This window comes from Acanthopleuribacter pedis (genome assembly GCF_017377855.1).
Classification (GTDB): domain Bacteria; phylum Acidobacteriota; class Holophagae; order Acanthopleuribacterales; family Acanthopleuribacteraceae; genus Acanthopleuribacter; species Acanthopleuribacter pedis.
In genome coordinates this window covers 1-230,686 of record NZ_JAFREP010000013.1, presented here as the reverse complement: position 1 = coordinate 230,686, position 230,686 = coordinate 1, and the positions used below count along the sequence as shown (strand labels likewise).

The window sequence follows — 230,686 nt, the reverse complement described above, 5'->3', positions numbered from 1 at the left end:
GCCGAACGCAACCGCGGTTTTGCCTTGTACGTCGATTGGTCTAATGAGCTCTGCGAACCCGAGATGATTTGGTTGAACCGTTTTGTAGAATCGCCCTTGGTTCACCCCAGCGTGATGTTCCGCCGCGACTGCGTGGCGCGTTTTGGCGGCTACCGAGACGGTGCGTTCCCCGAGGATTATGAACTTTGGTTGCGCTGGTTGGACGCCGGCGTGAAGATGTCGAAACTCCCAGAGGTGTTGGTTTCTTGGCGAGAACGGGAGGATCGGTTAACCCGGGTCCACGAACGTTATACCGATCTTGCTTTTTACCGCGCGAAAGCACTGTACCTGCAGCGTTTCTTGAGCCGCCACTTGAAGAATAAGCCGCGCCCGATTTGGGTGTGGGGTGCCGGACGCACCACGCGCAAACGTGCCAAGATGTTGGAAGAAAACGGGCTAACCATCGCATCTTATATCGATATTAACCCCAAGAAAATCGGACAGACCATTGATGAAAAACCCGTGGTCGCTCCTGCTGCGATACCGGAACCCGCTCGTTGTTTTGTGTTGGCCTACGTGGGGAGCCGCGGCGCTCGCGAACAAATCGCCGCGTTTTTAGAGGAAAAGGGGTTTCGAGCGGGTCGTGATTACCTCCTTGCTGCTTAGCGCGTTTTGCGTGGTTGGGATGTTACGGGGCAAAAGTAGCCAGACAACGGACAAAGGCCGCGCGATCACCGCTTAGCGTCAAGACGCCCCGTTCCAAGGCGGTTTCGAGGGGGAGGGTTCCGTCGGCAAAAACCGCTTGGAAGTTGGCCGCCGCGGCGGAAAGGACAAAGGCGGCATCCTCGCGCAAGGTTTCGAGATAGGTCATTTGGCCGTGATGGACGTGAACCGTGTGGTGGTAGTCGCCGATCACGAAGCCGTATTTTTCATCGCGATCCAGGCAGGTTTCAGGGCGAAAACGCGCGCGGAAAGCAAGGGCGTTCCACTGGGGTGACCAGGCCGCGTCGGACTCGCCGGGCGGCAGACGCATGCCCCAATGGGCTAATGCGGCGAGCGCGGGGGCCAAGGCTAGGCCGTCTTCGGTTAATCGGTAGGCTTTGACGGAAAGGGGTGGGGGTAGCAGGGCTTGTTCGACCAAGCCGTGTGCCTCGAGATGTTTGAGGCGGGAAGCCAAGAGGTTGGTGCCCATGGCGGGCAGGTCGGCGGCGAGGTCCTTATAGCGTCGGGGTCCGGCGAGTAGGTTGCGGATCAAGAGCATCGTCCAGCGTTCGCCGATGACGTCGAGTGCTCGGGCGAGGGAGCAACGTTGGTGGTAACCGCGTTTTCGCGACATGAAACACCTCCGGGCCTGATTGTAGATCAATTTAAAAAAAGAGGCCAGAAACTTGACTTTAATATCTTAAGAACTTAAAAAATATATAGCGACTTGGTTATCCGGTCGATTTTTACTCCTCGAGGTGGTCCCCATGAACCTGTCTTTTTCTTCAATGCCAGGCGCGCCGTTCTTTGCGAACGCGCTGTTTTCTCTTTTAACCGGTGCCACGCTGTTGGTGTTGGCACCCCAAGCCGCCGTATGGCTGGGTTTACAACACGCGGCGATTCCGGCCGTGATCGGTGGCTCACTGCTGTTTTTTGCCGGGCACATCCTGATTGCCTTAAAGCGTCGTAAGCCGATTGTGGCCGAGTTGGTTTACTTTACGGTGTTGGATGTGGTGTGGGTGCTTGCCAGTGTCGTCTTGTTGGTTGCCTTCCCGGGGACCCTTAGCCGTGAGGGTCGCTTTGCTGTTTTGGCTGTTGGCGTGGTGGTGGAGGCTTTGGCCACGCTTCAGGCATGGGGTTTGTGGCGCGCATTCCGTCGTCAGACCGCGTGAGCGGTGGGAAAGACGTGGGTTGTTTGATTCTTTGTAAGTTGCTGGTTTAGAGCATGTTGATTTCGATTTAAGCGTTGGGTCGACAGTGGGGTCGTTGAAAGAGATGGGGAGGATCGCTTGTAACCTGCGGGTTTGGTCGGTGAGATTTCCTAGAAATATGACGGTTATCTGATGTGTAATGAGGTGTGAAAAGAGTCAAAAATACTACTTTTACGCTATGTTTACTTCGGAAAAAGACCTTATCGCTTATACTTTGCCCATCAAGAACGACAACTTGTCAGAAGCATTTTTCTCTCCTCTCGGCCCCTTCACAGGGGCCGTTTTTTTTTGGGTTTTGGCTTCTGCTGTTTGGGCGGGGATCTGGTGAAAGGGGGCGTTTCGCTCTGTTTACTGGGTTTGCCACGAGAAATGAGGCGAAAGTACCTGATGAACCAATCGTTCAAACGTACGGTGCCGTGTCTGCAAAACGAAACGGATGCTGGGTGTTATCCGCGTTTTGTTCGGGCATTTTTTGGAGCGGTTTTCCGCTTCGGTGCACGCACACGCCTCGGCGTATGCTGAAGTGGCACGCACACGCCTCGGCGTATGCTGAAGTGGCACGCACACGCCGAGGCGTGTGCTGAAGTGGCACGCCGGATCAAGGTCCGGCCAGAGGGGAGGAGATGGGTGCGAGGAAGGCACCATCAAACCAGGTCATGGACCGGATCAGGGCCAGGCCTGACGGTGGGATGGGCCGGGAGAAGGCCCCGATCAAATCAGGTCGTGGACAGGATGATGGTTCAACCCAATGGTGGGCGTGGGCCCTCGGAGGGCACAGTCAATTCAGCACATGGATCGAATTAAGGCCGGTCAATCGGCCTTAATTGTCAGGGATGAGGCGTGTCTCAATCCGATTCGTCAGGTTCGGCGCGGGTGCTCGCTGGCCTTAATGCCAGGCTTAACCCTCGCCGTCCATGCTGCTTTCTTTGACGCGTTGGCGCGCTTCTGAATCGGAGCGCGACCAAAACACATCCTCGTGATTCACAAACGCCATACGTTGCGCGCGTTCGGGATAGACCTCGCCCAAAAGGCGGTGCATGGTTTGGCAGGCGGCCCGGTAATTGGGGTGGCCCTGGGGGGTCGTGCGCAGTTCCAGCATGTGCATCAAGGCACGATCATTCATTTCCACCGACCAGCGCATTTTGTGGCCTTGCAGGAAGGCGTATTCCCGTTCACGCGGCAGGTGTTGGTCCAAATAAGCGTACAAGGCTTCGCTTGCTTCCAACGCGCGGGCCGCGTGTTCGCCCAGGCCCGCGGCTTCGATTTCCAGCGGCATCTCAAAGCCAAGGTCGGGCACCAACGGCTGAACCTGAATCGTGCCCATGCGATGGCGCATCAGATCCTTGTAAACCGCCCACTCGGTCACGCAATCGAAGAGATGGTTTTGACCGTGCTCGATGCCGCGCTCCGGGCGATCCCGGCGGGTGCCGCGGTTTCCGTAATAGGTGTCCCAGATGCGTTTCAACGGGTCGGGGGTCAAGCCGGCGACACGACGGCGCAGGGTTTCGAAATCGCAGCGCACGTAAGGGAAGAGCATCGCGGTGAGCATGGACAGGTCGGCGGCCTGTCGCCAAGCGCCGCGCAAATCGCCGCCTCCTTGGGTTTGTTCGTGGATCCAGGCGAAATCAACCTCGACCAAACGAATCCCCGAGTCGCTTGGTGTCCTTTGTAAATCGGCAAACAAATCGCCGGCCAGGTCGGCCATGGCGTCGCGATTACGGATCGCGTAATCCGAGGCCTTGGCGCGTTTCACATAATGGGGAATCACCTGGGAGAGTTCGGCAAAAGCGGCCTCGCCCAGTTGTACCGCCTCCGGCAGGTTCGCGGTTAACATTTTGGAAATCAGGTGCTGAAAGAAACGGCCGTTGCCGAACAGGCCCATGTTGGCGCGGGTGGCCAAGGGCAGGAACGGGCGCAGTACGTCGCACACCTTGGTTTTAAGATCGTTGTTGTAGGTGCGTTTGAACGCGCGCCGTGCCTTGTCACTCTGTAATTCGGACCAGCGGGCGCCCATTTCGCCCAAATCGTACTCGGCAGATTCCAGGGGTTTCTTTTCCTGGAGTGCTTCGTAGAGCGGTTGCCACATCGCGGTGTACGCGTCAAAAATAATGTCCATGTGACGGCGGTAAACCGCGTGGTGCGGTGTATTCAGCGTTGCTTCAGGGGTCACATACAGGTAACCCTGTTCGGGATCCTTGTGGTCGTAACGCACGTAGCGGGTCGACTGCTCGATGGGAGAGCCACCGATGCGGCGGTGTTCGATAACCTTGGTGGCCAACATGGAGATGCCTTCGAACGAAAGGTGGGCGCCTTCAAGCTCGCCTACCGAATCGTCGCCGTATGCGATCAACACCCGTTCAATCAGCTTGTCCGCCTTGCGCATTTGCAGTTTGTCCTCTTTGACAAACTCGCGCAGCAAGGTTTCGCGCAAACCGGTTTCGGCCCGGCTATAACGCGCCATCACGGCGCCGACGATGCCGTGTAAGTTTTTAATCGCAAAAACCGGTTTATCGGTGTTGGTGACGTACCGTGCGAGCAATGCTTCTTCTTGCCGCCGGGTTTCGTCGTTGGGATGTTCCATGGTTTCAGATCCTGTCCGCGGAGATGGGGGCCAACGCCGCGAAGCGATGGTGCGGATTGGCCGCCTTAGGCGGTTTCAAAAGCGCGGATAAAAAACAAAAAGCGCTCCCATCGAACATCGAGGCAATGAACGCCGCCAAGCATACCACCCTGGGCTGAGGATGAAAAGAAATCAGGCCGGCCCGCATTTCCGCGTTCTCGCTTTGCGCCGGCCGCCGGCGCTCGGGCCCCGCGTTGAATGCGGGTTAAGCTTCAGGTTCCTCGTCTTCCAGGTCCTGGAGCAATTGCTCCTTGCGCAGCCATTCCGCAAAAACTTGGATGTCGACCAGGTAGACCTTCATGTCGTCGTCTTTCCAAACACCGATGGTGGTTTGGGCCTCGGGCACCGTGCGGGCGCGGTACCGCATTTGGTTCGGCGTCACCGGGATCAGGCGACACACTTCCGTCAGCAGGAACACCCCTTGCGCCTGGAGCAAAGCTTTCATGTCCCAGTCCTTCTGAACCGTGCGCACCCGAGGCCGCAGTTGCTCGTTATAAAAGGAACGGAAGTTTTGCATGCGCACGATCCAGTGGGTCCAAAGCCGGCGCAAACCGAGTTCTTCCCAAATATCGACCCCGCGTTGTTCGAACTCGACGGCCTTTTTCTTGACCGATTCTGCTTTGATTTCCAGCAGATCACATATGTCTTTGAGGTAAAAAATACACTGCTGTTCGAGTAGTTCATCCACCGTCCATTCGGGATTCACCTTCCCGAACTTCATTTCATCATCCTCAAAGATGCGTTTTTTCATCGATATGGTGCCTTCCCGGGGGAACCCCTGTGCTTTCTTAAGAGCCTTGTTTCTTTCGCGGTGTCACCCGACGGATCGGTGCTGCGCGGTTTTCGCTGTAAACAGATTCGGCCCGCTTCATGAGACAGATGGTTGTGGGCCGAACCTTTCCATCCCGGTCGTTCCCAAAAGACTTTTTGGCGGAACGCTCCCTGGGAATGGTGGGTTCGCGGTTCTGGTGGCGACGGCTTCATGATCCCATTGATAACCGCTGTTAACATTGAATAACCGCGGGTTTCGTATTATCTGAAGTTTGTTTATGTGGCGATAAGCGTGAATTATCGCCGCGATCAGGAATTTTAATGCCTGTCGCGACTGTCGTTCAATCAAAAACTGAAGCGATGTTGAATTTTGTTTGTTTCTGTTTAACACGGCAGCAATTGTGCGTTTCTTTATGTTCGTTTTCAAAAAGATGATGGTGGTTGGTTAAGCACCGTGAGTAAAGTGTGAAAAAAATATTTTTCATCAGGAGAATTTTGACGAAAATCGGCGTGAGACTACATCTGTACCCTTTCGATCTTTAAAAAAACATTAGAAAGTCGTGTTCCAGTTGGTTGGCGGTCGTCCCGCGTGTTGCACGCTGTTGTGTCCTTTGGTTGTTTTTAATCGATTGAGTTGTACTTTTTTTGTGAATTTTCTTGGGCTTTGGTGTGCTTTTAGATGGGATTCTTTAGTAAATATTTGAAAATATTGAACTAATGGTTTTACGTGGAGATTTCTTGGAGGCCTCTTTTTTCGGGTAGCGTTCGCAGCACGACGGCGCCTGAATATGCATCGCCAAGGTTCCTTTCAAACAGGCCTTGTGTTCCCCGCGCGGCCTGTTAGAGTGTGAGAGCTTCACTTTTAAAACCTAAGCGGTGTCGGAGCGAGGGGTTTTGGCTAAAGGTCTGGAGAAAAATGGTTTAGGAAAAGAAAGTCGGGTCGCGTCCGACCGCATCCGTTGGTCCTGAGCACTTTTACAGGCCGTTGCAGCCCAGAGGTTTAGCCAAAATCACCGCGAGTAATCGCCCTTCTTAGGTAAAATCCAGGATCGGCAGAAGACGTCGCCCCGGCGTTAAGCGGTAAATCGTCGGGCGGTTTTCCGAAAGGGGCCAATGGGATGCTGTTCCAACCCAATTTTGAATTTTTCTCTAAGCTCACCACCAACCTCATCCAAGGTCCCCTGCGGCGCCGCTGCTTGGCGACCCAAGTAACCGCTTCCAATCAATTTTGGCAAGCCGAGACCTTGGACCGTTTGCCCTTTCTCAGTGTCGCCGCCCTGCCGGAACTCCACCGGGTGTTGACGGATTGGATGGCCGAAGTCGGCGTGCCGCGCCCAGTTCGTACCGTTGGGGCTGAGCATGCGCACCACCTTTTTCATTCAGCCCAACTCTTTGGTTGTTTGGCGTGTGCCGACCCCGTTTGGATGGGTGCCGCCGAGAATTTGCTCAATCATTACGCGGTGGATCCCGTGTTCTTGCCAGAAGACGAGCGACCCGCGCTAATTGGTTTTTTGTGGTGCGATCAAACCCGTTCCACGCCTGGCGACGCCTGGAGCTTGGCGCCCTGGTCCGATTACCATTTACCGGTCACCCAGCTGCTACAGGAGCATGATGTGACCCTTTACACCCCGGAAAAGCGGGCCCTATGGCGGGTGGAAAGCGATGCGCTGCTCGGCGGACTGGTTCCTTGTCTGCCGGGACTTCAAGTGGGGAATCATGTGCATCGCGCGGCCTTTCATCATGGGACGCGGGTGGTTTATGTTGGTGTTTTATTTGGTTTGATCAGTTCTTGGCTGGAACTTTCCCAACTCCATCAAAGCCCGGAGGCCTCGTCCTTGGAAGCGCGTTGGTTTGTCCTGCGCGAACATTTGCGCAATACCCTTTCGGTGCGCGATCATTCGGCCGACCGCGGTTTTTGGTCGATTGCCTGGATGTTGGTCCACGAGTTGGCCCTGGAAGTGTTGCGATTGGCCAATGGTTTCTTGGATCACGCCTCGCAGCAACTGTTGCTTTATTTAAGGCCGATGCTGGCCCATCTCAACCTGCTGTCACCCGCGCTCAAATCCGATGTGATGCCGGTCCACCGGCTCTTGGCCACGGTGGACGAACCCGTCACCCCGCTCGCCCCGGCGCCGGAGCAACCGGTGAAAACCGCGTTGGCCGGTCTCAAAATTCTTGATTTCACCCGGCTTTACCCCGGCCCCACCGCCACCATGATGCTGGCCGAGTTGGGGGCCGACGTTATCCGCGTGGAGGATCCCCGGCGTCCCGACGGCATGCGCCTCTACCCACCTTTTGTGGATGGTGAAGCGGCGGGTTACCTGGCTGTTAACCGCGGCAAGCGCTCACTGGCCCTTGATCTCAGTCGGCCGGAAAGCCGCGCGGTGCTCCAGCGGTTGGTGGCGCAAGTTGATGTCGTGATTGAGGGATTTAAACCGGGAACCATGGCGCGGTTCGGTATGGCGTGGGCGCAGTTGAAAACCCACTTCCCCCGTTTGGTGTACCTTTCTTTGAGTGGTTACGGTCAAGACGGACCGGCGGCCGACAAGGCCGGCCACGACATCAACTATTTGGCCTACAGCGGGTTTCTCGGCTTGAACCGCGACGCCGCCGGTGTGCCGGTGATGCCCGGCGGCCAAATCGCCGATATCGCGGGGGGTGCTTACCTGGCCGCGTTCGGTGTTTTGGCCGGGGTTGCCGCGCGTGACCGCCACGGCCGCGGCCAATGGGTGGATTTGGCCATGCTGGACGGGGTGATGCCTTTGTTGGGTTTGCAACTGGCCCATCATTGGGCAGGTCCAGCCCAAGGTCAGAAAGGCTTTTTGTCCGGTGCCTTGGCGTGTTACCGGGTGTACCGGTGTGCGGATGATCGTTATGCGGCACTCGGCGCCCTTGAACCCAAGTTCTGGCGGGCCTTTTGTCAATGGGCCGAGCAGCCAGGATGGTTGGCCGATCAGTTTGCCGAGGGCGCGGCTCAGGAACAACTTATCGAGGCGGTCACCACCTTCTTCGCCAGACGACCCTTGGCCGATTGGATCGACCGCGCGGCACATGAAAACTTTTGTTTGGCCCCGGTCCGCGATTTAAAGGAACTGGCCGACTGCCCGATGCTTAAGGCGCGCGGCATGATCGCTACCCAAAAAACCGCGGCGGGCACCCCGGTGCTGGGGGTGGCGTCGCCCCTCAAGCTGTCGATGACACCCGCGACCGTTGGTGGCATCGCGCCCGAGGTTGGCCGTGATTCCCATGGGGTCCTTGTGGAGATGGGGTTTAGCAGCACTGAAATCGAGTCCCTCGTCGCGGAAGGTGTTTTATATTGTCCGCCTCCAGATGAGGCATCGGTAGGAACGTCCTTCTAAAATAGGGCCCGCGTCGGAGATCATGAGCCTTCATTGATAAGGACTTTTTTCCGACACGGGCCGTTGTTTTTTGGGATTTAGAGGAAAATTCCTGCCACGGTGGCGGTGGTCCAGGAGGCGAGGGCGCCGCCGAACATGGCGCGAATACCGACCCGCGCCAAATCGGAACGGCGTTCCGGGGCGAGTGCGGCGAGACCGCCGATTTGAATGCCGATAGAGCTGAAGTTGGCGAAACCGCACAGCGCGTAGGTGGCGATGCGCTGAGCGCGCGGGCTGATAACGCCGTCGTTGATGTACTGGCCGAGGCTGCCGAACGCGACGAACTCGTTGAGGCTCATTTTGACGCCGAGCAGGTTGCCGACCGCCTCGGCGTCTTCCCAGGGGACACCCATCAAGAAAGCCAGTGGGGCCAGGAGTTTACCGAACAATGTCTGCAGTGAGCCAGGAAAGATACCCGCGTATTCGCTGACCACCGGCGAGGTGCCCGTGATCGCATAGTCGTATTTTTCGCCGCCGAGCAGTTTGTAGTCGATTACCCAATCGAGGATGTTGAGGATGCTGTCGAGTACCGCGATCAGCGCGATAAAACCAATCAACATGGCGCCGACATTTAAGGCCAGTTTAAAGCCGTCGCTTATGCCGTTGGTGGCGGCCTCAAGCACGTTTTCGCCGACTTCGATTTTAGGGAGTGGGACGTCGCCCGCTGTTTCCGAGTGTTCGGATTCGGGATAAATAATTTTGCCGATGACCAGGGCCGCCGGGGCCGACATCACGCTGGCCGCGATCAAATCGCCCGCGTTGACACCCATGTTGATGTAACCCGCCAAAACGCCGCCGGCGATGGTGGCGAAGCCGCCGACCATGATGGTGAGCAACTCGGAGTTGGTCATTTTGGCCAAAAAGGGTTTGATCAGGAGCGGGGCTTCGGTTTGACCAACAAAGACGTTGGCGCTGCAAGAGAGGGTCTCCGCGCCACTGGTGCCGATCGTCCAGCGCATGAACTTACTCAAGGCTTCAATAACTTTCTGCATGATGCCCAGGTGGTACAACACGCTCATGAAACCGCCGAAGAAAATAATCGTCGGCAGCACCACGAAGCCGAATTGGAAACCGAACCCGGGGAAGGGACCGCCGTCGGAGAAAAAGTACTCGCGTTTGGCGAGGTTGCCGAAAATGAATTGGGCACCGTAATCGGAGAAACTGAGGAACTCGGAAACACCCGCGCTGAAGCGGTCGAAGATGGCTTCACCGGGAATGCGTTCGGCGATGAGGTAGGTAAACAAAAAAGTGACGAAGGCGGCCGCGATGGGGCCACGCAGATGGTCTCGCTTGAGCACATAGGCGTTGAGCACCATCAGACCGACCATCAGGACCGCGAGGATCCAAAGGGGTAAAACCTGGTTCACGAAATAACCCAATAGGCCGAGCGCGGCGGCGCCGGTACTGTTGGCGATGGCGCTCATGAGCAGGTTGTCTTTGACCACCATGTGTTCGCGCATGTTGAAGTTAACCAGTAACAATGCCAAGACGGCCATGCCCAGGAAACTGTAATTGTCTTGGTTCAAGATGATTAAGGCAAACACAAATTGAAGGCCCATGCCCCACAGGATGGGTTTGAAATTGACATTCCAGCGGTCGACGGAAAGGCACCAGGCAAGAAAGAGCAACGAGAACATGCCCACGAGACTCATCAGATCCATTAAATAACTCCAAAATAAAAAAGAATCAGGCCGGCGTCCCTTGGGGCCGTACCGCGGCCGTCCGATGGGCGCTTCGTGCTTCCGCTTGGGTTTCGAGATAGGCCCGCTTCGGGTGATGTGAATAGGTCCTGAGTTTACCCTAGAGAATTCCCCGATGCCAAAGAGAAATACGCCGTTGCCCCACGGGAATCTTGGGGTTTCTCATCGCGAAGGCTTGCCCCAATGGGTGGTTGCTCGGTATATAATGCGGAAACCACACACAGATCCAAACCGCGGGTTTGTGGTGAGATCCAAACCCGCTCGCCCTGATCCGGCCTCGGCATGCGCCGAACCGGTGTGCCGGGGTGACGCATCATCAGGGGGTACCCGTGACGAACCAGAGCAGCGTCTGGGCAAAAGCGCTTGAGACCAAAGCGTTCATTAATGAGCAGTTGCCGGACTTTAAACCGAGCATCGCGATTGTGTTGGGCTCCGGGCTGGGCCGCTTCGCGCGGCGGATTGACGTGGTTAAAACCATCCCTTACAGCGAGATCCCGCATTTCAAGGCCACCAGTGTCGAAGGCCACGCGGGCAATTTGATTTTCGGCAACCTCGCCGGCCGCCAAGTGATTTGCCAACAGGGGCGCTACCACTTTTATGAGGGTCACGCCATTCAAGACACCATTTTCCCAATCCGCGTCATGCGCACCCTTGGCGTTGAGACCTTGGTGGTGACCAACGCCGCCGGCGGGATCCATCTCGATTACCGCAAGGGCGATATCATGTTGATTGAGGATCAAATCAACTTCCAGGGCACCAACCCGTTGATGGGCGCCAACCCACCCGAGTTCGGACCGCGTTTTCCCGACATGACCCACGCCTTTGATCCCGAATACCGAGCGCGCATGCTGACCGTGGCGGACCAGTTGGCCATTGAACTGAAACGGGGCGTCTACATCTCCGTGACCGGTCCTTCCTACGAAACGCCCGCCGAAATTCGTATGTTTCGCGGTTGGGGCGCCGACGCCGTCGGGATGTCCACCGCCAACGAGGTGATTGCCGCCAACCATTGCGGGATTCGCGTGGTCGGCTTGTCGTGTATTAGCAACGAGGCCGCCGGCATCACCGACGAAAAACTTTCTCACGACGACGTCGGCGATGTGGTCGAACAAATGAGTGAGCGTCTGGAGAATTTGGTGGAAGCCTGGGTGAAAGGTCTATGAGAAAACAAGCAAAAGAAGTCAACCTTCGCACATTGATCAAAGCGGCCTGGCTGGCCCGCGACCGCGCCCACGCGCCTTATTCCGGGTTCAAGGTGGGCGCGGTGCTGGAAAACGACAAGGGCCAACTGTTTTCCGGTTGCAATGTGGAAAACGCCAACTACACCACCGGCCTGTGCGCGGAACGCACCGCCATTGTTAAAGCGGTGAGTGAGGGCGCGCTTAAGCCGGGCGGTATTCGGCGCATGGTGATCGCGGCCAAGGCCGACCGGCCGGCGGGTCCCTGCGGGAGTTGCCGCCAGGTGATTGAAGAATTCGCGGGCGAGGATACGCGGGTGGTGTTGACCAATGAGCCGGGTAAGGTTGCTTTGGAGTTCACCCACCGCGAGTTGTTGCCCCATGCCTTTAATGCGCGTGACCTGGATAAGGAATAGCGGATGGTGGTTTTTTGCATGGGTGGTGTTGTAAGGCTTTAATTCTCAGGATGTTGGGATGGAAAGAGGATGCGGATGAAGGTTCGTGCTCTCTTCTGCTGATACCCGACGCGGATGGCGCCGTTGCTTCGAGGTGCGGGACGTTGGACCAAGATGGTTCCGGCTTTTGAATCCGAATTGATCCAGGGCGGGCTGAGGCATCATTTGAGATGTCTTGCCCATCGCCCATCCTGACCTAGGCAAGCCGGAGCGAAAGCCTTCAAAAAGCAGATTTGGCAAAAAAGGGCACGCACGACCGATCCTGAGAAATAAAAACGCGCCAAAACCCCACTTCCTCCCTTCAAAAAAAGGGGAACCCAGGATCCATCCCAAAGGAAAAAAGCCCAGGGTCCCATCCGCTCACCAAAATCGAAACCGTATCCCCTTAATCCTTGATGTATAATTGCCGGTTACGCCCGGATTTTGATTCGGGGCGGTTTCTAAGTTGAGGTAGCGGCATGCAGCAGACGGCGAGACCCTCGTTCGCCTTTCACACGATGGGTTGTAAACTAAATTTCTACGATTCCGAGGTGATGGCCGGCGGTTTTGAAGCGGCCGGCTTCCGGCGTGAGCGCGATATGCTCGCCGCCGACCTCGTCATCATCAACACCTGCACCGTGACCAACAAAAGCGATGTTGAGTCGCGCAACCTGATTCGCAAATTTCGGCGCCGCAATCCCAACGGGTTCCTGGTGGTGACCGGCTGTTACGCCCAGGCCAAAACCGAGGACATACGCGCCATGGAAGAGGTCGACATGGTGACCACCAACGTCGACAAATACAACGTGGCGCCCATTGTCGAAGCCTACCGCGGGGCCGGTCGTTTTGTGGAAGAACCCCACGACATTATGGAGAAACGGCCCGCCGAGTTTCGCATTCTCGAACGGTTTGAGGCCAAGACGCGCGCCTTCATTAAGATTCAAGACGGTTGCAACCTGCGCTGCGCCTACTGCATTATTCCCTATGTGCGCGGCAACAATCGCTCGATTCCCATTGACGACATTTTGGAGCAGTTCCGCGTGTTGCAACGAAACGGCATCCGCGAGGTGGTTTTGACCGGGATCCATATCGGCACCTGGGGCCGTGACTTCCGGCCGCGGCTGCACCTCACCGATTTATTGCGCGCGTTCGAGGAAACCGATATCGATCTGTGGGTGCGCATCTCCAGCCTGGATTCCCCCGAGATTCCCGACGCCATGATTGAGCTGATGGCGAACAGCCGCCGCATCGTGCCGCACCTGCACATTCCCCTTCAGGCCGGCGACGACCGTACCTTGCGCCGCATGCGCCGTATTTACAAAACCGATCAGTACCGCGACCGTGTGCTGCGCTTGCGTGAGGCCATGCCTGATATCTGCATCGGTGCCGATGTGATCGTGGGTTTCCCCGGCGAGACCGACGAAGAATTCGAAAGCACGCTGGCCTTCCTGAATGAAATCCCCATGGATTACCTGCACGTGTTCCCGTATTCCAACCGGACCGGGACCGCCGCTTCTAAGTTTACCGAGCAGGTCAATGGTCGCGTTTCCAAGAACCGCGGTCGGATTTTGCGCGAATTTTCCGCGCGACGCAAGCAGGAACACTACCGCCGCTTTGTCGGCCAAACCCGGCCCGCGATTGTGGTGCCCAAGGCGATTGGCGGTCGTAGCCACACCGCGCTGACCGATAACTACATCGAGGTACCCTACGACGCGCGCCCCGACGAAGTCGGCCAACGCATCGAGGTGGTTGTCAGTGAGGAAGTGAGCCGGCCCGAGGAACAGCCCGCGTCCTTGGTGGTTTAACCCAAGGCACATTCGGCTCGCGAAACCCACGGTTTAACCCTTGTTTGGCGCGCGGCATCCCGCGTGGGCTGCTGCATCGTGGGTATTGATTGTGATCCGCGTGTGTTCAACCGCGACAAGGTCGTATCCATCCCGAGATGACAGCGCCTCGCGACAAAGCCTTGTGAGTACGAAGATGACGACCAAGCCACGGCACAGGGGTCCGACCTATCGGGGGCCGACCTATCGGGGTCCGATAGGTCGGGGTCCGACCTGTCGGGGTCCGATAGGTCGGCGTAGCAGCTGAGGCGTAGCCGGCTCGACCGAGGAATGCGGATGGCCGCCCCGCGGAAGGCCGCCCCGCGGAAGCCCGCCCCACGGAAGCCCGCCTCCTCGTAATCGCATCGCTTTCTACTTCGTAGTAGAATTCCTTGTGAGAAATGTGGGCTAGAGTTGGGGGGAGTGAGGTGTTATGAACCAGCGCTGGCTGAATCTCTTTTTCTTTTTATTGTTGGGCCTGATTGCCGCCTTGTTTTGGCACCTCTTGGTTTATGCCAATACCACCGCCGCGGCGGGACTCATTATCGGTATCCTCAAGCCACTTAACATCCTGCTATTCCTGGCTTTATTTTTTGTGATTGTACGCAATTTGGTGAAGTTGTACACCGGTCGCAAAGCACGACGGACCGGGTTCCGCCTGCGCACCAAGTTGGTTCTCTCGATTCTACCGCTGACGCTCACGCCCGGCTTGATTATCTTCTTTATGGCAACCAGTTTCACCGACGACATGCTGGTTAATCTGGTCATCGATTCAAACGTCGGTCAAATTGTCGAGCAATCCGAGGCGCTGAGCCGCCAGTACTTGGACGAAATCCACGATTTACACACCAGTCACGGCGGCACCGTGTTGCGCCTGAACGCCACCGCATCGGAAGAAAAGCTGCGCGATTACCTACAGCAGCAAAATCTCGAAGGGGTAGAGATTTTGCAAGGCGATGTTTTGCAGGCGCGCATCATGGCCGACGAAAGCAACAGCCTGCTGCGTGGCCGGGCCGAGGAATCCTTTGTGCGCAAAAACCTGTACACCGCCCGCGAGGCCGAGCCCGTCTCCATGCCCGCCGCCTATCGGGACGGCATGTTGCTCCTGCGGTTCCGCTACCGATTGGGCGACCAATACGCCGACTTCTTGTTCGCCAAGGACACCCCTTTTACCCAGCGTTTCCTCTACATTCGCGACAGCTACGCCTACCTGCGTTACACCCAGCAGGAAACCGATGAAATTCGCGGTCTCAACAACAGTATTTTGTTGGTAACCACCATGGTGGTCATCTTTCTCGGGATTTGGATCGGCATGGCCTTTTCCTCTAACTTTTTGAAGGTGATGAACCAGTTGATCACCGCCGCCGAGGACGTCTCGCGTGGCAAACTCGATACCCAGGTAAACCTCAAAAGCGGCGACGAACTGGATCAAGTGGCCGGCGCGTTTAACGCAATGACCCGAACACTCAACAAAAACCGCGCCGAACTCCAGCAAAAAACCCAGGATTTGGAGGCCATCAACGCCGAACTCACCGGCCACATTCAGTACAGCCAGGCCATTTTGGAAAAATCCAGCGCCGGTTTGATTTCGACCGACGACGCCGGCCGAGTGCGTACCTTTAACCCCGCCTCGGGGCGGATTTTAGGCGTCACCGAGTTGGCCGAGGGCGCCTTGCTGAGCGAGGTGCTCGACGGCAAACGCCACCGTTCCCTGCTCAAAGAATGGGACTCCCACCAATCACGCGGCTTCGAAACCGTGAACAGCCAGGTCGAGTTAAGCGACGGCGAGCACCAGACGCGTTATGTTTCTCTGTCAATCGTGGCGCTGAAGAACGAGGAACAGCGTTACGGTGCCTTGGTCGTCTTGGAGGATTTGACCCAACTCCTCAATGCTCAGAAAGTCGCGGCCTGGCGCGAGGTCGCCAAACGCGTGGCCCACGAAATCAAAAACCCGCTGACCCCGATCCAGTTGAGCATCCAACGTATCCGGCGCAAGGCGCAAAACGGCAAACCCGACTTGCACCAGGCGATTGAGTCGGCCCACGAAACCATCATGAGTGAAACCAACCTGCTCAAGAACCTGGTCAATGAATTCTCGACCTTTGCGAAGCTGCCCGCACCTGTCAAAGAGGAATTCCGTCTCGACGACTTGATTCGCGGCGTGGTGGACAGTTACGCGCCGGTGTATCCAGACCAGGTGGTGGGTAGCGATATCGGCGAGGGCGACTGGGAATGGCTGGGCGATCCCGTGCAGTTGCGGCAGGTCTTGACCAATCTGATCCAAAACGCCGCCCAGGCCTCGGCGCCGGGTGGCACCATTACCGTCGTGTTGCGTCGCTTCGCGGGTCGGTTACGCTTAAGCGTGGAGGACGTGGGCGTCGGCGTGCCCAGTGCCGAGAAGGAAAAACTCTTCGTGCCCTATTATTCCAAGTCGCCAAAGGGGACCGGGCTGGGGCTGGCCATCGTCAAACGCATCGTAGAAGATCACGGTGGCTCAATTTGGGTAGAAGATAACGAACCGAAAGGCACGCGTTTGGTCATCGACCTACCGCCGGGATCTTAGCCCGCCTTTCTTATTAGGATTCGTCGAAAGGCTTTTAAAAAGCTGCGAGTGAACAGGTTGCGACCAAGGGGGGGGCGTAGCGGGCCCGACTGATCGGCGTCGTAGCGCTACGTCGTGGCTGTCCCGCCGTTGCTTTGCAACGGTGCAACCAAGGACCTTGAGGAATCGCAGCTATTTCAGCGCCGGAGCAGAACTTCTGGTGAGAAATGCGGGCTAGTGAAGCCGTACGCGAATGGCGACCACCCTGATGTCCCATCTCATCTTCGCCAGAATTAAAAAAACTTCTCCGGTGTCCCAATCGAGGGGGACCACCCATTCAATCGACGTGAAGGAACCATCCGTGTCGGGAAAGGGTCGCCGAGTGCGCCTTGGTGCATCCGTATCCCGTGTTCCCATCCTGAGAAAAAAACTTCGTTGGCGTTCGGTGAGATTTTGTGCTATATTTCGCGGCTGTGCGCTTGAATAAATAAGCGCCGTCCATAAGGAAAAAAGGGAGACCCCACATGGCTAATTTTACCGGGGCCAAAGCGCGCATGATGCGCCGGTTCCAGGAAGTTTACTTCCGTTCACCAAAGTACAACAAAATTCAAGAGCGCCGTCCAAACCCTCCGGGTCAACACGGTCCCAAAACCCGTCGCGGCAAAAAATCCGAGTTTGGTAAGCGTTTGGAGGAGAAACAAAAACTCCGCTTCCGCTACAACATCCTCGAAAAGCAGATGCGTCGCTACGTTAAACGTGCCTTTAACAGCAAAGGCGTTTCCGGTCACACCTTGTACCAACTTTTAGAAAGACGGTTGGACAACGTTGTGTACCGTTTGGGTTTTGCCTCCACGATTTGGGCTGCTCGTCAGCTCGTGAACCACGGACACGTTCTCGTGAATGGCAAAAAAGTGGACATCGCATCTTACGAAGTCCGCATCGGTGAAGTCGTCAGCCTGAAAGAAAAGATGACGCAAAACGCCCAGATTTTGGAGTCGATCAAGAATTGTCCCATGTCTTTGGTGCCTGCTTACTTGGAAACAGATCGCGACAAGTTCTCCGGCAAACTGGTCCAACTTCCCGAACGTGACCAGATTCCTGAGAAGATCGACGAACAGTTGATCGTTGAATACTACTCCAAGTACGTGTAAGGTTTTTTCTTCTTTTTTCCGAATACGCTTTACAAAATTGCGGCTGCTCAAGGGTCCGGTTCATTCCGGGCCCTTTTTTTATGCACGCTGACACACCCGTCACTTGGGTTAAAATAACGGCGAACCCACATTCCTAAAATTGGGAGCCCCCCTTATGTTATGCCTGCTTTTTGGTTTGCTCGCCCTCGGTCCCGTCACCCTCGAACCCGTGCGCACCCTTACCCCGCCGCCCGAGGATCAAGACCTGTTCCTGCAAAACATCCTGCACGTGGAAATTGACGACGACGGCATCTTCTACGCCACCGATTTCCCCTCCGCGCGTATCTACCGTTGGCGGCCTGACGGTGGCTTTGACGGCTTTTTCGGCGGTAAAGGACAAGGCCCCGGTGAGTTTGGTTTTGCCGCGGCACTCGGCCCACCACTCGGGTACATCAACCGCGTGGACGGCAATTTTTACATCTACGACGGCGCAAGCCGCACCCTGTCCATTTTGAACAAGCAACACGAATTTGTTCGTCGCGTTACCTTCGAAAAGTTGGGCGGCAAAATTAACGGCTTCCATGCGCTCAGCAGCAAGCGGTTCCTTTTTTACGACAGTTATTTTTGCGACGAAAAACCCTGTCGCCGCATTCTTGAATACAACGATCAGGGTAAGCTGATTAAGTCATGGCACGATTCACCCGATAAAACCTGGGAACACAATCGCAATACCAACAAGGTGAAGTTGTTTATCTGGGAACCGATCCCGGTGCTTCATTTCTCGCGTCAACGCGGTGAAGTGGTCCTAGCCCACTCCAGCCGGCCGGTGTTGGAAGTCTATGACAGCCAAGGCACCCTGAAACGCACGTTGACGCTGGAGATCCCGCGACCCGAGGTTACCAAAGACGACATCGCCGAATACAATGCCCAACCTTGGCTGAAAGATGCGCCCCAGGTGGTGCCCGTTTTTCCCGATCAGAAAAACTATTTCAACCGCGTGTTGACGGTGAAGGAGGGCTACCTTGTGTACCATCTCTCGCCGTTCCACGGAATCGCGAAAGGTTATTTGGTGGATTTTGACGGCAAACTGAAAGGGCGGTTTACCTGGGAATGCGGCGAAGGCGGTGGCCTGTTTGCCCCCCGTGGTCGCTTGATGAGTGCCCGCATCGACGATGAAGGGGATTTGGCCATTCAGGAGTTGCGTTTGCGGTTGTGACACCGATTTGTCCGTTTCCAAACAAGTTCGGAAACAGGTGTCCGTTTCCAAACAAGTTCGGAAACAGGTGTCCGTTTCCAAACAAGTTCCGAAACGGACGGGGGGGAGGCCTTTCATGAAACCCTTGTGTGTCAAACTGTTTTTGGTGTGTTGGTGTTTTGTCTTGCCGGCGACGGCCCAAACCCTCAACGATGATCTACCGCTGCGGACCAGTGATTTTTTGGGGACTTCGAGCGATGACGCCGTCGTCGCGCTGGCTTACGGGACCAACGGTGACCTTTGGGTCGCCGCCAACTTGGGCGGGACGCTTCCCGGCATGCAAGCCGAGGCCCTATTCGGTGGGGGCGACGGCGACCTGCTGCACCTCGACGGCCGTAATCTTCAAATCAAAGGTTGGTACAGCCTGCCCGGTCACCTGAGTGACGGCGCCGCCCGCAATGACCGCTTGGTCGTGGTCGGTGGCGGCGGCGTGTTCATGCTCGGGATTAGCGGCCAAGGCGCGGCCCCGATCTGGGACGAACAAACCAACGGTTTTCAACGGGCCGACATATCCGGCGATGGCTTGGTTGTCGCCCTGAACGGGACCCGCGTGACCGCTTACGATCTGCAGGGCGCCTCGATATCCTCGCGGGACTTTGCCCAATTTACCCACATCGCCGATGTGGCCGTCGACGCGACCCGCTTATATTTCACCGGGTTCAATCAGGTTTCCGCCAATCTGAAAACCCCCATTCTCACCGCCTACCAACGCGACAGCTTCGGCGCGCTTGAATGGCTTTCCTACAGCTTCTCGGAGCGCCTGTTGACCGAGCACGGGTTGGGCGCCGACACGGAAGGGGAGCGGGTGGTCATTGGGGACGACGGCATGCTTTATTTCGGCGCGGCCACCGACGGCGGCACCACCGCCCTCAAACGGGACCCCAAGCTGATTAGCACCCCGTTGCCCTCCGGCAACGGGCTGAGCAATATTCTGTTGGAAAGTGATCGCTGGAGCCAAACCTTCCAATTGTCGGGTGCCGCCAAGTTCTCCTTTTTTGGCCGCTTCGACCCGGCGAACGGCAACATTCTCAAAGGTGGCTTTATTCTGGCGAGATTGAGCAATGGCAATCACAACACCTTGCGAATAGGCAATTTGGTTGCCGACCGGGAAGGGAACTTGTTGATTTCGGGCCGTTCCTTCGCCGACATTGAAGGGCGCGCCGAGCGCACCGTGGCCGAACAACCCGTGGGTGCTTATGCCGGCGGCGACATGGTCCTGCTCGTGATGGCCGCCAATCTGCGCGACCGTCTCCACTGGACCCCGTTTAACGGTACAAACCCAGTGGGGAGCAGCGGCAGCGCCGTCGCCGTGCGCGGCAGTTTCACCAGCTTGGCGGCGCGGTGGGCGGTGGCGGGCACCTGGAACGATCCCGGCCCCGGCGCGGCCATCATCCACGAGGGCACGCAAGGTGATCCCAACGGCGGCAATGAAATTTACGTGGCCCACAACGGCCGCGATCTCGCCGACCTCCTCGCTTTATGGCCCGAGGTTTCGGTACTGGATCTGACCCCTTACTACGACTAGCCCGCCTTTCTCAGGATGGTTAGCGGATGGGGCTTGGGTTGTGCGGCGGAGGCAGCCTGGCTTTTGGGATCGCCGTCTCCCAAGTAGGGTGGGTAGGATGCGGATAGACTCATCGGCTCTCTTGGGTTGCTACCCGAACCCGGGTGAGGCCGTTGCTTCGAAGAGGAAGCTGAGGGAAAGCGTGCGCCAACCGATAGTTGATGACCCCTAACCTGGGGTTACGTGGGGACAGACTTGTGCAACGCGTGGGGGCAGACTTGTGCAACGGGCTAGATTTGTTGAGGATGGTTTGGTGTTGCCTTGAAAACAGGCCTGTGCAACGCGTTGTTTCATTCCCGCAACGGCAAAAAAAGAGGGCGGATAGGTGCATATCCGCCCTGAATGTTTTGGTTTCCGCCACATATGACGAATACCGAGCTTCTTCATAGTCTAGCTGCCCTTTATAGTGCAAACCCGTTGCCAAGTTTGCGCAAAAGTGAAAGCTCTTCGTTTGGAGGGGTTTAGCTCGGTAGCCTAACTGTTAAAGGTGTCGCTATTTTGACAGTTGACCAAATGTCGACAGGGGGTGTCGGGATTCGGACAGGGGGTGGGTTAATTGTTTTCGAAGTCCCGCCGCTTGCGCAACATTTCGCGGTTTTTGGCCAGCTTGTTGCGGAAATCAAAACCCTCGACTTTGATTTCGATACACATCTCGCGGATGCGCGAGCGCAGCCGGTAGTTCACCCGTTCGTCCAGGCTCTTTTGGGAACGGGCCGATTCCGAGTCGGCGTTGTTGCGTTCGATTTTCTTTTTCATTTCCCATGAGTTGCCGTGGAACAGGTCCTTGTCCGCCGCCGATTGGGAATGTTTGCCGCCACGGGGGCCGTCGTTGATGGAGTTCCAGTGGTTGCTTGTGAACAGGGTCGGCAGGTTGCGCGTATAGCGTTCATTAATAATGTAGCCGATGTTGTCCAGCGCCCAGGTGAGGTCGCCGCCCAGTTCCGTGCCCAGATCGTCGATCACCAGGACTTTGGCCTTAAGGAGCGGGGAGAAGATGCTTTGGTAGCTGATCTCTTTGCTGTTGAAACTGAAGCGGATCATCTTGAACAGTTCGTTGTATTCGATGAAGCGAACCGAATACAGGCCGGAGAAAACCAAATCGACCAGGAGCGAGCTAACCAGGCGCGTTTTGCCGCGACCGGAATGGCCGAACAGCATCAGGCCGTAGACGTCTTGGATCGGCTTGTTTTGTTGGAAAACGGCGAGGTATTGGTCGCGCAATTCGCGGCAGGTCTGCAGTGCCGTGGTTTGGGATTTAATGGCAACCGCGTCGCGCTGGTTCCCGCCCCAGGGGCGGAAGGGTTCGCGGCCGTTGACGTTGGCGTCTTCGAGGGTGGCGTTCCAGAACTTTTCGGGGATACCCGCCTCGCGCAGGGCCTCACGGGCCAAACGCTCCTTTTGGCAGGCGCAGCGCACCACGTGGCGGTAACCCTCGATTTCTTTCCAGGAATAACCTTTTCCGCGGCACAAGGGGCAGACGCGCGGGGCCTGTTCCGGTTGTTTCTCGCGGGCGGCTTGCGCCTGTTGGCGACAGAATTCTTGAAATTTCTCGACCGCTTCGGGTGACCCCAGGGACGCTTTTTTCATGGGCGACTGCTTCTCCTTTGTGCGAACGCGGCTCGGCCGGCCCGGCACGGCTTGCGGGCCGGATGACTTTGCAACCTTATCATGAACCCGCTGATTCGCCCATCTCGGGACAGGGCAAAACAGCGCTTATCCTAACTGACCCATTGGTTGCTGAAACGCGCCGACGCGTAAGGAAAACGTACCGGTGTGTTTTGGCGGGTTCAGCGCGTTCCGAGGGGGAGCGCGGAACGCGACTCGGCCGTTGGCAACCGGGTGGTTTTTGCAGATAGCCAGGCGTGCCAGTCCGTGTCGGGAGCGAGGTGGAGATGGGTGACCAGCCAGTCCGCGAGATAACGGGCGCCGTTTTCACGGGCCGTGAGCGAATGCGTGAGCTGGAAGCGGTCGGCCAGGACCGGCCAGGGGTTGCCGCCCGTGGTGGCGAGCAGACGTTCCACCAATAAGAGTTTTTGGTTGGGTTGCCACAAAACCGCCGGGTCGGTTAACGTCAGAAGCCCGGCAACGCGCTCGGCCCAATCCCCGCGTCCAAGGAGCAGGATGTGGGCCAGTTGGGCCGCCACTGTTTCCTGGTGATGGGAGGGGTCAAGCCCTTCCGTCAGGATGCCTGTCAACAAATCCCAGCGGGGTTCACGCCACAACTGCCGCCAAAAGTGCTGATCGGCCTCGTCCTGGGTTTCCAGCCAGCGCGCCGGCGCCGGCGGCATGGGTTGTTCGACCATGTTCAGCCACACTCGCCGGAGTTCTTCGGCTTGGAACCGTTGCTGCAGGAATAGGGTCCAATTGGGAGATGAGGCGGGACGACCTGGCAGCACGGAACTGAGGAAGGTCAGAAATTGGTCAAGCTGCTCGCCGTGCCCGAAGTGAGCGCGTAATTCGGGGCTGCTTTGGTAAACAGGCAGGCAGTCGTCGGGCAGGAGCGGCGGCACCAAACGCTGAGGTGGGCTGGGTTCGGGCCGGAAATAGGCAAGGTCGGCGAGGCCGCGACACAGGCCGACGTTGGGGAAAAGCCGGGTTGCTTTGAGTAAAACCGCATGGGAAACCACTTGGTCGAGATCGCGCGCCGCGGCAAGGCTTTCGCGCAGGGTGGCGGGTGTGATGCCCGCCTCAAACATTTGCCATACCAGGGGAAGCCGTGCCTCGATGCCTTGTTCACCGCGTTCGGCCGCGTCCGCATGGTGGAAGGCGACGGCCTCTTGACGGGTAAAAGGCACCTTGGCCTGCTCGAATAGATCGTCCGCCGGCATCGGCAGTTCCACTACCGAACTGGTGAAGCCACTCTGGTAAAGCGTGTCCAGTGGTGGAAGCGTGCCTGTTTGCGGCAGTTGAAATGCTTGCCATTGAATCGGGTTGTCCTTCAGTTCGCGGTTCAGGCGGTTAATCATGTTCAGCAGGTCGGTTTGGTAGGCGGTGGTTAAGGTGTTGAGTTCACCGCATAGCAGCCAAAAGCGGCGGAAGCCCCGCTGGGTCCATGCCCGTAGTTCTTGTTCGACGACCGGGACGGCGCGTTGTCGGACGCGGGTGCCGGCGAGTTGCGGTTCGCTACAAAAGCGGCAATGGTGGGGGCAGCCGCGCGCAATTTCGATGGGAATCACCGGCAGCGGGGTGTTGTCGCACAGCAAGTGACGTTGGTGGACGTCGATGCCCAACGCGGTGGGGCGGCCCTGGTTGAGGTAATGGGCGTCGTGTCCGCTTTCCGTGAACAGGCGATGGTAGTGGTCGATGATTTCGTCGATGAGGGGCGCGTCGTATTCCGGTTGGGCAAGGGGCGGCAGGTACACACGCCGGTTGCACTCAATCTCGCGGCCGTTGCGGTAGAGCAAGTTGGGGACTGTTGCCGGATTGCGACGCACCAGGTCGGTTGCCAAGGCGGCCAAAACCGGTTTGCTGTCACCGTTGACCCCGTAATCCACGGCCAGGTAACGCATGAGGGCCGTGGGGTTTTGCTCAAAACCGCGTCCGGCGACCAGGATGCGTGCACGGGACGTTTTGCGCACCAGGTCGACCGCCGCGCGGGTGCGCTGGAGGATGGGATACTCGTGACGCTTTAGCACGTCAGGATCGTCGGGATGAAAAGCGCCGTCAGTTTGGCGTAGGGTGAAACACACATAACGCGGTTTCTGGGCCGCGATTTCCGCGCGTAAACGGCGTTCGCACCGCGCCTCGGGTTCATGGGAGACATCGAGTCGGGCGACGCGTAGGCCGGCGGCCCGGGCCCGGGCGCTTAGTTGCACGAATAAGAAAGGATAAGCATGTTCGCCCACGCCTTGCGCGGTATTAATCAGAAGCAAATCGAGGGGCGTGGCGTTGGAACACGCGTCGGCGTCAAGGTATTCATGGCGCATCGTCAAATAACCTCAAAAACAACGACACCACGGGCGAGAGACCGGGGTCGTGGGTGGCTCACGGTTCATGCACGGTGCCGATCAGGAGAGACGGGTGCATGGTTGCGGAGGAAGGATCGGTGATAGACAGGCAAAGTGGCCGGTGGTACGGGAATAGCAGCATAACGCGCCGAAAACCAGCGTGCGTGGGCGAAAAGCACATCGGAGGTGCCCAATGAGAGAAATGTAAGTCCGAGAATTGTATCTAAAAATGGCGCCACTGTAAAGTTATAAGTTAAGGAAATGTTAAGAAAAGGATGGCGGATCATGAATTTTATGAAGGTTAACCCGAGAAAATAGTTTTCTTAACCCTTGGTACAGCATCCCGTTCGTCATCCGTGCTTGGTGGATTGTTAGAATTTTGTGAGTAAAATGTTGGGGCCTTCTCCTTTCCGTTTCAAAGCTTGGGTTCATTTTCTTTTTGTTTAGGCTGCAATCTTTTTGCGGGGTGCAACGGAATTGCGTTTGGGTGTCGATAATAGGTGTATCTCGAAAATGTTTGAAGTTTGAAAAAAATGACCTGGTTAGGCGGTTTACTTCCTTTTCATTGAAGGAATTCGGTATTCCCAGACCAGAGGATCTCGCGTCGGTGGTTTCCGCGCCCTTTGCGGCAAAGGTGCAGGCCGCGCCGGTGGATTTCCCGTTTTCAGTTCGGTGGTTTCTCTGATAAAACAATGAACAACCAATCACAATTGGCAATTCGGCTACCCGAGGAGCGCCCTTCGCGGGTGTCGCCCCCGGAACCTCCTTTGAAAGAGCCGGTTCGGGTTGGCAAGAAACAACCTCATTCGGCGGAATATACGTGCTTATCGCCCTAGGGATTTATTTAAAGAAGATGCGAATTATCAGAATTCACGTGTTTTGCCGACTTGAGTTGCTTTGCCGGGGGTTTGGTTGCAGAATGGATGCAGTCCGACCTGTCCATCTTTTTTTTGACTCGAGCCGGATCACCGGGGCGTCGCCTTCTTTCACGCCGCCTTCCGGTGCGATCCGTGGTTGTCGGGTTTTTGATGGATGGATTGGCTTGACGACTTTTGTTCCACGGCTGATCCCATCGCCCCGAGGATCGGCCTCTGGCTCGGGATTTCCTAAATGATTCAACTGGCCGGCTACGATTTTGGCAAGCTCCTCTTTGAGGGCAAGCGTTCGCGTGTTTACCGCATGACACGCCTGCGTGACGGTCTGTCGGTCATTATCAAAGTACCGACCCATCGGTTTCCCAGCAGCGGCGACCTAAAACGCTTTCGCCGTGAATATGAAATCGGCCACCAGTTTGATAGCGAATACATTGTTCAATACCATTCCCTGGAGCCCTTCCAACATGGTTTGGCCTTGGTGATGGAGGACTTTGGGGCGGTCGGTCTAAAGGAAGTGATTCCCGACCGCGGCATGAACCTGTTGCCCGCCTTAAAAATCGCGGTGGCCCTGGCCAACGGTCTTTACGAGATCCACCGCCTCAAGGTTATTCACCGCGATATCAAACCCCGCAACGTGGTCATCAACCAACAAACCGGGTTGGTGAAATTCATTGATTTCGGGATTTCCAGCCGCAGCGCTTCTGGAGAGATGCCCAAGGCCGGCCTGACCCGCCACGCGCCCGAGGGAACCTTGGCTTACATGTCCCCGGAACAAACCGGGCGCATGAACCGCGGTACCGATTACCGTACCGATTTTTATTCCTTGGGTTGTCTGCTCTACGAATTATTGTGCGGGGAGCCGCCTTTTTATGCCAACGACCCGCTGGAATATGTTCACGCCCACATCGCCAAAAAACCGATTCCCCTGGTGCGGCGCCGCTACGAAATTTCCGAGGGCATCTCGGCGCTAATCGACAAACTCATGGCCAAAAATCCCGACGACCGTTACCAGTCGTGCGCGGGTTTGGCCTATGACCTCAAACATTGCCTGGCCGAATACGAGGCGCGCGAGCAGGTCGCCACCTTTGATCTGGGAACCAAGGACGTGAGCGACCAGTTCCGCATTCCCGAGCGCTTGTACGGCCGCGAAAAAGAATGCCGCCAACTGGTCGGTATTTTTCAACAGGTTAGCGAGGGCGGTCGTGAGCTGGTGTTGTTGTCCGGTTATTCCGGGGTCGGCAAAACCAGCTTGGTGTACCAGGTGCAGCGGCCCTTGCTGGCCAAAAAAGGCTTTTTCATTAGTGGCAAGTTCGAACCGCTCAAACGGGATATCGCCTACAGTGCCGTCAGCCAAGCGTTTAAAGGCCTGGTGCGCCATTTGTTGGGCGAGGGTGATCAACAAATCGAGGAATGGCGCAACCGCATTCTCAAGGCCATCGGGCCCAACGGCTCGCTGGTGTTGGACGTGATTCCCGAACTGGAACACCTGATCGGTCGCCAAAATGAGGTCCCCATGTTGGGGCCGCGCGAAACGCGCTATCGCTTCAACCAAGTGTTCCGCGAGTTTGTCGGTTTGTTTGCCGGCAAAGATCACCCGCTCATTTTTTTCCTGGACGACTTGCAGTGGGCGGATTCGGCCTCGCTGCGTTTGCTGGAAGAATTGGCCAATGCCGCCAATTTAAGTCACTTCCTGTTTATCGGCGCCTATCGCGATAACGAGGTGCCCGCGCGCCATCCGTTGCGGGTCGGCATTGATCAGTTGCGCCGTGACGGGGTGGAAATCACCAGCATCAGCCTGAAACCACTCGATTTATTCCACACTCAGCGGCTCATCGCCGACACCCTGCACTCGGACCTTGATTCAGTTGCCGAGTTAGCGTCGATTGTTCATTCGAAGACTCATGGTAACCCGTTTTTTACCAATGAATTTCTCAAAATAATGCACCGCGACCGCTTGCTCTATTTCGACGAGGGACAACCCGCCTGGTGTTGGGACTTGGCGCGCATTCGCGCCACCAATATCAGCGAGAACGTGGTCGAATTTTTGGTCAAACGCCTCGCCTTGTTGTCCAGCGATATCCAAGAAGCGCTGAAAACCGCCGCCTGCCTGGGTTCGATCTTTTCACCCCTTGAACTGTCTCTCGTGCTTAACGCCCCGATCAATGTGCTGGAAACGGCGCTTTGGCAGGCCGTGGACGAAGGGATTCTCGAGGCGCAAATTGAGGCAGAGCCGGATCAAAACGAGGAAGAAGACAAGGCGGCTTATGTTCACTACCGTTTCCGCCACGACCGCATCCACCAGGCCGCCTATTCGCTGATTGACGACGCGGATCGCGACGGGTTGCACCTTCACATCGGCCGCACCTTGTTGGACCATCTGGGTGAGGCCGAACGGGAAGAGCGACTGTTCTCCATCGTTCACCAACTCAACCATGGTTTTCGGCTCATTACCGATGCGGCTTTCAAGCAACGTTTGATTGAATTGAACCTGGCCGCGGCCTTGCGCGCCAAACATGCCACCGCCTTCCACGCCGCCATTGAATACCTGGAAACCGCGTTGGCGTTGTTGCCAAAGGATCCCGATTGGCGCGAGCAAGGCGAACTGCGTTACCAACTGGTGCGGGAACTCGCCGAAAACACTTATTCAGCCCGAGAATTCGAGAAAGCGGATCGTTTGTGGGAGGATCTGTGGGGACGCGCTCCCTCGGACATGGCCCGCGCGGAAATTTGCCATTTGCGTTTGACCCAAACCATTGCTGACGGCCGTTTGGACAAAGCGCTGGATTACGGCTACCTCGGCTTGGAAGCCCTGGGTGTGAACCTGCCGCGGCGACCGACAAAACTCTCCTTGGTCAAACAGTTGGCCGTTTCCCAATGGAACTTGCGCGGCGTGCGGCCCGAGGACTTGATGCAGCGCAAACTAATGGTGGATTCGCGCGCCCAACTGGTCACCAATATCCTGATGGAAATCGCCCTGATCGGTTACCTGACCCGCGATCAGAACTTGCTCGTGCTGGCCAACCTGATTCGCCTCAACATGTTCCTCAAATACGGGAACTGCCCCGAGGCCGCCAGTACCTTCACCACCTACGGCTTGATTTTGACCGGCGCCATGGGCAGCTACACGCGAGGGTACCGCTTTGGCAAGTTGGGTTTGGCGCTTAACCGCAAATTCGACGATATCCGCTTCGATTGCAAAATCATGACCGTGTTCGCCCTGACCATCCTGCCTTGGAACGAACATTGGAAGTACCGCCGCAAGTATTTCAAGCGCGCCATCCATGTCGGCCTCCAATCCGGGGATCTCATGTACACCTCCTTTGCCTGTATCTTCTACACCGGTTGGGATCCCGGCATGGATTTGGGTGCTGAAATCGCCGAGGCACAAACCTACATCAACATTATTCGCGAGAACCGTTACCAGGACGCCGACCGCATCGCGCGCTTGTTACAGCAGCGCCGCCTCAACCTAACCGCCACCACCAAGGGACCTTACAGTTTAAGCGACGCCAACTTTGATGAGGACAAACTGCTTGAAGAAATGGAGGCTTCAACCTTCACCACCGGTTTGGCCAATTACTACCTCATCAAAATGGAACTGCACTTTCTCTACGAAGATTACCGCGGCGCCTTGTTTTGGTTGGAAAAGTTGCGGCCCCTCGAACGGGGTTTTTTGGGCCTCATTAGCTCGGTGATGACGTGCCTGTACAGCTTTCTCACGCTGTCGCAACTGATGGCCGTGTTGGAACCCAAGGAGCGCAAATCAGCCTGGAAATCGATGAAGAAGGACCTCAAGCGCATGGGGAGATGGGCCCAGCATTGTCCGCTCAACTTCGAACACCTTCATTATTTGATGCAAGCGGATTGGGCGCGGCTCAAAGGGAACTACGCGGACGCCGCGCTTAACTTCGATCACGCCGTTAAATGCGCCAAAACCAACGAGTACCCTTTTTTCGAGGCGCTGGCCAACGTGCTCGCCGCCAAATTCTTCTTGCAAAGCGATCAGGAAAAAATCGCCGCGCTTTACCTGCGCGAGGGCCACTACTGTTTCCAACGACTCGGTGCCCTCGCCAAACTTCGCTCCATTGAAGAACGTTATCCGCTGTTGCTCAGCGCGGAACGTTCACTCGTTCATACCCGGCACCTCGCCGACACCTTCTCCTCACTGACCACCGAATCGACCTTTAGCACCACCGGCGAGGCCGAAACCGAGCCGGGCGGTTCGGTGACCAGCGCCGATACCTTCGACCTGGTCACCGTCTCCAAATCGGCGTTGGCGATTTCCTCCGAGATCGACTTGGACCTGCTCATCGCCAAAATGATGACCATCATGATGGAAAGCGCCGGGGCCGAACGGGGCATGCTGGTCCTGGAACACCAGGGGCGGTTAATGGTCGAGGCCGCGGCCGTGATCGATATCGAGGTCACCACCAAAAAAACCAGCGAACCCTTGGCCGGCTCGGAGTTGCTGAGTCAAAACATCGTGCGTTATGTGGTGCGCACCGGTGAAACCGTCATCCTGCGCAACGCCACGGAGGAAGGCCTGTTCACCCAGGACGGCTACATTCTCAACCGCCGCCCCAAATCGCTGCTCTGCACCCCGATCCGCCACAAAGACCACATCAGCGGCGTGTTGTACTTGGAAAACAACCTGATCACCAACGCCTTTACCGAAAACCGCATTCGCATGCTGAACCTGCTGCTCAGCCAAGCCGCGGTGAGCTTGGAAAACGCGCGGTTGTACTCGGACACCAACCAACTCAACCAAGCGCTCAAAAACGAGATCCAGGAACGGATCAGCGCCGAAACCGAGGTGCGTGCCCTTAACGAAACCCTGGAACAACGGGTGGCCGAACGCACCGAACAGTTGGAGCAGGCCCAAAAAGAATTGCTGGAAAAGGCGCACAAGGCGGGCATGGCCGACATTGCCACCTCGGTCCTCCACAACGTGGGCAACATCTTGAACAGCGTGACCACTGCCAGCCAGATGATCCGCGACATCGTCAACCGTTCGCGTTTGCAGGGGTTGTTTCGCGCCAACGAACTGCTGCGCCAGAACATGGACGACCTGGAACAATTCATCGGCAAGGACCCCAAGGGCAAGGATTTGATGCGTTTCTACCTGGGTTTTGATCAGATCCTCAAAAAAGAGTCCTCGGAAATCATCGACCACGTACGCCGCCTCAACGAAAAGGTCAACTCGATTCGCGACGTGATCATGGCGCAACAGAGTTACGCCGCCGGTGGTTTCCATGATGAATGGGTTTCCCTGGAAACCGTGCTGGAAAGCGCTCTGGATTTACAGAGTTTGATGCTTACCGCCAACCATGTGCACATCGAAAAAACGATCCAGGCCACCCCGCCGGTGCTGATCCAACGGGTTAAGCTGGTTCACGTCATCGTCAATTTGCTCAAAAACGCCAAGGAAGCGATGGACCACCTGCCGCACGACCAACGCGGCATCCAAATCCACTTGGGCGTAAGCGACAAGGAGGTTTGTTTGTCGGTGAAGGATGTGGGCGTGGGCATTGCACCAGACCATCTTGAACGCATTTTCCACCACGGCTTTACCACCAAAGCCGAGGGGCACGGCTTTGGCTTGCACTCCTGCGCCAATTCGGTCAACGAAATGAACGGCCGTATGTGGGTCGAAAGCGAGGGCGAGGGGCGCGGGGCCACCTTCCTGCTGGCGTTCCCGGTTGCGTCCCAAGAAGTCACCAAACCCGCCACGGCCGACGACGGCGAACCCGCCTGGCCCAATTAGCGAATCCCCGCCGGCCGCCACCGCGTTTCAATAAACGACGCACGATACCAAGACCAAAAGATGGCACCACTTGAATCGATGACGGCCTTTTGCCGCCCGCCTTAGCCCGCAATTCTCACAAGGATTCGTCGCGAGGCTTTGAAATCGCTGTGAGGACACAGGTTACGACCGAGGGCAAACGCAGCGGGGCCGACCATTCGGCGTAGCAGCGCACCGTCGAGGCTGTCCCACCGTTGCTTTGCAACGGTGCAGCCAAGTAACCTAAGTTATCGCAGCTATTTCAATGCCGTAGCAGAATTCCTTGTGAGAATGGCGGGTTAGACTTGGAAACCGGCGACCTGTTCGTCTAATTTTTGGGCCAGTTCCGCCAGTTCCTTGGCGTCCTTACGCACCACGCTGACCTCGCTTGACATCGACTCGACCTGCTTGAGGAGCTTGGCAATGTTGGCCTCGTGACGGGAATCGCGATCAGCTACCTTGCGGAACAATTCGTTGGCCTGTTCCACGCTTTCCGTTACCTCGCTCAGGTAACCCGCGTTGCTCCGCGTTGTTTGCATGACGCGATGGGTGGTTTCCAAATGGCGCCCGACCGATTGTGCGATGGTTTGGTTGTTTTCCGTCAGCGTGCGAATCGTTTGGTTGACGCCGTCCGCCGCCTCGCGCGTTTTCACCGTGGCGTCGACCATCGACTGGATGTGGGCCGCGATAATGCCGACCTCGTCCGAGGTCTGTTTGCTGAGGTTTTTCACCTCGTTGGCGACCACGGTAAATCCTTTACCGACCTCGCCGACGCGGACCGCCTCAATACCCGCGTTTAACGCCAGCATTTTGCAGTTGTCCGCGATTTGCTCAATCGTCGAAACGATGCGTGTGACCTGGGTGGAGGTGTTCTCCAATTGTGCGATTTGTTCGTTGGCTGTCTCGAGCTTACTCATGGCTTCACTGCTGATTTTGGCCGCTTGTTCCGTGATCCGGTTGATCTGGTTCATCGCCTCGGTCATTTTTTCCATGGAAGAGGTCAAGGTCGTGGTGTTTTCGCTCACGTCCTCGGTGCCCAGTTGGGCTTGTTCCATGTGCATGTTCATTTCGGTGACCAAGGAGGAAATGCCGTTGACCTGTTGCGAGGCAATCTGGGTATTGTCGCCCATTTTGTCGGCCGCCAGGGAGAGGTGGCGTGACGATTCCAGCAATACCTGGGAGTTTTCTTTGACGTTGTGAATGATTCCGGCCAATTTATCGATGAACTCATTAAAGTGGCGCGCTAATTCACCGATTTCATCGCCCTGCTCGATGGTGATTTTTTGATTGAGGTTACCCGTTTCCAGGAAATTGGAAAAGGCACGCTGCAATTGTTTGAGCGGCGAGGAAATGGAATGGGCCAGCCACAACATCGCCAAAACGGCGGCAATCGAGATGGCGATCATCGCGCGGAAAACGAAGGTCAGATCGGCGTCGAGCTTTACACGGAATTCGTCTTGAATGGCGTTAATTTTGGCATTTTCCAGCTTGACCGCCAACTGGAGGGTTTCCTCTAACTCGACGCCTAAGTAAGCCATTTGGTTGGTAATCGGGCTAATGTCGGATGCCTCAAAATCGTCCTCATCGGTTTCAAGCAAGGCCGCTTCCAGTGTCTTGAGTTGTTCGGTAAATTCCGTTACCTGGTTTTTTAACCGTTCCACCGTTTCCTTTTCTTTGACGGTTTGTTCTTTGCCGTTGACGGTGTGCACCATGACGAATTCCATCGATTGGTAGTGGTCGTTCCAGCTTTTCCAGGCTCCGTGAATGCCAACCTGGACATCATTGCCCTGGGCGTGATGCAAAATTTCGTTTTTTCCGTCCTCAAACAGGACCGTTTCGGAGGCAAGAGCGATGGCCGAGTCTGTGATTTGGCTGACCGCGTAACGGGTGTCCTTAATTGCGATGGCGGTTGTGAAATTCTGCCAATACAAACGATCTACGGTTTCGCGTGCGTGCTGGAAATCCCGAAATTGGTAGATGTTCAGCGAAATAAACACGGCCACAACGCCCAATCCCAAAATGAGGAGGCGGTCGCGGACACGGATACTGTTGATCCAATGAAGCATAAATGCAACTCCGGCGAGGATGGATTCGGATTCGATGCAGAGGATCGAGAGACCATAAGAACAGGGTTACAAAGCCTTTCGGCAAAAGGACGGTATGACTCAAGTTCACACCGTCCGCTATTTTTTGTAAGCTTATCGGCCTACCGTGTGGAAGATGTAATCCCGATTGCTCAGGTTCTTATGGCAGTTCCCGCACACCGCTGCAACGGCCGCGTCGCGGCTCCCCGCGCCCCGCACAATGAGTTTTCCGTCCTGACTGATTTGGACGTATTCCCAGTCACCCATTTCCTTGTCATAACCCGCTTCCCGTTTAATCATGATCGTTTGGGTGAGGGGTTGTGTCTTCTCCGCCAGGTTCACCAGGAAGTTTTCCTTGAGCAGGATGGTTCCCACCGGATAAGGCGTGTATTCGTATTCTTCGTCCTCGTCGAATTCCTCAAACTCACGCAGGTAGGTCAGGTGGTTGTGTTTGTAGATCTCGGGTTTTTGGTTGATGTACACCAACACACTTTGGCCCCAATGCATGCCGGAAAATTGCAGCCCGGAAACCCGTGTCCATTTGGTCCGATAATCGGCGATCATGGCTTTGAGCTCCTCGTCTTCCGGCGCTTTGAAGGGGCTCACGGGAGAAGTGAGCAGGCCCGTTTTCGGCGGTGGGGTCGGTTCCGGTGTGGCACTGCCTTGCCAGGCCGACCAAATCAGGGGCAAGGGCGGTCCGATACAGAGGCAAAAAATCAGCAGCCTTCCATAATATGTCATTGGCTTCACCTACTTACGAGAAACGGTAAGGGTTCCGTAGACCTTGCCTTTTTTAATCAGATCTACCTTGTGTTCTCCGCCTTTTTCGAGTGTGAATTCCACCGGCTCGTAGTTGGGTAACCACACCCGCACCAATGTGACCGTGTCAGGAACCTCCAGGGCGAAGGTGTGATCTTGTTTGGTACGGTCCAGCTCTAACACCTGGTTGTAGCGACTGTCGACCGTGGCCACGTAAGCGCGCATCTTGGGATGGATTTTACAGCCGACCCGAATCACCGCGTTTTCGGCCCAATTGACCTCTTGGTCAATGGTGCTGCCTGGAGGCGCCAGGCCGATGTCAAAATCGGCACCGGCGTCGGTGTCGGCCGCGTACACGTTGTGGTCGGTGTTGTCCGAATTGATGAAACTGATTTTGCTGCCCTTGGGCGCCACCAGCATCTTTTTGGTGAATTGCTGGTCTTTCTGGTCCAGTTTGCGTTTTTTGCCTTTATCGGCACCTGTGTCGTCGGCCATGTAGACCAGCACCACCGAGGGCGGTTTCTTGACAAAAGAAAGCGTTCCCGAGATTTCGCCGGCGTGGCTGTAAGGGAGGAACGCGGCGGCGAGGGCGACGGCGAGCACGGCCCGTCGCAGGTTCAATGCATCACATACCATGGGTTTTCTCCTTCATAGGGGCAAAAATTACGGGACTTTTGCCGGCGTGACCGGTACCGGATCGGTAAGGGCGCCCATAAAGGCCACCAGGTCTAGAATTTCCAAATCGCTTAACTCGATTTTTTCCATTTGCGGCGAGAGTTTGCCGCCTTTTTTAGGGGCGTCGATGTAGTGTTGAACCACCGCGCCTAACGAACCGATGGAACCATCGTGCATGTAGGGGCCGGTCAGCAACACATTGCGTAGGCCCGGTGTCTTGAAGGCGCCTTGGGTGGTGACGCCTTTCTGCACCGCCGCGCGGCCGACATCGCCGCTCGCCACCCCGATGTTGTGGAAGCCGTTGTCGGTGAAGTTAGGGCCGTTGTGGCAGTTAATGCAGCGTGCCTTGCCTAAAAACAACGCCATGCCGCGACGGGCTTCTTCGGACATCGCCTCGGTTTCACCTTTCATAAATCGATCAAACGGCGCGTTATCGGAAATGAGGGTGCGTTCGAACGAGGCGATGGCGTGGCCGATGGTGGTTTCGCTAATCGCGGGTTTTTGGTCGGGGTAGGCCTCGGCGAAGTGTTTTTGGTAAAAGGGCACCGCCTTCAGGCGTTTGATCAATTCGGGAAGCTGGAGGTTCATCTCCACATCCGACTCGATCGGGCCCAGCGCCTGCTCTTCCAATGAGGCCGCGCGACCGTCCCAAAAGAACAAGGCATTCCAGGCCAAGTTGTACAGGTGTGGGGTGTTGCGGCCCAAGATGGTGCCGTCGCTGCCCACGCCTTTTTCCAGGCCGTCACCGAATCCCAGATCCGGGTTGTGGCAACTGGCACAGGACATATTCTGTTTACCGGAAAGGCGCGTGTCGAAGAACAGCGTTTTGCCGAGCGCCACCTGTTCGGCGCTGGGCTCCTCGTCATCCGGGTACTCAATATCAAATTCATCGGGGGTACCGATGGGTGGTTGTGCCGCGAGTGGTGTGATAAGCAGCAATCCCAAGACCAACCACAGACCCCGAAAGGGGGATCGAACAAAAGCCTTTAGGCACATGGCAATGTCTCCTACATACAGGCGGAGGGTGCTTGTTCCCAGGTTCGGGTTGGACAGGTCGATCTGTCCAAGCGGGGTCCCTAACCCTGTGGGAACAAAAATCAAATCAATGTTTTTGGTGTCGGAAGGACAACTCACTTAACGGCCGGATCGTTTGGTTTCTTAATTTTAGGTGGCGCCAAAACCCACCAACTAACCGCGTCCTCTGTGAAAAAAACGGGTGAACGACTGCGTCTGTTGCTGTTTTGCGACACGGTAAATAGATGAAAAAAATGGAGTTATCTCTTACGTGAGCTGGGTTGTCGGTGTTTTGCGACAAAATTCAGGCGAAAATCCCTGGTTTCGGCGCCTTCGACCCCGTCGATGGGGCGGAGGTTCTGTGATCTTAGAATAAAACATTTAAAATAAGATGTTTATGGTTTTGGCACGGGCTTTGTTATACGAAGGGCGGGAAAAGCGAATCTGAATCCTTCACGCTTTACCGATTGATTTGATGCCGTCATTGAACGGTTGTTTCTCAGGAGGAAACCATGAAAAACTTTTTGAAAACGCTTTCCATCGTTGCTTTGACCACCGCGGCTTTTGTTCAGGCCGGTGAATTGACTTTCGAAACCGTGGACGCCGACAAGGACGGTTTCATTTCCATGACCGAAGCCGAGGGCCATGCCGCGCTTCTGGAGCAATTCAAGGCCCTCGACGCCGACGCCGACGGCCAACTCTCCAAAGAGGAATTCGCCAAATACGGCGAGTAGGCAAAGGCCTAAGCCAACACCAAGCCTGCCCAAGGGGTTAAACCCGCAAACCTTACCTTATTAATTGATCCATTCATGTCGAACGGGTGACGGCCGCGGTAAACGCATGGCCGCGATGGATTCCGTCCTCGTTCGGTTTTGTCCCCACATCTGAGGCACTGTCCGCGGCACCACAGCGGGCGGTGCCTTTTTTGTTGACCGTTCATGACGTGATCCCGAGCGGGATGTTGCCGCCGTCCATTGGGACCTCTCGGATTATGGGGTGTCCTGCTGGAAATGCGTGTGGTCTAAGGCGTGTTTGGCGAGTAATTTGTAAAAGTCGGTGCGGTTCCTTTTGGCTAATTTGGCCGCTTGCGAGACGTTGCCGTTGGTGATTTGCAGCAGTTGCGCCAGGTACTCTTGCTCGAATTGCTGTTTGGCCTCCGCGAAGGTGGGGAGTTGGTTGGTTTTGTCCTGCAACGCCTGTTCCACCAGAACCGGGGCGATCAAGGGTGCCGCGGTGAGGGCCACGGTACGTTCCACCACGTTTTCCAACTGACGGACGTTGCCCGGCCAGGAGGCCGTGGAGAGGGTGGTCAAGGCCTCCGGTGCGAAACCGCTGACGTCTTTGCCGGTGCGCTGCACCGCGTTTTTGAGGAAGTACTTGGCGAGTAACGGGATGTCCTCGCGCCGCTCCTCCAGTGGAGGCAGGCTGAGGCTGACCACGTTCAGGCGGTAAAACAAATCCTCGCGGAAGCGTTCTTCCTGAATGGCTTTTTCCAGGTCGCGGTGGGTCGCGGATATGATCCGCACGTCAATGGCGATGTCGCGGGTGCCGCCCAGCGGGCGAACCTGGCGTTCCTGCAGCACGCGCAGCAGTTTGACCTGGAGTGAAAGCGGCATGTCGCCGATTTCGTCGAGAAACAAGGTACCGCCCTCGGCCGTTTGGAACAGGCCGATTTTTCGATTAACCGCGCCGGTGAAGGCCCCTTTCTCGTGCCCGAACAGTTCCGATTCCAACAGATTTTCGGGTACCGCGCCGCAGTTGATCGCCACGAACGGACCCTCGCGGCGGCTTGCCGCGTGGTGAATCGTGCGCGCCAGCAGTTCCTTGCCGGTGCCGCTTTGACCTTGTACCAAAACATTGACATCGCTTTGCGCGACTTGGCGGGCTTGGGCCAAAAGTTCGTGCATCTTGGCGTTGCGGGTCAGAATGATGTCGGCCTCGTCGCGGTGGGCGCGCCCCGAAAAAGCGAGGGCCTCGGTGATGTCGCGGCGCAATTGGTGTTTGTCGATGGGTTTGGTCAGAAAGCTGTAAACCCCTTGGCGGGTGGCTTTAACCGCGTCGGGGATGGTGCCGTGGGCCGTCAGCATAATCACGGGCACACCGGGTGCGAGGTTCTGCAGCTCCCCCAGCAGGCTCATGCCGTCCATTTCGTCCATGCACAAGTCGGTGACAACCAAATCGTGCGCGTCGCGTTTGAAGGCGGCCAAAGCTTCGCGCCCGCTGCCGACGGCCGACACGCGGTAACCCTCGCCTTGCAAACGCAAACTGAGCAAGTGCAAAAAATCGGGATCATCGTCGACGAGTAGCAGGTGGGCGGGCGTGGGACTCATGGTTGTTGCTCCTGGGTGGTGGTTGTTTCGGGCCGGCCCATCTCGGCCTCGATCTGGGAGAGTGCCTCAATTTTTTGCCGCAAGGATTCTTGGATCTGGCGTAAATCACGAATGTTGCGTTGCAGACGCACGCGCTCGCGATGGTTGCCGCGGTTGAGTTGAAGCCGTGCCGCCAGCACCGACAGCCACGGCGTGAGCGCGGGCGGGAGACAGGGATCCGCCTGAACCTGTTTTAATTGTTGTTCGATAAAGGACCACTGGCGCAGCCGGGTTTGGAACGAGGCCAGCACCAAAAATTGCAATCGGTGCTCCAGGGATTCGTCGATTTTGAGCGCCGCTTGGGCGTCCAGGTAGGCGATTTTGCGTTGTTTCTCGCCCAGTTCTGCGATTTCACCCGCGTAGCGCGACCAACGCTGGTACGTCTGCCATTCCGCCAACTGTTGCAGCTCGTGTTCGGCAAGCGTGGGGGCCGTATTGATGACCGGGCCGGCCAGGACCGTGGTAACCGGAACGGGGGCGGGTTGTTGTTGCACCGTCTTTTGTTTGACCGCACAACCCAGGCTGACACAGGCCGCGAGGGCGAGGAACAGGGTTCTCATGAGGCCGCCTTAGCCATCGGCCATTCAATGCGGAAACAGGCGCCGTCGCAGTTGTCGCCGAGGGTCAGGCGGGCGCCGTGGGCCGCGATACACTCATGGGCGATGGAGAGGCCGATGCCGGACCCTTTTAAATGGCCCTGGCGGGGGGTGCTGCCTTGGAAGAAGGGTTCGAAGATTTGGGTGCGTTCGCCCTCCGGCACGCCGGGACCTTGGTCGCGAATGTCCAACACTTGGTGGTCTGAAGCGACGCGGATTTGGATGCGGATCCAGCCGTTTTGAGGCGAGAAGTTGACCGCGTTGGAAACCAAGTTGTCCAGCGCCGTTCGCACTTTGGCGCGGTCGGCGACCAGGTGCCATTCTTCGTCAGGTAACTGGAAACGAAGGTTCTTTCGGGTTGCACTCAGGCGGTAATGGGCGACCACCTCGGCGACCAATTCGACCATTTCGAAGGGCTCGGGGTTCAGTTCAACCCCGGTTTGGATGTGGTTGTAATCCAGCAGGTTCTCGATTAGTTTTTGTAAATAACGGCTGTTGGTATCGAGTATTTTGACCACGTTGTCCTGTTGCGGGGTGAGTGGGCCGATGATGCGGTCGCCCAGCAATTCGGTTCCCTCGCGCATGCCGGCCAGGGGGGTTTTCAGCTCGTGGGAAATATGGCGTAGAAACTGGGTTTTCTGCTGTTCCAATTGGTTGAGGCGTTCGCGCAACCATTCCAGCCGTTCGCCCAGAAAGGCCAAATCTCGGGGGCCGTCGACCGCGATGGGTTGCTTGAAGCACCCTCCGCCCAGGCCGCGAATCGCCTGGTCAAGCTGACCGATGGGGCGGTTGATCAAGAAAGTGGTGATCACAATGAGCAGGAGGGTGATGGGTCCCATCAGCGAGGCGTGGACGAACAGTTGCTGCTGGGAATGTTCCACCGCTTGCTGCAAGCTGCTGAGCTCGCGGTCGATTTGGTTGGCCGCGGCCATGTTTAGGGCGCGCGCCTGCTGGTGGATGTTGTGGAAACCGGTCACGACCCTCGCGGCTTGTTCGGCACCCGGTTGTTCTTGGAGGAGGGTCCAGTTTGCGTTCAATTGGGACTGGAGTTGTTCTAGGGTGGCGCGGTCCTCGGTGGTTTCCGTCGACTGGTGCAGACGGGTGAGTTTGTGGGACACCCGCTCGTGGTCGCCGCGGTAGAGGGCCAGGATTTGTGGGTTCTCGAGGACCTGGAATTGGCGCGCGCGACGTTCCATGTCGACGAGAATTTCTTTAACGTCTTGGCTGAGACGGGCGGCCTCGATGCCGGCGGTCACCATGTGACGACTTTGACCGACAAGCTGCTGCATGGATTGGTCGGCTTGATATACCGCCGTTAACAACGGTAGGGTAACCAACACAAAGCTGGCGAGCAGCAGATGGACAAGCGAACGCGGTCTAGGCCACATCGCGGCGACTCCTGGATGCAACCACCGTCTTCCAGCCCCCGGGCGGGCATGCGGCGGCCTAAATTGGGTGCCGCATTGTAGCGCGGTTCCCGGGCCTAGCGCGTCGTCCAGACGCGGCGCGGTGATCCACGCCACGAAAGCGAAGTAAAAAGAAAGGTGTTTCTCCTGATGTGGGCGAGGTTTGTGTGGGGCGCATTCCTCTCGGGAGCCGCGAGGAACGCGCCAAGCCAAGACTTGCGCTAAATCGCGCATATTCGCTTTTACGTTTCCAATCTATTCAGCGCTCTGGCGAAAGCCTGACTGACGTGATGAAACGAAACCGAAGAGGCCGACCCATCTCGGCAGGTTCCCTGCTGCCGGTGTTACGGCTTTTCGGGTTAGTGTTCCGGCATGTTTTCGTGCTCGACCACAAAGATATTGGCGTACAGATTGGCGATGATCTGTTTGCCTTCTTGGGTCACCTGGAGGTAACGAATTGCGTCCTGCACATAGGGAAAAACGCTGTTCCAATAAAACGACGGGTAATTTTTGCGCAAATCGCCGGGGTGCTCGTAACCCAGCATATCGGCGACACCGGTTTCCTTGAATTCGAAAAACAGGGCCGGGATTTTTTGCAAGTAGCGCGGATCGCTGAGTTGCCCGATGAGATCCGAGGCTCGGACCAGGGCTGGATAGGTGTCGGTTACCTTGTGGTCTTCTTCGGCGGGTACCGGGAAACGGGTGAGTTCGATGTTGTTTTTAATTACCGCGACATCAATAAACTCGCTGTCGCCAAAGCGTTCCTCCACGAAAAGTTTGCCGCGGTCCACATGGTAGGGTGTCAGCGCCGCGTCGGTGGCGCCTGGTGCGGGGGTGATCATTTCGTCACCTTTTCCGGTGGCGTAGCGACCGTTGCCGTCTTTGCGGCACACGCCGCGGCGGTAACCGATATCGTGGCAGATCAGCGAAATCATGAAATGGAACCAATCTTCCGAGGTGACCCCGCCTTCACTAATATGCTTCCCAATCAGCACTTCCTGGCCGACGAGGGTCACCAAAATGGTGTGTTCCATATCGTGGTAAAGCGCATCGCTGTTGGCCAGGTTTTCCAGAGCCATGCGACCCACCCAGGAGGTAATCGTTTCAAAATGCGGGTTGTGGGAGCCGTAGTTGCGTTTGTAGCCGGCACGGAGCCGTTGCACAAACGCATCGATCATCATTTCACATGTGTTCAACATAAGCGCTTCCTTGGCAAGAGGTTGCCCGTTAGGAAACGGACAAACAAGCGGGCGTCGCGGGGGTACGCCGGGTCGCCCTGGTTCGCAAGCATGAGACCAACTGGAAGGCTCTGCTCTTTCTCGCAAAGATGCAGACGCGCGAAAATCCGGGGGAGGGTTCATGCTCAACATAACGTGATATGGGGAGTGGGTCAAGGATCGCCGGGGCCGCTTCACGTAGGGCGGGCTTTGTTGGGCGTCCTGGTGTGTGGCTGTGGCTTCTTGCGGGTTTGCCGGTTCTTTTTATCGGGATCGCACCCTTCCGGCTCATCGGGATTCCGATGAGGTCCTTGGGTGGCCGGCGGATCATCAGGGGGGACCATGCAAGCATTAATAAAGGGCAATGAGTCGATGAATTAAATAAACTCGGCGCCGTGTTTGCGACGAGTGTGTAGGTAAGAGTGGGTCTTTTGCGTCATTTTGTCGAGCTTTGTGTGGTTTTTTGTGACGGCCATCTTGTATCCCGGATTTCCAACTTGATGGTTGTCAACTTCCACCGCATCGGGCCGGACCCTTTTGCTGGTTTTTCGTTGCCAAAGGGGTGTCGGCACGCGGTGTCCCAGGTTTTCCCGGTTTTTTCTCGGTCCTGGCAAAACCGAATAACCCCAGGGGCTTTTCATCCGCGCGAACCTTGGCGGGGAAAGGTTCTTTTTGATAGGATGTTAAGCGTCTCATCCAGGAAACATGGTGCTGATCCAGGTTGTGTCCCCGTTTGCTCGGGGTGCCTTTGCCATGCGTGATCACGCCTAACGCAAGCGCTACTTGTGGTTCGCTCCGTTCTCGCGGTTTCCGCGAGGAACGCGCCGGCGCGGTGGGGTGAGATGGGGGACATATGGTGCAGGAACGCGTTTTGATCGTGGAACCGAGTCGCACGCTGGCCACGATTTTAGAACGCTCAATTAAAAACAGACTCGAGATGATTACCGAAACAGCCTTCACCTACAAAGAGGCTGAAAACTTGCTCCAGCAAAATCCAGAGCGGTTTTACGTGGCACTGGTGGATGTCGATTTGTCCGACGCCGACCAGGGCGATATTGTGGATTTGGTGACCGGTTTCGGCGTGCCCTGTATGGTTTTAACGCACGAGGAGAACAAAGGCCTGCGTCGCAAACTGTTCTCGCGCAACATCATCGATTATTGGATAAAGGAATACAGCGCCAACTACGATTATGTGGTGCAAGCCATTGAACAGTTGACCCGCAACCGCGAGCACAAAATTCTGATTGTTGATGATTCGCGCGGTTTTCGCCGGCTCGTTAGTTTGTTGCTGACCCGCAAACGTTATGAGGTTTTGGAGGCGGATCACGGCGGCGAGGCTTTAAACTTGCTCGCCAAACATCCCGACATTCGTTTGGTGGTCACCGATTACGAAATGCCCGAGGTCAACGGATTCGAGTTAACCCATCGTATTCGTCGCCTGTACGACAAATCGCGCGTGGGTGTGATTGGCTTGTCTTCCAGTGAAGAGGACGGGATTAGTGCGCGTTTTCTCAAAATCGGCGCCAATGACTTTTTGAAAAAACCCTTCGAGGTAGAAGAGTTTTATTGCCGTATCAACCAGAATTTGGAAATGTTGGATTTGTTTCACCAAATCAAACAGGCTTCCAACACCGACTTTCTGACCAAGCTGTTTAACCGCAAGTACTTCTTTGAGGTTGCGCCGGCGATGCTCAAGCGGGCAATGTTTTCGGGGCAAAAAATGGCCGTGGCCATGATCGACATTGACCATTTCAAAAAGATCAATGATCGTTACGGGCACGACGGTGGCGATGTGGCGCTTGTGCAAACGGCTCAAGTCATTAAAGCCAAATTCCGGCCTCAGGATGTGGTGGCGCGTTTCGGCGGCGAAGAGTTTTGCGTGTTTTTCGGGCCGATTGAATTGGAATCGGCAACCCGCAAGCTTCAATCCTTATGTGATGAGATGCGTGGCTTAGAAATCCCCTTCGGCAACGAAATCATACGGCTCACACTTTCGGTGGGTTTGCGGTTGGCCAAGGGTGAACACCTGGATCTTGAAATCAGTTTGGCGGACAAGCTGTTGTACGAGGCCAAACGCGGTGGTCGCGATCAAGTGATGGTTCAATCAGAATGATTGAGTGGTGTCATCACTTTGATGGCCTTGTTCGATTTGCATGATGGCGGTTATCGCCAATAATATGATGGTTTTTTTGGTAAGGTACCTGCTTTTAGAGGTTTAAGTTGTTCGGCTGAAGCCGGCACCGTTCTCGCTCTAATGTACGGCGTGCAAACATATCTTCCGCGAAGGAGCCACCCATGGGATTGTTAATTGACGGCGTCTGGCACGACAAGTGGTATGACACCAAAAAAAGCAAAGGCAAATTTGTCCGTGAATCCGCGGCCTTCCGCAACTGGATCACCGCCGACGGCGAACCCGGTCCCAGCGGCCGCGGTGGTTTTAAAGCCGAATCGGGTCGGTACCATCTCTACGTTTCCTACGCCTGTCCTTGGGCGCATCGCACCCTAATCTTCCGCGAACTCAAGGGTTTGACCGAGCACATCAGCGTTTCGGTGGTTCACCCCCACATGCTTTCCAACGGTTGGGAATTCCGCACGGACGACGACAGCTACCAGGACCATTTATTCGGGTCCGCGTTCATGCACCAAATTTACACCCGCGCAAAAAGCGATTACAGCGGGCGGGTGACCGTGCCGGTGCTGTGGGACAAACAGACCAACACCCTTGTCAGCAACGAATCCTCTGAAATCATTCGTATGTTGAACAGCGCGTTTGACGGCGTGGTCGCGCCGAGCCACGATTTTTACCCCGAGTCGTTGCGTCCGCAAATCGATGCGATCAACGAAAAAGTCTACGCCAACATCAACAACGGGGTCTACCGCTGCGGGTTTGCCACCCGTCAAGACGCCTATGAGGAAGCCTTTACCGACCTGTTCCGCGCCTTGGACGAGGTTGAGGAAATTTTGGGTAAAAACCGTTACTTAACCGGTTCCGTGCTTACCGAGGCCGACTGGCGCTTGTTCACCACGCTGGTGCGTTTCGATCCGGTGTACGTCGGCCACTTTAAATGCAACCTGCGTCGTATTGCCGATTACCCCAATTTGTCCAACTACTTGCGTGAGTTGTACCAATTCCAAGGTGTCGCGGCCACCGTGTTCATGTGGGACATTAAGGAACATTATTACTACAGCCACGACACCATTAACCCGACCCGCGTTGTGCCCTTGGGGCCCGTGCTCCATTACGACCAACCCCATGACCGCGACCGGTTTAACCTTTAGCCTCAGCGGCGCAGAAGCCAAGGTTTTTGCCTGAAGGCATGGCGTGAAATGGTTTGAAAAAGCGGACGGGGGTCACGTGCGACCTCGTCCGCCGGCCTCGGGCAAGTTTACAGTCCGTTGCAGCCCTGAAATTGACGACTTATCGCGCGTTTCATTCGCGCGAGGATGTGTCGCGGGATGGTGAACGGCTTTTGGGTCAGCGGGCATCGACCCCGCAGGCTTGGAGCGGGGTCGACCCCCGGCGTTGCGCGGCGGCGTGGCCGCCGTGCTCGTCTCGTTGCATGGGCTTTCCCGCGGCGGAACGCCTTGTGAACACCGCGGATTAGCTGACCGGCGCGGGGTCGTCGCGAAACATCACTTTTTCCACTGTTGCTTTGATCGCGGCCGATGCCTTCAAGGGTGAGCCGCTGTCAAAAGGTGGCTGAGGATCGTATTCCAGGCCGAGTTGAATTGCTTGGGCGATGTCTTCGCCACGGAGGCGGGCGGCCAAGGTCAGCGCCATATCGATTCCGGCCGAAACTCCGGCCGCGGTGATGATGTTGCCGCTTTCCACCACGCGCTGATGGGTTGGTTGCGCCCCGAATGTGGCCAGCTTCTTGGTGGCGTACCAGTGGGTTGTTGCCGGCTTGTCTCGCAGCAGGCCCGCCGCGCCAAGCAGCAGGGAACCCGTGCAAACCGAGGTTGTCCATTCGGCTTTGGCGGCAAGGGCTTGGACCCACTCGATTACCTGGGTGTTGACGAGCAGGGGACCGATCCCGCTGCCGCCGGGAATGAGCAACACATCGGCCGTGCTGATTTCCGCAATGCCGTGATCGGCGATCAAACCCATGCCGGAATCGCACCAAATGCGACCGGGCACCACGGCCGCGCGGTGCACGGTCACTCCTGGCAAGCGCGACAAAACTTCGTGGGGACCAACGTAATCAAGCGCGGTCATGCGGGGAAACAAAAGCATTACAATGTCCATGGGGACCTCCTCGGAACGTCAATACTTCGCGTGACCTTCACTTTAGGAGACCAACCTTTTGGCAGCAATGACAGTTTTCGACTGAATCCTGCCATTTATTCTTTAGAAATCATATGGCCTGTGCAACTTGGCACCCACCTTTCCTGGTCGCTTGCGAACCACAATGGGCCGACTCTCGTTGCTTTTCGGTGAGGGCTTCGACAGACAAAAAATAGCCAAGCAGGCGCTTGGTGCAGTGAAAAGAAAGATGATCTTGGTAAAACGCGGGATCCTGATCTAGCCCGCATTTCTCACAAGGAATTCTGCTACGGGGCAAGCCATGCGATTACGAGGGTTTGCGTTCCGCGGGGCGGCCATCCGCGGGCGGCCATCCGCATTACTCGGTCGAGTCACCTTCGCCTCAGCTGCTACGCCGAAAGGTCGGCCCCGCGAAAGGTCGGACCCCGAAAGGTCGGACCCCGAAAGGTCGGACCCCGAAAGGTCGGACCCCGATAGGTCGGGCCCCTGTGCCGTGGCTTGGTCGTCATCTTCGTACTCACAAGGCTTTCAGCTTCTCGCAACGAATCTTTGTGAGAATTGCGGGCTCGGGAGAACCCCACCGCTTCTCGAGTAAATGCTGCACGGAACGCCCGGCGGCAAGTTAACCTCGGTCTCTAGCCGATCTCAATCCCAACAGCATTGCCCCCTCAAAAGCATTTCACAAGAAGAAGGTTTTTGAGGAGAAAAAATGCCCCCACTGAACGCGGTCGTTGCATCGGCCGATAGGCCGGAGTCTGCTCGGACCTAACCAAAACGGTGGAATCTGAGATTGCCCCTTGCAATCAACCCCACACCACACCATCTGGGCTGCAACGGCCTGTAAACATGCACAGGGCCGGCGGGTGCGGTCGTGGGCGACCGCGGTCCGCTTTTCTCAAACCATTTCACTCCAGATTTTTAGGCAAAACCCCTCGCTCCTGTTTTTCTTTGACCCGACCTCGGGTTACCGGCCACTGACGCCCTGGTTTCAGGTCCTTTTCTCATGAGCAGAACATCCCGTTTCAATGGTTCCCCTTAACGCTTGGATCCCCCCGCGGCCCGGTTAGGCTAAGTGATTACAACCTTTTTGGTTAGGCATCGGACCATTGGGTTTATCCCACAATCAGCTTGGGAAAAAGCTTGACGGTGGCGGTTATTTTGTTGACTATGGAAGGCGTTTTGCCGGTTCTTCTTTCTATTGTGTTTCTTTATGCCGGCGTTTTTGATGCTTTGCGTTTTGTCCGCTTCTTTGTTTTTTCCTTATGTCGAAACTCTTTTTCACGTGTACGTCTTGTTCGGCAGCAAACCGCTCGGTTTCGAGGCCAAACGGATTGGCGTCGTGCCAAACGGTTTGCCGTCCTGCCAAACGGTTTGGCGTCGTGCCAAACGGATTGGCGTCGTGCCAAACGGTTTGGCGTCGTGCCAAACGGTTTGGCGTCGTGCCAAACGGTTTGGCGTCGTGCCAAACGGTTTGGCGTCGTGCCAAACGGTTTGGCGTCGTGCCAAACGGTTTGGCGTCGTGCCAAACGGTTTGGCGTCGTGCCAAACGGTTTGGCCCCGTGTCGGCGGTTGATTCGCTGGTTGGTGGCGTGAAAATCGGGTCTTGTGGAGGCTCTTTTGATGGTTCCCGTGTGTTTTTTACTTCTGTCGACTCTGGCGGCTGCACCCGCCAAAGATCCCAACTTTCAGGCGATTAAGCTTTATGCCAAACCCGAGGGCATTCAACCGGGTATGTTCAAAATGGCGCAGGGTTTCCACGTGTTGTACGGCACCCGTGATCTTGCCAACATCGAACCACTCTACGAGGCGACCCGACTCATTCACCGCGGCGCAACCGATATGGAACTGTGGCTCCCACTGCCGAAACTACCCAAAAAATACAAAAAAGATCCGAACCTGATTCGCCAGAGCCCTTTTCTGCGCGGCACGGTCCTCGGCAATCAAGCCCTGGCCGAGGCGCTTCAAATCGGCGATGCGGCCCAGCGTTATGCCAACCTGCGTCGGCTTTATCCCCAACAACCCAACCACTTGCCGACCCTGATCGCCATCGCCGAGGTGCTTTGGGAAATCGGCGAAACCGAGGCGGGCAATGACTTCGCCGCCGCGGTTGCCGCCGTCATCCCGCCCGAGACCTATGTGCCCGCCGCCCTCGTTGTCGCCGAGCTAACCCGCAAAACCGTTTCCTATGAGGAGGGACGCGCCATCCTTGAAGCCGCCGCCCGCCTGCCTTTTCGCGATACGGGACCGGCCAAACAACGCCTGGCCGAATGGGACAAAACCATGGCCACCGCCGCGGGTGATCCCGCCGCGCTTTACGCCGTCCGCGCCGAAAAGGCACTGGTAACCTTGGCCAAAACCAACCCCGAGGCCTTGTTTTACCTGGGCAAGCTCAAAACCGACCAACGCAAACCCCTCGATAGTTACCGCTACTTAACCAAAGCCGTCAAAAAGAAACCCGACAACCACGCGGCCCTGCTGTTCCTTTACGAGAAAAAAGGCAAACTCTTGGACGATCCCGCCGAAACCCGGGCCCTCGCCAAACGCGCGATGAAGAAAACCGGCGAGCATCCTGTGCTGCTGACCCTGATCGCGATTCGCAATCCCACCATGAAAGAAGCCAAACGCAAGGCAATGTTGGCCAAAGCCCTTGACATGGATCCCACTTATTTGCCTGCTTGGCGGGCCTGGTTCGCCGAACACCCAACCGCCGAGCCGGCTTGGCGTCGTGCCGAATTGAAAAAAATGACCGCCGCGAATCCCACCTCGTCCGAGGTACTGGCGATGGTGCTTGCCATGCGCCACGAACACGGGGATTACGAAGGTGGTGACGCCTTGGTGGCGAAAGCGTTGGGCATGGATCCTTTGACACCCGCGCTTTTATCCAAGTGTTTGGATCTCTACCCGCAACTCGCAAGCCAAGACCTCAAGAACCGCTTGATCCTTAGCACCGTGCACCAGGCTTCCCTGTTCGCAGCCCGGTTTGAGTTCTACAAGGCCGGTGATTTTGTCGCGAAGGCTGCCGAAATGGAGCCGGGCATACCGCGCCTGGGGCTTCTCGCTGCTAACTACCTGTACCGAGGCGGCTACCACGCGGACGCCGCCCCGCACTACGAGGCGGCTATGGCGACGGTTGGTAAATCGCCCGCTTTGTACGAACTGATCGGTGACGGATTTTTTGCGCGAGGCAAAATGCATAAGGCCATCCAGTTCTACCGCAAAACCTTGGCTTTGGATGGGACCAGACCCTCTCCACCGGAGAAAATCGAAGATGCCAAAACGTATATGGCCGCCAAGACCTCGAACCCCAACGTACGCATCCCCGCGCCCGGCTCCTTGTTTGGTTTTATCCACCTCGGGCAATACGGCAAAACCTACAAACCGCCCTCGGTCGCCAAAGCCCGTGCGCTCCAGTCTTGGCGACAGGTGAGGGAAGGTTATGGTTTGACCGAAACCGAGCCCATGTTGCTGCCGCTGTACAACCGGCTTCTGGACTGGGAAGAGGACTACGGCTTCGAGCCGATGGAACTGACCCAGTTCTAGCCCGCGGTGCTCACAAGGCGTTCTGCCGCGGGGCAACCCATGCGATTACGAGGGGGGCGGCCTTCCGCTTTACTCAGTCGAGCAATACGCGGCGTAGCGCTGCTACGCCGAAAGGTCGGCCCCGCGAAAGGTCGGCCCCGCTCCGTTTGCGCTTGGTCGTAATCTTCGTACTCACCGGGCTTCCAGCTTCTCGCGACGAATCCTCATGAGAATTGCGGGCTAGCCCGCATGCATCACCAACGGTTTTGTTGCGAAGCTGATTCTTGCGCGAGTACGAAGGTTACAGCTTTCCGCGACGCGACCTTAAATGAAGTTCGGATGCGCGAACGCCAAACGGGTTGCCGGGAGCATCGTGAAGTTTCGGGTTAACCCGCTTAGATCCTGGGCACAAAAGAACGGGTGTTCGCCTTCTGCCAAATGGAGGATCGGGAAAGAACTTGACCTTGGGGGACTTTCTGACGATCATACGCTGTGTTCTTTTGTTGCTTCTTATTGTGTGACATCTTTTTAATGTCTTCCTGTTTTCCGTTTTTGTTGTCGTATTTTGTTGCTTAATTAACTGGTGAAACCTCACGTTCGCTGACCCACTTTGTTTCGAACAGCCGCGAGCATGCTGTTCCTCGTGGTTTTGCAGGCGAATGTCCGGGTTTCGGAGGCTTTTTCATGGTACCTGTTTGGATACTTTTGTTCCCGACCCTTCTGTTTGGTCAGGGAGCCGATCCCAATTTTGAAACGATTTCGAAAACGAAGAAACCGTCCGGCGTGAAGGGCGGTATTTACAACATGGCCAAGGGGCTCCACGTTTTATACGGAACCCACGATCTCGCAAACATTGATCAACTGTACGAGGCTGTGAATCTGGTTCACAAGGGCGCGCGTAAAATGGAAGTCGCGTCGCCTTTTCCCAAGCTACCTTCCAACTATAAGAAGGATCGGGAACGCATCAAAAAGGACCCTTTTCTGCGCGGGGTTATTTTCAGTAACCAAGCGCTGGCGGAAGCCTTAAATACCCAAGATACCGCGCAACAATTGGCCAATTTGCGACGCTTATTCCGTGAACAGCCTGATCATTTACCGACCCTGGTCGCGATTACCGAGGCGCTGTGGGCAACCGGCGAAACTGAGGCGGGCAATGATTTTGCCGCCGCCATCGCCGCGGTCGTTCCGCCCGAAGCATTTGTTCCTTCGGCGTTGGTGACGGCGGAATTAACCCGTAAATCGCGGTCGTTTAAGGAAGGCCGCGAGCTTTTGGAAAAGGCTGCCAAATTACCTTTTGGCCAGGCGAAGCAGGTCCATCAACGCCTGGAACGGTGGGAGCGGGAACGCACGGCCGCGTCCACGGATCTTGCCGCGCTTTATGACATGCACGCGGAAGAAACACTGACGGGGTTGGCCAAAACGGATCCCGAGGCTTTGTTTTATCTGGCCAAGATTAAATCGGATCAGCGGTTGCCACTCGCAAGTTTTAAACTCCTGGATAAAGCAATCAGAAAGAAGCCCGATCTTTATGAGGCTTTGGCATACTATTACTCGGTCAAAGGTGCCGAACTAAGCGATCCTTACCCCACGCGAATTCATGCCAAACGCGGTATGAAAAAAGTTGGCGAGCACCCGGTTTTTTTGACCATGATTGCGCGACGTAATCCCCAACTGTCTGTCGAGAAACAACGTCAGATGCTTGCCCGTGCAATTGAATTGGATGCGACCTATCTACCCGCTTGGCGTGCGTGGTTTTTGGTACATCGCGATGCCGCGCCGGCTTGGCGCCGCGAGCAGGAGCAAAAACTCATGGCCGCCAACGTCGATTCGCCGGAGGCGCTCCAGCTCTTGTTGGAAGTGCGTCTGAAAGTTAAGGACTTTGATCAGGTTGATCAACTGGTTGTCGCCGCCATGGCTTTGGCGCATCAAACACCGAGCTTACTTTCTAAGTGCTTGGACACACTGCCGTTTGTGTCGGACCAGGATCTCAAGAACCGTTTGACCTTGGCTGCCGTTCACCAAGCCGTGACTTTTGCGGGTAAGTTCCAACATTTCAAGGCCGCTGAGTTTGTCGCCAAGGCCGCGCGGCACCAAAAGGAGCGGCCGCGGCTGTCTCTTCTTGCCGCCAATTACTACTACCGCGGCGGATTCCGCGGTGATTCCGTGGCACATTACGAAGCGGCATTGGCTGCCTTGGGTGAGTCCGCGGCCTTGTACGAACTCATTGGTGACGGCTACTTCGATCAGGACAAAATGACCAAAAGCATTAAAGCCTACAACCAAGCGCTCAGTTTGGACGAGACGCGACCACTGCCGCCCATGAAAATCAAGGAAGCCGACAAACGCATTAACCAAAAGGTGAGACAAGGCATTGCCGATGCCTTGACCTTTTTGTCCTTTGCCGGCGGCGCGATGCACGGTCACTTCGCCGTTCCCATGCGCCACAAACGCTACAATTCGCCCGCGGTCGCCAAGGCCGACTCCCTGGATGAATATCGCGAAAGCCGCGGAGCCTATGGGGTTTCCGAGACTGAACCGATGTTAATGCCCCTCTACAACCAAATTCTTGATTGGGAAGCGGCGTACAACGTCGAACCGGTTGAACAGAACCGGTTTTAATCCGAAGGGACCTTCACCGATCCAGAAGGACCGGTGAGGGTCGTCCCGCCGATGCGGTTGCCGGTTGCGTAATCTTTGGCGGAATTCTTGTCTTTAGGTATAATTCTGCCAATGAATACCAAACGTCGCATCCTCTTTGTCATCTACCCCGGCTTCGAAATTCTCGATATGTCCGGGCCGGCTTCCGTTTTTGCCAATACCAATGATCGGATTGAACAATCCGGTTACGAGATTGTGGCGGTGTCCGTCGATGGTGGCTTGGTCACCTCCGGCGCGGGCTTGGGTGTTCAGGCCGTTGCTTTTGCGCAAATCACCCTTCGCGCCGACGACACGCTGCTTGTCGTCGGTGGGGACCGTGAACCCTTGGTCGCGGCGGCACGTGATTGGCGTCTGTTGGCCCGACTGATTGAGTCGGTTCCCGTGGTCGCGCGTTTCGGGTCCATTTGTTCCGGTGCCTTCATCCTGGCCGAGGCGGGGCTGTTGGACGGTCGTCGGGTTACCACCCACTGGCTGGGTTTGGCCGAAATGCTGCGTCGCCATCCGCGCGTTCAAACGGAAACCGAGGCTTTGTATGTGGCTGACGGCAATCTTTGGACCTCGGCCGGCGTTACCACCGGGATCGATATGGCGCTGGCCATGGTTGCCGAGGACCACGGACCCGCGGCGATGGGTCGCGTGGCCCGCGCTTTGGTTGTCTACGCGCATCGACCGGGAAACCAGTCCCAGTTCAGCACCTTACTCGCCGATCAACTCAGCGCGGGTCATCCTTTTGCGGCGCTTCCGCCCTGGCTGGCCGCGAACCTGCACCGCCCGCTGCGGGTGGAGGATATGGCCGTGGAAATGGGCATGTCGGAGCGCAGTTTCTACCGCCGCTTTACCGCCGCCTTTGGGTTAACGCCCTCGAAGTATTTGGAAAAAATCCGTCTGGCGCGCGCCAAAACCCTGCTGGAACAACAGATGGGGATTAAAGCCGTGGCCGAGGCGGTGGGTTTCAAGTCGGAGGCCGCCTTTCGCGGGGCCTTTAGCAAAAGCTTTGGTCTGTCGCCTTCGATGCACCAGCGCTTACATCGGCGTGATGCCGCCCAATCTGTGCCCGCTTCCTAACATTATATATAACCCCAACTTTCGCCAATCGGTTTCCTCCAACGGAAGGAACCCATCATTTGAGGACTTTATGAACCCATTTTGCAAACGATCCGTGTGGCCGCTCGCCCTTGTTTTTATCTTTGGTACACCCCTTTTTGCGGATCGCGTCTTGTACCATCGCGTCGCGATTGATGCCACCGGAGACCAACCCCTGGTCCATGTGGAACGCGCCTTTGAAATTACCAGCCAACCGGGCATGGCCTTGGGACAGATTTTTATTCCTGAAAGCGCTCGGGTCACCATGAACCATTTCGCCGGAACCCTGTTCGAGGGCACGCGCCAAGACCCGGCCGGCAAACCCAACCTGCAGAAGCAGGGAAGCTACAGCCGCGCGGGCATTGAGGCGCACGACACCTGGGCCGTGCTGGTGCCCGGTCTCAAGGTCGGTACCCGTTTTGAATACCGTTACACGCTGGTCGTTTCCGACCTAATGTTCCTGCCGCCGATTACCTTTGACAGCGCTTTTGCCGTTGAAGAAACGCGGCTGACGGTCACAGCCAAGCCGGGGGCTACCTTTGATTTCGCCCTCTTCAACCCGGAAAACCTCCGTTACACCACCGGCCGAGAAAGCCGTGACGGTGCGTCTGTTTGGACGCTCGAATTGGCGGCGCTTCCCGCGCCCGAATCCGGGAACCATGCTTTTCGGGTGCATCCGGTTGTCGGGAACACCGAAACCGGGCCAGGCTGGGGTCGGATCGCCGCGTTAATGGTTGACCTCCACGAAAACCGGGATCTTCAGCTTTTGCAGGACTGGCTCGCTGAAATCAAACAACACGCCGATGAAACCGCCAAGGTTCGCGCGGCCTACGCAATGGTGCGGGATCGCATTCGTTACCAAGCGGTTAACCTCGGCGATCACGATTACCGGGCGGCGCCGCCGCGGGACGTTTTGCGTCAGGGTTACGGCGATTGCAAAGACAAAAGCTACTTGCTCCTCGATTTGCTCGGTGCGCTCGGCATCGAAAGTTACCCGGTTTTGGTGGCGGCCGAACCTTTTCCTTGGCCGCAAAAAACGGCACCGGCCCTGACCCTGTTTAACCACGTGATTGTCGCGGTGCCGCGCGCTGAAGGTTGGTGGTACCTCGACCCCACCGCGGCCGCTTTATCCGCCGATCATTTACCCGCCATGGATCGCGGCGCCCATGCGTTGTTGCTCCAGGGTGAGGGGCGTTTGCTTCAGTTGCCCACCTCGCCGGGTGATCGCGTTGCCGCCGAGGTGACCGGCACCGTTATGGCGGGCACCCCGGCTACGGTGACCTGGGATGTTTCGGTTCGATTTGAAGGAAACCAAACCGCTGTTGCGCGTGCTGCTTGGGCAAGTGGTCGCGATCTGGTTCCCGATCAACCCTTGCGTTATCTCATCGATGAACTGCTCGCGCCACGTTTGGCGAACCAAGTGGCTCCCACCCAAGCCGATTTGGTTCGCGAGGGTGATGCCCTTCGACTCACCTTTTCATTGACCGAATCGCTCGATACCTTGGGTGAGGTGGTGCTTGTCCCGCGATCCCCGCTGCTTTTCTATCAATTTGACCTAAGCAACAAACATCTGCATCTAAGTGATTTACCCCGCTGGAGCCAGGAGGTTCATTTTAAAGCGGGGAAGGGGTTGGCGCCGCGGTTCGGCGAGCCGTACCACGCTGGGATGAAAAGCGAAACGCTTGATTTTGGTACCTCACGCGATCCAGATTGCACCTGTGTGCGGGACCGCCTGCATGTCAAAAAGCGGCGACTGTTGTTGTCGGAGGCCGGCTTGGGTTCGGTACTCGACCAGATCAATCATGTGAATCAAGCCTTTCTGAGCTTTGTCAAAACCGGGGGTGGTGCATGATGGGATGGTCCTTATTCTGGTTACTTTGGGTTGCCGGGCCTCCGGCGACGGTCCAACTTGACGATGTTGTGTTGGAACGGTCCATTGCGTTCACCATGAAGCGTACCTCGGTTTTTGACAGTTCGACCAACGCGGAACGCATCGATGTTTGGCGCATTCGCGTCGGCGATGCGGCTGTCTCGCGTTTCGGCCATGTTCCTTTTGACGAGGGCGGGGAAACCTTGGAAGTGACTGTAACCGATGGTGCCGGCAACAAACGCACCTATCAGCCACCCGCCCAGCCCGCCCGTGATGATCTCGGTGCTGACTGGTATGGCTTCGACAACAGCCAGGTTGCCGTGATTGAAGGTTTGAGCGACGGCTGCCTGCTGGAAATCCGCAAAGTGCGGCGTTGGTCGGCTGAGCGATCCTTTCGTGCCTTGTTCTTGCTCCAAGATGTGGTGCCGATTCAAAAGCTCAGCGTGCAGGTGACCGTTCCCAAAAGCATCGCGCTGCACTTTGACGGTGAACCTTTTGACGAGCGCACCAAGGGAGAGCGGCGTTTGTTTTCCTATGAGCGCGAATCCGTTCCGGCGTTGGCGTGGGAACCTTTTGCCGCGCCCTTACCGCAACGGGTGAAACAAACCCGCATGATCCACATTGGGCGGGCGGATCAGCGGGAAAAACGCGCCGATCTGATGGATCTTCAGGTGCAGTTCCGTTTACACACCGATGTCGTCAACAGTTTCCGACCCACGAACAGCATGGGGCTGTTGCGGCTTTCACGGCGTTTGACCCGGGGGGAAGCCACACCCTTGGCGAAGTTACAAGCGCTGTACCGTTATGTCACCCTGGACATTCAGGACCGCGGTGTGCGCAACCAAATGTTTGAAACCACCGAGCAAGCCATTGCCGGCGGTTATGCCCATCCCCTGCAGAAAACGGCGATTCTTCAGTCTTTGGCGGCGGGCATCGGCCTGGAAGCTGAGGTCATGCTGGTGCGAACCCGGGAACGGGGGACGCATGCACGGCCGGTTTTTGTGATCGATGAGTACATGCCCTGCTTGCGTTTTGAATTGGACGGACAGCTGTACTACGCCGCGCCTTATTGGAAGCAGCCGCGGCTGGAGATGCTTCCCGAGGCTTTGGCCGGGGCGGATACCTTGCACCGGCAAGCGGATGGGCGGGTTGTCGCGGGACGTTTGCCGTTTAACCCAAGCGCCTCGCCGGCGGTTGAGGAGAAGCTGCATATCCGCCAGACCGGCGACGGCCGTGTCGAAGTACTTCACAAACTGGAGCTGGCCGGCGACGAGGCTGCTGATTGGCAGCGCTTGTGGCGCGAAAGCACCCCGGCCGCCTACCGAAGGGAAATCGCCGCCCGTTTCGGTGTCGGCAAACGCGGGTTCCTGCTGGGCGAGGTGAGCGTTGCACAAGAGGGTCGCTCCCTTACGGTTCAGTACCATGCCGCGCCGGCGTCCGTCGTGGGGCAATCCTGGGATGTGTACGCCTTAGAAGATTGGTTTCTGTCGCGGGTCGGACCGCCGGCACCCGTTGCGGCGCGGCAAACCGCGTTTCACGAAAGCGCGCCGATTCGTGTGAAACAGGCGCTGGAAATTCATTTCACGGCAAATACGCGGCTCCTCAGCGCCGCCGGCCGAAAGGCTTTTGACAATGACTTTGCAACCGTAACCGCGGAAATTGTGCCCAAAAAAGACGGTTTGAGCTACCGCCTCGAGAGTTTGGCCAAGCATCCCGCTTTGCCCGCTGATTCGGCCCCGGCCTACCAAGCTTGGGCCGAATTTTTCACCCGCGAAGCACCACGACGCATTGTTTTGGCGCGGGAGGAACAGTAGGTTTCCGGTAGTTGGTGCCTGTTGGGAACTTCCGCTAGGTTTGCCGCGGGCGTATAATAAAGCCTCACCTTTAGATCAAAACAGCCGGCCTTTGGGTCGGCGTTTCCAACGTGGAGGAGGCGACATGCGGTACCTGTGGTTGTGTCTGTTTGTGGTTTCGGGGACCTGCCGGGCCCAGGAACAGAGTGATTTATTGCTGCCCTGGGTTTCGCGCAACAGTCAGTTCGAAAGTTTGGTGTTTGTCAACAATCCCACCGACATCCCCGCGGAAATGACCCTTCGCGCCGTGCGGGCGAACGGCGAGGCGGGAACCTTTTCCACCACCATCAACCCACGGGGTTCGCTCAAGGCGTTTGTGCGCGATTTATTTCCCGACATGGGCGAGGGGAGCGGCATGGCGATTCGCGTGACCTCCTCCACCCGTGACCTGATCGCGGGTTGGGTGACCAACAACCTAGACGCCCCCTCCGGGCGTTCACCCTCCCAGGGGTTGGCCGTACCGGTCAATCTGTCGCCCAGCGACGAAATCGGCCAGGCCTTGATGATCGGGCACTTGCCGACCACCAATGGGTTCACCGCCGCCCCCGTGATTGTGAACATCAGCGAGAACCCTGCCGATGTGACGCTTTACTTCTTTAACAACAACGGCGATTTGTTGTTGGCCGACCGCACCACCTTAACCGGTCTCGAGCCGTTTCGGCCGTTTGCCACCGTGGTGACCCAGTTGCTGCCGGACGTCACCGAGGACGTGGTCCTCATCGCCTACACCGAAACCGGAACCTTGGCGGGTTGTGGTTTTGTGTTTAACAGTGATTTGGAGCCGGCCATCGCCAACGCGCGTTCGGTTGGTTTCAATCCGCCGGACGCGACCCAAAAATAAGGTCCATGTGACCGTTTACGGGCACAACGAGGATCGTTGGGCCAACGTGGTCGGTACCTTGCCCGCTTCCCAAAGTTACCGCGATAATTTGGTGGAACGGTTGCAATTGATCCCATCACACGGCGCTGCTTTGAACTGGCAGAGCGATCATGTGGTGCTGGAAGCCATACTGGACTTTGAGAATCAGGTTGACCAAAGCAACACCAACGACAAAAACATTGTGCGCTATTTGGTTGAGGATTTGGGTTTCAGCGTGGATCCCCACGCCCACACCAGTTATTGTGCCGATGTTGCCGAGATCATGGGCCCTTTGGGGATCACGCCGTCCAATGTGTTGGGCGGTGTGCGCCATGTGGCATGCGGTGGCGACTACCTCGGTTTCCTGTCCTTGTTGGACTGGCATCGTGAGGCCGGCATCAATGGCGCGGGTGATGTGCCGGGTCGTGATTTCCCCTAAGCCCTGAGGCGGCCGGGTGTTTTGTCGGGTCCGGCGATGGGTGGGCATTGGTACGATGATTTCAGCGTCGGTGTGTGGAAACCGGGCGCCGCCGGTGACTTCTTCACGCACGATCCCAACAGCGAGATCGTCTACATCGGCCAGGGTTACCCCCACGACGTGAGCAATTTGGGACCGACCCAGGCGAGTGGGGCGACCGTGTACGCGGAAAACGGCGCCTTCATCCAGGAGTTGGTGGGGAAACGCCAAGACGGTAGCTTGTCCGCCGACGGTTTTTACACCGCCTCGATCCACGTGCGCGACAACCGCATGATGCGCGACGGCGGAACCGAAATCGATGTCAACGCCGGTTTGAATCAGGTGCTTTCCACCTTGGCCCCGGTGGTCGAAGCGGGTTGGATTGAATACCGAACCTACGGCGAAGTGGCCGGGATTTGGCGGGACCAATACGGCGCGTAACCCTACCGCGTCGATTTCGACCCATTCAGTACATACCAACAGGTACGCGACCAAGCCGAGGCCTTCTGCAAGCAGTAGGCACCTCCCGTCCATCCGTGTGGCCCGTGTTCCATCTTGAACCGGTCCGCGCGGGTGATTCCCAGCTGGAAAAAAGACCCAATTCAAGTCCTTCTTGCGCGGGGCCTAGCCCGCATTTCTCACGAGGATTCGTCGCGAGAAGCTGAAAGCCTTGTGAGTACGAAGATTACGACCAAGCGCAAACGGAGTGGGGCCGACCCTTCGGCGTAGCAGCGCTACGTCGCGTATTGCTCGATTGAGTAAAGCGGAGGGCCGCCCCCTCGTAATCGCATGGCTTGCCCCGCGGCAGAATTCCTTGTGAGAAATGCGGGCTAGGTTTTGGAAATGGACCTTGGCGACATGTAATTTTGATGAGTTAAATATTTGGTTTGTTATAAAAATTAACAAAGCGTCTTGTTGTAGCGGTGTGAATTGTGCAAAATGAATGACAGGCAGCGATATTATAAAGTCTGTCGAATTTGTGTTCTTACCTGGTTTTCTGTTTTTTACCTGGCACGTATTTTTTATTTAAAACCATCCCTTTTCTGTTTTGTGGCGCGGTGTAAGCCGCCGCCCGCCGTCATTCAAACGGAACGGAATCCGTCTATGGTGTGAGGAACTTTTTGAACCATTGCCTTTTTCTCTTGTCCCGTGTTCTTTTTTTGCTGTTTGCCGGATCGCCCCTGCCGGCGGCCGACGCACCCGAGAGCCTGCCCGGGGCCGATTGCGGTGCGCCGGCTGTGTTGTGGGATCAGCGCGTAACCCTTGACCCCGCGCTGGGTTTGGCGGCGCAGATGCCGGAAGCCTGGCGTCCCTTCCTGCGCGAGACCCTTGATCCCGATACCGGTGATGTGCGCTGGTTGATGGACCTCGGCCCGCGCAAGTTGATGATGTTTAACCAGGCCGAAATCGCCGTGGTCGGCACCGGACCCTTGCCCCATCTCGAAATTCGCAGCGATTGTGAGATTTACATTCAAGAGGGCAGTGGGATTCGCTTGGAGGGCCGCCGCGGTGGACAGCTTGTATTAATCGCACCCGGCGAAATTCGGGTTGACGGTTACCTGGAAGCCGCCGCCGAAGATGCCGCGAGCCGTATTGCCGTTATCGGCAAGCAAGGTCCGATTTTAACCGGGGCCGCGTCGCGTATCCGAACCCTGGGGCGCACCGCCGTCGCCCAAACCCTTCGCTTGCAAACCTGCATCGGTGCTATCGGCCTGGGTGGGCGGATCGAATTGGCTTACCAAGCGGGCGCCCAAGCCGGCGAGGTCTCGGTGATGACCGGGGCGGGTCGCATTGATATCGACGGCGCGACCATTTACGAACAGGAGGGCCCCGCCGTAACCGCCGCCTCGGGGATCCACATCCGTTCTGGCGATACCGCGATACCGGGTCGTTTGCAGATCAGTGCCGGCGGCGACCTCACCGTTTACGGCCTGGGTTTTCCCTGGAAGGACAACCCACCGAGTTTTGACACCGAACGCAGTCGCGGCACCTTGTCTGTTGAACAAGGCGGCTCGGTTGAACGTGGCGGCGCGCTGAGTTTGGTGAGTCGGGACGGCAGCCTGTACCTGCACGACTTCGCCGTGGATGTGGCCAACCCGCACAACGGAGCAACCACCGTTGCACTTCACGGCGGCCAAGATGTGGTGTTTGCCGATAACGGTGCCGCCAAGGGGCGTACCAGTGTGGATGCGCGCGGCTTGGCCGGCCGTGGCGCCGCGCTTTCCGTCCAGGCCCACCAGGGTAAAGTCGTGTTGCTCGAAGGTGTCGCCCTGGATGCGCGTGGCAGCGCTGAAGCCGAAAACGGTGTGATCCGCTTTCAGTCTTGCGCGGGGGTTTACAGCGCGGGGAATCCGCGGCCCGCCGCCGAACAAACGACCTTGTGTGACACGACGCCACCCCTGGCGGAAGACACGGCACCAACTTTGGCGCCCGCAAGCTTGCCGGTCGGTACGACCGACGCCGCCTATCGCGTTGTTTTGCGCGCGGACCATGCGACCGGCCTGCCCGCTGCTTTTTCTTTGGCTCAAGCACCGGTTGGTTTGGTCTTGGATGCTTGGCGCGGGGCGCTTTTCTGGGAACAACCGGTTGCCGGCATCCATGCCTTGTCGGTTCAGGTTGGTGTGGGTTGTGTGCAGACGCGCGTTGCGTACCGCCTGGAGATCCGTGACCCGGTTCCCAACCGCCCGCCGGCGTTTGTGTCCGAGCCCGTGCTAGATGCCCAGGTCGGCTTCGCTTATGGCTACACCGCGCTTGCCGAGGATCCCGAGGGCGAACCTTTGGTATTTGATTTAATTTCGGGCCCGTCCGGTTTGACCGTCGCTGAATCGGGTCGGGTTGCTTGGATCCCGGGGCCGGGCCAAGCGGGCGTGCACGAGGTTGTGTTGCGTGTCAGCGATCCCGAGGGCGCAAGCGACGCGCAATCTTTTGGGGTCTCCGTTGCCGCCGCGCCCAATCAAAACCCGCGCATCACCTCGGCACCGGTTTTGACCGTTCACGCGGGTGCCGGTTATACCTACGCCGTGACCGCCGAGGATCCCGACAACGATGTCCTTCATTTTGTGCTTGTGGCGGCACCGGCCGGCATGACCCAGGACCCCGACACCGGCGTGATTGCTTGGGTTGCCGGCGGCGACTGTGCAATCGGTCCCGTCAACGTACAAACCCGTGTCGCGGACGGCCGCGGCGGTTTTGACCTGCAAGCCTTTGCCCTGAATGTCGTGCGGGATGCGGATCCTGTTGCCTATACCTTCGTGGTGGATCGCGCCGCCAACGGCGCGCGCCTCGTCAACGAAAGCGATGAATCCAATAACCAGGCCGTGCTGACCGTTCAACCCTGTTCCGGTTGGACGCCGCGGGACCACACCCACGACGGCGACGCCCACGAATTTCCGCCAACCCCCGCCGTGGCCGTGCCTAGCGGCACCAGCGCGGACATCGCCAAGGGCATTCCCGTCGCGGGCGTGGATTTGCGCGTGGCGGGATTTGATCGATCCGGCATGGTGGTTGACAATGCCACCTTGGCCCGTTCCGGTTTTCTGCGCGTTCAGGTAGAAAACAACGGCCTCCAGGCGGTCACCGAGGCTTTTGAGGTGCGCCTCTACGAGGACCACAACGACAATGGATCTTTTGATTCCGGCGATGAACTGCTCGGCACCCAACAAGTGGCGTCCCTTGATGCGGCCGAGGCGGCCTGGCTGACCTTCCCGCTGGAGGGCGAAGCCTTGTTTGACGGCAATATTCTGTATGTCGATCTGGATGTCGCCGGCCAGGTCGCTGAAGCCCGCGAGGACAACAATACCCTGCATTCCGGTGCCTTCTTTGAATACCGCCCGCCCGCCGGGTTGCTCCTACCCGAGCTCGCCTGGAAATGGACCAATAGCGAGGACAACGGCCGTTTCGCCAACGTGGAAATGGCGCCGCTGGTGTTGAACCTGACCGACGACAACGGCGACGGGCGTGTGAACCAAAACGATGTGCCCGATGTGGTTTTTGTCGGCGGCGATTGCGGGCGCCCTTATCAGGCCAAACTTTTTGCCTTGGACGGTCGCGACGGCTCGTTGCTGTGGGCTTCCGATCCGGCCGAGGCCGTGGTACGCGGCTGTTTTAACATTGCCGCCGGTGATTTAGATGGTGACGGCCTGGTTGAAATCGTCGCCTTGGGCGGCGGTGCCGCGTTGCACTATTTTTATATCTTCGAGCATGACGGTCGCTTGAAAACCCGTTCCGACATACTCCCCGAGCGCGCCCCCGACAGCGGTGTGAGTCCCAGCAGTTTTGTGCTCGCCGATTTGGATGGGGACGGCCGCCCCGAAATTCTGTTCGACACCTATATATACGATCACGAGGGCCGTTTTTTGGTGCATGGGCCCGGCGACCCGGAGCGTCAGAACACCTCGATTGCCGTGGATTTGGATTTGGACGGAACCCAGGAAGTGCTTTACGGTCCCTACGCCATGCGTTTGGACGGCTCGCTGGTGTGGGATGTATCCGCGGATTTTGCCGATCCCACTGCCAATTTTAGTCTGTTCCCCGCCGTGGCAAATTTCGACGATGATCCCTACCCGGAAATCATGATCCATGGTCCGACGCGATCTCGCCCCAACGGCAAAGTGGCGATTTTCGAACATGACGGTACGCTAAAAATCAAAGGGACGTACTTCAACAGCTTGCTCCGTGGCGGTGGCCCGCCCACCATTGCCGACTTCGACAATGACGGCGAGCCCGAAATCGGCATTGCCTCGCGCTTCGAATACGCCGTCTTGGAAAGCGACCTCAGCCTCAAATGGTCGTTGCCGATTCGCGATAATTCTTCCGGTTATACCGGTTCGACCGTGTTCGATTTTGAAGGCGACGGTCGTGCCGAGGTCGTCATGCGCGATGAGTTGCACCTTTACGTACTCGACGGCGAGACCGGGTCCGTGCTGTTCCGTGTGCAGAACCCTTCCGGTACCTTGACCGAGTATCCCGTCGTCGCCGACGTCGACGGCGATGGTCGTGCTGAGATCGTGACCACCCAAAACAACTTCAACGGCAACGGCGACGAGCTGGGCATTACCGAGTTCGGTGTTTTTGTGTACGGCGACCTGCTCAACAACTGGGTGAACGCGCGGCCCATGTGGAACCAACATGCCTACGCCGTCGCCAATGTGAACGACGACGGGACCATCCCGGCCCGGCCCGACTTTTTTTGGCAAAACCCCGCCACCAACCTGTATCGCGGCCAGCTTTCACCCAGCCTCAACCCCACTGCCGCGCCCGACCTCACCGTGTCCCGTGTTCGTGAAGAAAGCTGTGCCTGCCCCGAGCAATTGCGCTTTCGCGCGCGCATCGGCAACGGCGGCAGCGCCGCGGCCCCTGCCGGGGTGCCCGTCTCCATTTATGAAGGCACCCCGGGCCGAGGTGGGCGTTTGCTCGGGGTCGTTTACAGCTCGCGTATTTTGGCGCCCGGCCAATTTGAAACCCTTCGGTTTTCCGCCGCGCCTGATACCTGCTTGCCCGCGCCGCCCACCATCCTGTCCACCCCGAGCTTGCGCCACCCCCAGGGCAGCTTGTACCGCTACCCCGTGACCCTTGCCGGTCGCGAGGGCATGACGCCGACCCTTGAATTGCTGAACGGACGCAACCCGCTGCATCCCAACACCCCGTTCCTTCGCGTTGACGCCGCATTGGGCGAGGTCCAAATCTTGCCCACCGCCCTAGTTGGTTCCTATCCCATCGCCTTGCGGGTTCACGACGGTTTTGGCGGTTACGACGTGCAGGTATGGACCGTCGAGATCGTTGACAGTGGCAATGTGGCCCCGGTTTTTACCTCCGAGCCCGTCATCGAGGCGTCCCACAACATCGAATACGGCTATACCCTGACCGCGACCGACGCCAACGGTCACGCGGTCACCTTTTCCCTGATTGAGGGTGACCCTGACATGCACCTTGATCCCGACAGCGGTGTCTTGCGTTGGGTGCCCACCCGGAGCGGGTTTGACCGCGGGGTGGTGGTGGAGGCCCACGACGGTCGCGGCTTCCGGGCCCGGCAGTTCTTCACCATTCGGGTGCGCAACCTGTCGCCCGTGTTTACCTCCGAGGTTCCCGATTTGGTCGAATTGATGGTCGGCGAACGCTGGACCTACCAGCCCCGCGCCGAGGATCCCAACGGCGATCCCATCGTGTTTTCCGTCGGTAACAACGACAACGTTCGTTTCGATGAGGCGACCCAAACCCTGGTGTTCGAGGCTGTTCGCATTTCCAGTGGCGGCGTCACCCTGTTTGCCGACGATGTGGGGCAGTCCGGCCGCACGACCCAAAGCATTCCGTACCGCGTGCTCGCCGACCCCGACAACGTCGCGCCCGTGGTGACCTCGACCCCGATTACCGAGGCCTTTGTCGGCGAACCCTATCGCTACCAAGTGATCGCCGAAGACGCCGACAACGACACCTTGTTCTACACCGCCCTCGCGGCCCGGCCGGGCATGGCGATTTCCAACACGGGTCTCTTCACCTGGCACCCCGAACAGGCCGGCCGTTTTACCGTGACCCTTGAGGTCGACGACCGTCGTGGCGGCGTGGTGCTCCATCAATACCGGCTAGAGGTGTTCGAACGCGTCAATCAGGCGCCCGTGTTTACCGATTTACCCAGCAACACCCTGTTGCCGATCAACCAGCCCTACCAATTCCAACTCGCCGCCGCCGATCCCGACGGCGATCCCGTGTCCTTTAACTTGGCCGACGGCCCGGCTGATGCGCGCATCGATGCCGACGGCCTCCTTACCTGGACGCCAACCGCCGTGGGCGCCTTCGATTTCGTCGTCGCCGTCCGTGATCCCCACGGGGCGGGTGAACAGGCCGGCTTCAGCTTGAGCGTCGTTGCGGACAATGGCGCGCCCACCCTGACCAACCTGCCCGGGGACCTCGCGGTGATTCAGGGCGAAACCCTTGCGTTTCAATTGACCGCCGTCGACCCCGACGGTGATCCATTGGTGTTTTCCTTGGAAAGCGGACCCACCGATTTGACCCTGAGCGAGCTTGGCTGGGTGAACTGGGTCCCAACCAGCTTGGGTTCCTTTACCGTGGTGGTGGTTGTCGCCGACGGTCGCGGCGGTCAAGCGTGGGGTGCTTTCAGCATTGAGGTTCTGCCGCCGCCAAACCGGCCGCCCGTGTTCGCGTCAAGCCCGCCGACCGATCCCGTTTATCTGGGCAACCCGTTTTACTACCAGGCCTTTGCCTATGATCCAGACGACGACCCCGTGTCCTTAACCCTGGAAACCGCCCCTGCCGGCGCCGACTTGTCCGCGCGCGGTTGGGTTACCTGGACACCCGTGGACGTGGGGACCTTCCAGTTCGTGGTGCGGGCCGAGGACAACCGCGCGGGGTTTGCGCGCCAGATTATCACCATGACCGTTGCCCTGCCACCCAATACCGGCCGGCCGCACATCGTTTCCGTGCCGCTGCAGGTGACGCGGGTCGGGGCGCCGTACCACTACCAGGTCGTGGCCGAGGACGCCGACGGCGATCCGCTGACCTATTCGCTCACCGAGGCGCCCGCGGGGATGACCGTCGATGCCGACGGCGGTCGCCTGAGTTGGACACCCGACGCGGACCAAATCGGGGAACACACCATTACCGTTCGGGTCGAGGACGGCCGCGAGGGTTGGGGCGCGCAAACCTTTAGCTTGCGGGTCACCCCGGAGCCCAACAACGCGCCGCGTTTCACCTCCGAACCCACCTCGACCGTGCCGCAAGACCAGCCGTGGGCCTACACCTTGATCGCGACCGATGCCGACGGCGATCCCCTACAGTTCCAATTGCTGGAAGGGCCGGAAGGGATGACCTTGGACGAGGGACGGCTGGAATGGTCGCCCACCGCCATGGGCGTGTTCGCCGTGCTGTTGCAAGTGACAGACGCCTTTGGCGGCGAAGATCTGCAGCGTTTTGACTTGACCGTGACCGATCCCCTGGGGAACCGTGCGCCGGTTTTCATCAGCCGACCCAACCTGGCCATCACGGTGGATCAGGCTTGGTTTTATTCCTTCGAGGTGACCGACCGCGACAACGACGCCGTGACCTTTGCCTTGGTTGCCGCCCCGGACGGGATGGCTTTGTTGGGGCAAACGCTGAATTGGACGCCCGACACCCTGGGTTTTGCCGAGGTGATTTTGGCCGCGACCGACAGCCAGGGCGCGCGTACCGAGCAAGCCTTTACCCTGACCGTGCAAGCGCTGGGGAATCGCCCGCCGCGGTTCACCTCCGAGCCCGTCTTGACCGCCGAGGTGGGACGGCTTTACCGTTACGACGCCGCGGTGGAAGACCCCGATGGGTACCCCATTGAATTCAGTTTGCCGCAAGGCCCCGGCGAAATGGCGCTCGACCGTTGGCGTGGCATTGTGAGCTGGACACCGCAAGCCGGCGATCTTGGCGAACACGAGATCACTTTGATCGTGGCCGACGCCCACGGCGTCGAAGCCCGTCAACCCTACACCCTTCGGGTGGTGGATCCCGGTGATATCACCGCGCCTGTTATCGGGTTGAACTTCAGCCAGGCCGAGCTGACGCTTGGCGAAACCTTCTCCTTCCGCGTGGTGACCCCCGACCGCGACGACATCCACACGCTCGAAGCGCGCTTGGCCGACCGGATCGTGCCGCTCGACGACCTGGCCGGTGTTTGGGTGGCCGATGTGGCCGGCCGCGTGGCCCTGTCCGTGGTTGCCCGCGATGCCGTCGGCAACGAGCGCCGGGCCGAGGCCGAGATTTTTGTGCGCGACCCCGCCGATACCACCGCGCCCCTGGTGGCGATCCATGCGCCGGATCGCGACGGCACCGTCACCGCGTCGACCGACGTCGTCGCCACCGTCTTGGATGCGCGCCTGAGTCATTGGACCCTGGAAATCACCCGCGTGGGTGAGGCCTGTTGGCGCACCATCGCGGAGGGCCGCGAGGAACTCGACCGCGGCGTCGCCGGTGTGTTTGATACCAGCCTGTTGGCCAACGGCATGTACCATCTCCGCTTGAGTGCCGTTGACGCCGGCGACAACATCGTCGGCGACCAGGTTACCCTGGTGGTGGCGGGCAACCTCAAGGCCGGCCGGTTCGAGATGGGCATGCAGGACATCGCCGTGCCCTTGCAGGGGATTCCCGTTTCGCTGAACCGGCTTTACGATTCCAGTGACAAGTGCCCCGGCGATTTCGGGTACGGCTGGCGTTTGGCCGAACCCGATGTACAGGTCAACATCACCATGGGCCTGTTTTGGGAGCTGGACAAACAGTATTTCTGTGTGTTGTCGGGAGGGGCCGTTCAATATCCGCCCTATCCCTATTGCCTTGGCTTGGAGCTGCCCTATTACTGCGTGGCCGATTCTTTCGCGCACTACGTGTCCGTGACCATGCCGGACGGAAGCACCGAAACCTGGGATGTGAGCCTTGATCCCATCGGGAGTGCCGAGCGGGTGTGTGTCGAGGTCACGCCGCCGCGCGCCATGCAACTGGTGTTCACGCCGCGGCCGGGGACGACCTCGCGACTGGAAGTGCTCGACCAGAATACCTGGTACTGGGCGCCGTTTGAAGGGGAGGACGGCACCGTCGACTACCAACTGGTCAACGACGCATTCCAGGTAATGGATCCCAAGCACTTCCGCCTGACCACCGCCGACAACATCGAATTCCTGATCCACAAGGACGAGGGCCTGCGCGCCATTCGCGATTTGGAAGGGAACCGCGTGGACTACAGTTATTGGGGCGTGATGCACAGCAGCGGTGTGGGTATTCGCTACGAGCGCGACGCCGAGCGGCGCATCATCCGCGCAACCGATCCCGAGGGCCACAGCGTGCGCTACGACTACGACGCGCGCGGTGACTTGGTCGCCGTGACGAACCGCGAGGGCCACACCACGCGTTACCGTTACGACGACAACCACAACCTGATCGAGGTCGTGGACGCCCATGGCGATGTCCCCGCCAAGTTGATCTACGACGGGGACGACCGGTTAATCGCGATGGAAGACGCCTACGGCCGTCAAATTCGCTATGACCACGACATCGAGGGACGCCAGGAGCGGGTTACGGATCGCAACGGCGTTCAACAGGTTTATAGCTACAATGATCGCGGCAACGTGGTACAGCATACCAACGGGCTGGGGATCACCACCCTTTACGACTATGACGCCAATGACAACGAAACCCTGTTCGACGAGGCCGTCGGTACCGAGTTGGCCCGTCGCACCGAGCGGACCTTTGACGAGGCCGGCCGGGTCCTGACCGAAACCGATCCAGCCGGGCGCGTGACCACCTACGAATACGACGAAAACGGCGATGTGACCTATTACGAGGCGCCGGGTGGGTTCGTCTACGATTTTGATTACGATGAACGCGGGCGCTTGGCTTACCTGGTGGATCCCTTGGGGCAGGAGACCCACATCCGCTGGGAAGGCTGGGAAAAACAAATCACGGGGCCGGGTGGTGCCGTGCGTTTTGAGCGCCATAGCCGCCTGGGCCGCTTGCGTGAAAGCGTGGATGCCGCGGGCAATGTGACCGAGTATTTGACCGACCATCGCGGTCACCAACTGAGCGAGACCCGCTACCGAACCTTGCCCAACGGTGAACGCGAGGCCGTGCATACCGAAACCCGCTATGACCGCGAGGGGCGTTGGCTGAGCCGGGTCGATGCCTTGGGGCACGCGTCGCGCCGTGAATACGATGCCAACGGGCGAATGGTGTTGGCGCGGGACGCCGCCGGACGGGAAACCCAGGTTCGTTATTCACCCTTGGGTCAGGAGGTTGCGCGCCTTTTTCCCGACGGGACCCGCATCCTGTACACCTACGATGGGGAAGGGCACCGCATCAGTGAAACCAATTCCTTTGGTGCGGTGCAGCGGTTCGAACGGGATGCCGCCGGACGGATGGTAAGCGCTCGAGACGCTGTTGGCGGGGTGACCGCCTACGAATACGATGCCTTGAACCGGCAGACCGCGGTGGTGGATGCGATGGGACGCCGTCGGGAAACCCGCTACGACGTTTTGGATCGCGAGGTTGCCGTGATTGACGGGGTCGGTGGTACAACCGTCACCCAATACGATCCCGCCGGTAACCCGACGCGGCGGATCCTGCCCAGCGGGCGCGAGATCGGTTTCAGGCACGACGCCAAGGGTCGCAAAACCCACGTGTTCCACGCCGACGGAACCGAGGCGCAATGGATTTACGACGCGCGCGATTTGCTCGTGCGCACCATTGACCAGGCGGGCCAGGTTACCCGTTACGGTTACGATGTGCTGGAACGACTGACCAGCGTCACCGACCCATTGGGCGGCGTGACCTCCTACCGTTACAACGAAATCGGCCAAAAAGTGGCGCAAACCGATGCCGAGGGGCGCACCACCGAATGGCGTTACGATGCCTTGGGTCGGGTGCTCGCGCGGATCTTGCCCAACGGCGCCGCCGAGGCCTTCACCTACGACGCCGTGGGTAACCGCCTGAGCCACCGCGATTTCAACGGCCGGACCTTTCACGAGACCTACGACCTGAGCGACCGCCTCGTGGCGCGCCGTTTCGACGACGGTACAGCCTTCCGGTTCCACTACAATGCCGTCGGTTTGCTCACCGGCAGCGAGGGCCCGAGCGGTTCGAGAAGTTACCGCTACGACCCAAGCGGACGGCTCCAGCGGGTCGACGCGTCACGCGGCACCTGGCTGACCTACAGCTATAACGCGGCCGGCGAACGCACCGGGGTGACCACCCCGTTCGGCACCACGGGTTACGCCTTTGACGCGGCGGGCCGGCTGTCCCGGGTCACCGCGGCGACCGGCGAGGTGTTCACCATCGGTTATACCCCCGACGGCCTGCGCGAGCGGGTCGAATACCCCAACGGCAACGTCCAGAGCTATGGGTACGACCGCATGAACCGCATCGAAGCCATGGACTTGGTGTCCTCGGACGGTACCATGCTTGCCGGCTATACGGCCGGTTTCGACCCGCGTGGTAACCGAACGCGCTTGACCGATCACACCGGCGCCGTCCACGGTTACGGCTACGACGCCCTCTCCCGTTTGGTAGAGGAAACCGTCTCGGCCCCGGTCGAGGGGCTCGACCTGGTGCTGGGTTACCGTTACGACGCCGTCGGGAACCGCACCCGTGTCGAGAAAAACGGCGTGGTTTACCTGTCCGAGTACGATGTCAACGACCGGCTCGAACAAAGCGAAGACGAAACCGGCACCACGCGCTACAGCTACGATGCCGCCGGCAACCTAACCCGCGAGGACCGCCCGGACGGCAGCGTGGTATACGAATACGACCGAGCGGGCCGATTGGCGCGGGCGCTGACCGCGCAAGGCAGCGCGGACTACCACCACGACGTTTCCGGCAACCGCATCGCGATCACGCGGGCTGGTGTCCGCACCGACTACCTGGTCGACACCAATAGAAGCTACGCGGCGGTTTTGGCAGAGATCCAAGCAGATCGCGGCCCACCCATCGCCACCTACACCTTCGGCTCAGGCATCCTGGCCCAGCACCGCGAGGGCGTCGCCGCCTTCCACCACCACGACCCGCACCACAACGTCACGGCGCTAAGTGACGCGACGGGGGCGATCACGGACCGCATCCGCTACGAGGCCTGGGGCACCGAACTCAGCAGCCCGGGCGACACGCCCAACCCGTACCGCTACAGCGGCGAGCGTTTCGACGCGCACACCGGCTGGTACAACCTGCGCGCACGCCAAATGGCGCCACGCCGGGGCCGCTTCACGACCATGGATCTGTGGCCGGGCCGCGACGGCCGGCCCCTAACGCTCAACAAATACCTCTACGCCGAAGCCAACCCGGTCATGAACATCGACCCCACGGGTTACTTCAGCCTCGCCGACATCAGCGCCGCCAACTCAATCCGTGATGCTTTGCAAGACATCCAAATCAATACGGGAACACAAATTCTTGATGCTGGACTGGGGAAAAACGAAGATGAGATGTCCCGAGAGTTTTTAATTTCTACAGCATCGTTGCCTGCACTTTCTGCGATGAGTTTTCTTTTTCGAATGGGGCCGAAGATAGAGAAGGTTAAAGGGTTTAGAGGTAGTTTTAGTAACTCAATTGGGGGTCAAGTAACAGGTGCAAGCTGTGTAGAGTGTGCGCAGAAAGCGGCCAAAAAGTTTGGTTTATCGACAAGCCCTTCCTCAGATGGAAAGGTTGGAGTTGTTAATGCGCTTCCTGGTCAACCAGGTGGAAACCATTGGGTCTTTATAAAGCCCGATGGGGATGTAGTTGATGGTGCTTATATAGGGAATGTCCTATTGCACAATGATTGGGAGGTTCCCAAAGGTCTAGAATTCATTGTTGAAGAAGGGTATGATACGTTTCCAAGAGAAGCTTATGATTTGCTACTCGAAATTTTGAGCGATCTGGCCAGTAAGAGGAAGGGGAATTGATGAGGGTGAGGTTTTTTGGATTTAAGTTTGGTGATCCGAGAGAATTTGTAGAAAGACCTGCGCTTTGGTGGGGAAGTCCAAAAGAGGAAGTCTTCTTAAATGAAAGTGATAGTTATATATCAACGGTTATAAAAAAGGATGGGCAAAGATTGACTTTGGAGGCTGTAGTTCAGAGAGTCTTCTTTTTGGAAGAGTTCTATGAGAAATTTTCATCTTTTGAAGGGATAGCAGTTTATGTTTTTCCTGATGCAAAGGATCTTATAGATCAGAGTCTTGAAGACTATAGGGTATTCCAAGCTTGCTTGGAAAATAAAGAGGGTGTGCAAGGCGTAATTCATTTATACAATAGCTGGCATAACCCTAAAGATGGCTTTGTATTGGGTAAAAGTGCCGTTGAGAAGAAAGTTGGTGTAAAACCTTTGATTGAAACTTGTCTAGGCCAAAGAGACGACGTGGATCAAAAGGGAAGTTTCTTAAAACTGATTGAATATATTAAAAATGAATATAAAGGCCGAGTGTAGTAGGTCTCTCTTTTTTGTGCGGGCGAAATGGCGAAAGGCTATGATTGAAGTAAAGATACTCGTTTTGATTTTGTTCTAGTGCGGTACGTTATTGAATAATATAGGAACTGTTGGTGAGGTACTTGTGTTAGGTGAGATATAGTGTTTCCTGTGAGGGTGTTTTTCAATGGTGGGATGGTGGTTTTTACCAACCGCGCGGTGGGTAGCGGCCTGACCTAGCCGGCTTTCAACGGCCGGACCTTTCACGAGACCTACGACCTGAGGGACCGCCTCGTGGTGCGCCGTTTCGACGACGGTACAGCCTTCCGGTTCCACTACAATGCCGTCGGTTTGCTCACCGGCAGCGAGGGCCCGAGCGGTTCGAGAAGCTACCGCGACGACCCAAGCGGACGGCTCCAGTGGGTCGACGCGTCACGCGGTTCCTGGCTGACCTACAGCTATAACGCGGCCGGCGACCGCACCGGGGTGACCACCCCGTTCGGCACCACGGGTTACGCCTTTGACGCGGCGGGCCGGCTGTCCCGGGTCACCGCGGCGACCGGCGAGGTGTTCACCATCGGTTATACCCCCGACGGCCTGCGCGAGCAGGTCGAATACCCCAACGGCAACGTCCAGAGCTATGGGTACGACCGCATGAACCGCATCGAAGCCATGGACTTGGTGTCCTCGGACGGTACCTTGCTTGCCGGCTACACGGCCGGCTTCGACCCGCGTGGTAACCGAACGCGCTTGACCGATCACACCGGCGCCGTCCACGGTTACGGCTACGACGCGCTCTCCCGTTTGGTAGAGGAAATCGTCTCGGCCCCGGCCGAGGGGCTCGATCTGGTGCTGGGTTACCGTTACGACGCCGTCGGGAACCGCACCCGTGTCGAGAAAAACGGCGTGGTTTACCTGTCCGAGTACGATGTCAACGACCGCCTCGAACAAAGCGAAGACGAAACCGGCACCACGCGCTACAGCTACGATGCCGCCGGCAACCTAACCCGCGAGGCTCGCTCGGACGGCAGCGTGGTTTACGAATACGACCGAGCGGGCCGATTGGCGCGGGCGCTGACCGCGCAAGGCAGCGCGGACTACCACCACGACGTGGCCGGCAACCGCATCGCGATCACGCGGGATGGTGTCCGCACCGACTACCTGGTCGACACCAATCGAAGTTACGCGGCGGTTTTGGCCGAGATCCAAGCAGATCGCGGCCCACCCATCGCCACCTACACCTTCGGCTCAGGCATCCTGGCCCAGCACCGCGAGGGCGTCGTCTTGGTTTGACGGCCCGTACTCGGAAAAAGTCGGCCCTTTAAACAAATTCGGGACACCTTTTTCGCTTCTTTTCTTGCTTATGGTAGTAGGCGCAACGCGTGTTGGTGAAAAAAGCGCCGGCTTGTCATCGTTTTTCGCGCTTGGATGCGCGTTTCTGTTTAGGAGGTCGCCGCGCATGCTTATCGCGGTTCCACCGGCAGGCTGAACGGGGTCTTTTGGTGCGCGCGGCGCCTCGCCTGTTTTGACGGAGTTACCATGATTTCTTTGCTTCTTTTTTGTGGCATGCTGCAGTGGGTTGGCGCCGATGTCAGCCTGTCCCGGCACATCGAATACAAGGTCCAAACCGAGGGGCCCGAGGGGCCCCGTGTTTCGGCCGAGGTCACCCTCAAGAAAACCTTGCACCGGGAACCGACGCTGGAAGACGCCCGCATTTTTGTACCGGCATCCACCTTTTCCGATGTTCGCGAGCTACGCTGTCGCGTTGGTCAAAAGATCCTGCCTAAAGGCGCTTACCGCACCCATCGGCCCGAGATGGAAGACGTGTTTCTGGGTGGCCCCACCATCCATGAAATCAATACCGGTCGCTACCTTAAAAAAGGTGCAACGGTGGTGACCACGTATCGCCAAAAGTTTCCTGAAATCACCATGCTGCCGTGGGTAACGATTCCCAATGAAGACGGTGTCGCCGAGGTGATTTTGACCTTCCACCACCCCGCCGACGTCCAGGTCGCGTTCGAGGTTTATGCACCCGGGGAGGTGCCCGAATTTACGGTGAAACGACCCAGGGCGACACAAACCACTTGGATCTGTCGCTTTCCGTCGCGCAGGGTAACGCGGCCCTACTTCTCCTTTAACGATACGCTTGCCATGGTCCTACCCAAAATGAGTCGGGACGGTCGGCCTTTGAATGGGTTCACCGCCGATTCTTTTGGGCGTTGGTATGGGGCGCAAGTTGCGGCCTTGCCCGGTCTGGATGCGGCGGGTAAGGCGAAGGCCGTCGCTTTGACGGCCGCGGCCGAGACACCGCGCGCCAAGTTAACCGCCTTACACGATTACGTGCGCGGCAACATTCGTTATGTCGCCGACGAACTGGGTCGCGGCGCGATCATTCCGCGACCTTCCGCGCAAGTGTTGGCTCAAGGTTACGGTGATTGTAAAGATCGTGCGTTGCTGGTTCGCGATATGGCGGCTGAATTGGGTTTGGATGTTCGGCTTGCGCTCCTCTCTACCGAGGTCCAACCCGAAACCAAGGCGGTCCATGCGCGCCTGTTCAACCATGTGATTTGTGCGTGGCGCGAGGGCGAGGATTGGTGGTTTTTCGATCCCACCAATGAATTTGCGCCCTTTGGTTTGCTCGATGAAAAGACGGTGGGACGGCGCACCTTGATCATCGGGCCGGACGGCGTAGAGATGGTCCGTTCGGTGAGCCGTGCCGGTATGCCGCGTTTGGCGGTGACGATCCAGGCGGATCGCGAGACGGCTCGGGGTACGGCACAAGTCACCTTCAGCGGGGGGCTGCTGGCCCAAGCCCACCACGCGCTTTCGCTCACGGGTTTGCAACGCGAGAACGTCCTCAGTGCCTTGGTTGGTGTTCACTTCGTTTACCTTTCCTTTGAGCATTTTGACACGGTGACAGTCAGCGACGACAGCGTGACCTTTTCCAGCCAGGTTGAATTGTCGCGTTTCCTGGTGAACTCGCGCACCCGGCTGTATGTGCCGACGGCACCGATGGCGAGCGTGACCCGCGACGTCTTTCCCCGTGAGGCCGACCCCCTGCCGCTGGAACTGGGCGGCCGTGTCGAGGTCACCCTGGATGTGAACATCGAGGCGGCGGGTTTTGAGTTGGCGCCAAGAGAACCGACCTCCCTAGGGGTGGCCGATGGCGCCTTCTTCAAGGCCGAGGCACGCAATGTAGACGGGGTTAAGAAGCAATTTCATTACCACTACCGCATGCCTTTTGCCGCGGTCCATGACGGCCAAAAACAGGACTTTTTTGCTTTTGCCAAAACCTATCTGCAGTCCCGCAATCAAATGTTCCACTTAAAACCTGCGGATGCACCCTAACCCGCATTTCTCACGAGGAGTTCCCTTTGAATCTGTACCGTACAGCGACCCTGCTTCTGTTGGGTTTGATGTTTCTCCAATGTAGCCAATCCAAACGCGTGACCTACCTGCCCGGCGAAACTGGGTCCGGCGCGACGGCGCAGTCTCCAACCGCCGCCGAACTCACGCAACAATACGGCGAGGTGCCGGGCGTGATGCTCAATTACGAGCGCACGCTGGAACATGTGATTACCTCGGGATTTTTGCCCCACGCCGCCAAATGGCGTTACTTCGAGTTGCATCGCCGCAATTACCTGGTCCTCGATCCCAAGGACGCAACGCTGGGAACCTTCTCGTTTAATTTGGAACGCGGCGATACCTTTAAGGTCGCCAATCTCTTTGTGCGACAGCCCGACGGTCAAACCAAAACCTTTACGGCGGATGACTTTCAGGCCAAGGTTCACGCCGACGGTTCAACCACCTACAAGTTCGCTTACCCCGGTCTGATTCAAGGGACGGTGATTGACGAGCAGATTGAGGTGTTCCGCGCCAATCCTTTCAAAAATCCGCCGCTCTACCACGATGTGCCCCTGCAATTTGCGATCCCCTGTAAACGGGTGATCTTTTCTTACGCCTATCCTGATTGGTGGAAAATCAAAGTGAAAGAGGTCGCCGAAAATCAGCGGTTAGACTTTAAGGTGCAACACAATTCGGCAGGTAACAAACGTATCCTGCGTTACGAGCAAACCGATGTGCCGGCGGTGATTGAAGAGCCGATGAGCCCCTGGTTCAAAGAAAAAGCCTTGTATGCTGAGCTGATGGTCACCGAATTAAAGGTAGGCGATACCTTTTACAAGGCGCCGCGTCATTGGGAAGCCATGGGCAATGATTTGCGCGCCGGGGTGCACCGCAACCGCGCCACGTTTTCAAGTCGCGTTGCGCGTGTTGCCCTCAAGGTAACCAAGGGTTTGGACGATCCCGCGGCCAAGTTGGACGCGATTGTGACTTATGTTCAAGAGCAGGTGGATCCCACCGGCGGCGATGTCGGCAATTTTGCCAAGATATTGGCTGAAAAACGCGGCAACCCCTTCATGAACACGGCGCTCACAATGGAAATGTTGCGGCATGTCGGCATCAACAGCGAGTTCCTCATGATCCACTCGGCCGCGGACGGGCATTTCGACACAAACTTCATTTCCTCCGGTCAGTTCACCTTTCCAGCCCTCCGCGTCAAGCTGGAGCGGAAGCTGTATTTTGTGTTGCCCTACATTCAGGGCATGCCGATTGATCACTTACCGCAACCGCTGCAAGGCCAACACGCGCTGATTGCCGATCAGTCCGGGCGTGCGCGGATCGTCAAAATCCCCGAGGGGAATTTGGCTGAAAACGGTGAGCAGGAAAGCTTGGATTTGGTCCTGCGAGAAGACGGTGTGGTTGAGGTCGCGGAACGCAAGGTACTGAGGGGTTCGCGGGCGGTTTCGGCACGGGCCGAGTTGGGTGACTTGAGCGAGGAGGAACGGGAGACAAGGTTGCGGGACTGGATCACCTTCAATGACGGTGCGCCGACCCAGGTCGAAGTGAAGGTGGTGGATTTAGCGGATCACAAAAAACCGCTGCAGATCAAACTGACCTACCAAATCGACAACGCCTTGGTGGTTACCCCGGAAGAAGTGCTGTTCCGGCCCAGCGGGTTGTTCCGTGCGTTGCGTGAGTTGTCGGTGAAAACGGACGTGGCGGAACGGCGTTCCGACGTGGTGGTGCCTTATGACCTGATGATGGAAAAAACGGTGTCCTTAACCTATCCCGAACACTGGCGTTTGGTGGAACCACCCCAAGCGGTGTCTCTGTCGAACCAGTTCGGGGAAGTAAAAGCGGCGGTTGATGCGGCACCGGGTTCGTTTTCGATGGCGCGCCGCATCTCGCTGAACAAAACCCGTCAGGACAAACGTTCGTTTGGCGCTTTGCTGGAACTGGCCGGCGCGGGTCGTGCCGATTTGGCGACCTTGGTTTTTGAAAAAGGAACGGCGCCCTAGCCCGTACTTCTCTCGAGGAATTCTGCCGCGGAGCCTCGTGGGAAATGTGTGGGCGTTGGCGGAAGCGCGGCCGGCGTAAGACCTAAGAACCCACGCCGGCCGCTGCCGTTTAATCCAAATCTTCGCGGTAGACTTTGCCGTCTTTCATGACGAAAGCGACGTTTTGCAAAATGGCGATGTCGGCAATGGGATCGCCTTTCACGGCCACGATGTCGGCGATTTTACCCTCGGTTAAGGCGCCTAAATCGTCTTGGCGCAAAACCTCGGCGGCAACCGAGGTGGCCGCTTTGATGGCCGCCATGGGTTTCATGCCGTTTTGAACCATGAGCACGAACTCGCGCGCGTTACGGCCGTGGGGACTGACACCGCAGTCCGTGCCGAAGGCAATGGGCACGCCCGCTTTGACGGCGCGACTGAAGTTGTCGAGCATGTATTGACCGACGATCACCGCTTTTTGGGCGACAACCGGCGGCAAGGCGCCTTCTTCTTTACCCATCTCCAGGACCGTTTCACCCGCCATCAAGGTGGGCACCAGCCAGGCCTCTTTTTCCTTGAGGAGTTTGATGCCTTCCTCGTTGAGGTAGGTACCGTGTTCAATGGTGCGCACACCGGCGCGCAGCGCGCGGTTAATGCCCTCGGCGCCGTGGGCGTGGGCGGCGACGTGGAAGCCGTAATCATTCGCGGTGGAAATAATCGCTTCCAGTTCTTCCATGGTGAATTGCGGGTTTTGGCCGCTTTTGGCGAGGCTTAAGACGCCGCCGGTCGCGGTGATTTTAATGAGGTCGGCACCGTCTTTGTAACGTTGGCGCACGGCTTTACGGGCGTCCTCCGGGCCGTTGATCACGCCTTCCTTGGGACCGGGATCGCCTTGCAGTTCGGCGCTCACGCCGTTGCTGGGGTCGGCGTGGCCGCCGGTGGTTGCCAGTGATTTGGCGGCGGTAAAAATGCGCGGGCCTTCAATCCAACCCTTGGCAATCGCCTCGCGCAGGGAAATGGTGACATTGTAGGCGTCGCCCAAATCGCGAACGGTGGTGAACCCGGCCTGGAGCGTGGCTTTGGTGTAAACGGTGGCGCGCAGGGCGACATCGGCGGGGTTCATGGAAAAACGTTCCTGATAGGCCTTCTCGTGGAGTTCGCCGTCGAGGTGGGTGTGGAGGTCGATGAAACCGGGCAACAGGGTGTAATCGCGTAAATTGATGACGCGGTCGGCTTTCTTGAGGGAGATATAACCCTTTTCGACCCGAACGATCTTGCCGTCCTGGATGACGAGCGTGACTTCTTCGCGAACCTTATCGCTGACGCCGTCAATCAGTTTACCGGCGTAGATCACGGTTTGCGCGTGTAGGGTGGCGAAGCCCGACAGCAACAACGTTAGGGCGAGGAAACGACGAAAATATAAAACCAACAGGGGACCTCCTGGGCGAATTAAACGGCATGGGGGACGCATGTCCCGGGATACGCGCCATAAGAAAGGGGTGTCGTTACGCAAGCGGGTGGCGCCACCGGGGGAACACGAATGCGCTGAGCATATCGCAAAGGGTCAGGCGAGGCAAATACCTGAAGATCGGGGGATTGGGCGCACGTGGGCAGGGTTATTCTGTTTGCCCGGTTGGGACGTAAGCCAGGGAGACGACTTCGATGTGCCAATCCGCGATGGGTTCCTCGTGATGAAGGACCGCGTGTAACAGCCGGTGATCGCCGGCCAGGACACTGGGCAGGTTGGCGGTGGTCAGGGTTAGGGTTTTTTGCGCGCGGGTCCGTCCTTGCCGGCCGAGGCCGGAGAGGGTCAGGCTTGCGGCCTGAACGGCCTTGTCCGCGTGGTTGGTCACCGCGAGCGACACCAGGGTTCGTGGCGGGCCCTCGGTCAAGGGTGTCGCCGCGCGCAAATCAAAGGCGAGGTGTTGTTTGACGGCTAGCCGGCGGGTTTGATGTTCGGTTTTGGGCGGTATTGGTTCGGTGAGCAGGTCGGTTAATTGGAGGCGTCCATAGGTCACAAAGGGATCGAGCCGGCGTTGTAGGTGAAAGGTTGCGGGATCGCCCGGCTGCATGGCCGCGGCGGGTACGTCCCAAAAGGGAAGGGTTCGCTGTATCACGGCTTGGTCAAAGCGATCGTAAAACTGGATGGTGAAGATCAAGGTGCGTGCGGCTTTTTTGCTTTGGTTGCGCACCAAACCGGTGAGTTCTAAGGTGCGGTGTTGCCCGTGACCTGTGACGATGCCGGTTACCTGCTCGAGCCGAAAACCGGCCGCTTCCGCCGCGGGATCGAGGAACAGTAAAAAGGACGTCACCGTGGGTTCAGAACCAGGTGCGGTGTCGGTATTCGCCCGTTTACCGGTTTCATTGGACAACCACAAACCCCACACGCTCAGAAAAAGAAGAAAGACGAGGATCTGGCCGAGGGGACGCCGTCGTTTGGGTGTCGGGTTGGGTTGAGCGATGTTGTTCATAGATGGGTTGGTGTGCACACTTCGCGAGCTAGGTTAGCAGGAAGTGTTTACTTTAGACCGGGACCTTCTCACGAGAAAGGAAAAAGACGAACGGAGGATCATTTCCGTGACGATTGGTATTCGCAAGCTTGGCGTTTGTTAGGAGGAGGGAAGGCGATTGCCGCCGAGGCCCGGATAAAAAAGAGGCCCTGCTCGGCGACACCCCATAAAAAAGGGGCCGCTCCAACGCGTCCAACGAGTGTGGCGCGTGCGGGAGCGACCCCTAGACCCGCGTTAGCGGGATGAGCTTGGTTTCGGGTGCGTCAGCTTAGAAGCTGAAACGCAGACCGAATTGACCCTGCCAGCGCGAACGGAGGGGGTCGGTCTCGAAGCGGTTGTCCAGTTCGGTGGCATTCAGTTGGTAGATTGGCTTACCTTCGCTGTTGGTGCCGCGGTAGCGGATCAACTGGAAGGTGCTGAAGCTAACGTACTCAACCAAGCCGTCTTCGTCGTCCAAGAGATTGGCGATGTTGAACAGGTTCACGTAAGCCTGAACACTGTAGCGGTTGAACTTGGCTTTCAAAGAAGCGCTCAAGTCCAACTGGTGGCGCCAAGGTGCGCGGCTGTTGTTGCGGGAAGCGATTTCACCGAAGTTCAAGCCGTCGTCGGCGTTTACGAACTCTGAGAAGGTGTCCCAGATCTCTTGGGTGCTCATCTCACGGGGTCCTCGCCACTCAACTTCGTCCATGGTGGCGGGCACGTACAACAGGTCGTTGCTGCGTTGGCCGTCGCCGTTGACGTCGCCGTTGAAGATATAGGAGAAGGGACGACCGGATTGGGCATTGTAGAAACCAGACACGGTCAAGGTGTAGTTGTCGGCGAATTTGAAGTCGTAAGCAACAGAAGCGCTGAAACGATCTTCGATGCCGAAACGAGAGGCGGCGGTTTCGGGGTTGTTGGGATCGCCCGAGTTGGGTACGAAGCGCCAGTTGGAGAAGGCTTGGCTGCTGGTGCCGTCGTTGACGGAATCGGAAGAGTTGTGCAGGTAGCTGACGAACCATTGGAACCCGTCGCGCCAAGGACGCTCCAACTTGACGTTGAAGGAAACGGAATCACCTTCGCTGGTGTTGGTCAGGTAGATCACGTCGCTCAGGTCGTTGTCCTGGCTTTCCCAGAGGGGGCGCCCGTCGAATGCGGTTGCGATGCTGCCGTCGGCGTTGCGCTGAGGAATGATGTTCAAGTTCTGGTACAGAATTTCGTTCATATTCTGAGAGAAGATGACTTCCGCGCTGGCTACAATACCCCAGAAACCGAGGTCGTGATCGTAAGCCAAGTTACCGCGGAACACCTGGGGCAACTTGAAGTCGGGATCGATGACGTCGATTTCGTTGGTGTCGATATCTACGTCTGGAATGAATTCGGGTTGGTTGTTGGGGTCGGGATTAAAGGGAATGTGGTTGTCCCTGGAAGCATCGCCGTCAATCGTTGCGCGAATCCGAGTGAACTCGATGCCGGTGTTGGCGTACTGGTTGGACAACCAAACGTAAGGGGTACGACCGGAGAATACGCCGGCGCCGCCGCGCAACTGCTGGGTGCCGTCGCCGGTGATGTCCCAGTTGAAACCCACACGGGGTGACCACAGCATGTTGCCGTCAGGCGTGTTGGTGGTGCTCAGGCCGCCGGTTTCCAGCTGCGCGTTGGGGTTTTCGATGGGGTTGTCGCGGTACCAAGAGAAGGTATCGAGGACGGGGTTGCGGGTGGGTTCATCCGGGAACAAGGGAATGTCGACACGCAGGCCCATGGTGACGGTCAACGTGGGGTTGACGGTCCACTGGTCGCCCACGTAGAAACCCAATTGTTGGGCGTCAAACTTGGCGGACTGTTTGGGATCGTCGGTGGCTGAGAAGCTGTAGTCGTACTGACGCGCCCAACCGTTGCGGAAATCTTCGAGGGTGTCGAATTGGTAGGCGCCGAAGTTCTCGCGGATGAAGAGGTTGTCGAAATCGAACAGCTCGTTGTGCGTCCCGATGGTGATCGTGTGCGCGCCACGGAAGAAGGTCAAATCGTTGGTGATCTCGATGATGGATTGGTCCAAAGAGTTGGCGGTCGAGAAACGCTCAGTGCCCGCTTCGAACTCGTCGCCGATCCGGCCCCTGAACTCATCGTTGGGGAAGACATTGTTGGGATCGATGTTCTCGATCTCAACCCAAGGGAAAGGTTGGCCTTGACCGGTACGACGGTCTTTGATGGTTTGGTAGCTAACGCGGAATTCGTTGTAGAACTCACCCAAGGAACTGTTCAACTGCAACACGGTTGAGTTGGTTTCGTTGGGGAAGAGCTGGGCGTTGCCGGGGAAGTTGTAGGCGAAGGCATCGGGGTTCAGGATCAGGTTTTCGGCGTCGACGTAGTTGTGGCGCAGGGTCAACTGGTGGGCGTCACCGATGTTGAAGTCGAAACGAACAAAGATGGTGTCGTTGTCGGTGTTGCGGGTGACTTCATTCAAGCCGCCTGGGTCGTAGCCGTAGCCGTTCAAGATTTCGATGAATTCTTGGGCTTCAGCGAAGAAACCGAAGTTCTGACCGCTGCCGGACGCGTTGTCGGCGCGAATTTCAAAACCGGTGGGTACATCACGACGGCGTGATTCGGCTGATGCAAAGAAAAAGATTTTGTCTTTAACGATGGGGCCGCCGATGCTGAAACCGGTTTGGGTTTCTTCAAAGTCGCCCAGTTCAACAGGGTCGCCGTCGTCGCCGATGAATTCACCGAATTGGCTGTCGGTTTTGGAGTAGTGGAACACACTACCGGAAAAATCGTTGGTGCCGGACTTGGTGATGGCGTTCACGCCGCCGCCGGAGAAACCACCCTGACGGACGTCATAGGGAGAAACCAGCAGTTGGATCTCTTGGATTGCTTCCAAGGAAACGGGGGGTGCTTCAGCCTGGCCGCCGGGGGTGCCGGATGCGGTCAAACCAAACAAGTCGTTGTTAACGGCGCCGTCGATCAGGATGCTGTTGTAACGGTTGTTGCGGCCGGCTACCGAGAAGGTGCTGGCGCCGCCGTCACTGTCGAAGTCCTGGAAGTAAGGGTTGGTGCGGGTGTAATCCGTGATGGTGCGGTTTACGGTGGGTAATTTTTCGATGGATTCCTGAGAAACGCTACTCTCGGAACCTTGGCGACCGGCGTTGATCAAGGCATTGGTTTCAGCCACAACAACCAAGGTTTCCTCGATTGCGTCAACCGTCATTTTGAAGTTCAAACTTTGGGTGTCGCCCAACTTAAGGTAGAGGTTGTTCTGCTGCTGGGTTTTGAAACCCGGCATGCTCGCGGTAATCGTGTAGGGGCCGCCGACGCGTACGTTACGAAGGTCAAAACGACCATCCGCGCGACTTACCGCGCTGTAACGCGTGCCCGTGGGTTCGTGAACACCGTTGATAACGGCGCCAGGCAGAGGTTGATCGCTGGGGTCGACGACGACACCCGTCAAGTTTGCGGTCGTTACACCTTGTGCCATGGCCAAGGACGCCCACGTGATGCACAGCATGCACATCATAGATTTGAAATACTTCATTGCTTCCCCTCCAAGCTTGAGCTTAGGTTGGTCAGATTTTAGGGACAAACTCGTTCTCCATCGTTTGGCAGAGAGAATGATCCTGCTGGACGCTCTCTCCGTCCTTTTGTCCGGGTTGGTTCCTGGCAAGTGAACCACTCCCCGATATCCGAGGGCCGCGGCAATGCTGCCTGTTCGGCACATGGATCCCTAGTTGTTCGGAATAAGTCGAAATGCTTGCTCTTTGGATAACAGCCTCGCATTTGTGGGTTTGCCTGTTCTCAGGCAGTTGTCGTCGAATCTGTATGACGGTTTCCGATACGATGAGATGTATGTTCAGGATCCATCAGCCCTCATCAAAGCCCGCAAAGGTTGCCATTGCTTTGTTAGAGGCTTTTGAGAGTTTTGTTAAAAAAATGTTAAAGAATGTGAGCGTCCTCCCACCGCACCGGCCATACTTTTACAAAACTTGACCTCGGTTACCGCGGCTTGCGGTGGTAAATTAATCCTATGGGAACGCGGTGGTTAGCCGTTTTTTTTGCCGCTTTTGTTTTCCCTTTTTGGGCCCTTTCACCCGATTTGTCGGGGCTCACTTTTTTAGATTTTTGTTAAGGAGATGTGGCTTGGCTTCGCATCAGATTCGAAATTTAATTTTTGGCTTGACCGGTCTTTGGATTGTGCTTGGTGTCCTTTTGGCGGTTGCTACCTTCATGCAGTGGGTCGACAAGACCCTCTTCTCAAACCTCTTCATTGGCGGCTTTATCGTTTATTGCGTGATCATTGCGATTTTGAGTCAGTTGCTGAGCGGTACCCTTCAAGACGAGCAAGATCAGGATCGCGACGATTCTTAAGCCGAGGCACCCTGCTGGAAAAATAGGGTCCGCTTTGCCGCATCGCGGAAGAAGGTTTGAGAATTGTGTTGCTTTTCAGGCCGCCGCGCCGCCCCGTTCCATCTCGCATATTCCGAGTAATTTTGAAGGCGGTGTGAGATTTTTTGAAACGGTTTCCGACGCATTTCGAACGGGCCAATTTGACGCCTTGTGGCGTAGCTTATCTGTTTTTTTACAATGGGTGCCCCGGTATGACCGTCGGCTCTGTCACTGAACACGTCGTGATGGTTTTTGCCGCTCCTGGGTTTTACGCCTCGCCGCCGTGCGCCCTTTGGCCTCTTGGCCCGATTGCCTCACACACTTCACACACAAGCAACACCGAGTTGCCATCAATTCCAGACTGCCGCGCGGCGATTCGCGGCGGCTTCTCAGCCACACTAAGTGTGCTTCGGCCGGTGCCCTTATTTTGTGGGGGCCGGCCGGGGTTACTTTTTTCATTGGAGAGGATGGCGCATGCGTTTGGTTTGTGGGATTTTTTGGAGCCTGGTTCTGTCGTGGACATCGGTATTGGCGAACGAGCCGGTGCTCTTTAATAATGTAGCCGTTTTGGATGTGGCCGGGTCGGGTCTGCTGCCCGGCCGGGATGTGGTCGTGGTGGGGAACCGAATTACCGAGGTGGGTGCGCACCAACCCGACCGCGATCATCGCGGGTTGCGGGTGATTGACGGGCGCGACAAGGTGCTGTTGCCGGGTCTCATTGACATGCATGTTCACCTGCCCGAGCCGGGGGATGAAGCGCGGTTGCGCAAGGCTTTTGCCCGTTATTTGCGCGCGGGGGTGACCACCCTCCGTTCCATGCGCGGCGCCCCGGAGCACCTGTCCTGGCGGGCACGTGCCTTGGCCGGGGAATGGCCCGCGCCGCGCCTTGTTTTGGCCTCACCCGCGATTGGCCGCCGTTTGGCCGCGACCCATGCACCCGAGCTGTTGGCCGATCAGTTTGCCGCCGCTGGTTACGACTTCATCAAAATTCTCGGTGGTTTTGACGATGCGACCTATCGGCGCTTAACCGCGCGGGCCGCCGAGCACGGCTTGCCTGTCGCGGGCCATTTGGTCGGCGGTGTTGCCCACGCATCCGTGCTTCAAGCCCGGCAGCGGTCAATTGAACATCCCGAGGGTCTGGTTCGGCTGCTAGAAGAAGAGGGCGAAGCGGGCCTGCGTCGTTTTGCCCGGGAGATGCGGGCGCGGAACATGTTTTTTTGCCCCACCGTGCAGTGGTACCAGATTCGCATCGACTTGTTGGAAGGTCGCGTGCCGCGGGCGACGGCGGGGTTGCCGTTGGCGGCGGCCGAGAAGGAAGCCTGGCTGAACTTTAGCGAGCGCGTCGACGCCCTCCGCCGCGACCCCGAAAAAGGGCCTGAGGCCCTGGCGAAACGGCAGGCCCTGGCGCGTCGGTTTGCGCGGATTTGTCGCATTTTGGAAGGGGAAGGCGTGCGTTTTCTGGTGAGCCCCGGCGCGGGACCTTATATTTTTGAAGGGCGAGACATGCTCATTGAAATGAAGCGTTTGCATGAAATGGGTTTGCGTCGGGAAACGATTCTGGCGGCGGCAACCCGCGACGCGGCGGCCGCCCTGGATTTGGCCGACGAGCTTGGAACGGTTGCGCCGGGAAAACGCGCCGATCTGCTGCTGGTCGCGGGCAATCCGCTCGAGGATTTCGAGGCGTTGCAGCGGGTCGCGGGTGTGATGGCCGAGGGGGTCCTTTTGCGTACGGATCTGGGGTTGCCGGCGGATTAAACCGAAGGTGTTTTTTCGGGGGTCGGCTATTCGCGGGTCGTGTGTTGGCGGCGCGGGAAACGCAGCACCATTTCACAGGACTCGCCCTCCACCGTTTTCACCTCAAATTGGCCGTGGTGTTCCAGCACCACGATGTCGTAGGCAATCGACAAACCCAGGCCGATGTTTTTGCCGCCCGGTTTGGTGGTGAAAAACGGGGTGAAGATGCGGTTGCGGTGATCGTGGGGGATGCCAAGCCCGTTGTCCCATACGGAAAGGGTGATGTACTCGCCCAAACTTCGGGTTTGTACCTTGACCCGGGCTTGGTAGTCGGGGCCTTGGTTCTGGCACTTTTGCATCAGTGATTCGAGGCTGTTGGTGATTAAGTTCAGCACGGTGCGGCTGATACTTTGCGGGGCGACGTCGATTTGATCGACGTTGCTGTCCAGCTCGTGTTCGATGGTGATGGGATGGTTCTCGGGATCGATGCCGCTGATGCCGTGGTACGCCATGTGGGTGTACTTTTCCACCAGCGCGTTGAAATCGACCTTGCGGAAGCTTTTGCTGGAGGTTTGGGCCAAATCCATCATGCTGGTGACGATGCGGTCGGCTTTGCGGCCTTGCTCGCGCGTGACCCCGGCGTTGAGCTCGAGGTCGTGGATCAGGTCGGTCATGATTTCAAAAGTCTCGGGGTCGAGTTTGTCCTGCTGTTGTTGGACCTTTTCGGTGAGGTCGCGCAGCAATTCGTCGGCGACCTCGGACAAGTTGTTGACGAAATTGAGCGGGTTCTTGATTTCGTGGGCGATGCCGGCCGCCAAGGTCCCAATCGAGGCCATCTTCTCTTTCATGATCAACTGGCTCTGCTTGCGCAAGATTTCGGCGTTTTTGTCGTGGAGTTCTTGTACGCCGCGTGCTTTGGCCAGTGCCGAAATCGCGTGTTCGCGGTAGCGTTCCAGCTTATTGGCGTCGGCTTCGCCGAAGGCGTCGGTGCTGGAGAAACAGTCGAGGATTAGGCAGCCGAGCAGTTCATTGTGGTGGTTGATGGTCATGGTGAGGGTGGAGCCGGGATCGGGTGAGACGGTTTCTTCCGGGCTCTGGCGGTGGAGGTAGATACCTCGGTGGACCTCGCAACGGGGATGGAGGTAATCGCTTTCGAGTTGCTCGCGGGTGAGGCTGAGGTCGTCAAGGGCGTCGGTTTCGTAACCGGTGGTCGCCGCATAAACAAATTCCTGACGGCGCTCCTGCCATTGGAGAAAAGCGCCGCGTTCCGTTTGCGGGAAGAGGATCATGCCTTGTTCAAGGATGGTTTGCACGACGCGGTTGGGGGCGAATTCGCGGTTGGTCATGCGCACAACGCGGTCGAGGCCGGCCAATTCTTCATTACGCGCTTGCAGTTCGCGGGTGCGTTCCTGGACCTTGCGTTCCAGCGTGCGGTTGAGTTGGCGCAGCTGTTCCGCCGATTTTTCCACCAGCATCATGTTGCGCAGGTGTAGGGCGGCGATGGCCGAGAGGGAAACCAGCAGGGCCATGTCGTCCTCGGAGAACTGGCGCACGAACACGCGGGAAACCAGCACAATCATGCCGAGAGAACCTTCCGTGTCCAGCAGGGGGGCGGCCAGGAGGGAGCGAACGCCCGTGCCGACCAGGCTGTGGGAATGGGAAAAACGTTCGTCCGTTTCGGCGTCGGCAACCAGTGCCGCCACGCGTTTTTCGGTGACCTCGCGGATCAGGCTGCGTGAGAAGGTAAAGGTGCGGTTAACGCCTTCGATAATACGGGTCGCCGCCGGGTAAAATTCGTCATCGTCGCCTTTGAGGTAGACCGCGCCTTCTTCCGGGTTGAGCAAACCGAAGATGCGTTCGAGGACCAGGTCGAGCAGTTCCTCGCGGGTAATGGGTTTCGACAACGCGGAGTGGATTTCGTTGAGCAGCTTGAGGCGGTCCGCCGCTTTGCGCAGATCTTTTTCACCTTCGACGGTGAGAATGTTGCCGCCGGGGGCGCTGTCGAGCATTTCCGAGGCCGATTTGAACAGACGGTGTGAGGCGAGATGGGTATCGTCGTCGTCGTCATCAATGCTGGGAATGGTTTCTTCTTCTTGGCTTTCGGCCACGGTAATTTTGGTGGTTGAAAGGCGGATCACCGCGCCGGGTTCAAGTGCGTAGGGTTGGCGAACGAGGTAATCGTCGACGACGGTTCCGTTGTGGCTGCCGAGATCTTCAATGAACCACTTTTGGTTGCGCAGGAAAAGGCGCGCGTGGCGGCGGGAAATGCTTTGTTCGGAGATGACCAAGTCAGCAGCGGGCGAACGGCCGATAATTAAGTTCGTGCCGCGAATTGTATGAAAAAAAGGTTCGCTTTCACTGGGAATCACGTGGAGCTTCAACACAAACGGTCCTTGAACGTGGGACTGAATCAAAATCGGTTTTTTCGCGCGTCGACCGCGTCCCGGTGGTGACAGGGCCGGACGCGGATTGTGGCCAAAACGCGGGCGGTGGAGACTAAATGCACTATTTTTAGTGGTTTGCCGAGGAGGTACCGCAATCCTCATGGACCGGAGGGCCTAGATAAAGCTGCTTCGGTTCCTTAGCTGAGTGCTTGGTGAGCAATGCGGGTTCGTGCAAAGAGTCCGGCTTTGCCGAGACACACGGTTAAATTCTACCTGAGCCGGGCGCGAACGGCGAGGGATTTTCCCGGTTGAGGGCTTTGACGAGAGGTGGTTACCGGTTGAGGCCCGACCGGCCCACCGATGCGAGGACGGGGGGGATGCCGCCCGACGGTGGGTGTTCCTGTTGGTTGATGCGGGACGGCCTTGGTTGCGCCAAGTGCAAGTAAAGGTGGCGTTCCGCTCATTCCTCGTTGATTTACGCCAAATGGGTGCACCTTTTGGTTCCCCGGGCTCTTTTACATAAAGGTCTATGGATTAAATCTCAATTAAGGGAAAGGCAATGCGGATTGTGAAAACTTGCCGCGTTGTTTTGTTAGGTAAGTGTGTTCTTGAAAGAAAAGGTGTTGCTCGTCAATGAAAACAAAAGAAAGGCTGAATTTTTGAGCGTAATTGACTTAGAATGGGGCAAGGGTTCGTTTGATTTATCGTGGTTGCTCCTTTTTTCGCGAGTAACGAGGCCCGAGATAGAGAGTTATGGTTTTGAGACGGGTGTTTCTGTGAAAGGGTAGGAGAGCGCGCGATGGTACGGACGACGCTGTTACTAGGGTTGCTCATGGTTGGTGCGACGGCACCTGCCGCGGACGGAACGGTTGCCGAGGGTTTTGCTTGGTTGGAGAACCAGTGCTTCGACGGCCGTGGGAACTTGTTTTTTTCCGACAGCACGCACGGTGAAGTGTGGCGCCTGTTTGAAGGTGGTGAGAATCGCTATCACATGGAACTGGTTCAAAGTGATTTTCAGGCGGTGATGGGTTTGGCCGTCGACGAGGCGCGCGACGAGGTGTTGGCGGTGGTGGTGCGACGGGAAGGTCGTTGGCTCGCACGCAACTATCTGGTGGCGTTTCGTGCCGAATTGCCTTCGATCTACCGAATTATCGCGAGCTTGCCGTCGAGCGGAAACGGGCTGGTTGTCCACGACCGTTTTGCCTACATATCCAGTGCACGCAGCTTTTTGCCGGAAGACGGCGTTGTTTATCGCGTCGATATTGAACGAGGTTCGGTAGATGTTTTCGCTGAAAAGCTAACTTACGCCAATGGGCTTGCGTTGGATGTGGCGAAGCAACACCTCTACGTGGGCGAGTGGGCGACCGGTGCCATTCAGGTTTTCGACCTGGCCACGGCGCGGCGTGTGCGGACGCATCACTTATTAAAGCCGCGCGATGCCGAATGGCTCGATGACATGGTGGTCGACAGCGAGCGTGGCTGGTTGTACGGGACCGATTTCGCCAAAGGCCGGGTGGTGGCTGTTCCCCTGACGGGAGAGGCGGCGGGGCCGGTTGAGGTGGCCGCCGGTTTGAAGAATCCGACCTCGGTGGCTTTTGGGCGTGGGACGGGGTTCCGCGGGTGTTCGCTGTACGTGACGGAGGGCGGTGGGTTAACCGTGCATGATGCGGATCGCCGTCTGGTGGAGGTACCCCATGTTCGTTGCGGTGATCGCGGTGGGGCCTGTGCGGCGCGTTAGCGCAACGGTTTAGACATCGGTTTTGTTGCGCCGCCCGAAGGTTGCGTTAAGCACCTTGAGGTAGGGGTTTTGATTGAGGGCTTGGTCGATCATGTACGCGGAGCCGGTGAGCACCAGGCGGCGGCCTTCCGGTAGGTTTTCTCGTTCGTGGGCGAGGGCCTGGGCGGGTTCCTCAATAACGGTTACGTTGGTTGTTTCCCGGCTGAGTTGCTTGGCGATCTCGTGGGGGGATTGGCCCGCGTAAGATGCGTTGGTGACCACGAGGCGTTCGGCAAGCGGCAGGATCGGGGCGAAAACCGCGCGCGGATCGCGGCAGCGGGTAAGCCCGACGAGAAAGTGGAATGTTTCGCCGGGGTAACGCACGCGGAGTTGCTCGGCGAGTTTGGCGATCTTATCGGCGTTGTGGGCGACGTCGGCGATGATGTTGGGGGCGACTTCCTCGAAGCGGGCGGTGAGGTGCTGGGTCATGTTGCCGGTGAGGGTGGCCAAATCGAGGCCGGGAAAAAAGTGTTGAATGGTGCGGCAAGCGAGCGCGAGGTTGCGCAGTTTGAAATCGGGTTCGCGGCGGGTGAGGACCTGCTGCACGGCGGCGGTATCTTCTTCGTTGACGACAAAAACGTCGGCGCCTTCGCTCCGGGCGGTTTTGACCACATAAGATAGGTTGGGTTCAACGGCGGTGGTGAAAAACGGCTTGTTTTTGCGGGCCACGCCCGCTTTTTCGAGCGCGCGTTGCCAGGCGTGGGCGCCGAGGGTTTTGGCGTGGTCCTCGGCGATGTTGGTGAGGAGCGAGGCGGTGACGTCGAGTGCCATTTGCGGCGTATAGCGGCCGCCGTTGCCGACCTCGATGACGGCCCAACCGACGGTGCGGCGGGCGAACAGGTGGAGCGCAAGCAAGATACCTTGTTCGGCGAAGGTGAGGGCGTCCTCGGGGCGGTGGCGGATGCGTTCCCGTTGGTAGGGCTCGAGAATGCCGTGGTAGATATCGGCAATATCCGCGTGCGCGGCGGGTTCGCCGTTCATGTGAAGCCGTTCGGCGTAGTCGAACACATGGGGGCTGGTCCAGGTGCCGGTGTGACCGGTGAAGCGCAGACCGGCGGCGATGTAACGGGCGACGGAACCTTTGCCGTTGGTGCCGGTGATGTGGATGAGGCGGGTGGGGTGACCGCTGGGCCAAAAGTGGCGGATTGCGTCCTGTACAAGAAGGATACGGCGTTTTTTGCGGGCGGCCCAGCCGGCGTGATAGAGCTCGTCGAGTGCCACGAGGTATTGGGGTTCGAAGGCCGAGGCCTCGGGGTTCGGGGAAAACCGGTCGGCGGAGACGACCATAAAAACACCTCCATGTTCAAAGCCGGCGCGATGGGCGCCTGGCCATTTTAGCGCATGGCGGTGTGGAACGGTGGTGTTTGGTGCGGTGATTCGGGATGATGGCGGCGTTGGTCCGGCGCCCGCCTAAAAAAGGGTTGATTCGGGGCAAGGTGTCGGGAAAATTCGGAAAGAATCCTCGGAGAAAAACGCGGTGCCGGCCACAACGCATACTTTTTTTGCATGTTTTTCTTTCGAATTTTTTTAAAATATTCATTTCACGGGGATCGACGTCGCGTGATGTCGTGTGGCCAAGTTGTTTATCGGCAACTTTATCGGCTGGTTTCCGTGACTCATGGTTATTTTTCGTAGGACGAGGGGGGTGTCCCCGACGTGGCTCGTTTTTAATCGGTGACGCGGCGCTTAACAACCGAGCGGTGCCGATGTGTACGTTGACAACAACTTTTTTACAACCTAATATGGTTGTGAAAAGGGCGTTGTTAATCGTTGCTGCGTGTTAACGAAACCACGAAGCTTTGCAAACTGGTGGTGAAACCGCAAGAGATTCAGTCTGAAGATTGTGAGGAGAACCTTTGCGATTAAGTGAACGGCAGAAAACGATTTATGAAGCGCTGAAGCAGATCTTGGAAAAAGGAGAACCGGTACCAACGGTCCAGGAGTTGGGCAAGATGTTCGGCATGTCGCAGCAAGCGATGTCGAAAAACCTGAAGGTGCTGGAGCGGGCGGACCTGATCGTGCGCGATCCCGGCAAACGACGGAGCATCGAATTGGTGGAGCCGCCGCCGCAAGCGGTACGGGTTCCGCTGTTTGGGCGCATTGCCGCCGGCCAACCGCTGGAAGCGATTGAAACCGAACAGTACATTGAGGTGCCTGCCGGACAGGTGCCGGCTGAGCGCGCCTACGCGCTTGAGGTGCAGGGCGACTCAATGATTGAAGACGGGATTCTTGACAACGACATTGTCATCATCCGTCGCGACACGACCGCCTACAACGGGCAAACCGTGGTGGCGGTCATTAACGGCGAGGCAACGCTGAAGCGGTATTACCACGAGGGTGACCGCATTCGCTTACAGCCCGCCAATGCAACCTTGCAACCGCTGTACGCCAACCCCGGCGACAGTTTCGAAATCCGCGGGGTGGTCCACTCCCTGTACCGCCGTTATGAAGAAGGCAACACGGCGGGCCCGGGTGTAAAGGACTAAAACCCGGCGGTTCTCGACAAACAGATAACGCCTCTTTCGGTTTCACGAAACGCGGCTTTTAGGGTCCTTCGCGGCGGCGTAGGATCCTCTGCCGCCGCGACCCTCTATCGGTTTCGCGAATAGCGAACCGTCATCTCCATCAACCACGTGGCAACGGCGTTTGCTGTGCGGTTTGGTGCAACGTGCCAAATCGAACACCAAATTCCGACATCATCATGAGTGGGTGCGTTCGGTCGCGCCATGGGCCGTGCTCTACCCACATGACGACGCCACGCCTCTGCCCCCTCCCACGCCGACCGTCTCGTGCGGTAACGGCCGTGCTCTATCCCCGTGTGCCCTGAAATAAGGCAACCCATCTCGTGAGGCTGTGATGACTGTTTTTCATGTCGACATTGAGTCGTTTCTTACCCAAATCGAACGCTTGCGCGATCCCGCGCTATGGGCGCGCCCGCTGGTGATTGCACCAGAACATGGTCGCGCGACCGTGACCGCCGCCTCGCCGGACGCCAAGCAACTCGGCATCAGCAAAGGCATGAGTTTGAGTTACGTGCAGCGCACCTTTCCCGGCGTCGCCGTGCGGGTTCCAGACGAGCCGGTGTACCGTCGCGCGCATCAGCAGGTATCGCGGCTGGTACAGCATTTTAGCCCGGTGGTCGAGCCCTTGGGTTACGGGCATTTCGCCCTGGATATGAGTGGGATGCGCGCCATGTATGGGAATTGGGACAACGCGGCCTTGAAATTGAACCGCCGGCTGAAAGAGGCGTTGCGTCTGCCCGCCACGGTCGGCATCGCCCACAATAAGTTGGTGAGCACCATCGCGGCCAAAGAGGTGCAAAAAGCAAAAGAACCCCTATGCGCCGTCGCGCTCGGCGAAGAGCCTGGCTTTTTAGCGCCGTTGTCGAGTCGTGCGCTGCCGGAGTGGGAGGATAAGGGGGTGCGTAAGTTGCTGTTTGAGTTGAACCTACAGAACATTGAGCGCATCCAGCGTTTGCCGCGTCACCTCATGGGTTTTGCCGCGGGCGAGCTGGGACTGCGTTTGCACCGCCACGCTTTTGGTGTGGACCCGCGGCCGGTTACCCCGCCCCATGATCGCAATGCATTGTGTGAAGAGTATTGTTTTCAACCGGATACCAACGATGATTCGGTTATTAAGGCGACCTTGCTGCAAATGGTGACACGCTTGTGCGCGCGCCTGCGGGCGGCCTCGGCGGCGACGAGCGAGGCCCGTCTCGCTTTGCGTTTTACCGATGATGTTTGGCGCCGTCGCCACATCCGCTTCCATCCCACGCGACAGGAGCAGGGTTTGCAAAAGGCTTTGTTGCGCCATTACGCGCGCTGGTGTGATCGGCGTCTGCGGGTGCGTTACCTCAGTTTGAGCTGTCCGGCGATCCGTGAAAATCATGCCCAGTTGCCGCTGTTCCCCGAGGCGGGGGCGGAACAGGTGTCGCCCCATTTGGATCAAATCCGCAAACGGTTTGGGCGTCATGCGATTCAGCGTGGCGGTGAACTGTTTGGTCAGGTGGGTTAGATGGCGACGGGCGCGGCGGCCGGAACGCGTTTTCAGCACATCCACATCCATAGCCAGTACTCGTTGATGTGGGGGACGGCGCCGATTGAAGGCTTGGCCAAGGTCTTGCGGGCGCGCGGGCAGAAGGTGTTTCCCCTGAGTGACCGCAACGGGTTGTACGGTTTGGTAGAGCATCTGCAGGTATGCCGCGACTACGACTTGCGGCCGGTGGTTGGTTGCGAGTTGGTTGCCAACGGTGAGTGGGCACACTGCCTGGTGAAGACGCGGGAGGGTTACCACAACCTCTGTACCATGTTGACCCAGGCCTACCGCGACCCGCGTTGGTCGCCCGCGCGTGCCCTGCGCGACTTGCACGAGGGTTTAATCGTCATCACCAACTGCGACGCCGTTCTCGAAGAAACACATGCAACAGCAGAGGTTTACGCCGACTTGTGGCCAGGAGATTTGAAGGGCGCACGTCGGTGTCGGGAACGGTGGGGGGTGCCCTTGGTGGCGAATGCACATGCATATACCGTGACCCCCGAGGCCCACCATTTGCACCGTGTCTTGCGCGCGATTGATACCAACAGCAAGCTGTCACGGCTCGACCCGGACGCGGTGATGCCGGCGGCGAGTTATTTGGCGAGCGCGGACGAGATGATCGCCCGTTTCGAAACCGAACCAAAAGCGCTGCGGGCGACGCACGAGATTCTCGAGGCCTGTACCTATGTGCCGACCATCGGCGCGTTGATTTTTCCGCCGTCTCGTTTTGATGATCATCAAAAAGTCCTGCGCGACAAGACCTACGCCGGCTTGATGCGGCGTTACGGGCAACTGACGCCGCAAATCTGTGAACGGGCGGACCGCGAGTTGGACATGATCCGGCGCAAGGGGTTCTCCAACTGTTTTTTGGTCATTGAAGACGTGGTCGGCCGTTTCTCGTTGACCTGTGGTCGGGGCAGCGCGGCGGCGAGTATTGTTTCTTACGCGTTGGGTATTACCCACGTTGATCCGATCAAGCACAACCTCTTTTTCGAGCGCTTCCTCAACCCCGGCCGCGTTGATCCGCCGGATATCGACATTGACTTCGCGTGGGACGAGCGGGACCGGGTACGCGATTACTTGTGGCAGCGCTACGGCGGTGAGCATATCGCGATGGTGTGTAACCACAACCGCCTGCAGCCCCGTTCGGCGATGCGCGAGCTGGCCAAGGTTTATGGTTTGGATGCGCGTGAGATTGAAAAAGTGAGTCATGACCTGGTCAAACACAAGCGCGCGCGCGACAAAAAAAGGGCGTTGGATTTGGCCGATCCTTGGCCGGAAATCGTGCAGTTGGCGCGGCGTTTAGAGGGCGTCCCGCGCCACATTAGCGTGCATTGCGGTGGGGTGGTGATTACGCCCGACCCGATTACCCATCACTGCCCCTTGCGGCCGATGCCGATTGGCTACGACGTGGTTCCTTGGGACAAAGACGGCGTGGAGGACTACGGTTTTGTGAAGCTCGACTTTTTGGGGAACCGCTCGCTGGCCGTGATTCGCGATTGTTTGGCGTCCGTCCGTGAGAACTATCGCGTGGACATGGACTATGCCTCGCTGAATCCCGTTGACGATCCGCGAACCAGTGAACTGATCCGGTCCGGCAACACCATGGGTTGTTTCTACGTCGAGTCCCCGGCGACCCGGCAACTGTTACAAAAAGTGCGCATGGGCGATTTTGAGACCTTGGTGGCCGTTTCCTCTATTATCCGACCCGCCGCCAACAAGGTGACCGGCGAATGGATCAAGCGGCACCGCTGGATGTGCGATGAGCAGGGCCGGCGACGGCCCGACCGCAAGCCCAACTGGCGGCCGATCCATCCCGATTTTGAGGCGACGCTTGATGAGAGCCACGGTTTGATGATCTACCAGGAGGATGTGACGCGGACCGCGATGGCCGTGGCCGGTTTTAGCGCCGCGGAAGGCGACGTATTGCGCAAGATCATCAGCAAAAAACACAAGCAGAAGGTGTTGGCCGATTACCGTGAGAAGTTTGTCGCCGGTTGTATCAAGCACGGTTTGGATCAGGCGCGGGCCGATACGATTTGGCAGATGATGATGTCGTTTGCCGGTTACTCCTTTTGCAAACCGCACTCGGCGTCGTACGCGATGGTGAGTTTCAAGTCCGCATTTCTGAAGTTCCATTATCCGGCCGAATTCATGGCGGCCGTGATTTCCAATCAGGGCGGGTTCTACTCCGCGTACGCGTATCTGTCCCACGCGCGTCGTTTAGGGCTGACCGTGGTGCCGCCGGAAATCAACGGCAGTCGGGTGGCGTACCACGGATACCGCGGTACGATTCGCATCGGGTTCATGCAAATCAAAGGTATCCCGCAAGCCTTGCGCGAACGGATTGTCGCCGTCCGTCAGGACGGTCCTTATGTGGACTTGAACGACTTTTTACAGCGGGTACGTCCGCCGTTGGAGGCGTGCAAACGTCTGATCCTGGCCGGTTGCTTTGATGTCTTGGAGCCGGAACGCAACCGACCGACGCTGATCTGGCGCGCCTTGCACTGGTTTGCCTGCCATCAGCGTCAGCACGAGGACTTGTGGGATGCGCCGGTGCGCGCCGAGGAGTTGCCGGAAATGGAAGATTATCCGGCGGCCACCAAGCTGGCGTTGGAGCGTCGGTTACTTGGGTTTTTGGTGTCGCTCCATCCGCTCCATCTATATAAAGAAGTGCTTGCCAAGGTGGCGCGTATCCGCGCGGCCGATATCGCGGGATACGTGGGGCGCAAGGTGTGTTTGGCCGGTTGGTTGATTACGGGCAAAACGGTAACAACCAAAGAGGACGAGGCCATGAGTTTTCTAACCTTTGAGGATGAGAGCGACGTATTTGAAACCGTGTTGTTTCCGCGTGCTTACGCCCAATACGCGCCCTTGCTGGACCGCGCCCATGCTTACCTCGTACAGGGTACCGTTTGTGATGAGATGGGTGCGGTATCCGTGACGATTGAGGCGTTGGTCCGCCTGTAAGAGACCTTGCGGCCTCAGGCAATGAAGGCTGGGTGGCGAATTTATGCGTGGTGGGGCGGGGGCGCTTGCCGGCGCATTTGGCGGGATTTGCCACGGGTTTTACACGGGTTAGCCGGCGTGTATGGCGCATGGCGGCTTTCCGTTGAAAGCGTAATTAAAGTAAATCCCGCACTTGACCGAATTATCAGTGTTTGATGGGCGTAGTTTGCGGGTTCCGGTGGACCGGCCCTGATCGGGATGCGGTGTCGGGTTCTGGTGTCGACCGGGGATCGACGTCGGTGGACTGAGACACAAACGTAAAGTGACGGTTCCAAAATGACGATAAGCTTAGCGGTTAAAACGATTGATGCCGTCAGGCCCGTTAATCGTGAATGCAACGCGCCGGGTGTGCCCGGGCGGCGTGGGGAACGGCACTGTTTTCTTTGGAAAACATGCAAGAATACGGAAGTGGTCTCCCTTATGCTTGGGAAACACACTTAAAGGTGAACCAATCCAGATGCTTACCTGGAAAAAAACGTCGACCTCGGGTTCGGCGGAGATGACCGCGCCGGCCGCGGGATTGGTGCAAGTTCGCCCTTGGTTTGGATCAAGTTCGGGTATAATATCGGGTGCATGTCTCTTTATGGCTGTTGATCGATTGAAACACGAACAAGAACCCGGCTGGGCAGGGTGCACTGCTTTTGGCGGCGGTGGCAACGCGGCGTCGTTCCGTTGATTTGAGGTGGTGGTTGTGGCGATTTGTGAACGCGGTAACACCAAGGCGGAACAGGTCCCGTGGGATGCGGAACCAACGCGTTGCATGGTTGGGAACATGTTCCCGGCGGAGCGCATCGTGAGAGAGGTAGGTTGATTTGGATTTGGAAAGGAAGGGGACTCTGATGCAAAACACCAAGGTTGCTGAAGAGCAACAACAGAACGCCGAAGAGGAAAGCAATCGTCGCATTTTGATCGTTGACGATAATGCCGCCATTCACGAGGATTTCACCAAAATTCTTCCCAGTCAGCCGGAAGAGTTGGATTCCTTTGACGACCTTGAGAAAGGGTTGTTCGGTGATTTGGCCGGCCAGGATCTTTCCACCAGTTCTCCCGACCCCGCTTATTACGAACTGACCCATGCCTATCAAGGTGAAGAAGCGTTTCGGTTGGTCGAGAAGGCGGAGGCGGACGACAAGCCGTTTGCCTTGGTGTTTATGGATGTGCGCATGCCGCCCGGTTGGGACGGGATTGAAACGATTAAGCGCATTTGGGAGCGTTGGCCCCACCTCGAGATGGTCATTTGTACCGCTTACTCCGATTACTCTTGGGAAAAGATCCTCGCCAAGGTGGGGACCACCGATCAGTTGATGTTTTTGCGCAAGCCCTTCGATGTGATTTCCGTGAAGCAGATGGCTTTAGCGCTTACCAAAAAGTGGAACCTGGGCCTGCGGGCGCGTCGGTACGTGGAAGATTTGGAACGCGCGGTTGAAGAGCGTACCAAGGAACTGAACCGCAAGGTGGTCGAACTGCAAAAGGCCATGGACGAGATCCAGGTGTTGCAGGGTATTTTGCCGATGTGCATGTACTGCCATAAAATTCGCGACGACGACAACTACTGGCAGCGTGTTGACGAATACCTGCAAGGCCACACGGTGGCCAACGTCAGCCACAGTGTTTGCCCTCAGTGTTACGAATCGGCGATGAGTTCCATGCTCAAAGAGATTCAAGAGGAAGAAGAAGACTAAAACCTCGGTTTCACCAAAACAAGCAGCAAAAACCCCGTTCCATGCGAGCGGGGTTTTTGTGTTTTATGGTTCGATATGATCAACTATGTCGCATTAAATTGATGTTTTCTCGATTTGTTGGTGAGAGGTTGGTCGCGGTTGAGCTAATGCCTTGGGGCTTATGACGCGGGTTCGGTTCGTGAAGTTGACGCCGGTGTCTATATAAAGCTTGTATATTAATGATTTCAGCGGGTGGGTCGTTGCGTGTGTCTGGTTAGACCACTTGGCACTGACTTTGTGTTAACCAAGAAGTTGAGTTTTAACTTTTTGTATTTGAACAAAACTCGTTTTTTTGCGTGGCTTTTCTCTACCCACGGTGCACCGGCTCGGTTTGTCTGTGACGTGGGTCCCTGATATGGTTGATTTTAGCCTCGTGCTTTCGCTTTCGGCATTATTCCCGCACTAAGCCGCCCCGTGGAAATGTCGGTTACCGCATTTCTTTTCCGCGACGCTGCGCCACCTTCGTATTCGTTTGATGCGCTTGAAACATCTGGTTTCCGTACGATCTGGTGGCGGCTTCCCCTATAGCGGGTCGCGGATTTTCTATTCACTTCAACCCTATCTCATCCATACCCCCTCCGCGGTATCCCGTCACTTGAGCTTGGATCGGATTGCTTCCGGCGGCAAAGGGATCGGTGTGTTCCGACCCGTGCGACGGGGGTTGAGATGAGATTTGCCCACCGTGTCTGGTGCATGACGACCGGGAACCGTTTTGACGATCCCGGTCGGCGGTGGGCGTCCTATGTCACTCAGAAGGGATGATCATTGATGAAATTCACGTTGCAATTATTGTTGATAGCCACCCTGTCGGTCTCTACCATCGCGGGCGATTGGCAAACCATGATGTCTGACGCCGATGTGCGTTACGAAGAAATTAAAGCGGCCTTTGACGGCTACTGGTCAAAACGACCCACGGAAGGGCGTCGTCCCGGCCACAAACAATTCGAGCGTTGGCGGTATTTCGCCGAGCAGCGTTTGTCCGAGGACGGTCGTTTCAACCACACGGCCGAATTATGGCAGGCCTGGCTGAATTCCGAGGCCCGTCGCAAGCACATGAAACGCGCCGACTTTGAGGGTAACTGGGTTTCCCTCGGCCCTGTCGGCGGTCCAAACGGCAAAGATATCGGTCGGGTGAACGGTGTGTTCGCCGACCCTGTCGATCCTCAAACGCTGTACCTCTGCACCCCCGCCGCAGGCATTTGGAAAACCACCGACGGCGGCCAAGTTTGGTTACCGATGACCGCCGGGATGCCCACCTTCGGCAGCAATGGTTTGGTCATTGATCCTCGCGATACCCGCGTGGTTCACGCGATTACCGGTGATCCCAACAGTTCCAACACCCAAAGTGTCGGTATGCTCAAGTCCGAGGACGGTGGTTTGACTTGGAACCGCACCGTCCTCGACGGCGTGACCATGATGTACGACATCGAAATGCATCGCGACAACCACGACATTATCTGGGTTGCCACCAACCGCGGCCTTTACAAAACGCTGGACGCGGGTGCTTCTTGGCAAGCCGCATTTCCCGCCGACCGCGGCAATCCTTATTTCCGCGATATCGCGGTTAAGCCCAATGACCCCAACGTTATGTACGGCATTACCATGTCTGCCGCCCTGTGGCGTTCCACCGACGGCGGCTTGAACTGGTCCGAGCAAGTCGCCCTTTCCGGCGGTCGTTCCTCCATCGCCGTCAGCCCCGCCGATCCCGAGCGCGTTTATGCCTTGGTGAGTAACGGCAACAGCCTCAAGGGTTTTTACCGCTCTGACGACGCCGGTTCAACCTACCAACTCATGGCCGACAAACCGAATCTGTTCGCCCGCTTCAACGGCGGCAATGACGGGCAAGCCTGGTACGATCAGGCGATTACCGTCGATCCGCAAGATGCCGATGTGATTTACGTCGGCGGCATCAAAATTTGGAAATCGGTGAACGGTGGTTCCGACTGGCTTTATCTCGGAACTTCCGAATCCAACCCGCGTTATGTTCACGACGACATTCATTACATGGGTATCCACCACGGCGTTTTGTACGTGGGTTGTGACGGTGGTGTCTATCGCAGCGACGATGCCGGCGAGACCTTCAACCACCTCAACGATAGCCTGAACATCATGCAGTTTTACCGTTTGGGTACCAGTCAAAAAGACGTATCTCACTTCCTGGGTGGTTCTCAAGATAACGGGACCAGCTTGCACGACAGCGCCGGCTGGAAGAAAATTAACGGCGCCGACGGTATGGAATGCGCCGTCGATCCCTTCGTGGATTCGATTGTCTATTTCAGTACCCAAAACGGCCCACTTTACCGTCGTGATCTGGCGACCGGCAGCGGTCGTTCGATCACACCCCGTGAAGACAGCGGTGCCTCCCTGCGCGGTCCTTGGGTTACCCCGTACGTTTTGGATCCCAGCCAGGAAGGCGTGATGTACGCCGGTTATTCCGACGTTTACAAGTCTACCGACCGTGGCGATACCTGGACCAAAATCAGCGATCTCCGCGCCGGTTACCTGGAATATGTGGTGGTTTCGTCCGCCGATAACCAGGTTCTTTACGCGGGTAGCAGTGGTTCCGACCAATTCTTCCGCAGCGCGGACGGCGGTGCGACCTGGTCCACCATTCGTTTTGCGCCGGCCGGTGATACCCGTTATGCGATCCACAACCTGTTGGCCGACCACGCCGATCCACGCAAACTCTGGATTGTGGTGCGCCCCAGCCCGGCAACCGTTGACGGCCGCGTCTTCCGCTCCGACGACGCCGGCGCCACTTGGACCAACATCACCGGCACCTTGCCGCAAGTGAAGGCCAACTGCTTGGTGCAAGATGTGGGTGGCGACGAACGGATCTATGTCGGTACCGACTTGGGTGTTTACTACCGTGAGCCCGGTTTCGATGATTGGATCGCCTTTAACCAGGGCATGCCGCCCGTCATCATAAACGAAATGGAAATCCAATACGCGGCCAAACGTTTGCGTGTTGCCACCTTCTCACGCGGTATGTGGGACAGCGAACTTTTCTCCGCGAGCAAAGAAGCCCCCTTGGCTGAATTCGTAACCCGCCAAGAACCCAACTGCGACGGGATGGTTGTGCGTTACCGCGACCTTTCAACCGGTTTGCCCACCAACCGTACGTGGCTGTTCCCCGGCGGTTCTCCGGCTTCCTCTACCGATGCAGAGCCTGTTGTAACCTACAGCGAGCCTGGCGTTTACGATGTGACGCTGCGCGTGAGCAATGCTTTTGGTAGTGCTGAAAAAATCGCCGAAGACTATGTGGGTGTGCCAGGTCTTCCTGTTAGCGGTGCCTTTGCCGATGACTTCAATGGTTTGACCGAAAGTGATGCCGGCATTCAGTTGGGTCAGTGGATTAACCAGCGCGATGACAAAGCCGACTGGTTGCCCGCTACTCAGGTTATCAGCGATGGTTCCGGTACTTGGACCGGTCCCGAGAGCGACGCCGGCGGTGACGGCACCTTCCTGTACCTGCCCGATGTCACCCGTGCCGGCGGAATGGACGCGGCCTTGATGTCGCCTTGTATCGATTTGAGCGGCATGGCCAACCCACGTTTGACCTTCATGCATTACCTGCGTGGCGCGGTCACGACCGAAATCAGCGTGGATGTGTTTGCCGACGGGATCTGGCACCGCGGTGTCGGCGCCAAGGCGCAAGCGCGCTGGGCTGCCAATAGCTGGAAAAAACACATCATCGAACTCTCCGAATTTCGCGGCAAACAAGTGCGCTTGATGCTGCGTGGTTCCGTGAGCCAAATGAACAACAACCGCTGTGCGATTGACGATGTGCAGGTGATTGACGACAATTCTCCGATTGCTCCCGTCATTGAGCGCATCGAGATGCCTGCCGAGGTTCAGGTTGATTCACAATTTGAAGCACGGGTTATTGCTAACGATCCCAATGGTTTGGAACTTACCTACCGCTGGACCGTCGGCGACGATTTGCAGTTCGTCGGTGAATCGCTTTTCCATACCTTTGAGCGTGCCGGCACCTACAACGTGCGGGTGATCGCAACCAATACCTTGGGTGCTTCCTCCGAGTTGACCACAACCGTGACCGCCTCGGGTGAACCCAACCAAACCCCGCAAATCACTTCCGTCAGCGTGGATCCCCAAAGACCTTTGATTGGCCAACAGGTGACCCTGTCGGCGACGGCCGTTGATCCCGACGGTGACACCCTTGAGTACACCTGGCGTTCGGGTTTTGGACCGGGCCGCGGTGTCGTGGGGCAAACCGTTCAATTCACCTTTAATCAGTCAGGCCGCCAACGGGTCTGGTTGAACGTGAACGACGGCCGGAATCGCGGCTGGGCTTCTCAAGAAGTGCTGGTCGATGTTCTGGATAACGACGGCTCAGAACGTTTGTGGCACAACGAAACCCGTGAGGCGATCGCTTTGGACGCCGGTGAAACCCGTCTGTACAAAGTAGAGCCGGTTGATAACTGGACCAGTTTGCAATTTGCAGCTGTAAACGACGCCGCCAATGTGAGCCTGTACCTCAAGGCGGGTGCGATTCCCACCACCGGCGATTACGACATGGCCGGTGTTCTAAACCGTGACGAAAAAACCATTGATGTCGGTGTTCCCGGTCAACAAAACTACTACGTGTTGTTGGTCGCGGACCGTGCCGTGACCGGCCTCGACTTCACCGTGAAAACGGAAATGGCGGAGTACATCTTCCCCGGCCAGACGCGGGATCGTCTTGACGTGGAACGCGGTAGCTACCGCTACTTCTTCGTGGACGCCCAAGATTACGGCGATTTGGTGTTTGAAACCAACCGCGGCGAAGGTGATCTCGACTTGTACGTTGCCGAGGGTTACCTGCCGACCACGGATCGCAACGACGCCAAGTCGGAAGGTTCAACCGGTGAAGAGCGGATCAGCTTGAGCAACACCGCCGGCAAGAAGTACCTGATTGGTCTCTACGGCTATGAGGATGTGCGCGGCACCAGCTTGCAGGTGAGCGGGACCCGTTTGGACAACCAAGCGCCGGTCATCGAAGACTGGTCGGTTCCGACGACTGGTAAAGTTGGTGAAACATTAACGTTCACCGCCAATGTCACGGATGCCGACGGGGACGCCCTGCAAATCCTGTGGACCAGCGGTGACGGACGCCAAGCTGAAGGCCCCTCCGTTTCCTTTAGTTATGAGCGCGTGGGTCAGTTTATCGTCAACCTTGAAGTACGTGATACCAAGGGCGGCCGTGACTACCGCACCGCGACCCTGAACATCACTGAGTCTGAAAACCGCGTACCCGTCATCAGCAGCTTGGTGCTGCCGCGTTTTGGTACCGTTGGCGAAGCGGCGACGCTGAACGTCAATGCGACGGATGCGGACGGCGACACCTTGACCTACACCTGGGACTTGGGTGACGGCAACAGCGCGACCGGTAACCCCGTGAACCACACCTACGCAAGCGACGGCTCCTTCTTTGTGACCGTTACCGTGGAAGACGGTCGTGGTGGTCGTGCCGAGGAACGCGGGACCATTCTGATCCAACCCGCGGTGAACCGCGTGCCTGTCATTACCGCGCTGACCGTTCCCGAGCAGGGTTTTGTCGGTGAGGTGACCGAGTTCAGCGTGGCTGCCGAGGATGCCGACGGCGATAGCTTGTCCACCACCTGGACCATGGGTGATGGGACCACGCTTGAAGGAACCGTTGCCGCGCATACGTACGCCGCGCCGGGTTCCTACACCGTGAATGTGGCTGTTAACGATGGAAAAGGCGGCGTTGCAACCCGTGAGGCCGTCATTGAAATCGTTGAAAACCAAGGTGTTCCCAGTGTGGCTGTCGACTCCACCCTGTTCGGTTTGACCGAAAGCACCGGTGGCGAAATGGTGTTACGTGTCGCGGTTCCCGCCGATGTGAACGCCCTTCGTTTGGTGGCCATGGGTGGCAGTGGTGATGCCGACCTCTACGTTAAGCTTGGTGAGGCGCCTTCACGGACCGACTTCCAGTTCCGGTCTTGGGAGTCGGGTAACCGCGAGGTCATCGACCTCAGCGGTGTTGCCGGCCAAACCGTCTACGTGATGCTGCACGCTTACACGGGTTTTGACGGCTTGATGTTCGGGGTGAATTCGTCCCCCACCTATACCGTGCGTCAGGCCGGTACGGTTTCCGGTCTGTGGGGCTCAAACAACGCCGCGCGCTACTTCCGTATTGTGGCACCCGCCAATGCGAACCGTCTGCAGATCAGTGTCAACGGACCCAACGGCGATTGCGATCTGTACCTTGCCGAGGGCCGCGAGCCGACCTTGCAATCCTATGATGCAGTTTCCGCCAACAGCGGCAGTTCCGATGCCTTGAGCGTTGAGAATGCCGCCGGCAAAACCTACATCTTGATGCAATACGGTTACCGTGCCTACACCGATGTAACGCTTTCGATTCAGTTCGACTAAAGCATCAACTGTCCCAAATAAAAAAGGCGCCCGTTCATGGGCGCCTTTTCTTGTTTGGGACGGTCGTTTGAAGCTATGCCGTTACGGGGCGTAACCTTCCTGTTGGTCGGTTTCGTCGATGATCAAGTGGATGTTGCCCAGGTTGGCGTCGTGGGTGCCGGGCACATCATAACCGCCGTTTTCTTCGAATTGGTTGTTGATGAGGGTGATCCAGTGGCTGTAGTTAACACCCGCCCAGCTACGACCGCGCGTGATACCGAAATACTCGTGGTTGTAGAAGCTGTTGGTGTCAAAGGTAACCCGGGATTCGGGGCTCATGGCGGCACCGATGCTGTTGGCGACAAAGGTGCTGTTTTGAATGAGGTAGGGACCGCCGAACAGAATGCTGCTCACACCGTGAACGTTGTTGGTGAAGGTGCAGCCGTCGATAATGACTTGCTGGTTCCAGGGACGCAATTGGATGCCGGCGCCGCCGGAATTCATGATGTGGCAGTTGCGAATCAGGATGTTGTCGTTTTCGTAGCTCGAGCCGAAGCCGAGGCCGATGCCTTGCCAGTAACCCTCGGCATCCACGGTGAACCCGTTGATAACCACGTTGCTGACGTCCTTCAGGGTTAAACCTTGAATGGTGACCGCGCCGCAGGCTTCGAAGATAAGGTCGCTGAAGTGGGCCATGACCGGGACTTCTTCATAAAATCCCGGGCACACAATCACGCGTTGCAGGTCTTCGTAGGAAACGGCCAGCAGGGCTTTTTGGATGGAAGGATAAACATTCCATTCGCCGGAGCGGTTGAGGCCCAGAACGTCGCCGAGATCGCAGGGTTGGCAGGCGGCGTCGTCGTTTTGGGCAAGAATTGGTTGTGTCGCGCATAGCAGTAATGAGAAGCAGATTAACAATTTCCAGTGGTGACTCATCTTAAACCTCTTTTTGGGTGAGAATGGCAGACCCATTCAAAACATTAGGACTCTGTGTTGAGGCAGAATGCGCCTAATCGGCAGGCAGGTCTCGGCAATGGACGCGACGGGTCGCGCCCTGATCGGGACGATTCATAAAAATAGGCCGGTGAAAACAGGCTCACCGATGCGATGAAATGAAAGATGCATGAAATAGAACGGATGTCGGCGAAGGTGGCGACATAAACGTTGTGAATGGAACGAGAGGACGAAGCCGATTTTCATAGTAATAGAAGACTGGCGGAAAATCGGTTGTCCCTTGTATGGATAGCTGGATAACTTCTTGGTTATCTGTGTTTTGTGGCGGATCCAGGCCGCACGATTACCGATTGAGCCGCCGCGGCGAAAATGATTTCGGGAGACGGTTCACGCGGTGCGTGGCGTGGTGTGACGGCGTGGTGTGGCATGTTATTTATGAAGTGGTGGCTCGTGGAACATGGAGCATGTTCCGGGGACGGTACCATAGCAATTAATGTACTTTGGTCGCATGGCATATGAATGATTCATCATGCTTAACTAAGGCGATTCTAGCATCCGCGAGAAAATAACTGTCAAGCGTCCCCTAGGTAAATTTACCAAAATGTGATTTGAGTCGACCGGATTGCGCCGGTGGGGGCGATTATCTAAGGTGTTGAATAGTATAGTTTTATAGGTCTAGATGACGCGCTGTCACGTCAGTCGAAAAAAATGATTGAGAAAAATAAAAACGCGTGCCGTTCCGGGTTGCCTGGGTAAACGACCTGTGTGCATAAAGTGGAGAGTGGCTCGTCTTTTCACGGCTGAATTGTCGTCAAAAGAACAGGCGGCATGATTGGGGCATGGAAACGCGGGCCGGGATGCCCGCCCGGGCCGGGGGATCTCCTTGGGGCAAACCCGCATTGCTTACAAGGATTTGCCGCGAAAAGCAGATAGCCTTGTGCGTACGAAGATGGCGACCAAGCCACGGCACAGGGGTCCGACCCTTCGGGGTCCGACCATTCGGGGTCCGACCATTCGGGGTCCGACCATTCGGGGTCCGACCATTCGGCGTAGCAGCTGAGGCGAAGGCGGCTCGACGGAGTAACGCGGACCGCCGCCCCGCGGAAGGCAAACCCCTAATCGCATGGGTTGTTCCGTCGCAGAATTCCTTGTGAGAAATGCGGGTCAATACCCTTGGGAGCGATCTTCGAAGAAACCGCGCAAGCCCGCTTCGGTGAGCAGGCCGTCCCGGTGCGCCTGGCGCAGCCAAGGGTTGTCGAGGCCGCGCACGAGTTCGTCGAGGCGGGCGCCGCGTTTGACCTCGCGGTAGAGGCGTTTGAGGTGATCAAAAAGCCGACAATCAAAATCACCGACGACGGGAAAGGGGCCTTTTTTGGGGGAGGCTTGGGGCTTCATTCTGGAACTCCTTGAGCGGGCGTGAGACAAGCTTGGCGGCCGGCTTCTTACGTCGGCACATGGCTAAGCTTGTCCCAGGGAGGGGTGGGCCCGCTTCTTTAGAGGGAAATGACCGCGCATTCGCGGTTGGGAAACAGGAGGGGGAGGGCGCGTGCCGCCAGGATATCAACCCCGGAAAAGGGGTGTGCGGGGCGCGCGACAGGAATATTTCAGGACAATTTGGTTGACAAAGACTGCATTGTAGCAGTGCTTGTTATCCTTTCCAGGCGAAAAATAAGAAAAAAAAGATCAATCCGGCCTGGTATTTCTTGGGCTGTCCGTAAAGCCGCCGGGCGTGTCGCAACGCGCGGTGGCGGGAATCTTTGGGGTGACGTGATTGGTTGGTGCTTCTCCACGGCCGCGGATCGTTGGTGCCCGTGGCCGCGTCTTTGGTCGAACTGTTTCTCAAGATAGGGTTCAAATTTGGAGAAAACGTGGAGGTCGCGGGTGATCACCCACGCTTGTGGTCTGAATCACGTTCGGTGATCCCATTTGTTGGTTCGTGGGTTCTGCCAAGCTTAGCGCGCATTTCTCAGAAGGTTTCGTGGCGAGAAGCTGAACGCCTTGTGTGTACGAAGATGGCGACCAAGCCACGGCACAGGGGGCCGACCTTTCGCGGGGCCGACCTTTCGGACCCCGATCGGTCGGCGTAGCAGCTGAGGCGAAGGCGGCTCAACCGAGTAAGTCGGAATGCCGCCCTCTCGTAATTGCACGGGTTGCCCCGCGGCAGAATTCCTCGTGAGAAATGCGGGTTAGGTGGATTCTCCGTATGTTTGGTGCCATTCTTTTTTGAGGGAGACCTCGAAAAGGAATGCGCCGAAGGGAACAATCGATGCAACAAAAGCCAGCAGGGCACGGCCCATCTTCCAGTCGGCCTCGACCCAAACACGCAATAAGGCAATCATAAAAACAATAAATAAGAAGCCGTGTATCCGTCCCACGATGCTCACCGCGCCGGGCATATCCGCCATGTACTTGAGCGGCATGGCGATGAACAGCAGGATTATGTAGGACGTGCCCTCGGCAAGGCTCACGATGCGGAATTGACCCAATGCCGATTTGAGGAGTTCACCCATTTCGTTCCTTCCTTGTATGTAAGCGGCCGAGGCGCGGTCGGAACATTCGCGACGGCAGGTGCGTCTTGGGTGTAAGGTGTTGTTACCTTGTGGTTTGTGTGCTCTACAAACGCGCCCGGACCGGAGTGAAAAACCATGGTGTGGGGGGCCTCTTTTGCGCCTGTGCGTCGTCCTGGTCGCCCCGTTTCCATGCGTCACAAAGCCTAGCAAGAACCACCGCGGCCGAGAAGCGCCTTTTTCGGAAGAGGCCCTAATGGGGCGATCCAGGCGGATCGCTTGGGTGTCGGCGGTTCCGCTCCATGGGTTTTCCACACCTCATTGACAGAATTTTCACACGATTTAGCTGGACATGACACCCGAACTCAGTTTTAATGAGCACGAAAGTTGGCGCGACAACGTCGTTTTTCGCCCACTTTACTTTGGTAGATTTCGCGATACGGTTCTTGTTAGAGCCGCCTTTGTGTTAATTTGGCGGAAGCCCAGGCTTCCTGAACGATTGCAGAAACGCTTCAGCATCGCGTCCATGCCTTCTACCAAAAATTACTGGAAAGGTTTTCAGTAAATGGTTCCCAGTTCCCGTTATCTGCAGTATCTCATTGTCCCTGACAATCAGAAGCATAAGTCCATTTTTCCAAAACTAGGTAAACATGTGGCTCGCAGGATAAGGCGAAACCGGGGTGACCTAACCGTCACTTGTGAATCCGGGAGCATTGTTATCCCCTAAGTCCGTAGCCCCATAATCACCAGGCATTGAGAAGCCGCTGTCCATGCTTCCTGTGTCGCAAGCTTGTTTTGGAGAAGTATTTCATGATGAAGATTTTTATCGGTAACCTTAGCTGGGGAACCAAAGAGGACGCGATCCGCGAACTCTGTGAGCAATACGGTGAAGTTGAGCAGGTTCGCCTGATCACTGACCGTGAAACCGGCCGCTCCCGTGGTTTTGCTTTCGCCAGCTACGCCAACCGTGACGATGCGTTGAACGCCATCGAACAAATGAACGGCATGGAGTTCGACGGTCGTAACTTGAACGTCAACGAAGCTCGCGAACGCCAGCCTCGCCCCGCCAACGTGTGGTAAACAAATGACCGGCATTTAAGCCTGGTCGTCGTTAAAACGCCGTGAGACATCCTTATGCTCACGGCGTTTTGTGTTTTTATCCCTTTGATTCCGCGGTTTCCTCACCAAGTACCGCGATGAGTGTGCGAGGCAAGTGCCTATGGGTTGGGCTTGGAAAGTCTTTGGTGCCGCCGTTGGTACGGCATGGGGTCCGCTAGGGGCCGCTTTGGGAACCTTGGTTGGTCACCGCATTGATTCCTACATGGCAGAGGATGACCGCGAGGAAGGCGCCGTCGAGCTTGAAGGCGTGGCCGCTTATTTGTCTCAGGTCGCCCGATCAGGCGGGCCCATGAGTGAGGCCGAGCAGGCGCTGATCGTGGATATTTGTGCCTCAATGGCGCCGAAAGTACCCCGGCAGGCGGTCGCTACCCTGGTGGGTGGGGTTCAGGGCCATACGCGGGTATCCTCGCGGCTTTTTGAGACAGCGCGCGAGCGGCCCGAGTTGCGTTTGTCCTTGCTCATGATTGCCTGGCGGGTCGCGGCCCGGGAGCATCGACTTACCGAGGCCCGTTTGCAGTGTATTCAGGCCTTTGCCGACCGCATGGGCGCGACGCCGGAAGAATTTCAATTGTGTCGCCAGCCTTACTACCGGCAAATCGGCGAAACACCCTATAAAATTCTCGGGCTTCCCAGCGATGCCGACGCCAAGCAAGTGAAAACCGCTTTCCGCGAGAAAAGTATTGCCTATCACCCGGACCGCAACCAAAATGCCTCGCCCGAGTTACAGGCCCTCGCCGCCGAACGGTTTCATCAAATCAAACAGGCTTACCAAGCCATTCAGAACCAAGGTGCCATGGGCAAGCTCTATGGGAAACAAGGCGAGCCCGCGGGTTTGTTTCATCCTGACGGGGGTGAGGTGGCCTGTTGTTTTGTATGTGGTCAAAAGGCGCGTTTACCGCAAGACCAAAGCAAGCATGCCCGCGCACGATGCCCCAAGTGTCAGGCCTTGTTGTTGTTTGAGCGGACGACCGCGCAACAGTGGTTGGCTTATCCGCGTTCCTAAGTTTTAGGCTACGTCTCTGGTTTTTCGAAAACGGCGCAAAAACGCTTGATTGTGAATTTTGGTTTCGCGATGGTGTTGGCGGTTAATTGGGCTAGTGTAAAAGTTTGTTCGGTTGTATTCTGTTGTGAATTTTGCTTTTTCGAACGTGGGGATTTGTGTGGTTTTGGGGGTGGCTATCGGGGGGCCGTGGAATGGGCTGTATGGGAGCCAATGGTTTTTCCCGTTTCGGTGAATTAGAGGTAACCCCTTGGATGTAGATTGTTTCTACTTTAGTCATTTTGAGAAAAGGCAGGGTTTGGCGTAGGGGTGTTTTTGTCCTTGGTTGCATCGTGATAACTTTTGACCGGCTTTGTCTTGGTGGGCAGAATTTACGTCAAAAATATGTAAAAAATACTACTTATCGAGTTATTTTGGTAAATATGTGAGTGCAAATCTGTAGTGAACAGGCTACACTAACCTCGGTTTTCTTCTCGTGAGAAGACCGAGCCTTGCCTCGGTAAGGTGCTTAAGTCGCCGTCGGTGTTTCTGCCGATGTTCGCTCTGGACGCAACTGTGTCACCCCGCTACGCCATTTGGCACTTCTTTTTACGAACGAGCGGGGTTGCTGGAAGCCGATCTCCCTTCGATGTCTTTGCTTCTCATTCCATCGAAACCTTGTGGTTTCTTGCACCTTTGTCCCTTTTGAATTCCTGAATCGTCTTTACATGGTGATCTCTCCTCATCTCGGCGGCAACGCCGATGATCGGATTGGCGGACCCGGTGGACGATCCCCTCACACCACCCCGTAATTGCACTTCCGGTGAGAAACGCGGGCTGCCCTTCCGAGAACCGACCAGCCAAGCGTCGTGTTTGTCGCGCGCCTAACCCAAGCGGAGCTTGCGACGCGCTCTTTTTTCCCGGAAACCACGAGGAAAGAGCTGAAGGCGCCTGGTAATGAGGCAAGGTTCATCCTTGCAAACGACTCGTCGGCCCGATTGCCCCTGAAGAACCCATCCTTGGAGGATAGACACTATGACGCAAGGCAACGCAGCACCTCAAGAATCGACGGATTGGACGACGGGTATTTGTGCCGACGCCGTGCAAGCCCAAGGTTGCGCGGAAATTGTGCCTTGCCCTAACTTCCTCGGAGACGCCGTTTTGGTGCCGGAACCACCCCTTGCGCCCATTTCCCGTGAGGAAAAAGAAACCTTGTTTGCCCGCCTGGATAAGGCATTGCGGGACCCGGCCACCCTCAATGAAATGCAGGCCAAGCGGTGTGCCATTTGGCAACCCGCCGTGGTTAAGGTGTTGAGTCACTTAATCGCCCGCTTTAACCGTTGTGCCCACGTTCGCTTTGATTTGAACCTTGCCACGGTTTGTATCTCTTTTGACGAATTTAAAATTTTATTAAACGAGCTTCTCGAAAACGCGCTCGCTTATTCCAACCCGAAGTCGGATGTGGTGGTCAAAGGTCGTGTTTCCGGTAGCGCCTACTTGGTGTGCGTCTCTGACGAAGGGGAAGGCATGCATGAGGATGATTTCAGCCATGTGACCCCGTACCACCAAAGCGAACCCCAAGAGGATGACGGTTTGGGTTTGCACCTGTGTAAACGAATTGCAGAAGTACACAGCGGCGCCTTGACGATTCGCAGCACGCCGGGCGAAGGCACGACGGCGACGGTGGTGTTGCCGCTCGGATAACCCGCATTGCTTACAAGGAATTCTGCCACGGGGCAACCCATGCGATGACGCGGGTTTGCCTTCCGCGGGGCGGCCGACCGCGTTACTCGGTCGAGCCACCTTCGCCTCAGCTGCTACGCCGAATGGCCGGCCCCGCGAAAGGTCGGACCCCGAATGGTCGGACCCCGAAAGGTCGGACCCCGAATGGTCGGACCCCGAAAGGTCGGACCCCTGTGCCGTGGCTCGGTCGTTATCTTCGTGCGCACAAGGCTTTCAGCGCTCGCGACGAATCCTTGTAAGCAATGCGGGTTAAGGACCCGGTTGGTTTTGTACCACGTGGCTTTTTCATGGGATAGCGCCCATGACAGGAAGCCTCGCTTGTGCTGCCTCTGGCGCGGGCTGTAACGCCTGTACGCGCGGTTCGTCTTTTTTGCGAGGTGCCGGCGCGTTCTTTTTGTTATGCGGTTTGTTCTGTGTTGATTTTATTGGTTTGGTAAAAGAGTTGGGGAGCTGAACTATTGAGGCGGCGGATGCTTTGGGAAAGGGTTTCGCCTTAATGGCGGCCCGGTTGCGGGCCCGTTGCAGCGAATTTTTTTGGTGGCCGTTGTAGGGGAATTTTCCCCGCTTGAGGTGCTTCCTTTGTGGATGGAAATCTCGGAACGGGTCGCCTGTGAATGTCAAAAAAAAGTAAAAAAAAATCCGATTGGACCTGGGCGGGAACCCTGGGATGGGACTACAATAGGGCAACACTTCTCAGAGATGTCACGCGGCACCATGGCCTATCGTTTTCACCGGACTATGTGCGTTTCTTCGGCCGCGTTTCTGTATATGCCTATTCCATTTCATCGTTTTTGCCAGGGGAGGTCGCTCGGCAATGAAAAAAGCTTCTGTTTCTCTTGTGTTCGTTTTAGCGGGACTAATGTCCTTAACCGGGCTTTGGTATTTGAACCAGAGCCCAGGTACCCCGGAGATGGTTATCCCGGATGAGTTCGCAAACAAAAAGGCCAAACCTTACGACAAGCCGGACGAGGCCGCGGCATTTTTTAAAAGCAAGCGGATCCCTGAAGGCGAGACCCGTTCCTACGGGAATCTCTGGTTTGAGGCGAAAGCGCAAAGCGAAAACCTGCCGCTGTACAGCTCCCGTTTGGGCCGTGAAATGGGCCGTGACGAAGTTGTCCGAAGTGGGGTCGCTTCTTGGGAAAGTTTAGGGCCCGGTAACATCGGCGGTCGTACCCGTGCGATGGTGATTAACCCCGACAACCCCGACCATATGGTTTCCGGCGGTGTTGCCGGCGGCATGTGGGTCACCATGAACGGCGGTGAGTCCTGGACAGCCACGGGCGACAACTTGGCGTCCATTGCCGTTTGCAGCATGGCGATGGATCGCAATGATCCCATGACCATTCTGGCCGGTACCGGTGAAGGTTTCTTCAGCGGTGGTGCCGTGCGTGGTGGTGGGATTTTTAAATCAACCGACGGCGGGATGACTTGGGTGCGTCTCGACGCAACCACCGGCGAAGATTTCTTCTACGTTCAAGACATCGTGGCGTCGGTTGTTCAAGCGGACACCTTCTATGCCGCGACCCGTACCGGTATTTTCCGTTCGGCCGACGGTGGCGACACCTGGACGCTGATGGTTTCCGCGGCGGCGTTTAACGGTGCCATGGACCTCGAGATCCGTACCGATCAGACCACCAACGACGTTTTGTTCGCGACCATTGGGACCCTGACCCAATCGGTATTGGTTCGCAACGACGACGCCGCGGGTGAAGGTGTGTTCAACATTGTTTACACCGAAGCCAACATGGCGCGTTCTTCTGTTTCGGTTGCCCCTTCCAACCAGGACATTGTTTACCTGTTGATGTCGACGTCCACCGGTCAACCGATTAGCTCGGCGTTTACCCACGGCTTGCTGGGCATCATGCGTTCGGAGGACGGCGGCGATACTTGGGCCGATGTCCATCGTACCGAGTTGCCCCTCGAGGGCGCTGATCTGATTCTGACCAACTCACCGTCCTTCGTGTGTTTTGGCGGCACCAGTATTTCCAGCCAAGGTTTTTACGACCAGTTTATTCGCGTCGATCCCATTGATCCCGACATTGTTTGGACGGGTGGTATCGATACCTTCCGTTCGGATGACGGCGGTCGCACCTGGGGCATCGGTTCCCTGTGGTGGTTAAACCCAACCTTCCCTGAATATACCCACGCCGACTTGCACAACGTTTTTTACCATCCCGATTACAACGGCACCACCAACCGCAAAATGTACGTTGTGGGTGACGGTGGTATCTACAGCACCGAGGATGCTCGCGCGCCTGTTGCGCCGGTAACCGCGGCTAACGTTTGTAGCTCGAACAATGAAATCGGTATGGTCTGGAAATCCCTCAACAACAACTACGGTGTAACCCAGTTTTACCACGGCCTTCCTTTCCCCAGTGGTACCGCTTACTTTGGCGGCACCCAGGACAACGGAACCTTGTTGAGTTCAGACCGTGCCGGCGCTGAAGCTTGGATCGAAATCTTTGGTGGTGACGGTGGTTACGTTGCCTACGATCCCACCAACACCTTCACCATGTATGTTGCCACCACCGGCATCTCCATTCGCAAATCCATCGACGGCGGCCTCAACTTCGCGGGCGCGACCAGCGGCATCGCTGATCAGGGTTTGTTTATCAACCCTTATCTGATGGATCCCAACGACCCCAATCGCCTTTGGACGGGCGGGACCTTCCCGTGGCGTACCGATGACGCGGCCGGCAACTGGGTTCAAGCCGGTCCAAGTTTCGGTATTAACCACAGTGCCTGGGCCGTTGCGCCCGGCAATTCCGATCTGGTTCTGGCGGGTACCACGCTGGGTATCATCCGTCGCACCACCGAGGGCACGACCGCAACCGCGGATACCAACTGGGGTGCAAGCTGGCCGGTTCGTGGCAATGTCTCCTCCGTGGCCTTTGATCCTCAGGATACCAACATTGCCTACGCGACCTATTCCACCTTTGGTATCGGCCACGTTTGGCGCAGTACCGACAGCGGCCAATCTTGGACCAACATTGACAACGGTTTACCTGACATTCCCGTTCACAGCGTGGCCGTTCACCCGGCTGACAGCAACCGCATCTACATCGGTACCGATTTGGGTGTGTATGTCAGCACCAACAGCGGTATGAGTTGGAGCGCGGAGAACACCGGTTATGCCAACGTGGTGACCGAATGGCTCCAGTTCATCGAAGACGATTGCCGCGTCATTTTGTACGCCTTTACCCACGGTCGTGGTGCATGGCGTCTGCCGTTGAGCAGCATCACGCTTTCCGCACCCGGCACCACCGTACCGCTCGGCGGCGACACTGGTAGCTTCGATGTGACCGCGTTGGCGAACTGCGAATGGTCGGCTTCCACCGATGACGACTGGATTCGCATCACCGCCGGTGACACCGGCACCAGCAACGGTACCGTTGAGTTCAGTGTTGCACCCAACACCGGTGCTTCGGCTCGGACCGGCATCATTCGCGTTGGGACCCGTTCCTTCACCATTGAGCAGGCGGGTGACGAGACCTGTACCTTTGAATTGAGTGCGGCTTTCGTTTCCTTCCCCGCCGCCGTGTCTCAGAGTACCTTTGACGTTACCGCGACGCCCGGCACCTGTTCTTACGCCGCGGTGAGCAACGACAACTGGCTCTTTGTGATCGAAGGCGCTCTGGGTACCGGTTCCGGCACCGTGGGCGTCGGCGTTCGCGAGAACACCACCTTCTTGGCGCGTACCGGCACCATCACCGTTGAAGATCAAACCTTCACGGTTAACCAGGCGGCCGCCATTCCTTGTACCTTCACCTTGGGTACTTCTTCCGGCTCGTTTGATGCGATGGGCGGCGAAGGGTCCTTCACCGTGGCCACCAGCCCCGATTCCTGTTCCTGGACCGCGACGACGGATGATTCTTGGATCACCATCGGCGTTGGTTCCGGCAGTGGCGCGGGTTCTGTAAGCTTCACCGTTGCCGCCAACATTGAAGCGACCGCGCGTTTCGGCGTCATCCGCGTCGACGACCAAGCTTTTGTTGTGCAACAGGCCGCGGGTGCCGGTTGTACCTACACCTTGAGCGAGGAAAGTGCTTCTTTCACCGCTGATGCGGGTGAGGGAACCTTTACCGTTACCTCAAGCCAAGACGCCTGTACCTGGACGGCGACCACCCAATCCGCTTGGATTACCATCACCTCGGGTGCCACCGGCACCGGCACCGCCGACGTGGCCTTCAGCGTTGCGGCCAACACCGCCACGACCTCACGGGTTGGCACCATCCAGGTCGCCGACCAAGTGTTCACCGTGACCCAAGCAGCCGGCGTGGCTTGTACCTACACGCTTGATCCGGTGACTGAGACCTTCACCTCGACCGGTGGTTCCGGCACCTTCTCCGTGACCACCAATGCGCAAACCTGTGATTGGACGGCAACCACCCAGTTCAACTGGATCAGTCTGCCCGTAAACGCCACGGGTACGGGTGACGGTTCCGTCACCTACACCGTGGCGCCCAACACCACGAGTGCCGCGCGGACCGGTGTGATTCAGGTCGGTGACCAGATTTTCACCGTTGAACAAGATGCCGCTTCCGCTTGTGATCTCACCTTGAGTTCAGACGCCGTCGTGCTCAATGCATCCGGTGGCCAAGCAGGCTTCGACATCACCACTAACTTGACGGATTGTGGTTGGACCGCGACCGCTTCAGATCCTTGGATCCTGATCACCCAAGGTCAGAACGGCGCCGGCAACGGCAGTGTTTCTTTCACCGCTCAGGCCGTGACCGAGGGCTTCCGCCGCGCGACCATTACCGTCTTCAACAGCGATGAAACCTTGACCTTCACCGTTTCGCAGGGTGCCTGTGTACCAAGCGAAACCTTCACGAGCAGCTTGGCCGGCTGGCCCGCGAACAACGTGTTGACCTTGGTTCCACTCGCCGGTTGTACCAATGAAGCGCAACCACCCGCGAATAAGGCGACCTCTCAGCCTTCTCTCGGTGAGACCGCGCCAACGCCTGGTGATCGCTAAACCCAGGTCTAACCGCTAATGTGCCTGCCAAGGGCGTTGCTGCACCGCGCGGCAACGCCCTTTTTCTATTCGGCGCCTGGGTTTAGGGGTGCGTTCCTTTCAGATTTTTTAGTCGGATCACCCGCGGGGCTTAGCCTGTTACGCGTCACCATGTTTTGGCGGGAACCCCACGTGTCCTTTTCGAAATCGTTGAAGATCCTATCGATTCGTGCCGAAAGGGATAAGCATGTCTCCTTGATTGAGTGGGCTAAAGCCTACCTGTTGGGTTTGGTGGTTCCCTGTGCTCGTGTCGGGCTGGATGGTTCGCCCACAAATGTCACCAACCCTTTGGCGCCGGCTTGATGACCGCGTGCTTCCGCTTTCCCCAAGGGGCGGCGTTCTTCGCACGAAAACGGGTTGGTATTCGCCATTGGACCGGTTGGGAGGTCGCTCGCTCATGAAAAAGGTTTTTCTTTACCTCTTGATTCTGATGGGGCTGCTTCCGTTTTTCCTGATCCGGCCGGTCAACCAAGTTACCCAAGCGGCCCCACCCGGCGTTCCTTTAAAGAGCCCGAAAACCCAACCCAAGCCCTTTGATCAACCTGCCGAGGCCGTTGCTTTTTTTTATCAAAAACGCATGCCCGCTAACGGTGGCCCTTCCTATTTTCAGCGTTTCCGTGAGGCGCTTGCCGCGAGCCTCCGCCAACCCACTTTTAGTTCGCGTTTGGATCGCGCCCTTCCCGGCTCGCAAACGAGGGATGAGAACGATCCGTCCTGGCAAAGTTTGGGGCCGGGCAATATCGGGGGGCGAACCCGTGCCCTGGTGATCAATCCCACCAATCCCGATCACATGGTGGCCGGCGGTGTTGCCGGCGGGACCTGGCTTTCGCTCAACGCTGGGGGACGTTGGACGCCGACGGGTGATCAACTCGCCAATCTCGCCGTTTGCAGTTTGGCCATGGATCCCCATAACCCCAATGTCATTTTGGCGGGGACCGGTGAGGGCTTTTTTAATTCGGATAGTGTTCGGGGCGCCGGGATCTTCAAATCGACCGACGGCGGGCTCAATTGGACCCATCTCGGGGCGACAGACAACGCCGATTTTTATTATGTCAACGATTTGGTGTACAGCGCCCGCGAAAACGGTGTTGCCTATGCCGCGACACGCACCGGGGTCTTCCGTACCTTGGACGGTGGTGCGACCTGGGAAGGCATCTTCTCAACCCATACCGACGGGGGCTGCCTCGATTTGGCCATCCGTACCGATTTAGCCGCGGACGTGCTGTTCGTATCCGTGGGGAACAGAACCACCGCCACTGTATACCGCAATCAGGATGCCGGCGGATCCGGGACTTTTCAGGCCGTTTACAGTGAACCCGACATGGGGCGTACCTCGATTGCCGTCGCCCCGTCCAATCAGTCCGTGATTTATTTACTGGCCGCGAACCTAACCGGCGCCGGCGCCGACCGCTTCCAAGATGGTTTACTTGCCGTGTTTCGCTCCACGGACGGCGGGGATTCCTTTACCGCGCGTCATCGCGCCGAGGCGCCGATAGAAGGGGCTGATCTGTTGCTTTCCAATCCTTTGGCTGCTTGCGAAGGTTTGTTTTTGAGTCAAGGCTGGTACGACAATGTGGTCGCCGTCGACCCCGTTGATGAAAACATCTTGTGGGTTGGCGGCATCGATACCTTTCGCTCCGACGACGGCGGCATCACCTGGGGAATGGCTTCCCACTGGGCTTTGTCGCGCGATCAACCCAACTACGTCCATGCCGACCAACACGGTTTCTTTTTTCACCCCGATTACAACGGAAGCGATAACCAAACCCTGTTCATTACCAACGACGGCGGCATCTTTCGCACCGATAACGCGCGTGCCGAGGTGGCCGTTGTGGATGAATCCGCCGCTTGTCAGGCGCTGGGTACGTTCGAAGTCGTGTTTCAGAACCTTAATCATCAATACGGCGTGACCCAGTTTTACCACGGCATGCCTTACCCTGATGGAACCCGTTACCTCGGTGGAACCCAGGATAACGGAACCTTGCGCGGCGATGATGCCGGGGGTGCGAATGCTTGGGCGCAAGTCTTTGGGGGAGACGGCGGTTATGTGGCCATGCACCCCGACGACCCCGATACCCTCTACGTGGAAACAACCGGTATTTCGATTCACAAATCCATCGACGGCGGCATGTCTTTTGTTCGCGCGACTTCCGGGATCGAGGATGTTGGGATGTTTATCAATCCCGTGTTGATGGACCCCAACAACCCCGAACGATTGTGGACCAGCGGCCGTGCCCTTTGGCGAACCGATAACGCCGCCGTTTCGTGGCAACAGGCCTCGACCCAATTAGATGAAAGCCGGGGTCGCGTGAGCGCCTTGGCCGCGGCGGCCGGCAATTCCGACTGGGTCATCGCGGGCACGGAAGACGGTTTCATTCGCCGCACCACCGCGGCGACCATCGCCGACGAAACCACGGTTTGGCAGGAGGGCCAACCCCGCGCCGCCTATGTTTCTTCCGTCGCCTTTGATCCCAGCAATACCCTTTTGGTTTATGCGACTTACGCCACCTTCGGGGGACCCCACGTCTTTATGAGCCGCGATGCCGGGCAAACCTGGACGCCGATTGACAACAATCTGCCTGACATGCCCGTCCATGTGATTGCCGTTCACCCTTCCGACAGCAACCGACTGTACCTGGGCACTGATTTAGGCGTTTTTGTTAGCACCGACCAAGGGGCTTCCTGGTTTCGGGAACACACCGGCTACGCCAATGTGGTGACCGAATGGCTAACCTTCGCGGCAAACGATTGCGGCTTGATGCTGTTTGCGTTTACCCATGGTCGTGGCGTGTGGCGCCTGCTCTTGGAGGGAGTAACCCTGTCGCCCCTGCGCCTGGATCTCTCCGCTAACGGCACGGCGGGTAGCTTTAACCTAACCACTTTCGCCAACTGTACTTGGACCCTGAGTACCGAGGCCGACTGGATAACCTTGAATGCCGACCTTTCGGGAAGAGGGAGCACCCGCGTCGATTTCACCGTGGCGGATTTGGCGGCGGGTGAACCCAGTCGCGTGGGGGTGGTGACCCTTTCAAATGCCATTGAAACCAAGATCTTTACCGTGTCACAACAAGGCTGTTTTCAATCCGATGCCTTTTTCGCGGCGCTTCCCGTCTGGCACACCAACGCGACCGTGCTTGACCTCGTTGCCTTGTCCGGTTGCGCGGTTTTTGCGAAACCACCTGTCGATTAATGATTGTTTTTGCACAGCCAAACGCCGGTAGCATGGCAGTCTTTAGCTCGGCTTTTTGTCTTTCTTTGTGAATGGGTGAGTGTAAAAAAAAGGGTACGGCAAATACTTTGCCTGGCGAAGCCTCGGGCGAACAACTAAAATGAATGCATCATAACCATCACAAACCAACTATCGATATGCGGGCGGCGGCCGTGAACCTTCGCCTTGAATTCGATATGTTTCTTTGCTTGAACCTCATTACCCGCCCGGCTTATCGCGGTTGGTTGCGGAGGTCGAAACCCTGTTGGAAGCCCCTTGTTTTTTGGGGTGGGCCCACGGGAACCGAGACCACATGGAACCGCGCCAATAATTGAGGAGCCGTGCCGGCTGAGGTTAAGTTGCCGTTGGGGGAGGTTGCCCGGCCATGAAAAATGCACGTATTGCCTTAGGTTTGGTTTTCGTCGGACTTATTTCATTCTCCGGTTTTTGGCTGAAACCCCCACCGGCGTCAAGCACGTCCACCGGCGAACCCATGCGCGCCGACGCGTTTTTAAAAGATAAAGGCAAAAACCCCTACGATCAGCCTGCCGAGGCCGCCGCGTTCTTCCAGCGCAAGCGCATGCCCGCCGGCGACAATCAATTGACCTACCACCAGCGTTTGTCGGCGGGGCAAGCGGAAAGTGACGCGCTGCCGCTGTTCAGTTCCCGCTTCGATACCTATCTTGATCCCGAGGAAGCGACCCGGTTCGGTGGGGCCGCGAGTTGGTCGCAATTGGGGCCGGGCAATATTGGGGGTCGGACCCGCGCCATGGTCATCAACCCGACCAATCCCGACCTGATGGTCGCGGGCGGCGTCTCCGGGGGGACCTGGCGAACCACCGACGGCGGCGCCAATTGGACCGCCACCGGTGATATGTTGGCGAACCTGGCCGTCACCAGCATGGCCATGGATCCCAACGATTCCGACACCATTTTGGCCGGTACCGGTGAAGGTTTTTTTAACATCGACGCCGTGCGTGGCGCCGGCATCTTTAAATCAACCGACGGCGGCCTTACCTGGGCCTATCTCGCCAATACCGCCACCTCCGACTTCTACTATGTAAATGACATTGTTTACAGCACGACCGTCGCCAATGTGGCTTACGCCGCGACCCGGACCGGGATTTTTCGCACTACCAACGGCGGCACCAACTGGACCCAAATTTATACCGCCGGTGTGACCGGGGGCTGTTTGGACCTTGCCATTCGCTCCGACCAAGCCACCGATGTGCTGTTTGCTTCCGTGGGCACCTTTACCCAGGCAACCATTTACCGCAACTCAGACGCCGCCAATACCACTACCTTTACGTCCGTTTACACCGAAACCGACATGGGCCGCACCTCGATTGCCATCGCCCCTTCCAACCAGGATGTCGTCTATTTGCTGGCTTCCAACCGCAACGGCGGGGGTATTTCGGGGTTTACCTACGGTTTGTTGGCCGTCATTCGCTCAACCGACGGCGGCACCAGTTGGTCGGATCGACACCGTTCGGTGAGTCCCATCGACGGGGCCGACTTGTTGCTATCGAACCCGCTGAGTTTTCTGTGTTCCGCCTCGATTCTTAGCCAGGGCTGGTACGACAACATCATCGCCGTGGATCCGCTTGACGAGGATATCGTTTGGGCCGGCGGTATCGATACCTTTCGTTCCGACGACGGCGGCGCCAGTTGGGGCATGGCCTCCCACTGGGCCGTAAACGATACCGCTTCAATGTACGTCCATGCCGACCAACACGGCTTCTTTTTCCATCCCGATTACAACGGGACCACCAATCAGACCCTGTACATCACCAATGACGGTGGCGTCTTCCGTACCGACAACGCCCGTGCCGCCGTGGCCACCATTGGCACCAGCGCCGCTTGCTCCGCCTCTGGAACCTTCAGTGTCGTATTCACCAATTTGAACAACAGTTACGGGGTTACTCAGTTCTACCACGGTTTGCCCTATCCTTCCGGCGACACCTACTTCGGCGGCACCCAAGACAATGGGACCCTACGGGGAGACGATACCTCCGGCTTAAATAGCTGGGTAGAGCTGTTTGGCGGTGATGGCGGTTATGTTGCGATTAACCCGAACGACACCAATATTTTGTACGTGGAGACCACCGGCATTTCCATTCGCAAATCGACCAACGGCGGCTCGAGTTTCAGTTCCGCCGTCAGTGGCATTAGCGATTCAGGTCAGTTCATTAACCCCTTCGTCATGGACCCCAATGACCCGGATCGCTTGTGGACCAGCGGCGGAGAATTGTGGCGGACCGATGATGCCGCCGGCAGTTGGACCCAAGCCAGCAACGATACTACCGGCTTGCCGAGTACCGGAAGCGCCATTGCCGTGGCACCGGGTAACTCCGACCTTGTTTTGGCCGGGACCGACAACGGTTATATCCGGCGCACCACCAGCGCCACCACCGCGACCTCTTCCACCACTTGGACCGAGACGCGACCCAATTCCGGTTATGTTTCCTCCGTGGCCTTTGATCCCCAGGATGCCGATATCGCGTACTGCACTTATTCAACCTTCGGTGTGGATCACGTGTACCGCAGCACCGACGGCGGCGCTTCCTGGACCAGTATCGACAACAACTTACCGGATATTCCGGTTCATTCAATTGCCGTCCATCCCACCGACAGTACCCGTTTGTATTTGGGAACCGATTTGGGCGTTTACGTAAGCACCAATACGGGTACGAGTTGGGCTCAGGAAAACACCGGTTACGCCAATGTGGTTACCGAATGGTTGGCCTTCCAGCAGACCGATTGTCAACTCAACTTGTTTGCTTTTACCCATGGCCGGGGCGCTTGGCGTTTACCCATCGACGGTTTGTCGCTCTCGAGTAGCAGCCTTCAGGTTGCCGCCGCCGGAACGTCGAGCAGTGTCAGTGTGACCGCCGACGGTGCCTGTTCCTGGACCGCGGTGGCTTCTGATTCTTGGATTACCGTTACCTCCGGCGCAAGCGGGACCGGTAACGGCACGGTCCAATTCACCGTCGCTGAAAATACCGCCGCTAGCACCCGTTCTGGAACCATCACCATGGGTTCCGAGGTGTTTACCATTTCACAAGACGCAGCCTGTACCTACAGCCTGAGTGCGAGTTCCAATTCCTTCGACAACGCCGGTGGGACCGGCTCGTTTAACGTGACCACCAATGTTCAGACCTGTACTTGGACCGCCGTTGCCTCGGAAAGTTGGGTGACCATTACCGCCGGCTCGAGTGGGACCGGCGACGGCAGCGTGAGTTATTCCGTGGCCGCCAACACCGGCTCCGAGACACGGAACGCCACCATCACCGTCGGTGACCAAACCTACAGCATCAGCCAGACCGGCGTTACCTGTACTTATGCCTTGAGCGCAAGTTCCAACGCATTTGACAGTGCCGGTGGGACCGGCTCGTTTAACCTGACCACCAACGTGCAGACCTGCACCTGGACCGCCGTCTCTTCTGAAAGTTGGGTGACCATCACCGCGGGTTCGAGTGGAACCGGTGACGGCAGCGTGAGTTATTCCGTGGCCGCCAACACCGGTACCGAAACCCGCAACGCCACCATCACCGCCGGTGGCGAAACCTACAGCATTAGCCAAACCGGCGTTGCTTGTACTTACACGCTGAGCGCGGGTTCCAATTCCTTTGACGATACCGGCGGGACCGGCTCGTTTAACGTGACTACCAACGTGCAAACCTGTACCTGGACCGCCGTCGCTTCCGAAAGTTGGGTGACCGTCACCGCGGGTTCGAGCGGAACCGGGGATGGTTCGGTCAGCTATTCCGTGGCCGCCAACACCACGACCTCATCGCGAAGCGCGACCCTAACCGTTGGGGACCAAACCTACAGCATTTCCCAGAGCGGGGTGAACTGTTCGTACAGCTTAAGTGCGTCTTCGAATTCATTCGACGATGCCGGTGGCAACGGATCCTTTAATGTCACCACCAATGTGCAGACCTGTAGTTGGTCCGCGACCACTCAGTTCAAGTGGATCACGCTGACCAGTGCCACGAGTGGGACCGGTGACGGGACCATTAGTTACACCGTGGCCGCCAATACGTCCACGGATAGCCGTACCGGAACCATTCAGGTTCAGGATCAGGTTTACACCATCCAACAATCGGGAGCACCTTGTGCCTTTACCCTCAGCGCGAGTTCGGCTTCGTTTACCACCGACGGTGGAACCGATAGCTTTAACGTTCAGGCCAACGGCGCAAGTTGTTCCTGGACCGCAACCACCCAAGATGATTGGATTACCATCACCGCCGGCTCGAGTGGGACCGGTGACGGGACCGTCAGCTTCAGCGTGGCCGCCAACACCGGTACCTCCGCCAGGAACGGCGTCATCTCCGCAGGCGCGCAAACCTTCACCGTCAATCAGTCCGGCCTGTCTTGTTCCTACAGTTTAAGCAGCGGCTCCGCTGCTTACGACGATACCGGTGGTGGCGGGTCCTTTAACGTAACGACCAATGGTCAAACCTGCACATGGACCGCCACGACTGGTGATCCTTGGATTACCATCACCGCCGGCTCGAGTGGGACCGGTGACGGGACCGTGAGTTACACCGTTGCCGCGAATACCACCACCGCATCGCGGAGCGGGACCATCCAAGTCGGCGACCAAACGTTCAGTGTAAGTCAATCGGGTGTGACCTGTGCCTTTACCCTGAGCGCCTCTTCCGCCGCATACGAGGAAGCGGGTGGTAGCGGCAGCTTCACGATCACGGCCAATGTTCAGACCTGCACCTGGAGCGCGACGACCAAAGACAATTGGATTACCATCACCGCCGGAACCAGTGGGACCGGTGACGGGACCGTGGCCTATACCGTTTCCGCGAATACCACCACCTCGCAACGATCCGGTACCATCATTGCCGGCGGGCAAACCTATTCCATTAGTCAAGCCGCCGGAACCTGCCAATTCAGTTTGAGCAGTAGCTCGGGAAGTTTTGACGGTCAGGGTGGCAGTGGCTCTTTCAACCTGAGTGCCAATATTCAGAGTTGTACTTGGAGTGCGAGTGCCGCGGATAGTTGGGTCACCATTACCTCGGGTGCGAGTGGCACCGGCGACGGTTCTATCGCCTTTACCGTCGCTGCAAATACCACCACCGCGACGCGTTCGACCAGCATCACCGCCGGCGGTCTGATTTTTAGCATCCAACAAAGCGGCCTGGATTGTACCTACAGTTTGAGCAGCAGTTCGCTTTCCCTTGATGATCAGGGTGGCAACGGCTCGGTGAATGTCAGTACCAACGTACAGACCTGTTCTTGGACCGCGAGTACCCAAGATGCTTGGATTACCATTACCTCCGGGTTAAGCGGAACCGGGGACGGAACCGTTGCCTTCACCGTGGCCGTGAATACCGGCGCGACCCGTTCCGGGACCATCCAAATCGCCGATCAAACCTTTACCGTTAACCAAACCGGCGCCGCCTGTAGCTACACCCTAAGCGCGAGCTCCGCCTCTTTTGCCGACACCGGTGGCACCGGCTCCTTTAACATCACCACCAATCTGCAGGATTGTGCCTGGAGCGCGGTGACCCAAGACCCATGGATCAGCATCACCGGTGGGGCCGCCGGCACCGGAAACGGCAGCGTTTCTTTCTCTGTTTCGCCGAATCCCGGTGGCGCGCGTAGCGGTGTAATTGTCGCCGGCGGGCAAACCTTTGCCGTGACGCAAGCAGCGTTTACCTGTAGCTTCGCCCTGAGCACCACCGGTACCTCCATCGGCGCCGGCGGCGGTAGCGGTGGTTTTGATATTACGACCAATGGGGCCGAGTGTTCTTGGACCGCCGTCAGCCAGGATCCATGGATCACCATTACCGCCGGTGCAAGTGGGTCGGGTAACGGGTCCGTTGTTTTCAGCGCGGCTGCCAACCCCGGCACCTCCGCGCGAACCGGTACCATTTTGGCCGGCGGTCAAACCTTCACCCTCCAACAGGGCGGGGCCTCTTGTACCTATTCCTTGCCGATTGGGGCCGCCGGTTTCAGCGATGCCGGCGGAAGCGGCAGTTTCTTCATTTTCCCCAGCGTTGACACCTGTACCTGGACCGCGAGTACCCAATTCGATTGGATCACCATCACCGCGGGTTCCTCTGGGACCGGGAACGGCGAAATCGCCTTCACCGTCGCCGCCAACAACAGCTTAGAGGCGCGGAGCGGTACCATTTTGGCCGCCGACCAAACCTTCTCCATCCAACAAGCCGCGACCACCTGTGCCATTACTTTGGCCACCCGTTCCGCTGATTTCACCGTGGACGGTGGCACCGGTACCATTGAGGTCGGAACCAATCTCGACATTTGTACGTGGCAAACGACGACACAATTCGACTGGATCACCATCACCCAGGGCCAATCCGGTACCGGTGACGGCACCGTCGGATACACCGTGGCGGAAAATACAAGTACCCAAGCCCGGATCGGCAACATTCAAGTCGGCAATCAATTCTTCACCGTGAACCAGGATGGGGTGGTGCCATGTGCTTATACCTTAACGCCTGCTTCGGCCACCGCGCCTGCCGACGGAACCACCGCCGGTTTTGAGGTTCAAACCAACAAGGTGGATTGCGCTTGGACCGCGACAACCCAAGATAGTTGGATCACCATCTCCTCGGGTCAGAGTGGAACCGGAAATGGCGGCGTGACCTATGCTGTTGCCGAAAACACCGATATCGCCTCGCGTACCGGTGCCATTTCCGTGGCCGACCAAACCTTCACCATCGTGCAGGCGGGGCGTACCCCTTGTGATTTGACCCTGAGCGCGACCAGTGCCGGCTTCTTCGAGGACGGTGGTAACGGTGGCTTTGAGATTCAGACCAACCTCACCACTTGCGCTTGGACCGCGACCACCCAAGACGATTGGATTACCATCACCGCCGGGCAGACCGGGGTTGGCGCCGGCTCGGTAACCTTTGCCGTGGCCGTGCTCGATGGAACCACCGCTCGGACCGGCACCATCACCGTGACCAATGCCGACGAAACCCTGACCTTTACCATCAGCCAACAGCGATGCACCCAATCACCCGCCTTCTTCGCGGCCTTGCCCAATTGGAACGCCTCCGTGACCGTCCTGGACCTGGTTCCCCTGGCCGGCTGTACCGAGGCGTCGGCAAAGACCAAATCCCAACCCAAAACATCGCTCCCGCCAACCACGGCGGCGACCGAGCCAAGTGATCGTTAACCCGAATGTTGCACGCGCCTCAAAGCAGAGGTGCGTGCGTTAATAAATGATGAAGCTTGAATTTGGGTAAGCCTTGCCTTCGCGAGGGTATAAGGTGGGGAAATACCAAGGGGACGCCCGCGTGCCCACGCTTTGCCGCGCATGCTCGTCCGTTTTTGTTCCGTGGTAGAACCTCTTGTGTCGGCTGGTCGGTTCGGTTCCTTCAGCTTATTCTGCACGCTTTGCGTTGCGCCGTCTTGTTGCTCGCATCCCATCGATTCATCGTGCCAACTGAAAAGGGAAGGGGATCACGTTTTGGGTTAACGCTGGTGCGTTCTGTCTCTTGTTCCGCTTGTTTGCAAACCAGGGGGCGAGGTGTCCGTGGCGTGTCTAAAACCGGTAGTGTGGTAGGAAATCGCGCCAACGTTTGTCCCGTTCTTCTTTGGCCGGTACCTCAAAGGGTTTGGGTTTCATGGCCAATAAGGCTTCCTCGTCCACGTGGTCGATGAGTTCCTCGGGCAGGAACTTCTCGCCGTAGACGCGGTAGACACCGCTGCGCACGAACAAGTCGAGCAGGTCGGGGTCGAGGTGGTTGTCCTGTTTCATGAAACCCATAATGCGCATGGTTTCCGACAGGGTTTTACCTTTTTTGTAGGGGCGGTCTTGGGCGGTGAGGGCTTCGAAGACATCCGCAATCGCCATAATGCGGGCGGGGGTGGACATGTCGCCCGCGAAGAGGCCCTTGGGGTAACCCGTGCCGTCCATTTTCTCGTGGTGTCCGCCCGCGATTTCGGGGACACGGCTGAGGTTGCGCGGCCAGGGGAGTGCTTCCAGCATTTTGATCGTTTGCACCATGTGACCGTTGATGATGATGCGTTCTTCCGGTGTGAGTGTGCCCTTGGCAATGCTTAGGTTGGCGATTTCTTCCTCGCTTAACAGGAAGCGTTCGGCGCCGTTTTCGTGGTAGCGGCGCATGCCGATTTCGCGGATGCGTTGTTGCACTTCTGGGGCCAGATACTCGCCACCCGTGTTGGCGTTTTTGAGAAATGCGAACTCTTCATCGAGTTGGGCGATTTCAGCTTGGTAACCTTCTTCCAGCTCCGCGCGCCGATCCGGTTCCTGCATCACCGCGCGCAACATCTCAATCTCACGATCGCGTTTGAGGATTTCAAAGCGAGATTGGACCAAGGTGATGCGGTCATAGATGGTTTCAAGTTTGGTTGCTTTATCCATGATGTGGACCGGGGTGGTGACTTTTCCGCAGTCGTGCATCCAGGCCGCGATCCGCAACTCGTACCAATCGGCGTCATCCATGTCAAAGTCGGCGAGGGGTCCCTCGCTGCATTCACAGGCCGCCTTGGCGAGCAATTCCGTGACCACGGGAACCCGCTCACAGTGGCCGCCCGTATAGGGTGACTTGGCGTCGATTGCCGCCGCCAGCAGCTTGATGAAACTTTCCATCAACTGTTTTTGTTCTTGGAGGAGCAGGTTGTTGTCGAGTGCGATGGCCGCCTGGTAGGCAAGGGTTTCCACGAATTCTTGTAGATCGTCGGTAAAAGGGATCACCGCATGGGTTTGGGGATCCATGGCGTTGATCAGTTGTAATACGCCGACCACCCGGCTTTGGTAATTGACCAGGGGGATGCACAGAAACGAGGTAGAACGGTAGCCGTTGCGTAAATCAAATGATTTGGTGCCGGAAAAATCGAAGCCTTGGTGGCTGTAGGCGTTGGGAATGTTTATGGACTTGGTTTCGAGCGCCGAATAGGTGGCGATGTTGTGGTGGTTCGGCTTGCCCGTGGTGACGTCGTAAAGGGGCAGTGGCGGCAGGTTGATGCGTTTCCCCGTGGTTCCACCTAACTCGATTTGAAGACTTTTGGTACGCATGATCGCAAAGCGTAAATGGTCGTCGTCCGTTCGCAGGTAAAGGGTACCCGCGTCGGCGTTACAGAGGTGTTTGGCTTTATCCAGAATGATTTCGACCAAGCGGTCCATGTCTTTTTCAGCAGAAAGTTCGATTGCGACTTTATGGAGAAATTCAAGCCGCTCTATTCGCCGTTTCATCTCAGCATCCATCGGGCCGTTCTCCTTCTGAACAAATGCGTGCTGAATGTTTCGCGCGTCGCCGGAGTTAGGGGTGACCTACCGAGATCAGAACGATTCGGTAGCGTTGCCTTCTCCCATGGATCGAGTGAACAGGAATCTGAGAAGTGGTGTAACCGCATCTTATCGCGATCAAGGCTGTTCGACAAGTGGCCGGTCTCATCTTCGCCTCCAGGAGGCGCACATTTTTAGTTAGCGATCCCGAGGTCCTGATTTTTTGGTTGTGCGGGGGCCCATGGCGGTGCCCTGACCTTGTTTGATTACTTCGTCGCTGCCGGCTTCTGCAGCGTCATGCGAATATCTTGGCCGTCGCTTTCACCGATGGCGACCGTCATGCTTTGGTAGTTGAGTTCGTCTTCTTCGCATCGCCGCGCCAAAGCTTCGGCAAAAACCGCGACCAGGTTTTCACAGCTCACATTGTTGATGGGCAGCAGGAGCGTGTCCTCCAGCGGGAAACTGTAAACCTTTTCCACGCGTGGGGTTTTCAAATGGAGCCCGACTTGGCCTTTTTGGGATTGGTCCACGTCGAGCCAGGGACAGGCCGTTGGTACGATCACCCGTTCGTCCCAAGCGTCGCACAGCGCTTTGATCAGAGCTTTTGCTTGATGAAAGGGGAACATCAGACCCAGCTCACCCAGCGCCGCGGTAAAGGTGACCTTCACACGATAGTTATGTCCGTGAAGGCGCTCAACCGAGCCGTCCTCGAAGATCGTGAAATGGGCGGCGGAGAATTTTTGGCGATCTTTGGCAAATTCTGCTTCAAACACCTGCATGACGGGTCCTTTTCTGGGGCAATGGATCAGGCCTCGGGTTTGCGATACCCCGTGCGGTAACTTTGGCGACCCTCTGCTTGATACTTAATCGCGAAGTTGGTTAAACCGGTTGCGCCATCCGGGTCCTCGGGAAGCCGTTCGGCCGGGTCCAGGTAGGTTTGTGCTTGCAGCACTTCTTGAATGTGTTCCCAGTAACCCAAGTGATCCGTGGCGATTAGCAAATGTCCGCCCGGCTTGAGTACGCGGTGGACTTGCGCCATAAACGCCTCACCGAACAAACGTCGCTTGTGGTGGCGTTTCTTTGGCCACGGGTCTGGATAATAAACGTGAATCACCGAGAGGCTGTTGTCGGGGAGGTATTCTTCGAGAAAACCAAGCGCTTCGCCACAAATCAGGCGAACATTGCCAAGCGGCCGTTTTTCCACGCGCTCTCGTGCCATATTGAGATACTTGCGGCGAATTTCGATGCCGATCCAGTTGGTATCGGGATGGTTAACCCCGGAACGCGTGATGAACAGACCTTTGCCGATCCCAATCTCTAATTCGACCGGGTTCTCGTTGCCGAAGAGATCCTTGAGATTCAGGGGCGCTTGCTGCTGTTCAAGGACCAACTCACGACTGACACGCTGATCCTTGGGAAGAAATACATCTGACACGGTGGGCTCCGAAAACGAACAATAGGTGTTGCGGGTAAGCGAGCTCGCCCGCGGCTCAAGCGCAATAGCATACAAGAGGCCGATTCAAAAGGAAAGTGTTGCTTCGGCGGATTCGAAACAGACGACACCAGGCCGTCCAACCTGTCTGCACCCAAACCCAGTCACATCTTCTCTAACCGAAAGCGCGCGATACGGGTGGATGCAATCGCGAAAGGTTCGGCGCAGGACGCGCCCGGGTCGGGAGCGAAATCTGTTGGGAAAAGCGGACCGGGTTCGCGCACGACGCCTACTTGGAACCGACGGCGTGCATTGTTTCTGCAGGATGCCTGAGCGCGCCGCCAAGAATCGCTCACCTTAGCGCTAACCCCTTTCGAATGAACTTTGTTCTAAAGCGTTGATCTGCCAGGGTTTGCTGGAATGATTTTTTTACATAAAAACTTTTTGACGCCCTAAAAAACCATGGTAGATTGTCGTTACCAAACCACCGAGTTCTCCTCTACCCGAGGAGGACAAATGATCAGTCATGTTGCCAGTGCGGCGCCCCACGGCGTTCAGGCAGTACCTATTTGTGTTGAAGTAGACGTCCGCAAGGGCGCGCTTAAAGTAAGCATCGTCGGTTTGCCCGACGCTGCAACCCGTGAATCGAAAGACCGCCTTATTCCTGCCATCAATAACAGCGGTTTTGCGCTTCACAACAATGAAATTGTCATTAACCTGTCGCCTGCCGATCTTCGCAAAGAAGGTACGGCCTACGACCTGCCGATGGCCGTCGGCATTCTGGTTGCCATGGGTGTCATTCCAAGCGATGCCGTGGCATGCTGCTGGTTTGTCGGCGAGTTGGCGCTTGATGGACGGCTGCGACCCCTACGGTCGGTTCTTTCCGTGGGTGAGTGTGCCCGACAGCGGGGTGGGCGGCGTCTGTTTGTGCCCATCGGTAACGGACCCGAGGCGGCCTTGATCCGTGAACTCGATGTGCTGGAAGTGGAGGATTTACCGAGCTTGGTTCGGTTCCTTCGCGGTCGAGATACCATCAAACCCAGCGTGGCGGCCGCGCCCGCGCCCAACCAACAGTCGGCCTGTCTCGATCTTGCCGATGTCAAAGGCCAAACCCTGGCCAAACGGGCCTTGGAAATCGCCGCGGCCGGTGCCCATAACCTTCTTTTTTATGGGCCGCCGGGTTCCGGGAAGTCCATGCTGAGTAAACGGGTGCCTTCCATTTTACCGCCCATGAGTGAAACCGAAATGCTGGAGGTTACTCGCATTCATGGATCTTCTAAAGAGGAAGGTTTTCAAGGCGCTTTGTTGCGTCGCCCCTTTCGGGCGCCCCACCATACCGCTTCCCCACCGGCCGTCATTGGCGGCGGGCCCAAGGCGAAAGCCGGTGAGGTGACCTTGGCCCATCGCGGTGTGCTGTTTCTGGATGAACTGCCGGAATTTCCGCGTCCCGTTCTGGAAACGCTGCGCCAACCCCTGGAAGACGGGATTGTGACCATCAGTCGGGCCGCCCATCGCATGACCTATCCGGCCGATTTTATGCTGGTGGCCGCGATGAACGCCTGCCCCTGTGGATGGAAAGGAGACCCGCGTCGCCGCTGTGTTTGTACCCCGGACAAGGTGAAAACCTACCGTCACCGCTTGTCCGGTCCACTCATGGATCGCATCGATCTTCAAATCGAGGTTCAATCCCTACCCATTCGAGAGATTCGGCGCCTGCCGCCCTCCGAATCCAGCAAAGTCATCCGAAAACGGGTGGTTGCGGCGCGACGACGGCAAATGAAGCGTTTCGGTTGTGCTACCACCACCAACGGCAACATGAGCCCGGCGGAACTGTGCCGCTTCTGTCGCGTTCCGGTTGCCGTGGCTGAAATGTTGGAACAGCGCTTGGAAGCCTTGGGTTTTACCACCCGGGGTTACGCCAAGGTTCTGCGAGTGGCACGCACCATTGCCGACCTTGGGGGCTTTGACGACATTCAGCATGAACATCTTCTGGAAGCGATTGCCTATCGGCGCTTCGATTGCGAGCAAGATGTCTTCAGTCTACAAGGTTCCTCACCCGCCGTTGGTTAAACCCAAATCGTTCTTCAACCTTGGAGACCGATTTGGTTTCCACGTCCCACTGCATGAGGAGGAATGTCATGCAATGCTTCCAAAGACCCCAGATCCATCTCCCCGTTTCCGTGGACAAAAAACCACGGAAAAAGAAGCGCCTTCGGCCGGTCATGAATTCCGTGCCCGAACACTTCTCATTCCTGGAGCAGGTTGAAATAGACCCACCTTCTTTTATGTGGCCGCTCGAGGATATGGACGAGGGGACCTTGTTCGAACGGTAAGTGGTGGTTTGACGGCTTCGGCTGCATCCTTCACCCATCACCATTGCCAGGCGCACAAGCTGCCGTGTGGACGAAGTTTCCTGTAGGGGGCGACCTTGACCGCGGTTCTCAGAAGGGTTCTGCCGCGAGATTGAAGCCCTTCTGATTACCCCGTTAACTTCGTCGAAGCACGGCTGAGCCTAGCCCGCCGTTCTCGCAAGGATTCGTTGCGAGGCTTTGAAATCCCTGTGAGTACAATGGTTACGACTGAGAAACGGCACAGGGGGCCGACCATTCGCGGGTCCGACCTATCGGCGTAGCAGCTGAGGCGAAGGCGGATGGCCGCCCCGCGGAAGGAAAACCCTCGTAATCGCATGGGTTGCCTCGCGGCAGAATTCCTTGTGAGAAATGTGGGTTAACCCCCGGTCTCAAGTGCGGCTTGGAAGAGCGATCAACTGAAAACGGTGGTCGTGCGCGAGAACCCGGGTCGGCCAAGGCGCTCACGCGTTTTTCGCCACGCCGGCGTCAAGCGTGGCTTGACGCCTGGTATGACACTGCTGTTCGGGATGACTGTTCCGTTCAAGCCGTTGGGGCCGTTTTGTTCTCGCAAGCGTTCAGTTTCGGTCCGGCGCTTGGGGTGAAGGTGGTGATTCGTCACGGGTCAGTACGATTTTGCCGTGATGTTGGTTGTCGCGCATGCACGCATGGGCTGCTTCTGCTTGTGATAAGGGAAAGGTCTGGAAAACGTGAGGGCGGAAGTCGTCATTGTCGATTGCCTCTTGCCAACCGGCACAAAACCGCCCTTTGACCGCGATCTTCTCCGCCAGGGTTCGGGCCCGAAGCACTGAGCCGGTTATGCTGAGGTTTTTGCGTAAAACCAGAGATAGGTCGAGTTCCCCTTTGCGCCCACCCAATAAGCCGACCACGACCAAACGCCCGCCTTGTTTCAGCGATTTGAGGTTATCCGAGAGGTAGGCGGCGCCAACGAAATCAAGGATCACGTCAACACCCCCCGCGGCGCGGACCACCTCCACAAAGGATCGGGTCTTGTAGGGAATCACGGTTTCCGCGCCCAAGGTTCGGCAAAAGGCTTGTTTGGTTTCGGTACTGGTCGTGGTCAGCACCCGGCAATCTCGCAAGGCTGCCATGCGGACGGCCGCCGACCCGACCCCACTTGCGCCGGCATGGATCAGAACCGATTCGCCCGTCTGTAAACGACCGTGGTGGAACAGATTCTCGTTGGCGGTATAACCGATTTCACACAGGGCCGCCGCCCACACGTAGGAGCGATCATCGGGAATTCGGTGGGCCAAACGGTGGTCCAGCAAACATTGCTCGGCGTAACCACCGCCGGCAACCAAACCAAAAACCCGCTCGCCAATTCTGAAATCATGGACTTTTTCGCCGACGGCCAAAACGTCCCCGGCAATTTCCAATCCAAGAATGTCGGATTCGTCCGGGGGTGGGGGATAAAGACCGCGCCTTTGCAAAAGGTCGGCACGATTCACCCCGGCTGCTTTTACATCAACAACGATTTGGGTCGGTCCTGGCCGCGGGTCGGGTTGCTCCGTTAGGGTTAGCGGTTGTTCGGGATGGTCCGGGTTCACAAAAACAACGTTCATGGTTTTGCTCCAGTTTGGATCGTGGTGATGGGAAGCGGAGGTCGGTTCTTTTCGGTTGGAATTCTGAATCGTGCCTGTTCCGTTTCCCTGGGGGTGTTAAGCTTGGCCTCAATCGGAGACGGCCAAACGCAGCCTTTGCTTGCATTTGGCGTTTTGCCCGCGGTGATGGCGAGGAAGGTGCGGAGAGCACGTATCGTTAGCTGCTTTTTCGGTTCGAACCAGGGATATCAGAACATTCATCGGTAAGACGTTCACTCAATTCATAAGCGAGACCTTTATGACAGAAGATCAAAATAATGTCGCCCCAAAAACGCAAACCCTGAGTTTCAAAGAAGCCTATTCGAAAATGTTCGCTTTGGCGCGACCCCACTGGCGCGTCTTGCTCGCGGCAACGGCTTGCCTCGCCGTGGGTAGCAGCCTCGGACTCTACTATCCCAAGGTTATCGCGACCATGGTGGACCGTTCCATGGCGGAAGGGATGGGGGCGGTAAACCAAGCCGTGTTCGTGTTGGCGGGTGTTTTTGCGCTACAGGCCGTGGCGGTTGGGTTTCGTCATTACCTATTTACCATCGTCGGTTACCGAATCGTGACCGAGCTGCAGGAACGCACCTACCAACGTTTGTTGGCCCAAGAAATAGGTTTCTTTGACGAGCGAAAAACCGGTGAACTCATGAGTCGATTGGCGTCGGATACCACCGTGTTACAAAACACGGTGAGTGTTAATGTGTCCATGGGATTGCGTGGTTTGGCCAGTGCGCTGGGCGGCATCGTTTTGTTGGCGATTACCTCCTGGAAATTAACGATTGTTATGTTGTTGGTGGTGCCGCCGGTATCCATCGGCGGCGTGTTCTTCGGCCGGCAGATTCGCAAACTCAGTGTGAAGGTCCAGGATGCCTTGGCCAAGGCGGGCGAAATTGCCGAGGAAACCTTGTCCGGGATTCGCACCGTTCGGGCTTTTGCCCGTGAAAAGGTCGAGGGTGAACGCTACGGGGCCGGCGTTTTTGAGGCGTTTCGTGCCATGCGTACGCGGACACGGACGATGTCGCTCTTTCAAGCCGTGATCTCGTTCGCCGCTTACGGGGTAACGTCCTTGGTACTTTGGTTCGGAGCCATGCTGGTGGATCGCGGTGAAATGACGGTGGGTGATTTGACCTCTTTCCTGTTGTACACCCTGATTGTGGCGGTTTCGTTGGCCTCGCTTGCCGGTCTTTGGGCTGATTTCATGCGTGCTTCGGGCGCCGCGGAACGGATTTTCGAGATTTTGGATCGAAACCCGGCCATGCCCTTGGACCAGGGCGCCGAAATCGCGGACCTAAAAGGCGGGGTGCGCTTTGAGCAGGTTCATTTTTCTTATCCAACCCGACCGGATGTGGCCGCGCTGCGCGATATCAACCTCGAAGTGCGGCCTGGGGAAGTGATCGCGTTGGTAGGGCCCTCGGGGAGCGGCAAATCAACCATTGCTTCTTTGGTTCCGCGTTTTTACGATGTGAGCGCGGGCCGTATTCTACTGGACAACCGTGATTTACGGGAATGTGACCCCAGTTGGTTGCGTTCCCAAATCGGCATTGTTCCTCAGGAACCGGTTCTGTTTTCGCGTTCCGTGGCTGAAAACATCGCTTACGGGGTCGGTCAAAGCGACCAAGCGGCGGTGGAACACGCGGCCCAGATGGCCAATGCCCATGAATTCATTACCAAATTCCCGGAGGGTTACGGTACGGAGGTTGGTGAGCGCGGGGTTCGTTTGAGTGGCGGGCAAAAACAACGGGTTGCCATCGCGCGTGCGCTCCTTAAGAACCCGAAAATGTTGATTTTTGACGAGGCGACCAGTGCCCTTGACGCCGAAAGTGAGTTTTTGGTCAAGCAGGCCTTGGAACGTTTGATGAAGGGCCGAACAACGCTGATTATTGCCCACCGCCTTTCTACCGTTCGCGATGCGGATCGTGTCGTGGTTTTGGAGGATGGGTCTATTCGTGAAACGGGAAGCCACGAGGAACTCATGGAGAAAGAAGCGGGCTTGTACCGCAGGCTGGTTGAGCGTCAATTCCTAAAAGAATAATGTGAATGGTTCTCTGCCGGGAGGCACCTTGGTATTCGGTATTTCTCGGGACATGAGCATGATGTCCTTGCTTCGAACGTGCCCGATTTTAAAAAAGTTTTGGGGCGGGCAATGTTAAATGGCCAGGCCCTTTTTTCTCCGTTTTGCCGCTGAATATCTTGTGAAAAGAGTGGGTTAGACCGAAACGGCGACCTCTTCTTTTTTCTTTTGGTTGTGCTGGTGGTCGATTTGCGTCCAGGTGACAATGCTCAGGTTGCCTTGGTCGTCCTCGACCAGCGCGGAGCAACTTTCGACCCAGTCACCGTCGTTGCAGTAGAGCACGCCGTCGATATCACGGATTTCGGGATGGTGGATGTGGCCGCAAACCACACCGTCGACCCCTTGCTTCTTGGCTTCCGAGGCGACGGCTTCCTCGAATTGCGCGATAAAAGCGACCGCGTTTTTAACGCGATGCTTCAGATAGGCACTGAGGGACCAGTAGGGGAGACCCAACCAGGCCCGAAGCCGGTTGAACACCGTGTTGAGGTCGAGGGCCAAGGTGTAGGCCCAGTCGCCGAGCAGTGCCAGCCATTTGGCGTACTTGACCACACCGTCGAACTCATCACCGTGCAGCACCAGGAAACGGCGGCCGTCGGCCAAGGTGTGGACATACTGGCGCTCGACCGCCACCTCGCCAAATTTGAGGCTGGTGTATTCGCGCGCAAACTCGTCGTGGTTACCGGGAACGTAAATGACTTGGGTACCCTTGCGCGCTTTGCGCAAAATCTTCTGGACCACATCGTTGTGGGTTTGGTGCCAGTACCACGACTTTTTTAGCTTCCAACCGTCGATGATGTCACCGACCAAAAACAGGGTGTCCGATTCATTCCAACGCAGAAAATCGAGTAAATATTCGGCCTTGCAACCGGGTGTGCCAAGGTGGATGTCCGAAATCCAAATGGTGCGATAGCGTTTCTTTTCGTGGGGTTCTTCGCCTTGCTGTGCAACCGGTTCTCGGTCGATGACCCGCGTGGCGGGTGGATGGGTATCCATTGAAAAAGAATCAGACGTTTGGAAGGTGACCAACTTTTGTAGCGCTACCGCAATTGCATTCATGGTTCCATCTCACGGAAGGGATCGAGAACGCAGGTTCTTTTGGGGATAAACCCTTGGGAAACCTGATCTCCCCATTGAGCATAAGCTTGAGCTGTGAAGCGGGGGTGAAGGCCCTGTCAGCGTTTTATGACGCGCTTGTCGATAATATGCGAGAAAGAGATCGTGGCGATTTTATATATTCTGGTGAAATTATGAATAGCTATGTTGTCATTTCTAATCATACTGACATAAGGTGTGTTGGTAACTTTAAATCATAGCGAGGGCATGTGAGAAATGGATGGGACCACCGTGAGGTATTGGTTGTTGAACCCCGGCTTTTCCCCCGACACGGCCGGTCGCACCGATTAAAAAAGGCCCCCGTGGATGCGAGGGCCTTTCGAAAGGATGGTGAATATCAGGGTTAGTAGGTGGTTCGGCCCTCGGCTTCGTCGATGCAACGACGCAGCTTGTTGGCCATAATGCGCACCGCCGGTTCCAGCACCATGCTGTCGTGGTTACCCGGAACCTGGAAGACATCAAGCTGCTTCACGAACGGCGTCCACTGGTTGTCCTCGTAGACATACTCGTATTCGCTACTCACAAATCGCTCGCTACCGACCTTGTAGTGCTTGTCCAACTTGGGCCGGAACAGTTTTACCGTTCCGTCGTAGTTCTTCAGGTCGTAGCGATCCAAGGCGCGGTAGAAGGCTGCTTCGATCTCCTGGCTCTGGAAGGAAACTTCGCTTTGCGGTTCTTCCACAACCGGTTCTTCCGTTTCTTGGTCGGCTTTCTCCCGTTTCTTCACTTCCCACGCGTAACGGGCCTCAGCCCATTCCTTCATATACGAAAAACCCTGCCGTTGGAAGTTGAGCAGGTGGATCTTGCCGCGGTCAATCTTCGAAAGGTGCGGGCGTTGTGGGATTGGGGTATCCAACATCACCAGCAAACTGACGTCCTCGCCCTCGGCCCTAAGCTGCTGCGCCATTTCGTAGGCGGTAATGCCGCCGCCCGAGAAGCCGCCCAACATGTAAGGACCGTGAGGCTGAACCGTTCGGATTTCCTCCAGGTAATCGCGTGCCATCTCTTCGAAGGTCTCGTGGGGCTTGTCGTCACCGTACAGCCCACGTGCCTGGAGCCCGAAGAACTTGCGATCCACGCCGATCAGGTGTGCCAGCTGGCGCAGGTTCAAGACGTTGCCGAACATCCCGGCAACCAAGAAAAATGGGGTGCGCGTGCCGCCGCGACCCTGGTGCATGGCGACCAGGTGCTTGTAGCGGCGTTTCTTGGCGGCGGCTTCGGCTGGTTTCTCCTCGCCTTCCTCGCTCGCGGCATCGGCATCGCCGACCACCTCGCGAATCAAGTCGGCACAGGCCTCAATCGTGGGCGCTTCAAACAGAACCGAGATGGGGTACTCCACCTGGTACGCCTTCTTGATTTTGGCGAACAGGCGAACCGCGATCAGCGAGTGACCACCCAAATCGAAGAAGCTGTCCTTGATGCCGATGTCTTGGACCCCGAGCAATTCGGCCCAAATCCCGGCAAGCGTTTTTTCGATGTCGTCGCGCGGCGCTACAAACTCGCTGTCAAGCTCGGGACGCTCGAACTTGGCGCCTTCGTCTTCTTCTTCCTGCTGCAAGGCCGCCACCGCGGTTTGATCAATGAGCTGGAGCAAGTCCAGCGAACTGAAGATCACCTGCGCGGTGGGTTCCGCCGCCAAAATATGACCCAAGGCGTTGGTGCCTTCCTCGGGGAGAATACCTTGGCTCAAGTTGTGGCGGAACAGCTTCTCGGCGGGTGAAAGCTGGCGTTGGCCTTCGTCGTCGGTTTGCGATTCGAATTCCAATTCGGAGGAAGAGGGCGGCTTGGCAACCGCGAAATCGGGACCACCTTCCAGGCGTTTAATGCTGAAGGCCTCGGCGATAAACAGTACCTTGCCGTCTTCATCGCAGAGCGTGATGTCGAAAGTCGCCGTTTCGTGTTCGGCCTTGTTGATGCCGTGGTTGCGAACCCAACTGTAGATCTTGCGTGGAAGCGGCCCGAAGAACCGCACGCTGCGGTAGTTCACCGGAACCCACAACTGATGGGTGCCCTTATAACCTTCGATCAAGTTCATGGCAAAACCCGTCGCCAAGTCGAGCAGCGCCGGGTGCTGTTGGTAATCGGCCTGTTCTTCGGCGAATGCCTTGGGCAGTTCCAACCGGCCCAAGGCTTCATTTTCGCCGAACCAGGCTTCCTGCAAGACGCGCCAGCGCGGACCGAAGTTCATGAAGCGTTCCTGCCCCGTACGGATTCCGTTTTCGTCTGCCTCGTGATCGAGGTTGCAGCGCTCGCGCAAACCTTTGATGTCAACCGGCTGCTGTTTTTGGGGATTGTGTGGGATCAAACGCGCTTGCATGTGGGTTTCCCAACCCACGCGACCGTCGTCAAACACCCGCTTACTCTGAATGTCCAGCGCGAACTCATCTTCCTCCGGGTTGAGCCGCAGACGCATGTCTTTGTCCTCGTCGTCCGGTACATAAAACGGCCGGAAGAAGTAGAGATCGTTGATTTCGTAACGGCGTGTTTCCCCACGTTCCACCAGGGCCGCGCGCGCCATTTCCAGATAGGCGGTACCGACCAGAATCGCATGCCCGCTAAGCGTACGGTGCTGGTCGAGGACCCACTGTTTCTTGTTGCTGTAGGTTGCTGTAATTGTGGTAAGCCCGCGTTCGTCCGTTGCACGGGTCTCGAACAGGGGGTGCTTACACGGCGCGATATCTTGGTTGCCGTCGTCCTGGCCGGCCATGCGGTTGGCGCTGTCCATCGCCATACCGACCTCGTTCCAGATCCCCCAGTTCACCGAAACCGTGTTGCGCTGCTCCAAATGTTGGCGCGATTGGGCGTAGGTGTTGAGGAAGGCGTTGGCCGCGACGTAGTCGATCTGACCGGCCGGCGCCACCGCGCTTGACGTCGAGGAGAACAAAACCATGAAATCAAGCGGATGATCGGCAAACAGTTGGTCCAGCATCAAGGTACCGTGAATCTTTGGGGTGAACACGTCCTCAATGCTGTATTGATCTTTCATGGGGATCAGGTCGTCTTTTAAGACACCTGCCGTGTGCAAGACGCCGTTAATACGGCCAAAGCGTTTTTCCGCGTTTTGCAGAACCGTTTCCATGGCGTCGATGTCGGTAACATCCGCCACGCCGATTTCAACCTCGGCACCCAATCGCTCCAAGTGCTGTACTTTTAGGATGCGCTGGTGGGTGCGGTGGTAGGCCGGCGTGCGTTCCAGCCATTCGGCCCACGCCTCGCGGGGTGGCAGCGGCGTGCGGCTCATCAGGACCAGCTTGGCCTTGGCGCGGTTGGCCAGATACTCCGCAAAAACCAGGCCCAGGCCGCCAAGACCACCCGTGATCAGGTAAACCCCGTTTTCTTTGATGCGATCTTCAATGCCGCGTAGTTTTTGTGGTTGGTTGGCCTCATAACGCTGCTCCCAGCGCATGCCGCCGCGGTAGGCGCACACGTGGTTGCTCGGCTCGGAGAGCAACTCATCGGTGAGTAACTCGCCCAAGCGGTCGAGGTCGGCCGGCTCAATCGGCCGCTTGCGCCCAAAACTCATCTGCTGGACTTGCGGCAACTCGATATCGACCACCGAGCAGGTCACCTCGGGAAATTCATGGGGGATGACCTTGATGGGACCGAGCAGGGTTGATTTTTCAGGATAGGGTAAGGCTTCACCCTGTACCTGACACATGCCGTTGGTGAACGCGACCAGGTGCATCGGCCCGGTCATGCCTTCGCTGCTCATGGCTTTGGCAAGGAAGAACAAGCTGTAGAAACCGCGTTCCTGGTTGCGGTGGAAGAAACTGGATCCAGGACGGTAGGTCTCCTCACCGGTTAGCAGCCAGCAATGGGCGATCCGCGTGGGACGACGGCCGTGGTTTACCAAATCACGCAGCAGTTCCTCGTATTCGCGTTGGCCGTGTTCCGGCGCCAGCAGGTACTTGTGATCGTCCATTTTGTGGAAGGTATCGCCCTCCATGACCACGATCACCTCGTGCCCGCGTTGGCGCAAGGTTTCACACAAGCGGTCGCCGAAACCCGCATCGTCGCGGAAAACCAGCCAGGTATGGGTTTCTTCTTCCATCGGCGGTACCGGCTGGCGTTTCTTCCAAACCGGTTGGTAGTACCAATCTTCTTGGCGCTTCATCTTAAACAGACGTTTGCTTGCATCGTCCTCGGCCAATTTGATCTTGCCCGGCTCGATAAAGTAACGGGCGTGGCGGAACGCGTAGGTCGGTAACGAGAGGCGGTGGCGGAAACTGTCGCCGTAGCGTTCCTTGAGGTCGATGTCCAAACCGGAGGCCCACAGGCGACCGCGTGCGGCGAGCAGGAAGGCGCGATCGTCGGCTTGATCGCGGGGGTGGCGCAAGGTATGCAACACATTGTGTTGGGGTGAAATCCCGGAATGCTGCTTGACCAGCGAGACCAAGGTACGGCCGGGGCCGACCTCCAGGAAGACGCGTCCTTTTTCTTCCAACAGGGTGGTTACCCCGTCGGCAAAGTGAACGGTGCCGCGCAGGTGGCTGACCCAGTATTCGGGATCTTTTGCTTGTTCGTCGGTGATCCAAGTACCGCTGCGGTTGGAAATAAACGGCAGTTTCGGTGCGTTGAGTTTGATGGAACGCAGGTAATCGCCGAAGGGCTTGAGGATGTTCTCCAGCATGCGCGAGTGGGCCGCGATGTCGATGGGCACGCGACGCGCTTCGATTTCTTTCCCTTCCAGTTCCTTGAGGAAGGCTTCCAACTCGGCGGCGGGACCGCTGACCACGCAGAATTCGGGACTGTTGATGGTCGCCAAGTCGAGGGTATCCGGCATCAGTTCCTTGAGCGGTTCCGGTGCCAAACCGACGCTGATCATGCCGCCGCGTGGCACGGTTTCAAACAACTGACCACGCAGCGTGACCAAACCGAGCGCATCTTTAAAGGAAAAGACACCGGCCACACAAGCGGCGGTGTTTTCGCCGAGGCTGTGACCAATCAGCGCCTTGGGTTCGATGCCCTGGTCCATCCAATATTGTGTGAGCGCGTACTGTACGATGAAAATCAGGGGCAGTTGGACCGCGGGACGTTGGTGTAACGCGTCGATCTCGTCGTCGCGTTCCTGGTCCGCGAAAAAGACATCGTGGGGATCCCAATCAACGCCGTCCAACTTGGCCAGCAGCTTCAGGCCGCGGTCGATGTGTTTTTTGACGACGGGTTCGGCGTCGTACAGGTCGCGCGCCATGCGGGGATATTGACAGCCGCCGCCCGCGTACATGAACACCGGTGACGGCGTGCCGGACTCGGCGGTGTGGGTAAAGATGCGGCGTGTATCGCCCGATTCCAAGACCTGAATCGCGTCTTCAACATCTTTTACCGCCACCACGCGGCGAACATCGAACTTTTTACGGCCCGCGGCGAGTGTGTAACCCACGTCGGCGAGGTCCGTTTCCGGGTTGTCGCGCAGCCAAGCCGCGAGGCGCTTGCCCCAATCGTCGACCGCGCTTTTGTTGCGCGCCGACCAGGGCAACAGGTAAAAGGGCGCTTCGAAATCGTCGGCGGGATCCAGTTCCGGTGCTTCTTCCACGATGGCGAAGGCGTTGGTGCCGCCGACACCCAGGGAATTGATGCCCGCACGGCGTGGTTCGTCACTTTCTTTCCAGTCTTGAAGCTGGTGGTTGACGTAAAACGGGCTGTTGTCAAAATCGATTTCGGGGTTGGGTGCTTCCCAGTTCAGGCTGGGGGGGAGCTGTTTGTTTTGCAGGGCTAGACAGACTTTGTGCAAGCTGGCGACGCCCGCGGCCGTGTCCAGGTGGCCGATGTTGGTTTTAACGGAGCCGATGCCGCAGAAACCCTTCTTTTTGGTGGAGGTGCGAAAGGCTTGCGTCATCGCGGAGACTTCAATCGGATCGCCCATTGGTGTGCCGGTTCCGTGGCATTCGATGTAGGAGACCGCCTCGGCGCCGAGGTTGGAAACCGCGAGGGCCTCGGCAATTGCCGCGGCTTGACCGTCGACGCTGGGGGCAAGGTAACCCACCTTCGAGGATCCATCGTTGTTAATTGCCGAACCTTTGATTACCGCATAAATGTGGTCGCCGTCGTCGAGGGCGTCGTCTAGGCGGCGCAGCACGACCACGCCGGCGCCGCTGCCGAACACGGTCCCTTTGGAACGGTGGTCGAAGGCGCGACAGTGACCGTCGGGCGACAAGATTTCGTTTTCTTTATAGTGGTAACCGCGGCGGTGGGGCATATCGATGGTCACGCCGCCCGCCAGCGCCATGTCACATTCACCGCTGAGCAAGGCCTGGCAAGCGCTGTGCATCGCGACCAGCGAGGTTGAGCAGGCGGTTTGGACGTTAATGCTGGGTCCGGTTAAGTTAAAGCAGTAGGAAACCCGTGTCGCGAGGAAATCCTTGTCGTTGCCCGTGTGACGCAAGAGGAACATGCCGACGTTGTCGACCAAATCGGGGTTGGTCAACAGGTTAAACATGAAATAGCTGCCCATGCCGCAACCGGCGTAGACACCGATTTGCCCGTCAAAATCCTCGGGCATGTGGGTCGCGTCTTCCAGCGCCTCCCAGGCGCATTCGAGGAAATTGCGGTGCTGCGGGTCCATGATGGCCGCTTCTTTCGGGCTGAAACCGAAGAACTCGGCGTCAAAATGTTCAAAGTCCTGGAGGACGGCGCAGGCTTTGACGTAATTCGCCATTTTCAGGGTTTCGGGCGAAACGCCCTCGGCCAGCAATTGCTCGTCGCTCAGAGGCAGAATCGATTCAATGCCGTGACTTAAGTTGTGCCAGTACTCATGGATATTGCGTGCGCCCGGATAGCGGCAGGCCATACCCACAATGGCAATATCATTTTCACCGCCGGCATCCTGATCGTCTCGTTCGTCGTTGTCACGTTCTGTCATGGTTCGGACCTCGTTTCATGTACACATTGGTTTCGGTTGATTTCGCAAAAAAGGGGGCAACCTGAGCGGAGCATGGATCAAAGGGGCCAATCAAGGGTCACCGACCCAAAGGTGCGAAGGGCGCCAAACCCTGTGGGGCGCTGGTAGTGAAAGCTTCGCAACGGGGGGTGAATCACGCGAATTTTAGCTGTTTTGTGTCGGACGCCGCAAGCCGGGTTTTTCCCGATTCACCTTGGGGTTGCCGCAATTTGGGGCCAAGCCGTTGGCGGTAATGATCTTGGCCTGAATGGCGGCAATTTTCTCGGTGCCTTTTTTGGGGGTGACTTCAAAGCGAGCGGCGTGAATTTGCGGATACGCGAAAAAATGCGGCGTCATTTTGTGACACGCCTTGGGCACCCTTGTTCATGAAGCGCCGGTAATGACGCGTGGTGGCAGAAAAAAAAGTCGCAACGAGGCAAGCTTGGTTTTATTAGATTTATCGCCTGTTTTAAGAAAACAGCGCCCCGAAGCACTTGCCGCGTTACGGCAAGGGCATTAAGATACAGTGAAGATCCTTGACTGGGTTCCCTGACGCCGGTGCTGATCCGGTGGCGCGCCTCCCACGAGCACATTGCCGCGCCATCCTCTCACGCCCGCGGCAGCGTCGTGCCGCCTTCGCGACTTACGGCGGTTTGCCGCCACGCGTCTATGCTTTTGTGAATGAACTCGGCCTGGATCCCTGCACGACGTCTCGCGTCGGCATCAAACAAAAGGGGATACTTATGAGGCATTTACAGGGAAAACAGGCGCTTGTTACCGGCGCCGCGCAGGGGATTGGTTTTCAAATCGCCAAACGTTTGGGTCAGGAAGGCGCCCATTTGGTGCTAACCGACGTTAACCGCATGAAGCTGGAAGAAGCCGGCGAAGCATTGCGCTCATTGGGGATTGAGGTCGCAACCTTCGTTTTGGACGTCACCGATCACGACGAAATTTTGGAAGTACGCGATCAAATCGTCAAAGAAGCCGGCCCCGTCCATGTGTTGGTCAACAACGCCGGTGTCGTGTTTGGCGGTCCCTTCCTCGATGTCGACATGAAAAAACACGAGCTCACTTATAAAGTGAACACCATCGGCGTGGCTGCCATGATTCACGCCTTCTTACCGCAAATGCTCAAGCTCGAAGGTGCGCACATCGTGAACCTGGCCAGTGCCTCCGGGTTTGTTGCCCTGCCCTACGGAACCACCTACGCGTCCTCCAAATGGTCCGTCATCGGTCTGTCTGAATCGGTTCGCCTGGAGCTCAAACACATGGGTTACGACCACGTGAAGGTCACCACGGTTTGCCCGAGTTACGTGAAAACCGGTATGTTCGAGGGTGTGAAAGCCCCATTGCTGACGCCGTTCCTGACGCCCGAAACCCTGGCCGATAAAGTGCTGCAAGCCGTCAAAGAAGACAACAGCATGGTCCTCGAACCCTTCCTGGTGAAGTTCGTTCCGTTCCTCAAAGGGGTTCTGCCCGGTTTCATGTCCGATATGCTCGGCGATTTTCTCGGCGCTTCAACCAGCATGACTTCTTGGAAAGGCCACGGCGACAAAGGCGGTGTGATCCGCGAGGTAAAACGCGTCTCTTGATCTCGATTTAATCCAACGCGTTTCATAAACAAAAAAAGCGGCGCGGGTTTCGGCCCGCGCCGCTTTTTAGATTTTGGGTCGGCCGTGTCTTAACGACGGCGGCGGCGACGTTGCTGCATTCGCTCGCGGCGACGGGCGGCGCGGTCGGCCGATTTGGCCACGTTTTCCGAAACGCCGTCGCTGTTGAGGAAGTTGACCAACGCTTTGATCGTTGGGAAGCGGTACAGGTCGGTCAGCGCGATGGTGTGGTCGCTCAAGCGCTCACGCATGGTGCGGTGCATGCGCACCACCAACAGCGAGTGCCCGCCGATGTCGAAGAAGTTGTCTTCAACGCCGACTTGATCGACGTTCAGCGTTTCCTGCCAGATCTCGGCGATTTGGGATTCCAGTTCGCTTTCCGGCGCCACAAATTCGGCCTGGGATTTTTTGACCAGCGCTTCCGGCGCGGGCAGCGCCTTGCGGTCGATCTTTTTGTTGGGTGTATGGGGCAAGGCGTCCATTTCGACGAAGTTCGAAGGGACCATGTAATCCGGCAACTTCGAACGCATCAGGTCGCGCAAGGTTTCCTCGTCCGGTGCGGGTTCGTGACTGGTGTAGTAAGCCACCAGACGTTGGTCGCCCGGATTGTCCTCGCGGGCGATGACCACGCCCTCAACCACGCCGTCGTGGCTGTTGAGCACCGCTTCGATTTCGCCCAATTCAATGCGGTAGCCGCGGATTTTGACCTGGTGGTCGACGCGGCCGATGAACGCCATTACGCCGTCTTCACGCCACTTGGCCAAGTCGCCGGTGCGGTACATGCGCGCATCGGCATCGGCCACGAAGGGGTTTTTGACAAAACGTTCCGCCGTCAGTTCGGGACGGTCCAGGTAACCGCGAACCACGCCTTCGCCGCCGATGAACAGCTCGCCGGGAACCCCGGCCGGAACCGGTTGCCCGTGAATATCGAGCACGTACAACTGGGTATTGGCGAGGGGTTTCCCGATGGGGATGCTGTCCATGTTCGCCGCGACCTGTTGTGTCGAGGACCAAATCGTGGTTTCGGTGGGACCGTACATGTTGGTCACCGAGTTTTGTACCAGGCTGGTCAAATCCTCGGCCAGCGCCGGAGGGAAGGCCTCGCCGCCGACCATCATGTGCTGCAAACCACCGATGGCCTCGCGGGCCTCGTCGTTCATCAACATCATGCGCGCCATGGACGGCGTACACTGCATGTGGGTCACTTTGTGGCGGCTGATCTGCGCCGCCAGCGAGTAGTCCGCGCCGTCGCTGCCGATGGTTTCGTTGCTGCGCTCGCGCACTTCTTTGAGCAAGGGCAAGCTGGCCAGCACGTCCTCGGTGGGAATGCCGAAATCGATCAGCGCCGCAATTTCATCAACGCCGATCTCTTTGAGTTTGTTGACCATATCGATACAGCGATCCACGGTACCGAACAGGCCGCTGGTTTCGAAGTAACGTTCAAAGGCGAACTCAAGCACGCCGTCCATTTCCGCGTCGTCGAGGCCGCCCAGATCGATGTCGTCCAGGCCCTTGTTTTCCTCGCCTTCCGGCCGTTTGAACGCGGGGAACGCCCAGGCGTAGTTTTTCACCAGGCTCACCGAGCTACCCAGGTACTCCTTCATCGGCGCGCGTACTTTCTCAAACACCACGTCGTTGTCGTCGCCGACGAAGGTGTGCAGCATCAGCGTCACCTTGCCGGACTTGGGGTCGCGGCCACAGGCTTTGAGTTCGTCGCGGTAGATTCTGATTTTTTCTGCGACTTCTTCCACGCTTTGGCCCAACAAGTGGGTCAGGATGTTGGCGCCGATCCGCGCCGCGCGCCGGTAGGTGTCGGGGTTGCCGGCGGTCGTGATCCAAATCGGCAATTCCTTCTGAACCGGGCGTGGTTGGGTGACGATTTCCACGTCTTTTCCGAGTACACCGGGAAAGGCCACGGTTTCGCCACGCCACAGTTGTTTCAACGTCTCGATGCTGTCGAACATCTTGGCTTTAAAGTTTTCGTAGTTCTGTGGTTGCAGGATGAAGTCGTCGGGCTGCCAGCCGGAGGCGACGGCCAAGGCGGCGCGCCCCTCGGACAGGTTGTCAATCACCGCCCATTCCTCCGCTACCCGGATTGGGTTGTGCAGTGGCAAAACGCAGCTACCGGAGCGCACGCTGATGCGTTTGGTGACCGCGGCCACCGCGGCGCCCGTCACCGAGGGGTTGGGGTAGGGGCCGCCGAAGGCGTGGAAGTGGCGTTCCGGGGTCCAAACCGATTGGAACCCGTTGGTGTCGGCGAACTTGGCGCCTTCCAACAGGAGGTGGTACTTCTGGCGACCGGGACCGTCGTCGTTGCCCCAGTAGAACAGGCCGAACTCCATCCCTTTGCCCGCGATTTTGGCGGAAACCGGTGCCGCGTTGCGGGTGCGGTCGAGGAAAACCACCAGCTTGAAGCCACGCGCCAAGGTCCAGAAAAGTTCCAGTACCGAGATGTCGAACGACAAACTCGTCACCGCCAGCCAGGTGCCGCCGCCTTCGTGAGGAATGCGGTCGTCCATGCCCTCGAAGAAGTTCACCACGTTGCGGTGTTCGACCATCACGCCTTTGGGTTTACCGGTCGAACCCGAGGTGTAAATCACATAAGACATGTGGGCCGGGGTCACGCCGGAATCGGGGTTTTCCCCTGAACTTTGGCTGATGATCGGCCAATCCGCGTCGATGCGCGTGGTGGGCACGCGGTGTTCGGGCAACACGTCGACCAAATGGTCCTGGGTAATCAACAGTTTGATCTTGGCATCTTCGATCATGTAGGCCAGGCGGTCCGACGGGTAGTCGGGATCCAGCGGCACGTAGGCGCCGCCCGCTTTGAGCGTACCCATGATGGCCACGATCAAATCCACCGAGCGGGACACGCTGATGCCCACCAAGGTGTCGGGGCCGATGCCACGCTCGATCAGGAAATGCGCCAGTTGGTTGGCGCGCTGGTTCAGTTCGGCATAGCTGACTTCTTCCGCTTCAAACACCACCGCGATGTCGTCCGGCGTTTTGGCGACCTGGGCCTCAAACAAGGTGTGGATGCAGGGCGAACGGTCGAAATCGTGACCGGTTTGGTTGAAGGTCTCGAGGATTTGGCGGCGCTCGTCCCCGCTGAGAATGTCCAGTTCGGCCAAGGCGCGATCCGCGTCGGCGGCGGCATTGTCGAGGAAGTGGGCGAATTGGCGTTGCAACATGTCGACCGCGTTGGAGGACAACAGGTTGCGGTCGTAGATGCAGGTACAGGCGTCGCCGTCCGGCGTAATGCTGAAGGTGAGCTGGGTGCCGGGTGCGGGAACCGATTGGCCCGTCGCGCCGATTTCAATGGCAACCGGCAAGAGTTTGCCGCTCACCAAACCGGGTTGCTGATGCACCTCGGGATAACGGCCCATGATGTCGTTCAGCCAGGAGCCGCGCTTGCGCCCGCGCGCCAGTTCTTTTTGGGTCGTTGACAGGGCTTCGGCAAAACCTTGATTGGGTGCGAACTTGAGCAACAACGTGGTGCGTGGTGCGATTACCTTGGGATCCAGCGCATGTTCCGCGGCCAAGCCGGGATCGCTGAACGCCACGTGGAAACGGTCCTTGCCGCCGATGCGCGACAGGTAGGCGGCACAGGCGGCCACCAGGGCGTCACTCAAACCTTCGCTGCCGAAACGGTCGCGGAATGAGGTGGGCACTGCAATCGGTGCTTGGCCGAGGTCGGCCTCTTCGCCGGCTTTTTCCGTGGTGGCGTAAGGGATTTCAATGGGTTCCAAGCGGGAGAGACGGCGAACCTGGGCCGGTTCCGCTTTGGCCAGTTTGGCGGCCAAATCGGTCAGCGCTTGACCTTGATCACCTTCAAAGACGGTCAGTTGATCGCCCTCATCCAGGCCGAGTTCTTCAACCACTTGGCTGACAGGAACTTCCTGGCCGCAATGGCGGGTGAAGCCCATCAAGCTGACGACCACATCCTCGGCGCAAACGTCGATACGGTCGTCGCTGATGGAAGCAATGGTGCCGGGATCCTCGTCGGCGTCCTCCTCGCCGGTGCGAGCGCGGGTCACCATAAAGACCTTGCCGTCCTTGGCGATTTTGGGGCTACCCAGCGGGTTTTCGTAGGGGCCGAAAAACAGGGCGCGCACGAAATTCTCGATGGCTTGGCCTTCTTGGTTCCAATCGATGTAACAGGCCAAAGGCGGCCGGTCGGAGCGTCGAAATTCCTTGCGACCGGTGGGGTCTTGGGGTGTGGCGGTCGTCCGGTCGTCGGTTAATTCGTCGACCAGCTCGCCAAAACTCTCCATGGCCGCTTCGAAACACTTGGTGTTGATCGAAAGCGAGGTTTCGCGGGGGACCACGTCAAAGAGTTGTTGTTTGAGAATGTCGCCGGTATCGACACCGCTCGTGATCAAGTGCCAGGTGATGCCGTAGCGTTCTTCGCCGTTGAGCAGCGCCCAGGCCGGCGTGTTCAAACCCGCGTAGTCGGGCAGGGGGCCGTCGTGGAAGTTAATCGCGGCTTTTTGAGGTGTTTGCAGAATTTCGTCCGGCAACATCGATAAATGGGTAATGCTGAAAAAATAATCGTAAGGGTCTTCGGCCAGCGTTTTGCCGTAGTCGGATTTCGGATCGAGTACGGGGATATCGTGGTGTTGGGCCCAGCCGATAATGGCGTCCGTCGCGGAAATGATGCCGCGAATCTGGTGCCCTTTCTTGATGAGGATCTCTGCGCACTCAGTCAAAAGTCGGTTTTGACCAATAATGTAACAACTGAATCCGTTTCCTTCTGTCATTTGCTTCATCCTTACATATGTCTCGCGCAACGACACGCGTGGGCGGGACAGGGTAGCGTGGTCGCCAATACCCAACAGGCATCAATGCCGAGCAGACCCGAAAAAGGGCATGCCGGGGAATCATTGCGGGGGTCGTAAATGCGTGTGGGTTTGGCGTGGGGTGTTGGGTGGCTCATCACAGCAGATCATAGCGGTTCGGAAATGACTTGGAAACCTCAAAAAGCCCCTGTTTAAGCGGGAAAAGTGATGGGAAAAAGGCGGGCCGGCGGGGCGTGACGCGCCCGTCGCTTTGTGGCGGGAAAGCCCGTCTGCCGCCAAGGGGCGAAGAAGGTGTCTATCCTGTTTTTTTAGAATGGCATAAGCGGCGCAAGCAAACGCGAATGGAAGCCGGGTCGTGCTGTGTGCCGGTTCGCCCCTTGTCTTGGTGCGGCACCATCTCGGTCACGAGAAAGCATGGCGGCAAAAATTCAAGAAGTGTGTATTTACCTGATGATCCTAATTACCCCTTTGGCGAGGCGTGTGTCGCCATCGGTTCGCCGTAAAACCCGTTGATGTTGCTTTGTGATGAACTGAACCATTGTGTGCGCGTTTGGTAAGTCCCTGGGGAAATGGGGTGAACAGCGGGCGAGGCAACGGTGAAGTTGTGGTGAATGTGATGGAATTTACTTTTTTGTTACGTAATGGTGACCGATTCTTGACAGGTTTTTCGGGCTCGTTAAAATGAGCGCCTGTTCATTCGCTTAGCCTATTTTCATGAATAACGTAATTTTCTTCGTTCCTCGAGCAGATCCCATTCATATTCTCTAGGAGAGATCGATGCTTCGCTTATTGCTCGTCCTTTTGTGTTCTGTTTTCATGCTCGTTCCCGCGCTTGCCCAAGCTTCCCACCCGGTTCCCACCCACCACGACCCGACCTTAAGTGTGCACGCTTTTCAGTTACAAGAGCTCGACCGTCACAAACGCGAGTTGGCGTTCCGTGTGGCCAACGCCTTAAAAAATGAAGCTTTTCGCGATTTTGTTCAGAGCCGTATCGAACATGACGGCGACGCCCAGGCTTTGGTGACCCTTGCCCATGATTACGCCCAGGTGTTCCCCGGCAAACGCGCCGCCGAATTGGCGACCTACGTCGACCAACTCGACCTGCAAATCCGCAACGCCAAAGGCACCTCCAGTTACGTCGCCGAGCTGTTGCAAGTGCGTTTGTATTTGCCCGAGGGGTTGTCGCTCAAAAACAACGCGCCCGCGCTGGTCGCCTTTGAACCAAGCGGCGACGATCAAACATGGACCGCGATTGAGGCTTTTGACCAAAACGGCAACGCCCGCCTGTTGGATGCGGCGGTTGCGCCCCAAGAACCCGTTTTGATTGTCGGCCTCGACGCCAAGGCCGATCTGCAAGCCGGACTGGCGCTGCTCAACGACGCCTTCCAAGCCGCGGGGGTACAACAACCGACGGCTCGCCGGGACGCCGCGCGTAAGGCCGACGTCGCCACCCACAAACTCGATAAAATCCGCTTGGAGGACGACCAAGAGCCGTGGATTTCCGGTGATGCCGAGGTTTACGCCATTGTGAACGGTGTGCATCCTTCCGAGATGAAAGCCAACATTACCGCCACCGGAATGCCGTACCTCGACGACGACGAAAAAAACTACTATCCCAACCAAATTCTGATTTTTTGGGACCAGTACCGTTACCAAGCCGCCAACATTGTTTTGATGGAACAAGACGACAACACCAACTACCAGGAATTGGCCGCCTTGTTGGTGAGCGCCGTAGCCCGCGTGATGGCGACCTTCCCGGAGACCGCGCCGTACGCGGGTTTGGTTGATCTCGCCGGTGAGATCATTCGCGCCATGCCCGCGAGTTGGTTCACCAACGACGACGATTACCTCGACGTTTACTACACCATCGAAAAGAACCGCGCTTACACCGATTGGAACGGGGCGAGCGGCAACGCGCGCATCACGCTAAAACCTTACACCCTGCGCCAAAACTAAAACGACCTTGCCCCATAAACACGAAAACCCCGTCGCAAGGCGGGGTTTTTGTTTTGGGTGGGGGTTGGGATTGGGATGGGGGTGCCGGCGCCTTCAGCGCCTGCTTTTCGGGAACCCCCGGGGACCTAGGGTAAAGGGTTGTTCTACAACCCTTTACCCCAGGCTGAAATCTCATTACGTTTTCAACGTAACCAGCGGTTGTTCGCCTCCGGCTCACGGTTTAAATTAGTTATGGTCCCCGCATTGCGGTGTGCGCGCCCCGTTGGGGGGCGCCGGATCGGGGCCCGGCCATGCATGGTGATGATCGGATCGGGGCGCGGCCACGCATGGTGATGATCGGATCGGGGCGCGGCCACGCATGGTGATCACCGAATCGGGGCGCGGCCACGCATGGTGATGATCGGATCGGGGCGCGGCCTGGCATGGTGCTCACCGGATCGGGGCCCGGCCACGCATGGCGATCACCGAAACGGTGCTCGGCCGCGCATTGTGAACCTTTGATCGACCCTAGGTTACTGGGCCTGCATCTCCTGGGCCCATTTCACCGCTTCCATGTAAATCTCGGGGATGTCTTTCTCCGGTAACTTCAGCCGGGCCGCCCAGCGCGGAATGTCTTTAAAAATGCCGCGTTCGTAATTTAGCGTGATTTCCAAGGCCATGCGGAACGGGTTACGCGCGATCCGCATCAACGCGTTTTTAATGTCGCGGGCCAGAGGAATGTCCTTGAGAATTTCCGCCAAGTTGCGGTCCATGATGGCGTCGATGATCGAGAACAAACCCATCAGAAAGTAGTCCGCGCTTTTGTCGCCCTGCCCGATTTTGCGCGCGATCAATTCACACATGCGCGCACGGGTGGCCGCGGTTTTCATCAACTCCAGCGGCTTCTCTTCGCTCATCGTGCTCAGCGCCAACAAGGTAGCCCATTTGCGAATCTCGCGCTCGCCCATCAACACCAAGGCGTGTTTGATCGAACGAATCTCCGTTTGCAAACCGAAGAAGGCCGAGTTGATGTAGTGCATCAACTTATAAGAAAGCGTCAGATCTTTTTTGATGATCTCTTCAATTTCGCGGTAATCCATCCCCGGCTTATTAATCTGTTGGAGGATCTGAAGGTTGGTGATTTTGTTGCCCGCCATGCCGCGTTTGGTGAGGATAACCGGTTTTTCAAAAAAGTAGCCCTGGAAGAAATCAAAGCCCATGTCGAAGGCCTGCTGATGCTCCTCCTGGGTCTCGACCTTCTCAGCCAGCAGCATTTTGTCCTGGGCTTTCAGGCGGGTCACCATCGATTGGCGCTCCGCCACCGTGGTTGCAAGGAAATCGATTTTAATGATGTCGGCCAATTTCACCAGCGGTTCCCAGCGCTCGTTGTAAATGAAATCGTCGAGCGCGATGGTAAAGCCTTGGTTTTTCAGTCTTTTAACCGTGGCAACCACCTCGTCGTCGGGGTCGACCGTTTCCAAGATTTCCAAAACGCTATGGTTTTTGGGGAGGAGCTGCGCGTAATTGATCAAGGTGTCCTTGGTCATGTTGAGGAAGGCGCGTTTGCCGCTGGTCAAGGTATCGAAGCCAAACAGAATCGTGCTGTCGGCGATGACACTGCTGGCGGCCTTGTCCTGATTGCTCCCGTCGAAATAATTGGCAAGCCCGCTGCGGAACAGTAATTCGTATGCATAAACCTTTTGGTGACGGTCGAAAATCGGTTGCCGGGCGATGTAATGTTCCATGAAGCGTCCTGTTGGTGTCGGTGAATCGCACCTGAACGGCGCGCGGAGCGGGTGTGTGGTCGGTGATGTTCCATGTTCGTCTGCTTGCTCGTTCGCTCAATGGCGTGAATGAAATAGAATACGAGCAAGCACGAAACCTTATTGTAATCAAAAACAAAGCGTGACGACATCGGCAAGACCCACTTTTTTGTCGCTGTCGAAGCCCGACTTAAAAGAACCGCGCGGGCAAAGTCCGCAATCAATTGGGCTGCAACGTGCGGTACCAAACATCGCCGGGTGCCTCGCTCGATTGCTTCGTTGGTCCATTCTCCCTAACCAAGCGTTGCTTGGCAAAGATTCCGGTGATCAGGCTGGCAAGGAGGGGGTTCCCCTCGTTATGATGAGTTGCTGCATGTTCGCGGAGGTGAAAGGCCTTGATGATGGGTTTGTTGCTGGTTTTTCTCGGCTCGTTTTTTGAGGGTGAAATCAGCCTGGTTGCCATTGTGTGGTTTCGTGAAACCTTGCAACTCAACTGGGCAAGCATTGCCGGCTTGGCCTGGCTGGGCACCTTTCTCTACGACGCATTCGCTTTTGAATGCGGGCGTCGCCATGGGAAAAGCTTACGGGAACGTTGGCCTGCTCTGGAAAAAAGGGCGGGAAAAATTTTTGGATGGATGGAACGTTATCCAAGCTTCTTTGTGTTCGTGCTGCGGTTCCAGATCGGACTGCGCACCTTGGCCAACGGGATCATCGGCCAAAGTGGCATGTCTCGCGCGCGTTTCCTCGGCATCAATGCGCTGGCCGTGACCCTCTGGGTTCCCTTTGTGCTCCTTTTGGCTGAAATTTTCCGGATCATCGCGGGCGCGATCCTTCAAGCTGCTATGGCGGGTTGATCATTTTTGTGGTACAAAGTTTTTACGTTGCACGCGTTTCTTTTGCTCAATGACTCGTCCGGGGGTGGTGTGACATCCCTTACGGTGTGCCTACGAATTTTCTGGCAGTCTCTATTTGTGGTTAAATTTTCTTCTCCGATTGGTCGCTCCGACCTAGTCCTATTAGGTCGCTTTTCCTTTCCTTGATCGCGGGCCGCCGGGGTTTTATCCCCCAAAATACGGCTGGTTTTTTTTCCGCGCCATTGTTGAACGAAGATCCCTTTCGTTCTGGAAAAGTCGATCCGCGCCTTCGGTGAAGTCCAAGAGAAGATTGCCGGTCTTGTACGACCCACCCACACCGATCTCCCCGCGTTTCGCGAGCTCTTGCCTCGCGGCTGTTCTTTTCAAGGTGATGCTACCGCCTTTTCACGACCTAAACTGATGAGGAGAGTTCCGAAACCTTCGGTCTTTGGGCCGGAGCTAAATGGAGTTGTGTCCATGAATGTATTGATGGTTATTGAACCTCATGAGTCGCCTGCATTTAGTGAGCGCATGAAAGATACCGCGCTTGATTTATTGACCAGTCAGGGCCATGAAGTTCATGTCGTCAGCTTCCACGACGAAGCGATGGTGGGTCCCCCCCGTCGCGGCTTTGTTCCCGGTTTGTTGGAAACCGAACCCTTTAACCAGCAACCCTTGCGTCAGGCATTTCATTCCGAACGCACGTTGCGCCATCCCTTGCAACAAACAGTCAACCAAGTAGATCCGTTCGACTGGGCCGATGTGGTCCTGTTCCAATTCCCACTCTGGTGGTTCCTTTCGCCCCCCACCTTGCGCCAATTCCGCTGCCGCGTTGGTGAATGGTGTCGTCATCGGGGCGAATCACGCCGCATTCGCAAACGTGCGATGTTGGTGTTTACCACCCCTAGCCAAGAGCCGCTTTTCGGCGGTCGTGAACGCGAGGTCTCCTGCATGTTGCGACCCTTGCAGGAAGACGTTTTGTACCGTGCCGGTTTTGACGTGCTGGCGCCTTTCATCGCCTGGGGCGTTGACGAATGTGGTGAATGGGAGCGCGCCGACATGCTGCGCGATTACGTACACCGTGTCGCGCGCTTGACCGAAACCGAACCCGTATTCACCCATCGCCGACCCATTCCGCGACCCAATCCCGGCCGCCCCAATGGTTGGGATACCGAGCCCGCCTTCGCTTAAAACCAAAGCGTGCGATGCGGATGAATGCAATCGCACCCTTTCGGTTCAACCAAATCAACCCTTTTCACCGAGCAAAGCCGATGCCCCGCATCGGCTTTGTTGCGGTTGGGCTAGTCCGCATTTCTTCCGCGGATTCGTTGCGAGAAACTCTAACCTAAGAAGCGCGATAAGAGCGAGGGATTTTGGCTAAAGATCTGGAGCGAAATGGTTTGGGAAATGCGGAAGCGCACCCATTGGGTGCGGTGAGCATTTTCACAGACCGTTGCAGCCCAGAGGTTTAGCTAAAATCACCGCGAGTTATCGCGCTTCTTAGGTCTAAACCTTGTGAGAAATAGGGGCTAGCTTTCCGCCGGGTGGAAACGGCGCGCGGCGAGGGCGAGTGCGACAAACAGCAGACAGCCGATCAGGCCACGCAGGTTTTCGGCAAGCGTCGGTGGGAATACCAGAATAAAACCGCGCCCTTTCACCATGGCCGCGAAACTGGCCACGCAAAACGGGGCCAAGAAAAAACGCAGGCCCATCCAGGGATCGAAGCCTTGCCCGTTTTGCCGACCGCTGAGCGCATTGAGGTTGTTGGCCGTGCCGACAATGGCCGCGATGCCCAGTGCCGTGATCCAGGTTTGGGGACTGGGATCGAAATAGAGGCTGAGCACGTTTAGGTACCAAATGAGGTAACACCATAAGGCGGTTTTGACAGGGGAAAGTCCCGCGAGGTAAGCTAGCATTAACGTGCTCCACACTGTTGCTTTGAATTTTCGCCGAACGTCACGGCGCCGTTTTTCGGTCTGTCGAAACCACCGCGGGTTTGACCGAGTCCTCGCCCGTTTTTCTCGCCGGGGGATCCTTCTCAGGGCCGCCAGGCAAGCAACGCGGGTTTGGTGAACCCATCGCGCCCCGCTTGCGCGAGGTGGGTTTGGTGGTGACGCGGTTGCGGCGATTCGGGAGGATCAAATGAAATCCATCGATCACTGGTTGGAAGAATATGGGGAAAGCCACCAAAATCCAACCAACAAAACCATTCACTGGGTCTGCGTGCCCCTGATTGTGTTTAGCTTGGCCGGCCTGTTGTGGTCCATACCACACGGTTACTTCGCGGGCATTTTACCCGCCGCCCTCGATCCTTTTTTTAACTGGGCTACCCTGTTCCTGCTTTTCGCGCTCGGTTACTACTTCGTTCTGTCGAAAACCATCTTTTTGGGGTTTATCCCCGTGATTGTCGTCGTGCTCGGCGGTAATTTCGCCATTATGCAAGCGGGGTTGCCGTTGTTCTGGGTATCGCTGGCGATTTTCGTCGCTGCCTGGATCGGCCAGTTTATCGGCCACCAAATTGAAGGCAAAAAACCGTCCTTTTTCCAAGATCTGCAATTCCTGCTCATCGGCCCGGCCTGGCTGATGCACTTCGTCTACCGCCGCGTCGGCATCGCTTATTAAACACGCGGCCGGCTTTGCCTTCGGGCTGTCGCGCTTTTGCGGCGGCCTTTTGCAGCCGGGCGATTAAAACAAACCCACCAGCAGCGCGTAGCGGCCGCCCTTGCCGATCAATACCAGCAGGGTGAACAACCAAAACGGGGTACGCAGGAAACCGGCAACCACCGTCAGTGGATCACCGATAATCGGCGCCCAGGCCAACATCAGCGACCACAGGCCATAGCGGTTGTAGTGTCGGGTGGCGCGTTCCAACGCTTGCTGCTTCACCGGGAACCAACGCCGATCTTGGAAATGAAGCAAATAACGGCCGAGTAGCCAGTTGATGCAGGCGCCCAGCACGTTGCCGAAGGTCGCCACCGCTACCAAGAGCGCGGGATGGAACCGGCCGCTTACGTGCAAACCGACCAGCACCATTTCCGACTGGGCCGGCAGCAGCGTCGCCGCCACCAACGAGGCCGTGTACAAACCCAATAGCTCCCAGCCCCAGCTGAGCCAAATGCCCGCCGCGCAAAGGGCCGGAAACAACAAAACCGCCCAGGCAAGGGGCCGGGCGGCTGTTGGTTTGGGATCAGGTGGTCGATGCTTGGCGGCGCTCAAAGGTTAAAACTGTTGTCCTCGGGTTCCTCGACCATCAAGCTGAGGTTTTCCAGCACTTTCTCGATGATGTCTCTGTCGGAGCGAATGAATTCCAAACCAAAACGCACGCGGTTGTTTTCCACCAAACTCCAGCAAATACGGCCCGTAAAGGTGAACGCGCTGTTGTCGATGGTCACGCCGCCGTCGATCACGTCCAACTCCTCCATCAATACCCAGGTATCAAACGGGACCAGCAGGCAGGCGCCGCCTTTGCTGATGTTGCCGACTTCCGTGGCCGGACGTTCATCACCCAAAACGAGGTAGCCGTCACCGTCACAGGGGATCCGGGGTGCATTGCGCTGATTTTGGTACATGGTGCTCTTCCTCTAACCGTTAAGCATTGGGTTCCTTTTTGGTGTCGGCATCCTCGGCCTTCTCCGCTTCGCCCTTATCTCCATCTTCGGCGTCGGCGGATTTTTCTTCAGGCTTTTCCGCGCCGTTCGCCGATTCCGCCTTGTCCGCGTTCGCGTCCCCGTCCGTCTCGGTTTTGGCCTCGGCTTCCCCGTCGGCTGGATCGGTGGAGGCCTCGGGCACCGCTTCTTTTTCTTCTACCGGCTTCTCTTCCGCCTCTTCGCGCATCTGTTGTTCCAGTGCCTCAATGCGCTGCTCACGCTCGACGATTTCCGCTTCAAGCTGACCCAGGTCGTCAAAAAAGTCCTGAAAGGTTGTTTTGTCGATTTCCTCGTCCAGCGCGCCCGATTTGACCGATTCGTAAAAAAAGCGACCCAGTTCTTTGTGTTTGTTGTTGATGCGACGGCGGATGGAGCCGATTTCGGCGCGTAATGTGTTGATTTTAAGAAGTTTCTCAGCCTTGCGCGAGACCTTTTCGGCCTTGCGCGAGACCTTGACTGACAGGTCCTTCGTCATTTCCCATATGCGATCAACGAGCGGGCGTTCTTGTTCCGCCATGTGTGGGTACCTCCGCAATCTTGAACCAATAATCGGACTTCACCAGAAAGCCGGCACGGCCGGATGACGCAAACCCAACGCGACCTTCAAGGGTGAAGGGATCGGTTTGTTAGGCTGACGCTAGCTAAGCTGCATTTCTCACCCGAAGTTCTGCATAAAGCGGTGAAATCGCTGCGATGACTTCGCTTTCTCGGGTTCACCGTTGGGCAGCCTCGACGTGGCGTCGCCACACCGAAGGGCCGGCCCCCCGCGTTTACCCTTGGTCGGAACCTTTGTCCTCGCAACGATTTCACCGCTTCGCGACGCATTCTGGTGAGAAATGCAGCTTGAGCCCGCAATTATAACGTTTTACATCAAGGGGCGAAATGAAAAAGGCGTCGGTTTTGACCCGCCAAGGCGCCGGCCGCGCCTGACGAAATGCGGCATTTGCCCTGTTTTCCGATCACCCGTCCGTTCGGTTTCGCTTTCCCGCTCGGACATTATCCGGCCATGGGCCGCCCCGGCGGGGAGCCAATTTGAGTGACTGTTTTCCCCATCGTCCGTGAAATTCGCGGCGTTGAACCGGGAGGCAAGGCCCCTTCCACCAACTCTTTCGCCAAAAATCATCCACACCCCGCCTCCTTTTTCGGTAGTATGGGGATCATCAATCAAACCGCGCGTGCCGGCCCCGCGTTTCGGCGTCGAGGGCACCTCGCCTTGCCCGGCAAGGTCGTTCTACCTCAATTTGGTTTTTGCCGCGGTTAGACAAAATGGGCGCGTCGATCCACGCGTTTTTCCAGATCCACAGGAGTTTCCCCCATGCCCGAAAATCAAAGCTTTCGTCAGGATTACCCTCAGCTCGATCCACCCGTCCGCACCCTCATGGGTCCCGGCCCCAGCGACATTCATCCGCGTGTCTTGCAAGCCATGGCCGCACCCACCATCGGTCACCTCGACCCCGCCTTTATCCAAATGATGGACCAAATCCAAGGCTTGTTGCAGCAGCTTTTCCAAACCAAAAACGCGCTCACCTTCCCCGTGTCCGGCACCGGTTCCGCCGGCATGGAGTGCTGTATGGTGAATGTGATCGAACCCGGCGACCGCGTGGTCATCGCCCAAAACGGCGTGTTCGGCGGCCGGATGGCCGATATTGCCGACCGACTCGGTGCCGATGTGGTAAAGATCCAAGTTCCTTTCGGTCAAAAGTTCGAGCCCGAGGCGATTCGCGAGGCCGTGGCCGGCAAACCCACCAAACTGGTGGGCGTCGTGCACGCGGAAACCTCCACCGGCGTGTGTCAATCGCTGCCCGAAATTGCTGAAATCGCCCACGAGGTCGACGCGCTTTTACTGGCCGATTGTGTGACCTCGCTCGGCGGGACCCCGGTCAAGCTCGACGAATGGGGCGTGGACCTGGCCTACTCCGGCACCCAAAAATGTTTGAGTTGCCCGCCGGGACTGGCGCCGGTCAGTTTTTCCGAGCGCGCCGTGCAGGCTCTCAAAAATCGCAAGTCCAAGGTGGTTTCCTGGTACCTCGACGTCTCGATGCTGCTCAATTACTGGGGTGGCGAACGCGCCTACCACCACACCGCACCGATTAATATGTTGTACGGCCTGCGCGAGGCGTTGCTGATCGTGTTGGAGGAAGGGCTCGACGCCGTATTCGCCCGCCACCAACACCACGGCGAGATGCTCGTCGCCGGCGTGGAAGCGATGGGCCTGTCGATGTTGGTCCCCGCCGACTACCGCCTGCCCCAACTCAATACCGTGGTTATCCCCGACGGCGTCGACGACGCCGCCGTGCGTCGCGCCTTGTTGAACGACTACAACATCGAAATCGGCGGTGGTTTGGGTGACTTAAAAGGCAAAGTTTGGCGTGTCGGCTTGATGGGCCACGCATCGCGTCGTGAAAATGTGGTCACGTTCTTGGCCGCGTTGGAATCGATTCTGGTGCAACAAGGTGCCGCGATTCAGCCCGGCGCCGGCCTCGCCGCCGCCGCGAAGGTCGGTGCATGAGTCTCGAACCCGCGTTGCGGCGGCAACTGGTCGCCCTCTTGGGGGCGGATTGGGTGCGTGACGATCAGGTCACGCGCTTCAGTTACCGCTGCGACGGCTTAACCCTCCATCCCAGCTTACCGGCCGGGGTGGTTTTTCCCGGCGACCACGATCAGGTTGTCGGTGTGGTTAAGTTGCTGCACGCCGCCGGGGTTTCCTTTCTTCCGCGCGGTGCCGGAACCGGACTTTCCGGCGGCGCCGTGCCCACCACCGGCGCGGTTATTATTGAGTTGGTTCGCCTCAACCGCATCGGGCCGGTTAACGAAATCGACCGCACCATTGAGGTCGGTCCCGGCGTGGTGAATATTCAGGTTTCCCATGCCGCCCGAGCCCACGGCCTCTATTTTGTGCCCGATCCCAGCTCGCAAAAAGCCTGTTCTGTCGGTGGCAATGTCGCCGAAAATTCCGGCGGGCCGCACACCCTCAAATACGGTGTCACCGTAAACCACATTCTCGCCTTGGACGTGGTGTTGCCCGACGGTTCGGCACACCGCGTTGGCGGCGAAAGTTGGGCTTCGCCCGGCGCCGACCTGCTCGCGCTCCTGATCGGTAGCGAGGGCACCCTGTGCATCGTCACCAACATAATCTGTCGCCTGACGCCGCTGCCGCCCGCGGTGCAAACCCTGTTGGCCGTGTTCAACGATGTGCAACAGGCCTGCGAGGCCGTTTCAGCGATCATCCGCGCCGGCATCGTGCCCGCCGCGCTGGAGATGATCGACAACACCGTCATTCGCGCCATCGAACAAACCATCTCGGCCGGTTTCCCTACCGATGCCGAGGCCGTGCTGATTATTGAACTGGAAGATATCGAAGCGGGGATTACCGACGAGCTGGCCGCGGTTCGCCGTATCTTGGGCCAGGTCGGTACCCACGAGATCCGCGTGGCCGAGGACGAGGCGGCGCGCGCCCGTATCTGGCGCGCGCGCAAGGAAGCCTTCGGCGCCATCGGTGCTTTGTCCCCCAGTTTCTACACCCAGGACGGTGTGATCCCCCGTGGTGCTTTGCCGCGCGTGCTGGCGCGCGTCAACCAAATCGGCCGCGACCACGGGTTAACCATTGCCAACGTCTTCCACGCCGGGGACGGCAACCTGCACCCGCTCATCCTTTACGACGCCCACGATCCCGACCAAGTCGCCGCCACCCACGAGGTCGGCCGCCGCATCCTCGAACTCTGTTTGGCCGAGGGCGGTACCTTGTCCGGGGAGCACGGCATCGGCCTGGAGAAAAACAGCCTCATGGATCGTGTTTACTCATCGACCACGCTCGATCATATGGCCGAGGTACGTGCCGTTTTTAACCCGAACGCTCGCCTCAACCCCGGCAAAATGTTGCCGGAACCGGGCAAATGCGGCGATATCAAAAGCGTCGCCGCCTTGCGCGCCAAAAGCGGGATCCAAGTATGAGTGACGCCCGGGTTTTCGCACCCGCCGATACGGGGTCGCTTTTGGCTTGGTTGCGCGCGGGTTACGCGGCCAAACGGCCCTTTTGGATTGCCGGCCAAGGGGATCCCCATCCCGATCCCGCCGCGTTGCAACTCGATTTGTCCGCCTTCAACCAAACCTTGTTTTTTGATCCCGACGACATGGTCGTCGGTGTCGGCGTCGGCAAAAAACACCTTGCCCTTCAGAAAGAACTCGCTGCCGAGGGCATGGGTCTTCCCGTCAATCCCTGGTTCGACGACGACACCGTGGGGTCCCTGGTCGCCAAAAACCGTTTCGGCCCCGAGCGTTTGTATCGCGGCGGGGTGCGCGATTGGGTGATCGGCATGACCTACGCCACGGTCGACGGCCGTTTGATTGAGGTTGGCGGCCGCGTCGTTAAAAATGTGACCGGGTACGATTTAGCCCGCTTTATGGTCGGCAACCGCGGCGAGTTGGCCGTCTTGCTCTCGGTAAATTTCAAACTCATGCCCTTGCCCCACCAGCCGGAAGCCTTACTTTTTCGCGGACCCGCCGAAGCCTGGCCGCGGGCGGTGGCGGCCCTGATCAAGGCGCACATCCCGCTGGATTGGGCGCAAGTTCGCCTCGCCGCCGGTACCGTCCGGCTCGGGGTCGGCATTTCCGGCGGCACAGCCAGACGGCGCAGCCTGAAGGTTTCTTTGGAAGAAACCACCGGCGCGGCTTGGTCAGCCCCGGAACAGTCTCCCGATGAATCCCTGTTTCACCGGCTGGCCGATGGTCCCGCGCTCGCCGGACTCACCGGCGCGGCGCCTGTTCACGCATACGGCCGCCTGGCCACTTCCGTGCTTCTGCAACAGGAAAACTACCGCCAAGATTGCCAGGTGATTCATCCCATCGGTGCCGATATTCACCGCTTTGTCGCCAACCCAAGCGTCCTGTCCGCCAATGAACCCGAGGCCGGGGTGTCTTGGGTTTTGGAGCAAGCGCCCCCCGATTGCGCAATCCGACGGCTGCCGGCGAAGACGCCCGAGGCCGTGCTTCACCAAAAGCTCAAAGCATCTTTTGACCCATGTGGTTGCCTGCCGAGCCACTTTCACGGTGGTTAACCCCGCTTTTTGCAAGCGGCTGGGGATCTCGGTCACATGTGCGGTTTTCGCCGCGCTCTTTCGCGCGGCCCGGCTTTCCTCCGCGCCGTTTAGAAACTAAGATGATAGCGACCGCTTCCCTGGACTTGGTGGTCACAGCGTGGCGGCGCTAGGAGGGCGACATGAAGGTTTTTCGGATCGGGTTTTTGGCGGTGTTCCTGTTGCCGCTTTCCGCTTGGCAGGGCGATGAAACCCAGACGTTGTTCCTCCGCGACGGCAGTCAGATCAAAATCAAAGGCGACTACCAGGTGAGCGAACACGGGGTGAGTTTTACCCGTGACGACGGTCGCGAGATGATGTTGCCGCACAGCGCGGTGGACCTGGAACAATCGCAAAAGGTCAGCATCGACATCGGTAAATTGCAGGCCAAGGCACTCGAACTCACCGATCCGGGCAGCGCCGGCATTCGCGCCCAAGAAAAGTTCAAATCGACCGGTTCGGCCATAAATGATGAAATCAGCGCCCATCGCGAGAAAGGCAACCTCAAAGAATCGATGGAAGAGATCAACCAAATGATTGATCGCACGCCCGGCCGTCACCAAACGGGGCGGCAGAAAATAAAGGGCAAAGAAGGCAACATCATCGACATGCTCGAGGCGCGTGATATGTTCATTTTGCCCTCGGACAGTTGGTACCCCGATTTTGGTCGTGATTTTCAATACCGCCTCGACCGCGCCAAAAACCGGGTCGCTTGGCTGGGATCATTTGTGATCTACGGGTTCGTGGGGATTGGGATTGTGACCCTGTTGCGCAACCTCTGGCTTTTGGTGTTGGCCTACCAATTAACCGACTACCACGTGCTGACGGGGGTTTTTCCAGGCCTTGTGTTGCTGTTGGAATTCATCTCGTTCCGCAATTCGTTGTTGATGGGGTTGGGCCACATGCTGATCGCGGATATGCTTTTTGGCATCGCCGTGTTTCTCAACTGTCTGGGGCAGCGCCGTTACTACTTGCCCGCCATTGCCGCGCCCTACCTGCTGGGTATGGCCTGGGGCGGCACCATCCTGTATTTCGCGTTCGCGGGCTAATGCGGGCTATGGCGGGCTAAACGCAAAAAAGCGGCCCCCGGGGGAGCCGCTTTCCATGTTGGTCACTGAAGCGAATTAAGGTTCGAAAATGTCCAGGGTAACCGTGGCGGTGGAGCCGCCAGGCAGGGTGTAAGTGAATTGGAACTGGCCGGTTACCGGAGCAGAAGCAAAGTAGTGGAAGTTGCCGTCGTGGTAGGTCAGCATTCCGGGGATGGCCGAAGTGTGCTCGGGCGCCGTGTTGCGGTCGTGCTCGAAGTACACGTCGTTGGCGAAGGTGTTCAGGGTGAGGCTGGTGCCGATGGGGAAGCGGTAATAGTCGTCACGGGCGATGTTCTCGGTGGGGCCGTCAACGGTGATGGTCAACACGCCGGGAACCTCAATGGAACCGTCGGTTACCCAGTAGTTAACCGTGTAGGTACCGGGACGGAACACTTGGAAACCAAAGGTTTGGTTGTCGTCGTTGAGCCAGATGTTGAGGTAATCGCTTTGGTCGACGGTAAAGCGAGACACGGTGAGTTCGTCGCCGTCGGGGTCGATGTCGTTGGCCAAAACGTTGTACGGGTTGATGACGCGCTCGAGGGGAACATGGGCGGTTTCGTTTTGAACAACCGGTGCCTCGTTGTCGCCTACGATGTGAAGGGTCACCGTGGTAGTTGACTCAAGCACGCCGTCGCTGATGGTGTAGGAGAACTGGGTGGTGCCGCGCTCTTCGGGGCCGGCGGTGAACAGAGCGTAACCGCGGTGATCCGTTACCAGGGAGCCAATGCTGGGTTGGGTGGCACGGTCGAGGTACAGGGGGTTGTTGTTGGGATCGTAATCGTTTCCAACAACATGCAGCGGGGTCATTTGACCGGCTTGAACCTCGTATTCGTCGGGAACGGCAACCGGGGCCGCCGAGCTGATGGAGGTCAAGCGGATGTAACCCTCGGAGGTAGCGCCGTGTTCGTCGGTGACGCGGTAGCGGATGTTGTAACGACCGGAGTAGTTGGGGTGCGGCGCGTACCAGAAGCTGCCGTCTTCCTGCATGACCATGATGCCGGTGCTGGGGCCGCCGAGCAGTTCGGCGGTGAGTTGGTCGCCTTCCATGTCCAGGTCGTTGGCCAGGACGCCGGGCGCGGGAACTTCCAGGCGACGGGTGTTCAGCGTGCTGTAGTAGTCGTCAATCGCGAGGGGCGCTTTGTTGCCCTCGGTAACCTCAACCGTGACGACCGCGTAACTTTCGTTGCCGTTCACGGCGCGGAGACCGTAAACGAAGGTGATGGGGCCCGCGGCGTCCGGGGCCGGGGTGAAGGTGAAACCACCGTCCGCGTCAACCACGACCGTACCAATCGTGGGTTCAATCGCGAGATGGGCGGTGAAGTTTTGGCTGCTGTCGAACTCATCGTTGACGAGCAAGCCGGGAGCGGGAACGGAGAGGATGTTATCCCAAGAAGTCGTGTATTCGTCGTTGTGTGCGGTGAACGGATTTTCTTGGGCTGAGACCAATTGGCCTGCGGCCAAAAACAACAGCGCGATAAAAAGTGATCGCATTTTCATAACTACTGGTACTCCAGGTGTATAAGATTGAGTCTTTGGGTGAAGCGCGCCTGACTCAGAGGCTCGAATGGTCCCGTGGCTCATTCACTTTTGGCGGGCAACGAACCCGCCGGTGGGACCGAATGCATGGAAAAGACGACGGAAACACTCATTCAATGCCGGATAATTCGGTGTGATGAGGGTCACAATGTCGTCCTTTACACTTCTATACCTTTTCGGTGAAAAAGTCCGCCATTTTTTTTCGAAAAAATTGTGAATTGATGTGTTTTCGCCGTCGAACCTATGTACGTGCAAGGGGTTGCGCGATTGCTTCCAACACGGACCCGTCGATTTACGTTAAGATGCAGGAAAAAGCACTGCAGGTTCCCATGACCGAACCCATCTCCGACTTCTACCGCGACTTTCCCTTTGACGACATTCTCAAGTGCGTGCATTGCGGCTTGTGTTTGGACGCCTGTCCCACCTACCGGGCGCTCGGCGTCGAACAGGATTCGCCGCGTGGACGCTTGTACCTGATGCGCGCCATGTGGGAAGGGGAGCTGGCGCCGGACGCCGCCGTGGCCGAACCGCTTAACCGCTGTCTCGATTGTCGGGCCTGTGAAACCGCCTGTCCCTCGGGGGTGCCTTACGGTTCCTTGCTGGAGAAAACCCGCGCCGCCATGCGGCGTGAGGTGAAACCGAACTTTTGGCAGCGTAGCTTGCGCGATTGGCCGTTGCGTCATTTGGTCGCGGCCGACCGCCGTCTGTTGCTGATGAGCAAAGCCACGCGTTTGGCCGACCGGTTGGGCCTGTTGCGGGCAAAATGGCTGCGTGGGCTGATGCCGGGATTCGTCAGACGCGCCCTGGACGTCATGCCCCAATTCGACGGGGTTTCTTTTAAACACCAAAACGCCGACCGAATTTTTGCGCCGTTGGTTATCCGCAATCCACTGCAACGAGTGGCGTTGTTCACCGGCTGTGTGATGGACACGGCCGAGACCGAGGTTCACAAGGCAACCCTAATGCTGTTGCGCGCCGCCGGTTACGAGGTGGTGGTTCCGCGCGCGCAAACCTGTTGCGGTGCACTGACGGTACACGCCGGCATTCGCGACAAACCGCGGCAATGGGCGCTACGCAATGCCGCCGCTTTCGCCGACAAAGCCCTGCATGCCGTGATTGTGAATTCCGCCGGTTGTGGTGCCCAACTGAAAGAGTACAGCGCTTTGTTTGAGGATCGCGATGCGCCGGGCTGCGATCTGGACTGGCATGCCTTTGAAGACAAAATCCGTGATGTGACCGCGTTTCTGGCCGAATCCGAACTGGTCAATTGCAACGAATGGCGGCGCGAGCCCGTGACCGCGCTGGTAGATCATCCCTGTCATTTGATGCACGCCCAAAGGGACCACCAAGGCGTGGTTTCGCTGCTGAGCAGGCTTCCCGGCGTCACCCTCATCGAACCGTCCCAGGCCGGTTACTGCTGTGGCGCGGCCGGCATTTTCAACCTTCAACAGGGCGAGGTGGCCGACCAAGTCTTGGCCGCAAAACTCGACGATCTGGAACGAAGCCTCAAATCCCAGGGCGGCCGTGCCGTCTTGCTAACCGGAAATCCCGGCTGTTTGTTCCAGCTTCGTCACGGCGCCGCCCAACGCGGGTTGCCGCTTGAGGTACAGCATCCCGCCGTGTTTCTTGCCACGCGATTGTTCGCCCCCTGACCCTTTGTGACGCCCTTCACCGCTCTTTTTCCCGTTCATATTATTGAATGGGAACGCCGGTTATCCTCGATTAAGGGGGGTGGCTGTCCTTTGGAGGAACCATGGATTGTCCAAAATGTGGTTTTACGACCGAAAATGGTGCGCTTGACTGCCCCGCCTGCGGCGTGGTGTTCAGCAAACTCGCGGGCCGCGGCGAACGCCCCAAGGCCGCGCCGGTCACCCGGGAAAATCATGACTGGGATGCTTACGATCCGGCCTTGCATTATGTGGTTGGCCAACACGACCATTTGTTTATCCAACAACACGCCCGCCATTGGTGGGAAATCCTCCTCAATTGGGAGCAGACCAACACCTACCATATTCAAGCCCCCGGGAGCCGCCAAATCGGCTATATCGAGGAACTTAACGTCAGCTTCATGCGCACCTTGTCGCGGCTGTTCCTCGGCTCGCACCGCCCACTGGATGTGGCCGTGGTCACCGGCAACACGCAAGTTCTCGAATTGCGCCGTGCCTTCTTCTTTTTCTTTTCCCATCTCAAGGTCATGACGCCGCGCGGTACGGAGCTGGGCGAAGTCCAGCGTCGGCTCGGTATTCTCAACCGACGCTACGACCTGATCGACGAACACGGTCATGTGTTTGCGATTATTCGCAGCCCTTTGCTGCGCATTTGGACCTTCCACATTTACGACGCCGAGGACCGCAAGGTCGGCATGATCTCGAAAAAATGGGGCGGCCTGCTCAAGGAAGCCTTCACCGACGCCGACAATTTCCTGATCGATTTTGGCGAAACGAACTGGACGCCGGCCCAACGGGCGGTGATTTTCGCAACCGCGATTAGCATCGATTTCGACTTTTTCGAAAACAACCACCAATCTTAGCCGACGGCTACCGGTTTCTAATGCCATGACAAGGGGTTACGGGAACAAGGCCCTTTTTTTTAACCGCCGGCCCAACGCCGCTGCGGGGGCGTGGTGCCGCTGCCTGGGATGAGGATGAACAAGGTGCAGGTTGTTTGAAGGCAGGTATATATAAAATTATGCAGTAACTTGCTTTTGTGTGATCGATATATAGTTTCGAAGATTGTCACGTTTTAGTATGTGTTTCTTTGTTTTCGCGTAGGTGTTACAATTCGTCTTAAAAATTGACCTTCACAAAAATGCTGAACGAGCAAGAGCCGCATCTTCCGGGTGGTTTTCGATGACAAAGAAACCTTCAAATGATTTGAACCCCAAGCTTTATCCTTACCAGCAAACCTACCGTGTGAAGGCCGTCTTATCAGATGAAGCCGCCGTGAATCGCAGCTTCCTGGCCGAGGAACCCTGCATCGGAAAAAAATGTGTGCTCAAGTGGATGGTCGGCGATTTTCCCGAGAACCTTTCTGAAGCTTATCCCGTGCTTGATCTTTTCCACAAATCCTTGCCCGCGATTTTTACGATTTTGCCTCAGGAAGGTGCGCACATTATCGTTCGGGAATATATCCCGGCCGACCGGTTGGATGCCTGTATTGAATCTGAGCCGTTACCCGCGGATCGCGGCATTGAGGTGGCTTATCAAATCGCCGAGAGTTTGGCTTATCTCCACGAAAACGGCATTGCCCACGGTGCCCTTTCTTCACGCAAGGTTTTGCTACCTAAAGATCATCAGGTCAAGCTGCTCGGCTTCGGTAGGGCCGGCTTGGACCAAACCTGCCTGGACGCGGATATCTATGATTTCGGCTTGTTGTTCTGGACGATGTTGGTAGGGAAAAAACGAACCGCTCAAACCGCGCCGGGTTTCCACCATCAGGCCATTTTGAAGGACAGCGACAACCTTCCTCGAGAAGTGCAGCGCCTGCTCAAAAACATCTTCACCACGGACGAGGATAAACGCTTGCGGGCGTTTCCCAAGATCGTTGCCAAGCTAAAAGAACTTTCCTTTTCTCAGTATGTTACTAAGTACGGCATGGCCGGCGGCGGTGTCGCCGGTTCCGCCAAGGTTTTGGAGGAGAACCGCACTTTTTCCGGGCGCCTGACCCGAGACGAAATCAACAACATGCTGCGGTTGGGGCATCAAGAAGTACTGAATGAAGATGACGCCAAAGGCGCGCATGAGCAGCCTACCCAACGAATGGGTTCCGATACACTTTCCATTGACAATGGTTTCCCCAAAGAAATTCGAACCGAGAGACTCAGTCATGGCCAGCTAAGGGACATATTAAACCCCGGCGATGTGGGAACCGAGCGATTATCCGGTGCCCAGGTTCAAGGAATACTAACAGGTGAAGCGCCGGAGGAAGAAATCAAAAAATCAAAGGGGAATACCTGGATTATTCCCAAAAATATCCTGGGAAAGATACTTAAGTGAACGTGGGGGAAGGCTATAAGTGATCCTTGGATCAGATCCAAAATGACAGGGTGTGGTTGAGGAAACTTAGTTAAAGGTAGAGGCCGGCAGCGGTGCGCAATTTTGCCGGCCTTTGTTAATGAGAAGCGTGCACCAATCCTCGGCGGCTAATCGCGCCGCGTCGGCTTTCCCCGTTTTTCCTCATGACCGGGTTTGGCCGACCCCCGCGCCAAACCTGTTCTCAACCACGCGATTCCTGTATGCTAAGCGGCATTGAAAAGAACCACAGGAGCGTGATCGTGTTTGAAAGATGGATCAAAGCGGGTACCGTGTTTCTGCTTGCCTTGGCGTGTTTGGCCTGCGGGAGCAAAATCAATGCTGAGAACTTCGCCAAGGTGAAGAAAGGCATGACGATGGAAGAAACCATCGCCATCCTCGGTGAGCCGACCGACCTCAAACAAGGGGACTTGGGTGTGATTTCCGGGGCCAACGCGGTATGGCGCGACGGCGAACGGTCCGTGGCGATTAATTTTGTGAACGACAAGGTGATGACCAAAAGTTTTGACGAGCAGGGGGGCGGGGAGTAACCACCGTTTTTTGCTTCACCCGCATTTCTCACATGGAATTTTGCTACGAAGCCGAATTCCATGTGAGAAATGCGGGTTAACTGAACGGATCAAACCGTTTTCACCCAAATGAATAAGGAAGGACAATGTCTGCATTGAACTCGATTTTTAGTCCTGCACTCTTTAAAGACAAAAATGTATTGGTGACCGGGGGGGGCTCCGGTCTCGGCCTGCGCGCCGCCCGTGAATTTGCCGCCTTGGGCGCGACCGTATTTATCTGTGGCCGGACCCAGGAGAAGCTGGACCGCGCCGTTAAAGCCATTCATGGCGAAGGGGGCCGCGTCGAAAGTGTCGTTTGTGATATCCGCGACCGCGACGCCGTCGTCGAATTGATGCAAACGGTTTCGGATCAAGCCGGTAAGCTCGACATCCTCATCAACAATGCCGGCGGTCAGTTTCCAGCCCCGGCGGAAACCATCAGCGCCAAGGGCTGGCAGGCGGTCATCGATACCAACCTGACCGGTACCTTTAACGTCATGCAGGCCGCGTTTAACAAACACTTTCGCAAAAAAGGCGGTGCCGTTGTGAACGTGATTGCCGACATGTGGCAGGGTTTCCCGATGATGGCTCATACCGGCGCCGCGCGCGCCGCCGTTGATAACCTCACCAAAACTTTGGCCAATGAATGGGGTCGCCACGGGGTGCGCGTCAATGCCGTTGCACCCGGCATCATTCGCACCTCGGGTTTGGAGACCTACGATCCCGCGGTGCGGCCGATGATTGAGGAAGCGGGTAAACAGAACCAGGCCGCGCGCATGGGGACCGAGGCCGAGGTTGCCGCGGCCCTGGTGTTCTTGGCATCACCGGCGGCGGCCTACATCACCGGTGCCACCCTGCGCATCGATGGGGGCCAGTCGATTTTTCATCCGCTGTATCCGCCCAACGGCGAGCGTGTTTGGCCCGCCTTCGACGACGAAAACGAGAAACCATAAAAAAAGGCCGCGTCCCTTAGGACGCGGCCTTTTGCCTTTTAGGTTGGTCGGGGTTCGCGTGGTTTAGCGGCCGCCGCGACCGCCGCCGCCGGGACCACCATTGCCGCCGCCGCCGGGACGACCACCACCGTCATTGCCGTCGCCGCCGCCGGGACGACCACCGCCGTCATTGCCGTCGCCGCCGTCACCGCCGGCATCGGCCATACGGAAGACATTGCGTTGCAGCTCGGCCGCAACCGTGCTGTTACGGCGGATGATGTCTGACAAGCGGGTGCGTTCCACTTCATCGCGTTCACGATCATTGAGGATGCGGGCGTACCAATAGCGGTCGCCGTCGCGCAGCGCCTCAAACTGATCGCGCAGGATGGTTGCGATCAGTTCGCCCACCATTGCCCCCGGCAGATGGTCCTCGGACAGACCGCCGATCCAGAGGTCGATCTGGTCCACGTTCTCGTAGGCCGTCGCCAAGCGGTTTTGGACCACCGCGTCGCTGGAGATATCGGCAAAGTTCCGCGCCGGCGGCAGACCCATGCCGATACGGGCCGCGTTGTAGGAAGGCAGGCCGTGGTCACGACCCCGTTGCAGGTTCAAGCTGGCGAGGTCGAAACCACCGGAACCGGGGGGGCCGAACAAAAAGTTGCGCACGTCGTCGATGATGAAGGGATCGATGTTTTGGCAGGCCTGGGCGGCCAAACCGCGCATGATGGGTTCAATACCGCCTTCCTCGGTCAAGCGGCTGGGGTTAAAGAAGGCGTTGCGCAGCGGCAAATGGCCCTCGGCGACCGGGGTACCGTCGGCGTTGAGGCGCAGGATGGTCGCGTTTAAAGCACTGTGGCCAAAACGGTAAGCGGCCGTGCTGAAACTGTTGGCAATCGCCGCGTTGACGTTTTCACGGTAACCCTGGTAGCGACGGGGACCGTGTTCGCCCAGCAGGGTCGGCAAAAATTCGCGATAGGTGATGACCTGCATCTGGGCGCCGACGATTTGCCGTGCCTTTTGGTAGATTTGCTCGCCGTCCCATTCGGGATTGCGGGCCGCGAATTGTTCCGCCAAGCGGTTGTGTTCGCGCACAAACAAGGTGTGCATCGCCGCCAAACCCGCTTGTTCGTTGGCGCGCACGTCGCCGGCCAGGAACAGGGCCGGGTTGGCGCCGCCCGCGTTTTCGATGCCGTCCGTGTTAAAGGGTAACAGGTTGCCCGCGCTGGTTTTTAACTTGCCGGTGCCGTCGTTGGTGCGCAACGCGTGGGCCCGTTCCTCATCGGAACCGTACACGTTGGAGGCATCGATCCACGCCGTGATTTCATTGACTTGTTGGCGCGGATTCTCGGCTGTTTCGCCCGTGGTTTTGTCGTAGAGGGAACGGTTAAACGACATTTCGGCCGTACCGCTCGCGGTGGGATCGAAAAACGGATCGCCGCTGGGGATCGCAATCGGTTCGGGTTCGGGTGGGTTGGTGCCGTCCGTCAAATCGATGTCGTGATCCAAAAATTGGCCCCACTGCCACAAAAAGTCGGTGGCGCCGACCCGGTTGGGGATGCCGGCGGTTTGGGAACAAACCGCGTTGCTGACGGCACGAACGTTGGGTCGATTCTCGCCCGCCATTTTGGCGATGCCGTCGCTGTACGCCGCGGGCATCAGCCGGAACAGATGAATCCCGGCCGCGCCCATCAGCGGCATGGTGCGGTTGTTGCCGCTGCCGTCGTAGGCGCGGAAGGATTCGGCGGGGCGCAGGCCGGTGCCCGGTTCGGGACGGGCGCCGCGTTCGATTTGGCGAACGGGGGAGACGCGGTTGCCGTCGCCGCGGCGGTCACCACGGGGACCGTCTTGGGCCAGTACGGGGCTCAACGCGGAGAGGCTGAGGCCGACGCAGGAACAGGCCGTCAGCAGAGAGGTTTTCCAATTCATGACAGACTCCTTTGAGAGAGGGTCTCCTAAAAGGCCCACGTGGGCGGAGGGATATCGCGAGGTCGTCGCGGCAGGGATCCGCGACAACACCGGGGAGGACATCCGTCCACGGGGCGTCATTCAGGAAACAAAAAAATGATTGCAAGCATGGCGCGAACCCGTCGGGGAGAATGAAGACAGCCTCGGCATCGCGGGAGAGAGATGCCGAAGGCGAACGGGTCGCGCGCATTAATGGGTGGCCGGCGGCCACATGAGGTTGGTGGACATGCCCACCTTTCTTCGCGGAAAGGCGGGTTCGCAGCCGTTCGTTTTCGAAAAACCAAGGCGGGTTGCTCGGCATTGAATAACGGCCGAACCATCGCGTCTTAAATGAAAAGCATTAAACTTGAAGCAACAAACGACAAACGATGGACGGCTGACCCAACACGTTCGGTGTGAAAGGTCGCGCGGCTCTTTTACCTAAGAGGCGCTATAAGAGCGAGGGGGTTGGGCTAAAGATCTGGAGCGAAATGGCATGGGAAAAGCGGACCGGGGTCGCGCACGACGCGCACCCGCTGGGTGCGGTGAGCATTTTCACAGGCCGTTGTAGCCCAGAGGTTTAGTCTAAACCACCGCGAGTTATCGCGTTTCTTAGGTTTTATTAAATGAAGGGTTGATCGCCGTGTTGGTTCCTGAAGCCCGCGATCAGACAAGCCAAATGTGACATGACAATGTGTGGGAAATGTGGAGAGTGCGGAGGTCGCCGAGGTGGAAAAAACCAGGCGTGACAAGGGCTACGGAGCGTCAAAATGACTGCTGATTCGCTGTAAGATCCAACCAAAAAGCTGCTCGAAGGCAGTATCCATCGCTTCTTACACGCTGTAACAAAACGTAACAAAAGGCTGAACCCCGCACTTTTTGCCGGTTCGCGCCGGCCGGGAATCCGGCTGGATGGGTTCCCGTTACCACCGATACGTCTCGGCTTGGTTTCGGCTGTCTTAGCCAAATTCAAAGATCGACCCTTGGAAAGGTGGCGAGAATCCCATCCTGTGCCGATAATGAAAGCGGGACTGCCGTTTGGCGGCCTCCCGATCAATGGGCGAAGGTTTGGCGATGGAACCCGATATCGAACGGATGCGTCGGATACACGGCGTTTACAAGGAAGCACTGGCGTTGCCCGCCCATGCCCGTGCACCCTTCCTCGATACCCATCGTGCCAAAGACGCCGAGCTTGCCACCGCTGTTGAGGCGCTGTTGGAAAGCGCCGAGCAGGTCGAAACCAATTCGCGTGAGGTGCTGGGTGCCCCGAAACCCCAAACCCAAATCGGGCCTTACCGGTTGCTTGAGGAAATCGGCCAAGGCGGCGTGGGTATTGTGTATTTGGCCGAGCGTTGTGACGAAACACCCATGAACGTTGCCGTCAAACTGCTGAAGCGCGGCATGGACAGCGATCATGTGCTCAAGCGTTTTTTCAAAGAGCGCCAAATTCTGGCGGCACTGAACCATCCCCACATCGCGCAACTCTTTGACGCGGGCAGCACGGACGACGGCCTGCCTTATTTTGTGATGGAATACGTCGACGGCCAACCCATCGACCAATACTGCGCCAACCACCAACTCTCGTTGGTGGAACGGCTGCGGTGTTTTTTGCAGGTGTGCGAGGCCGTGCGGTTTGCGCACCAGAACCTCGTGATTCACCGCGACCTTAAACCCGCCAACATTTTGGTGACCGCCGAGGGTTTGCCCAAAATGCTCGATTTTGGGATCTCCGGCTTGCTCGATCCCACCACCGGTACCCCGCGCACCGCCACCATCCTCAATGAACGCATGCTGACCGTGGAATACGCGGCCCCGGAACAACTGCGCGGCGAGCCCCTGGGCACCCCCTGTGACATTTACTCCCTCGGTGTGATCCTCTACCAATTAATAACCGGCAGCCGCCCCCACCATTTTCATGGGCGCGATCCTTTTTTTGCGGCGCGCCAGATCAGTGCAAGTCCGCCGGATCGACCCTCGGCCCGTATCCGTTCCCGCGTCATGGACAACACGCTGAACAACGCGGGGCAGCAGGCGCCCGTGACCGAACCGGTCCATCGCGATATCGACAACATTGTCCTTAAAGCCCTGGCTGCCGAACCCAATCAGCGCTACCGTTCGGTCGACCAACTGATGCACGATATCCACCGTTACTTCAAGGGGCTGCCCGTGATCGCGCGTCGCGCCGGGTTTGCCTATGTTTTGGGCAAGTACCTGCGGCGCAACCGCTGGACCATCCTTTTTGCCACCGTCTTTTTTGCCATGATTGGCAGCGCCGCCGTTTATACCGATCACATGCAGCGCGAGGCTCAGCGAGAACGGGATACCGCGGATCAGGCCCTTCGGTTCCTCGCCGATATTTTTGCGGTGAACGATCCCGACCAATCCAAGGGGGAAACCATCACCGCCAAGGATTTGCTGGAACAGAGTACCCGTCAAATTGACGGCGACGACGGAACCAATCCCGCGGTGCGCTCGCGCTTGATGCTGTCGATGGGCCGCGCCTATCACGGGCTCGGCCTCTTTGACGAGGCGATCCCGCATTTCGAAAAAGCGCTGACCGACGCGCGGCTGAGTTACGGCTCCAACAGCCGTCAAGTCGGCGCTATTTTGGTTGAGTTGGCGCGGACCCAACATTGGCGGGCCAACCCGGAAACCGTGAAACCCTTACTCGAGGAAGCCTTGGCTGTTCGGCGCGCCTTTCACGATGAATCCGACCCCGCGGTTCAAGAGGTGGTGTTCCACCTTGGCAAAAACGCAATCGCGGCCGGTGATGTTCAGGCCGCTTCCCACTGGTTCGCCCTGTTGTCTGAAGGCGGCGGTGCCGAAAGACGCGCGGAACAGCAATATGCGGCGGCGGTTCTCAGCGCACTGGGTGGTAATGACGAAGCCGCCGAAACCGGTTGGCTGGCAACCCTCAAAGCCTTGCACGGTCGTTACAACCATCCACTCAACGGCTTGCTCAATCAGGACTTGGCGCGGCTTTACTTGAGCCAGGGCCGTTTGGACAGCGCCCAAATCCATCTGGACCACGCCCTGAATATCAGCCGTCGTTTGTTCAGTCCGCACCATCCCATTCAGGCCGAAAACCTTTGCGGTCACGCCGAATTGGCGTTGGCGCGCGAAGACTATGAAGCCGTTGCGCGCCATCGGGCGCGCATTGTCCAAATTTGGGAGCGCAGTCTCTCCCAAGACCATTACCTGTTTTCACGCGTGTTTCTAATTGAGGCCGTCGCGGCGTTAGCGCAAGGGGAGACCACCCAGGCGGAAAACGCGTACCGACAAGCCGTGAGCGTGCTCATGAAACACTTCGGTTCGCACCATGTCGCCACCGCGCGGGCCCAACTGGGCTTGGCCGAAGTATTTTATGAAACCGACCGGCTCCCGGAGGCGGCGGCCTCGGCGAGCGCCGGGCTAAAAATCTATCGGGAGCATTACGGCGAGCAGCATGGGGCGACGCGGGCGGCAACCCATTTGGCGGCTTGTATCGCATTAAAGATGGGTGAAAACCCGGAGGGGAATCGGCGCGTGATTCAGGAAACCCGTGCCGGCCTTGCCGAGATCTACGCGGGCGAGGCCTGGCAAAAACGTTTGGATCAACGGGAACGTGGGTTGTCGGCAGGAGCGGCCGGGGATCCCTAACCCGCATTTCTCACAAGGATTCGTCGCGAGAAGCTGAAAGCCTTGTGAGTACGAAGATTACGACCGAGAGACGGCACAGGGGTCCGACCATTCGGCGTAGCAGCTGAGGCGAAGACGGCTCGACCGAGTAAGGCGGATGGCCGCCCCGCGATGGCCGCCCCGCGGAAGGCCGCCCCCTTGTAATCACATGGGTTGCCCCGTAGCAGAATTCCTTGTGAGAAATGCGGGCACAATAAAAAAGGAGAGGCGGGCACCTCTCCTTTTTTATTTGAACGGGATTCTGGTTTAACCGTGGTGGTCGTGGTGACCGCCCATTTGTTTGGCCAGGTAGTTCTCGTAGCTCACTTCCTCGATGAGGTTGAGCTGGGTTTCGAGCCAGTCGATATGTTCTTCCTCGTCGCAGAGGATGTGTTCCAGCAACTCACGGGTCACGTGGTCTTCCTCTTTCAGACAAATTTTAATGCCGTTGCGCAGGTTGTTTACCGCGTTGTGCTCGAGTTTCAGGTCGTTGGCCATTTGCTCGCGAACCGTGCCACCGATGCGAATGACATCGTAGGTGCTCATGTCGGGTTTGCCTTCCAAAAACAGAATGCGTTCGATGACCTTGTCCGCGTGTTTCATTTCTTCAATGGACTCATCCCATGCGTGTTTGGCAAGCGCGTGGTAGCCCCAGTCTTTGCACATTTTTGAATGGATGAAGTATTGGTTGATGCCGGTCAATTCTAAACAGAGCGTCTTGTTAAGGACTTCGATAACCTTTGGGCTACCTTTCATGGTGATTCTCCTTGTGGTTTTGCAGCGGCGAGGCCCTGTCGGGTGGGTTCGCCGTTGGGTCGAAAAAAGGATGCGACCCGAGGTCGGAACGACGACGCCGTGGTTCGATGGAGGCCATCGGTTGCGAGGCCGCGGCAATCGTCGGTTAAGCGAGTTCAGGAAACCGGGGTGCTGCATTAATTTGTGTCGCGTTAATCTTTGTGTTGTGCGAAAAACACCCTGGTGAAGACCCTCCCAGTCTAGGCGGAACGACGATTTGGGTCAAGAAGAGTTCGTGCTAATCTCAATAAAACCAGTGCTTTTGAGTTTGAGTCTCAATTAGGTGGATTTATTTGAGACGCGTTGACTCGCGGGCGTGTCGGCTCCCGAAAATGCGCATTTCCAGCGCCACCAAGGCTTTTCGTCGCGTTTTTGAGCCGTGCTTCGTCGGATGGGAGACCGGGTGTTAAAATAGCCGGGTTTTCCATGTTTTACCTTTGGTGTGGTGTGGCCTGACTTTGGCGGCGGCACCGCCGTTTTTTTAATTGTTTTTACGGGATGGGGTTGTCCATGACGGAAGCCATGACCTTTAAGTTTAAATTCCTCGATAGCGATGGCAACGAGGATTCGTTTTTGAGCAAAGCCGGCGCGTTGTCACCCGAGGGGTTGGTACTCGGTGAGGAAAACCTTCCGGTGGAAGCCGTTCAGCGTGCCACCCTTCATAACCGGCGCTTCATCTTGATGGAACTCTACGGGGGCGGCGAAGGACGCACCCACGTTGGTTTGTCGGTTACCAAGGGTGCCGCGGCGGATTTGGTCAAGGCACTCAATGCGCTGGCCTCGGCGCGTCAGGCCAAAAACCACCGCGCCCAACTGGAAGAGGCGGGGAAGGGGGCCTTATTTCGCTTCGCCCGCTGCCCCCACTGTCGCGCGACGGTGAACCTCAGCGAGGTACCGGCCGGCGAACAAACCGCCTGTGGCTATTGTGATCGGCTCTTTAGCCCCGAACATCGTGCGCCCGACGGGGAAGGCGATTTCTGCCTGTGCGATCAATGCGGCTACTATGGGCGTGTTTTTCCGCGAACCGTTTTTTATTTTTATTTTTTGTTCGTTCTTTGGGGTTACCAATCCGAGGAATGGAGCGCCTGTTCGACCTGTATGCGCAAAAAAGCCGGCTGGATGGTGCTTGCTAATTTGTTGTTTTTGATCGGGTTACCCAATGCGCTGTACCAGTATTTTCGCAGCGTGCGCGCCATCGAATTTGATCGTTCCGACTTTATGGGCCTGGAGAAAGCCAACGGCTTGGTGAAATCGGACAAACTCGATGAAGCCGTCGCCTATTACCAGCGTTTGACCCGATCCTTGCCTTTGGCGGCCGGTGTTTACTACAACCAAGGACGCGCCATGATGGAAAAAGGACAGGCCCAGGCCGCGGTTGAACCCTTGGAAACCGCCCTGACGCAATGCGGGAATTTTTACCCCGCTTACCATTTATTGGCCGAGTGTTATGAAACCCTGGGTCAGGATCAAAAACGTGCCGAATTGCATAAACGCTATGGTGTCGAAAGCACGTCCGAGGGCTAACAGCCTCCGTTTTTGCGAGGGGTTCATAAGGGCCGGCGCGACCTTGGCCCGCGCTTCTCATTGGGATTCGCGGCGTAAGCCTTGCGCGTACAAAGATTACGACCAAAACCACGACCAAGCGTCGGCCCGATCAAATGAGGCGGGAGGCCGCCCTCTCGTGATCGCAAGGGGGTCAGTTTTGGTGCAGAATTCCTTGTGAGAAATGTGGACTTGGCGTGCAAATTACCAACTAATTGGTTATATTCATGGTTACAGTAATTTACAAGACCTGAGTTCTTCGACCGCGTGAGCGTGTTCCTTTCCACGCTCCCGAGTGGTCTGACTTGAGAAACCCGCTTCTTGGGTTTTTTCCGTGTCGCGCCCCGGTGACCCGTGGGACTTGAGGAGGTCGCGCGATAATGACCACCCGGCCGTTTTTAGGGGCGATTCCCCGTGTTGTGATTGAGGTGATCGTCGCGTGTTTGGCGCTCCTTGTTTTTCTGACGCCGACTCGGGAAGCGCGGGATTGGGCAGATGTCTTTTCCCTTGCTTTGCAAACCCCGGGGGCGTCGGTGGATTCGGGGTCCCTGCTGCTTTGGGTTTCGGCTTTTTTGTTTTTGCTGAGCCTTGGCTTGGCGGGACTCGCCCTTTGGCTGCTAAAACGTCGCGCCGCCTTGATCACCGGGCCGAACGCCGAGGGCTCGCTTAAAACCGGCACCCGTCATTTCAAAGAGTTACTCGACCAGTCCACCGACGCTTATATGCTCCTTTCCGACAAGGGTGTGGTGGATTGTAACGATGCCACCCTGTCGATGTACGGCGTTCGCGACAAGCGCGAATTGATTGGCAAAATGCCGGCCGAGGTTTCGCCCGAATTGCAACCGGACGGGCGTCCTTCGGATCGCAAGGCCGCGGAAATGGCCGCTCTCGCGCGGGAAAAAGGCTTTCATCGCTTCGAGTGGACCCATCGCAGGTTGGACGGCACGCACTTTCCGGTTGAAGTCAAACTCACCGCGGTGACCACGGCCGACGGGCCCGCCCTTTTTGCGGTGCTGGACGACCTGAGCGACCGCAAAGACGCGGCCGCACGCCTTGCCGCGAGCGAGAAACAGTTCCGCACGCTGGTGGCTTCGATTCCCGGCACCGTCTACCAGTGCCTGATGGATCGCGATTGGACCATGCTGTTTATTAGCGAAGAAATCGAAACCTTGTCCGGTTACCCCATGTCGGATTTCATCCATAGCGAGGTGCGAACCTTTGCCAGTTTGATTCACCCCGAGGATGTGCAGCATGTGGAGGACGTGATTGAGGCGGCGGTGCGCCTGCATCAGAGCTATACCGTCGAATACCGCATCGTTGATCGGGCCGGCACCGTTCACGATGTCTATGAGCGGGGGAAGGCCGTTTACGGCGACGACGGGGCGCCCAGTTCCCTGGTTGGTACCGTGATCGATATCAGTGACCGCAAAGCCGCCGAGAATGAACTGCTGCGGGAAAAGGAACAATTCCAAAGGTTGCTCGACAACAGTCCGGTCGGGGTCGGCATCGCCCAAAACGATGTCATGGTGTTTATGAACGAACGCATGAAGGAACTCAACCCGGATCTGCGCGCGGCGTCGGTTGACGCGGGCACCATGCTCGGCTGCCCGCAACCCCAAATTCTGGCCGGTCTGGCCGAGGCCGGGGTGGTTCGCGACATCGAAATGCCTTTTCCCGACGGCGCCGGTGGGACCCGCGCCGTTTTGGCCACCTACGTCGAAATGGAATACCAGGACGCACCCGCGGTTTTGGGATGGTTTTACGATGTCACCGAATTCAAACGGGCCGAGCAAGCGGTGCGCGAGAGCGCGTTGCTGCGGGAGAAAATGAGCGAAATCGAGCGTTTTAACCGCCTCGCCTTGGCGCGTGAGCACCGCATTATGGAACTGAAGCGTGAGGTGAACGAAGCTGTCCGCGCTTCGGGCGGGGCCGCGGTCTACGCGGATCCCGGCACCGAGGAGTCGTTTCAAGCCGACGTGGTGCCGGTTTCGCTGCCGACCGATGCGCCGGAACCTACCATCAAACACCCCATTCGCGCCCTGGTTCAAGAGCCACAAATCCAGCAACTGTTCCTCACCTTTGCCGAAACCGTCGGCGCGCCGATGGTGATCACCAACCTTCAGGGCGACCTGTTGCTTTCCTCACGGCGGGGTCGGGGTTGCGATGAAAACCGACAGCAGGGGAGTCGCGCTTGTTCCGGCTGCAAACGCGATCCTCACGAACCCGTCCTGCGTTTAAGTGACGGTCGAGAAATGACCTTTAGCCGTTGCAAAAACGGCCTGGTGGAATGTCGTGCCCCGATTTGGATTGATGCCACCCATGTGGCGGATGTGTTGATTGGGCAGTTCCGCTTAACACCGCGCGAGCAGGCGACGGGTTCCGCGACGCTTCCCGCCGCGGACGAGGGGGCACCGCCCGTCATTCCCCGCACCCAACTGCCGATCATTCTGGAGTTTCTGGCCATGTTCGCGCGCTTGGTCGCCTCCTTTGCGATGGAGCAACAGCGCAGCAAATTGGCTGAATCCAAGGCGACCCGTCAAGGCGAATCCCTGGCCAAGCAAAAGGCGGCGGCGATGAGTTTGGCCGAGGACGCCGAGGCCGCGCGCCGCGAATTAGCCGATCACCAAAAACAGTTGGAGCAAAAAGTCGCGGATCGTACGCGCGAATTAGAACAGGCCAAACAGCTCGCCGAGGAAGCCGCCCGCGCCAAATCCGATTTTCTGGCCAACATGTCCCACGAAATTCGTACCCCGATGAATGCGATCATCGGCATGTCGCACCTCACCCTGCAAACCGAGCTCAATCGGCGCCAACAGAACTACATTCAAAAGGTGCATCGTTCCGCCGTGAGTTTGTTGGGCATCATTAACGACATTCTCGATTTCTCTAAAATTGAAGCCGGCAAATTGGACCTGGAGCAGATTCCGTTTCAGCTCGAAGATGTGTTCGATAATTTGGCCAACATTGTCGGGTTAAAGGCGGAGGCCAAGGCGTTGGAACTTTTGTTCGACCTGCCCCCGGAACTGCCTACCGCGCTCATCGGCGATCCCCTGCGGCTCGGCCAAATTCTCATTAACCTGGGCAACAACGCGGTCAAGTTCACCGAATCTGGTGAGATTGTGATTCGGGTGGCGGTCGTTGAACACACCGAGACCGGCGTGAAGCTGCATTTCAGCGTGCAGGATACCGGCATCGGCATGCGCGAATCGGACAAGGCGCGGTTATTTCAATCCTTTACCCAGGTCGATACGTCCACCACCCGCAAGTATGGCGGCACCGGCCTGGGTCTCGCCATTTCCAAAAACCTGACGCGGCTGATGGGCGGTGACATTTGGGTAGAAAGCGAACTGGGTCGCGGTAGCACCTTTCATTTTTCCGTAACCTTTGGTGTTCAGGGCCTGCATTCGGCCGAGCAGCGTGCCGCGGCGAGCGAATTGAGCAATATGCGGGTGTTGGTGGTGGACGACAATAGCAGCGCCAACGAGATTTTCAGTACCATGCTACGCGGTCTGGGGATGCGGGTGGACAGCGTCCACGCGGGAAGCGACGCCATCGCCCTTTTGGAGCAAAACCACGAAACCGATCCTTATCAATTGGTGCTGATGGATTGGAAAATGCCGGGCATGGATGGGATTGAAACCACCCGGGCGATCCAGGCCAACGAGGGCTTGACCAAAACGCCCACCGTGATCATGGTGACCGCCTACGGTCGTGAGGAAGCGCATAAATCCGCCGGTGATGTGGCGATTCAGGCGTTTTTGACCAAACCCGTCACCGCCTCGACCTTGTTGGATTCGGTGATGGTAGCCATCGGAAAAGATGCCGCGCGGGAACATGGCCCCGGCAAAAGGCACCAGGTGAAGGACGAGGCCATGCGGCAGTTACGCGGCGCCAAAGTGTTGTTGGTGGAAGACAACGCCGTGAATCAGGAATTGGCGCTGGACCTGCTCACCATGAACGGGGTGATGGTGGAAGTGGCCAACGACGGTCGCGAGGCCTTGGCGATTCTGGCCAAGGGTCGCTTTGACGGGGTGTTGATGGATTGCCAAATGCCGGTGATGGACGGTTTTGAAACCACGCGCCGTTTGCGTCGGGAAAGCCAATTTGCCGATTTGCCGATTTTGGCCGTGACCGCCAACGCCATGGCCGGAGATCGGGAAAAGGCGCTGGATGCCGGGATGAACGATCACATTGCCAAACCCATTAACGTCAACGAACTGTTCATCACCATGGCAAAGTGGATTAAACCCCTGAATCCCATAGACTCCGGCTTTCTTCCTTTTCTTGACGAGCCAGGCTCTGAGCCAGTGCCTGACTTGCCGGGAATTGATCAACACGTGGGTTTGGAGATTGCCGGCGGACGGGTCAAACTGTTCCGCAAACTGTTACAGCGTTTCCTGGAACAGCATCAACAATTTGAGACCGAGGCCTTGGGTGCCTTGGCCGCGGACGACCGCCGACAATTGATGCGGCTGGCCCATACACTCAAGGGCGCGGCGGGTCACATTGGCGCAACGGCCTTGGCCAAGGTCGCGGGTCGGCTGGAAGCGGGATCGAGCGAGAAGGGTGAGCATGCGCCCTTGCCGGGTTTGACCGAGGCGGTGGTGCAGCAATTGGATCCCGTGATCGCGGGCCTTCGATCCTGGGTGGCAAACACCTTTGAGCCGGAGCCTGGTCCCGCCGTGGCGCGTTCGCGGGTGGATCGCTTGTTGGAACAGTTACGCGGCTTCTTAGAAGACGATGATACCGAGGCCACGCGGGTGATCGAGGCGCTGGCGGAAATTCCGAATTCGGGATTGGACCGCGCCATGCTTGAGCAGCTAACAAAAACCGTGAACGCCTACGATTTCGAATCCGCCTTGGTGCATTTGGCGCGGCTGCAAGGCAACGGGGAGTAGGGTGGCATGACCAAAAAAACCATTCTCGTGGTGGACGATGCGCCGGACAACATTCAGTTATTGAGTGCTGTTTTGTCGCGTGCCTACAAAGTCAAAGCGGCGACGCACGGGGAAAAAGCGCTAAAGATCGCCAACAAAATCCCGCCGCCCGACATGATCGTGTTGGACGTGGTGATGCCGGGGATGGATGGATTTCAAGTCTGTGAAGCCCTGAAACAATCAGAGACGACGCGAGGCATTCCGGTGGTGTTCCTCTCGGGAACCGTGACCGAGGTCGAGCGCGAGAAGGCGGCGGCGCTGGGGGCGGTCGCTTTTTTGGGCAAGCCGATTGACCGGGCGCGTTTGTTGGCAACCTTGACAGAGGTATTGGGATAGGTGGGTGAGATGGTCGGCGAAAACAGAAAAACCATTTTGGTGGTGGACGATGCACCAGAGAACATCGATGTGTTGAGCGGTATTTTGAGCGATACCTTCAAGGTCAAGGCCGCCTTAAACGGGGAGCGGGCGCTGGTCATCGCCGCCAAAGAACCCAAACCGGTTTTGATTTTGTTGGACATTATGATGCCGGGAATGGACGGCTACGCGGTGTGCCGCCGCTTGAAACAGAACCCGGCCACCGCGGACATTCCCGTGATTTTTGTAACCGCCAAAAACCAAGACGAGGACGAGCAGCAGGGCTTGCGGCTGGGTGCCGTCGATTATTTGACCAAGCCGATTCGCCCCGCGATTGTGCTGGCGCGAATTCGCACCCATCTGGCCCTCTACGATCAAAACCTGGCCTTGGCCCAAAAGGTCCGCGAACGAACGGCGGAGCTCAGCGAAACGCGGCTGCAGATTATCCAAAGGTTGGGCCGGGCCGCGGAATACAAAGACAACGAAACCGGGCCACACGTCATTCGCATGAGCCATTATTCACGGCTGATCGCGGAGGCGTTGAGCGACAACCGCGACTGGGCCGACCTCATATTCAACGCCGCGCCGATGCACGACATCGGTAAAATCGGCATCCCGGACCGTATCTTGTTGAAGCCAGGCAAGTTGGACGCGGAAGAGTGGCGTATTATGAAACAGCATCCTGAATTCGGCGCGGAAATCATCGGCGATCACCCGTCGGACATCATCAAGACCTCGCGAGAAATCGCCCTGGGTCACCACGAAAAATGGGACGGCTCGGGATACCCCCGGGGCCTCAAAGGCGAAGCCATCCCGCTATCGGCCCGCATCATCGCGGTGGCCGACGTTTTCGACGCGCTCACCACGGCACGCCCCTACAAAAAAGCCTGGTCGGTAGAGGAAACCCTGAATTACATGAACCAAGGGTCGGGGCGCCATTTCGACCCAAAACTGTTGGCCGTATTCCACCAGGTGTTGGACAAAGTACTTAAAATCAAAGCCCGGTACGCGGAACACCAACCAGAATCATAAAAAACCGCGGCCCGGCTTGGCCGTGGTTTTAAGGTTTAAACACGGTATTGTTATCTTGTAGTTGTGTAGTGACTACTGTATCTAACTTTTGCTGGTTGATTTTCGCACAGAAGCGCCCCTTAGGTTTAAAAAGGGTGTTGGGCTGATCTCTTTTATTCGCTGATGGTTGTATGCGACTTTTTCTGTTTTTGTATTCGCGGCCCTTTACAGTGAGCACCAAAAAAATTAACATCAAACGGTGATGTCTTGACTTTGTTATTTTGGCCTTCGGGCTTTGTCCCTATCCAACTACCTGTTTCTATTTGAGTTTGTCTCATTCTTTTTTAATTTCTTTTTTCAGCCCCGACCCCGACCCCGGGTACGGCGGCCTTAAGTTATTGGAGTAATTAATGGTTAAGCGGTTTTCTTGCCTGCTCTTTCTGTGGGTGGCTGTTCCTCTATTTGCGCAAACGACAGGGGCAACGGCTCCTGAAGTGACTCAATTTAAACCCGTTGATATTTCCGACTTGGTTCAGCTCTCCAGCGGTGATTTCGGGTATTCTCTCCCCGCTGTTATGATCCCTGGGGCGCCCGGCGGAAGCTACCCCATTGCCCTCAGCTACCAAGCGGGAATCAAGCATGGCCAGGAAGCGACCTGGGTCGGTCTTGGTTGGAACCTTCACCCCGGCACCGTGTCTCGTTTTGTTCGCTCGGTACCCGATGATGACTTTGGCGCGTTGAAGGTTACCGAAACCCCGCTTCCATCGGTGTATACCTACGGGGTCGGCTTCGGTTATGAAGGGTTCAACATTGGCGTCAACTGGGATAATCACGGTGGCTTTGGCGGTGAGGTAGGGTATTCGTTTTCAGGTGAGAATAAGCGTGGACATAGCTCAACCGGCTCGCCTTCGCTCAGTTTTCACAACCGCAACAGCGTGTCAGGGTCCGTTGGTATCAGTCATTCGGGATCGGGTGGACGAAATGGATTTTCCATTAACTCGAACGGTGGCATCGGGCTTACCAAGGGCGGCAACGCGGGACTCAGCACCGGTATCTCGATCAGCAGTGGTGGCGATGTCAGCATGAATCATGGCTTCCTTTCCCGAACCAAGTCTGATTCTGTTATTTCCGGCCAGGTCTACTCTTCCTCAAATTATGCATCGGTAGGCATGCAAGGCTTTAATTTTGGTTTTGGGAGATCCAGCGGGGGTCGCATCCTGAGTTACAGTGAATCATGGGGTTCCCTACACTTCGAACACATCGGTGAATCATGGCCCTTAAATAGTGAAGACCCGGAAACCGTGCGACGCAAACTTGATCTGACATCTAATGCAACTGGCGATCACCTGGGCAGTGAGGAGGCCGAGGGTTTTAGAAACACCTATCAAGAACGTGCTTCTCATTTCGAAATGGATACAACCTATCAAAGGAAGATCCGCATCGGTGAAAACGAAGAACTCAAACACATTAGCGTATCGCTGGATAGTTACAATCAGAACCTATCTGGTGCCTATTCATTTGTTTCTTCCGATGATGATACGCGGGAAAGCGTTCATGCCAATGATGCTTTTCTTTCCGATTACACATCCATAAGTTACGACGGATATTCTGTTGCCGCCCAAGGCCTCTCCGGTTTGGCGCGACCCGTTAAGAAGCAGCGCGGCTTTTTGGGCTTTGCCCAGAGCAGCATGGCCACCCGAGTGACCGGTCGTGATATTGAAGGGGAATGGTACTTCCACGGTTACCGAAACCTGTACCGGCTGATGGAAGCCGGGATCGTCGAATGGGACGCTGAACTCAATTCGTTCTTCAAAAAATCGGCTTGGACCACCGAAGAAACGCAGAATCAAGACAATATGGTCATGCTCAACGATCCAGCGCTTCAGGTAGACCACCACTTTTTCGGCGAGATCGGAAATCAGGCGCTCCAGAATGATCGCTTAGATGAGGCAAACATCCGCGCCGGTGACGTCAAACACAAGACCCCCAACATCGAGCATCGGAGCCAACGCATTCGCTATGAGCTGGATGAAGCGGGTCGTATTGCCAGGATCATTGTTACCAAAGCCGATGGGATCACCTATACCTTCGGTTTGTTGGTGGATGCGTCCGGCTTGGTAACCGCGGGCGCGCGGCCCATGAACCATAGCGAATTACGCGAATCCCAGCGGGTACACCATCCGACCGATGGAACGGATGCCGCGACTCATAGAGAATACCGTGGCGATCCCTATGCCTATTCCTGGCACTTGGCGGCGGTAACCAGCCCGGATTTCGTTGATAACGAACCCACCGGCCATTATGGACCTGAAGATTTTGGAGAATACGTTACCTTTCATTACGCCCTGACCAACCCCTCGTACCGATGGCAAACACCCTACGGGGAAGGCGATGAGCAGCCCTTTGCGCTGATTGGACGTTCTGCCGCGGATGACAAGTTCACCCGGGAACGCGGTTCCGGGGTCAAGGATTTTTACCATCTGCTCTATGCCAAAACGCGCACCCACCTGGCGGTGTTTGACCACAATCACCAGCGGCTGGATAACCAGTTCGCCAAACCACCTGCCAACCTTCACGCGCACCAAATTGTTTACCGCCAAGGCCTCCACTTTAACACCGCACCTTCTGTGATGTCTGGTGCCAATGCGCACCCGGACCACGGCCGATTTATGGCGCATTTCGGTCGTTCTTTACCGGCTGATCAGCGAGATCGCGCGCATTTATTGGTCTTGTTCCCACCGGGAACCGTTGCCAAACTTGGTGCTGAAACGGGTCAGCCGGTTCCGATTCAAATTCAGTCCGTGAATCCTTTTCTTCAACCTGGGAACCCAACCTACGGGTGGCCCGCCGGAATGACCTACCTTGGTAGCTGGAACTACGGCCATTACGAGGTGTTTCAGTTAAACCTGGGACTGGTATCCATCGATGATATCCACAAAGATCCGCGCAGAGGCCCTTTCGCATCGATTACGGTTACGCCGAAGCACACGAATGGGTCGGTCGCGTTAGACGCCGTCCGTGTTTTTCGCCGGGACGCATCGACCGACGATTTTTTCGTGGGGCGTCGACCGGATCGGTTGTCGACCTATGACGTGAACGCATTCTTTGACACGGATCTTCACAACAAACATCTGAGCAAAACCCGGTTTCATTATGGCTATGACTTGGCCCCAGGCTATGCCAATGTCTTGCGTGATCATGCGACCGATACGGATCAAGCCGGTGATGCAGGTCAGCAAGCCAACCCCAGAAAGGCGAAACTAACCCTCAAAGAAGTATCCTTCCATGCGGCTTACAGCGATCTTGCCATGGGCAACAGCTACCAATTTGAATACTACACCCGCCCTGAAACCTCATTAAACCGCGGCTATTATGCCAAAGATCCCTGGGGATTTCCTTCTCAGCTCAGCACGCAAACGGTCACCCGCGTGGATCCAAATACCTTTGCATCACAAGGCTTAAGTCAAGTGCCTGCTCAAGCCGCGGACAGTCTGGCCGCGATCATTACACCCGTGGGTACCAAAATCAGAATCGAATACGAATCGGACCGCTACTCATGGGTTCAAGATCGGGCGGCCCTTAACCGAGCGTTTCCCCATGGTGCGGGACAGAATGCCGCGACACCCCTGGTTACCTGGCACCACCTGACACCGGGAAGCATCCGATTTAGCGAAAATGGGAAACCACTTGGGGTTGAACACATTTTGGCGTCCTTGGCGCAAATGACCTGGTCCTTTTCCGGCGCAAATGCCTGGCCTGAGCAGGTGGCTGTTTTTGCCACGGGCACGTCTCGGACCCGTTGCGCTAAATTGGATCAAAATGGCAATTGTGACCCCAACGGCGCCGTTGATGCGAATCGCCATCGATTCGTTGTCCCAACACGGCAACAGGACACGCAATCATGGTCACTGCCGGTAGCGGTAAACGCGGACGAACCCGGCACCGGGATTGCCCTTCATCCAGCCGTCAAGGATTTGGCCAACTGGATCTGGCACGAGATGGATCACCGCTCTGGGAACCTTATTCAATTGGAAATCCATGAGATTCCCGGTCGAATGGTCGAGGATGACCAACAACGGCAATACGCTGTTCCCATGGCCACCAACTTCCAGAATCCGTTTGATGCGGCAACAAACACGCCCACCAGCTTAGGTGAATTGGGCGGCGGTTTACGGGTGGCGGCCATCCATAGCGAACCGTCTCAGCACAGTCAATGGTTTGGTGAACGTGCCAAAACCACGCTCAAATACACCTATGAGGAACCGCGAACCGGTGTGGAAAGCGGTGTGATTTTTGCCGACCCCCCTAAATACATCCACGGCATCGGTGGTGACCAGCGAATCGTGCGCGGTGAGGCGTTGCCTAGCCTCACTACCCCGGGAGCCGATGTCCATTATGGGTCGGTTACAACCCGCGTGGTGAAACCGGGGCAGGTGAACGGTGCGACGCATTACCGTCTTCTTACCGCCAACGAACCGCGCATCATCCACCATTCATTCACCCAATCGGTGAAGCGATACGACCCGGACATCGTGCGCCCCAAGTTCATCAATTGGGTGCTCGACGACCCCGAAACCCATCTCTTCCGCTTCCATCCCCGTGGGAACGAACCTCATGGGTGGGAAGCCATACCCATGAACTGGGACAAGTTGCTCTCGTTTACCTTGTCGGCACAAATTCGAAATCGGGTATCTCACAACGGCGATCTTATTGGGCAGGTCGCGGCGAAAACCGTTCTCGATAGTCAGAATCGTCCCGTTAGCCGGACACAACATCGCTATCAGGGCGCTTACGAAGCGGATCACCCCTCGCTCCCGGTGAAAAGGTTTTATCGCGATGCAACGGGGCGGATACAGGAAAAACAACTGTCCGCGCGCTATGAATCGGACCCTGGTTTGAACCCCAGGATTCAAGGCGCCTACCTCGACAAAAACTTTGGCCTGGCAATCGGGCGGCTCGATGGTGAAGGGTATCAATACCAAGTGAACGCCATTTTTCAAGACGAAATTTGGAACACCTATCGGCGCGTGGCGACAACCCAAGAAGTATTCGAACGGGTCGGGGACACGGAACAAATTGCCGTGCGTGAATCGCAAGTCTTGGCGCTCGACTATTCCACCGGCCACGAATCAATTGGTGTTCAAAAAGTGATGTCGCCGCAAGGTGGGTATCGCTATCTGTATTCCTGGCAAATTCCCGCCCACGAGATTTGGGACGCGGAGAATGAGCAGGACGGTATGAAGACAAAGAACATGCTGACCCAGCCGGGGTTTTCCATGTCCTTCTTGTCGGACCAAGACCTAACGGCCGACCCCGAAACCCCCTGGCTCGCCAAGCTAGAGGGGCTGCCGACCCAGGCATTGAACGCCCAGGTAACCGGCTGGACCTGGACAAGTTTTGATCAGGGGACAGCCGGACGTTGGCTCCAATCCGCCGCGTTCCAATACCAACCCAACCTTTCGCGTTCCCCGGCCCAAGTTCTTCAAAAACTGCCCCTGCCTAATGAAACCGGAATCACTTGGCAAGATAGCTACCGGCTTACCGGCGGCGGAAGGTGGGAGTCCGAGGGCCAGGTTACGCGTTTCGACCCACAAGGAAACGCGATTGAAACCCGGGACCGTCTGGGGAATTACCACAGTCTGATTTACGAACCCAGCAGCCGGCGCGTGATTGCAAAAGCAGTCAATGCCAAACACGAACAGATCTTTTTTGAAGACTTTGAATATGGTTCGGCTGTAGCGGGAACCGATTCATACCCGCCGGGACACATAAAGGTGGCGGGATACACCCTGAATACCCCGCCGACCATTGCCCCCGATACCAAAACCGCCGAGACATTTATGGCCCAATTTGACAGCGCCTATACGGGCCGTCACGCGGCAACAGGATCGCTTCGTTTGCTGCTTGATGGTTTTGTCAAAGCGCCTGAGCGACCCTATTACTTGAGTTTTTACTGTAAGCCTTCCGGCGATCAATCTTTGACAATAACCACCTCGGGCTCGCCGGTCCTGCTCACTTTGCAAGCCGGCCGACAGCAGGACGGGAAGGTCCACGTCGAACAAAAACCACGGGGATGGCTGTATGTGGTCATCCGCCTCACCAACGACCAAGTCGACCATATCCAACTCGGGTCGCCGTCCACGCTGATCGATGCGGTCGCCCTTTATCCGGCGGCGAATGATCGCTTTGCCGAGGCCGTCCTCAATCACTACAGCTATGACCCGCTGTACCACCACGTTGAATCGATTACCGATGGGTACGGTTCGACCGTGCGTTACCAATTCAATGCCAAGGGGCAATTGTGGCGCACCTATGATACCGACGGTGATTTGGCAACGGAGCATTTGCGAATTGAGCACCAACGATTGAGTGAGGGCCCGCCGCCACCTTGATGACTTCCCGCAATTCTTCGTGTTGACCGGAGCGGGGCTCGCCCCCGTTCTGGGTCGGGTTCCGCCCTTCGCCCCTAGAAATAGTTTCTCCCCACCTACTAACGGCTAGCTATGTATTTGTGAAGGTATTTTCTTATGAAACACGTATGTTCTCTGATTGGTTTCCTCTTGTTTTCTTTTGTTTTCGGCGCCGACCCTGCCGTCGTTCTTTCCCCGAGTAATCAGGCGCCGGTACGCATTAACACCTATTCCAAAGAGCCGGTTTCTCTGACCTTCCAAGTCACCCGCTACGACGATGCGATTGGCGAAACCAGTTTCCGCATGCGCCAAGCCGATAGCCCGGATCAGGTTTGGGGCCAAGATCGTTGGTGGAGCGAACAATTTTTGAGAGCGGTCTACCCCAATCAGCTCGGCATCGTTTACCAGGCACCATTTTGGGAAGCCGCGGTGGTAACCCCCGGACCGCTAGAACAAGCTTCGCCCGGTGAAACAGGTTGGCAACAGCGGCGGGTGGATACACACCAGCTTCGATTCCAACCCGAGGTTTTTACCGACGCCTTTTGGCAAAGCGCCAAAGAGCAAAAGGTGCTGTTTATGGTAGGGCCGGCGCAAGACTTCTCCGTGTGGAGCAACGCGGTTTCGCTCTCCTTTGTCAACGTGACCAGCCCACCCCTCGTACGTGTCCCATTGGGAACCGAACCCCTTTCGCCCTCGGCGAGCGGGCAACTCACCCTTCCGCTGGATGTGGTGATGCCCGGCGCCGAACAGGTATCGCTCACCGACTTTTCTTTTTCTTGGAGCTGCGTTGAGCAAGGACTTTCCCAGTATTGGAACGGAAGCCAATGGCAGCAACAAATCGCCTTCGTCCCTTTTGAAAACCAAAGTACCCATTACCGCATGCGCGAGGGAGAACCTTCGCGGGTCTTGTTGGAGCTGGAAGCATCGGGCAACGATTTTTGGGACGGCAGTACGGGAACCTACCAGGTTCAGGTCCGCTACCACGCCAATGAAACGGCGCCGCCGTCCGCGACAGCAATTCTCCAGCTCCAGTTGGCACCACCCGAACCGACCACGCTGGTTGAAGAAGACTTGGTTTTAAATTCGGATCGTATCCGCATTAAGTGGACCGATCCCGGTGCCGCAAGTGGTTCCGTCACCTACGACTACAAGGTTGGTATCCAAAAAGTATCTGACGGCACCTGGCTCGACCCTAACTGGTGGGATCGCCCGATTCGCGGCACCCTCTTGACCGCCGCCAACTCGGACCCACTCTTGAATGGCATTGAACCATGGGCAGCCTATCGGATTTTGGTGTACCGGCTTCGTCAGAATGGTGCGTCGGATCAGCACAGTTTGCAAGCCGCGTCCGCGACCATCATCGCCGATGTTCCCGCTTTGGCAAGTAACATCTCGTTAACCGGGGCCACTTTATATCGTGGCGCAAGTGACGGACCCACCATTGCGACGACGAACGAAGCCATTCCCTTCCATGTCGTGAGCACACGTGAAACGCTGGACCTATTGGTTTTTGAGCCCGGTCCAGGTGCCCAATCCCAGAACGATTACTATTTCGGCCTTCGCAGTTGGAAAGGCGAATGGCTGACCCCAAATTGGCGTCGTATTCCCTTTAAAGCCACCGGAAGCTTGGTTCAGGTAGCGCTAAATTTATCCGAGCCCATGATCCCACACGCCAGGTACGACCTGGTTTTGGCAACCGGGAATCAGCATTCACGGTCCGAGGTGGTGACCCTCGCAACCGTCACTTACGACAACGGCATTCCCTCGGAAGATCCGCCCGAAACCCGGCCCTACCAGCCCATTTTGAATGTTCGGCCGAGCGCGGAATACAGCAACCGACTCACCGATCTTGAGTTACGTCTTCAGGAACGAACCGCGTCTCGTGGTGTCCCTGTTGACGGAGAACCACCCGTCACCGGCATCGTCATCAACAACGGGCAATTTAACCCGATCCCCTTCTTTACCGAGGTCGTATCCCGCGCCGCCCAACCGCTCCCGGACATGTCGGGATTACGGCTCGTGTTTCGTTTGTACGAATCCAGGGGAGACGGCTATGAAATTGTGCGTACCAGCGCCGGAATACCTCTGTCCGATTTGGCCGGTCCAAATGCGCGGCAAAAAATAAATGACGATATCGGTGCGCTGCTGACGAACGAGACCACCGAACCCTGGGCGGTTCACCCTAGCTCCATGACACCGCGCCCGTCCGACGATCCTTATCGCCTCTGCGCGTTCTTTGTTTCCACCGAGAACGGAACCCTTCCCGCCGATAATTTGGTCCGCATGGCTTCGCCCTATTCATTACCACTCAAATTCGAACTCTCTTTTGGCGGAACCAAGATAAAGCCGATTTTTAACCCACCCAGTCCGTCCACCATTCATGAAACGAGCATCCCGGTCCATTTTCGTCTCACCCCCGTGTTTCGCCTCCAGCGCTTCAAATGGCAGGTGGAAGGAACACCCAAACCCTTTGTATACCATCGCGAGTTTCCCGGTCAGGTTGCCGTCAACTTTGGCGATGTATGGGTACCGGATGCAGTCTGGCAACATGCTTGGCGGGACCAGGAAACCCTTCCGCCGGCGGTACACGGAAGCTTTAAAATTTATCGCCGTACCGAGCAAGGCAATGAGCTGGTCGAAGTGCGACATGATGTGGACCGGCTGGTTTTTGATGAATCCTTCGATGAAAACCATTCCTACCGGATCGTTTTTGAAGCGTACGATTCATTCGGCCTCAAGCAGCAACTGGTTCAAGACATTGCCGCGGTTCGCAAAATCGACGATGTCCGCTTCTTGCTCGCCTTTGGCGGCAGAAGCAATAACGGTCCCTTTGAGGAAAAGGCTTCTGCTTCTGTTTATGGAGACCACAACGCGGCCATCACCACGAGCTATACCGGAACGCGGCCTATGCCACACCAGTTCGTGGTGCGTTCAGGGGCGCCGATGCGCTGGGTTTTCAATCCTGAAACCTCGCAAAATGAAGCGACAGCATTGGACGATGCCCAAGTCCTGTTCAACGTCGCGTACACCAATTCATTGGGGCAATCGAGACGTTCGTCCAGCCAGGTGGCCCAATTCACCATTTCAGACCCCGAAACACTGCGTGGCTGTGATGATCCAAACCTTCCTCCTGCTGTATTTACCGCGCCCTATCCAATCACCATCAAGGATTTTCAAGTTCGGGATAACTTAACCGGCCGCGTGGTTAACCTGAGTCGTGCCGAGGTGACCATTGAATTTGATCCCAGCGTGCAGCAACCGATTTGTCCCGAAATACAGCGTGATCCCACGCCCGTGGGCTCGATTGCGCTCAAGCCCGCCTCGAAACCGCCCGTCTGGCATTACGGGACCCTGCGGGATGATCAAACCGGCATCACCTCCAGCACCATGTTTGACTTTGAATTACCGACAACGGTGCGGTTCTCAGGTGCCCAATACCAGCAAAACGGCCCATGGCACATCGGTCTTCAACTCAGGAACCCGATTGACGGCGATTTCGTTTACGAAAACATGCCTCTGCAAACCTACTTACAGCAGACCGGTCAAAGCTGGCCCGCGGTGAGTGGCGATCAAAATTACCAAGTGGACCTGCTGATCATCCCCAGCGCCTTTGAAACCTCCCAAACCTGGTGGAACAAACTCCAACTCAATACAAGCGAAGCGCTGACGCGGCCAAACACCGGCGGCCAACCCCTTGTTTATGTCCAGATTGCTTTGTTCCAAAACGGCGCCAATCCCACGGACCCGACCGATCCACGTTCGCTTGCACACACCAATAACGCCCACGGCGGCGGTATCCCGCTTTTGATCGAACTCGGGGAACCACCGTTTCATGCCGCCTTGACCGAGTTTGCCTACCATGCCGTTTCACCGGACCTGCTTCAGGTGGTTCCCGACGATACCCGGCAGTACACCTTTGCCCAAACACTTGATGTCAATGATGATCTCAGCCGTGCCAAGTTGCTCAACGGCCAATTCTTTTGGCATTTGCGCGCACGGTTCGGTTACTTCGATGGGACCGCCTGGTCCGCGACACCAACGCGGTTTGCGATTGACTCAGTGCCCTTTCTTCAGGATCTCTCGCTGCGCCTGCGCCGAGAGGAAGGGTTACTCGACATTCAGGCGAGACTTCACCTTGACCAAATCCCCGCCACCTTCTGGCAAGCGGAAGCCAACACGCTCAATGTTCAGTTTGAGCTTGTGTACCAACCGGATACGGCCGGCGCTGAACCGACAGGACCTTTTCTCGAGCCTTCAAATCCTGCCGCTGTTGATACCTATCGCATCCAATTTCATAAAACCGGCCTGGGCCAGACCCAACTCAAATGGCCTCAATTGCACAACAGCGGCGTCGATTTTGAGGCGCCACTCGCCGCACTTCAGGAAGATCTCCCGGCGGAGTTAGAACGCGCGCTACATCGCGCTTTTGCACCCGAACCCATGATTCTGGAAGCCGAAAAACCCGGCGTTCCGGTTCAACAAACCTGGGTGCTTTCGGCCGAGTCCTCGGATTGGGTTGATCCAACCGAAGCCCCCGTTACACCCTTGTCCGATCACACCTATGCCTGGCTCTCCATCAACCACGATCCCAGCCGTGACAGCGGACGCCACCAGGTGTTTATCGTGCCCTATCCTGATCACCTGCTGCCCTGGGAAGGGTTCTCGTATGAGGGCAGAGCACCCATCAGTTTGGATCATGACATCACCCAGTGGACCCAAATCCAAAATGGGTTTGTCCGCTTCCATTCCGGGATGGACACCCTTCTTGGAGACTACCAAATCATCCTGTTTGTGCCCCGGCGTGTAGTCCAACCGGGCGCGCTCGGTAGCGCCCAACCTTCACACTGGGCGACCAATGATTCGCTACAAAACTTCTTGGATCAGCATCCAAATAAAGCCGCATGGGGCGCCAGCGAAAGTCATAACCGAATCGTTAATGTTAGCTACCCTGACCCGGAGAATCCGCGACATCGGATCGTAAACGTTCAGTTCTGGGACCTGACGGGGCTGGCGCAAGAAACACGAACCATGGCGACCCATGCACCACTTGACTGGCTCGATCACGTTTCGGTCGGTGGCGCGGTAACCTACGACGCCTTCGGCCGGGTCGTGAAAGCAGCCAAAGATTTTCCACTCAACCAGTACCACCAAACATCCCTATTTGGGGATAGCAAGGGATTGCCGCCGAACGATTTAACGGCGCGCACGCTTGCCACGGCGGGAACCATCGAACAGACTTTTTCCGCGGGCCAAGCCTTCTGGCTGAATGGTTCTGCTGACGGTGTCCCGCGGGATTCGTTCAATTACATTAAAAACCGCGCCCATCCCTATGCCGAAACCGTCTATGAAGAGGACGCGACCCGCTCTCGGGTGCTGGCGACCCTTCCGCCAGGCGCCCCGGCCCGGGATCCAAATGACGTGCTGCGTTTCAGCCGTAACCACCATGCACTGGTTCCCACCTTTTCCGGTCCCATCGCCGAACGGCCGGCGCATTGCAAGTTGGTGTTGGACGGGTTTGAAATCGGCAATAACGCGTTGGCCCAGAAAACGTCAAGCGGACAAGATGTTGCGGGATTATCCGCCGTGTTGGCGATTGATGCCAACGGCCTGATGCTGCTGACATTGACCAACTTGGCTGGTTCGACCCTCGTCTCAATCGCCAACCCTTCCATCAACGTGCTGGAAGATTGGGGGTTCCAGGTACAGGTTGCTTCCGCCGGTGCCACCAAAGCGTCCATCCAATTGGATAACAGCCGTGTCTGGCTACCGAAGGATTACTACGACCGCATCGATCCCAACCTGACATCAAGCACCGACCTTAATCTCGTCAGCCTCGACGAGGTAGACGATCAAGGTTTGCTAAAGGCTTCCTGGCCACCAAAAGCCCTTACCCTGTATCAACCTGAGCAGGGGATTTGGGCCATTTCCCGCATCCCCGATTATGAGAACCTCAGCATTCGGTACGAACACGATGAACTTGGCCGCCAAATCCGCATCGTGGAGCCGGATGCCGGCCAAACCGAATTTGTTTATGACCGACACGGCCGGCAGCGTTTGGCGCGGGATGCCAACGACCGAGCAAAGATGCGCTGGTCCGAGACCGTTTACGATCCCATGGGTCGCGTGGTTGAGACCAGGGTCGTGGAAATCCATAAAAGCTCGGAGGCCGGCCACGCGGATCGGCAGGCCTTACAGGAATGGTTCGACAGTGAAACCGAACCGCCGCCCGATTTTGGCGCGGGTTTAGCCGGGAACAGCGAATTTCAGGTCCAGGCCGTGGCGGGAAGTTCCGTTACAACCCGTTACGATCAGTACGAAATGACAGGTACATCGCCCCATTGGGCTGATGCCGGCAACGCATCTGAACGAGAAAAAGCAGCATTCTGGCCCAGGCTCACCGATTTAGAACAAAGCTACCCTTGGCCGGAATCCGGGAAAACGTTCACGTTCGGTCGGCCCAACGGCCAAGTGGTGGAAGTGGTTGGTGCATCCAGTGCCGAGCGTCTCTATTACGACGACAAAGGGCGCCCGCTGTGTCATGTCATGTTGCTTCGCGGCGTATTGGAGCCGCAGGTATTGTGGCAACGCTATGACAAGCGGGACCTGGTAACGGCAACCTACAACCAAACCCATCACCTGGGTGCCGGTTTTGTCTACGATGCCTTTGGGCGCATTGTCCAAGTCCATGATTTAACCCCGTTCAGTGAACGCATGCGGGTAAAGGTCTCCTACCGCCACGCCTTGCGTGAAACATACGATAAGGTCAAAACCTTCTTGGGCCCGCTTGTCGACAGGGGTAGCGACCTGAAAGAAACAACCAAGACCTTAAAGCTGGCAACACGGCGGTTCACACCCAGTGGCCACATCACCCATGTTCGCTATGGCGAGGATGATCTGACACCCGTTGAAAGTTCGTTTACCTACGACATTCGCGATTGGTTACTTTCTCAGCAGGTCACCATCGCCGGCGAGCCGGCTTATACCGTGAAACTCGACCGCATTGGTGAGAACCATTGTTTTAACCGTTTTGACTGTGAATCAAACGAGGCACCGGTCAATTCCGACATCCTTCCGATGCACGATGGTTCCATCGCCGTATTGTCCGAGACGTATCACCTGGAAGGGGCCAATGGCCGCCGGACCCGGCATGAATACCGTTACGACGGAAATTATCAGGTCACGCAAGCGGTTCAAAACCGGCGTGCTGAAATAGGCAATCCACAAAGCACCGAGCGCTTGGATTACACCTATGTATATGACCGCAACGGGAACCGGGCGGCGGAAACACGCCGCAATGTCTTCTCGCCCCATATTCCGATTCCCCACGACGCGGACCTCCGTCACACCCTTGAAGCGGGTTCAAACCGCTTGGCGGGCATTGAGGTGCGCAATGCTTCGAATGCCTACGAGACCCTGTTCCAGTTTGGTTACGACGCATTGGGCAACATTTCCCGCATCCATCGCAGCCCCGCGACGGCGGCCCATGGCGAGCGCGAGGTGGAGCAAGAGCTGGAATACGGCGATCCTCGATTAACCCACCAGCCCACCCAAATCGTGCAGCGCGTGGTAACCGGCCCGGCCGAGCAAGACGCCCCGTTCCAATCCGAAACCAGAACTTACCGCTACAACCACAACGGCACGCGCACCTACCGCCGGATCGTGCGGGACAACATCATCCAGCGTGAAACCTACTTCGTACCAAGTGGAACGGAAAACGCTATGGAACTGGATCGTTGGGGCCGCGCGCGCCGCGCCTACCTTTTCAGTGGTTCAGAACGAATCGGGTACAAGAGCAATGAACACACCGCGGTTTATGTGAAGGACCACCTGGGCAGTACCAAAATGGTGGTGACCCTTTATCGCAACGTGCTGTCCAATCCAGAGCCAAGCGAACCGGCCTCGGCTCCTACGCCCGAACCCGCGGTTGATCAGGCATTGCTTGCCAACCTTAATTGCAACGAGACCCTGGCAACCACCGGCGTGCTTCAAGAAAAGGGCTTCGAGGGAGAGCCGAGCTATGTTTATCGCAATGGCGGCCGTGGGTTATGGCTTGACCGGAACGAATCCTACCAACTCCAGGAACACCCCGCCGTGGAGGCCATGACCCAAGCCTTTTCGATCAGCTTGTGGCTCTACGATGCAGATGAAGATGACGGCATCAACGATTACGGGACCCTGGTTGCTGTCGGCAATCAACGCTCGATTCGGTACAATCCGGTTCATTTTTATCTGGACGGCCAAAAACTGCCCGTTTTGCGACTTGGTGGCGGCGCCGAAGGCTGGCAGTTCTTTAGCCGATTCTCCCGCATTCCCGCCCGTACATGGACCCACCTCGCGGTGACCTTTGACGGAACCCATGTACGCTGTTACCAAAATGGGGAACTGTTGGGCGCGCCGGACCCGGTCAATTTGCCGGCGCTTTGGCCGGCTCAAGACTTGGTCATCGGGAATTGGTTGGATCATGACGACTATGCTTGGGAAGGGGGGCTGGATGAGATTCTGATCCGAAGCGACGTCCTCTCCCAACAGGAAATCCGGCAACATTACCTGCAAACCAAAGACCCACTCAGCGAAGCCGGCGCTTATCAGGAAGTAAGCGCGGGCCGCAACCTCACCCGCGATCAAATCCGCGACCTATTGGTGGTTGCTTACTCTGACAGCGATGCCTTCGGCATCCCCCTCGCGGAGGAAACGGTAGCCGACAGTTCAGAGCCGGAGCCCCACACCTTCACGGGCCAAGAAGCAGAACGAGGCACCGGCCTGGTCTACATGAATGGACGATGGTACCTACCCGAGGCGGGCCGTTTCATCCAAGTCGACCCTTTGAGGGAGTTTTGGAATTCCTATTCGTATGTAGGAAATAATCCAGTGATGTTCTGGGACCCAAGTGGACTTGAGGCATGGCCGGCCACGAACCAGTGGGATCAAGCTTGGATTAAAAAATATCGAACTTTTGCAGTCAAGTATGCGGAAGATCAAGAAAAAGCCGGCGCTTGCTTTTCCTGCGAAGACTTTGCTTTAAGTACTCTCCTGGAATTCGCATCTAAAAACGAACTTCCTGTAATCATTCAGAACGGAACCGGAACCTATGATTCAAGCTCTAGTCGATACTCAGACTTTAAAACCTTCAAGAATGATTTATTAAAGACTACTGGTGCATCTGACCTCGTGGATTTTGGAAATACTCTCCCTAAGGTTTTGAGAGATCTAAAAGGCAATTTTTTAACCCCTGGCAATATATCAGGATATCAAGATACGTTTTACCCGGTCATGAGCGGAGATAGAATACAGTTGCAGTATGCTGAAGTTGGAGATATAATTGCTATTCAAACAGGTTTTACCCCAAGATTCAACCACATTCAACTTGTTACAGAGAACAGCAGCAGAAAAACGGAAGTCAGAGTTCATCAAGGAAACCTTGTCAAAAGAACTGTAATAGCAAAGGTTTATTCAGACATTAGCGATCCACAGGATGCAAATTATGCAGGTGCTATCATCCAAGCAGGATTTTATAACAAAGCCACAGGGAACTACCGGCGACCTGGATCATCTAGGGCATACACTAGCCACTATTTTACTGTAGCGAAAGGAATTTTGCGTGAATGGAACTTTGACAAATGGAACAATGCTCCGTGAAAACATGAGAAAAAGAATTCCTGCTTGGCTTTCTTTTTTTTCAATTATTTCTAACACAATAACATCTGTCGTTTACTGCTTTGCGATATTTTCAGCGATGCATTTGACTGAATCGATCCTGGTATGGAAATCGCTTGGTTTTCTATATGAGTTCTGCTACATTATCGAAGGTGTGCTAATGGTGTTTGCTGTATCATCTGCTTGTGCTGATAATAAAAGATCTTCTCGAGTGTTATCTATAGCTTCTTTCTTTGTCTTCATGGCTACTTCGCACCTCTTCTTTCGTTATTTTGGTCCCCATTAAACTTGCGGCACATAGTGCCAATGCCGTTAAGTTAAGAGTTAGATGCGGGGCTAAAACCTAAGCGGCGCGATAAGCGCCTGAACAGTCCACGTCCTACTCGAATTATTTGAATTGGGTTCCTTTGGCCATTTTCGGCACGCTCTTTTTTCTTCTTTCAGGGATTGCCACTGCTTCCTACCTAGCTCAGTGGCCAATGTAGACGTTCTGAAGACGTCTGCGTGACGACTTTTGCAGAAAAAAGGCGCACTCAGGCCTAGGCGCTTCACGCGTCTCGCTGTTTTCTTAAGTTAGCTCGATGGTGGAACTCCACTTAAGCGCCACAAGTCAAAGGTCTTGAGGCGTTCCATTGTTGGGGACGTCAGTTTCAAAATGGCGCGTCGCCCCGTTCTAACGATCTTGCCGGCAACGTCGAAAACGGTGCGCCGAATCCTTGTTGCATAACCACGACTTGACGATAAATTCAACGGAACCAAGACGAGTGCCCAGCAGACCGCCCAGGCGCAGACGCGGGGCTTTTAGCCCCGCGTCTAGCTTCTTTCTTTGCCTTTATAGTTACTTCACACCTCTTCTTCCATTATTTTAGTCCTAAGTGAACTGTCGTTGCCTCGGAAGCAATAGAGCAGAGGGAGATTTATCATTTGATCATGTTGTAAACGTCTCTGTTAAGAAGTGTAAACTGGCAATTTTCCCAAAGCCCAAAAAAGCTACGACAGCGTGCAGAACCGTAAGCCTGCAGGCGAGCAGGCAAAAAGGCGCTTTCGCATCTGCTAAGTTAGAATCACGAGCCAACGCCAAATCAGGTTGAACGTTTCGTGTTCATTGGCACATGGGGCTCCCGCCATGTGCCAGGAAGGTGGAAGAGGTGCTAGTGTAAGGTTGGTACCGTCTGGAGATAACAAAAGAGGAGGTGCTCAAATAGGAAATCAGCTGCGTGGAACAAAAGATGGTTCCAATGTGAGAATTGTAGTTGAACCGAAACCGAAGAAATGACTTAGCAGGAGACTTTTTTGAAGATAGAGATTTGCGCAGATTACGGTCAGGTTTGTGTTTTTGATCCAGGCTTAAACGACCCATTTAATGATTGGGATGACATCCATGTAAAACAGGGGTTTGCTTGGCGTCCAGGATCAGTATCTTTTTCTGTTCCCCTGTCCGGTTACTGGGACTTTAATATAGAGATTAATAGTTCTTTTGATCGCGAAAACGGAGAGTATATAAGAGGAATTTCTGTTCCTTTTATTATCCAGGAAAACCAAGTTGAAATCGGCGGTGTCATCAGTTCTGAAGTGTACGGTATTGAAACAGGTACTTATGAACTTCTTTTTGTTATCCATAATATGGAAAGCGAAGAGGGACAACCAGAGGGATCTCTTTACTTTCTGAAGCGAGAGGGTGTGACACCGGCTGAAGTATTTAGAAAAGATTCTGAGCTTACTCCGCAGGAAGAATTGAAAATGACAGCTCTTCCCGCTTTATAGCTATAGTGTTCCAGAAGAAACCCGATCAAAATGCATGATTATGAATGGAGTGTACCTCGAGAAGTAATAAAGAATCGTTTGGAGTTAGTTGTGGCAAAAACCATTGAAAAAGAAATTGAGATACTTTTTAAAATCGAGAGAAAGCCAGGGTTCTATCTTGGCAGGGAATCGATCTCGCTGATGATGGCCTTCTTTCGTGGCTACCTACTTGGCATAACAAACGATAAGCCGAAACCGATTGAGTCTATCGCTGGTTTTCAAGAGTACATTGCAAAAAGACATTCAATTAAGACAAGCCATTCGTGGGCAGATATCATTCTTTTTATGGAGGGCAATGATGAGAGAAGAGCTTTTAGAAGTTTTTATGCTTATTTTTATGAATTCTTGAAGGACAAAGGTTACGAAATTCCTTGCGAGTCTAGTGAAGATACGGCATGAATTCAACAGGCCATTGTTCCAAAAAAAGAATAGGACGCAGGACTGTTAGCTTCGCCTGCGCGAGAGGTATTGGTTTTTCTCTCTCCTGAAGGATTGTAAGTTTTAAGCTCACCTGATAACCACAAGAAGCCTGATGGTGGAATCGTTTGGGTTGAGAGAAAAAGGTCTTTTTTGCGAAAGTAGACGTGGCGGCGAGAATAAAGAAGGTATTAGGGTGGTGCTATGTTTGTCAAAGAAATTCACGAAGATGATTGGCAAGGAATCTTGTCATATGATACGACGTATCCTTGTGAAAAAATTGAACAATGTCTAGATGCTGTCAAAAGACTAAACGGGGATAATAAAACGGTTGTTGTCTTGAGTCGTGATGACGAAAACTTTTTAATGATTGGAGGTGGAAACAAAAATCTATACATCTGCAATGCTTCTTTAGATGGGGCTATGTATTATTTAACAGACCCTTGGCATGAAGGTGGAGAAATTGCCTTGGTTGCTGGTGGTCAAGAAGGTTCTTACAGTAAAAAACTTGGCATCAAGCTCGAAAATGTTTTAAAGGCTACTGAACTATTTGTCAAAGAGAGTGAATTGGATAATGATTTGAATTGGGAACTTCAAGACTAATTTTGTTTTTGTGGCGAATTAGTGTGAGATATAAAGGGCCGGGTTTTGGAGCATTGGTTCGTTTTGGTGTGGAAGAAAACCGGGAAAAGTGTAACGCACACCCAAACGAAAAAAAGGCCGCCGGGGAAGGAGCCGGCGACCAAGGGTCCTGTTTCCAAAGGACGCGAAACTTGTGAAAAAAAGGGCTGTCGGGAGGGGGGTCCCGACAACCCGAAGGGTCCTGTTTCCAAAGGACGCGAAATCGGTCAAAAAAAGGGCTGCCGGGAGGGGGGTCCCGACAACCCGAAGGGTCCTGTTTCCAAAGGACGCGAAATCGGGGCCGCCGGCTAAGGTGGGCCTGTTGGTGGGGGAATGGGGGCGGGGGAAATTTAGCCGACGGGTTGTTCTGTTTGTTCCTGCTGTTCTTGCTGCTTTGCCTGTGCCTCTTGCGTCGCGCGCGCGGCTTTTTTGGCGGCGATCACCGCTTCCAGGTGGGCCAAGGCGTCATTCAGGTTGTTGGTCACACGGTGACGGCGACGGGTCTTTTTCTTTGTGGTGGGGTCGGCCACGCCGACGCTGCGCCACAGGTTGGGCTCGGGATGGAAAATCACCTCGTGGCGCAATTTGAGACCGTGTTTTTCGAAAATCGGGGTTAACTCGTCCGCGCGGTTGGCCAAGTCACGAATCGTATTGGTGTAGGCGTGCTCCGCGACCACTTTCCGTTTGGCGAAACTGAAAATGTTGGTAAAAAACATGCGGTAATCGTCGGGGCTGGGCTCGAACAAGACCAGGTCCGTGTCCTCGTAGTGTTTGTCGTAGCGACGGAAACCGACTTTCATGCGCGAGTAAATCAAGGTACGGAAGGTTTGTGACAGGATCGAGGGCATGCCGCGTTCCGTCAGGTTGGGCTCGCGCAGGAACCCTTCTTCCACGGCGCGACCGGTGTCGACCGGGACAATCGGGTTGATGCAGATCACCAACTTGGCGCCTTCATCCAGCACGGTCGAGGCGTGCAGGGTGCGGCGCAACACGCCGTCCACGTAATTTTTGCCGTCGATTTTGACGGGCGGATACAAGCCCGGCAGCGCGGTGCTGGCCTGGACGGCACGGGAAATGGGCACGTGGTCCTTTCCCGGTTGGCCAAACACCACCGCTTGGCCGGTGTCCAGTTCGACCGCTACCACAAACAGCTTGTTGTCCAGCTTGCGGAAATCGTCGGTGCGCTCCGGGCGGTTGAACACGCGTTCCAGGTAACGTCTCAGCGGTTCGTTGTCAAAGAGCCCCACCGGCAAAGCGCGACTCAAGCGGGTCAGCGACTTCACGATGGTGTGATCTTCTTTGTAGATCAGGTAATCTCGGGCCGCTTCCATGAGCAGACGCGGCACCATCAAACCCGATTTGAGGTACTGGCTGAAGGCCGGTGACAGGAACATGCCGGGATCAAAAGGTTGTTCGTTGGGGTCGATGTTGAGGAGGGCGCGGACAAGCTGGGCGGTGGTTACTTTGTTGACCAGGCTGGCGTTGATGAATGCGCCGGCGGAAATGCCGACGTAGGCGCATAAGTTGTTGAAATCCAAACCTTCAATCGCATCGTCGAGGGCGCGTAAGACGCCGATCTCGTAAACGGCACCTTCCGGCGCGCCGCCGGCCATGGCGAGGCCGATGGTCGATTTTTCGCTCGCGACTTCTCCCATGGGTCAACCTCCTCGTTTTGGCTTACCGTCACCCCTTTTGTGTTTGACCCGTCAGCCACGGCCGTGGCGGCCGGGTCGTGACGGCACGGTTTCCGTGGGGAACCGCGCCGTCCAGGTGATGCGATTAAGCATCTTCCTTGGCGTCGTCGGCCGCGGGTGCCACGACGGGCGTGGTGGTGGGCACAACGGCGGGTGGGTTGGCGGATGCGGAGGCGGCGTTCATTTTGTTAATGGCGTCCATCAACTGGTCAACGCGCTCGGACAGGTCGGAAATTTCATCGCGGGTAGGAACACCCACTTTTTGGAACAAGGAGGTGAACCGTTCGCTGAAATTGTTTTCGAAACGGGCCCAAACATCTTCGACGCGGTCGCGTGCATCGCCGAGGCGGTTTTTTACCGCATCAACGGGTGCACCCGTGGTGCCGGTTTGGCCGCGTTCGAATTCTTCGCCGCGTTCTACCAATTGGCGGAACAGTTTGTTGCCTTCTTCACCGGCCATGGTCATGGCGCCCAAGCCGGCGAGCCAGATTTTTTGTGCCGAGTCACGGACGTCGGCTTGGAGATTTTCTGCGCGATCTTTGATACTCATAATGTCCCCCCTATGAGTCGGTGTCGACCCGGGCCGGCTTAGGCCGCCGCGGGTCGGGGTCGGGGCGCCGATTCTTGCGAAACGGCGCCCATGACGGTGTTTGCTTAAGCCTGGAGCGCTTGAACTTTTTCGGTCAGTTGCTCAACAGAGCGGGTCAGGTCTTGGATTTCTTGACGGGTAGGGATGCCCATGCGGCTAAAGGTGTAGGAAACGCTGTCTTGAACCTTGTTGCCGACTTGGTCGCCCATGTCTTTGATGCGAGATACAACGCCTTGGCCGTTGACTTTCTCTGCGACGGTTTCAGCGGGATCTTTGGTTTCTTTACCTTTTTCAACCATTTGGTCGAATACTTTTTTGTACTCGGAAGTAACGGTGGCGGCGACGCCCAAACCGGCGAGGTAAACAGTACGACCGGTTGACATTGCGGTGTTACCCAATTGGAAAATTGCTTGCATGGTGATGCTCCTTTGCGTCGTGGTTTTTTGTGATGGTCGACGCTCTATATTTGAGCCGGATCAGGATTCCTGAGCGCCGGGCTCGTCAGTTTTGGTGGTTGAGCTTCGCGTTCTGCGGGTACCGCTAGAAGCTTTGCTGGTGGACCGGCGTGTGGTCCGCTTCGGCTTTGCGGCTTCAGTCGTCTCGTCGCTTTTGGCGGCGGCGGCTTTTTTCGTGGTGGAACGCGTCGTTTTCTTTTTAGCGGGGGCTTTCGCCGCGGGGGCTTCCTCGGCCTTGGGGGCCTCGGCTTCCTCTACAGCGGGCGTTGCCTGGGTGTGTGCTTCAGCGGCCGTAATGGCCGTTTCGAGCTCGTCCAGACGGTTGCGCAGAGAAACCATCTCTTCACGCACCTTGGAAACGGGTACCAAACGATCGATTGAATTTCGGAAAAAAGTATCGACCCCGGTTTGGATCTTTTTCACGCGATCAGTCACCGCGGAACCGCCAACCCGGATAAGGTCGTGGAGCAAATCGCTTGGTAACGCGGAGCCGCCTTTTCGTCCTTCTTCTGAAATGACTTGGGTCAAAGTTTGAACCGTTACGTCTTCGGAAGAGGCGTTGTCGACGACCTGAATGACTTCACCTTCGCGAACCCATTTGGCAATATCTTCCAAGGAAACGTAACGGCTCTCTTTGGTGTCGTATAACTTCCGGCTGCCATAGCGTTTAATGAGCCTTGTCATATGTCCTCCTTAAGAGATATTGTGTTTCGCTTAGCCGCATTGCGTCATGAGCGGCAAAGCTAATATAACGCGCCGCGGCATGACGTGCAAGCAGTTTTTTGACGCGCTGTGTCAAAAAACCAAAAAACACAACAATCTCACCATATTATCGCGAAACAGAAGATCTGTCGGCCTCTTTTTTTCGCACCGCGGCAAAAGCCTATGCCGCACCTCGGTTATCTTTGCGTCATCCCCTGGTGCCAAGGCCTGACGTCTATTTATTACGACCTAAGAGGCGCTGAAGCGAGGGGATTTTTGCTAAAAATCTGGAGCGAAATGGTTTGGAAAAAGCGGACCGGGGTCGCGCTCGACCGCATCCAGGGGGTGCGGTCGAGCATTTTCACAGGTCGTTGTAGTCCAGAGGTTTAGCGAAAATCCCCGCGAGTTATCGCGCTTCTTAGGCATGAGGACACCGTGCCGCGTCCCGACATATACAACCCATCTTTTGCCGCTTTATGGTAAGATGGTGTCCTTAATTCATGAATGATTGTCACGTTTATCGCCCGCGAGCTTTTCGCTCGTCTACCGTTGTACCAGGGGGCTTTTTGCCATGACCACCATGACCGCGCCACCGGCGCAGGCCACACACGCTGCACCAGACACCGAGCAAACCCAACTCGATTCCGCCGTTGCTTTGCTGCAGCGCAACAAACAACCGTGGAGCGCGTTGCCGCTCGTTGACGCGGTCGCCATTCTTGATGATTTAGCCGAGGGCGTTCGCGCCGTCGCCGCCGATTGGGTGAATGCCGCCATTGCCGCCAAAGGCATTGCGCCGCGCGCCGCCACTGCCGGTGAAGAATGGCTGGGCGGCCCTTATGCCGTCCTGCGGAATATCCGTTTGTTTCGCCAAACCCTCGCCGATCTGCAAAAAGGCGGCGATGTTCGTTTGCCGGGACCCGTCGAAACCTTGCCCAACGGCCAAGCGCGCGTGCGCGTTTTCCCAACCGATACCTACGATCAGCTCTTTTTTATGGGTACCAGCGCCGAGATTTGGATGAAACCCGAGGTGAAGCCTGACGCGGTGCAGCAAACGATTGGCGCCTTTTATAAAGAGAAGCGCCACGAGGGCCGCATCTGTTTGGTGTTGGGTGCCGGCAACGTTTCTTCGATCGGCCCGATGGACGTCGTCTATAAGATGTTCGTTGAACGCAAGGTGTGCATTCTTAAAATGCACCCCGTCAACGCCTACCTTGGACCCTTTTTCGAAAAGGCGTTTGCCACCCTGATTAAGCGCGGTTTCCTGCAAATTGTTTACGGCGGTGCCGAGGTAGGGGCCTATCTCTGCAACCATCCCGCGGTCGGTGAGATCCACATTACCGGTTCCGACAAAACCCACGACGCCATTATTTTCGGTAAAGAGGTCGCGGAACGCAAAGCCAAACGCGAGCCCTTCCTGGACAAACCCATCACCAGCGAATTGGGCAACGTCAGCCCCGTGATTATTTTGCCAGGTGATTGGAGCGCGTCGGATGTGGCCTTCCAAGCGGCCAATATCGCCTCCTCGCTGGCCAACAACGGCGGCTTTAACTGCAACGCGTCACGGGTTTTGGTGATGCAGGAAGGGTGGCCCCATCGCGAGGCCTTGCTCAACGCGATTCAGGCCGAATTTAAAAAGTTGCCGCAGCGCGACGCGTATTATCCCGGCGCCCAGAATCGTTTCGACGCCTTTTTGGCCGCGCATCCCAATGCGATTCAGATCGGCGAACGGACGGAGACCAAGCTGCCTTGGACCCTGGTGCCCAACGTATCCTCGGAAAACAAAGACGACATTTGTTTTACGACCGAGGCCTTTTGCAGCGTGTTCTCCGAGACGACCTTGGCCGCGAGCGATACGGTTGATTTTATTCACCAGGTGACCGATTTCGCCAACAACACCCTTTGGGGCACGCTGAACTGCACCATGCTGGTCCATCCCTCCTTGGAGCGGGACCGCAACGTCAAAGAGGCGATTGATACCATGGTGGCGGATTTGCGTTACGGCACGGTGTCGATCAACCACTGGGCGGCGGTGTGTTACGCCATGGGTTGTACCACCTGGGGTGCCTTCCCGGGTCACGATATCTACGATATCCAGTCTGGCTTGGACGTGGTTCACAACGGCTTTATGTTCGACCAACCCGAGAAAAGTGTGGTGCGGGGCCCCTTCAAGCCTTGGCCGAAACCGCCCTGGTTCGTGACCCACAAAACCAGCCATTACCTCGGCAAGAAATTGACGGATTTCGAGGCCTCACCCTCGGTCTTTAAATTGCCCGGTATCTTTATGGAGGCTTTGCTGGGTTAAGCCCGGATAAGTTCTAGGAACGCGAAACCGCCTCGGAGGCCACGGCCCCGGGGCGGTTTTTTTGGTGGGTTTCTAAACCCGCATTGCTCACAAGGCTTTCAGCTTCTCGCTACGAATCCTTGTGAGCAATGCGGGTTAAACCCTTGGGGCAGGGGGAGAAGTACAAGGTGAAGCAAGCGCCTTGTTGGTGACCCGCGCTCTCGACGCGGATATCGCCGCCCATCGACGCCATGACGTCACGGCAATAGTGCAGCCCAAACCCGTGCCCGGTTTTTTTGGTGGTGTAGCCGTGTGCGAACAACTTGCGCATCTGCTCCTCGGTGATGCCCACGCCCGTGTCTCGGACCGACAGCCACATTTTTCCGTCCTCGTTGTGGCCGGAATCGATTTCAATCTCGCGCTGTACCGAGGACGTTTGCTCCATGGCTTCCATCGCGTTTTTCAGCAAGTTCATGACGATCTGTAAACTGTGAACGCGTTGCGCTTTGACGGGTAAGGGCGCGTCCGCCCGGTCGCGTCGTTTGAGGATAATGTTGCGGCTGTCGAAGGAGTTGCCCATAAAACGCAGGCACTCACCGACCACTTCCTGAAGGTTAAAAGACTCCAGACCTTGGCGGTCCGCCTTGGCGTGGCGTTGCTGAATTTCGATAATCTCCTGCATGAGTTCAGTCTTTTTATTAATGTCGTCTAACTGCTTGGTTAAAAAGTGATTCTCGTCCGCGAGAATGCTGCCGATGCCCATAAAGTAGTTGGGTAACATGCGACCCTTGGGATCGTCACGCAGGAATTCCAAGAGTTGGGCCTCTTTCTCGGCCAGCATGGCGCCGGCGAGTTTGAGGCGGTGGACCTTGGAGTTCGCCAGCTTGTGCTGGGTTTGCTGGGTGGAAACCTTGAGGCTGTTGAGCACGTTGCCGATATTGTGCAGAATCGAGGTCGCAAAAATCGCCGACTCCTTCGCAAAAGCCCCCGCCTGCGCCTCTTCCCGCGCCTGGCTTAGATCGCGGCCCATGTCTTTGATTTTTAAATGGGTTTCAATGCGGGGGAGCAGGGTCTCCTTGGAGACGGGTTTGGTCAGATAATCGTTGGCACCGGCTTCAAAACCCATCGCCATGTCGGCGACTTGGTTGCGCGCGGTCAAGAGCACCACGGGGAGCTCGCGGTCCGACCAGCGCTCGCGGATGCGCATGCACACCTCGTAACCGGAGAGGCGCGGCATCATGACGTCGATAATGGCCAAATCAAAGGTGTGTTCGTCGCCAAACAACAACGCCAAGGCTTCTTCACCGTCGGCCGCTTGGACGATGTTGTACTTGCTAAGCGTGAGCAGGTTGACCAACACCTGCAAGTTAACGGGTTCATCATCGACGACCAAGATGGTGAAGGCTTGGCCGTCCATGGTTTCGACGGGGGTAACCAGATGGTCGTTCAGTTCCAAGCGCGGATTAAAGGAATCACCCGGTGCGCGTTCGATGGTCGGCGCCGGCTCAAACCGTTCCACGTCTGCTTGCGGCATGGTGAAGTGAAAGGACGAACCACGGCCTTCTTGGCTTTCCGCCCAAATCACCCCGCCATGCAGCTTGACCAGTTGTTTGGTGATGGCGAGACCCAGCCCGGTGCCCCCGTGGATGCGTTCAATCGATTGATCGCCTTGTTCGAATGAGGCGAAAATGCGCGATTGTTGTTCGCGTGTCATGCCGACCCCGGTGTCTTTTACCGTCACCTGGACGTTGTGTTCTCGTATCTCCAGCGATACCTTGATGTTGCCGGCTTCCGTGTACTTAACCGCGTTGTCGATTAAATTGTGCAGCACCTGTTGGAGGCGGTCCTCGTCGGCGAGGATAAGGGGGGAATCCGCCGGGATTTGGTTGAGCAGGACCAGCCCCTTTTTCGCCGCCATCGGCCGATTGAGCAGCAGGACCACCTCGGCCACGGGACGGAGATCCACCGGTTTCATATTCAGCTCAATGGTGCGTTCTTTGAGCTTGGAGTAATCGAGGATGTCGTTGACCAAATTCGACAAACGTTTGGCGCTGTTGAGCACCATGGAGAGGTTGGCTTTGGTTTTGGGTGGTAGCTCACCGGTTACCCCTTCAATGAGCGATTCGACGATGCCCATGATGCCGTTGAGCGGGGTGCGCAACTCATGGGAGGTGTTGGCCAGAAACGAATCCTTGAGCTTGTCCAGTTGGCGCAAACGTTCCGCCACGCGTTGTTCCCGTTCCAATTCGGTCGCGGCCTGGTTGAGCGCATTTTGGTGAATGAGCTCGCGGCGCCGACTCAAGGTGGTGTAGATCAAAAAAAGCGTGCTGAATGAAACCACGGCCCAGCCGAACAGGGCCGGGGTGGAACGCCACCAGGGGGCCAAGACCTGTAGGCGAATGGCGCTGCCGGTTTCATTCCAGAGCCCGTGGTTGTTGGCACCTTTAACGCGAAACACGTATTCGCCGGGGTCGATGTTGGTGTAGTTGATGCGCGGTTGGGCGGCCAAATGAATCCAATCGTCCTCATAACCTTCCAGCATATAGGCATAGGTGTTTTGGTCGGGTTCGGTGTAATCCAAGACGGCGAATTCAAAGGAGAACGACTTGGTGTGGGGCGGGACAATCAAGGGTTTTCGGCGTTTCCCCGTGATGGAAAAACCCAGCGGGTTGCCGTCCAAAAGGATGTTGGTGACGGCGATATTGGGCACTTGATCATTGAATTGCAGATGCTCGGGATGAAAATAGGTAACCCCCTCGCCGGCGCCAAAGAAAAAGGTGCCGTCGTGGGCGCGGGTGGCGGCGAGGTCGTTAAACTGATTGTCGACCAAGCCCTCGCGGGTGGTGAAGTTGGTAAAACGTTCTGCCCCAATATGGAACAGGGACAAACCGCCGCTGGTGCTGATCCACAAGCTGTTGCTGTCTTGAAGCAACAAGGCCTTGACCGTATCGCCGGCCAAACCATCCTCGGCGCGGTAGGTGGTAAAGGTTTTGCTGCTTGGTACGAAACGGTTGAGGCCGCCGCCCGCGGTGCCGATCCAGAGTTCATCCTCGCCGCGCGCGAGAATGGGGCGCACGCGGTTGTTGCTGAGCGAACCTTGTTTCAACGGATCGTGACGAAAGACCTCGTGTTTTCCGTTTTCAGGGTCGTAAGCGACCAGACCACCGTCACCACCCAACCAAAAACGGCCGTTTTTTGCTTGGTAAATCGAGGCGATCCGGTTGAGACCAAACCCATTTAAATCCTTGAGTTCAAACTTAAAGCGCTGGATGGCGGTGGTTTTGATATCGAGCCGGTTGAGCCCGTTGGAGGTCGCGATCCACAGGGTTGTCCCGTCGCGATCCAGCCATAGATCGCGAATGTAGTTGTTGCTGAGGGTGGCGGGCTCCTGGGCGCGGTAGCGAAAGGTGGTGACCTCGGTCAAATCGGGGGAAACCCGGTTGAGGCCGCCGCCCCAGGTGCCGACCCAAACCGCGCCGCTCGCATCCTCGGCGAGGGCGCGAATGCTGTCGTGGCTCAGGTTCGGGGTGTTTTCGCCACCGCGCCGACCGAGCCGGGTAACCTCGCTCAGGTCGGCGTTTCGGAAATCCGGCGAGCGCGGCGTAAACACATTAAGGCCTTTGTTGGTGCCCACCCACAAACGTTTGCGGGCATCGTGGAGAACGGCGTTTACAAAGGGATCACTCAGACCGAGGGTTTGCTCGGTTTCTTGGCCCAAATGGGCGAATTGGCTTTTCTTCAGGTCGAGCCGGTTGATGCCGCCGTTGGCTGTGCCAATCCAAATCAGGCCGGATCGGTCGCGGGCCAAGGTCAAGGCGCGGTTGGAACTGATGGTATGGGCGCGGGTGCGATCCTGCTGATAGCGAAAGAAGTGATTTTCCGGGCGGTGCCACAGGTACAAGCCGCCGCCGTCGGTGGCGATCCAAGCGCGGTGCGCCGTTTCAGGCAAAATCGCGCGAATGCTTTCGGTGTCCAGGGAAAAAGGGCGCGCCTCGCCGCGGTGCACGTGAAAATCGAGGGTGACCGCGTCACGGGAAATCGCGCGAGGGATCACCTCGTTAAGCCCGCCTTCAAAGGTGCCGATCAACATCGCGCCGGACGGGTCGGGTGTGAGGCAGCGCACGCGGTTATCGCTGAGGGCACTGTTTTCGCGGGTGAGATGGTGGAAAAAGAGACGACCGGTGCGGGCCGCGTCCATTTCCGCAAAAGGTGCGATGCCGATGCCGTCATAGGTGGCGATCCACAAATGGCCCTCGGCATCGAACGCGAGCGCCCATATTTCGTTGCTAAAGAGGCCGTTTTGCTGATTGTGGTCCACTTGCACGCGCACAAAATCTTTGGCCGCCGGATCAAAAACGGCGAGGCCGCCACCGATGGTCGCGATCCATAGGTTGCCCGCCTTGTCCTCGGTCATCGCGCTAATGTAGTCGTTGGGCAGGCTTTGGTTGCGACGCGGATCAAACTGGAAGCGTTCGAAGGCGTCTCGCTCGGGAAGGTAACGGCACAAACCGCCGCCCGAGGTGCCGATCCACAAGGTGCCCGCTTTGGTTTGGAAAAGGGATTGGACGAAGCTGTCGGAAAGGGAGCCGGGCTGATTGGGTTCGTATTTATAGATGCGGAAGCCGACGCCGTCGTAGCGGTTGAGCCCGTCGTCCGTGCCGATCCATAAAAAGCCCTGGTCGTCCTGGAGAATGGTGTTCACCGTGCCGAAGGACAAGCCGTCTTTTTCCTGAAGGGCGGTGAACCTGAGCACGGGCGCCTGCTTCGGGGGCGTCGCATGGATCAATCCCCAAAGGAGCAGGGGCAACAAACCCGTCAACCGCCGACCGCCCATCATTCACCAACCCTTTGCCGTATGTTGGCACACGGTCGGTTGACCATTGGATGGGTTGGTTTTGGGTGAATGAAACACGGGGTGCTCCGAGGCGGTTTTGAATGACGGCGATTGCTTAAAACCGAGTCTGATTGAAGATCTTAGGGGATAGCCCCTATTTTACACATTATTACCGATTCTCAGTGGGAACGCATGTTTTCAGTGAGGCGCAAATGCGGAAGCTTCTCACGGCGTTTGACCCCGAATCCCGTGATCTGTTTCACATTGGCCGGCGGATCTGAAAAAAATGGCCCAAATGGGAATAGTGAACCGGATTTTGCTGTCCTTCAGGGTGAGTCTTGGCCAAGACCTCTTCGCCGCGTACGACGCGCGTCGCATGATCCTCGAAACCTCGCTTAAGTTTTGGTTTTGATGGCTTTATGCCTGTTGTTTGCGCATTTTTTTAATTCACCGAGGAGGCAGCTTCATGCTCATCCATTCCGTGCGCGCCCCCATTGGGCGGGCCGTTTGCCGGTTGGCCGTGTTGACCGCCGTTTTTGTGGCCGTAGGTGTTCCGCTTCAGGCCGGTGCTTGGACCCCGGACAAGGGCAAGACCTACCTAAAGTTTTCCGCCAACCTGTTTAAATCGGATGCCAATTTTAACGCCGCCGGCGATTCCATTGATCCATTCGAAGATTTTCCCGACCAGTACGCCAAGTTTCGCGATGAAAACCTGTCGCTGTACTTTGAGCACGGCCTGACCTCTAAGCTGGCTGTTTTCGGCAGCTTCACCCACAAAGACATCGAACAATCGTTGAAAAACGCTTTTTTCGAAATTAGCGCCGGCAACAAAGACTTCACCGATTTTGAGCTGGGCGTGCGTTACCAACTGACCGAGGGCCCCAATGTCTGGGCCGTCGCGTTCACCGCCAAATTACCTTACCTCTACGACGAGGACGACGATATTCCGCTCGGCAACGGCCAAGAGGATTACGAGGTACGCGGCCTTTACGGGCGGGGTTTGGGCAAAGGTTTTTATGCCGGTGCCGAATTGGCGTACCGCTTCCGTACCGAGGACCCATCCGATGAAGTCCGGTTCCTTGGCGAGTTCGGCTGGCGTTACAAGCGGTTTTACGCGCGCACCAAGCTGGATGTGATTCGTGCCGTGGATGACATCGACGGCGGCACCAATTTCGGTAACCCGCTGATTAATCCCAGTTTCGATTTAACACGGGTCGAGCTCACCGCCGGGGTCTCGATTCACAAAAATTGGTTCTTGGAATACACCTTCACCGATACCCTCGACGGCAAAAACACCGCCGACGGGTTCAACAACCAATGGGCTTTGGTTGTGTCCTTTTAATGTTCTACCGTCCTCCCGTTTTGGATCGTTCCTCCCCAGATTTTTGCCAAAAAGAGGTTATGTGATGTTTCGTTCATTTTTAACTGCTTTGTTCCTGAGTCTTTTGGTGTCCTCCTTCGCGCAAACGCGCATGGTCCCCCACGTCACCCCGGAGGGTGGCGATTTCGAAACTCGGTTCCTGTTGGTCAACAACAGTGAAACCGCGCAATTCATTGAATTAATGCTTTTTACCAATGACGGTACGCTGATTGACACCGTGCGTCGCGACCTCGAGCCCGGTGAAACCCGGGTTGAGGCACCCGGCGATTTGGCGCCTGGTGCCGTGTTGTCCCACTTCGTTGTGAACAACGAAACCCCCATTGAAGTGACCGTTTCCTACCAAGCAGCCGCCGGTGGCAACAGCGCCGCCCATGTCGGAACGAGCAGTCGCCAGGCGTTTCGCTGGCGCATTTACCCGGCCACGCTGGGTGATGCGATTGACGGTTTGGCCGTGGTGAATATGGACAACCAACAGCAGCAGGTGTGGGTGCGTCAGGTTGGTTTTGACGGCAGCGAAATCGCGCGGGCGCGCGCCGCGGACCTGGCCGCCAAGGGCAAGGGGCTGTATCTGTTTAACAGCGATTTTACGGCTGACGCGGATAGTTTCTTCGAGGTCTTCGCCGATGGTCCGTTAGCGTTAACCGCGCTGCGTTTCAGCACGGTTGGAGAAGGCGCGCGGTTCTTTTGGGAGACCGCGGCGGTGGGTTTGGTGCGCTTGCAGGAAAGCGACAACCAAGCGCCCGCCATTACCGGTCAGGAACCCTTGGCGGTTACCGCGGGTGAAAGCCTCACGCTCAGCCTTGAGCAGCTGACCATTGTGGATCCCGACAACGGCCCCGAGGATTTTGAATTGCGCGTGGCGGGCGGTGCCAACTACACCCTCGACGGCACCACCATCACCCCGGCCGAGGGTTTTGTGGGGATGCTCGACGTACCGGTGACCTGTTTTGACGGGACCAGCGAAAGCGCGGTTTATACGGTTCAAGTGACGGTGAACGCCGCGGTGGACAACCGCATCGGCCGCGTCGCCGAATTGCGCGAAAGCCCGACCTATGGGATTAGCGGGCGTGCGGTGATCGCGGGTGAGCGTTTGATCCGCCTGGAAAATTTCAGCTACAACGGCGGTGGTCCCGACGTGCGGGTTTACCTGGGGCAGGGCAACAATTTTGCCGCCGGTCCCATTATCAGCGGCACCATCAGTGGCCAGGTTTACAACAACGACACCCTGGAATTTGAACTGCCCGCCGGCGTAACCTTGGATGATTTCGATTCGATCAGCATTTGGTGCACCTTGTTTTCGATTAGCTTCTCGGAAGGTACCTTCGAGTAAGCGGGTATTAGCCGGGGAAGCCCACGGTGAAATTCGCGTGTGGGTGTTGATCCGGCGAATCCCAACCGGTTGATATGCGTGTGGTGGAATGTTTTTCCGGGCTCTGATCCGGCGAACCCCAACCGGTTGATATACGTGTGTGGTGGAATGTTTGTCCGGGCTCTGATCCGGCGAACCCCAACCGGTTGATATGCGTGTGTGGTGGAATGTTTGTTCGGGCTCTGATCCGGCGAACCCCAATGGGGTCGCACACCCAAATGTGTGGTCCACCACTGATTGAAAACGTGAGCCGGAGGCGAACATCGACTGGTTAGGCTTCCAACGGCGCTTCCCGCGGCGTTGTGTGCCTTACGGATTTCAGCCCATGGTAAACGGTTGTGGAACAACCGTTTACCATGGGTCCCTTGGAGTTCCCGTCGTGTAGGGCGCTGAAGGCGCCGGCCTCACAACAAAAAACCGACATGTTCGCTTGATCTGTGCCGCAATAATTTCGGCGCCCGGATGACCCCCACGGGGATGGCAAAACGAAACATTTTCGATGCCGGCCCATTCAGGGTTTGCCAAACACATCCTAGGTGACTGATAAATTGAGACTTACTGTTTGAACTCGATTGCTTTCCGACTCCCTCCCGACATTTTTAGTCTTTACCAAACTCTTACATAAAGTGGGCGAGTTTTACATTTGCGGAAGGACTCCTTCGTGAAGAAGGAGTCCTTCCGCAAATTTGAGTAACATCTCTTCATTGGCGTACTTTGCTGAGTGTCTGGTGGATTGAATCGGCGATAGTCTGCTGCAAAAATGGTTCGAGGTGCTCGTGCTCCGTGATCCAGGCTTCGATATCAGAGGGTTTGTAGTAAATTCGTCCGTTTCTCCCTTTCCCGAATTTGTAATAGGTGGGGCCTTTGTTGAGGTAGCGCATGTTGCGGAGTTTGCGTTCATCCAGGAACTGCCAGCGAGAAGCTACTTCTTGCTCGGTGAGCAGTTGGTCTTGGGCGGTTGATGCGCGCTGAAATTGCTCCAGCGTGGCGGTGATGAGGGTATCGATTTCCTGGGCTGAACTGAGCAGTTTGGCTTGCAGGATGGCGGTAACGAGGATGTTTTTGAGGACGTAGTTGGTGTGATGGGTCATGTTCCGGCTCCAGAAAGAAGGAAAGGTCATCCCTGGTGAGAGATGACCTTTTGAGTTTTGCGACATCTGTTTTTGGTCGGAATGAGCCGGGAGCGTTTTTGGGAATGTCAAAAACGTGTTTCTCGTCCGTGTGCTAAAAGAGCATGCAGACTTCAAACGTGTGGAGGAAAACGCGGCTTCTCTTCAGATCATGCTGAAGCGGGAAGATGCGCTGTTCCTGTTTCCGTATTGATGAATATGCGCTGGGTGGTGGGCGGATTTCAAGTGCTTTTTAATGCCGAAAAAAAATTGTGGATGGACAGGTATATCTTGCCCCGTATTTTGGGGTGTATTTTGCCGGCATTTTCGGAAAATATAGGTATTCGATCCTGATATTTTTCACCAAAGCCTTGTAAGTATATTTATTTGAAGTGCTTACAGCGAAAGGGAGTCGATAAATAGGCTGCCCACCAAACCCTGACTCCAAGGAAATCAGGGCGTCCCGGCTCCCTGGCAACAGGATTTTTTCGAGGGTTGGGCAGCTCCAAATTTTTGTTGCACGGGGCCTTGAGACCGCCTAGGGTGAAAGATCAAGTGGAGGAAAACACGTGCTGTTGCTTCTTTTCATAAGAAGTAAAAGCTGGTTTTTTCTGCTGTTCTTGGTTTGAGGCTCACGAGGTGAGAACAAACAAGGACATTTTTGTCTTTTTTCCCTTTTCCTATGAAGCAATTACCACATGTGCAGGCGGCTCTCGGGTTTGTTGCCAAGGAGGTCTTCAAAACTTCCTCTTTTTTCTGGCTGGCCTGGAAAAAAATTGGCGCAGAGCGATGTTTACATTTCATTTTCCGCACTTTGCTGGGCCTGGTGTTGGCGCTGCTGGTAAGTGGCGTGATCACCTTGGTCTGGGTGCTGCTGAAAACGTTGTGGCTCATCATTCTGGAAATCATCAAAAGTCCGCTCCACCTGCTTCGTCTTCTCCTTGGTGCGTAGAAGACCGACCAGTACCGGATGTCGTGAAACTCATAAAGCCCACGTTCTCGTTATGAGTCGTGGGTTTTTCTCTGTTTATCTGACGGTAGTCGAGAAAAAAACTTGTTATGTTGTGATTGTTAAATTCTTTTCAAATCACCTATAAGAAAGAACCCTAAATCAAATAACTTTAGCACGATGAGTAGAATCACAGAAAACGCCGGTTTCTCCTGGAGTTTTGGTGCAAGTGCATGGTAAGTACGTAGTATTCCTTTCGTTCTTGAGCAAAATTGAGTGTTTCTCGCCGAATGAGCCGGTTTCTGGTCTCCCGCGTTCATCTTGCGAGAGGTGCACTCGCATATAGCATGGGGAACTGATGATGTATCGGTATGTGGTGCTCGTGATTTTGGTGGCTCTCGGATGTCCGGCATTAGCGGAAGAACAAGGCTTACGAATTCCGGTCAAGAAGGTGCTGGAACTGCGTAATGGCGACCTCAAGGCCGTGTTGCACTCGGTGGTGTTTTTGCGTGATGCGACCGTCTGCAACATCGAAATAGAAAACCTCAATCTCCCCTGGGCAGAGGTGCGTTTCGATCATCCCAAAGGAAGAACACCCTGTTACGCCTACCAGCAGGGGGAAAAGATTCGGGTGGTTGATGTGGTGTCTTCGTTGCCATATGACCGCGCCACCAAATCATTTTTTCACAAGCTCAAAATGGGAGAAACGGCTCAGGTGCAGTTGGTGTTTCCGCCGCTAGCGTTTGCTCCTTTTGATCTTCGTGGAGGACGACAGCGGACCACCCATGACGGCTCCATTGAATTCTGGAATATTGATCCCCTTTCTCTCCTGCATCATCGAGAATTTGACCGGAAAAAAGAAGCCCTCAAGCTGAAAACGGAGCTTTCCCAGGCACATACCTCGGTGGGAACCCTGCAAAAAGAACTTGATACGGCTCGTACTGATCTGACGCAAGCACAGCAACAAACCCAGCAACTCCAACGCCAAAAACGCCGTCTGCAACAAACGATTGCCGATCAAAAGGTCCAATTGAAGCGGGAACGCACCACGCCATTGACACTCAAGGAGTATTTTCGGGCCATTGAGCAGGATTTTAAGCGCGAATTTGCCAAGTTCCAGCAGCACCAATCTTCCCGCACGCAAAGTTCCCAAAAGGATGCCGCTGATTTTTATCGTAATGTGGAGACCTATTTTGCCCAAATGCGTCAGGCCAAAGAGGAATTGTCACAGGCTCAAGAGGAACTGAAATCAGCGCAGTTCAGCATTCAGGAGAAGGATGGCCAACTGCGTGATCTGGAACTTCAACTAGACGTGTCCAACGGGCGACTAAGTGACTATCAGACCTGGTCATCGGCAGGTGGGGTGTCACTGCTGTGCCTGCTGGGGTTTTGCGCCTTTGGGATGGTGCGAATGCGCAATTCTCAGTCCCAAATGCGGCTGCTGCAAAGTCATTCCGAGTCTTCGTATGAAGAAAAGGAATCAGAAGTGCGGGAGTTACGACAACAGCTCACGCTCCTGGAAGCGGCTACTCAAGGGAATGACCGTTCACTGAAGGATGTGGAGGAGATTCGGCATCTGCAAGAACGAGTGCTCGAGCTGGAGCAGGAAATTGCCATGCTCCATGAGGTCTACGAAACCGGTCGAGATGAGGATGCCAAGCAGGAACAACACCACCTGCAATTGCAAGATCGGCAGTTACGGTTGGAGGAATTGCGTTTATCGACGGCCCGAGAAAAATCGGCCAAAGAGCAGCAACGGCTTTTGGAAAAACAAGCCCATTCCCAACGTATGGCGGAAAAAGAACAGGAAATCACCTTGCAGAAGGCGCAGGCGGAACGAGCACTTTTTGAACGGTTGCAGGAGTTTGCCCAGTTGCCGTTGGAGAAGTTCTTGGCCTTCTTTGCCCAAAAACTGGAGCAGGTTACCGAGGCCGAGTTTCAGGGAAAAAACCACACCGGCCTGCTCGAGCTGTACCTCAATCTGAAAAAAAGTTTTGAGCGCAATGGATTGATTTCACTGGAACGCTTGGAGGAAGTGACCCCGGATGTGCAACGCATCAACCAAATCGAAACGATTATGGACTTATATGGGGAAAAAATTCGCAAAGTAAAGCAGGACGGCCTTTTAGATGATGAAGAGCAACTGATGAAGGTGGAGTACTGGATTCGGTTGCGGGATAAGGATATTCAGGAGCTTGAGGGTGTGGGGTAGGGACGCGTTATGACCAACCGAAAAGTCGCCTCTGTCCCTCCGTTACGGCGTTTGAAGGGGTCAGGAGTCCGTTCTCGTGAAGAGACCTCGTTGTCGCAGTATTTTCGGTCGTCCTCGGTGCAAAATGCATTGGGAAAGACGGTGGCTTTTCCGGAGCAGTCGCCGGAAGTGGTGCTCAGAAAGCAGGATCGCACCAATCACACCCACATCATCGGGTCGACGGGCACGGGGAAATCGAAGTTCTTGGAACTGATGATGCGTCAGGATATGCGTAATCGCCAAGCCGGGTTCTGTTTGCTGGACCCTCATGGGTCACTGTATGAAGAAGTGCTGCTGTATGCCTCGCATAAAAATGCCCATTTGGCGGATCGGTTTGTCTGTTTTGATCCGGCACAAGAAGCCGATCACATCGTGGGGTTTAATCCTATTCCTCCGAATGCCAAGCAAAACATGGACTACATCCTCGATATGCTCATTTCCGCGTGTTTAAAGGCGTGGGGACAGGACAACACCGACAAAACTCCTCGCATTACGAAGTGGCTGGAGAATATCTTTTACACCATCATTGTCAATGATTTGACCTTGGTCGAAACAGCACCACTGCTGAGTATTAGCAAGCGTTCCATTCCACAACGGCAGCGACTGCTCAAACAGGTCACCAATGATGTCATTCTCGACGATTGGGACATGTTTCACACGTCCACCAATACCCAAAAGCAAATGCTGATTGAGGGTGCAGCCAATCGTCTGCGAAAGTTTTTGCGCAATGAAGCGATCCGTAATGTGATTGGGCAAAAGGTGCATACGCTGGATCTGGGCAAGATTATGGCCGAGGGCAAAATCCTCTTGGTGAATCTCAATGGCCGGGAACGTATTAGTTATGAGAACACCAAATTGCTGGGCATCATGCTGGTCAATGAGTTTTTCCGGGTGGCCAAGCTGCGCAATCCTCATGATCGTCATATAAAGCCCTTTTACTTGTATGTGGATGAATTTGCTAATTTTATTACGCGAGATATTGCCCGAGCGTTAGAGGAGTGCCGCAAGTTTCAACTGTTTCTGATTCTGGCCCACCAACATCTGGCGCAGCTCAAGGAAGATGATGAGTACTTGTTTGCGTCGGTGTTGACCAACTGCAAAAACAAGGTGGTGTTTGGCGGACTCAGCAAATATGACGCCCAGATCATGACGGATGAGCTTTCCACGGGGTTTGTGAATCTCAAAAAGATCAAAGACCAGACCTTTTCTACCAAGGTCCGTCATGTGGAAGAAACCCGCGTGGTGCGGGGCACTTCCACGGGTACGTCTGTGGCGGAATCATCCAGTATTGCTCGCGGGACATCCCAAAGCACGGGGCATTCTCGTTCAACGACCAGGACTGAGGGAACAACGGCCTCTAGCTCATCCGGGGGGTCAGTCACCACGGGATCAACGATGTCTCAGGGCACGACCACAACCGAAGGCACCACTCTTGGTACTTCCAGCAGTGTTGGCCAGACTGAAGGCCAATCTTGGGGAGAAAGCACCAGTACCACCACGGGGACGACAACAACAGAAGGGCAATCACTGGCTGAAGGAGAATCCCGTAGTCGTACCGAGGGAATCTCAACCTCGCGCAGTCAATCTCATTCAGAAGGTGGGAGCCGGTCTACTTCTGAGCAGCGCTCTCAATCCCACGGAAGATCCCAACAAACCGGCACTTCTCATAGCTCTAGCTCTGGCAAGACACGGAATGCAACGGTGGACGGGGTGACTTCACGAAGCCGTTCTCAGGGCAGTTCTTTTTCTCAGAACAAGGGGTCAGGAACGTCAGAAAGTTCATCTGTTTCTCAGGGATCGTCTCAAGGCAGTACGTGGAATTCATCCCAGAGCCAGGGGGAAACCCAAAGTCGTTCTGACGCGCAGGGGTCATCACACACAAAGACTCAATCGCGCAGCGCTTCCCAAAGCCAGAGCAGTAGCACCAGTTCTCAGCAGGGACGGTCGCAATCGACCAGCACCACAGAAACGGAATCTGAGAGCCGCAGTTCTTCGGAATCACATTCTGAATCGTCTTCGCAGAGCGAATCCGAATCACAAAATTGGTCGGAATCCACCGGCACGAGTCGCAGTACCAGTGAAGGCACCAGCACCACCGAAACCATGGGAACCTCTCAAACCTCTACGGAAGGTTCCACCAGAACCACCAGTACTGGGGAATCACGCAGTACCGTGCCGTTTTTAAAGCCGGTGGAGTACCAAGAACTTTCGTCCCGTACCTTTTGGAGCAAAGACGAATTGCTCTACATGGAATTAGCCGCCATGAAAAATCAGGAAACCGGACAGGCCTTTATCAAGATTGGAAAGCAGGCTCCGGTGCAAACACAAATTGAGTTTGTCCGGCCGGTGGTTTTTAGTGAGCGCACTTCTCCACGGCGTTTGGCAGCATTCCAAGAAAAGCTCTCCACGGCTAATGCGGACTATTACACCCCGGTAACCGAGGTGAGGCAGGAATACGAACAACGGCAGACGGAGTTTTTTGGTGAGCCATTGCGCTTTGATGAGAAGCCGTTGTTGCTGGAAAAGGGTGAGGATGTGAAGACGTTGAGTGATGGGGAGGGGTTGTTTAATGAGTAGAAGCGTTAGAGCTTCCGGAACCGAGTTCGAAACCCTCAGGAGATTACATGGAAAAGTGGCTTTATTTTGCCTCAGTATTATTGACGATAATCGCTGTATTAGTGAGGCTTGTCTTTGCAGAGTCAAGCAATCCAATATTAGATTTAATATCAAGAACCGCTCCGGTGATAGTCTTAAGTTGCATTTCGATACGAGATTTGTATTTATTCTTAAGGTTTAGTAATAAAGATGAGGGAACCGAAGAGCTATTGCCTTTTGGCCAGCTTGCAGAAAACATTAAAGACCTAATCGACAAGGAGAAGCTCAAAGAACTGACTCTCAAAAAAAATATTGACAATTACATTGAGTTCTGTGAAGTTTATTCAAAGATAGAGCTTTCAAGAAAAAGGTTAAAGAGCGCGATCCAGAACTTGAAAAATCAAGGTTATGCGAACTTGATTCTCGGCATGAGTATTTCAATAATCGGAGTTCTATTGCTTTCGGTGGATGTATTAAGGGATAATTTTGTTTTCGAAAACTTCGCCCCAAAGCTTGCGATGTCATTAATAATACAGTCGGTTGGATTTTTCTTCTTATCGCTTTATAAAAATTCAATTAGCGAAATAAAATATTTCCAAAATGAATTAACAAATATTGAATCAAAGATGATTGCCGTTACCTTGGCCAATCAGGGCGTTTCTCACAATGCTAGAGTGATTCTTGATGAGCTTGCCAGAACAGAACGAAATTTCGTGTTAAAGAAAGGAGAGACGACGGCTACAATCGAAATGGCAAAAATGATACCAGATAACATTGCAACAACTTCTGGATGGATAAAAAACATTATCTCTAGAGAAGGAAAGAAAAAATGAAAAACCTCACAACACTGAATGTTTTAGCAATCTACGTATTTGGAATGGTAATCACAGCATTGGTATCAATATATTTCGCAAGTTCGTTCTCAAAAACCGTGACTGTTAATGAGATCAGGAAAAATCTAGAATCTGAAGTTTTCAAAGAGTTAGATTCGAAGGCTTTAGAGCTTGCGGAATTTTACACAAAACAAAAAATCCAGGAGAGCATTGAATCCAGTGAAACAAGAGCTTTTGTCAGCAACCTTGTCATTGATTCCTTTGAATCAAAAATAAACAATATGGTTGATGCGAGAGTTGTGACGGTGATCGATGAAAAGATTAAAGATCTGGATGATTCCAAGTTCAGTGATTTAACCTATCCTATAGGTTCAATAATCCTTTACGCAAGTTCAGTGCCTCCGCCAGAGAATTGGAAGCTATGTGATGGCAGAAAACTCCTAAATAGTGACTATACAAAACTTCATGAAATATTAGGTAGTACTTTTGGCTCAGAAGGAGAGGATTACTTTCGAATTCCCGATCTTCGAGGGCGAGTTCCTGTTGGTGCGGGAAGAGGAAGCAACCTTTCTCCAAGAACTTTAGCTCAATCCATTGGTCAAGAAAAACACACACTTACATTGCCTGAAATTCCTTCACATGATCATTCCGCCACAGCTGCTCCACATTCCCACCACTCAATTGGGATAGCATTTGGAGATAAACGATACTCAGGTGGAGGAGGAGCAGCTTTTGGAAGAAATGGTACTCCGGTGGCTACAAATGAAGTAGCTTCCAATATTACCATTAACCCAGCAGGAGGGTCTGAGCCACATAACAACATGCAACCATCGCTTGTTCTCAATTTTATTATAAAGGCTAAGTGATCAAAATTTCCTGTCAAAAACAACAAAAAAAAGGGAGAGCAATGTGAAGCCATGTTTTGTTATAATTTTTTACTTGTTAACGAATCTGTTTTGTCTTGGGCAAGAATTACCTGAGTTACCAGATTTCAAGAAAGGTGAGGAACTAACTGAGAAGGACTTAGACTCATTAGTTGCAGAGCTAGAAAGATTAAGAACCGAAATTGCTTCCCTTAAAAAAAACACCTCTAGCATCACCCCATTAGTAAGAAGAGTTGATAGCCTTGAGGTGTTTGCTACCAGCTTGGTTGATCAAAAGCTATTCGGGGTATTGACAAGTCGAACAGATGTCATAGAAAACGAAATAAATAATCTTCAGCTAAGTGCATTGCCAATAGGAACAATAATCGCATATTCGGGAAGTGATCCGCCAACAGGCTGGTTATTATGCAACGGTGAAGCTGTTCCTCCTGGAGAGGAATTTAAGAAACTAAGAGATGAAGTCAGAACAAATTTTGGAACCAATCTAGCAGGACAGCCTCTTTTGCCCGATTTGCAAGGCAGGGTTCCATTGGGATCAGGGAAGGGCGAAGGTCTGTCCCAACGAACCATTGGTGAAAGCTTGGGAAAAGAGAAGCATACTCTAACTGCTGCTGAAATGCCAAAGCATGATCATGAAATTCGAACGGCAGGAAGAATTAATCATCAAATAGGGGGAAAACCGGGAATCGGTTGGGGTGACTATAAAGATGTTCCATCGGGGCTGGCTGGTGGATTACAAAATACATTAAATGGCCAAGGCGAGCCCCATAACAATATGCAGCCATATCTCGTTGTCAACTTTATCATCAAAGCAAAATAATCACTTATAACACAAGAGATAAACAGGAGTTTCATTTGATGGAAATCAACGAAAACGATTCAGGTTTTTTGCTAAAAACCATCACAAAGGCTACAAAAGCCGTCCCCTCTGTCAAATATGCCCTGGGAGTTGTGGGGGTAGCTTCGGGCTTAATGTTTATTGTTGGAATATCAAATCTAAAGCTCAGCGGATTGTTTTTTGGCACTCTGACAATGTTCTTCTTTATGATTCTCCTTCTTGTTTTTTCCTTTATGGCCAGTTCTGATAATGGCTGGATCAAGTACCCGAGTATTTTCTTGCTCTGGGGCACAGTCTTGTTAAGTTTAGCTTTTGGCGCAACTTTCTACACCAGCATTTTCTGGAAAAAGCCACAAGATTTGTCCCACTATCTCACTCTAGAAAGACAAGAAGATCTCGAAGAGAAGGAATTTTTAAGACGAGAAGGCTCTCAAGTGGCAAGTGCGAAGAAGTTGCCACCAGATCATCATACCGAAAATGAAAAACATAAGATCCCAGCCGAAAATAAACCCCAAAATCAACAGAATGATCCTACAATTATGAGGGTCGGAGATAAAATCGGAAACGGGTCTGTACTCAAGTGAAAGGTGAAAAAATGAAATATGTGATTGTGATATTGCTATGTTTATCAACGGCTTACGCTCAAGACTTGCCAGTATTCAAAGAAGGTGAAGAATTGCGGGCTGCTGATCTCATGACCCTTGTAAGCGAGATCGAAACCCTACGGTCTGAAGTTGAACTTCTCAAAGAACAGATTGAAGTAGCGAAAAGCTCAAATCCAGGTGGAAAAATTAAAGTTCCACCCATAAACGAAAGAGCAAACTCTGTAGGTGACACTTTTGTATGGATGAAGTCGGCTCGATACAATAGCGAGAAACTAATTGTCGATATTATCATACGCTCAAAGGAAGATCAAAAGGTTACCTTCTTGCACCCAGTTCTGCATGATTCAAACGGAAATTCTTGGAATGTACTGAGAGGAAACCTATATGCAGGAAATACACGCAACAAATATAAAAACCAAATCGCCCACACACTTGTAAAAGATATAGACACGCGTATTCGCTATATATTTGAACAGGTAAAGAGTAGGCCAAACTTTGTCGCGAGAATTGATATACCTTTTGTGATAAAAGGAACTAGTGAAAAGCTGATCTTAAAAGATATCCCGGTTGAAGGTAGTTAGTTCCTTCACCTGCACCAAAGGTATCCAGATGTCCCCCAATAATGAACTTGAAACACCAAAACGCCCCTACACTCCCATCATGACCCGCCAGCAAAATGTGAACTTCCGTTTGCAGGAACGGGATTTGGAGATTCTGAAGGTGGTCAATCGCTACCGCTACCTGCGTACCAATCAGATCAAACGTTTGGTCTTTCCTGAGAACCGGAGTATTCAGAGCACTCGAAAGCGGCTGAAATACCTGTTTCACAATGGCTTTTTGGGACGCATTAATCCGTTTGTGGCTCCCGGTGCTGGTCAACCGGATACGGCCTACTTTTTGGAAAAATCCGGTGCTGAGTTGATTGCTCAGCATTTTCCAGATGAGGAAGTGAAGGTGTACGGCAAGTCCGGCAAGGTTCGGTATCAATTCCTTTCCCACGCTCTGGAATTGAGCGAATTTCGCATGTATCTGGAGATTGCCCTTTCTGGCCATGAACGCATTGAACTCGGCCGTTTTGTGGCGGATTTTGAAGTGAAGTCGCACCTCCAGAATGCCACGGGTCACAAACGCTACAAGCTGTGGCATGAACTCCAGCACCCTATTTCCCGGCAAAGCTTTGTCGTTTATCCTGACGGCCTCTTTATCCTCAAGGGCAAGGGTTCTTTTGAAGGGGTGCAAAAGCTCTTCTTTTTGGAGGTTGACCGCGGTACGGAAGGTGGTAACGCTAAGCTAAAAGGGACCCACCAAAAGGGGTAACGACAAACGAAAAGGGACCCACGCTAACCGAAAATCTGCTTTCTTTGGCATATCGGAAAAAAGCTGAAGGAGGCAGATCTGGAGTGA

Annotated in this window: 125 protein-coding genes and 2 pseudogenes (1 of these 127 cut by a window edge); 81 read left to right on the top strand and 46 right to left on the bottom strand. The window is 56.5% G+C overall.

Features of this window, described 5'->3' with window-relative positions; all coding sequences use genetic code 11:
- On the top strand, nucleotides 1-645 hold the 3' portion of the coding sequence (locus J3U88_RS14380) for a glycosyltransferase (RefSeq protein WP_207859560.1). 384 nt of this gene lie to the left of the window's left edge; 645 of the gene's 1,029 nt are visible here — the last part of the coding sequence; the start codon falls outside the window, past its left edge; the stop codon is at nucleotides 643-645.
- 22 nt (nucleotides 646-667) lie between these two features.
- Here the strand turns inward: J3U88_RS14380 and J3U88_RS14375 are convergent, their stop codons facing one another.
- Nucleotides 668-1,315 carry a winged helix-turn-helix transcriptional regulator gene (locus J3U88_RS14375; RefSeq protein ID WP_207859559.1) on the bottom strand — a complete coding sequence of 216 codons (648 nt, stop codon included), beginning with the start codon at nucleotides 1,313-1,315 and terminating at the stop codon, nucleotides 668-670.
- 133 nt (nucleotides 1,316-1,448) lie between these two features.
- Between J3U88_RS14375 and J3U88_RS14370 the strand changes: the two genes are divergently transcribed.
- Nucleotides 1,449-1,853, top strand: coding sequence for a hypothetical protein (locus J3U88_RS14370; RefSeq protein ID WP_207859558.1), 405 nt, complete (start codon nucleotides 1,449-1,451; stop codon nucleotides 1,851-1,853).
- A 937-nt stretch (nucleotides 1,854-2,790) separates the two neighbouring features.
- Here the strand turns inward: J3U88_RS14370 and J3U88_RS14365 are convergent.
- Both J3U88_RS14365 and J3U88_RS14360 read right to left on the bottom strand, forming a co-directional pair.
- On the bottom strand, nucleotides 2,791-4,473 hold the full coding sequence (locus tag J3U88_RS14365) for an FAD-dependent thymidylate synthase (RefSeq protein ID WP_207859557.1): 1,683 nt from the start codon (nucleotides 4,471-4,473) through the stop codon (nucleotides 2,791-2,793).
- Between the two features lie 244 nt (nucleotides 4,474-4,717).
- Nucleotides 4,718-5,233, bottom strand: coding sequence for a hypothetical protein (locus J3U88_RS14360; RefSeq protein WP_207859556.1), 516 nt, complete (start codon nucleotides 5,231-5,233; stop codon nucleotides 4,718-4,720).
- Nucleotides 5,234-6,401: 1,168 nt separating this feature from the next.
- Here J3U88_RS14360 and J3U88_RS14355 point away from each other — a divergent pair.
- Entirely contained in the window at nucleotides 6,402-8,642 is a 2,241-nt protein-coding gene (locus J3U88_RS14355) for a CaiB/BaiF CoA transferase family protein (RefSeq protein WP_207859555.1), read from the top strand.
- 77 nt (nucleotides 8,643-8,719) lie between these two features.
- Here the strand turns inward: J3U88_RS14355 and J3U88_RS14350 are convergent, their stop codons facing one another.
- Complete coding sequence (locus J3U88_RS14350) at nucleotides 8,720-10,342, bottom strand: NupC/NupG family nucleoside CNT transporter (protein WP_207859554.1); 1,623 nt, start codon at nucleotides 10,340-10,342, stop codon at nucleotides 8,720-8,722.
- 368 nt (nucleotides 10,343-10,710) lie between these two features.
- On the opposite strand from J3U88_RS14350, the gene J3U88_RS14345 reads away from it, so the two are divergent.
- From J3U88_RS14345 to J3U88_RS14310, 8 genes and pseudogenes are all read left to right on the top strand, one after another.
- Nucleotides 10,711-11,544 (top strand): purine-nucleoside phosphorylase, encoded by an 834-nt coding sequence (locus tag J3U88_RS14345; RefSeq protein ID WP_207859553.1) that lies wholly within the window; start codon nucleotides 10,711-10,713, stop codon nucleotides 11,542-11,544.
- Nucleotides 11,541-11,975 (top strand): cytidine deaminase, encoded by a 435-nt coding sequence (gene cdd, locus J3U88_RS14340; protein ID WP_207859552.1) that lies wholly within the window; start codon nucleotides 11,541-11,543, stop codon nucleotides 11,973-11,975. Before J3U88_RS14345 ends, cdd begins: the two co-directional genes overlap by 4 nt.
- A 497-nt stretch (nucleotides 11,976-12,472) precedes the next feature.
- Nucleotides 12,473-13,798 (top strand): tRNA (N(6)-L-threonylcarbamoyladenosine(37)-C(2))-methylthiotransferase MtaB, encoded by a 1,326-nt coding sequence (gene mtaB, locus J3U88_RS14335; protein ID WP_207859551.1) that lies wholly within the window; start codon nucleotides 12,473-12,475, stop codon nucleotides 13,796-13,798.
- Between the two features lie 195 nt (nucleotides 13,799-13,993).
- Nucleotides 13,994-14,077, top strand: a pseudogene (locus tag J3U88_RS35320) (pentapeptide repeat-containing protein); the annotation flags it as partial.
- 172 nt (nucleotides 14,078-14,249) lie between these two features.
- On the top strand, nucleotides 14,250-16,379 hold the full coding sequence (locus J3U88_RS14325; protein WP_207859550.1) for a sensor histidine kinase: 2,130 nt from the start codon (nucleotides 14,250-14,252) through the stop codon (nucleotides 16,377-16,379).
- A 503-nt stretch (nucleotides 16,380-16,882) separates the two neighbouring features.
- On the top strand, nucleotides 16,883-17,509 hold the full coding sequence (gene rpsD / locus J3U88_RS14320; protein ID WP_207859549.1) for a 30S ribosomal protein S4: 627 nt from the start codon (nucleotides 16,883-16,885) through the stop codon (nucleotides 17,507-17,509).
- Between the two features lie 154 nt (nucleotides 17,510-17,663).
- Complete coding sequence (locus J3U88_RS14315) at nucleotides 17,664-18,704, top strand: hypothetical protein (protein WP_207859548.1); 1,041 nt, start codon at nucleotides 17,664-17,666, stop codon at nucleotides 18,702-18,704.
- Between the two features lie 115 nt (nucleotides 18,705-18,819).
- Nucleotides 18,820-20,268, top strand: a complete 1,449-nt coding sequence (locus J3U88_RS14310) for a hypothetical protein (RefSeq protein WP_207859547.1) — start codon at nucleotides 18,820-18,822, stop codon at nucleotides 20,266-20,268.
- Nucleotides 20,269-20,859: 591 nt separating this feature from the next.
- Here the strand turns inward: J3U88_RS14310 and J3U88_RS14305 are convergent.
- Together J3U88_RS14305 and J3U88_RS14300 are read right to left on the bottom strand one after the other, a co-directional pair.
- Nucleotides 20,860-21,894 (bottom strand): ATP-binding protein, encoded by a 1,035-nt coding sequence (locus J3U88_RS14305; RefSeq protein WP_207859546.1) that lies wholly within the window; start codon nucleotides 21,892-21,894, stop codon nucleotides 20,860-20,862.
- Nucleotides 21,895-22,094: 200 nt separating this feature from the next.
- On the bottom strand, nucleotides 22,095-24,239 hold the full coding sequence (locus J3U88_RS14300) for a radical SAM protein (protein WP_207859545.1): 2,145 nt from the start codon (nucleotides 24,237-24,239) through the stop codon (nucleotides 22,095-22,097).
- A gap of 1,125 nt (nucleotides 24,240-25,364) precedes the next feature.
- On the opposite strand from J3U88_RS14300, the gene J3U88_RS14295 reads away from it, so the two are divergent.
- Nucleotides 25,365-30,893 carry a trifunctional serine/threonine-protein kinase/ATP-binding protein/sensor histidine kinase gene (locus J3U88_RS14295; protein WP_207859544.1) on the top strand — a complete coding sequence of 1,843 codons (5,529 nt, stop codon included), beginning with the start codon at nucleotides 25,365-25,367 and terminating at the stop codon, nucleotides 30,891-30,893.
- Between the two features lie 317 nt (nucleotides 30,894-31,210).
- Here the strand turns inward: J3U88_RS14295 and J3U88_RS14290 are convergent, their stop codons facing one another.
- The 4 genes from J3U88_RS14290 to J3U88_RS14275 all read right to left on the bottom strand — a co-directional run bounded on the left by J3U88_RS14290 (nucleotide 31,211) and on the right by J3U88_RS14275 (nucleotide 35,374).
- Nucleotides 31,211-32,977, bottom strand: coding sequence for a methyl-accepting chemotaxis protein (locus J3U88_RS14290; RefSeq protein WP_207859543.1), 1,767 nt, complete (start codon nucleotides 32,975-32,977; stop codon nucleotides 31,211-31,213).
- 132 nt (nucleotides 32,978-33,109) lie between these two features.
- Nucleotides 33,110-33,736, bottom strand: a complete 627-nt coding sequence (locus tag J3U88_RS14285) for a cytochrome P460 family protein (protein WP_207859542.1) — start codon at nucleotides 33,734-33,736, stop codon at nucleotides 33,110-33,112.
- A gap of 9 nt (nucleotides 33,737-33,745) precedes the next feature.
- Nucleotides 33,746-34,390, bottom strand: a complete 645-nt coding sequence (locus J3U88_RS14280) for a cupredoxin domain-containing protein (protein ID WP_207859541.1) — start codon at nucleotides 34,388-34,390, stop codon at nucleotides 33,746-33,748.
- Between the two features lie 27 nt (nucleotides 34,391-34,417).
- On the bottom strand, nucleotides 34,418-35,374 hold the full coding sequence (locus J3U88_RS14275) for a cytochrome-c peroxidase (protein ID WP_207859540.1): 957 nt from the start codon (nucleotides 35,372-35,374) through the stop codon (nucleotides 34,418-34,420).
- A 581-nt stretch (nucleotides 35,375-35,955) separates the two neighbouring features.
- Here J3U88_RS14275 and J3U88_RS14270 point away from each other — a divergent pair.
- Nucleotides 35,956-36,177, top strand: coding sequence for an EF-hand domain-containing protein (locus tag J3U88_RS14270; protein ID WP_207859539.1), 222 nt, complete (start codon nucleotides 35,956-35,958; stop codon nucleotides 36,175-36,177).
- 255 nt (nucleotides 36,178-36,432) lie between these two features.
- Here J3U88_RS14270 and J3U88_RS14265 read toward each other — a convergent pair whose 3' ends face one another.
- The 4 genes from J3U88_RS14265 to J3U88_RS14250 all read right to left on the bottom strand — a co-directional run bounded on the left by J3U88_RS14265 (nucleotide 36,433) and on the right by J3U88_RS14250 (nucleotide 41,013).
- The gene (locus J3U88_RS14265; RefSeq protein WP_207859538.1) at nucleotides 36,433-37,773 is read right to left on the bottom strand and encodes a sigma 54-interacting transcriptional regulator; all 1,341 of its coding nucleotides are present in this window, start codon (nucleotides 37,771-37,773) and stop codon (nucleotides 36,433-36,435) included.
- Nucleotides 37,770-38,372, bottom strand: coding sequence for a hypothetical protein (locus tag J3U88_RS14260; protein WP_207859537.1), 603 nt, complete (start codon nucleotides 38,370-38,372; stop codon nucleotides 37,770-37,772). The genes J3U88_RS14265 and J3U88_RS14260 overlap by 4 nt, the downstream gene beginning before the upstream one ends.
- On the bottom strand, nucleotides 38,369-39,796 hold the full coding sequence (locus tag J3U88_RS14255) for a sensor histidine kinase (RefSeq protein ID WP_207859536.1): 1,428 nt from the start codon (nucleotides 39,794-39,796) through the stop codon (nucleotides 38,369-38,371). Before J3U88_RS14255 ends, J3U88_RS14260 begins: the two co-directional genes overlap by 4 nt.
- Nucleotides 39,797-40,173: 377 nt before the next feature.
- The gene (locus tag J3U88_RS14250; RefSeq protein ID WP_207859535.1) at nucleotides 40,174-41,013 is read right to left on the bottom strand and encodes an Npun_R2479 family HD domain-containing metalloprotein; all 840 of its coding nucleotides are present in this window, start codon (nucleotides 41,011-41,013) and stop codon (nucleotides 40,174-40,176) included.
- Nucleotides 41,014-41,884: 871 nt separating this feature from the next.
- On the opposite strand from J3U88_RS14250, the gene J3U88_RS14245 reads away from it, so the two are divergent.
- Nucleotides 41,885-43,144, top strand: a complete 1,260-nt coding sequence (locus J3U88_RS14245) for a diguanylate cyclase (protein ID WP_207859534.1) — start codon at nucleotides 41,885-41,887, stop codon at nucleotides 43,142-43,144.
- 182 nt (nucleotides 43,145-43,326) lie between these two features.
- Nucleotides 43,327-44,310, top strand: coding sequence for a glutathione S-transferase family protein (locus tag J3U88_RS14240; protein WP_207859533.1), 984 nt, complete (start codon nucleotides 43,327-43,329; stop codon nucleotides 44,308-44,310).
- 322 nt (nucleotides 44,311-44,632) lie between these two features.
- On the opposite strand, the gene J3U88_RS14235 is transcribed toward J3U88_RS14240, so the two are convergent.
- Nucleotides 44,633-45,277, bottom strand: coding sequence for a DJ-1/PfpI family protein (locus J3U88_RS14235; protein WP_207859532.1), 645 nt, complete (start codon nucleotides 45,275-45,277; stop codon nucleotides 44,633-44,635).
- Between the two features lie 276 nt (nucleotides 45,278-45,553).
- Nucleotides 45,554-45,748, bottom strand: a pseudogene (locus J3U88_RS35315) (hypothetical protein); the annotation flags it as partial.
- Between the two features lie 1,164 nt (nucleotides 45,749-46,912).
- Between J3U88_RS35315 and J3U88_RS14225 the strand changes: the two are divergent.
- The 13 genes from J3U88_RS14225 to J3U88_RS14165 all read left to right on the top strand — a co-directional run bounded on the left by J3U88_RS14225 (nucleotide 46,913) and on the right by J3U88_RS14165 (nucleotide 76,854).
- On the top strand, nucleotides 46,913-48,835 hold the full coding sequence (locus tag J3U88_RS14225; protein ID WP_207859531.1) for a tetratricopeptide repeat protein: 1,923 nt from the start codon (nucleotides 46,913-46,915) through the stop codon (nucleotides 48,833-48,835).
- A gap of 663 nt (nucleotides 48,836-49,498) precedes the next feature.
- The gene (locus J3U88_RS14220; protein WP_207859530.1) at nucleotides 49,499-51,433 is read left to right on the top strand and encodes a tetratricopeptide repeat protein; all 1,935 of its coding nucleotides are present in this window, start codon (nucleotides 49,499-49,501) and stop codon (nucleotides 51,431-51,433) included.
- A 111-nt stretch (nucleotides 51,434-51,544) separates the two neighbouring features.
- Nucleotides 51,545-52,537, top strand: a complete 993-nt coding sequence (locus J3U88_RS14215) for a GlxA family transcriptional regulator (RefSeq protein ID WP_207859529.1) — start codon at nucleotides 51,545-51,547, stop codon at nucleotides 52,535-52,537.
- A gap of 70 nt (nucleotides 52,538-52,607) precedes the next feature.
- Entirely contained in the window at nucleotides 52,608-54,407 is a 1,800-nt protein-coding gene (locus tag J3U88_RS14210; protein ID WP_207859528.1) for a transglutaminase domain-containing protein, read from the top strand.
- A gap of 71 nt (nucleotides 54,408-54,478) precedes the next feature.
- On the top strand, nucleotides 54,479-56,239 hold the full coding sequence (locus J3U88_RS14205) for a hypothetical protein (protein WP_207859527.1): 1,761 nt from the start codon (nucleotides 54,479-54,481) through the stop codon (nucleotides 56,237-56,239).
- A gap of 124 nt (nucleotides 56,240-56,363) precedes the next feature.
- Nucleotides 56,364-57,119, top strand: coding sequence for a hypothetical protein (locus J3U88_RS14200; RefSeq protein ID WP_207859526.1), 756 nt, complete (start codon nucleotides 56,364-56,366; stop codon nucleotides 57,117-57,119).
- Nucleotides 57,120-57,126: 7 nt separating this feature from the next.
- Nucleotides 57,127-57,576 (top strand): hypothetical protein, encoded by a 450-nt coding sequence (locus J3U88_RS14195; protein WP_207859525.1) that lies wholly within the window; start codon nucleotides 57,127-57,129, stop codon nucleotides 57,574-57,576.
- A gap of 36 nt (nucleotides 57,577-57,612) precedes the next feature.
- Nucleotides 57,613-58,035, top strand: coding sequence for a hypothetical protein (locus J3U88_RS14190; RefSeq protein WP_207859524.1), 423 nt, complete (start codon nucleotides 57,613-57,615; stop codon nucleotides 58,033-58,035).
- A 680-nt stretch (nucleotides 58,036-58,715) separates the two neighbouring features.
- A complete protein-coding gene (locus J3U88_RS14185) occupies nucleotides 58,716-70,994 on the top strand; it encodes a putative Ig domain-containing protein (protein WP_207859523.1) in 12,279 nt (4,092 codons plus the stop codon).
- Nucleotides 70,991-71,515, top strand: coding sequence for a hypothetical protein (locus J3U88_RS14180; protein WP_207859522.1), 525 nt, complete (start codon nucleotides 70,991-70,993; stop codon nucleotides 71,513-71,515). Before J3U88_RS14185 ends, J3U88_RS14180 begins: the two co-directional genes overlap by 4 nt.
- A 273-nt stretch (nucleotides 71,516-71,788) precedes the next feature.
- Nucleotides 71,789-72,787, top strand: coding sequence for an RHS repeat protein (locus J3U88_RS14175; protein ID WP_207859521.1), 999 nt, complete (start codon nucleotides 71,789-71,791; stop codon nucleotides 72,785-72,787).
- 246 nt (nucleotides 72,788-73,033) lie between these two features.
- Nucleotides 73,034-74,842: a transglutaminase-like domain-containing protein gene (locus J3U88_RS14170; protein WP_207859520.1), complete on the top strand. Its 1,809-nt coding sequence runs from the start codon at nucleotides 73,034-73,036 to the stop codon at nucleotides 74,840-74,842.
- A gap of 26 nt (nucleotides 74,843-74,868) precedes the next feature.
- Nucleotides 74,869-76,854, top strand: a complete 1,986-nt coding sequence (locus J3U88_RS14165; RefSeq protein WP_207859519.1) for a transglutaminase-like domain-containing protein — start codon at nucleotides 74,869-74,871, stop codon at nucleotides 76,852-76,854.
- Nucleotides 76,855-76,963: 109 nt separating this feature from the next.
- Here J3U88_RS14165 and J3U88_RS14160 read toward each other — a convergent pair whose 3' ends face one another.
- The 3 genes from J3U88_RS14160 to J3U88_RS14150 form a co-directional block, all read right to left on the bottom strand.
- Entirely contained in the window at nucleotides 76,964-78,262 is a 1,299-nt protein-coding gene (locus tag J3U88_RS14160; protein WP_423842057.1) for a metal-dependent hydrolase family protein, read from the bottom strand.
- Nucleotides 78,263-78,446: 184 nt separating this feature from the next.
- The gene (locus J3U88_RS14155; RefSeq protein WP_207859517.1) at nucleotides 78,447-79,301 is read right to left on the bottom strand and encodes a hypothetical protein; all 855 of its coding nucleotides are present in this window, start codon (nucleotides 79,299-79,301) and stop codon (nucleotides 78,447-78,449) included.
- Nucleotides 79,302-79,608: 307 nt separating this feature from the next.
- A complete protein-coding gene (locus J3U88_RS14150) occupies nucleotides 79,609-82,848 on the bottom strand; it encodes a TonB-dependent receptor (RefSeq protein ID WP_207859516.1) in 3,240 nt (1,079 codons plus the stop codon).
- Between the two features lie 602 nt (nucleotides 82,849-83,450).
- Between J3U88_RS14150 and J3U88_RS14145 the strand changes: the two genes are divergently transcribed.
- On the top strand, nucleotides 83,451-83,678 hold the full coding sequence (locus J3U88_RS14145; RefSeq protein ID WP_207859515.1) for a hypothetical protein: 228 nt from the start codon (nucleotides 83,451-83,453) through the stop codon (nucleotides 83,676-83,678).
- Between the two features lie 492 nt (nucleotides 83,679-84,170).
- Nucleotides 84,171-85,451, top strand: a complete 1,281-nt coding sequence (locus tag J3U88_RS14140) for an amidohydrolase family protein (RefSeq protein ID WP_207859514.1) — start codon at nucleotides 84,171-84,173, stop codon at nucleotides 85,449-85,451.
- A 26-nt stretch (nucleotides 85,452-85,477) separates the two neighbouring features.
- Here J3U88_RS14140 and J3U88_RS14135 read toward each other — a convergent pair whose 3' ends face one another.
- Nucleotides 85,478-87,814, bottom strand: a complete 2,337-nt coding sequence (locus J3U88_RS14135; protein ID WP_207859513.1) for an FHA domain-containing protein — start codon at nucleotides 87,812-87,814, stop codon at nucleotides 85,478-85,480.
- 799 nt (nucleotides 87,815-88,613) lie between these two features.
- On the opposite strand from J3U88_RS14135, the gene J3U88_RS14130 reads away from it, so the two are divergent.
- On the top strand, nucleotides 88,614-89,552 hold the full coding sequence (locus tag J3U88_RS14130) for an SMP-30/gluconolactonase/LRE family protein (RefSeq protein ID WP_207859512.1): 939 nt from the start codon (nucleotides 88,614-88,616) through the stop codon (nucleotides 89,550-89,552).
- Between the two features lie 9 nt (nucleotides 89,553-89,561).
- Here the strand turns inward: J3U88_RS14130 and J3U88_RS14125 are convergent, their stop codons facing one another.
- Nucleotides 89,562-90,878, bottom strand: a complete 1,317-nt coding sequence (locus tag J3U88_RS14125; RefSeq protein WP_207859511.1) for a glutamate ligase domain-containing protein — start codon at nucleotides 90,876-90,878, stop codon at nucleotides 89,562-89,564.
- 569 nt (nucleotides 90,879-91,447) lie between these two features.
- Between J3U88_RS14125 and lexA the strand changes: the two genes are divergently transcribed.
- The 5 genes from lexA to J3U88_RS14100 all read left to right on the top strand — a co-directional run bounded on the left by lexA (nucleotide 91,448) and on the right by J3U88_RS14100 (nucleotide 104,755).
- The gene (gene lexA, locus J3U88_RS14120; protein WP_207859510.1) at nucleotides 91,448-92,077 is read left to right on the top strand and encodes a transcriptional repressor LexA; all 630 of its coding nucleotides are present in this window, start codon (nucleotides 91,448-91,450) and stop codon (nucleotides 92,075-92,077) included.
- A gap of 370 nt (nucleotides 92,078-92,447) precedes the next feature.
- Nucleotides 92,448-93,605, top strand: a complete 1,158-nt coding sequence (locus J3U88_RS14115) for a DNA polymerase Y family protein (RefSeq protein ID WP_207859509.1) — start codon at nucleotides 92,448-92,450, stop codon at nucleotides 93,603-93,605.
- Nucleotides 93,606-96,596, top strand: a complete 2,991-nt coding sequence (locus J3U88_RS14110) for a DNA polymerase III subunit alpha (RefSeq protein WP_207859508.1) — start codon at nucleotides 93,606-93,608, stop codon at nucleotides 96,594-96,596.
- An 878-nt stretch (nucleotides 96,597-97,474) separates the two neighbouring features.
- Nucleotides 97,475-98,317, top strand: a complete 843-nt coding sequence (locus J3U88_RS14105) for a response regulator (RefSeq protein WP_207859507.1) — start codon at nucleotides 97,475-97,477, stop codon at nucleotides 98,315-98,317.
- Nucleotides 98,318-99,124: 807 nt separating this feature from the next.
- The gene (locus J3U88_RS14100; protein ID WP_207859506.1) at nucleotides 99,125-104,755 is read left to right on the top strand and encodes a PKD domain-containing protein; all 5,631 of its coding nucleotides are present in this window, start codon (nucleotides 99,125-99,127) and stop codon (nucleotides 104,753-104,755) included.
- A gap of 81 nt (nucleotides 104,756-104,836) precedes the next feature.
- Here J3U88_RS14100 and J3U88_RS14095 read toward each other — a convergent pair whose 3' ends face one another.
- From J3U88_RS14095 to J3U88_RS14085, 3 genes are all read right to left on the bottom strand, one after another.
- Complete coding sequence (locus tag J3U88_RS14095; RefSeq protein WP_207859505.1) at nucleotides 104,837-105,670, bottom strand: right-handed parallel beta-helix repeat-containing protein; 834 nt, start codon at nucleotides 105,668-105,670, stop codon at nucleotides 104,837-104,839.
- A 1,182-nt stretch (nucleotides 105,671-106,852) separates the two neighbouring features.
- A complete protein-coding gene (locus J3U88_RS14090; protein ID WP_207859504.1) occupies nucleotides 106,853-107,083 on the bottom strand; it encodes a hypothetical protein in 231 nt (76 codons plus the stop codon).
- A gap of 791 nt (nucleotides 107,084-107,874) precedes the next feature.
- Complete coding sequence (locus J3U88_RS14085) at nucleotides 107,875-108,198, bottom strand: DUF3817 domain-containing protein (protein ID WP_207859503.1); 324 nt, start codon at nucleotides 108,196-108,198, stop codon at nucleotides 107,875-107,877.
- 807 nt (nucleotides 108,199-109,005) lie between these two features.
- Between J3U88_RS14085 and J3U88_RS14080 the strand changes: the two genes are divergently transcribed.
- The 6 genes from J3U88_RS14080 to J3U88_RS14055 all read left to right on the top strand — a co-directional run bounded on the left by J3U88_RS14080 (nucleotide 109,006) and on the right by J3U88_RS14055 (nucleotide 127,426).
- On the top strand, nucleotides 109,006-109,275 hold the full coding sequence (locus J3U88_RS14080; RefSeq protein WP_207859502.1) for an RNA recognition motif domain-containing protein: 270 nt from the start codon (nucleotides 109,006-109,008) through the stop codon (nucleotides 109,273-109,275).
- 205 nt (nucleotides 109,276-109,480) lie between these two features.
- Nucleotides 109,481-110,317: a J domain-containing protein gene (locus J3U88_RS14075; protein WP_207859501.1), complete on the top strand. Its 837-nt coding sequence runs from the start codon at nucleotides 109,481-109,483 to the stop codon at nucleotides 110,315-110,317.
- Nucleotides 110,318-111,328: 1,011 nt separating this feature from the next.
- Complete coding sequence (locus tag J3U88_RS14070; RefSeq protein WP_207859500.1) at nucleotides 111,329-111,997, top strand: sensor histidine kinase; 669 nt, start codon at nucleotides 111,329-111,331, stop codon at nucleotides 111,995-111,997.
- A 949-nt stretch (nucleotides 111,998-112,946) separates the two neighbouring features.
- Nucleotides 112,947-117,014, top strand: coding sequence for a BACON domain-containing protein (locus J3U88_RS14065; RefSeq protein ID WP_207859499.1), 4,068 nt, complete (start codon nucleotides 112,947-112,949; stop codon nucleotides 117,012-117,014).
- 436 nt (nucleotides 117,015-117,450) lie between these two features.
- Nucleotides 117,451-120,243, top strand: coding sequence for a hypothetical protein (locus J3U88_RS14060; protein ID WP_207859498.1), 2,793 nt, complete (start codon nucleotides 117,451-117,453; stop codon nucleotides 120,241-120,243).
- Nucleotides 120,244-120,646: 403 nt separating this feature from the next.
- Nucleotides 120,647-127,426 (top strand): BACON domain-containing protein, encoded by a 6,780-nt coding sequence (locus J3U88_RS14055; RefSeq protein ID WP_207859497.1) that lies wholly within the window; start codon nucleotides 120,647-120,649, stop codon nucleotides 127,424-127,426.
- Nucleotides 127,427-127,795: 369 nt separating this feature from the next.
- Here the strand turns inward: J3U88_RS14055 and J3U88_RS14050 are convergent, their stop codons facing one another.
- The 3 genes from J3U88_RS14050 to trmB form a co-directional block, all read right to left on the bottom strand.
- Complete coding sequence (locus J3U88_RS14050; protein ID WP_207859496.1) at nucleotides 127,796-129,469, bottom strand: HD family phosphohydrolase; 1,674 nt, start codon at nucleotides 129,467-129,469, stop codon at nucleotides 127,796-127,798.
- A 299-nt stretch (nucleotides 129,470-129,768) separates the two neighbouring features.
- Nucleotides 129,769-130,281: a 6-pyruvoyl trahydropterin synthase family protein gene (locus tag J3U88_RS14045; RefSeq protein ID WP_207859495.1), complete on the bottom strand. Its 513-nt coding sequence runs from the start codon at nucleotides 130,279-130,281 to the stop codon at nucleotides 129,769-129,771.
- 26 nt (nucleotides 130,282-130,307) lie between these two features.
- Nucleotides 130,308-130,937: a tRNA (guanosine(46)-N7)-methyltransferase TrmB gene (gene trmB / locus J3U88_RS14040; protein ID WP_207859494.1), complete on the bottom strand. Its 630-nt coding sequence runs from the start codon at nucleotides 130,935-130,937 to the stop codon at nucleotides 130,308-130,310.
- A 513-nt stretch (nucleotides 130,938-131,450) separates the two neighbouring features.
- Here trmB and J3U88_RS14035 point away from each other — a divergent pair.
- Together J3U88_RS14035 and J3U88_RS14030 are read left to right on the top strand one after the other, a co-directional pair.
- Entirely contained in the window at nucleotides 131,451-133,004 is a 1,554-nt protein-coding gene (locus tag J3U88_RS14035) for a YifB family Mg chelatase-like AAA ATPase (protein WP_207859493.1), read from the top strand.
- 68 nt (nucleotides 133,005-133,072) lie between these two features.
- Complete coding sequence (locus J3U88_RS14030) at nucleotides 133,073-133,267, top strand: hypothetical protein (RefSeq protein WP_207859492.1); 195 nt, start codon at nucleotides 133,073-133,075, stop codon at nucleotides 133,265-133,267.
- Between the two features lie 593 nt (nucleotides 133,268-133,860).
- On the opposite strand, the gene J3U88_RS14025 is transcribed toward J3U88_RS14030, so the two are convergent.
- Nucleotides 133,861-134,868: an NAD(P)H-quinone oxidoreductase gene (locus tag J3U88_RS14025; protein WP_207859491.1), complete on the bottom strand. Its 1,008-nt coding sequence runs from the start codon at nucleotides 134,866-134,868 to the stop codon at nucleotides 133,861-133,863.
- 277 nt (nucleotides 134,869-135,145) lie between these two features.
- Between J3U88_RS14025 and J3U88_RS14020 the strand changes: the two genes are divergently transcribed.
- Entirely contained in the window at nucleotides 135,146-136,924 is a 1,779-nt protein-coding gene (locus J3U88_RS14020; protein WP_207859490.1) for an ABC transporter ATP-binding protein, read from the top strand.
- A 174-nt stretch (nucleotides 136,925-137,098) separates the two neighbouring features.
- Here J3U88_RS14020 and J3U88_RS14015 read toward each other — a convergent pair whose 3' ends face one another.
- From J3U88_RS14015 to J3U88_RS14005, 3 genes are all read right to left on the bottom strand, one after another.
- Nucleotides 137,099-137,956 (bottom strand): UDP-2,3-diacylglucosamine diphosphatase, encoded by an 858-nt coding sequence (locus tag J3U88_RS14015; RefSeq protein WP_423842056.1) that lies wholly within the window; start codon nucleotides 137,954-137,956, stop codon nucleotides 137,099-137,101.
- Nucleotides 137,957-138,419: 463 nt separating this feature from the next.
- Nucleotides 138,420-144,935: a type I polyketide synthase gene (locus J3U88_RS14010; RefSeq protein ID WP_207859488.1), complete on the bottom strand. Its 6,516-nt coding sequence runs from the start codon at nucleotides 144,933-144,935 to the stop codon at nucleotides 138,420-138,422.
- 183 nt (nucleotides 144,936-145,118) lie between these two features.
- Nucleotides 145,119-145,310: a hypothetical protein gene (locus J3U88_RS14005; RefSeq protein ID WP_207859487.1), complete on the bottom strand. Its 192-nt coding sequence runs from the start codon at nucleotides 145,308-145,310 to the stop codon at nucleotides 145,119-145,121.
- A gap of 386 nt (nucleotides 145,311-145,696) precedes the next feature.
- On the opposite strand from J3U88_RS14005, the gene J3U88_RS14000 reads away from it, so the two are divergent.
- The gene (locus tag J3U88_RS14000) at nucleotides 145,697-146,545 is read left to right on the top strand and encodes an SDR family NAD(P)-dependent oxidoreductase (RefSeq protein ID WP_207859486.1); all 849 of its coding nucleotides are present in this window, start codon (nucleotides 145,697-145,699) and stop codon (nucleotides 146,543-146,545) included.
- Between the two features lie 89 nt (nucleotides 146,546-146,634).
- On the opposite strand, the gene J3U88_RS13995 is transcribed toward J3U88_RS14000, so the two are convergent.
- Nucleotides 146,635-151,323, bottom strand: coding sequence for a MupA/Atu3671 family FMN-dependent luciferase-like monooxygenase (locus tag J3U88_RS13995; RefSeq protein WP_207859485.1), 4,689 nt, complete (start codon nucleotides 151,321-151,323; stop codon nucleotides 146,635-146,637).
- An 816-nt stretch (nucleotides 151,324-152,139) separates the two neighbouring features.
- On the opposite strand from J3U88_RS13995, the gene J3U88_RS13990 reads away from it, so the two are divergent.
- Nucleotides 152,140-153,318 (top strand): DUF3103 family protein, encoded by a 1,179-nt coding sequence (locus J3U88_RS13990; protein ID WP_207859484.1) that lies wholly within the window; start codon nucleotides 152,140-152,142, stop codon nucleotides 153,316-153,318.
- Nucleotides 153,319-153,830: 512 nt separating this feature from the next.
- Here the strand turns inward: J3U88_RS13990 and J3U88_RS13985 are convergent.
- Nucleotides 153,831-155,042 (bottom strand): EAL and HDOD domain-containing protein, encoded by a 1,212-nt coding sequence (locus J3U88_RS13985; protein ID WP_207859483.1) that lies wholly within the window; start codon nucleotides 155,040-155,042, stop codon nucleotides 153,831-153,833.
- Between the two features lie 416 nt (nucleotides 155,043-155,458).
- Between J3U88_RS13985 and J3U88_RS13980 the strand changes: the two genes are divergently transcribed.
- Both J3U88_RS13980 and J3U88_RS13975 read left to right on the top strand, forming a co-directional pair.
- Nucleotides 155,459-155,914: a DedA family protein gene (locus J3U88_RS13980; RefSeq protein WP_243435949.1), complete on the top strand. Its 456-nt coding sequence runs from the start codon at nucleotides 155,459-155,461 to the stop codon at nucleotides 155,912-155,914.
- A 477-nt stretch (nucleotides 155,915-156,391) separates the two neighbouring features.
- On the top strand, nucleotides 156,392-157,105 hold the full coding sequence (locus tag J3U88_RS13975; RefSeq protein WP_207859481.1) for an NAD(P)H-dependent oxidoreductase: 714 nt from the start codon (nucleotides 156,392-156,394) through the stop codon (nucleotides 157,103-157,105).
- Nucleotides 157,106-157,443: 338 nt separating this feature from the next.
- Here the strand turns inward: J3U88_RS13975 and J3U88_RS13970 are convergent, their stop codons facing one another.
- Nucleotides 157,444-157,830, bottom strand: coding sequence for a hypothetical protein (locus tag J3U88_RS13970; RefSeq protein WP_207859480.1), 387 nt, complete (start codon nucleotides 157,828-157,830; stop codon nucleotides 157,444-157,446).
- 226 nt (nucleotides 157,831-158,056) lie between these two features.
- On the opposite strand from J3U88_RS13970, the gene J3U88_RS13965 reads away from it, so the two are divergent.
- The gene (locus J3U88_RS13965) at nucleotides 158,057-158,536 is read left to right on the top strand and encodes an Mpo1 family 2-hydroxy fatty acid dioxygenase (protein ID WP_207859479.1); all 480 of its coding nucleotides are present in this window, start codon (nucleotides 158,057-158,059) and stop codon (nucleotides 158,534-158,536) included.
- Nucleotides 158,537-158,599: 63 nt separating this feature from the next.
- Here the strand turns inward: J3U88_RS13965 and J3U88_RS13960 are convergent, their stop codons facing one another.
- The 3 genes from J3U88_RS13960 to J3U88_RS13950 form a co-directional block, all read right to left on the bottom strand.
- On the bottom strand, nucleotides 158,600-159,058 hold the full coding sequence (locus J3U88_RS13960) for a YqaA family protein (protein ID WP_243435945.1): 459 nt from the start codon (nucleotides 159,056-159,058) through the stop codon (nucleotides 158,600-158,602).
- A 68-nt stretch (nucleotides 159,059-159,126) separates the two neighbouring features.
- Nucleotides 159,127-159,483 carry a PilZ domain-containing protein gene (locus J3U88_RS13955; protein WP_207859478.1) on the bottom strand — a complete coding sequence of 119 codons (357 nt, stop codon included), beginning with the start codon at nucleotides 159,481-159,483 and terminating at the stop codon, nucleotides 159,127-159,129.
- A gap of 19 nt (nucleotides 159,484-159,502) precedes the next feature.
- Nucleotides 159,503-160,078, bottom strand: coding sequence for a hypothetical protein (locus J3U88_RS13950; protein ID WP_207859477.1), 576 nt, complete (start codon nucleotides 160,076-160,078; stop codon nucleotides 159,503-159,505).
- A gap of 798 nt (nucleotides 160,079-160,876) precedes the next feature.
- Here J3U88_RS13950 and J3U88_RS13945 point away from each other — a divergent pair.
- The 4 genes from J3U88_RS13945 (at nucleotide 160,877) to J3U88_RS13930 (ending at nucleotide 165,682) form a co-directional block, all read left to right on the top strand.
- Nucleotides 160,877-162,070 (top strand): pyridoxal-phosphate-dependent aminotransferase family protein, encoded by a 1,194-nt coding sequence (locus tag J3U88_RS13945; protein ID WP_207859476.1) that lies wholly within the window; start codon nucleotides 160,877-160,879, stop codon nucleotides 162,068-162,070.
- Nucleotides 162,067-163,512: an FAD-binding oxidoreductase gene (locus J3U88_RS13940; protein WP_207859475.1), complete on the top strand. Its 1,446-nt coding sequence runs from the start codon at nucleotides 162,067-162,069 to the stop codon at nucleotides 163,510-163,512. Before J3U88_RS13945 ends, J3U88_RS13940 begins: the two co-directional genes overlap by 4 nt.
- Nucleotides 163,509-164,615 carry an FAD-binding oxidoreductase gene (locus tag J3U88_RS13935; protein WP_207859474.1) on the top strand — a complete coding sequence of 369 codons (1,107 nt, stop codon included), beginning with the start codon at nucleotides 163,509-163,511 and terminating at the stop codon, nucleotides 164,613-164,615. The genes J3U88_RS13940 and J3U88_RS13935 overlap by 4 nt, the downstream gene beginning before the upstream one ends.
- A gap of 161 nt (nucleotides 164,616-164,776) precedes the next feature.
- On the top strand, nucleotides 164,777-165,682 hold the full coding sequence (locus J3U88_RS13930; protein WP_207859473.1) for a hypothetical protein: 906 nt from the start codon (nucleotides 164,777-164,779) through the stop codon (nucleotides 165,680-165,682).
- Between the two features lie 75 nt (nucleotides 165,683-165,757).
- Here J3U88_RS13930 and J3U88_RS13925 read toward each other — a convergent pair whose 3' ends face one another.
- Nucleotides 165,758-167,218, bottom strand: coding sequence for an Ig-like domain-containing protein (locus tag J3U88_RS13925; RefSeq protein ID WP_207859472.1), 1,461 nt, complete (start codon nucleotides 167,216-167,218; stop codon nucleotides 165,758-165,760).
- A gap of 368 nt (nucleotides 167,219-167,586) precedes the next feature.
- On the opposite strand from J3U88_RS13925, the gene J3U88_RS13920 reads away from it, so the two are divergent.
- The 5 genes from J3U88_RS13920 to J3U88_RS13900 all read left to right on the top strand — a co-directional run bounded on the left by J3U88_RS13920 (nucleotide 167,587) and on the right by J3U88_RS13900 (nucleotide 172,789).
- On the top strand, nucleotides 167,587-168,909 hold the full coding sequence (locus J3U88_RS13920; protein ID WP_207859471.1) for a (Fe-S)-binding protein: 1,323 nt from the start codon (nucleotides 167,587-167,589) through the stop codon (nucleotides 168,907-168,909).
- Between the two features lie 101 nt (nucleotides 168,910-169,010).
- Nucleotides 169,011-169,787 carry a phospholipid scramblase-related protein gene (locus tag J3U88_RS13915; protein ID WP_207859470.1) on the top strand — a complete coding sequence of 259 codons (777 nt, stop codon included), beginning with the start codon at nucleotides 169,011-169,013 and terminating at the stop codon, nucleotides 169,785-169,787.
- 319 nt (nucleotides 169,788-170,106) lie between these two features.
- Complete coding sequence (locus J3U88_RS13910) at nucleotides 170,107-171,252, top strand: protein kinase (protein ID WP_207859469.1); 1,146 nt, start codon at nucleotides 170,107-170,109, stop codon at nucleotides 171,250-171,252.
- A 278-nt stretch (nucleotides 171,253-171,530) separates the two neighbouring features.
- Nucleotides 171,531-171,818, top strand: coding sequence for a DUF3862 domain-containing protein (locus J3U88_RS13905; RefSeq protein ID WP_207859468.1), 288 nt, complete (start codon nucleotides 171,531-171,533; stop codon nucleotides 171,816-171,818).
- Between the two features lie 125 nt (nucleotides 171,819-171,943).
- Entirely contained in the window at nucleotides 171,944-172,789 is an 846-nt protein-coding gene (locus tag J3U88_RS13900) for an SDR family oxidoreductase (protein ID WP_207859467.1), read from the top strand.
- Nucleotides 172,790-172,852: 63 nt separating this feature from the next.
- Here J3U88_RS13900 and J3U88_RS13895 read toward each other — a convergent pair whose 3' ends face one another.
- Entirely contained in the window at nucleotides 172,853-174,694 is a 1,842-nt protein-coding gene (locus J3U88_RS13895) for a peroxidase family protein (protein ID WP_207859466.1), read from the bottom strand.
- A 1,092-nt stretch (nucleotides 174,695-175,786) separates the two neighbouring features.
- On the opposite strand from J3U88_RS13895, the gene J3U88_RS13890 reads away from it, so the two are divergent.
- Nucleotides 175,787-178,351: a serine/threonine-protein kinase gene (locus tag J3U88_RS13890; protein ID WP_207859465.1), complete on the top strand. Its 2,565-nt coding sequence runs from the start codon at nucleotides 175,787-175,789 to the stop codon at nucleotides 178,349-178,351.
- Nucleotides 178,352-178,636: 285 nt separating this feature from the next.
- Here the strand turns inward: J3U88_RS13890 and bfr are convergent, their stop codons facing one another.
- On the bottom strand, nucleotides 178,637-179,125 hold the full coding sequence (bfr, locus tag J3U88_RS13885) for a bacterioferritin (RefSeq protein ID WP_207859464.1): 489 nt from the start codon (nucleotides 179,123-179,125) through the stop codon (nucleotides 178,637-178,639).
- Between the two features lie 549 nt (nucleotides 179,126-179,674).
- On the opposite strand from bfr, the gene J3U88_RS13880 reads away from it, so the two are divergent.
- The 9 genes from J3U88_RS13880 to J3U88_RS13840 all read left to right on the top strand — a co-directional run bounded on the left by J3U88_RS13880 (nucleotide 179,675) and on the right by J3U88_RS13840 (nucleotide 205,895).
- Nucleotides 179,675-180,688 carry a tetratricopeptide repeat protein gene (locus J3U88_RS13880; protein WP_207859463.1) on the top strand — a complete coding sequence of 338 codons (1,014 nt, stop codon included), beginning with the start codon at nucleotides 179,675-179,677 and terminating at the stop codon, nucleotides 180,686-180,688.
- A gap of 398 nt (nucleotides 180,689-181,086) precedes the next feature.
- Nucleotides 181,087-185,604, top strand: coding sequence for a response regulator (locus tag J3U88_RS13875; protein WP_207859462.1), 4,518 nt, complete (start codon nucleotides 181,087-181,089; stop codon nucleotides 185,602-185,604).
- Nucleotides 185,605-185,610: 6 nt separating this feature from the next.
- Nucleotides 185,611-185,979 carry a response regulator gene (locus J3U88_RS13870; RefSeq protein ID WP_207859461.1) on the top strand — a complete coding sequence of 123 codons (369 nt, stop codon included), beginning with the start codon at nucleotides 185,611-185,613 and terminating at the stop codon, nucleotides 185,977-185,979.
- A 9-nt stretch (nucleotides 185,980-185,988) separates the two neighbouring features.
- Nucleotides 185,989-187,029, top strand: a complete 1,041-nt coding sequence (locus tag J3U88_RS13865; protein ID WP_207859460.1) for a response regulator — start codon at nucleotides 185,989-185,991, stop codon at nucleotides 187,027-187,029.
- A 473-nt stretch (nucleotides 187,030-187,502) separates the two neighbouring features.
- A complete protein-coding gene (locus tag J3U88_RS13860) occupies nucleotides 187,503-193,400 on the top strand; it encodes a hypothetical protein (protein ID WP_207859459.1) in 5,898 nt (1,965 codons plus the stop codon).
- A gap of 135 nt (nucleotides 193,401-193,535) precedes the next feature.
- The gene (locus J3U88_RS13855) at nucleotides 193,536-203,054 is read left to right on the top strand and encodes an RHS repeat-associated core domain-containing protein (protein WP_207859458.1); all 9,519 of its coding nucleotides are present in this window, start codon (nucleotides 193,536-193,538) and stop codon (nucleotides 203,052-203,054) included.
- A 1,311-nt stretch (nucleotides 203,055-204,365) separates the two neighbouring features.
- Nucleotides 204,366-204,836, top strand: coding sequence for a competence protein ComJ (gene comJ / locus J3U88_RS13850; protein ID WP_207859457.1), 471 nt, complete (start codon nucleotides 204,366-204,368; stop codon nucleotides 204,834-204,836).
- 90 nt (nucleotides 204,837-204,926) lie between these two features.
- The gene (locus J3U88_RS13845; RefSeq protein ID WP_207859456.1) at nucleotides 204,927-205,274 is read left to right on the top strand and encodes a hypothetical protein; all 348 of its coding nucleotides are present in this window, start codon (nucleotides 204,927-204,929) and stop codon (nucleotides 205,272-205,274) included.
- A 222-nt stretch (nucleotides 205,275-205,496) separates the two neighbouring features.
- Nucleotides 205,497-205,895, top strand: coding sequence for a hypothetical protein (locus tag J3U88_RS13840; protein ID WP_207859455.1), 399 nt, complete (start codon nucleotides 205,497-205,499; stop codon nucleotides 205,893-205,895).
- A gap of 368 nt (nucleotides 205,896-206,263) precedes the next feature.
- Here the strand turns inward: J3U88_RS13840 and J3U88_RS13835 are convergent, their stop codons facing one another.
- The 4 genes from J3U88_RS13835 to J3U88_RS13820 form a co-directional block, all read right to left on the bottom strand.
- Nucleotides 206,264-207,568, bottom strand: a complete 1,305-nt coding sequence (locus tag J3U88_RS13835) for a patatin-like phospholipase family protein (RefSeq protein WP_207859454.1) — start codon at nucleotides 207,566-207,568, stop codon at nucleotides 206,264-206,266.
- A 124-nt stretch (nucleotides 207,569-207,692) separates the two neighbouring features.
- Nucleotides 207,693-208,157 carry a phasin family protein gene (locus J3U88_RS13830; RefSeq protein WP_207859453.1) on the bottom strand — a complete coding sequence of 155 codons (465 nt, stop codon included), beginning with the start codon at nucleotides 208,155-208,157 and terminating at the stop codon, nucleotides 207,693-207,695.
- A 104-nt stretch (nucleotides 208,158-208,261) separates the two neighbouring features.
- Nucleotides 208,262-208,612, bottom strand: a complete 351-nt coding sequence (locus tag J3U88_RS13825) for a phasin family protein (RefSeq protein ID WP_207859452.1) — start codon at nucleotides 208,610-208,612, stop codon at nucleotides 208,262-208,264.
- 60 nt (nucleotides 208,613-208,672) lie between these two features.
- Nucleotides 208,673-209,335, bottom strand: coding sequence for a polyhydroxyalkanoate synthesis regulator DNA-binding domain-containing protein (locus tag J3U88_RS13820; protein ID WP_207859451.1), 663 nt, complete (start codon nucleotides 209,333-209,335; stop codon nucleotides 208,673-208,675).
- Nucleotides 209,336-209,924: 589 nt separating this feature from the next.
- Here J3U88_RS13820 and J3U88_RS13815 point away from each other — a divergent pair.
- On the top strand, nucleotides 209,925-211,655 hold the full coding sequence (locus tag J3U88_RS13815; RefSeq protein ID WP_207859450.1) for an aldehyde dehydrogenase family protein: 1,731 nt from the start codon (nucleotides 209,925-209,927) through the stop codon (nucleotides 211,653-211,655).
- A 109-nt stretch (nucleotides 211,656-211,764) separates the two neighbouring features.
- Here the strand turns inward: J3U88_RS13815 and J3U88_RS13810 are convergent, their stop codons facing one another.
- Complete coding sequence (locus tag J3U88_RS13810; protein ID WP_207859449.1) at nucleotides 211,765-216,387, bottom strand: ATP-binding protein; 4,623 nt, start codon at nucleotides 216,385-216,387, stop codon at nucleotides 211,765-211,767.
- A 547-nt stretch (nucleotides 216,388-216,934) separates the two neighbouring features.
- Between J3U88_RS13810 and J3U88_RS13805 the strand changes: the two genes are divergently transcribed.
- Together J3U88_RS13805 and J3U88_RS13800 are read left to right on the top strand one after the other, a co-directional pair.
- On the top strand, nucleotides 216,935-217,810 hold the full coding sequence (locus J3U88_RS13805) for a hypothetical protein (RefSeq protein ID WP_207859448.1): 876 nt from the start codon (nucleotides 216,935-216,937) through the stop codon (nucleotides 217,808-217,810).
- A gap of 64 nt (nucleotides 217,811-217,874) precedes the next feature.
- On the top strand, nucleotides 217,875-219,179 hold the full coding sequence (locus J3U88_RS13800) for a DM13 domain-containing protein (RefSeq protein WP_207859447.1): 1,305 nt from the start codon (nucleotides 217,875-217,877) through the stop codon (nucleotides 219,177-219,179).
- Between the two features lie 740 nt (nucleotides 219,180-219,919).
- Here J3U88_RS13800 and J3U88_RS13795 read toward each other — a convergent pair.
- Entirely contained in the window at nucleotides 219,920-220,309 is a 390-nt protein-coding gene (locus J3U88_RS13795) for a helix-turn-helix transcriptional regulator (protein ID WP_207859446.1), read from the bottom strand.
- Between the two features lie 679 nt (nucleotides 220,310-220,988).
- Here J3U88_RS13795 and J3U88_RS13790 point away from each other — a divergent pair.
- The 9 genes from J3U88_RS13790 to J3U88_RS13750 all read left to right on the top strand — a co-directional run bounded on the left by J3U88_RS13790 (nucleotide 220,989) and on the right by J3U88_RS13750 (nucleotide 230,599).
- Nucleotides 220,989-221,279 carry a hypothetical protein gene (locus J3U88_RS13790; protein WP_207859445.1) on the top strand — a complete coding sequence of 97 codons (291 nt, stop codon included), beginning with the start codon at nucleotides 220,989-220,991 and terminating at the stop codon, nucleotides 221,277-221,279.
- A gap of 355 nt (nucleotides 221,280-221,634) precedes the next feature.
- On the top strand, nucleotides 221,635-223,488 hold the full coding sequence (locus J3U88_RS13785) for a coiled-coil domain-containing protein (RefSeq protein ID WP_207859444.1): 1,854 nt from the start codon (nucleotides 221,635-221,637) through the stop codon (nucleotides 223,486-223,488).
- Between the two features lie 90 nt (nucleotides 223,489-223,578).
- Entirely contained in the window at nucleotides 223,579-226,104 is a 2,526-nt protein-coding gene (locus J3U88_RS13780) for a type IV secretory system conjugative DNA transfer family protein (RefSeq protein ID WP_207859443.1), read from the top strand.
- Between the two features lie 47 nt (nucleotides 226,105-226,151).
- Nucleotides 226,152-226,955, top strand: a complete 804-nt coding sequence (locus J3U88_RS13775) for a hypothetical protein (RefSeq protein ID WP_207859442.1) — start codon at nucleotides 226,152-226,154, stop codon at nucleotides 226,953-226,955.
- The gene (locus J3U88_RS13770; RefSeq protein WP_207859441.1) at nucleotides 226,952-227,821 is read left to right on the top strand and encodes a phage tail protein; all 870 of its coding nucleotides are present in this window, start codon (nucleotides 226,952-226,954) and stop codon (nucleotides 227,819-227,821) included. Before J3U88_RS13775 ends, J3U88_RS13770 begins: the two co-directional genes overlap by 4 nt.
- A 43-nt stretch (nucleotides 227,822-227,864) precedes the next feature.
- Nucleotides 227,865-228,659: a tail fiber protein gene (locus J3U88_RS35000; RefSeq protein WP_207859440.1), complete on the top strand. Its 795-nt coding sequence runs from the start codon at nucleotides 227,865-227,867 to the stop codon at nucleotides 228,657-228,659.
- Nucleotides 228,660-228,694: 35 nt separating this feature from the next.
- The gene (locus J3U88_RS13760) at nucleotides 228,695-229,261 is read left to right on the top strand and encodes a hypothetical protein (protein WP_207859439.1); all 567 of its coding nucleotides are present in this window, start codon (nucleotides 228,695-228,697) and stop codon (nucleotides 229,259-229,261) included.
- 11 nt (nucleotides 229,262-229,272) lie between these two features.
- Complete coding sequence (locus tag J3U88_RS13755; protein WP_207859438.1) at nucleotides 229,273-229,863, top strand: hypothetical protein; 591 nt, start codon at nucleotides 229,273-229,275, stop codon at nucleotides 229,861-229,863.
- A 28-nt stretch (nucleotides 229,864-229,891) separates the two neighbouring features.
- Nucleotides 229,892-230,599 (top strand): replication-relaxation family protein, encoded by a 708-nt coding sequence (locus J3U88_RS13750; RefSeq protein ID WP_207859436.1) that lies wholly within the window; start codon nucleotides 229,892-229,894, stop codon nucleotides 230,597-230,599.
- Nucleotides 230,600-230,686: the final 87 nt, after the last annotated feature.

What these genes read in the sequence shown, in the direction of transcription:
- J3U88_RS14375 (WP_207859559.1), bottom strand. Translation starts at nt 1,315, where the DNA reads ATGTCGCGAAAACGCGGTTACCACCAACGTTGCTCCCTCGCCCGAGCA.
- J3U88_RS14370 (WP_207859558.1), top strand. Translation starts at nt 1,449, where the DNA reads ATGAACCTGTCTTTTTCTTCAATGCCAGGCGCGCCGTTCTTTGCGAAC.
- J3U88_RS14365 (WP_207859557.1), bottom strand. Translation starts at nt 4,473, where the DNA reads ATGGAACATCCCAACGACGAAACCCGGCGGCAAGAAGAAGCATTGCTC.
- J3U88_RS14360 (WP_207859556.1), bottom strand. Translation starts at nt 5,233, where the DNA reads ATGAAGTTCGGGAAGGTGAATCCCGAATGGACGGTGGATGAACTACTC.
- J3U88_RS14355 (WP_207859555.1), top strand. Translation starts at nt 6,402, where the DNA reads ATGCTGTTCCAACCCAATTTTGAATTTTTCTCTAAGCTCACCACCAAC.
- J3U88_RS14350 (WP_207859554.1), bottom strand. Translation starts at nt 10,342, where the DNA reads ATGGATCTGATGAGTCTCGTGGGCATGTTCTCGTTGCTCTTTCTTGCC.
- cdd (WP_207859552.1), top strand. Translation starts at nt 11,541, where the DNA reads ATGAGAAAACAAGCAAAAGAAGTCAACCTTCGCACATTGATCAAAGCG.
- mtaB (WP_207859551.1), top strand. Translation starts at nt 12,473, where the DNA reads ATGCAGCAGACGGCGAGACCCTCGTTCGCCTTTCACACGATGGGTTGT.
- J3U88_RS14325 (WP_207859550.1), top strand. Translation starts at nt 14,250, where the DNA reads ATGAACCAGCGCTGGCTGAATCTCTTTTTCTTTTTATTGTTGGGCCTG.
- rpsD (WP_207859549.1), top strand. Translation starts at nt 16,883, where the DNA reads ATGGCTAATTTTACCGGGGCCAAAGCGCGCATGATGCGCCGGTTCCAG.
- J3U88_RS14315 (WP_207859548.1), top strand. Translation starts at nt 17,664, where the DNA reads ATGTTATGCCTGCTTTTTGGTTTGCTCGCCCTCGGTCCCGTCACCCTC.
- J3U88_RS14310 (WP_207859547.1), top strand. Translation starts at nt 18,820, where the DNA reads ATGAAACCCTTGTGTGTCAAACTGTTTTTGGTGTGTTGGTGTTTTGTC.
- J3U88_RS14305 (WP_207859546.1), bottom strand. Translation starts at nt 21,894, where the DNA reads ATGAAAAAAGCGTCCCTGGGGTCACCCGAAGCGGTCGAGAAATTTCAA.
- J3U88_RS14295 (WP_207859544.1), top strand. Translation starts at nt 25,365, where the DNA reads ATGATTCAACTGGCCGGCTACGATTTTGGCAAGCTCCTCTTTGAGGGC.
- J3U88_RS14290 (WP_207859543.1), bottom strand. Translation starts at nt 32,977, where the DNA reads ATGCTTCATTGGATCAACAGTATCCGTGTCCGCGACCGCCTCCTCATT.
- J3U88_RS14285 (WP_207859542.1), bottom strand. Translation starts at nt 33,736, where the DNA reads ATGACATATTATGGAAGGCTGCTGATTTTTTGCCTCTGTATCGGACCG.
- J3U88_RS14280 (WP_207859541.1), bottom strand. Translation starts at nt 34,390, where the DNA reads ATGGTATGTGATGCATTGAACCTGCGACGGGCCGTGCTCGCCGTCGCC.
- J3U88_RS14270 (WP_207859539.1), top strand. Translation starts at nt 35,956, where the DNA reads ATGAAAAACTTTTTGAAAACGCTTTCCATCGTTGCTTTGACCACCGCG.
- J3U88_RS14265 (WP_207859538.1), bottom strand. Translation starts at nt 37,773, where the DNA reads ATGAGTCCCACGCCCGCCCACCTGCTACTCGTCGACGATGATCCCGAT.
- J3U88_RS14260 (WP_207859537.1), bottom strand. Translation starts at nt 38,372, where the DNA reads ATGAGAACCCTGTTCCTCGCCCTCGCGGCCTGTGTCAGCCTGGGTTGT.
- J3U88_RS14255 (WP_207859536.1), bottom strand. Translation starts at nt 39,796, where the DNA reads ATGTGGCCTAGACCGCGTTCGCTTGTCCATCTGCTGCTCGCCAGCTTT.
- J3U88_RS14250 (WP_207859535.1), bottom strand. Translation starts at nt 41,013, where the DNA reads ATGTTGAACACATGTGAAATGATGATCGATGCGTTTGTGCAACGGCTC.
- J3U88_RS14245 (WP_207859534.1), top strand. Translation starts at nt 41,885, where the DNA reads ATGGTGCAGGAACGCGTTTTGATCGTGGAACCGAGTCGCACGCTGGCC.
- J3U88_RS14240 (WP_207859533.1), top strand. Translation starts at nt 43,327, where the DNA reads ATGGGATTGTTAATTGACGGCGTCTGGCACGACAAGTGGTATGACACC.
- J3U88_RS14235 (WP_207859532.1), bottom strand. Translation starts at nt 45,277, where the DNA reads ATGGACATTGTAATGCTTTTGTTTCCCCGCATGACCGCGCTTGATTAC.
- J3U88_RS14220 (WP_207859530.1), top strand. Translation starts at nt 49,499, where the DNA reads ATGGTACCTGTTTGGATACTTTTGTTCCCGACCCTTCTGTTTGGTCAG.
- J3U88_RS14215 (WP_207859529.1), top strand. Translation starts at nt 51,545, where the DNA reads ATGAATACCAAACGTCGCATCCTCTTTGTCATCTACCCCGGCTTCGAA.
- J3U88_RS14210 (WP_207859528.1), top strand. Translation starts at nt 52,608, where the DNA reads ATGAACCCATTTTGCAAACGATCCGTGTGGCCGCTCGCCCTTGTTTTT.
- J3U88_RS14200 (WP_207859526.1), top strand. Translation starts at nt 56,364, where the DNA reads ATGCGGTACCTGTGGTTGTGTCTGTTTGTGGTTTCGGGGACCTGCCGG.
- J3U88_RS14190 (WP_207859524.1), top strand. Translation starts at nt 57,613, where the DNA reads ATGGGTGGGCATTGGTACGATGATTTCAGCGTCGGTGTGTGGAAACCG.
- J3U88_RS14170 (WP_207859520.1), top strand. Translation starts at nt 73,034, where the DNA reads ATGATTTCTTTGCTTCTTTTTTGTGGCATGCTGCAGTGGGTTGGCGCC.
- J3U88_RS14155 (WP_207859517.1), bottom strand. Translation starts at nt 79,301, where the DNA reads ATGAACAACATCGCTCAACCCAACCCGACACCCAAACGACGGCGTCCC.
- J3U88_RS14150 (WP_207859516.1), bottom strand. Translation starts at nt 82,848, where the DNA reads ATGAAGTATTTCAAATCTATGATGTGCATGCTGTGCATCACGTGGGCG.
- J3U88_RS14140 (WP_207859514.1), top strand. Translation starts at nt 84,171, where the DNA reads ATGCGTTTGGTTTGTGGGATTTTTTGGAGCCTGGTTCTGTCGTGGACA.
- J3U88_RS14130 (WP_207859512.1), top strand. Translation starts at nt 88,614, where the DNA reads ATGGTACGGACGACGCTGTTACTAGGGTTGCTCATGGTTGGTGCGACG.
- J3U88_RS14125 (WP_207859511.1), bottom strand. Translation starts at nt 90,878, where the DNA reads ATGGTCGTCTCCGCCGACCGGTTTTCCCCGAACCCCGAGGCCTCGGCC.
- J3U88_RS14115 (WP_207859509.1), top strand. Translation starts at nt 92,448, where the DNA reads ATGACTGTTTTTCATGTCGACATTGAGTCGTTTCTTACCCAAATCGAA.
- J3U88_RS14110 (WP_207859508.1), top strand. Translation starts at nt 93,606, where the DNA reads ATGGCGACGGGCGCGGCGGCCGGAACGCGTTTTCAGCACATCCACATC.
- J3U88_RS14105 (WP_207859507.1), top strand. Translation starts at nt 97,475, where the DNA reads ATGCAAAACACCAAGGTTGCTGAAGAGCAACAACAGAACGCCGAAGAG.
- J3U88_RS14100 (WP_207859506.1), top strand. Translation starts at nt 99,125, where the DNA reads ATGAAATTCACGTTGCAATTATTGTTGATAGCCACCCTGTCGGTCTCT.
- J3U88_RS14095 (WP_207859505.1), bottom strand. Translation starts at nt 105,670, where the DNA reads ATGAGTCACCACTGGAAATTGTTAATCTGCTTCTCATTACTGCTATGC.
- J3U88_RS14090 (WP_207859504.1), bottom strand. Translation starts at nt 107,083, where the DNA reads ATGAAGCCCCAAGCCTCCCCCAAAAAAGGCCCCTTTCCCGTCGTCGGT.
- J3U88_RS14085 (WP_207859503.1), bottom strand. Translation starts at nt 108,198, where the DNA reads ATGGGTGAACTCCTCAAATCGGCATTGGGTCAATTCCGCATCGTGAGC.
- J3U88_RS14080 (WP_207859502.1), top strand. Translation starts at nt 109,006, where the DNA reads ATGATGAAGATTTTTATCGGTAACCTTAGCTGGGGAACCAAAGAGGAC.
- J3U88_RS14070 (WP_207859500.1), top strand. Translation starts at nt 111,329, where the DNA reads ATGACGCAAGGCAACGCAGCACCTCAAGAATCGACGGATTGGACGACG.
- J3U88_RS14065 (WP_207859499.1), top strand. Translation starts at nt 112,947, where the DNA reads ATGGTTATCCCGGATGAGTTCGCAAACAAAAAGGCCAAACCTTACGAC.
- J3U88_RS14060 (WP_207859498.1), top strand. Translation starts at nt 117,451, where the DNA reads ATGAAAAAGGTTTTTCTTTACCTCTTGATTCTGATGGGGCTGCTTCCG.
- J3U88_RS14055 (WP_207859497.1), top strand. Translation starts at nt 120,647, where the DNA reads ATGAAAAATGCACGTATTGCCTTAGGTTTGGTTTTCGTCGGACTTATT.
- J3U88_RS14050 (WP_207859496.1), bottom strand. Translation starts at nt 129,469, where the DNA reads ATGAAACGGCGAATAGAGCGGCTTGAATTTCTCCATAAAGTCGCAATC.
- J3U88_RS14045 (WP_207859495.1), bottom strand. Translation starts at nt 130,281, where the DNA reads ATGCAGGTGTTTGAAGCAGAATTTGCCAAAGATCGCCAAAAATTCTCC.
- J3U88_RS14035 (WP_207859493.1), top strand. Translation starts at nt 131,451, where the DNA reads ATGATCAGTCATGTTGCCAGTGCGGCGCCCCACGGCGTTCAGGCAGTA.
- J3U88_RS14030 (WP_207859492.1), top strand. Translation starts at nt 133,073, where the DNA reads ATGCAATGCTTCCAAAGACCCCAGATCCATCTCCCCGTTTCCGTGGAC.
- J3U88_RS14025 (WP_207859491.1), bottom strand. Translation starts at nt 134,868, where the DNA reads ATGAACGTTGTTTTTGTGAACCCGGACCATCCCGAACAACCGCTAACC.
- J3U88_RS14020 (WP_207859490.1), top strand. Translation starts at nt 135,146, where the DNA reads ATGACAGAAGATCAAAATAATGTCGCCCCAAAAACGCAAACCCTGAGT.
- J3U88_RS14015 (WP_423842056.1), bottom strand. Translation starts at nt 137,956, where the DNA reads ATGGATACCCATCCACCCGCCACGCGGGTCATCGACCGAGAACCGGTT.
- J3U88_RS14010 (WP_207859488.1), bottom strand. Translation starts at nt 144,935, where the DNA reads ATGACAGAACGTGACAACGACGAACGAGACGATCAGGATGCCGGCGGT.
- J3U88_RS14005 (WP_207859487.1), bottom strand. Translation starts at nt 145,310, where the DNA reads ATGACGCCGCATTTTTTCGCGTATCCGCAAATTCACGCCGCTCGCTTT.
- J3U88_RS14000 (WP_207859486.1), top strand. Translation starts at nt 145,697, where the DNA reads ATGAGGCATTTACAGGGAAAACAGGCGCTTGTTACCGGCGCCGCGCAG.
- J3U88_RS13995 (WP_207859485.1), bottom strand. Translation starts at nt 151,323, where the DNA reads ATGACAGAAGGAAACGGATTCAGTTGTTACATTATTGGTCAAAACCGA.
- J3U88_RS13990 (WP_207859484.1), top strand. Translation starts at nt 152,140, where the DNA reads ATGCTTCGCTTATTGCTCGTCCTTTTGTGTTCTGTTTTCATGCTCGTT.
- J3U88_RS13985 (WP_207859483.1), bottom strand. Translation starts at nt 155,042, where the DNA reads ATGGAACATTACATCGCCCGGCAACCGATTTTCGACCGTCACCAAAAG.
- J3U88_RS13980 (WP_243435949.1), top strand. Translation starts at nt 155,459, where the DNA reads ATGATGGGTTTGTTGCTGGTTTTTCTCGGCTCGTTTTTTGAGGGTGAA.
- J3U88_RS13975 (WP_207859481.1), top strand. Translation starts at nt 156,392, where the DNA reads ATGAATGTATTGATGGTTATTGAACCTCATGAGTCGCCTGCATTTAGT.
- J3U88_RS13970 (WP_207859480.1), bottom strand. Translation starts at nt 157,830, where the DNA reads ATGCTAGCTTACCTCGCGGGACTTTCCCCTGTCAAAACCGCCTTATGG.
- J3U88_RS13965 (WP_207859479.1), top strand. Translation starts at nt 158,057, where the DNA reads ATGAAATCCATCGATCACTGGTTGGAAGAATATGGGGAAAGCCACCAA.
- J3U88_RS13955 (WP_207859478.1), bottom strand. Translation starts at nt 159,483, where the DNA reads ATGTACCAAAATCAGCGCAATGCACCCCGGATCCCCTGTGACGGTGAC.
- J3U88_RS13950 (WP_207859477.1), bottom strand. Translation starts at nt 160,078, where the DNA reads ATGGCGGAACAAGAACGCCCGCTCGTTGATCGCATATGGGAAATGACG.
- J3U88_RS13945 (WP_207859476.1), top strand. Translation starts at nt 160,877, where the DNA reads ATGCCCGAAAATCAAAGCTTTCGTCAGGATTACCCTCAGCTCGATCCA.
- J3U88_RS13940 (WP_207859475.1), top strand. Translation starts at nt 162,067, where the DNA reads ATGAGTCTCGAACCCGCGTTGCGGCGGCAACTGGTCGCCCTCTTGGGG.
- J3U88_RS13935 (WP_207859474.1), top strand. Translation starts at nt 163,509, where the DNA reads ATGAGTGACGCCCGGGTTTTCGCACCCGCCGATACGGGGTCGCTTTTG.
- J3U88_RS13930 (WP_207859473.1), top strand. Translation starts at nt 164,777, where the DNA reads ATGAAGGTTTTTCGGATCGGGTTTTTGGCGGTGTTCCTGTTGCCGCTT.
- J3U88_RS13925 (WP_207859472.1), bottom strand. Translation starts at nt 167,218, where the DNA reads ATGAAAATGCGATCACTTTTTATCGCGCTGTTGTTTTTGGCCGCAGGC.
- J3U88_RS13920 (WP_207859471.1), top strand. Translation starts at nt 167,587, where the DNA reads ATGACCGAACCCATCTCCGACTTCTACCGCGACTTTCCCTTTGACGAC.
- J3U88_RS13915 (WP_207859470.1), top strand. Translation starts at nt 169,011, where the DNA reads ATGGATTGTCCAAAATGTGGTTTTACGACCGAAAATGGTGCGCTTGAC.
- J3U88_RS13910 (WP_207859469.1), top strand. Translation starts at nt 170,107, where the DNA reads ATGACAAAGAAACCTTCAAATGATTTGAACCCCAAGCTTTATCCTTAC.
- J3U88_RS13900 (WP_207859467.1), top strand. Translation starts at nt 171,944, where the DNA reads ATGTCTGCATTGAACTCGATTTTTAGTCCTGCACTCTTTAAAGACAAA.
- J3U88_RS13895 (WP_207859466.1), bottom strand. Translation starts at nt 174,694, where the DNA reads ATGAATTGGAAAACCTCTCTGCTGACGGCCTGTTCCTGCGTCGGCCTC.
- J3U88_RS13890 (WP_207859465.1), top strand. Translation starts at nt 175,787, where the DNA reads ATGGAACCCGATATCGAACGGATGCGTCGGATACACGGCGTTTACAAG.
- bfr (WP_207859464.1), bottom strand. Translation starts at nt 179,125, where the DNA reads ATGAAAGGTAGCCCAAAGGTTATCGAAGTCCTTAACAAGACGCTCTGT.
- J3U88_RS13880 (WP_207859463.1), top strand. Translation starts at nt 179,675, where the DNA reads ATGACGGAAGCCATGACCTTTAAGTTTAAATTCCTCGATAGCGATGGC.
- J3U88_RS13875 (WP_207859462.1), top strand. Translation starts at nt 181,087, where the DNA reads ATGACCACCCGGCCGTTTTTAGGGGCGATTCCCCGTGTTGTGATTGAG.
- J3U88_RS13870 (WP_207859461.1), top strand. Translation starts at nt 185,611, where the DNA reads ATGACCAAAAAAACCATTCTCGTGGTGGACGATGCGCCGGACAACATT.
- J3U88_RS13865 (WP_207859460.1), top strand. Translation starts at nt 185,989, where the DNA reads ATGGTCGGCGAAAACAGAAAAACCATTTTGGTGGTGGACGATGCACCA.
- J3U88_RS13855 (WP_207859458.1), top strand. Translation starts at nt 193,536, where the DNA reads ATGAAACACGTATGTTCTCTGATTGGTTTCCTCTTGTTTTCTTTTGTT.
- J3U88_RS13840 (WP_207859455.1), top strand. Translation starts at nt 205,497, where the DNA reads ATGTTTGTCAAAGAAATTCACGAAGATGATTGGCAAGGAATCTTGTCA.
- J3U88_RS13835 (WP_207859454.1), bottom strand. Translation starts at nt 207,568, where the DNA reads ATGGGAGAAGTCGCGAGCGAAAAATCGACCATCGGCCTCGCCATGGCC.
- J3U88_RS13830 (WP_207859453.1), bottom strand. Translation starts at nt 208,157, where the DNA reads ATGAGTATCAAAGATCGCGCAGAAAATCTCCAAGCCGACGTCCGTGAC.
- J3U88_RS13825 (WP_207859452.1), bottom strand. Translation starts at nt 208,612, where the DNA reads ATGCAAGCAATTTTCCAATTGGGTAACACCGCAATGTCAACCGGTCGT.
- J3U88_RS13820 (WP_207859451.1), bottom strand. Translation starts at nt 209,335, where the DNA reads ATGACAAGGCTCATTAAACGCTATGGCAGCCGGAAGTTATACGACACC.
- J3U88_RS13815 (WP_207859450.1), top strand. Translation starts at nt 209,925, where the DNA reads ATGACCACCATGACCGCGCCACCGGCGCAGGCCACACACGCTGCACCA.
- J3U88_RS13805 (WP_207859448.1), top strand. Translation starts at nt 216,935, where the DNA reads ATGCTCATCCATTCCGTGCGCGCCCCCATTGGGCGGGCCGTTTGCCGG.
- J3U88_RS13800 (WP_207859447.1), top strand. Translation starts at nt 217,875, where the DNA reads ATGTTTCGTTCATTTTTAACTGCTTTGTTCCTGAGTCTTTTGGTGTCC.
- J3U88_RS13795 (WP_207859446.1), bottom strand. Translation starts at nt 220,309, where the DNA reads ATGACCCATCACACCAACTACGTCCTCAAAAACATCCTCGTTACCGCC.
- J3U88_RS13785 (WP_207859444.1), top strand. Translation starts at nt 221,635, where the DNA reads ATGATGTATCGGTATGTGGTGCTCGTGATTTTGGTGGCTCTCGGATGT.
- J3U88_RS13775 (WP_207859442.1), top strand. Translation starts at nt 226,152, where the DNA reads ATGGAAAAGTGGCTTTATTTTGCCTCAGTATTATTGACGATAATCGCT.
- J3U88_RS13770 (WP_207859441.1), top strand. Translation starts at nt 226,952, where the DNA reads ATGAAAAACCTCACAACACTGAATGTTTTAGCAATCTACGTATTTGGA.
- J3U88_RS13755 (WP_207859438.1), top strand. Translation starts at nt 229,273, where the DNA reads ATGAAATATGTGATTGTGATATTGCTATGTTTATCAACGGCTTACGCT.
- J3U88_RS13750 (WP_207859436.1), top strand. Translation starts at nt 229,892, where the DNA reads ATGTCCCCCAATAATGAACTTGAAACACCAAAACGCCCCTACACTCCC.